This is a genomic window from Blautia sp. HCP3S3_C12, assembly GCF_052064155.1.
Taxonomy (GTDB): domain Bacteria; phylum Bacillota; class Clostridia; order Lachnospirales; family Lachnospiraceae; genus Blautia_A.
This window is the reverse complement of sequence record NZ_JBQHWC010000002.1, coordinates 115,344-346,029: the sequence shown is the minus strand read 5'-3', so window position 1 is coordinate 346,029 and position 230,686 is coordinate 115,344. Positions and strand designations below refer to the sequence as shown.

The following is a 230,686-nucleotide window of genomic DNA, read 5'->3' as shown; positions in this document are numbered from 1 at the left end:
CAGAAAATCGTAGAACTTGAAACGATCCGCACACTTGTAGATGCCGGAGAGATCGTCATTGCAGCCGGCGGCGGCGGTATCCCTGTTATGGAGCAGGGTGTTTCCTTAAACGGTGCCAGTGCTATTATCGAGAAAGACCTGACAAGCGGACTTCTGGCTCAGGAGTTAAATGCAGATACTCTGCTGATCCTGACCAGTGTAGAGAAGGTAAGCCTAAATCTTGACATGGATAATGAAGAATTCCTAGGTGAAATCTCTGTAGCAGATGCCAAGAAATATATGGATGAGAATCAGTTTGCACCGGGATCTATGCTGCCGAAGTTTGAAGCGGGCGTCAACTTTGTTGAAAAAGGAGACGGACGCCGGACTATTATTACGGATATTGCCCATGCGAAGGATGGGGTTTATGAGAAGACGGGGACTATAATTAAATGATGTTTTGCAAAGGGGACGCATAGCGGCGTCCCCTCTGCACACCCCTCGCGCTGGTGTCTGACGGGAGGGGTGTTGTTGTTTTTAGGTATGGAAGGAGCTCCGGGTTGAGATATGAGGGAGCTTTTGTTAACTTTACTTTGTTGGTGAGACGGACGGGGAGGCGGCGGAGCCTGCCCCTGGTATTGAGATAATTTTGAGAAGGTTGGGAAGGTAATACTCATATTTAGAGATGTATCATAAAAAGAGATTGTCTGAAAATAAGAAGGCTTATAAAAAGAAGGATGTAATTCATTTCGAATTACATCTTTCTTTTTATAGATTACATGGATTTTCGTTCGGCGATTTCGGCCATTTTGGCTTCGTTGAGGCGGGTGTCACCGTGGACGCGGCTGTAGGAGAGATAGCCGTTCATGCGGTCGATTTTGGTCAGGTTTTTGGAACCGCATACGGGGCAGACATCCATTTCAAGTTCTTCGTGTCCGCAGTCATCGCAATAGGCCAGGGAGAGATTGACTCCTTCGTAATAGCCCAGGGCCATGGCGCGGCGGATGAGGGTTCGGACAGCCTCTTTATTGTAATCGATGGGATAACGGACGTACTGGATCTTACCTCCGTTGCACAGTTCCCAGAAGCGGCCCTCCAGATCCTGTTTTTCAATCGGGGTAACTTCTTCGGTTACATGGCAGTGGAAGCTGTTGCTGACATAAGGACGATCAGAAACACCTTCAATAATTCCATACATTTTACGGAACTGTTCTACCTGAAGTCCGCAGAGGCTCTCTGCAGGAGTTCCATAGATTGCATAGAGATATCCATCCTCTTCCTTAAATTTATTTACTTTTTCGTTGATATATTTCAGAACTTCCAGTGCAAACTGGCCATCCTCTGCAATGGATTTTCCATTATAAAGTTCCTGCAGCTCATTAAGAGCTGTGATTCCAAAGGATGCCGTCATAGGTTTGAGGATTTTACCAATCTTTTCATTTGGTTTCAGACGGCCGCCGTAGAAACCGCCCTCACAGTAAGCAAGAGGATTGGTAGAGGCACGCATCTGTCCCAGATATTCGTAGGTACGGATATGAAGGCTCCGGATCATTTCCAGATAGAAATCCAGCACTTCATAGAAATCTCTGCTCTCTGCTCTGGCTTTGGCCAGGATCATAGGCAGATGAAGGCTTACTGCTCCAACATTAAATCTTCCTACAAATACAGGCACATCCTTATCATCAGCAGGATACATACCGCCTCTTTCGTACCATGGGCTCAGGAAAGCACGGCAACCCATAGGGCTGATCACCTTTCCGTACCGTTTGTACATACTGGCAATATATCCCTTGCCTGACATGGAAAGCCAATCCGGATACATTGTTTTTGAAGAGCAGTCTACCCCCGCCTCAAAAACATCCTCGCAGCTTTTTCCTTTTCCATGGATCTTTTCATCATAAAGAAATACGATTTTCGGGAAAAGTACAGGCTTCTTGTGTCCTTCCTTACCCTGTCCGCCTTTGTGTACTGCCAGAAGTGACATACTGCACATTTTCTCAAACTGTCCGGTTCCCAGTCCCAGTGTGACAGTAACAAAGGGATAATCTCCTCTGGAGGATCCTACTGTATTCAGCTTATACTCAATCCCTTGCCAGCCCTGGTCATAATCTCTGCGGACTTTATCCAGTGCGCGCTCAATGGCCTTTTCTTCTCTTCCTGCCCAGCTCGGATCAGAATACTGCATAAACTCCTCAATATATCTGTCATAGCTTTTCTTTGCATAAGGTGCCAGAATCTTATCCACTTCCGGGACTGTAAATCCGCCATACTGCTGTGCGGCTGTACTCAGAATAATATCCCCCATAACATCAAATGCTGTATCCAGAGTTTTGGGTTCATTGTACCATACATTTCCCATCTCAAAGCCGTCCTTTAGCACAGCTGCAACATCAAAAAGACAACAATTCATAGTATCCAGACGGGCGGACTGATCATGAATATAAATATAACCATCCTTACATGCCTGAAGCTCATTACGGTTCATAAAAAATTTACGGTAAAGCTCTTTATTCAGTTCATTAAAGATCAAGCTTCGCTTAGTGGCAACCAGAGCACTGTCTGTGTTGGCATTGCTCTTATCACCAATATAACGAATTGCCTGACTCTTGGTATATACATCATCCATCATATGGATAAAATCCAGTTTATAATTTCTGTAATCCCGGTAACTTTTGGCTACAGCTGGATTTACTCTCTCCAGGGCACCCTCTACTATGTTGTGCATCTCCTGGATCTGGATCTCATTTTTTCCCAGGGAAGCTGCATGCTCCTCGGCAAACTTGCAGATAAAATCCTGCTCTTCCTCAGAAAAAGTGTATAAAATCCTGGCTGCTGATTTATTCACAGCTGCTACGATCTTTTTGGAATTAAATTCTTCCTTTGTTCCGTCTTTCTTTATTACATAAATCATACCTTTTCACTCCAATATACAAGATATAGTATAAAATATTGGTTTGTCCCATATTTACACCTATATGTGGTGCGCTTTACAAGTATAGCACATCGCCTGTAAAAAAGAAAGGGGGAAAATTTTATTCGTCATATTGCTGAATTTCATATAATCTAAAATAATTATACTGTCCATCCAGAGAAGTAACTGTGAGCTTATCACCCTTGTGTAACTCCAGCTTCAGCTGCTGTCCTTCCTGATTAAAGTCCCAGATTTCTCCTCCAGTACCGTCTGCCGGAATAAGCTCCAGCTCTATACCCTCCCAGACAGCCTCCACAACATATTCTCCTGGTCCCATGAAGTCTTCTGTGTTGCTTTCCACAACCTCATAATAGCTATCTTCTGTGTTCAGCATATAGTAAGCATACTTATCCAGCTCAGAAGAAGACATCACCTTCTGGTCAGGCACTTCTTTTTTCTCTTTGTCATCTTTGTCAATGAGTTTTGTCTTATATATAAATTCTTCAATTTGATGAGACTTCAGTGTTTCCAACGCATCAGGGACACATTCTATAAGAGCTGCAAGAAGAGCGATCACCAGCCAGAATATGACCATCTTTTTTCCTTTTTTCTTTTCCTGAGTTCCGCTCTGTTTTCCAGAGGTATATGTTTTCGAAGCAGTTCTCCCGGCATTGTTTACTGTCTTACTTGTGTTCCCGGCATTCTTTTTCTTTGTATAATCCGCGCCGCCCTTCCGGTCAGGAAGAGGGATCTCGCTCTGATCCATTTCTCTTCTCACCTTTGCCGAAGAATGGCGGTAATGCTCAGAACGATCCTCATTAAGATGGTACATAACCGCATCGTTTCTATAAGGCATTCCACAGTATTTACAGCGTCCGTTTACGATTGGTCCGTCACATACCTGGCATCTTTTTCCCATATTCTATCCCCCACTTCACAAATCATTGTATAAATAATTGTAACATTTTACGCCAATCTTGCAAGATGAAAATTGCCAATCGCACTTTTTCCTGTTATAATAGCGTGGTGTAAAATAAATGGATATTCAATAGAATATGCAAACAAAACTATAGGAGGACTTCAATAATAATGGAACAGATTAAAATTCCTGATGGTTATCATTCAGCCTTAAACCTCCATGATACCCAGATTGCAATTAAGACTGTGAAGGATTTCTTTCAGCAGACCCTGGCTCAGAAGCTGAATCTGCTTCGTGTTTCAGCTCCGGTTTTCGTCAATCCTTCATCTGGTCTAAACGACAACTTAAATGGCGTAGAGCGCCCTGTAAGTTTTGATATTAAAGGACAGCCGGAAAATGCCGAGATCGTACACTCCCTGGCCAAATGGAAAAGATATGCCCTGAAAAAATACGGCTTTGCCCAAGGTGAGGGTCTCTATACCGACATGATCGCGATCCGTCGAGATGAAGACCTGGACAATATTCATTCTGTATATGTAGACCAGTGGGACTGGGAAAAAATCATTGGCAAAGACCAGCGCAACATGGATACCCTTATTTCCACTGTCCGCACGATTTATAGTGTTCTCAGAAAAACCGAAAAATATATGGCAGTACAGTATGATTATATCGAAGAAATCCTGCCAAGAGAAATTGCCTTTGTCAGCACTCAGGAGCTGGTAGATATGTATCCTGAACTGACTCCCAAGGAACGTGAATATCAGATTGTCAAAGAAAAGGGTGCTGTATTCCTTATGCAGGTAGGCAAAACCCTGACCAACGGTGAACGCCATGACGGACGTGCCCCGGACTATGATGACTGGGAATTAAACGGTGATATCCTTGTATATTATCCGGTTCTTGATATTGCCCTGGAGCTTTCCTCCATGGGAATCCGAGTTGACGAAGACTCTCTGGACAAACAGCTTACTATCGCAGGCTGCGATGACAGAAGAGAACTTCCTTTCCAGAAAGCAATCCTGAACAAAGAGCTTCCATATACCATCGGCGGCGGTATCGGACAGTCCCGTATCTGTATGTTCTTCCTTCGCAAGGCACATATCGGTGAAGTACACGCTTCCCTGTGGTCCCAGGACGTAATGAATGAAGCAAAGGAAAAAGGTGTTCAGCTTCTGTAATTTTGGCCAAAAATCATCGGTGTGTTCACAGTTTTTTCGAAAAATTTAATAGTTCATCTTATTGACAGAACTGCCCATGAATACTATCATAACAGCATAAGGGACATATCCCTTAATAATGTAATGGGGTAAATACAAAAGTGAATATTTTATTTTTTTTAACACCAAAAAGCGATGTAGCATACATATTTGAAAATGAAACCCTGAGACAGACACTGGAGAAAATGGAACACCGGAAGTTTTCCTGCATTCCTCTCCTCAGTCTGGATGGCAAATACAGAGGCACCATTTCTGAGGGAGATCTTCTCTGGGGAATGAAGACCCTGAATGTTCCCGATATCAAAGCAGCAGAGGGAATTTCTATTATGGCAATCCCACGGAGAGCCACTTACAAGGCTGTACACGCAGATTCCAATATGGAGGATCTGTTAGACAAAGCCATCAATCAGAACTATGTTCCGGTAACAGATGACCAGGGTTATTTTATCGGAATCATCACCCGAAAGGAAATTATCAAATATTGCTACAAAGAACTGAAGAAATATGAATCATCCAATAAGCCGGAAGCAAAATAATTCCGGCCTCAAAAAAAGATTGCGGGTCAATCAACCCGCAATCTTTTTTAATTTCTGTTATAAAACCTTTGAAAGAAAGTCTTTCAGTCTCGGATTCTTCGGATTTGCAAAAAATTCTTCCGGAGTATTCTCTTCCTGTATCTTACCCTCATCAATAAAAAGAACTCTGGTTGCCACTTCTCTTGCGAATCCCATCTCATGGGTAACTACAACCATAGTCATTCCTGACTGCGCAAGCTCCTTCATCAGCTCCAGAACCTCACCTACCATCTCAGGGTCAAGTGCGGAAGTTGGCTCATCAAAAAGCATTACATCCGGATTCATGGCAAGAGAACGTGCAATAGCAATACGCTGTTTCTGTCCGCCCGAAAGCATATCCGGATATGCTTGGGCTTTGTCCGGAAGCCCTACACGTGCCAGAAGCTCGTCTGCTTTCTTTGAAGCTTCCTCTTTTGTCATCAGCTTCAGTTCTACAGGTGCCAGCATAATATTCTCTTTTACTGTTTTATGAGGGAACAGGTTAAATTGCTGGAATACCATTCCAATCTTCTGACGGTGTCTGTTAATGTCAACCTTCGGATCTGTAATATCAGTTCCTTCAAAGAGGATCTGTCCGCCTGTCGGAACCTCCAGCAGATTCAAGGATCTCAGGAAAGTAGATTTACCGGAACCGGAAGGACCAATGACGGCTACTACTTCTCCCTGACAGATATCTGTTGTAATTCCATCAAGAACCTGATTTGTGCCAAAAGCTTTCTTCAAATCCTTTACCTGGATCAGTACATTCTTATCGCTCACTGGTTCTTAATCTCCTTTCCAGTTTATTCATGGCCCATGTAAGGATTCCAATAATCACAAGATAAATTACCGCAGCTGCCATCAATGGCCAGAACGCATTATAGGTACGGCTCTGGATCAGCATTGCGCCCTTTGTAAGATCCATCATACCGATATATCCAATGATGGAGGTCTCTTTGATCAATACGATAAATTCATTTACCAGTGCAGGAAGTACATTCTTAAATGCCTGGGGGATAATGATCAGACGCATGGTCTGAGAAAAGTTCAGTCCCAGGCTTCGTCCTGCCTCTGTCTGTCCCTGATCAATAGACATGATACCGGAACGGACGATCTCAGCTACATATGCACCGGAGTTAATACCGAAGGCAAGGCTGCCTACAATGATCTTGTTAATACTTACAGCACCAAAAATTACAAAATTCATGATCAGCAGCTGGATCATGGTTGGTGTTCCACGGATCACAGTCAGATACACTCTGCAGATTGCATTAAGAACCTTAAAGGAACCTGACTTATCATGTGCTGAACGGATAATGGCTACCAGAAAGCCGATGATCAGACCAATGATCAACGCAAACACTGTGATGATAAGAGTTGTTTTCAGACCATCCAAAAGCCAGAGATAACGGTCGTCTTTAATAAAGTTCAGATAAAAGTCTTCTTTTATACTTGCTAATATCATAGGATTATTCATAAAAACCTCTGTCCCCGAAAAGAGAGCTGTTGGCAGATTGTCAACAGCTCTGTTATATTGTTTCTATTATTTTTTTACAATGATAACCTGGCTTGCATCTGCATAGGTATCTGTAAAATCAACACTGGATTTACGGTCTTCTGTTACAGTCATACCTGCTGCACCGAAGTCTGCCTTACCGGACTGTACTGCAGGAAGAATGGCATCGAATTCCATATCTTCAATCTTCAGTTCATATCCAAGTTTATCACAGATTGCCTGTGCAATATCTGCATCAATACCAACAATATCATCACCCTCATGATATTCATATGGCTCAAACTCAGCATTGGTTGCCATTACCAGTGTTCCGTTGGAACGGTCAACATCTTCCGGAGATTCATATGGTGTCTTGCCTGCATCTTCACCGATGTAGTTATCCATAATACTGTCAATGGTTCCGTCTTTTTTCAGTTCTTCCAGAGCTCCGTTGATCTTTTCAAGAAGTTCATCATTGCCTTTCTTTAAGCAGATGGCATATTCTTCTTCCTCAAAAGGCTCATCCAGGATCTTAAGATCATCATTATTCTCTACAAACTTCTGAGCAGGCTGTGAATCAATGATCACACAGTCGATCTGGCCTGCTTTTAATGCCTGGACAGCTTCGCTGCCTTTGCTGTAACGTTCAACTGTAGAACCATCCTTCTCATAATCAGATGCATCAAGGTCACCTGTTGTACCAAGCTGAACACCAATAGTTGCTCCTGCAAGGTCATCCTTTGATTTTATTTCTTTGGCTGCATATACATTGCCAGCCATGGAAACTACCATAATCGCACTCAGTGCAAGGGCTGCAAATCTTTTCTGATCTTTCATCTTTTTTCCTCCTCGCATCCGAAAGTATACCTATTGCTGCTGTTTTTTATTTTTTCACACAGCAGCGTATAATTATGCATTTCGGCTGTATATTTTTATTTCTAATTTTATCATACTTTCTACAAAATGCAAGATAAAACTTAGATGATATTTTCATTTCAGCATATTTATGCTATCATTCCCTATATACACCATAAATATTTATATATAATACCAACAGCCGGAGCTGCTCATGGTAAATTCTGCATAACAGATATTTTTTCCATATGAGATATAATAGACCCGGAAATTTATATTTTTCACTTTTTCATAACATTTTTACTTTATAGTTACAGGTATTGAAAATTTAAAAACATATAAATATTTATTGAAAGCTACTTAAATACAAGGAGGATTTGTTGATGAAATTCACAAAAATGCAAGGCATTGGAAATGATTATGTATATGTAAACTGTTTTGAGGAAACCGTTAAAGATCCGGCGGCTGTTGCCAGATATGTCAGTGACCGTCACTTCGGTATCGGATCTGACGGACTAATCCTGATCAAGCCTTCAGATATAGCAGACTGCGAAATGGATATGTATAATCTGGACGGGTCCCAGGGTGCCATGTGCGGCAACGGTATCCGTTGTGTTGCCAAATATGTATATGACTATGGTATTGTAAAAAAAGAAAATATTTCCGTATCCACCAAAAGTGGGATCAAGTATCTGGATCTCACTGTCAGGGACGGTAAAGTTGCTCTGGTCAGAGTAAACATGGGGTCTCCGGTTCTAACTGCCAGCCAGATCCCGGTGGTATCTTCCACAGAGGAGATGATCAATGCACCTTTGAAGGTAAACGGGGAAACCTACTATATTACTGCTGTCTCCATGGGAAATCCCCACGCCATTGTATATATGGCAGATGTGGATCACCTGGATATTGGAGAAATCGGTCCCTATTTTGAAAATCACATGGCATTTCCAGACAGAGTCAATACAGAATTTGTAGAAGTGCTGGACGATCATACCTTAAAAATGCGTGTCTGGGAACGTGGCTCCGGCGAAACTCTTGCCTGCGGTACAGGTGCCTGCGCAGTGGCAGTTGCCTCTATTCTCAACGGCCATGTTGACGGAGAAAAGCCTGTCACAGTGAAACTTCTAGGCGGTGATCTGGAAATTTTCTGGGACAGACAGGAGAACCTGGTCTACATGACCGGCCCTGCTGCCACTGTTTTTGACGGAGAAATTGACATCAGCTTTCTGGAATAAATGCTGAGATCATAATTCAGACACACTCTGTTACATTGAAAATTCCAGTATTCTCTCCACAATAAAGACTGCCGCACATGCAAATAACGCAACGGTCAGGAGACTCTTCTCCTTATATGCGGCAATCAATGCCACAACAAATCCAACTGCCGCCGATATTATACTGTCGGTGGCAAAAAGGATGGCCGGAAAGGTCATGGCTGCCAGACATGCATATGGCACATAATACAAAAATGATTTAATAAACGGACTGGTGATTTCTTTTCTGGAAAGAGCCAGGGGAAGCATACGGATCAGATAAGTCACACCAGCCATTACCAATATATAGATGTAAATATTATGCATGATTTATCTCCTTTTCCATAATCTCTTCCTCTCCGGCTTCCGTGCTTTGTTTTTCTTCCTGAACAGGACAGAAATAAGCAGCTGCACCTGCCACTATCAGAGTCGTAATAATGATTACAAATCCGGAGGATACATTTTTTAACAGCGGAATGACCTTAAACAACAGGCTGATTGCCATTGCTGCTGCCACCACAGCCAGCACTGCCCGGTTTTTCTTTGCCGGAGGAATAATAATAGCCAGAAACATTCCGTAAATTGCCACACTCAGGGCACTCATCATAAAATCAGGCAGCAGATTTCCGGAAATAGCACCTGCCAGAGTTCCAAGCACCCAGCCCGGGATAGCCACACACATGGCTCCATAATTATAAAAGGCACTTACTTTTCCCGGCTGGCTGGCACTGATACCGAAAATCTCATCTGTCACACCAAAAGCCGCAACATATCTGTGGCCCCTGGCCTCATCCCTTCTGAATTTCTGAGCCAGAGAAAATGACATCAGGCAATAGCGCAGATTAATCACCAGCTGCGTCAGTGCCATTTCCCAGTAAGAACCATTCATTACCATAATTTCCAGACCTGCAAACTGTCCGGCGGAAGTCACATTAGTCAGAGAAATCAGTACTGCCTGCCAGATACTCAGTCCGTCTGCCACTGCCATCATACCAAACGTAAAAGACACGGCAAAATATCCCAGCGCTATGGGAATACCGTCTCTCAGACCTTTTCTGAAGCTTTCTCCCTTCATATTTCTAGCCTTTTTCAAAGCTTCATTAGAATCAAGCATTTTTCATTTTACACTCCTTATATATCGCATTTAGGATGGAATTTCATACTGCCGGCAGATTTTCCAAATACTCCGCCTGTAACTTGGTCAAAAAACAATTCCCAGAAACTCTATCACAACTCCCCAGAAAACTCCAAGTACATACAGGGCTCCTACAATTTTCAGATTCTCTTTTCTGTTCTTATTTAACCGGAAAAGAACCAGAAGACCTACACCTGCATTTACCAGCAGGCCGGCCATCATAGCCCCTGCGCCGATAATCCGGTCCAGATACAGCTGGGTAATCACCACAGAAGATGCACAGTTGGGAATCAGTCCCACCAGTGCCGCAATTATTTCACCCATAACCGGAATCCCGGTAAACAGCTCTGCCAAAGTATTTTCTCCCACCAGACCAATGATAATATTTAATGCCAGAGAAATCAAGAATATATAAATAAAAATCTTAAGAGTATGGACAACTGCTGATTTTACAATTCCATGCTCACAATGACAGTGTTCCTCCTCACAAAGTACATGAACATCCATATCCTTTTCTCTTTTTTTCATTACATGCACATATACATATTCAATCATAAGACCTGAAAAAATGGCTATTCCCGCCTTGCATGCCAGGATACACAGCATGACAGATACAGGAACTGCATTAGAGATCATAATCGGCAGCATTTCGTCAGAAGTAGACATATAAACAGCCAGCAGGGTACCCACTGTAATCACTTTGCCTGCATAAAGGCTGGAGGCTGCTGCCGAAAATCCACACTGAGGGATCACGCCCAAAAGTCCGCCCCATACAGGACCAAATTTCCCGGCTGTGCGGATACGTTTCCTTGCAAGGCTCCCCGTCTTATGTTCTAAAGCTTCCATAAAAAGATAGGTCAGAAAAAGAAATGGTATCAATTTCAAGCTGTCTATTACGGAATCCATGATAATATCAATCATATTGTTTTTCCTTTCTGATAATTCTGTATCACCCGGCCCGTCAGGCCATATTTTCATATTTGCAATTAAATTGCATTTTATGATTATATCAGTTTCTTAGTATTTGTCAACCTCCCTCTGTATTAAAGCGGATATTCGCAATCCGCTTCGCTACTTGCTCATAACCGAACAACTGCTTATTGCTTTTCGTAACCGACCAGGGGACTTACTTGATTCGGTTAAAAAAGCTGCCTTTGAAACTGTATCTTAGTTTCAAAAGCAGCTCTCTGATTTATTTTATGGATTTATTTTATAGCTTTAAATGCCTCATCCAGATCCTGGATAATATCATCTACGTTCTCTGTACCGATGGAAAGACGAATAGTGTTCGGCTTAATTCCCTGATCCAGAAGCTCCTCCTCTGTGCACTGGCTGTGTGTGGTAGTTGCAGGATGGATGACCAGAGATTTTACATCTGCTACATTTGCAAGAAGTGAAAACAGTTCCAGGTTGTCGATAAAGTCTTTTGCTGTCTGTGCATCCCCTTTAATTTCAAAAGTAAAGATAGAACCACCGCCATTAGGGAAGTATTTTTTGTAAAGCTCCTGCTGAGCCGGATCTGTGGATACAGATGGATGATGAACCTTCTCTACCTGTGGATGATTATTTAAATACTGAACAACCTTCAGTGCATTCTCTACATGACGTTCTACACGAAGAGACAGTGTTTCAAGTCCCTGAAGGAAAATAAATGAGCTTACCGGAGAAATTGTTGCACCTGTGTCACGAAGAAGAATTGCACGGATTTTTGTAACAAATGCAGCCGGTCCGCAGGCCTTTGTGAAGCTTACTCCGTGGTAGCTTGGATTAGGCTCTGTCAGGGATGCAAATTTACCGGATGCTTCCCAGTCAAACTTACCACTTTCAACGATAACTCCACCGATGGTTGTTCCATGGCCGCCGATAAATTTAGTTGCTGAATGTACCACGATGTCTGCACCATATTCAAACGGTCTTACAAGGTAAGGTGTTGCAAATGTGTTATCTACAACAAGCGGGATTTTATGTGCATGAGCAATTTTTGCAATCGCTTCAATATCAACCACATCAGAGTTGGGGTTTCCAAGAGTTTCAATATACACTGCTTTTGTGTTGTCCTGGATTGCATTCTCTACTTCTTCAAGATCAAATACATCAACAAATGTTGTTGTAATTCCATAAGACGGAAGTGTATGCTCAAGCAGGTTTGTTGTTCCACCGTAGATATTCTTGGCTGCTACGATGTGATCCCCCTGCTGTGCAAGATTCTCGATGGTGTATGTGATTGCTGCTGCACCGGATGCTACTGCAAGTGCTGCAGAACCGCCTTCAAGTGCTGCGATTCTCTTCTCGAATACATCTTCTGTAGGGTTTGTCAGACGTCCGTAAATATTACCTGCATCTGCAAGTCCGAAACGAGCTGCTGCGTGATCGCAGTTTCTGAATACATAGGAAGATGTCTGGTAAATTGGTACTGCTCTGGCATCTGTAACCGGATCCGGACTTTCCTGTCCTACGTGAAGCTGTAATGTTTCAAATTTAAATTTTCTGTCTTTTCTTTCGATTTTTTTGCTCATGTTTTTTTCCTCATCTTTCTCTGATTTATCTTATAATAATATTCTTCTAATAATGTTCTCCTGATAATATCTTTCATCGGCACATTCGTTTTTCTTCTATATAAATTCGATTCTGGCTTTTTAATACTCTCATCTCGAAGCCTCTTTTCTTTCTACATATTTCATATCTTTTTGATATGATTTATCATATTTGTATATTATCACTTTAATCCTAGTATGTCAATAGGAAAAGAGTAGTCTTTTTCTATTGTTTCTTATAGTTTATAACTATATCAATCGGGTTCGCAAACAAGTGCGTCGTATAGGTATTTCGAAAACGATGTACTAGCTTATGAGAACTGCAAAACAAAACAGCACTTCCTGGACATAAAATGAGGGGCAAAATATTTTGCCCCTCATAATATCCTGTTTATTTCATACAGCTCTCAATCACACCGCCGCCTACAACAATATCCCCATCGTAGAGAACAACTGCCTGTCCTTTTGTAATGGCTCTCTGCGGTTTGTCAAAGCGCACATGAAGAACTCCATCCTCTGTCTGCCAAGCCACTGCATCCTGTTCCGGATGGCGATAGCGGATTTTTGCCTTCAGTCTCATTGGTTCTTTCAAGGATTCGCAGGAAATCAAATTTACTTTTTCTGCAGTCAGCTCTGTATGAAAAAGATCCTCATTACTTCCCAGCACAACCTGATTGGTTTTCGGTGAAATATCACACACATACAGTCTGGCTGCCGCCGGAATTCCCAGGCCACGCCTCTGACCAAGTGTATAGTGAATGATTCCCTTGTGTCTGCCAAGGATATTCCCTTCCATATCTACAAAATCTCCTGGCTTGGACTTACGTCCCGTGTACTGTTCAATAAACTTCGCGTAATCTCCATCCGGCACAAAGCAGATATCCTGGCTGTCATGCTTTCTGGCATTAATAAAGCCATGTTTTTCTGCGATCTCACGCACCTCTGTTTTTCGCAGTCCGCCTAATGGCAGAGAAATATGTGCCAGCTGCTCCTGTGTAAGCATATAAAGCACATAACTCTGATCCTTGGTATCATCTACTGCTTTCTTTAGCAGATAGCGGCCCCTTTCCTCATCATACTCCACACGGGCGTAATGGCCGGTTACAATATAGTCATACTCCAGCTCACGCATTCTCTGGAACATTTTGTCAAATTTCAGATAACGGTTGCAATCAATACAGGGATTGGGCGTACATCCATGTTCATAAGCATCTACAAAGCGATCCATAACATCTTCTTTGAATCTCTCAGAGAAATTAAAAACATAATATTTAATCCCCATTCTGTAGCATACACTTCTGGCATCCTCCACATCATCCAGAGAACAGCAGGTTTTCTCCCGTTTAATTCCTACATCTTCATTGTGAAACAGTTTCATAGTTGCTCCGATACACTGGTCACCGGATTCTTTGGTCAACAGAGCTGCTACGGAGCTGTCCACTCCACCGCTCATGGCAATAATTGCTTTTCTCATAGTTTCATTCCATCCTATCTTACTAAATCTGTCCTGTTATTGGTTCATAAGTCAAGCGGATATTCGCAATCCGCTTCGCTACTTGATTCGGTTAAACTGCTGCCCTTAGCCTGTCTGATTAAAAATTATTCTCTAAAATGATTGTCAGGGATTATCCCCAAGACTAACATAGCTATTCTATCACATCTGGGTAACCTAAAAAAAGCCCCTTTCAGGGCTTTTTTCAGATTACACTGCTGTTTTATACAAATAATGCTGTAGAATAGTACCTGTCTCCTGAGTCCGGAAGAAGTGCTACGATGGTTTTACCTTTGTTCTCCGGTCTCTTAGACAATTCAATTGCTGCATACAGAGCTGCACCAGAAGAAATACCAACCAGGATTCCTTCCTGCTTTGCAATAAGCTTTCCTGTTGTAAACGCATCCTCATTCTCTACAGGGATAACCTCGTCATAAACCTCTGTATTTAATGCCTTAGGCACAAATCCTGCACCAATTCCCTGAATCTTATGAGGGCCACTCTTTCCCTGAGAAAGTACAGGTGAAGTTGCAGGCTCTACTGCCACAACCTTTACATCCGGATTCTGGGATTTCAGATATTCCCCAACACCTGTGATCGTTCCGCCTGTACCAACACCAGCTACGAAGATATCTACCTGTCCGTCTGTATCTCTCCAGATCTCCGGTCCTGTAGTTTTTCTGTGGATCGCAGGGTTTGCAGGGTTCTCAAACTGTCCCGGAATAAAGCTGTTCTCATATTCTTCTGCCAGTTCTTTTGCTTTTGCAATTGCACCATTCATTCCCTTGCTTCCCTCTGTAAGAACAATCTCTGCGCCGTAAGCCTTCAGAATATTTCTACGCTCAACACTCATTGTCTCAGGCATAGTCAGGATCACCTTATATCCCTTGATCGCAGCCAGAGAAGCCAAACCAATTCCAGTATTTCCGGATGTAGGCTCAATGATCACTGCACCAGGTTTCAATACTCCCTTTTCCTCTGCATCTTCGATCATGCTCAGTGCGATACGATCCTTTGCACTTCCTGCCGGATTAAAATATTCCAGTTTTACCAGAACTTTTGCTTCCAGTCCCAGATTTTTCTCAATATTTCCAACCTCCAGAAGAGGAGTATTACCAACAAGTTCCGCTGCATTCTTATAAATCTTTGCCATGAGTTCGCCCTCCTTATTTCATAGTATCTAAATATGAATTATATGTTATTGATATGATATTCCTGTTTTCCCTGTTTGTCAAGGGAATTTTTTATATCACATAATCATTTCCCATCTGTTCATACCAGTCCTTCAGGTCCTGAAGAGTTACCTTGTCCAGCACCCCTTCAATGGCTTCATCCAGCATCTTCCACAGCCGCAGAGTCACACACTCTCCGGCCCTGTCACACTGATTCGGTTCATCCTCCAGACAGGCTACAGGCTTCATACTGCCTTCCGTCAGCCTGAGAATCATCCCGACCGTATAAGTTTTTGGATCCCTGGCCAGCATATATCCGCCCTGCGCTCCTCTCAGACTCTTCACATATCCAGCCTTCTTCAAGGACGAAATAATCTGCTCCAGATACTTCTCTGAAATAGATTCTCTGGCCGCAATATCTTTAATTTTTACCAGTTCTCCTGTATTATGCACAGCCAGATCCAGCATCAGTCTCAGTGCATATCTTCCTTTTGTCGAAATCTGCATACAAAAACCTCCCTTTATCTCTTATCAAACGGATAAAATCATCCGCTCCACTACTAAACAGATTTATTCCATATGTCTTTTACAATTATAAGTTTTCCTAGTTGATTAGTCAAGATATATTTCATATATTCAAAATATATTACCAGCAAACAGTAAATAAACAACGACAGTTACTGTTCTTTCTCCGTTCTCAACAGCATTAAGAGGACAGTTTCCGCTCTTATGCAGGAAACTGCCCTCTTAATTTTAAAGCCCTCTGTATTTATTCACTGCCGCACAGCAGATCATCCTTTTATTCCTCCAGATCATCCACATACTTCTGGATATTTGATGCATTTACATACTTTGTCACATTCTTTCCGCTCATAACCACCAGCGTAGGTGCCTGCATAATTCCAAACTCCCTGGCCATCTCCGGATTTTTTTCAGCATCAATGATCTCAAGCTCTTCACCCTCCAGCATCTTCTTGGCCATCTTACAATTTGGACAGGTACTGGTAGTAAAAAGATATTTATGTTCTGTCACAGGCTGGATTTTCACATCATCCTCTGTCATAGTTACCACACTGGTGTGTACAGGCTTCATTTTTTTCAGCTGTGAATGCATCACATCATACAGGGTACGGTTCTTATACTCCTGTGCTTTACCGTCATTCCAGTTCTGTACCGGACGGTAGTAACCGGTAATACGGCTGTAAACCTCCGCCTTTTTACCACACTTCGGACAGGTAAAATGCTCTCCGCTGATATAACCATGCTCCTTACATACTGAATATGTAGGAGAAATTGTGTAATACGGAAGCTTATAATTCTCAGCAATCTTACGAACCAGCGCAGCTGCAGCCTTCCAGTCAGGAAGCTTCTCACCGATAAATGCATGGAATACAGTACCTGAAGTATACAGTGTCTGTAATTCATCCTGAATATCCAGTGCATCAAAAATATCTGTTGTATATTCCACCGGAAGGTGGGAACTGTTTGTATAATATGGAGTATCACCTCTGCTTCCGGCTGTACGGATATCCGGCCAGCGCTTTCTGTCATGCTTTGCCAGACGATAAGCTGTAGACTCTGCCGGAGTAGCTTCCAGATTGAACAGTTCACCTTCATATTCCACCTGATAATCAGACAGTCGCTCTCTCATATGGAGAAGAACCTCTTTGGTAAACTGTTGGGTACGCTCATCAGACATATCTCCTCCAAGCCAGCAGGCATTTAACCCAACCTCATTCATTCCCACCAGACCAATGGTAGAGAAATGATTGGAAAAGCTGCCCAGATATCTCTTAGTATAAGGATACAGGCCCTCATTGAGAAGCTTGGTGATCACTTCTCTCTTGATGTGCAGGGAACGGGCAGCCAGATCCATCATATGATCCAGACGTCTGTAAAATTCTCCCGGAGTCTTGGACTGATAAGCAATTCTCGGCATGTTAATGGTAACAACACCAACGGAACCTGTACTCTCACCGGAACCAAAGAAACCGCCACTCTTTTTACGGAGCTCCCTCAGATCCAGACGAAGTCTGCAGCACATACTTCTGATATCGCTGGGTTTCATATCACTGTTAATATAATTGGAAAAATATGGGGTTCCATATTTGGAAGTCATTTCAAAAAGCAATCTGTTATTTTCTGTATCTGACCAGTCAAATTCCTTTGTGATAGAATATGTGGGGATGGGATACTGGAAACCTCTGCCGTTGGCATCTCCCTCGATCATGGTCTCGATAAAGGCCTTATTGATCATATCCATTTCTTTTTTGCAGTCTTTGTATTTGAAATCCATATTTTTGCCGCCTACAATAGCCGGCAGCTCTGCAAGATCATCCGGAACTGTCCAGTCCAGAGTAATATTGGAAAACGGAGCCTGGGTTCCCCATCTGCTGGGAGTATTTACCCCGTAGATAAAGGATTCAATACATTTCTTCACTTCCGGATAGTTCAGGTTGTCAACCTTTACAAAAGGAGCAAGATATGTATCAAAGGATGAAAATGCCTGGGCACCGGCCCACTCATTCTGCATAATTCCCAGGAAATTTACCATCTGGTTGCAAAGTACACTTAAATGTCTGGCCGGTGAAGAAGTGATCTTACCTTCAATACCTCCCAAGCCTTCCTGGATCAGCTGCTTCAATGACCAGCCCGCACAATATCCTGTAAGCATAGACAGATCATGGATATGGATATCCGCATTTCTGTGAGCCTCGGCAATCTCATCATCATAAATCTCAGACAGCCAGTAATTTGCAGTTACTGCACCGGAGTTACTCAGGATCAGTCCCCCTACAGAATAAGTAACTGTAGAATTCTCCTTTACACGCCAGTCTTCTACTTTTACATAGCTGTTTACGATTTCTTTATAATCCAGAATCGTAGATTTCATATTACGCACTTTTTCCCTCTGCTTGCGGTAAAGGATATATGCCTTTGCCACATCTGCATATCCAGCCTGGATCAGTACATTCTCCACACTGTCCTGAATCTCTTCTACAGAAATCTTATTATCCTTGATCTTATTCTGAAAATCTGCTGTCACCCGCAGTCCCAGCAGATCAATCATCTCTTTGCTGTAATTCTTTTCCTGCGCATTAAACGCTTTATCAATGGCAGATGTGATCTTACCTATCTTGAACTCATCCATCTGTCCATCTCGTTTCACTACCTGAAACATATCAAAGCCTCCCAACCTTCTCATGTAAATAATGATTCCGTTTCATTGTATCATCGTCCTGTAATTCCGTCAACATTAAAAACACCATATGTTGTGTTTTATTTTAATCGCTAAAACATTATATGGTGTTTCTCTTTCTGTTTTTTTATACTACCTGAGGGTAGATTTCCCGGGGAACTCTTGCCTTTACAGCAATTCCGGACTCTGTATATTCTTCTGAGATCAATTGTCCGAATTCACGGATCAACTGAATTTTTCCAGCCTCCTGATAAGGAAAAACTCTCTCTACATAGATCAGCTCCTCTGTCAGAAGCTTCTCCAGAAGATCATTTAATGCATCCAGCCCTTCCCCGGTCCTGGCTGAAATTTTCAGCGAATAATCTGATTTAAAATCTCTGAGTACTGCTGCCCCCGGTGCATCCTGCTTATTAAAAAGGGTAATAATCTTTTTTCCCAGCACCCCCAGTTCCTTCAAGGTCTCATATACCACATGGATCTGCATTTCTGCCTGAGGATTAGAAGCATCTACCACATGGATAATATAATCTGCATACTTAGCCTCTTCCAGTGTACTTTTAAAGGCTTCCACCAGATGATGTGGCAATTTATTGATAAAACCAACAGTATCTGTCAACAGGATTTGTTGTCCATCCTTCAGATTCAGAATTCTTGTAGTAGGATCCAGGGTTGCAAATAATTTATCTTCAGACAGAACCGATGCACCTGTAAGCTTATTCAGCAAAGTGGATTTTCCGGCATTGGTATATCCTACAATAGCCGCTGTCTTTACCTTACCTCTTGCCCGTCCGGTACGGAGCAGTTCTCTGTGCTTTTCCACCTGCGCCAGGTCCTGCTTCAGGGCTGAAATTCTGGTGCGGATAAGACGTCTGTCTGTCTCCAGCTTCTTCTCACCAGGTCCTCTGGTTCCGATTCCACCGCCCAGACGGGACAGAGATTCCCGCAAACCTACCAGCCTTGCCGAACGATAGCGAAGCTGTGCCAGCTCCACCTGAATCTTTCCTTCACTGGTAACTGCCCTTGCAGCAAAAATATCCAGAATCAGCAACGTCCTGTCCATAACCTTACAGTCAAGCTCCCTCTCCAGATTGTTCAGCTGTGCCGGAGACAGCTCATCATCACAGATTACTCCTGTGGCATCCATGGCATATACCAGAGAACGCACTTCCTCTATTTTACCTTTACCGATATAAGTACCGGGATGTACTGCCTCACGGTTCTGGATAATCCTTCCCACAGTCACTGCTCCTGCAGTTTCTGCAAGCTCCTCCAGCTCGTCCAAAGAGTCCAGCACATTGTCCTCTGCAGCCGTCTGCACGCCTATAAGGATTACCCGTTCTTCTAATCTGCCAAGCTCTTCCATATACTCTCCTACTGTTCCTCTGAACTGTTTGTATTTGTATTATCTGCAGTACTGCTGTCCGCAGCAGTATCCCCTGCTGTTGTCTCTGCTCCGGAATTTTCATTCTGCCCGGTTACACGGGTTTTCAGAAATGCCAGTTCCTTTTTCATCGTCTTATCATCCGGATACAGTTCCAGATACTCTTCTGCCTTCTGTTTTGCAGTTGCAAAATCAAGCTTCTTCTCATATACTGTCATTTCATTAAACAAAAGGCTTTTCAGTTCCTCTCCTTCTGCAAAGGTGAGGGCACTGGAAATATTGGAAAGAGCACTGTCATAATCTCCATCCTCAATATCACAGAGAGCCAGACCATTAAAGCCTCTGGCACTGTCCTCTGCCTGAGATACATATTCCTCAAATTTCTTTCTGGCACTGGCAGTATCCTTCTGTTCCATGTAAACCATTCCCTGAAGCAGTACGGCTTCTGTATTCCCATCATCTGCAGCCTCCTGTAGTTCTTTCTGGGCATTATCATAATCACTCATATAATAATATACCCGTCCCCTGTCACAGTGATCCTGGGCATTGTCTGCAGTCTTTGCCAGAGCAGCTTCCAGATAGCGGGTTCCATCTGCTTCCATATCCTTTTCCAGATAAGCACTGTAAATGCGGATTGCCATATCGTAAGTAGCTTCTTCTCCATATGCCTGCTCAAAATCAACGGAAGCCTCCTCATAGGAATCCATGGCCAGTGCCACCTCACCTGTAAGAAAATACACATCTGCATCCATATCGTAATCCGCTGCAATGGACTGACAGTCTGCCATTGCCTCATCATATGCTTTTATTTTCAGGTATGCAGCTGCTCTGTAGGATAAAATATCCTTTTTCAGAGACTTTCCCACCTTCTTACAATTCAAAGCATCCGTAAAATTCTCAATGGCCTCTTTATAATTTCCAAGATGCACATTCGCCACGCCTGCCCCTCTGTAAGAGCCTGCCGGATTTACACCGGCAGCAATGGCAGTTTCAAATTCCTGCAGCGCTTCGTCATATTTTTCCGCTTCCAGGTCACTGGATGCCTGTCTGTAATTTTTCATATCACTGCCGCAGCCGGAAAAAAAGACAGTTCCCAGGCATACAGCTAAAAACACTGCTATCTTTCTATTCTTCATGAGTATCCTTTATATCACAAATTTAATCAATAACCAGACCTTCTGCTTCCATTACTTTCACTACCCGATCTACATTTTCATGACAGAGTTCATCTGTTCCTGCCTCTACCATAACACGGATCAGAGGTTCTGTACCACTTTCACGGACCAGGATACGACCTTCATTGCCCAAAGATATGGCAACCTCCTCAACAGCCTTTACAACCGCCGGATTTTCCCTGGCAGTCTTCTTGTCAGACACACGCACATTGCGCAGAAGCTGAGGATAAACTTTCATTTCCTTTGCCAGATCACACAGAGTTGCTTTTTTCTCTACGCAGGCCTCCATGATCATAAGAGAGGTCAGGATTCCATCTCCTGTTGCTGCATATCTGCTGAAAATAATATGTCCTGACTGCTCACCGCCAATGCTGTAATTATTTTCCATCATATTCTCGGCAACATATTTATCCCCTACTGCTGTCTGCTCGTAATCAATTCCTTCTCTTTCCAGGGATTTGTACAGACCCAGATTAGACATTACAGTAGTTACCACTGTATTGCCATTTAATCTTCCCTGCTCTTTGAGATATTTTCCACAGACATACATGATCTTATCTCCATCGATCACATTTCCCAGATGATCCACTGCAATACAGCGGTCTGCATCTCCATCATAGGCAAAACCAATATCCAAACCGTTATCCACCACATATTTCTGAAGCACTTCAATATGTGTAGAACCACAGTTTGTATTAATATTAGTTCCATCCGGCTCATTATTGATCACGTATGTTTTTGCGCGGAGTGCATCAAATACACTCTTGGCAATAGCTGAGGAGCTTCCATTTGCACAATCCAGACCAACTTTAATATTTTTGAAATCACGGCATGGAATAGAAATCAGATGTCCGATATAGCGGTTACGTCCGGAAGCAAAATCTATAGTACGTCCTACATCCTCCCGGGTTGCCAGAGGAAGTTCTTCCAGCACGCCGTCCAGGTAAGACTCGATCCTAGCCTCAATCTCAGCCTCAATCTTCTGTCCATTTCCATTCAGCAGTTTGATTCCATTATCATAAAAGGGATTGTGGCTTGCAGAAATCATAATACCACAGTCAAAATCCTCTGTGCGGACTGCATAGGAAACACTTGGTGTGGTAGTAACATGAAGAAGATATGCATCTGCACCGGATGCAGTCAGTCCTGCTACCAGAGCATATTCAAACATATAGCTGCTTCTTCTGGTGTCTTTACCGATAACGATCTTTGCTTTGTGGTTCCGGCCATAATACCAGCCTACATAACGTCCAACCTTAAATGCATGATTTACTGTCAGTTTGACATTAGCTTCTCCTCGAAAACCATCTGTTCCAAAATATTTTCCCATAATGCTCCTCCTTAATTTATAGCTATATTTATGATGTTAGGGTCAAAAGGGATTTTGCCCCTAACTTGATATCTACGAATTGCTCCGCTGCAAAGCAGCTCCCGCAATTCTCATATTTATGCCTCATCCTGTAAGTTACTCAGCTTCGCTGCCTGATCTGCTGCGATCAGACTATCAATGATCTCATCCAGGTCACCGTTTAAAATATTATCCAGTCGGTGGAGGGTCAATTTGATCCTGTGGTCTGTCACACGTCCCTGAGGGAAATTATACGTACGGATTTTCTCTGAACGGTCACCGGTTCCAATCTGACTCCTGCGTGCCTCTGCCTCTGCATCATGCTGCTTGGCAAGCTCCATCTCATACAGACGGGAACGAAGTACCTTCAGGGCTTTATCCTTATTTTTCAGCTGTGATTTCTCATCCTGACAGGAAATTACAATACCTGTAGGAATATGAGTCAGTCGTACTGCTGAATCTGTAGTATTAACGCACTGTCCGCCGTTACCGGAAGCACGGAACACATCAAATTTACAGTCATTCATATCCAGATGGAAATCTATCTCCTCTGCCTCAGGCATAATTGCCACTGTACAGGTAGAGGTATGGATACGTCCGCCGGATTCTGTCTCCGGTACTCGCTGCACACGATGTACACCACTTTCATATTTCAGTCTGGAATAAGCTCCTGCACCTGTGATCATGAAAGTGACTTCCTTAAATCCGCCGATTCCGTTTTCATTAAGGCTCATCATCTCTGTTTTCCAGCGCCGTGACTCCGCATACTTCACATACATACGGTAGATTTCTGCTGCAAAAAGAGCTGCTTCATCTCCGCCGGCACCTGCACGGATCTCTACGATAACATTCTTACTGTCATTTGGATCCTTCGGAAGAAGAAGAATCTTCAGTTCATGCTCCAGCTCCTCTACCTTTTTCTTCGCATCGGACAGCTCCTCTTTGAGCATTTCCCTCATTTCTTCATCCTTTTCCTCTTCCAGCATGGCAATGCTGTCCTGGATGATTTCTTTATTTTTCTTATATTCACGATAAGTGTCTACGATAGGCTGCAGATCACTCTGCTCCTTCATAAGCTTCTGGAAATGCTCCTGGTTATCTGTAACTCCGGGCTCTCCCAGTTCATTCAGTACCTCCTCAAAGCGAATGAGCAGATCGTCTAATTTATCAAACATTCTGTTCCTCCTGTAATGATTTCTGTCCCAGGACTACGCGGTCTAATCCACACAGGTCCTTCTTTATCTCTGTATTTATAAATCCTTCTTTGTCCAGCAGCTCCTTCACAGCCTTTCCCTGATCCCAGCCAATCTCATAGAGAAGCCAGCCTCCGGGAAGCATATAATCCATTGCCTGCTTCGTAATGGCACGGTAGAAGTACAGTCCGTCTGCCTTTCCATCCAAAGCCATCCGGGGATCATGCAGCCTTACCTCTTCCATCAGTCCCTCAATCTCCTCTGTGGGAATATAGGGTGGGTTTGATATCAGCATATCATAAGCCGGCCCGCTGAAATATTCTGAAGAAAACAGATCACTTTTTACAAACTCTGCCCTGTCTGCCGTCTGAAGCCTCCGGGCATTGCAGGCAGCCACCTTCAATGCTTTTTCCGAAAGATCTGCCCCTGTTCCGGATGCATCCGGAATTTCCAGCAGAATACTGGTCAGGATACAGCCTGAACCTGTGCACATATCCAGAACCCTGGGCTTTTGCCTGCCCTTCAGAAGTCTGAGTGCTTCCTCCACCAGCGTCTCCGTATCCTGTCTGGGAATCAGCACATCCTCATTAACGTAAAATTCATATCCCATAAAAAAAGCCTGATGCGTCAGATGCTGAAGAGGGATATGCTGCGAGCGACCTGTGACCAACTCCAGATACCGGTCCGCTGTCTCTTTTGTAACACATTCTTCTCCGTGTGCAAGGTAATACGCCCGGCTTTTTCCTGTGATATATTCCAGAAGGAGGCGGGCATCCAGCCCGGCCTCCTCAATTCCTGCCTGTACAAGAATTTCCTGTCCTTTTTTTAATAATCCTGTAAGGGTTTCCATAGTTTCTTTCCTCCCAGGTCTTTTCTCCTACTTTTCAGCAGCTGTCTCTTCATCGGAAGGATAAGGAATCTCCAGATCAAATTCATCCTTTAGATATGCTCTCCAGTCAAACACCGCCTCAACAGCCTTAATGGCAACCTCTGCCATATCCGCTGTAGGTTCCTTTGTAGTAAGCTTCTGCATTGCCAGACCTGGCTTGCTGAAGAAATCTGCGATCTTGCTGTCTGATCTGCCTGCCCACTGAATGATCTCAAAAGAAATACCTGCCACGATGGGTACCATCAAAAGTCTTCCGAATAATCTTACCCAGTAAACCGGTACCAGTACAAATATAAAATGCAGAAAAATACTGACGATCATTACCAGAAACAGAAAACTGGTTCCACATCTTTTATGCAGTCTGGAGCTTGCCAGTACATTCTCCACTGTAAGCGGAAGACCATGCTCCACACAATTAATACACTTGTGTTCTGCCCCATGATACATAAAGGTTCTCTGGATGTCCTTCATTCTGGAAATGAGAAGCATATATCCCATAAACAATGCCAGCTTTACAAAAGCCTCCACAATGGTCACCACAAACTCAGAAGCTCCTACCTTACGGCAAAGACTGGCCAGTGCATACGGCAGAAGCATGAAAGCCGCAATGGATACTACAATAGAAATTGCTACTGTAATATATAACAGCCATTTAAACTGCCTGTCTTCTTTTTTCTTTTTTGCTGCAAGCTCTTCCTCAGTGAGGGATGCATTCTTTTCTGCTTCTTCCTCATCCTCCTCATCACCTGCGATCTCGGCAGAGTACATCAGACACTTTGTTCCTACCACTAGGGAATCCACAAAGCTTACAACTCCACGGATCAGCGGATATTTCAGGAATTTTGCATTTCCAAATATACACTTATAGTCCTCTACCTTTAACTCAATTTCTTTGTCCGGCCTGCGCACTGCAATGGAGTATTTATCCTTATGGCGCATCATGATGCCTTCCATAACTGCCTGGCCGCCAATATTTGATGATTTCATCCTTTTCTCCTAAAGACCAAGAAAGGTTGAGATTTCCCAACCTCAACCTTCTCAATTCATACTATATTCTGATTATTTGCTCAGACCATATTTCTTATTGAACTTATCAATACGTCCACGAGCCTGTGCAGCTTTCTGCTGACCTGTGTAGAATGGATGACATTTGGAGCAGATTTCTACGTGGATGTCCTGCTTTGTAGAACCTGTTACGAATGTATTACCGCAGTTACAGGTTACAGTTGCCTGATAGTAGTTCGGATGGATTCCTTCTCTCATGATTTTCACCTCTCTGTAAAGATTCTATTTACTATTCGTATTCATTGACGAATTATCACTGATTGCCGCTTATACGGCACCAGCAAATTTACTATTAATTAAACAGCTTTTTGATTATATCACAGCCCCCGGAGGAATGCAAGGTATTTTACATTTTTTTTAAATGAATTTCTGCTTTTTCACTGTCTGCACAAATTCCTCGTTATTTCTGGTCCGTGCAAACATATTCAGGATCTGCTCTACCGCATCCTCAGACTTCATACCATTCAATGCCTTACGCATAATATACACAGCTTCCTGTTCCTCTTTTGTCAGAAGAAGATCCTCTCGTCTGGTGCCGGATTTCTGGATGTCAATAGCAGGGAATACCCTCTTCTCCTGCAGCTTTCTGTCCAGTACCAGCTCCATATTACCGGTTCCCTTAAATTCCTCATAGATCACATCGTCCATCTTACTTCCGGTATCTACCAGCGCTGTAGCAAGAATAGTCAGGCTGCCTCCCTCCCGCATATTTCTGGCAGCTCCGAAAAACCGCTTCGGCATATGCAGAGCCGCCGGATCAAGACCACCAGACAAAGTTCGTCCGCTTGGCGGAATGATCAGGTTGTATGCCCTTGCAAGTCTGGTAATGGAATCCAGAAGAATGGTAACATCCTTTTTATGCTCTACCAATCTGCGCGCACGCTCCACTACCATCTCAGATACACGCTTATGATGCTCTGGAAGCTCATCAAAGGTAGAATAGATCACCTCCACATTGCTTCCACGGATTGCTTCTTTAATATCTGTAACCTCTTCAGGACGCTCATCGATCAAAAGAATGATCAGATGCATATCCGGGTTATTTTTAAGAATCGATTTGGCCACATCCTTCAAAAGCGTGGTTTTACCGGCCTTTGGCGGGGACACAATCATTCCACGCTGTCCCTTTCCAATTGGACTGATAAGATCCACGATCCTCATGGCTACAGTTCCACCTGGTCTCTCCATCCGCAGACGTTCATTGGGAAAAACAGGGGTCATATCCTCAAAATTATATCGTCTCTGGCCCTCGCTGGGATGGAATCCATTGATGGAAGTCACATACAAAAGGGCACTGAATTTCTCACCCTGGGTCTTAATCCTGATATTACCACGGATGATGTCTCCTGTTTTTAAATTAAATCTGCGGATCTGAGAAGGAGATACATAAATATCGTTTTCACCGGGCATATAATTTTCGCATCGGATAAATCCATATCCATCCGGAAGCACCTCCAGAATCCCATTGGCCTTCTCTCCGCTGTCCAGTTGTACATTTTCCGCAGATACATGGCTCTGGGAAGACTCATTTTCTGCTTTCTTATGCTCCTCTTCCTCCGCCTTTTTATCAGGCTCTTTCTTTTCAGCTTGTTTATTATTCTCTTCGTTCTCCAACTGATCCTCCTGAAGCATCCGTTCGATCAGTTCCGGTTTCCGCAACGTTGACACTCCCTTTAAACCTCTGGCTTTTGCCAGATCTTTTAATGTTGCCAGAGATAATGATTCATACTTTTCTCTCATATAAATACCTCACAGCTTTCTGCAGCTATATTAAAATATAACATTTATCAATCTTCTTTGTATTATCTGTTTCTGTTAATGGGATAAACTGCCGGAAATGGCAAGAATATCAGATATTTTGTATATACTAACATACTTTCTGTTATCTGTCTACTGCTACTCTATTATCTCATATTATATTCTCTTCCTGCCCCTGCATGCAAGTAGTTTTCTATTACCTTTTCCGCCAAAATTCGTTCTGTGTTACTGTTCCGCAGTTTATCAGAAGGAGCTTACAAAAAGCCGGAAACATATCCATGCTTCCGGCTTCGCTCATCACTTTATAAATTATTTCCAGATTGCTCCGTAATATTTCTGAATCTTTGCAATACGTTCATCTGTAATAGACTCAACCGCTGATCTGACAGCCTCATAAGTCTTCGGTCTTGCAGCTTTTAATGCACCTGGGTTCAGAACATATTCTTTCGCTGATTCTGCAAAATATTCTGAACTGTTCTGTGTTACATAAGCTTTATTATAAGCTGTGTACAGGCTCTTCTCCTGATTATAGATAGTCTTGAATTCTGATGTAGTGTCTACATTACCGGCAATAAATGCGATGAAATGGCCCAATTCATGATAAATGGTCTCATTTGCTTTTTTCAATGTGATCTGTCTGTTACGGGCATTGAAATATCCTGAATAAGAAACAGATGGATCTACGTTGACTTTAAATCCAAGGGTTCTGTATGCTGTCAGTACACGGCTGTCTTCTTTCGGAGCAAGCTGTCCAACCTCAACAGTACCTGTAACACCACTATTATTAACTGCGCCTGCAGAATTAACTCCTGTGGAAACTCCTGCCTTTGCTGTTGTAGTTGTGGTAACTGTGGTAGTAGCTACTGTAGTAACCACTTTCACTTTTGACTTCTTTGTATATTTCTCTTCAATCTTTTTTACAACTGTTGTCTTGGTTACAATTGAAGCACTGGAAGTCTGAGCTGTTTTTTTGGAAGTAGTTGATGTGGCAGGAAGCTCTTTTGTGTATGTTTTTGCTGCTGCCTTTTTCATCTTTACTTTCTTAGTCGTGGTTTTCTTACTTGTAGTAGTTTTAACCACCGGCTTATCTGCAAGAGGTGTCTCCTCTTCTTCAATGTTAGTTTCCATCTCAGGGTCTGTATACACCGGAAGCTCCGGTATCTGGCTTTTCTGCTGTACAACAGCCACACTGCCCACAGCTACAGCAAGCACAATTGCAGTTAATCCTGCTGCTACCCTTCTCTTTTTCAATAATTCAGTGATTTTCTTTTTCATAAACCTTACACATCCCTTCTGAATGTTGCAATCCTACGTAAATGGATCCAGATATCAGAAGCAATATGGATTAAAATTGACTTTCCTATTTGTGGAAATAAAAAAACCGTTTATCAATATAAACGGCTACCACAAATATAAGCTGATCCAAATCAGCTCTTTCCTGAAATCACATTACATAATTGGAATTTAATGTGGCAACCGGCTGTCATAATCAGCAATGCTGATCTTAGACCCTTGGCTTTGCGTCCCTGCTTTTCAACAGGTTTGCCTTTATTTATCTATAGTATATTCCGCGTTTTTGAGAATGTCAATACAGTTTTACCGGCAAATTATTACAAATATTAATTTTTTTGTAAATTACATTTTCTTTTTCCGCTAATCTGCTATACTGTTGATAGAAATACTTTTTAACCCCAAATACTATCATCTTTATATACACATTTTTTATTTTAAATATACGCAAAGGAACGAACCAATGTCAAAACCTCATTTTGTCCATGTCTTTGTCGTCCTGGTATTGATTTCCTGTCTGGTTCTGGCAGGCTGCGGGACTTCTGCCGGAGACTCCAAAGAGCCTCCCGATTATTCCCCTCTTCAGGTACTGGTTCCCAAAGCTCCCGGGAAAAAAGTTGTAGGAAATTCCCCACTGACTCTGGATATCTCCAATATCACACAGGGTTATCTCACTGCTGTGGCTGATTCCGCAAGACAAAAGGTGAACGTTCAGCTGACAGCAGACGGTGGAACTACTTATTCCTATTTTATACAGCCCGGTGAAAACGCTGTAATTCCCTTTACAGACGGCAGCGGTACTTATCAGATCTGTTGTTACCAGCAAATAGACGGTACACAATATGCAGCTCTTTTCGCAGAGAATCTGGATGTTCAGTTAGATAATGAATTCCTCCCCTTTCTCTATCCCAATCAGTATGTGAATTTTTCGCCGGAATCAAAGACCAGTAAGCTAGCCCTCTCCATTGTATCAGAGGGTACCTCCGACATTGATGCCCTTCAGGCAATTTATAATTATGTTATCAGCCATGTCACCTATGATTATGAACTGGCAGAAAGTGTGGATTCTGATTATCTTCCGGATGTAGACCAGACCCTTGAAACAGGAGAGGGAATCTGCTTTGACTACGCCGCCCTTACAGCAGCCATGCTCAGAAGCCGCGACATCCCCTGTAAGCTTCAGATCGGATATGCCGGTACTGTCAAGCACGCCTGGATCAGCATATATATACGCTCCAGAGGATGGGTGGATAAGGCCGTGGAATTCAGTGGCGATTCCTGGTCCCGCATGGATCCCACCTTTGACTCCAACAGCAAGGAAGATGCATCCATCCGGCAATACATAGGAGATGATGAAAATTACACTGTACAATTTACAAGATAAGTCTGCCGCAAGTCTCAGAAAGGAATAAAATTTTCATGAAAGCAAAACTAACCAATCAGGAGCTTTTTTATTTCTGCGAACAGTTTTCTATCCTTCTGCACTCAGGAATCTCCTGTGCAGAAGGAATCCAGCTGATGCTGGAGGATAGTCATACCCAAAAGGGACGAGATTTTTTCCAGTCCCTCCAGACAGATTATGAAGAAAACGGTTCCTTTTATATTTCTCTTCACAATACCGGGCTTTTTCCGGACTCTATGATCTCTTATGTAAAAATCGGAGAGGAAACCGGATGCCTGGACGAGGTACTGAACAGTCTCTCCCTGCACTACCAGCAAGAGATGGAAATATCAGAAAATATTAAAAGTGCAATCACCTATCCCCTTCTCATGCTGGTGATGATGGCTGCTGTGATCCTTATCCTCCTGTCAAAGGTTTTACCTGTATTCCGCCAGGTATTTCAGCAGATGGGACTGGAAATGAATCAGTTCTCCAACGGTCTTTTCCATGCCGGCAGTATGATCAGCCAGTACTCCGCTGTAGTATTCGCCGTGATCCTGGTAATGATTGCTGCTTTTGCTGTTCTTTTCTTTACTTCCAGAGGCCGCATTTATCTGCAAAACCTGGCCGGTCATCTTCCCCATATAAGGGAAATCTCCATTTCTGCCGATTATGCAAGACTGACCCAGGCCATTGCCATGGGACTTCACAGCGGCATGGACCATATTACCACTCTGGAAATGGCCGGACAGCTTATCTCCCAGCCGGATATTAAGAAAAAAAATGCAAAAGCCTGTGCTTTGCTGGAAGAAGGTGCTCTGCTGGAAAATGCACTGTCTGACTCAGAACTTTTTCAGGGAATGGATGCAAGGCTGATCACTGTAGGTCTGCGGGCCGGCTCTGCAGATGAAGTCATGAACCGCCTTGCCCAACGCTACCGCGACTCATCACTGACAGTTACAGGGAATCTTATCTCCATTGTAGAACCAACCATCGTGATCATATTCTCTGTCCTGATCGGTCTGGTCCTCCTTTCTGTAATGATGCCGCTCCTTGGAATCCTTTCTGATATTGCAATTTGAGGTGACCACTATGGATATATTTGAAACAGACAGAGCACGGATAAAAAGAAGACTGCAGGCATTCCTCCCCATACTGCTTCTGGCAGCTGTCTGTCTGATCTTCTATCTGGGCATCACAGGTGCAGGCAGGGAGACTGTCACAAAAGAGCAGACCACTTTAAAAAGAGCGCTGGAGCAGGGAGCCATCCATACCTATGCGCTGACCGGAAACTATCCCCAGAATCTGGAGGAATTGCTTACAGATTATAAAATCTCCTATGACCCTGATAAATTTGTAGTAGAATATGTGCCCAACGGTTCTAACCTGCTGCCCTCCATCAGCGTCCTGGTTCTTTCTCAGCAGAAGGGAGGTCTCTCATGAATAACAAACTCTCTCCCAGACATTCTGTCCACAGGATCTTTGTTGTCATGATCTTTGGCTTATTTCTCCTTTTCCTTTTACTTATGCTTTTATTCGGAGCCAGAGCCTACAGCGTTTCTGTTGCCGGCAATCAGAAAAATAATAACCTGTACACTGCCTCTGCCTATGTAACAGCCAAATTCCGACAGCATGACACCGGCACAGATCAGGAAATCTACTGTGACACTCTGGGAAATTCACAGGCCCTGTGCATGACCTATATAATAGAGGGAACAAAATATATTACCTATATTTATCTGCAGGACAACAGTCTGAAGGAGCTTTTCACAGCTGCAGACATCTCCCCTTCTCCTGAAATGGGAACTATAATTGCCAGTCTCAATGATTTCAGGATACAGGAAACCTCCGGTCACTTTTACCAGATTACATTTCAGGATTGTCAGGGAGAACAGAGCAGCCTGGTTCTGCACTCCGGAACTCCATGACAGAAAGGATGATCACTATGCAAAAGCTTAACAAACGTTCCGGATCCAGTCTCTTTCTGATGGAAATGATCCTTTCTATCCTGATTCTGGCTCTGGCCTGTACTGCATGCATCCGGATTTTCGCCGCAGCCGGCACAGACCGCAGAAAAGCCCGGGAGCTGAATCACATCCAGACGCTGACTGTTTCTGCAGGAGAAATTCTGGAGGGCTGGACCGGAAATCCCGATGACTTTTTATCACTCCTTCCCGGCGGTATTGCAGAATCTGATAAAATTTACTATTATTATGACAAAGAATGGACGATCTGTTCCAAAGATGAGGCACAGTACAGCCTGTCTGTACAGCTTTCCCTCTCAAACACAAAAAAAGAAGCTGAACTGACCTTTTACAACGCTTCTCATACAATCCTATATGAAACTGTTATCACCTTTCCCTTTTCCGGAAAGGAGGCAGGACATGAATAAACGCAGAACTGTATTTCTTTCCAGTGGGCTGCCATCCATGTTTGTCATCTTTTCTATCCTGTGTATGGTGATCCTGTCACTCCTGGCTCTGGGTACTTCCCGTCAGGACCTGCAGACCAGCCAGATGTCCCTGGATCAAACCACAGCCTATTATAAAGCCTGTTCTGATGCCACTGCACAGTATACAGAAATCACAGAATATATCCGGAAAACTGCCGAATCCGCTTCTGACAAAGAGCGCTATCTTTCCCAGATGAAAAATCTGGAAAAAAACTTTAAAAATACTGTCTGGTCCAGACAGTCAGAAACCTTTTCCCTCACTCTGGATTATTTAGACACTCTGGCTCTCTACGTGGAAGCAAAAGCAGAATATGCCGGTGCCTCCACTTTACCTGATCTCAAAATCATTACATGGAAAACCATCAGTACCAGAACCTGGACTCCAGATACCCGACAGCCTGTTTACAACAAAGGAGAATCTAAATGACATCATCCAATATCCCGGATTTTTTATCCTATTCAGCCACCAGACATGCCTCTGATATTTTTATCATAGCCGGCAGACCTTTATCTGTAAAAATTGACGGCAAGCTTTCTACTTACGGAGAAAGACTTATGCCAGCAGATACGGATGCACTGATCCGGCAGATCTATCAGCTGGCTAATAACAGAAATATTGATCCTTTCCTGAATACAGGAGATGATGATTTCTCTTTTTCTGTCCCCGGACTGTCCAGATTCCGTGTGAATGCCTACAGACAAAGAGGTTCCCTGGCAGCTGTGATCCGCGTGATTGCTTTTGAACTGCCCAATCCCGACATCCTCCATATTCCGGAAGATGTCATGTCCACTGCTGATTTTACCAAGGGTATGGTACTGGTTACAGGTCCTGCAGGAAGCGGTAAATCTACTACCATGGCCTGCCTTGTGGACAAGATCAACCATTCCAGAGAAGGGCATATTATTACCCTGGAGGATCCTCTGGAATATCTGCACAGACATGATCGCTGTATTGTCAGCCAGAGGGAGATCTGCACAGACACAGAAAGCTATCTGGTATCTCTGCGAGCCACTCTCCGCCAGAGCCCTGACGTAATCCTTCTTGGAGAGATGAGAGACTATGAAACGATCCAGACTGCTATGACTGCTGCTGAGACCGGTCATCTGGTTCTGTCCAGTCTGCATACCATCGGAGCTGTCAACACCATCGGACGTATCGTAGATGTCTTCGAACCCTCACAGCAACGCCAGATTTCCATCCAGCTTTCCATGGTTCTTCAGGCAGTCATCTCCCAGCAGCTGGTGCCGGATGTGGAAGGTCACAACATTCCTGTATTTGAAGTGATGCGCCTGAATCCTGCCATCCGAAATATGGTCCGGGACAATAAGGTACATCAGATAGACGGTGTAATTTCTTCCTCTGCTCATGAGGGCATGCGTTCCATGGATCAGAGTCTGCTGGAATTATTCCGGCAGAACCGTATCACAAAAGAAACAGCCTTGAAATATGCCGCCAATGCAGATATGTTGAAACGTAAACTGCTCTGATCTCAGCCAGTATCTGACATTAGCGCACAACAAAAAACACTGACTTCCTATATCTAATAGACATAAGAAGACAGTGTTTTTCTTCTTCTACAATATTGCTCTTATCTGAACATTCTGCATTATACAGTCAATGCTTAATCAGTGAACCAGATTTCCTACAACTCCATAGGAAACTACATACATGATCACGGTTGCCATAATAATTCCGGTAAGGATTGCCAGTGAAGATTTCTTAATATCAATCTCCAGCAAAGAAGCGATCAGAGAGCCTGTCCATGCCCCTGTTCCGGGAAGTGGAATTCCCACAAACAGCGTCAGCCCCCAGAACTCATATTTTTTTACCTGATCACTTTTTCCCATTGCCCGGTCTTCCAGTTTCTGGATCAATCCCCGGAAAATCTTTGTCTTTTTCATCACCTTGAAAATCTTTCTGATGAAAAGCAAAATAAAGGGAATGGGGATAATATTCCCTGCTATACATAGAGGAATTGCCGTCACTGCGGGTATTTTCAGAAGAGATGCCGCCAAAAGCCCTCCTCGTAACTCCAGAAGGGGAATCATAGAAATAAAAAATACCGCTCCCTCTGGAGAAATATACTGTGAAAGGTTATGGGAAAACCATTGTACCAGTGCTTCCATAAAGCCTCCTATTTCAAATATTCTTTCAAAAAGTCAATAAATTTCTGCATTTCTTCCCTGGTTCCAATGGTAATACGAAGGAAGTTTTCTGTACGTCCCTTAGGAAAATATCTCACATAAATATGCTTTTCCCTTAACGCTGCAAAAAGCTCAGCTGCAGGACAGGTCTCATGAGATGCAAAAATAAAATTAGATTTGGAATCCTGAAAAGAAAAGCCAAGGGCCTTTAACTCTTTTTTTGTCCATTCCCTGGTCTCCATGATCTTATTACAGGTTTCCTCAAAATATTCCTGATCTTTCACTGCTGCCACACCGGCAGCCAAAGCTGTACGATCCATAGTATAGGAATTAAAGGAATACTTCACATCATTCAGATATTTGATCAGTTTTGCATTGCCACAGGCAAAGCCAATACGCATTCCTGCCAGAGAACGGGACTTGGAGAAGGTCTGCACTACCAGAAGATTGTCATATTTTTCAATCAGTGAAACTGCAGATGTACCACCAAAATCCACATATGCCTCATCCACGATCACGATTACATCCCGGTTATGACAGATAATATCCTCCACATCCTCCAAGGGAAGTTCTACACCTGTTGGTGCATTGGGATTTGGAAAGATCACTCCTCCGTTTTCTCTGAAATAATCTTCTTTCCGAATGTGGAAATCTTCATCCAGAGCCGGACGCTCATAGGGAATCCGGAACAGATCTGCCCACACATCGTAAAAGGAATAGGTGATATCCGGAAAAAGAACCGGCTTTTCTGAATTAAAAAAAGTCAGAAAGCTCATAGCCAGCACATCATCAGATCCCACACCCACAAAAACCTGTTCATCCTTCAGGTGATATCTCTCTGCAATGGCATGGACCAGATCTCCTGCTGTAGGATCCGGATATAGTCTCAGGGTATCTGTCTCCAGCTCTCTAAGAGCCCTCTCCACCCCCGGTGCAGGGGGATAAGGATTTTCATTGGTATTCAGCTTGATCATATCTGGCTGGTTCGGTTGCTCGCCAGGTGTATATGGAATTACTTTACGCACATTATCTTCCCAGGTACTCATTTTGTATTTCCTTTCTTGGCCGGTTTTCTTATTCTACTACTGCAATCACTTCAACCTCTGCCAGCACATTTTTAGGAAGCTGCTTTACAGCCACACAGGAGCGGGCCGGTTTTCCGGTAAAATATTTATCATAAACTGCATTAAAAGCTGCGAAATCTGCCATTTCCGCCAGGAAACAGGTGGTTTTGATCACATTTTCATAGGTAACTCCTGCTGCTTCAAGGATAGCACCGATATTCTTCATAATCTGTTCCGTCTGTTCTTCAATGGTAGTTCCTACCACTTCTCCTGTAGCCGGGTCCAGCGGAACCTGTCCGGATACATATACAAATCCATTGGTTACTTTCGCCTGAGAATATGGTCCGATCGCTGCCGGTGCATTCTTTGTCTCAATTGTCTTCATGATGTCATTACCTCCAGTATATTTAGTTTTGTAACTGTTCACAGTTTCACAGTTACAAGTTTTCATTAATGATAGCGCCAAAATCCTGTGCCGTCAATGTTCTTTTTCAAATAAAAGAGCTGTCCGCCCCGGATGCAGGCTTTGCATCCGAAATTCAGACAGCTCCTGATAATAATTTTCAGATTCTCAGTTCAGAGATTTACGTTTTAGATCTCAGCCAGTTTCAGCAGATCCGGGATCTTGGATTCCCAACCAAGTGCCATGATATGTACACCCTGACAGTATGGCTTGCACTCTTTGATAATACGTGCAGCAATCTCAACACCTGTGATACCTGCTTTTGTCTTTTCTTTATCTGCTTTCAGTTCCTCAAGCATTTCGTCCGGAACATGAATACCGGCAACATTATTGTTCATGAATTTAGCCATTCCGGCGGACTTCGGAATGATGATACCAACCTGTACAGGTTTTCCGAACTGTTTTGCTTTTTCCATGAATTTGATGAATTTCTCCGGCTCAAATACTGCCTGTGTCTGGAAGTATTCTGCACCTGCAGCTACTTTTCTTTCCATTTTTGCAAGCTGCGCATCAACGGAATCGCTGCATGGAGATACAACAGCACCCTTGGAGAATTTCGGAGGCTCGCCAACCAGTTCGTTTCCGCCAAGATCTACACCGGATTCCAGAAGCTTCACTGTGTGAAGAAGGGATACGGAGTCAAGATCGAATACAGGTTTTGCCTGTGGGTGATCACCCATCTTTGTATGGTCGCCTGTAAGGCAGAGGATATTGTCAATGCCCAGCATTGCAGCGCTGAGAAGATCAGACTCCAGAGCGATACGGTTTCTGTCACGGCATGCAAGCTGGAAGATCGGATTCATACCTGCATCCTTGAGAACCTTACACATTGCAAGAGATCCAAGACGCATAACAGAAGACTGGTTATCAGTTACGTTAACTGCATGAACATCCTTAAGGTATGTTTTTGCTTCTTCTACCAGCTCATCTACGTGGATTCCTTTTGGCGGTCCTACTTCTGCAGAAACTACAAATTCACCACGGTCGAATAATTCTTTCATTTTCATTGTACATTGCTCCAATCATTATAATCTATTTTAATTCATCGTCTGTTGCAAAGTTATGAATCTGTGTGGGACATTTCAGCGCGTCAAGGTGTCCGATTTCTTTCAGACGTCTGTAGATGCGTTCCCATCCACATTCCATCTCACTGTCCACTTCACATTTACCGTTCTTGGAACCACCGCACTGGCCGTTCACAAGGCTCTTTGAACATGCTGTAATCGGGCAGATTCCGCCTGTCAGGTTCAGGTAGCATTCACCGCATTGGTCACATTTGTACTCTAACGGTGTCACGCCCTGGAAACCAGGTACCGGATATGTATCGCAGGCTGCACAGACCATCTTATCTTCCAGATATTCTGAAACGGTCTGTATACCAACACCGCAGGAGAATACCAGAACCAGATCTGCTTCCTGGATCTTGCTCATATGTTTCTTAAGACGTAATTCCATATTTTCCGGATTACAGATGTAATCAGTTGTCATGATCCCTGTCACATTTCCTTCAGCAGCAAGTTCCTTCTGAAGTCGGGCAGCTTCTTTTTCCGGAAAACGAACTTCCTTACATCCATGACAGTTGATAATGAAAACTTTCTTTCCGGCTGTCAGTGATGTAATCGCTTCTTTTGCTTTTAACTGGGTAATCAACATATTACTTCATCCCCCTTACTGCATTTTTTCCGGCTTTGATACTGTTAATGATCGGAATCTTGGAAGAACAGATATACTGACAGCATCTGCACTCAACACAATCCATAACGTTCATGTCTTTCATGCCCTGCCAGTTCTCATCTTTCGCATATTTCACAAAATACAGAGGTGAAAGTTCCATCGGACATACATCTACGCAGCGTCCGCACTTGATACATGGCTGTTCTTTTGTCTCATCCGGTTCAATGGCAATAATACCATTGGAGCCTTTCATCATCGGTACATCCAATGTGTTCAGAGGGAATCCCATCATTGGTCCACCCATCTTAACCAGAACATCGTCATCTGTAAATCCACCGCAGTAATCGATCAGCTCTCTTACGCTTGTACCGATCTTGATAACGAAGTTTCCAGGATTCTTGATCTTCTCGCCTGTTACTGTAGCAACACGCTCAACCAGAGGCATTCCTGTCTGGATTGCATCGGAGATTGCTTTTACTGTACTGATATTATCTACTACAACGCCGACATCTGCCGGAAGACCACCGCTTGGAACAATTCTTCCCATAACGCGCTTAATGAGAGTTTTCTCAGCGCCCTGGGGATATTTAGTTCTTGCAACAAATACTTCCATATTTCCGATATCAGCAACTTTTTTCTGCATTAATTCAATGGCATCCGGCTTATTATCCTCGATAACGATGATACCCTTCTCGGCACCTGTTGTCTTAAGGACTGCTTTCAGACCAAAAATAATGTCATCTGCATACTCAAGGAGTACTCTGTGGTCAGCTGTTAACAGAGGCTCACATTCACATCCGTTGAGAAGGATGGTATCTACCGGTTTTGCAGGTTTAAGTTTGACACAGGTCGGGAAACCTGCACCACCCATACCAACGATTCCGGCTTCACGGATGATATCAATGATCTCATCCGGAGTAAGGTTGTCAAGATCACCATGTGGCTGTACGGATTCGTGCAGAGTATTTTTTCCATCCGATTCAATGACAACAGCCATCACTTCGCTTCCACGTGTACCATGCATACGCGGTTCAACAGCAACTACAGTTCCGCTTACGCTGGAATGTACCGGAGCACTGATAAATCCGGCAGCTTCACCGATCTTCTGACCAACTTTTACAGTGTCACCAACCTGAACAATCGGATTGGCCGGTGCGCCCAGATGCTGTGACATGGAGATTACAACTGTCTTCGGATCCGGGAATTTCTTCAGAGCGATGTGCTCACTGAATTCCTTGCGCTCTGACGGATGAACACCGCCATAATATCCGTCCAGTCTGTCTTCTCTGATGGACTTCACATAGTCGTTGATCACTTTGAAATTAACCTTGGAGAAATCACGAACCTGTACAGGCTGGTTTAAGAATTCTTCCAGACGTCCCTGTTTTGCAAGTCTCTGGTAAATCTTCTCCCATGCACAGTCTTTATTGGGATCTACTTCGCATTTTCCATTCTTTGCTCCACCGCACTGTCCATTGACAAGACTCTTTGAGCAGTCAACGATCGGACAGACACCTCCGGTAATGTTCAGATAACACTGCGCACATGCGTCACAGCTCTTCTTGGTAAGTGCCATGCCATGATGACCTCTGTAGTTAAGGGTGTTGCTTGCAGCAACTACCGGCTTACCTGCCAGATCCGCAACGGTCTGAATACCAAGGCCACAGGAAATTACTACTACATTCTCTGTACCTTCCGGAATCAGATCCTGTAATTTTCTTTCTGTGTGCATCTTGTTGCATAAGAAATCAAATTTCGCACTGCCTGTAACATTCTTTCCCTGATCTGCAGCGAATTTCAGAAATTCGTCACAATCCGGTTCGTCAACAGTTTCAAATTCTTTGAAACATTTGTTGCAGGCAATCACAAACAGGTTGTCCTTACCGTCAAGCACTGATGCAAGTTCATCATTACTTTTCAGTTTGTACTTAGTATAGTTTTCCAATTGCTCACCTTCCTTATGATAAAATAGTAAAAATTATATCCTTATGGTATCTGCTCTTATACGTTCCCTCCATCTCTCTGCACTCTAAAAAGGGCCAATAAAACCAGATAAATAAGTTCAATATATATTCCTTAATAAATGTATCACAAAATGCTCATTTTATCCAGTTTTATTGGCAAATTTTATAAATTTCTTCTATGGTTTCATCCTAAAATTCTATGAAGTGCAGATATTTGTACTGTAAAAGATATGAAATTAGCAAATTGGATACAATATACCATATTCTATAGCAACCATGACGATTTAACATCTTCACACAGTTACGCTCTCAAACTCAAATCTTTAGAAATCGCCTTCGGTGATGGAATAATTACTCTCCATACAAGTAAATACTAATGCAGGCTTCAAAAAGATATGATATAATTAAAGAAAATATTTATTCCCCAACCACTCATTTATCAGAAACATTTATCAGAAAGGAGCGTGTTTACATGAAGAAGAAAATCCAACAAATCCTGTTGACGTCACTGTTGTTTGTATTCTCAATACTGATCATATCAATCCCGACTCAGGCTGCCAAACCTGCAGCTACAACCGTTAAATCCAAAACTTCCTATTCCAATTCCAAAGAATCCATGACTGTAAGAGGACTGGATGCAAAGAAAACAGTAGTCTGGAAATACGTTACAAAGAAATATACTGCTACAGAGCTTCCAAGGACAAAATGTATTGTCCGCAAGGATAAGGTTTATGTTTTTGAAAGTTCAAAAATCGTCGTACTTCGAAAAAAAGACGGAAAACAGTTATGGACTGCAAAAAAAATCAGTCCTGCAGGACACCTTTGCAAATTTGACAAAAATGACAATCTATATGTAACCGGATACTACGATAACTATGTTTACAAAGTATCAACAAAAGGAAAGATTCTCTGGAAAACAAACACATCCAAAGCCAATAATTACTGGCCATATAAAATAAACATTTCCGGTAATCAGATGACCATTCTATACGAAATGAATAATAATGATTCGTCAGAAAAAACTCATAAAATAGTTTTTAATATAAAAAATGGTAAAATACTGAAGTATTCCTAGATTACAGCTCATAAAAATAGCGGCAATACTGCCGCTATTTTTGATTGAACACATCTGTTTCTTTTATTCTCCTTTTTATGAACACTTCTGATAATCCTCTCTCAGTACTTGTATCATGAGTTAAGACGCTGTCCGCAGTATTCACAATTGCTCAGACGTCCTTTTATTACCTGATTCTTTGCACCGCAGCTGGTACAGGTAACTGTAATATAAATCTTTTCATTTACACGTCTGTTTGGTGCAGTAATCATAATATAATTTCCTTCTCTGTCTATCTGGATATTCCGGATATATCCCCTGGCAATAAATTTTTCCAGTTTTTTTACTGCACCTTTTCCCAGCTCCTGCTCAAGTTTCTCAAATGAGACCGTATTCTGGGCATAAGATTCAAACCAGCAGGCAATTTCCCTGGCTTTTTTCTTCCGTAATGCTTTCTGGACTTCCCTGAAAGTTGGATATAAAAATAACAGACAAAGCAGAATCTCTGTTGCTGCCATTCCCCAGCGTCCTTCACCAATATACTTCTCCGATGCACCAATGGCTCCCAGGGATAAAAGTATGCAGAAGCCACAAAGAACCCACTTCAGTTTTCCCAACACCCCTGCTTTTTTATTTTTTTCTGTCAAAAAATCATTCATGTCTGTTTCCTCTTTCTCTGATTAAGCAAAATTCTATGATATATTGGTGAAGCTTCTGTCAGCCTGCACCCAGCAGAAGCCATGCGTCACCAGACGGATCATAATAATAAACCACATTATCTCCTACTGCATAATAATGTTCTTTTGTAAAATGATCCTCATGATCCGTTCCCAGAACAAATACCGGACAATTTCTTCCTTCAATGTACTCCTCGGTACCTGTATACCACAGAGACATCCCAAGACCAAGGTAATAGCTGACTTCATCTGTCTTAGAAAGCTGTTCTCTGGCAATCTTTATATTCAATGCTGAATCATGCTCCGGATTACACTCTGGATCGTACTCTGACTCATACACCGGATTATATTCCGGATCATACTCATCCCAATTATAATATATGGAGAAATCATAGCAGTGGTTTTCTGCTGCAAGATGACCATCCTTTAACGACACCATCGGATGGTATTGCACACTCATATTCTGCTTCTGTACAGAAACCATCACATTGGAATGAATCTCACTCACATTGCAGCGCAGGATAATGATTTCATTCTCCTGCCCCCTATAGTATGGGGCATTCAGATCATCCAGATATTCCCCTTCTTCCGTAGGCTGAGCCGGATAAACGCTGACCCTGCAGTCATCCCCCGGGACAATGGCATAAATTTCATATCCCCCTGCATCAACCACTGTTCCATCCTGTAAAAAAGGATACGCAGCTGCCACTTCTCCCTGTCTGGTATATTCAAGTATCTCTGCTGCCTCTGCACCTTCATAGGTATATCCCAGAAATGCCATTCCGGCCTGACATTCATTTTCCCTGATAATGTCCTGCAGAATTGCCAGATTCTCATCTGCCCCAGGTGCTCTGGCAAATACTTCTCTCATACCTCCGCCATGGATACCAACAGAAAACAGTACCGCACAAATACATACAACAACCGAATATTTTTTCATACTCTCATCTCCCTTCTTGTCAAACAGACATTTGCACTCCGCTTCGCTTTCTGCTCATAACAGAATAACTTCGCAGTTTATCAGATTTCTATTTTAATGTAGTTACGATCAGTTTACTTTCCAATGCTGCCGCTATCAGGTCTTCTTTACAGCTGTATCCTGCCCTGGTGATCATTTCCTGAAAATTCCATCTCACCCCGGAGGTAGAGCATTTCATTTCCCTGGCAATCTCTGAATATGACATTCCACGGATATACAGGCGGAGCATCTCAATCTGCCTGGGACTGATATCGCCGCTTGTGATCCAGTTAAGCTCCACCTTCGGTGTCACATCCGGAAATACATGCTCACCATTTAAGGTTCTGTGGATCACACTCCGTATTTCCTCTTCCCCGTGATCCTTATACCAGAGACTGTCTGCGCATCCACTTTTTGCCCTCTCCAGCACCTTGGGATCAATCAGGGAAGTAACGATCAATACCTTTGTATAGGGATACTTCTCCCTGATCTCTTTTCCGGCACTGAGCCCATCATGATTATGAAACGTCTGCACATCCATGATCACAAAATCAATTGCCGAATAACCACAGATTTTTACAGCTTCACGTGCATCTGACACTGTCTGGACATGTCGGAATTCCGGCTCCTGCATAATAATATATTCAAAATACTTCTGCATGATCTTTTGATCTTCTACTATCAGTATCCGTACCATCGAATCCCATCCTTTCTGCCAGAGGCATTTTCAATATCAGACAAAACTCAGGGGAAAAAGAAACCTGCATCCTGCATTTTCCTGATTCAGCGGCCTTTCTCAGCGCAGATAAACCACCGCCCTCTTCCGCATTTCTGTCAGGTGCCTCTCCATCATTGGTGATCCGGATGCTGTATTCATCTGCACCTTTGTCTATCTTCACCCAAACAGTACTGCCATGGGCATGTCTGGCACAGTTTGTCACACATTCACGGATTGCTCTGTCTGTCAGCAGCCTGTAAGATGGATGCAGCGGAAAGTTTCCACTGATCTGAACTGAAATTCCAAGCTCTTCTGCATGTCTGATCGTATCCTTATATACTTCTTCCATACTCTCAACAGCAGAACCGGTAAGAATATAAACCAGATGTTTCAATACAGACAACTGTTTATCCATTTTATCCGGATCTTCTTTTCTTTCCAGTATTCTGCGTATTGACAGAAGGCTTCGTCCAAAATTGTCATGAACCTGCATTTTCATGACAAGCGTCTCCTGCTCTCTGATTTTATCTCCGATTTTTTCGTACATTTCCTCCAGCTTATGATTCAGGATTTCCAGCTTTTCATTGTTTGCCCTGATCTTTTCACCATTGTAATAAATTTCTGATACATTAACTGCCACTGTCTGCAGATATCCTGCACAATCCGGCTCCTGCAGACCATAGTCCTGAAACATCCAGACAGAACCATCAGGAAAATAAAACACATTGCTGTCTTTGCTCAATCTGCAAAGACCTTCCGATTCAGGTTCCCCACTCATTGCTTTCCTTAATGCTTCATAATCCTGCAGATAAGAACCTGTCATGATTCTGCTCAGTTCCTGCATCTTGGTATTACACAAAACAATCCTTCCAAGAGGATCCGAAAAACAGACTCCACAGGGAACGTCATTCACAGCCTCATTCACAGACCAGTAAGACAGAGAATGATGATATCTGCGTCTCTCGCTCCGGATTGCCCAGCAAAGATAAAGCAATAATCCTATAACCACCGTCATTAAAACGCTGAACGGATACCCCTGAAGCATTGGCTGATAGAAACTTTCTCCCAGACAATATCTGTGATCATTCATCAGAACGCCCATAAACATAAAAGAAACAGAAAAGACAGCCACTGCCGTTACGATTTTCTTTTTTCCGGAAAAACAGGTGATTCTTACCAACAGGAGAATTAGTTCCAAAACCAGGCAGATTTCAAGAAGAATCATCAGAAAATCCTGCATTGCCATACCGCATTCCACAAAATCGATCATCTTCCACCTCTCTTTCTGAAGACGATACAACTGATAAACCATTCGTTTTCATCTTCCTGCTGCACTTTTAATTCCGGTCTTTCTGACATGACTCCACGCAGATCCACCTCTGATACAATATGAACAGAGATCCGCAGAGCATCATCCATCTGTGATACACGGTAAAAAACAGATTGCATGATATCAACCAATCGTTCCACAAGCCATTCAAAGGTGTCATAGCATTTTAGTATATCATCTGCATTCAGCTGCACATCCACATTTTCCACGTAGTAAGCAGCCCGGATCCTGCATAATTTTAAGCTGTCACAGGATTCTGCCAGACTTTGTCTGAGATCTTCCATTGTAAGCAGATTTCCATCTGATGCATATTGTGTCAGTACCAGATTCTTTCTCCGCTTCAAATACGTGCCAACAACTACAATTTTACCGAGAATCCGATCATATTGTTCCCTTGATTCTGTCCGTTCCAGCTCATCCATAAACTGTGACAGCAATTCCAGCTGACCGGCGGTCTGATTCTGTATCATATTTAACAGACGGTTCTGTTCTTCTGTCTTTCTCCGCTCAGCCTCTTTCTGATAAGCTTTCTGTAACAGACGGTTTCTGGCAGTCAGTTCCTCCTGCTGTTCCCGAATATCCTGATACTGATCCAACAGTACCGAAATATCCTCTGACCAAAACAAATGTCCTCCCCTTATAGGAATATGGTTGATCCGGATTCCCTGTTCCTGTACGGATGATCTGTCTATTATGATTTTACGCAGTTCAGGCGACAACTCAGGAAAGTCACCGGAATGATAATAGCGCTGAAAAGAATGATCCGTAATCTCTGCATCCAGTCCTCCGGAAGTCTGGAATAATTCAAAATATCGATTATTGGTCTGTATCAATCCACATAATATACAACCCTGAAAAATTGCTGCCATTAAAAGGCAGCACACTGCCGTCATATCCCCTGCAATGATTTTGATGAAAGGCAGGCGGAGTATATTTCCGATATTCCATCCCAGAAGAAATATTCCCGGAATCACCGGCAGCCAGAACTGTTTCTTTCCCGGAATTCTGCTTTTTCTGATCAGAATAATTTCCATCCCTGTCAGACAGATCAAGATCCATCCCTGAATCACCATAAAAACAATGCCATAGCTGTAATCTTCATCCGAAAATGGGGGCTGTTTGAAAAAACGAAATACCAGCTGATGCAAATCATTTGTAAAAACACTTACGATCAATATCGCTGCCACAGTCAACAGAATTATAACCTTTCTGACCGTTTTCTCTTCCTCCTTTTCGCCTAAAAACATTGCTGCTGCCAAACCCAGAACCGGAATCAGAATCATTGGAATATAATATAGATACCAGCAGATATGTTCTCCGAGAGGATCATGAAGAATATGAAATTTCACTGTCCGCACAAAGAACCAGAATACCATCAGACAGCCAATTGCAGTCAGGCATCTGCGCGTTTTTCTATGTACTACATGCTTTTCCAGATAAATCACCCAGGCACAGTACATTCCCAGATAAATACAGTTACGGCACTGATCTGCCAGATTTCTCATAAAAACATTTTCCGGTCTCGCCTGCCTGCAGAAATAAGCCAGCAACACACTTATCAAAATCACTGCATATGACAGAGCCCTCTTTTTACTGTATGTCATGAAAATTCCTCTTTCACCGGAGCGGGTTTGAAAAATGCTTTACGCAAGATGTGCGTCACAATTTGCGGGAATGATTTTTCAAACACACCCAACCTATTTTTGTAATAATTATACTATAAAGCACTATTTTATCATATAGTTTTCAGAAGAATCATCTATTTTCAGAGTTTTTATCACAAACAGAGTGAACAATCCTGTCCACTCTGTTTCCCATTGCTTAAAACGGTCTTGGCTGACCACAGTATTCACAAAACTTTCCGGTATTCTCTGCACCGCACTGGCATTTCCATGAACTGTTATTCTGTTGCATTCCTCCGGTCATGTTCGTTTCTGACATTCCCGTCTGCTGCATTCCTCCGTTCATGTTCATTCCGGACATTCCGGGCTGCATTCCTCCGTTCATGTTCATTCCCGGCATCCCAGACTGCATCCCTCCGTTCATATTCATTCCGGGCATCCCGGGCTGCATTCCCACATTCATGTTCATCCCGGGCATCCCAGACTGCATCCCTCCGTTCATGTTCATCCCGGTCATTCCAGGCTGCATTCCCGCATTCATGTTCATTCCTGACATCCCGGGCTGCATTCCCGCATTCATATTCATCCCGGGCATCCCAGACTGCATCCCTCCGTTCATGTTCATTCCGGGCATCCCAGGCTGCATTCCTCCGTTCATGTTCATTCCCGGCATTCCGGGCTGCATCCCTCCATTCATGTTCATTCCTGGCATTCCGGGCTGCATTCCCGCTGCATTTGGTGTCAGTGCCGCAATAATCTGATAAGCGGTCTGCTCCACTTCCATCAGTTCTCGTCTTTTGTCACTGCTTATGGAGAAAGTATTCAGGCGAAAATCCATATCATCAAACCACTGAGTTCTCACTTTAATACGCATGGTATAATCAAATTCATATTTATATACCGGTGGCTGATAACTTACAGTTTCTCCATCCTTTGTATATGTTTCCTCATGCTGCTGTTGATCTACATCAACTCTGCACTGTACAATGGCTGATAAAGGAACTATGTCCGGGTTTTCATTGACATCCAGTTTCCGTGCAACAGTAAAATTTCCTTTATTATCATCAATAAAAACATTGTAATTTCTGGTATTGATCTGACGGGTTATACAAAAGTCCATTACCGCTTTTTTGTTTTTTTCACGATATTCCAGCTGGCGTTTGATATCCTCTACCGTACTATGCCGCCGCTCCTCAAACCATGGTGATAATTTTTTCGCACAATCCTTACACAGATTTCCGTCATCCAGTTTTCGATTTCCCAATAACCCAATTTTCTCTCCGCAGATGTCACAGATTTTCTTATCAAATAATCCCATACCCTATCCTCCTTTTTTATCTGAAAACCCATACTGCCGCACCGGAATGGTGCGGCAGTATTTTACCTTATTCTGTAACAATTATTTTTTCAAAATATGTCTTTACGGAAAAATCAACTTCACCTGTTTCAGAATCATCTGCTTCTTCGCCGTCATCAGATTCCTCTGCATCATCTTCTGCTATCAAACACAGTTTTCCATCATCCAGTAAATTGAACTTCATATTATCAAGACTGAAAAACATAGTTCCTGCCTCATCCTCTGTTACAGCCTTTAATACCAGTGCGTTTCCTTCCACGTCGCCCTGAAGTTCTACTTTTGTCTCTTCTCCGCTCTCTATTAAGATAATTTCAGCCTTTCCGTCTTCCACAGACATACTCATTTCAAATCCTGTAAAGTCAGCATTAACCGGCATCTGCATTCCAAATGCTTCCATCAGAGTACAGCTCCATTCTCCTTCAAAATCCTTCATGGTTGGATTTTCTACCGGTTTGCCCGGTACATAAGGCTCGTACTCTTCCTTTTCCTGACTCAGGATCATTGTCGTTCCATCTGCTGTTAAGGTTATCTTACCGTCCTTGTACTCACATTCTTCTGTCTGATCATTATGAGTCATCAAAATTTTATCATTTTCTATTTTCCACTCTGCTTCATCTACTTCAGGCTCTTCCCCATAAACAGAACTTGTTGTTTCCATTTTACCGTCTTCTTTAATGTCCACGGTCACTTCCATTCCCATTGCCCCCGGATGGAAGGATGCACCTTCGCCCATAGAAAGCTCATTTACATACCAGGTTCCAATAACATCCTTTTCTTCAAGGGCATAAACACTTACGCTCATAAAGCCTGCCATTAAGGCTCCTACTGTTCCTGCCATCCACAACCTCATTTTTTTACTCATACAAACATCTCCTTTCTTTTTTAATGTACTTCTCGGACTCTTTTTTACTTAATTTTGTGAGAAGATTTTTTGTTTATCTACATTATACGTGAACGCTCAGATATTTACACTAGCACTTCTGACAGTATGCTTGCAATTTTCCGGATAATTTATAGCAATCCTCGTAAATAATGCATTTAAGACAGTTCAGCAGAGTGCGAAAGACAAGGAAGATATCTGCAGGCGTGCTGACGCACGGCAAAGATATCTAACGCAGGATTTCACACTCTGCTGGGCTGGATTAAGATGTATTATTTTAGAGGATTGCTATAAAACCTGCTGATTGCGGGAATACTTTTTTATTTCCAGTCAGAAGCAAGGCATACAGGTACCGGATCCTGAATTTCCATTCTGTCAGGTTCTACCAGGCAGTCATAGGCCAGAATATGCACTCCTGCCTTTTTTGCCTCCTGCAGGGTTTCTCCAAATTCCCGATGAGTTTCCCAGTTGGGTTCAAACCTGTCAACTCCCTTCATCTGGATCACCAGAAGCAGATAGGCTTCGTATCCTTCCTGCATACAATGGATCAGCTCCTTCAGATGCTTCACACCTCTTTCTGTCGGTGCATCAGGAAAGCGTGCTATATTGTCAGATTCCAGAGTGACACCTTTCACTTCTATAAAAGCCTTACGTTTCTCTGAACAGACGTAAAGATCAAATCTGGAATTTCCATAGGTCTTCTCCGGCGTTACCTGAACCTTCTCCGGAAAAAGATGTCCTGCCTTTATCCATTCCAGCGCTGCTTTATTAGGAATTTGAGAATCCATATTGATCAGACCCCTGCCCTTTTTATTTACGCAGATCAGATCATAGGCTGTCTTTCTCGCCGGATTGCTGCTCTTTTCCAGAAAAACCTGTGTACCCGGGACCAGAAGCTCCCTGCACCTGCCTGTATTCTTTACATGAACCGTTTCCACCTGCCCATTGATCTCCACATGTGCAATAAACCGATTGGGACGGTCTATGAAACGGCCCTCTGTGATATGTTCGTACTTCATATATTCTGCTTGACCACACTTTCTATTTTTTCTTTGTTTCTTTTTACACATTGTATATACCATAGCATGTTTTCCTCATATCTACAACATTCTCACTTTGGAAAACTATTCTCCAGGCAAAGTGCTCCCCACCCCACCTCTTCATTGGGATACTCCTCGTACCCCGGCAATGGTCTGGCGCCTTTTCGGAGATAGGCTTTTACTTTTTCCCCATAGAGATAGGGATCGTTTCCATTTACAATCCCCCATTGCATTAACAATGCTGCGGATCCGCTGACAAAGGGTGCTGCAAAGGAAGTCCCTGTTACTGTTCTGTAACCACCGCCGGGTACGGGAGCAACTATGTTTACTCCCGGTGCCACCAGATCAGGTTTCAGATATGGCAGCATTCTGCTGCCCCTTCCAGAAAAATCCGCATAAGAGTCAACCAGCGAATCATATGCTCCAACTGCAATAACCCGCCGGGCTGTGGCAGGTATGGTCAAAGTCCCATATGCCCTTGGTTCATAAAACCCAGTTCCTCTGTTCAGGGTATTTCCACCTGGCAGCCACAAGTAATATTCTCCTCCTCTGACCTTTTTTCCACTTAGGATAATTTTCCAGTCTCCACTGTCCACATAAGTTTTCCCAGGAAGGAAATCTATGTAGATTTCCTGTGTCAGATGATAGGGTCCAGGTTTGCCATAATAGATTAAAAGATCTGTATTTCCCAGTCTGTACCTCTGAGGACCAAGCTTTTCGTCTAAGGAGCCGATCCGGTTTCCGGATGGATTTTCAATATAAATACTCATTTCATCCTCATAAGATTTCCATAACTGCACATTTAATGTTGGTTCCCTGCTGCTCACAGATAATTCTATCTGTCTGGTCTGTCCCTGTTTCAGGGTTCCGCCCTCATGCAGAGGCTGATTGCCGTTGTTCCCTGTACCTGTACAGATAGCCAGACGTCCTGTGGAAGAAACCATATCTATATATGTTTCAAGAAGGGACTCTCCTTTGTGGGATCCATAATTATTTCCAAAACTGAGATTAATTGCCATTGGCCGTCCCATAGTCAGTGCCTGCCGCACCAGATAATCAATCCCCTGTATCAGCTCCGTAGTCCTGGGAAAGGAGTTCTCTCTGGGAATTCCCATTTTCACAACCAGCAGATCACTTTCATAGGCAACTCCCTGATTCACCCCATCTGACGCCCTTCCATTTCCTGCTGCAACCCCCAGCACGGAAGTTCCATGTCCACTGTAATCTGAAGATGGAACAAGACGCCTGCCCTGGTTTTCTCCAAGTGCAAGCGCCTCATCAATCTGCTCTTTCGTATATTCAGTTCCTGTCACATATCCCTGAGGTGGATTTCCCTGTATGCTCTGATCCCATAAACGTAAAATTCTGCTGCTCCCATCTGCATTTCGGAAATCAGGGTGAAAATAATCCACTCCTGAATCCACAACTCCTGTCAGGATTCCTTTTCCCGTCAGTCCATTCCTGCCGGTCTGCACTGTGCGGATGCAGCTCGCTCCCTTCGCCTGAAACAATTCAAAATACAGGCGTTTGGGTTTCTCCATAAATTCCACCTGCACTCTGTGGGAATACTCATCAATCTCACTTTCCGGCAAAGTTACCACTGCATAACCCCCTAACAGTGGCACTACCTGAATTCCATTTCCAGCCAGACCACTTTCCGGTCCGCTGTACTTTATGATCACATCCCATAGCCTGGTTGCAGGATCATATCCTACATTAAGATTTCCTGACTTTCTACGCTCCTGTGGGGTTGCATCCATTGCAAGATTTAAAAGGTTATCTATTTTCTGGTCTGGCATTTTAATCTCATTTCCAGATATTCACTTAGTCTATTATATACAAAAGTTCTGCATACGGACTCTTATTATAACAATTTTTGGAACTGATAGTTCATTTCATGCTTTTCCAGCCAGAGCCACTTTCCAACTGCTTTTAAGAAACAATTTTGAATGACTCCCAACGAGTACAGACGCAAGCGGTCATAAAAACCATTCCATCTTCTCCCGCACATCCGCATGCTTCAGATAAATAACATTAAATTCTCTGACTATGGGCTCACCCTTCAGTGTAAAGATTCCAAGCTCCGGGTCGCTTTTGGCAAGTACTTCATATACAAATGAGATTCCATACCCGGACTTGATCAGATCGATGATCATTTTAAAACTGGAAATGCATATATGCCGGTGAAAACGTTCCAGGGATTCATTATGCTCCAGAAGCTTTTCCTCCAGGATAGCCAGAGTTCCGGAGCCGTTTTCGCGATGGATCAGAGTTTCTTTCAAAATCTCCTCTACAGATACTTCACGGCCTGCAAAAGGATGATCCTTCGGACAGATTCCCACAAAAGGTTCCCGGCGATATAACTGGCTTCCAAATCTGTTTTTGTCAAAGAATCCTTCTATGATGGCATAGTCCAGAGTATTCTGTTCCAATAAATGCAAAAGATGCTTTGTGTTATCCACGATCAGAGTGAGTGCCGTATCCGGCTGATTTAAGAAATCGTGAATCCTGTCTGTGATCACATAGTCACCAATGGTCTTGGTTGCACCGATACGCAGTTCCCGGAGACCATTGTTTTTTATCTTTTCCCTGAGAAAATTTTCGCGCTGCTGAACGGAACACAGGTAATCCTCCAGCATCTGTGCAGCAGGGGTCTTGATCAGTTTTCTGTTTTCATAAAGAAAAAGGCGGCAGCCATATTCCTTCTCCAGAAACTGAATATGCTGGGTAACTGCCGGCTGGGTGATATGTAACAGCTCTGCCGCCTCCCTGTAATTCATAACACTGCATACAGCCATAAAGGTTTCCGTTCTGTGATCTAACATAATATCCTCCTTGAACTCTTCCACTCTATTGATATCAGAATTCCATAAATGTTACTTATCGTATAATAAAAATTCATAAATTGATTTTATCATTTATGAAGCCTATAATCAACAAAAGAAATGCCGTATATATCAGAGAAAAGCAACAACTACATAAAGGAGATACTTAAACATGAATGAGGAAAAAATAACAACATCCGACAACAAAAAACTGAGTCCCGAGGAAATCAAACGGGTAAAAGGTCTTGGATGTCTTCAGGACAAACGATATGATGACATCTTTAATATTCGGGTCATTACAGGAAATGGTCATATTACCACAGATGAACATCGTGCCATTGCGGACGCAGCAGATAAATTCGGAAATGGTCAGATTACTATGACAACCCGCCTGAGTATGGAAATCCAGGGAGTTCCTTATGATAATATTGACAAAACCATTGCCTTCCTTGGAGAGCATGGCCTGATGACAGGCGGAACCGGAGCTAAAGTGCGTCCTGTTGTCTCATGCAAGGGAACAACCTGCCAGTATGGTCTGATTGATACATTTGCACTCAGCAAGAAGATCCATGAGCGTTTTTATGTAGGCTATCACGATGTGGTACTCCCGCACAAATTCAAGATCGCAGTTGGCGGATGTCCAAATAACTGTGTAAAACCTAATCTGAATGATATGGGAATTATCGGCCAGAGAATCCCAAAACCGGATGCAGAGAAATGCCGGGGATGTAAGAAATGTCAGATTGAAAAAAGCTGTCCTGTCCACGTTCCGAAATTAGTTGACGGTAAACTTTACATTGATCCTAAAGAATGTATCCATTGCGGACGATGCAAGGGAAAATGTCCTTTCGGCGCAGTACCGGAATATCAGAATGGTTATAAGATCTATATCGGAGGCCGCTGGGGTAAGCGAATCTCACACGGTCAGGCTCTTACCAGAATTTTCACAGAGGAAGAAGAAGTAATGGCAGTCATAGAGAAAGCAATCCTTCTCTTCAAAAATGAAGGAATCGCAGGAGAACGATTTGCAGATACTGTGAAACGTCTCGGATTTGAGTATGTGAATGAGAAATTGATTGGCTGACTATCGACAGGTGATTGAAAATCCTACTAACTACGGTAACTTAATTTGAACAAAATATACCGCAAAGTCAAACGGATAAAATCATCCTCTCCGCTACTTGCTTGATTCGATTGAATAATCACCCTATTAAAAAAGACACTTCGGGAAACTCCCAAAGTGTCTTTTTTCAGATTTTTATTTTTATGTAAGAATATCAACCGCTATCCTTCATAAATTATGCAGTCTGTTTTTCATCATTTTTTTCAAAAAGCTTCTTCACTCCCTGGATTGCTACCAGCACACCAAGGATCAGCAGTAACACTGCGAAGATAAGCTGTAAGGTATTTCCAAGATCCAGGCCTGTGGTAAATAATGCTTTTGTAAGCTTACTGATGGTCATACCCAGTGCAGTAAAGGTAACTGCCATCATAAATACCATAGGGATCCAGAGCATACAGCCCTGGCGTTTTGTTTTCTTGAGAAATACTGCGCAGGCTACAAGGGCAAGTACAGATAACAGCTGGTTGGCAGAACCAAACAGTGGCCAGATTTCTGCATATCCAACCTTTGTAAGCAGATAGGCAAGTACCAGTGTAATGATTGTTGCAAAATATTTATTGGTTACTACTTTTAAGAACGGGCTCATATTTTCCTCGTCTGTATCAGAATCAAGGAAAAATTCCTGGAATGACAGACGTCCTACTCTGGCCACTGAATCAAGAGAGGTCAGTGCAAAGGCTGATACAGCCAGATTGATCAGTGTAAATACAAGTGAATGTGGCAAACCGATTACAGAAAGGAAGTTTGCAATAGCACCTGCAAATATCTGCGGCTGAGTGGTAAGTCCCTGTGCTGCTGCCTCACCATCTGCAAAGGATGCAACAGCAATCAGTGCAATAATTGCCAGCATACTTTCCATAAGCATTGCACCAAAGGAAACCGGAAGCATGTTCTTTTCATTTTTGATCTGTTTTGACGCAGTGCCAGAGGATACCAGTGAATGGAAGCCTGAAACTGCACCGCAGGCAATTGTCACGAAAAGAATAGGGAACATATACTGTCCGTCCACATTAAAGCTTGTAAATGCCTTAAGATTACAGGATGGGTTGGCTGCAAATACACCGATAACTGCGCCAACGATCATGAAGATCAGCAGATAACTGTTCAGATAATCACGAGGCTGGAGCAATGCCCATACAGGGGCAACACTGGCTACCAGAATATATGCAAAGATAATAATATGCCAGGTTCCAAGACTTACATATACCGGGAATTTAAGTCCCAGCGCAATTGCGAGCACTAATAATAAAATAGCCACTGCAGTATTGATCCATTTATTAAACTTGGAATATTTAAGGAAAAATCCCAGTCCCACTGCCTCGATGATAAATAACATGGAAGTTGTTGCAACTGCTCCGTTTGCTGCTACCTTGGTAACGGTTCCTGCGTTATCTGTCACAAATCCGTTAAAGGTTCCTGCCACAACATCTGCAAATGCTGCAACAACCAGAATACAGAACAGCCAGCAGAATAAAAGGAATAATTTCTTTCCCAGTTTTCCGATATAAGCTTCAATGATATATCCGATTGTACGGCCTTTGTTCTTTACAGAGGCATACATAGATGCAAAATCCTGAACTGCTCCAAAAAATACACCACCGATCAGGATCCAGAGCATAACCGGAAGCCAACCGAAAATTGCTGCCTGGATCGGTCCGTTGATAGGACCTGCACCTGCTATAGATGCAAACTGATGACCAAATACCACATTGGTATCAGCCGGTACATAATCCACTCCATCCTCCATCTCATATGCCGGTGTTTTTGCTTTTGGGTCAATGCCCCATTTGTTCTGAAGATAACGGCCATACAGAAGATATGCTCCACCCAGCACTACAATGGCTATTATCATCATTACTATTCCACTCATAATGTCTTCCCTCTTCTTTCTTTTATATTTATATATAAAAAAACGCCCCTGCTATCCAATTTCCAATTGGATAACAAAGGCGGAATATTCCGTGGTACCACTTTGTATTATTATATCTGTCACCAGATACAATCTCTTAACACTGTCTAAACCAAACAGCTTCTCCTGTAACGTGAAGACCACGTCCCGGCTTACTATAGATTTCAGCGGGATGCTCCCGGGTGATATCACAAAACACCATCTGCCGCATCTCACCTGCCTGCGACTCTCTGTAATCCGGTTCCTTCTGTGACCTGTCCTGTTCTATGCATTTCTCTTTTTTATTTATTTAAAGTTTTACTCTTTTTTTTATAAAATATCAAGAGATAATTTATATATATATTTTACAATTATAGATATGTGTTTTTGTGCGATATATACAATTATAAAAATAAACTGCGCTTTGCACGCATATGGTCATTTTATATTGGTATCTGTCATTTCACCTGACAAGACACCTGACACAACAGATAATTTACACTTAATTTTTTCAAAAGTCAATATCTTTCATAATCACAAAAAGAAACTCCCAAAACAGAGAAATTCCCTGTCTTGCCCTTTCTCCGTCCTCTGTGTATAATAGGAAATATTACGATTCTGAAATTTTTTATAATAATCAAAACTCAGGAGTGCACTATTATGAAAAAAATCCTACTGATTGCCACCGGCGGCACAATCGCTTCCAAATATACCAAAGAGGGACTTTCCCCTCAGATTTCCGCAGAAGAACTGTTGGAGTATATCCCCACTGCCAGAGAGTTCTGCACCATCGACACAGTGCAGCCTTTTTCCCTGGACAGTACCAATGTATGTGCTGACCACTGGCTGCAGCTGGCACAGCTCATTGAGAAAAAATATGAATTCTACGACGGGTTCGTAATCTGCCACGGCACTGATACCATGGCTTACACTGCAGCTGCCCTGTCCTATCTGATCCAGAATAACCGCCGTCCTATCGTGATCACAGGAGCTCAGAAACCAATTGATCTGGCCATCACAGACGCCCGCTCCAATCTGTTGGACAGCCTGCGTTTTGCTTCCCACGACCGGGCTCACGGTATCTCCATTGTATTTGGCGGCAAAGTAATTGCCGGTACCAGAGCCAAGAAGGAATTTTCCAAAAGCTACAATGCCTTCTCCAGTATTAATTACCCTGATATTGCCTCTGTTCACGATAACAAGATCATCTTTTATATTGATGACAAAGATCAGAATACCCGCCCGCTGGTTTTTTACCATCAGATGAATACTAACATCTTTCTCATGAAACTGATTCCCGGAACTGACGGACGGATCCTGGACACTCTGGCAGACTCCTATGACGGACTTATCATCGAGTCCTTTGGCGTAGGCGGTCTTCCAAACTATGGCAATGACAGTTTTCTGAATGCACTTTCAGACTGGATCTCTTCCGGTAAACTGGTATGCATGGCTACTCAGGTAACCCATGAGGGCAGCGATATGGAGGTCTACCAGGTTGGAAAAGTGATCAAGGAGAAATTTCCCATACTGGAATCCTATGACATGACTCTGGAAGCTTCTGTCACCAAAATGATGTGGGTGCTGGGCCAGACACAGGATCTCCGGGAATGCAGAAGGTTATTTTATAAAACCATTAATCATGATCTGCTGTTCGTATAACTCTTGAATCCTGATACTAATTTGTTACCGCCACCTACAGAGATGGGCGTCATCTCACATCTGATATTTCACACCTAATAGGAGAACCTGAATGAACCGAACCATAGAATATACAATCCCGGAATCCCAGAACGGACTCCGGGTAGAACAATTTCTCAGAAGAAAGGGATACTCCCGGCAGAATCTCACAGAAATCAAACGGATGCCCCAGAGCATCCTGGTAAACGGAATCCACTACTATATGCGTCAGACCCTGGCTGCAGGTGACCATCTACAGGTCTGTATCTGCGAGACAGAATCCTCGGAGAAAATCCCGCCGGTAAAGCTTCCCCTGAATATCATTTATGAAGATGAAGACATCCTGGTGATCAACAAGCCTGCAGGAATGCCCATCCATCCTTCCATGAAAAACTACTATAATTCTCTGGCCAATGCCCTGGCATGGTACTACCAGGATCAGGGAAAGCCTTTTATCTTCCGCTGCAGCAACCGCCTGGACCGGGATACCTCCGGGCTCACCGTAATTTCCAAGCATCTGGTCAGCGCCAGTATTATGGCTGATATGACAAAAAAACGCCTGGTACACAGGGAATACCTGGCCATCGTAAAGGGTGACCTCACCCCACCTGCTGGAACCATCACAGCCCCTCTTTCCCGCAAAGAAGGCTCCATTATTGAACGCACCGTAGATTTTGATCATGGTGAAGAAGCCATCACCCATTATAAACTGGTAAAAAAAGAAAATGGGCACAGCCTGGTCTCCCTTCAGCTGGAAACCGGCCGCACCCATCAGATCCGTATCCATATGAAATACCTGGGCTATCCCCTGATCGGAGACTACCTCTACAACCCTGACATGGAACACATCACCCGCCAGGCCCTACATTCCTACCACATGGAATTCCCCCATCCCATAACCGGTCAGAAAATGACTTTCACAGCACCCCTTCCCCCAGACATGTCTGCCATTATCTCTCTCTAATACTGCAATGGCGCAGTCTCTCTGCGCCCCTATTACTATCAATCTCCTTTGAGCACTACACGGATTCTCTTATAAATAAAGAATACGATCAGAGATGTCAGTGTATATTTAAAGATATTGAATGGGAAAATAATCAGTGCTGCAAAGCTAAGCAGACTGTTCACAGAGTTATGCACAGCTCCTCCCATTTCAATAAATGCCTCAATCGGCATTCCAAAAGCTTTTCCGTATGCCGGAAGTAAAACAAATGCATTAATAAAGCATGCAACTACTGCTGTAAGTACAGTTCCGGCTGCCATTCCGATCACTGCATGTTTTCTGCTCTTAATAGATTTGTAACGGTAAATCAGACCTGCAGGAACTACAAATGTACATCCAAAGATGAAGTTTGCCACATCACCTACACCTGCTGTCATAGATCCCTTTGTTACCAGATGCACAAGAATCTTTACCAGTTCAATCAGAACACCTGCGATCGGTCCCATTGCAAATGAGCCAACCAGTACCGGGATTTCTGAAAAATCCAGCTGATAAAAAGTCGGTGCCAGGAAAGGAAGCGGGAACTCCAGATTCATTAAAATTCCTGCGATAGCGCCAAGCATGGCTATCTGTGTGATAGTCCTCGTCTTGCTCCTTGCCATCACGTTTCCATTTTTCAATACCTGTTCACTCATACTGTTTCTCTCCTTTGAAATTATTTTTTGCAGATGTCAGGCAAAATCCCCACATCCTTCTGCAAAAGAAAATTCCACAAGAATGCTGTTACAACAACATTAAAGCCCCGGATATCCATCCGGGGCACTGAGCACGTACTTTTGTATACTGCGTGTTCTTCTCTCATCCAGACTTTACTGTCGGTTTTGGAATTTCACCAAATCAGCCGCCGAAGCGGGTCGCGGACTATACCGCCGGTAGGGAATTTCGCAACTGCAATCACCCAACCCCGAAGAATTTTCTTTTAACTGAAACCGATTATACTATATACGCATACTCATTTCAAGAGATTTTATTGATTTTTCAGTCTTTTTTATAAAGCACAAATGCTTCATATGGATTCAGGACAATTTTCCTGTCAAACACTGTTCTGCCCATATTTGTGATCAGGCACTGAGCTCCTTCTGCGAATGTATCCCACTGCATAGGTGTTCTGGCATTGTCACGGCTTCTGAGCATCAGGCATTTCATCATATACTCCGGTGTCAGTCTGCCTGATTCTGTCAGCTCAGTGAAATAATGAAGGCTTTCGATATCCCGGTAGTCCTCCAGCTTGTCGAAATAGATGTTAGTCATTCCAAGCTCTTCACCCTGATATACATAGGGGGTTCCCTGCATCATATGAAGGCAGGTTGCCAGCATCTTGGCTGAAATATCCCGATAAGCAGGATTATCATTTCCAAATCTGGATACACTTCTTGGCTGGTCATGGTTCCCAAGGAAAAGACTGTTCCATGCTTTTCCTGCCAGTTCTTCCTGCCATTTGATCATGATCTTCTTGAACTTTTTAAAATCATACCGTTCCATTGATCACATTGGAAACCGTAGTTCGGCTCACCCCTGCCATATCCGCAATATCCTGAAGTCTGATCATTTAATTGCCTCCTGTTTTACGATATTTTATAGATTCCTTTTATAAATTGTGATATCCTAGAGCGTGTCTGAGAATGAAGTTAGCAACAATAATAACTATAGTACGATATAAAATACGGGGGATTGTTACTATGAACAAAATCTATCTGGATCAGGCCAGTACGTCTTTTCCTAAGGCGCCATCTGTAGCACAGACAGTTTATGATTACCTGTCAGGCTCTGCTGTAAATGTGAACCGGGGAGGATACCGGGCAGCTTATTCTGTGGAGGAGCAGATTTTTGAGACAAGAGAACAGCTTCTGAAACTCTTTCACTTTACTTCCGGAAAGGGTAAGAATGTTATTTTTACAGAAAATATCACCGCCAGTCTGAATATTCTTCTGAAAGGACTTCTAAAACCCGGCGATCATGTACTTGTAACTGCCATGGAGCATAATGCAGTGATGCGTCCTCTTGTACAGCTGGAGAAACATGGAATTTCTTTTGACAGAATCCCATGCGCTTCTGACGGCAGTCTTCTGCTTGATAGGGCAGCTACACTCCTTCGTCCTGATACTAAGCTTGTTGTCTGTCTTCATGCTTCCAATGTATGCGGAACTGTCATGCCGGCACAGGAAATCGGAAATTTCTGCAAAAAACATGGACTTCTTTTTATTCTGGACACTGCACAGACAGCAGGAACCATTGATATTGATATGGAGAAATATCACATAGACGCACTGACATTTACAGGTCACAAAGGACTCCGAGGGCCACAGGGAACAGGTGGCTTTCTGATCCGCAATGAACTGGCAACGAAAATTGAGCCTCTTATCAGCGGAGGAACTGGCAGTGCCTCACATTCTGAAGAAGTACCATCCTTTCTTCCGGATCGTTTCGAGCCCGGAACTCCAAATATACCGGGGATTCTGGGGCTGCATGCTGCACTCTGTGATCTGGAGAAACAGTCCATGACAGAAATCCTCAGCCATGAATTAGTGCTGACACAATACTTTATAGATGGTATCCTGAATCTGGATCCTGAAGAAAAATTCCTGCGTATTATCGGTAAAAAAAATACTGAAAAACGTTGTGCAGTTGTATCCATCCAGACCCTACATATGGATATGGCTCAGGCCGCCTTTGAACTGGACAGTACTTACGGAATTATGACAAGAGTTGGCCTTCACTGTGCACCAAATGCACATAAAACCCTTGGAACATACCCGGAAGGTACTCTCCGGTTTTCTTTCGGACCTGAGAATACAAAGCAGGAACTGGATATTGCCTTAGATGCATTATCTGCATTATTTTAAGAAGATTTCAGTTACAGATTTTTTTTCTTATAAATAAACCATGATGCTGCTACAGTAAACACCAGCAAATAAAGGAGCAGAATCCCAATACCAGTGTAATTCACTGCCTCACCTGATGAAATGCTTCTCATCAGATGGCTGGTCTGGGATAATGGCAAGGCTGATACAAACTTGCCTATAAATCCCGGAAGTTTCTCTGTTGAGAAAAAGGTGTTACACAAATATGCCATAGGCATAATGATATAGTTGGAAAATCTCGGCACGTCTGCGTGGTTTTTTGCCAGAAAGGATACTACCACACCGATAGCTGAGAATACTGCTCCGTTCAGGAACATCACCAGAAAGGACCATCCGTTGAAGACCAGTCCGGTCTCAATAGGTGCTGTAAGAAGCAGTATGATTCCTCCTGCATACAGACCGCGCAGGCTTCCCCCGATGATCTGTCCGGCAATAAACTGCCATAAGGGTGTAGGGGAAATCATCACCTGATCAAAAGCCTTCTCATACAGCCTCTGCACATTCAGGTTCTGCGCAATGGCATTAAAGCTTCCGTTCATAGTTGTCAGAGATACCACACCCGGAATCAGAAAGTTCAGGTATGGCTGTCCATGAGAAGTGGTCTGGATTCCCATTCCGAATACGATCAGATACATTAACGGTGCGATCATTGCCGCCAGTGTGATCTTATAGAAATCCCGACGGAATTCTACCCACTTCTCCCATAATATTGTTATAATTCCCATGTTCTTTCTCTCCGGTTATTTTGTATTCAAATGCTTCCCGGCTCTTTCTACAAAGACGTCTTCCAATGTGGTCTCACGAAGAGAGGCCTGGCCTGTAAGTCCTTCCAGGTACCGGATAGCATCCTGTCGTGTATGGAAATAGTGATTCTGTGTTCCATCTGCTGTCATCTCGTCTACTGCATAAGCGCCAAGACTTTTGATCAATGCTTGCGGAGTACTTACCTCCTCCAGCTTTCCATGATCCATCAGTGCCACCCGGTTACAGAGGTGCTGGGCTTCTTCCATATAGTGAGTGGTCAGAAGGATCGTCAGATTTTTCTCATTAAGCTTACGCAGAAGATTCCACATCTGTCTTCTGGAAAGAGCATCCATACCTGCTGTGGGTTCATCCAAAAGCAGAATCTCCGGATCTGTCAGTAATGCCCGACAGACCATCAGCTTACGCTTCATTCCACCGGAAAGCTTACGGACTGTACGTTTGCGAAACTTCAGCAGGTCACAGAACTCCAGAAGTTCTTCTGTTCTTTCTTTTATCTGCTTTCGCGGCATAAAATAGAGCCGTCCCTGGTATTCCATAATCTCATCCATATTCATATCCTGACGCATGGAATATTCCTGGGTGATCACACTGATCTTTCTCTTCAGATCAGGACGTTTTCTTGTAAGCTGCTGACCGTCTATAAGGATTTCTCCCTTTGTGGGAAGAAGAAGGGTTGACAGCAGGCTGATGGTCGTTGTCTTGCCTGCTCCGTTCGGTCCGAGAAGGCCAAAAAATTCCCCTTTTTCAATTTTCAGGTTCAGGGAATCCACAGCTGTAAAATTGTCAAAGGTTTTTGTCAGATCTCTGGTCTCGATCATAATCCTCCATCCTGTTCCTTTGCAATGATCAGAGAATAATAGCCTGCATCATCCGGAATTTCTTCTACACTGTTGTAAATATGCTCATCCGGCATTCCACAGTTCTCCACCATACGGATATTGCGTCCGCTTTTTGCCAGAATTTCCTTTACCTGATTCATCTTTTTGCCGGATTTCATCAGCACATAGGTACCCGGCTGATCCAGTTCACTGTCCAGACGATGTACTGCCGGCTGTACATGTAATGGCTGATTCCACTCTGTGAGAGGAATATTCAGTCTGGCTGCTGTGGCACAGAAAGAGGTAATACCGCTTACAAGTCCGGTCTCATAGCCATCAGCTTCTACTCTCTTCTGTACATAAGTAAATGTGGAATAAATGGTAGGATCCCCAAGAGTCAGAAATACTACATTCTTTCCTGTATCCAGAACAGCCTCCAGAGCTTTGGCTCCCTTCTCATGATTGATTTCAAGCTCCTGTCTGTCATGAGTCATTGGCATATAAATAGGCAGAAGTTCCTTGTCTGCAAGCTCCGGTACTGCCTGGACTGCGATCTTGTATGCCACTGTTTCCTTCACATCTGCACCCGGAACTGCGATCACCTCATTTTCCCTGATCATACGGACTGCCTTCAATGTCATAAGCTCCGGATCTCCAGGGCCAACTCCTACACCATATAAAATTCCTCTCATCTATCTTTTCCTCCTGTATTTTCAACTTTAATATTCGCACGTATTCTCCATTATACTAAAGCAGCAGTTTTTTTTCAATAAGGCATCCGTTTTTCTATATATATTTCCAAATATATTGCTGTTCACTCCGTTCACAGTAACATTTACATAACCATTCAGGTATGCTATAGTAGAAAGCACCACGGCTTCCGGCAATTTTCTTACAGTCCGGAATCTGAAATACAAAGAAAAGAGGAGTTAAAAATGATCAAGAAATCCCATAAATTCTGCTCCATACTGTGTATGGCTTCCATATTTTTTTATATTCTGATCTCATCGAGCCTGTGCTTTGGTGCTTCCGAAGCAAAGGGAATAGAATTTGACAAAGATGATGGTGAATATTCTATAGAAGTGGAGCTGGAGGGCGGCAGCGGCAAGGCCAGCGTCACCTCTCCTACTCTTATTACTGTAAAAAATAAAGCTGCCACCGCCAGAATCCAGTGGAGCAGCTCTAATTATGATTATATGATCGTAGACGGTGAAAAATATCTGCCTGTCAATGAGGACGGCGGAAATTCTGTATTTGAAATCCCGATCCTGGCTGTAGACGAGGCAATGCCGGTAATCGCAGATACTGTAGCTATGGGTGCTCCCAGGGAGATCCAGTATACCCTTACCTTCTACTCTGCCTCCATCGGCTCCAAAAGCCAGATGCCCCAGGAAGCAGCCAAAAGAGTGGTTGCAGTGGCATTGGTGATCATAATAGGCGGAGGCATCCTGAACTACTTTGTAAATAAAAGAAACCGTTGTTAATGATTATCCATCATCTTATGCTTCTGTTTTCTGTTTTTTAACATGAATCTGCAGCTGATTATAAGGAATCTCAATACCATTTGCGTCAAAAGATTCCTTGATCAGCTCATTCAGGCGCCATTTTGCCGGCCAGTATTTATCTGTGGCCACCCACACCCGTAATCCCATGATCACAGCACTTTCTCCCAGCTCATCCACAAATACCACCATTCCCTTATCATCCTTGGTATCTTCATCATTGTGGAGAATATCCTCCAGAAGCTCTTTTGCTTTATGGATATCTGCATCATAGGAAATTCCCACCTTGATCTCCAGCTTTCGCAGATCCCTGGCAGTCACATTGGTAATAATACTGCTTGACAGAGTTCCATTTGGGATCACAATATGCTTATTATCAATAGAAATCAGAGTGGTATAGCAGATTTCAATTTTATATACTGTACCCTCACATTCATTCTGCTGGGCAATGATAATATAATCTCCTACCTGAAATGGCTTAAAAGTAAGAAGAAGGATACCACCTGCAATATTTGCCAGGCCCCCCTGCAAAGCCAGACCTACAGTCACACCGGCAGTACCCAGAAGGGCCGCTACCGAAGACTCTTTCACTCCGAAGTGAGTGGCGATGGTAAATACCAGCAGAATATAAAGGCAGACTCTCAGCAGAGAGCCGATAAACTGCACAACTCCTTTGTCTACAGAAGCCTTTTCCATAGAGGCCTTGATCAGATAGATGATCCATTGGATCACCTTCCTGCCTCCTATAAAGATTAGGATTGCAGCTACAACCTTCAGTCCAAATTTCGTAAGCTCAGGCATATAATCCGTAAAATATTGTCTGTAATTATCTAATATATTAACTGCCTGCTGCACTTCCTGTTCCAAATGATCTACTCCCCTTTCCTGTTCTTCAAAATCAGTAAACTTTTGATTTCAATATGATAGCATAACACGGACCATACTATGTAACAAGAATTTATTTCTGTTCCGGAACCTGTACTGAAATAACCTGAAGAGAGAAAATCCCCGCCAGCCCGGCGGGGATTCACTCTCTATCTCTCCAATATAAATGTTAATGCACACTGGATAACCAATATCAGGGGGATACCCAGATAAAATTTCGCTTTTTTTGTTTTGTGGTGAAAAACATACATTCCCATCCAGGCTCCCAGGGAACCTCCCACTGCTGCCAGAAGCAGCAGTCGGGATTCAGGAATGCGCCATCTGCCCGATCTCGCTCTCTGTTTATCTATACCATAGACCAAAAACGTACAGATATTAACAGCGATCAGATACACCCAGATTGGCTGTGCTACTGTTATTCCTGTCATAATCCCTCCTGTCCGGACAGTTTCCCTCAGCTCTGCAGACTCAGGACAACTGCCTCAAAATTCTCATCAAAGCCATCATATTTCAGCTCCAGCGGCTCTTCCACCCCCAGACTTAACACACCCAGAATAGACTTAGCATCAATAAAAAGCTTTCCTTTTGCTACAATATCAATATCAAAGGGACATTTCACTGCCGCACTTACCAGCTTCTTTGCTTCTTCCACATCATTGATCCTGATCATTTTGTTTGTCTCTTTCATATTTCATAATCTCCTGATTTTATACTTTTTTGTTGCTTTTTCGTCCACGTGGTATTATACTTGTTACCACATCTGAATACCAACATAAAATTTCTATATCAGTTATCACAAATTTATATATTTAAGAAGGAGTTTATAAAGCATGATCCTTGATTACTATCGTATTTTTTACTATGTTGCTCAATATAAAAGCTTTTCCAAAGCTGCCGAGGTAATGGGAAATAATCAGCCCAATATTACCCGCTGTATGAACATTCTGGAAAATGAGCTGGGCTGCAAACTGTTCATCCGCTCCAACAGAGGTGTCCAGCTTACAGTAGAAGGAGAACGCCTTCATAACCATGTGTCCATCGCCATGGAGCAGCTTGTGGCCGGAGAAAATGAACTTCTGAAAGAAAAGGGTCTGGAAAGCGGTCTGGTAAATATCGGAGCCAGCGAAACTGCCCTCCGTCTGATCCTGCTGACAGAACTGGAATCCTTTCATCACCAGTATCCCCATGTAAAGCTGCGCATCTCCAACCACTCCACGCCACAGGCAATACAGGCTTTGGAAAATGGTCTGGTGGATTTTGCAGTGATCACCACACCTATTGCATTGAAAAAGCCACTGCAGAGAATCCCCCTCTTTTCTTTCCGCGAGATTCTGCTGGGAGGACCGGAATTTGCAGATATAGCCTCCACTCCTCATCACCTGGCAGATCTCCAGGATATCCCTCTGGTGGGAATCGGTCCCGGTACCAGCACTCATGAGCTTTATACTCAATTTTTTATGCGTCACAATCTGCCCTTTTCACCGGATATGGAGGTTGCCACCACAGATCAGGTATTCCCCCTGATCCAGCACAACCTGGGCATTGGCTTTTTCCCGGAGGCTCTGTCTGCAGAACATATTGCCATGGGAAAAGTTGTACAGATCCCTCTTCTGGAAGCTTTGCCCGAACGAAAGATCTGTCTGATCCGCAATGTAAAGCGTCCCCAGAGTATTGCCGCCCGCTGCCTGGAAGAGCACCTTACCTCACACCGTGAAAAGGCAGAATAACAGATACACAGGCAGCAAAGCTTTCATTAATTTAGCCCCTTCATAGACAGGCTGATACGTTTCTTCTTCAGATCAACGCCAATTACCTTTACATCCACAACATCTCCCACGCTCACTGCTTCCAGTGGGTGCTTGATGAATCTCTCTGTCATCTGGGAGATATGTACCAGACCGTCCTGATGTACGCCGATATCTACGAAAGCACCGAAATCAATAACATTACGGACGGTTCCCTTCAGAATCATTCCTTCCTTCAGGTCTTTCATTTCCAGCACATCAGAGCGGAGAATTGGCTTGGGCATATCCTCACGAGGGTCACGGGCCGGCTTCTCCAGCTCCTTCACAATATCCCTGAGGGTGATCTCACCGATTCCAAGTTCTTTGGCCATCTTCTTATAATCTCTTACCAGAAGTGAAAGCCCCAGCAGATTTCCTGCTGCAACATCCTTTGTCTTGTAGCCCAGCTTATCCAGAAGTGCACCTGCAGCCGCATAGCTCTCAGGATGTACGCTGGTAGCATCCAGCGGATTCTTTCCTCCTGAAATACGCATGAAACCGGCACACTGTTCATATGCCTTTGGTCCTAATTTAGCAACCTTGAGAAGCTCTTTTCGGTCTGTAAACTGTCCATTTTCCTCTCTGTAAGCTACAATATTCTTTGCGATCACCTTACTGATACCTGAAATATACTCCAATAGGGAAGCAGACGCTGTATTCAAATCAACGCCAACCTTATTTACGCAGTCTTCTACCACACCACTCAAAGCCTCATCCAGCTTTTTCTGGTTCATATCATGCTGATACTGGCCTACACCAATGGATTTTGGGTCGATCTTTACCAGCTCAGCCAGCGGATCCTGTACTCGTCTGGCAATGGAAGCTGCACTTCTCTGTCCCACATCAAAGTTAGGGAATTCCTCTGTGGCAAGCTTACTTGCAGAATATACAGAAGCACCTGCCTCGTTGGTGATCACATACTGTACCTTCTTCTCCGGAATCTCCTTAAGCATATCTACGATCACCTGCTCAGATTCACGGCAGGCAGTTCCATTACCTACAGAAATCAGGGAAACCCCATATTTATCGATCATTTTCTCTACCGTGTCCTTGGCAGCACGGATCTTCTTCTCTGTGGTAGGCGCTGTAGGATATACCACTGTGGTATCCAGAACCTTTCCGGTTGCATCTACAACAGCCAGCTTGCAGCCTGTACGGAATGCAGGGTCCCAGCCCAGCACAACTTTCCCTGCAATTGGAGGCTGCATGAGAAGCTGCTCCAGATTTTTGCCAAATACATGGATAGCACCATCCTCTGCCTTGTCTGTAAGGTCACTGCGGATTTCTCTCTCAATTGCCGGACCAATAAGACGCTTATAGCTGTCCTCTGTCACTTCCTTCAGAATAGGGGTAGTATTAGGATTATCACCGGTGATCACTCTTTTGTTCAGATAGCGGAGAATATCCTCCTCCGGTGCGTTCACCTTTACAGTGATAAATTTTTCCTTTTCTCCTCTGTTTAATGCCAGAATTCTGTGACCTGCAAGCTTTTTCACCGGCTCTTCGAAATCATAATACATTTCATATACAGACTGCGCTTCCGGATCCTTGGCTGTGGAGGAAATACTTCCGTTTTTCGCTGTGAGATTACGGATATAAATACGGTAATCTGCCTCATCGGAAATACGCTCTGCAATAATATCTTTTGCGCCGTTTAAAGCCTCTTTTACATTCTTAACGCCCTTTTCTTCAGAAACATAGGCTTCTGCTTCCTCTTCCACTGTCTTTTCTGTCATCTGCTGCAGGATAATATCAGCCAGAGGCTCCAGTCCCTTCTCTTTTGCAATGGTAGCACGGGTGCGGCGTTTCGGACGGTATGGACGATAAAGATCCTCTACCACTACCAGGGTCTGGGCATCCAAAATCTGTTTCTTCAGCTCAGCTGTCAGTTTACCCTGATCCTCAATGCTCTTTAATACCTGATTCTTCTTATCCTCCAGATTTCTCAGATAAGACAGTCTCTCATAAAGGGTACGGAGCTGCTCATCATTCAGAGAACCTGTGGCCTCTTTTCTGTATCGTGAAATAAAGGGGATCGTGTTTCCCTCGTCAATCAGCTTGACTGCAGCTTCCACCTGCCATTTTTCTACTTTTAATTCCTGTGTAATTACCTGAATAATATCCATATAGTTTCTTCTATTCTCCTCTTATCGGTTTACTGTATAATGCTTACTTGATTCGGTTAAAGTATTCATCCCAGGGTTTTGGCTCGTTGTCCTCTTCCTCCGGTTGTTCTTCCTGAGGTTTCTTTTCCTCCTGAATCTCCTCTGCCGTCTGTGGCTGTTCTGTGCTTTTGTTATCCGCACTTTCCCGGGATTCAGAATCCGGCTGTATATTCCATAAGTCTGCCTTCTCAGCTCTGTCATCCTGGTCTGCCTCTGGATTTACAATTGCCTCCGCCTCTGTATCCACAGATTTAAAGTATGGTTCCGACTGATAACCATAAGTCGGAGGCTCAGTTTCTCCCGATCTCTTCAATTCCCCTTTCAGATCACGGTAGAACATGGTCTCTGTCATAGTCATATAAGGCATGATCCATAAAAGTGCAATATAAAATGTAAAAACAGAAAGGAACATAAGTGGAACAAAGCTAAGCTTCAGCAGAAAATATCTCCAAAAATTCCCTCTCATCATCTCTATGCTTTCCTTCAGTGCATCCATCCCCTTTGTCTGAGGATTATCGGCCAGAATATAATAGGTCATTTCCAGCGGAATCGTAATGATCTCATAAACAACAGTTCCGATAATCATCAGCACCCCACTTTTCACAGCCATCTCCATCAGCAGATTCATATCTGAGATGTCTGTGGGAAGTGAATATCCATAGATCGTATACGGAAGCATGGTCAGCACATTGATAAATGCCAGCACAAAGGTTGCTGTGATCACTCTGTCCGGATATTTCTTAAAAAAATAAAACAGATCATTCAGTGAAAACTCTTTGTTTCTGGCAATATTCAGGTACATATAGAGCATTCCTGCCGAAATCACGTTGATCAGAATACTGATAATAAAACTGAATACATATCCCAAAGCTATATTCAGCTTAGAATTTTCCGGAAACAATGTGTTGGAAATCCATCCGCTTCCAAAACTTAAAATGATCAATACAACAAACGCCAGGATCACGGTTCCCATCTTTTCTGCCAATGCCTCCCGGGCACGTTTCTTTAATTCTTTTGTTGGTGTCATGAAAAACTCCTCTTCAATAACTAACCTGCGATGTCATAATCTTTATAACGCCGCAGGTTTTGCAGGATTCTTATCATCAGCGGATAAATCATCCGCTTCACTATTTGCCTGATTCAGTTCTGTCAGTCTGCCAGATTAAATGCATCATGTACTGCATTCATGGCACGTACTCCATCCTTCTCACTGATCAGCACAGTTACACGGATTTCAGAGGTGGAGATCATATTAATATTTACACCTTCATTATAAAGGCTTTCAAACATTTTTGCGGCAACACCGGGATTACTCATCATCCCCGCACCTACGATAGAAAGCTTGGCGATATTTCTCTCTGCATGGAGCTCCACATATCCCAGACGTGCCTGATTTGCTTCCAGCACTGCCATGGCATCATCCAGATCATTCTCATTGACCGTAAAGGAGATATCCTTGGTACCCGCACGTCCGATAGACTGCAGGATTACATCTACATTGATATTCTTTTTTGCAAGTGTATCAAATAATTTAAAAGCAACACCGGGGGTGTCCTTCAATCCGATTACTGCGATCCGCACTGCATCTGTATCCAGCGCCACACCGCTGATCAACATTCTTTCCACTGTAACTTCCTCCTTTACTACAGTTCCCTCGCTGTTATTCAGGCTGGAGCGCACAACCAGCGGCACTCCATATTTTTTGGCCATTTCCACGGAACGGTTATGAAGTACCCCTGCACCAAGAGTTGCCAGATCCAGCATCTCATCATAAGTGATCTCCTTAAGCTTTCTCGCCTTTGGAACCTTACGCGGGTCTGCAGTGTATACACCATCCACATCCGTATAGATCTCGCAGGCATCTGCATGGAGTGCTGCTGCCAGAGCTACTGCTGTTGTATCGGAACCGCCTCTTCCCAGAGTAGTATAGTCATCATATTTATTGACTCCCTGAAAACCGGTGACAACTACAATTTTCCTGTTTTCCAGTTCTCTTTTAATACGTTCTGTATCAATTCTTTTCAGTCTTGCATTCCCATGGGTACTGGTAGTATGCATGGAAACCTGAAAAGCATTCAGGGATACAGCGGGAATTCCCAGTTTGTCCAGTGCCATAGCCATCAATGCCACAGACATCTGCTCTCCGATGGTAAAAAGCATATCCATCTCTCTTTTAGGAGGTTTCTCATTTACATCCTTTGCCATAGTGATCAGTTCATCTGTATATTTTCCCATTGCAGACAGAACTACCACCACATCGTTTCCCTTCCTGTACTCTTCAATACAGCGGGCAGCCACATTGAAAATACGTTCTTTATTTGCAACAGAAGTTCCGCCAAATTTCTTGACAATCAACATTATTTCTTACTTCCTCCATTATCCCTATATCAGTCTTTCACTCTGATTTTTGCAAGGACTTTATCCCCCAGCTTTTCAGCCTTCGCACAAAATTCTCCCTGTGTCATGTCCGTTGTAATAAAAGCACATTCCTCCGGCAGCTGATCCAGACAGATCATCTCTGCATTTTCAAATACTTCCTTCGCTTCCTCTGCAGCTTCTTTTTTGACTCTTACAAAAAATCTTCCGGATACCTGATCCAGTGGTCTCAACTTTGCAGGAGTACTGTTCCAGTTGGTAAAAATATTAGTATGGAGATGCTTAGCAGCGTCTACAATATCTCCCACTACTGCGCTTGCAGTAGGAAGCTTACCTGCACCACTTCCATAGAACATTGCATCTCCCAGCATATTTCCATGTACAAAGACTGCATTAAATACATCATTCACACTGTAAAGCGGACTGTCCCTGCCGATCAGGAAGGGAGCTACCATTGCATAACAGGTACCATCTGCATTTCTGCGGCTTGTGCCCAAAAGTTTAATGGTTCTGCCCAGCTTTGCAGCATACTCCATATCCTCAGGCGTAATTTTTGTGATGCCCTCTGTATAAATATCCTTATAATCAAAATATTCACTGTATGCCAGAGAAGACAAGATTGCTATTTTGCGGCATGCATCATATCCCTCTACATCTGCTGTGGGATCTGCTTCCGCGTAGCCTTTCTGCTGTGCTTCCTTTAAAACAGTATCAAACTCACAGCCCTCTGTACTCATTTTATAAAGCATGTAATTCGTAGTACCATTAAGGATACCTGTTACCTCATCGATCTCATCTCCGGTAAGAGAAGAATTGATCACACGGATAATCGGAATACCGCCGCCGCAGCTTGCCTCAAATAAGAAATTAATACTCTTTTCTCTGGCAATATCCATCAGCTCGCGTCCCTTGTCCGCAACCAGTGCCTTATTGGAGGTACAGACATTTTTTCCTGCCAGAAGTGCTTTTTTGACAAAAGTATACGCAGGCTCCACGCCTCCCATTACTTCCACAACAATATCCACTTCCGGATCATTAACAATCTGTTCGTAATCGTGAACCAGGATTTTCTCCACCGGATCTCCCGGAAAATCCCTCAGATCAAGAACATATTTAACATTGATTTCCTGTCCGGCACGTTTGTTAATACTCTCGTGGTTTGTATTGATAACCTCTACCACACCGCTGCCTACTGTGCCGTATCCTAAAACTGCTACATTGATCATTTTTTTACTCCCTGCCTAATATTTTCAGATAGTGAATTCCCTCACTGTGCTCAATGGTATCTACCATTCCCTCTGCATCTCCCTCACCCGGAAGAATATCCACACTCAATGTAAGTGTTGCCACTCCATTGATGGGAATACTCTGATGAATGGTAAGGATATTTCCGTGAAACCGGGCAATTGTCTGCAGGACAACGGACAAAAGTCCGGGCTCATCATCCATCTGGATGATAAATGTGATGGTTTTTCCCTTGGTTTCCTCATGGAATGGGAATATATCATCCTTATATTTGTAAAAGGAGCTCCTGCTGATATCGGTCTGCTCTGCTGCGTCCTGAACTGTGCTGACTTTACCGGAATCCAGAAGCTTTTTCGCCTCTACTACTTTCAGAAGGACTTCAGGCACTGCCCGCTCCCTCACCACATAATATTTCTTCTTTTCTGCTGGAGTTTTTGACATATCTCTCTCCTGTCTGTTTCTTAAAGACATTTGTTTTTATACACTGGATATGTTACCATACACGAATTAAATCTGCAATCATTTTATAAATAAAAGAAGCTGCCGCAACAGACACATTGACAGCAGCTTCAGACACTCAATCTCTAAATGCGCTTATTTCTTCAGTGCGATCCATTTCAGATATGCATTGATGAAAAGATCAATGCCTCCATCCAGCACTGCATCCACGTTTCCGGTTTCCTCGTTGGTACGATGATCCTTGACCATAGTATATGGCTGCATAACGTAAGAACGGATCTGGTTGCCCCAGCCGATATCTGTCACTTCTCCACGGATACCGGAAAGCTTTGCTTCCGCTTCCTGCTGTTTGAGAAGATACAGTTTGGCTTTCAGCATCTGCATGGCTTTGTCCTTATTCATATGCTGGGAACGTTCATTCTGACACTGTACCACAATTCCTGTAGGGAAATGTGTAATACGGATAGCAGAAGACGTTTTGTTGATATGCTGACCGCCGGCGCCACTGCTTCGGTAGGTATCAATACGGATATCCTCATCATTGATCTCCACATCCAGATCCTTCTCAATATCCGGCATAACATCACAGGATACAAAAGAAGTCTGACGCTTACCTGCAGCATTAAAAGGAGAAATACGTACCAGACGATGTACACCCTTCTCAGATTTCAGATATCCATAGGCATTGGTTCCGTTCACCTGGAAGGTTACTGACTTAATACCAGCCTCATCTCCGTCCAGATAATCCAGTACCTCCATGGAAAATCCCTTCTTATCTGCCCAACGGCAATACATACGGTAAAGCATACTACACCAGTCACAGGCCTCTGTACCACCTGCTCCGGCATTCAGCTTGATAATGGCATTCTCACTGTCATACTCTCCGGAAAGAAGAGTCTTGATCCGGATACTGTCAAAGTTCCTCTGGAATTCATCCAGCATTTCCTGAATCTCAGGAATCAATTCCGGATCGTTCTCCTCATAACCCATTTCAATCATGGTTTCCATATCCTCCATCTGCGTTACCAGACTCTGATAGGTCTCCATGTCATCCTTCATATCTTTTAATTCTTTCATCTTCTTCTGGGAAACTTCTGCATCATCCCAGAAATCCGGCGCTTCCATCTCACGCTCTAATTCTTCGACCTTCTGCTCTTTATTAGCCAGGTCAAAGTGAATCCCTCACTTCCACTAATGGTTCTGTGTATGTTGCAAGAATGCTCTTGAACTGATCTAATTCAACCACAGCTTCACCCACTTTCTTATTTTATTTCAATTTACTCACTCTCTGGTGGTAACTCTCCAAAGATAATAGCATACCATTGAAAAAAATACAAATGAAATCTGTATGGAAAATATCAATCCTTATGAGAAAAAGCTCTCTGCCACACTGACATCTGCAATGTACCCTACAGTTCCTGTCATGTAGATAGTCTCATCCTCTGCAATATCAATCTGTATCATACCGCCAGGCTGGTTTACATTAATCCTGGATTCTACCAGTCCCAGCTTATAGGCTGCCATTGCAGCTGCACAGCTTCCGGTACCGGAAGCCTTGGTATATCCGGAGCCCCTCTCCCAGATCTCAATATCCAGATTTCCTTTATCAATCTGATGGCAGATCTGCAGATTCATTCTCTCCGGAAATTCATCTGCATTTTCTACATAAGGTCCCAGGTTCTTTACTTGATCTTCGCTGACCTGATCTGTAAAAATAATACAATGGGGATTTCCTACAGTCAGGCAGGTAGCCTTATATTCCTTCTTATTAAAAATAAAGGATTCATTAATCACTTCTCGCATTTCCCCTGTTACAGGAATTTCCCTGGAAACAAAGGAAGCCTTGCCCATATTCACCCGGAATTCCGTGGCACGGCCATTCAGACATTCAACATGAATAGTTCCTGACAGAGTTTCAATATCAAATTTTTTCTCCGTCACATATCCCTGATCCATCAGATATTTGGCAAAAATACGTACTCCGTTACCACTGATCGCAGATTCACTTCCATCTGCATTATAAATGCGGACACCCAGCTTTCCTTCCATCTCCACCGGTCCATACAACACGCCATCTGCGCCAAGCCCAAAACCTCTCTGGCAGAGAAGTGCCACCTTTTTTCCCTGAAGCTCAACTTTGTTTTTCTTTGGATCCAGGATCAGATAATCATTTCCAAGCCCTTGATATTTACTCATAATAATTGTATGATTCATAATTTTATTCCCCTTTACCTTAACAATGAAACGAAAATCAAAAAATATTTTGCATCCAGTTTTATTTTCTATTATTATATATTTAATTTTTTACTATGTATATAGATTAAACTGCGCTTTATATTGCAAATAGTGCGGTAATAACAAAAAAAGACTGCCATACCAACTTCCTGATATCACAGTCTTTCCCATACGCATCACCTGCCTATTCAGTTTTCTATTTCTTTACCCATTCGAAATAGTTACAAAGCTTTTCTATTAACTTTGTGTTTTTATGATACTATTATCTTTATCTAATGTCAATATTTTTATAGCATATTTTTTCATCTTACTCTTGCAGTATTAAAAGAGCAAATGATATGATATAGAAAGGAGGATAGACAAATGTTTTTCACAGATCGAAATGAACCATCCGAAAAAACAGGATATCTCAACGAAGCCTTCCGCCTTTTTCATCTCAGGGATCAGGCCAGCCGGGAGTTTTCCTGGCATTATCATGATTTTCATAAAGTGGTGATCTTTCTCTCCGGCAAAGCCACCTACCATATTGAAGGCAGGTCATACCCTCTGAAGCCCTGGGATATTCTTCTTGTAGACAGACATGCCATTCACAGACCGGAGATTGATTCTTCTGTTTCCTATGAACGCTTCATCCTCTGGATCCAGAATGATATTCCCCATCAGGAACTGCTCAGCTGCTTCCAGAAGGCCAGAGACCGCAGCTACAACCTTATCCGCCTGAGCTCCGATCTCCAGGAAAAATTAAAGGAAACTCTCTTCCAGCTTGAAGACTCTGCCAGAACCCATGCCTTCGGACAGGAGATCCTGACCCAGGCGCTGTTCCAGGAATTTATGGTATATCTCAACCGGATTTTTCTGGAAAAACAATATATTTATGATAAGAAATCCTATTCCTACGACTCACAGATTGCCAGCCTTCTCCAGTATATCAATCACAATCTGCAGGCAGATCTGTCTGTGGAAAAGCTTGCAGCCAGATATTATGTAAGTAAATATCATCTTATGCGCAAATTCAAAGAAGAAACCGGATATACCCTTCACAACTATATCGTAAGCAAACGCCTTCTTATGGCCAGATCCCTTATTGACCAGGGAATGCCTGTGATCAAAGCCGCCCAGGAAAGTGGTTTTGCAGAATACAGTACTTTTTCCAGAGCCTACCGCAAACAATTCCAACAGTCTCCCGGAGCATCCAAAAAGCAGCAGACCCTCTGAGTCATCCCAGAGTGATCTGCTGCTTTTTCTCTTACATTAATTTATCTTTTTCTTTTCCTTGTGCCAAATGCACAATAAAACACAAAACCAAGCAGTGCCAGTGCTACGATCATCCAGCCAGCCAGCACTCCTGCTCCCATACCTACAAATTTATCATAATATCCCTTAAGATAAATCACGATTACAATAGCGGGAATGCCATAAGCTACATAACCTCTCAGGCTCTTGGGAAATTTCATTCCTGCACCTGCATTGGCTTCTGCAATAAAATTATCCCATCCCCAGCCATTTTTTCTGGTACAGAACAAAAGATATCCCAGACTGCCCAGTGGCAGAAGGTTATTGGAGACAATAAAATCCTCCAGATCCATAATGGTGCTTCCCTCTCCCAAAGGCTGAATACCGGACCATACATTGAATCCCAGCACACATGGAAGACTTAACAATATTACCAGAATCGCACACACCAATACACTTTTCTTACGATTCCATCCAAACATTTCCATATTAAATGCGATCAGATTCTCAAATACAGCAATGATCGTTGAAATCGCTGCAAAACTGAGGAAAAGGAAAAACAGGCTTCCCCACAGCACCCCTCCGCTCATTTTCGCAAAAATATTGGGCAAAGTGATAAAAATCAGGCTTGGGCCTGCATCCGGCTGGATTCCATAGGAAAAACATGCCGGGATAATAATAAATCCTGCTGTCAGTGCCACAAAGGTATCCAGCACTGTAATGCTTACAGCCTCCCCTGTGAGACTTCTGGATTTATCCAGATAGCTTCCGAAGATCAGCATGGCACCGATACCTATGGACAGAGTAAAGAACGACTGGCTCAATGCCGCAAAGATCACATTTCCCAGTCCTGCATCTCTGATTTTCTGAAAGTCAGGAATAAGGTAGAATTTAATTCCCTCACCGGCTCCGTCCATCATCACAGAATGAACTGCCAGGACCAGCATAATGATCAGCAAAGCGCTCATCATTACCTTGGTAATTTTCTCAATACCATTCTGCAATCCCATGAAGCAGACGATAAAGCCTATTACACAGACAATCACCATCCACAGGATCATGGTAGGTGCATCTCCCATCATATTAGAAAAAGCCCCTGCAACAGCCTCGGTATCCGCTCCCACAAAATCTCCCCGCAGGCTTTTGAAGCAGTAATACAGCATCCATCCGCCTACGGTAGTGTAAAACATCATCAGCATATAGCAGCCGATAATGCCTATGTATTTCAGAGGTTTCCAGCAGGTTCCCTCCGGTGCCAGCCTGTCAAAGCATTTTGCAACACTGACATGGCTTCCACGACCTACAGCAAACTCTGACACCAGCACCGGAATTCCCAGGATTACCAGGAAACACAAATAAATCAAAATAAAGGCTGCTCCACCATATGCTCCGCATATATATGGAAACTTCCACACATTTCCTATACCAATGGCACATCCTGCAGACACCAGGATAAAGCCAAGACGGGAGCCAAAAGACTCTCTTTTCATAATAATTTCCCCCTGTTGATATGATTTAACACATCAGCATCAGGCTGGTTTCTTGCGTCCGCAGCACTGTTTATATTTCTTTCCGCTTCCACATGGACACGGATCATTTGGGTATACCTTGATTTCCTTTCTCTGAACCGGCTTCTTCACACCGCTGTCATCTTTGTTGGTTCCGGTAACCTTGGCAACCTGCTCTCTCTCTATCTTCTGCTCTACATGTACATGATACAGCATACGGAGAGTATCCTCCTGGATAGAATTGATCATTTCATTAAACATATCAAAGGCATTCATCTTGTACTCAACAACCGGATCTCTCTGTCCATAAGCTGCCAGTCCAATACCCTGACGAAGGATTTCCATATCATCAATATGATCCATCCATTTGCTGTCAATGCTCTTCAGCAGAACTACACGCTCCAGCTCACGAAGCTGCTCCGGTTCCGGGAACTCAGCTTCTTTTGTTTCGTAAAGCTTCACAGCCTCTTCCTTCAGTTCATGCTTGATCTCATTTCTTCTCTTGCCCTTTACACTCTCCGGTGTCAGAGGTTTGAGAGGAATGATCGGGCTGATAGCTCCGTTGAATTCATTCAGATCCCACTCTTCAGAATCTACATCATCAGAGAAGCACATATCCACATAGCTGTCTACTGTATCCTGGATCATATTGTAAATAGCATCCCGCATGTTCTCACCATCCAGCACCTGACGACGCTCTTTGTAAATGATCTCACGCTGTTCATTATTAACCTGGTCATAATCCAGAAGATTTTTACGAATACCAAAGTTATTAAACTCAATCTTCTCCTGTGCTTTCTCAATAGCATTGGAAAGCATCTTATGCTCAATCTGCTCATTCTCTGCAACACCCAGAGAAGTAAAGATCTTCATCAGTCTCTCAGAACCAAACAGACGCATCAGGTCATCCTCCAGAGAGATGTAGAAACGGGATTCACCCGGGTCTCCCTGTCGACCGGAACGTCCACGGAGCTGATTGTCAATACGTCTGGATTCATGACGCTCTGTACCGATGATCATCAGGCCACCGGCATTTCTTGCCACATCATCCAGCTTAATATCCGTACCACGGCCAGCCATGTTAGTGGCAATGGTAACTGCCCCTGCCTGACCTGCCTGTGCTACGATCTCTGCCTCCAGTTCATGGAACTTGGCATTCAATACATTATGCTTGATTCCCTGTCTTTTCAGCATGCGGCTGAGTAATTCAGAAGTTTCAATTGTAATTGTACCAACCAGTACAGGCTGCTGTTTTGCATGAGCCTCCACTACAGCATTGACAACTGCATTGAATTTCTCTTTCTTTGTCATATAAACAGCATCTTCATGATCAACACGGATAACCGGTCTGTTAGTCGGGATCTCAACAACGTCCATTGCATAGATATCACGGAACTCTTTTTCCTCTGTAATAGCTGTACCGGTCATACCACCCTTCTTGTCATATTTATTAAAGAAGTTCTGGAATGTAATAGTTGCCAAAGTCTTACTCTCACGTTTGATCTTAACATGCTCTTTTGCTTCAATTGCCTGATGAAGTCCATCGGAATAACGACGGCCCGGCATAATACGTCCGGTAAATTCATCTACGATCAGGATCTCATCATCCTTTACTACATAATCCTGATCCTTATGCATCAGGTTATGTGCACGAAGTGCAAGAGTAATATTATGCTGGATTTCCAGATTTTCCGGATCAGCCAGGTTCTCAATATGGAAGAATTTTTCAACTTTATGAACACCCTGCTCTGTCAGATTGACGATCTTATCCTTCTCATTTACAACGAAATCACCGGTCTCGATAACCTCCTCACCCATAATGGCTGCCATCTTAGTCATCTCATGGCTGGCTTCACCACGCTCTAACTGCTGCGCAAGGATATCGCAAGCCTCGTATAACTTGGTTGACTTACCGCTCTGTCCGGAAATAATAAGAGGGGTACGTGCCTCGTCGATAAGAATGGAGTCCACCTCATCGATGATACAGTAGTGCAGATCTCTCTGAACCAGCTGTTCTTTATAGATAACCATGTTGTCACGCAGATAATCGAAACCAAGCTCATTATTGGTGACATAAGTAATATCACAGTTATATGCAGCACGACGCTCATCCTGCTTCATATCATTCAGTACAACGCCTACTGTCAGTCCCAGGAATCTGTGGATCTGTCCCATCTCATCTGCATCACGCTTTGCCAGGTAATCATTGACAGTTACGATATGCACACCTTTACCCTCCAAGGCATTCAGGTAAGAGGGAAGAGTAGCTACCAGAGTTTTACCTTCACCGGTTCTCATCTCTGCAATACGACCCTGGTGGAGAATAATACCACCGATAAGCTGTACGCGGAAATGCTCCATGCCCAGAACACGCTTGCCGGCCTCACGAACAACTGCGAATGCCTCCGGAAGAAGATCATCCAGTGTCTCTCCCTCTTCCAGACGTTTCTTAAACTCTCTGGTCTTTCCTTTCAGTTCCTCATCACTTAACTTCTGCATCTCCGGGCGCAGACTTTCAATCTTGTCCACCAAAGGCATAATACGCTTTACCTCTCGCTGGCTGCGGCTCCCGAATACTTTTGAAAACATATTCATAAATTTAACTCCTGTTTATCTTTTTTAGAGCATACACTATCTCATTTAATACACAACAATGAACATTTTAACACTTTCCATGGCGGAACACAATAAATATTTCATGAACAAACCAAGAACAAAACCGCAAACCAAAGACTTAACTTCTGCCTGTCTTTACAATCAGACGGCCATAAGAAACCAGTTCCTTCTCTGCCTGTACAAAATCCGGCAAATGCCATTCCCAGTTAGGGGAACCGATGGTTCCAGGTGTATTAATATGACCCTCTTTTCCAAGTCCAAGAATATCTGCCATCGGAATAATAGCATATTCTGCCTGATTACCCAGAGTATAAGCCAGCACTCTGTCCTTTACAGATCCCTGTTTTGCTCCGTTGCGCTTCAGGAATTTGCGGAATTTTCTCCTGGCTGCTGTGCTGAGCCTGCCATACCATTCCATCACTGTATCATTATCATGAGTTCCTGTATAGAAGATCATATTTTCCACATCATGGAAAATATCTCGGGCATATTTTCCACCTGTTTCAACAGAGAAAAGGAAGACCTTCATTCCCTTCAGATGGTAATGATCCTTCAGGGTAAGTACTTCCGGGCGAAGATCTCCCAGATCCTCAGCCACCAGGTTCAGTCCCGGAATCTTATCCTGCAGAATATCGATAACCTCATAACCCGGTGCCTCGATCCACTCCCCTTCAATGGCAGTAGGACAGGAAGCTGGAATCTTCCAGTATGTGTCAAATGCACGAAAATGGTCAATACGGATAATATCAAAAAGTTTATTACTATATCCGATCCTGTCTGTCCAGAACTGATAGCCTTGCTCTTTCATATGCTCCCAATCATAGATTGGATTTCCCCATCTCTGTCCTACTGCGCTGAAATAATCCGGTGGTACCCCTGCAATAAAAATCGGACGTCCATCTGTGTCCAGAAGGAAATTATCCTTTCCGCCCCACACATCCACAGAGTCCTGTCCCACATAGAAAGGAACATCTCCCATAATCTGGATTCCTGCTTCATTGGCAGCTTTCTTTACTTTCATCCACTGGGTATAGAAAATATACTGAAGGAACATCTGGTATCTTGCTTCTGCTTCTACCTCTGTATCCAGTACGTGTCTGTTCTCAGGCCAGGTACGGTCTTCCTCTGGCCATTCATTCCAGCAGGCTCCGTTATTTGCTTTCTTTAATGCACGGAAAACACCATATTCATAGACCCAGGATTGAGCAGCAAACTCTTTATACTCTGGTTTCTCATAGCCCTTTTGCTCCACAAAAGCCATAAATGCCGCTCTCAGATAGGGCTCTCTGTACTGACGGACTCTTTCATAATCCACCTTTTTACACTTTTCCAGAAAAAGCATTGGTGATTTTTTGAGCAGTCCCTCTTCTGCCAGAGTATCCAGACTGATATAAATGTCATCTCCTGCACAGGAAGAATATGGCTGATAGGGAGAATTTCCATATCCTACAGGGTTCAAAGGAAGAATCTGCCAGATCCTGACATGATTTTTCTTTAACAATTCTATAAAATGAAATGCTGATTCACCAAGCTCTCCTGCACCTACACGGGATGGAAGTGCAGAAACTGGCATTAAAACTCCGGCTTCTCTCATAATGTTCTGTTCCTCTTTTCTTTTCAGGATTTTTTACAGCTGTCTTTTTTCACAGCCGCAATTTCCTTACATTTTATCATATTTTCCATACTACGTCAAAACTCACAGACAAATAAAAACAGCCAGGCCGGAACCTGGGAAATTTCCCTTTTCCAAACCTGGCTGAATTTCTATGATCTTTTAAAATTTATGAAACAATGTACTAAAATTCCGGCTCGATCAGTCCGTAAGTATTACCTTTACGTTTGTACACTACATTTACCTGATCTGTCTCTGCATTATAGAATACAAAGAAATTATGTCCCAGAAGCTCCATCTGTACACATGCATCCTCCGGATACATTGGCTTGATGCCGAATTTCTTGGTACGGATGATCTTAACTTCTTCATCTTCCTCGTAATCCTTGTCCAGATATGCTTTCTGGAAATTGGCTGCTGCCTGCTGTTTGTCTACCAGTTTATTTTTGTATTTGCGAAGCTGACGTTCAATGACCTCTTCCACAAGATCAATAGATACATACATATCATTGCTGATCTGCTCAGAACGGATGATGTTGCCTTTTACAGGAATTGTCACTTCAATTTTCTGTCTTTCTTTTTCAACACTTAAAGTTACTACAATCTCGGTGTCAGGAGTGAAATACCTTTCCAGTTTGCCGAGCTTATCCTCTACCGCCGTTCTCAGTCCCTCGGTAACTGCTATATTTTTTCCGCTGATGATAAATTTCATGCTTCCATCCCCTTTGCTGTTTGATGAACCTATTATAACACACCTTTCCGAATTTTAACATCATTTTATAAAAATTTCATATTTTTTCTGTTATTTTCCTATGTATTCTCTAATTCCTGCCGCAATTATAAAGGTCATGCAGATTCAGTATACCTTTTAGCGCAGTTCTGCAAGCTCTCTGAACGGGATTTTCCCTCCAAAAAGATCCAGTGCACTACCTACCGTAACATCCAGATTATTTTTCCCATATTTTCTCAGCAGTTCAATATCAGCCATAGAACCAACACCTCCGGCATAGGTAACCGGCCGCTTTGTATATCCGCTGAGGAGCTCCGCCAGCTCCGTCTCTACTCCATGGGCTTTTCCTTCTACATCCACTGCATGTACCAGGAACTCATCACAGTGTTCACCCAGCTCTTCCATAGTCTCCAGGGTTACCGGTACATCTGTGAATTTCTGCCAGCGGTCTGTAACTATATAATAGCTGTTTTCCTTTTTTCTGCAGCTTAGATCCAGGACCAGATGTTCCCGTCCTGCAGCCTGCTCCATTTCCTCCAGCTTTTCCCAGGAAATCCTGCCATCCCTGAATACATAAGAGGTAACGATCACATGGCTGGCTCCTGCATCCAGATAAACACCTGCATTTTGAGGATTCACCCCACCTCCAAGCTGCAGACCTCCGGGATAAGCCTTCAGCGCCAAAAATGCCTGTGCCCTGGTTGCCTCATAATATGGAGAATCCTGGCTGTTAAGAAGAATCACATGCCCGCCGCTTAAGTCAGCTTCCCTGTATAACCTGGCATAAAATGCACCGTCCTGTTCTGACACAAAATTCTCCTCTGCCTGATCCTGCACATCTGTCAGGCTCCCTCCTACTATTTGCTTTACTTTTCCATTATGTATATCAATACATGGGCGAAATCTCATATTCTTTTCTACCTCCGTATATTTTTATCTGCAGTGGCTGCCGCCTTACACTTTATCATGATAATACCATAAATTATCTCAATACCGCAACCCGGGACTTACAGTGCGGATTTATTGTGTTACTGTTCACTTCGTTCCCAGCAACGATCCCATCCCATAAATCCGCACTACCGTTCCAAAAAGCTTAGGGCTTACCTTCCTTCCGTGGCATTTCCCACTGCATCTCCCACATCCTCAACAGCATTTCCCACGCCTTCGCCCAGATCCTTTACACTGTTTCCAAGCTCACCGGATACAGTGCCATCATTGTTACTGTCTTCTTTCTTTTCTTCTTCCCTATTCTCATCTGTATCCCTGTCATCTGAAGTCTTCTCATCTGTACCCTTCTCATCTTTTTCACTGCTGTCTGTATCATTCTTATCTACACTCTCATTTTCTGCCACATTTTCCTCTGTTGTCTTGTTATTCTCTTTTTCCACCTCATCCGCATTATTACTGCTCCCACAGGCTGTAAAAATAGCCAGAGTCAGAATCAGCACAGCGCCCACCAAAATTTTTTTTGCATTTTTTCTCATATTTTTCTCCCTTTCTCCGGGTCTCTTCCACCCTGACAGGACAGATTCTTCCGGAATTAATATTGTACGTTACCGATCACAAAGTAAACAGTAACCTTTGTATGTTTAATATGTGCAAAAAAATTTGTACTATACTGGAAAAACTTACTTTTTCGTGCTATTCTGATTATTAGTAACACATATATTCTTTATTAATTTTACAGGAGATGTCTTATGAAGAGAAAAAGCAATATTTTTTTACTGTTCCTTACTGTATTTTTTCTTATTTTCAGCAGTAATGTAACTCAGGCTGCCACACTGTCAACGGTAAAAAATACTACTTCGGCACCCGCTCCCAGGGATATCTGTTCCGCAACTCTCTGATTCACTATAAAGGAGATTATTACTATGCAGGAAAAGACGGAGCAGCAATTACCGGATGGTGCACCGATACTTCCGGCAGAAAATTCTATTTTGGTTCTGACTACAAAGCTGTCACAGGACAGCAAAAGATCAAGAAAGTAAATTATTACTTTGACAACAGTGGAGTTCTGCATCATTCCGGATTAAATTACAATCTGTCATCTGACTGTGCACTTTTAATCAATGCAGACACCGGAAAAGTCATATACTCCAAAAACGCAGATGTCCCTCATGCAAATGCAAGTACCACAAAATCATGACCTGTATTCTTGCTCTGGAAAACTGTAAATTAAATGAAAAGGTGAAATTCTCTCCCTACGCAGCATCTATTGAAGCTTCCAAGCTCTATGCCAATGCAGGAGAAATTTTTTACCTGCGGGATCTTCTATATTCACTGATGCTTCCTTCCCATAATGACACTGCAGTGGCCATTGCAGAACATGTCAGCGGTTCTGCCGACAAATTTGTAAATCTTATGAACAAAAAGGCTGCTGAAATAGGATGCACAAATACACATTTTGCTACCCCAAATGGACTGGACGCAGGATATAACCACTACACCACAGCTTCTGATCTTGCCAAAATTGCCCGATATGCACTTCGCAACCAGACCTTCCGCAGCCTGATCCGGACAGGCTCTTATTCCTTCAGCAGTCTGAACACAGGACGCAGATTCTATGTAAACACCACAAATGCCCTTCTTGGAAATGTTCCGGGTGTACAGGGAATGAAAACCGGATTTACCAGCAAAGCCAAATACTGTTTCATAGGCTTATCCCAATCCAGTAAAGGCCATACCTATATTTCGGTAGTTCTTGGCGGTCCGACCTCTGCAGCCAGGTGGCAGGATTCACGCACCCTGCTGAATTATGCATATCTGCATTGATTCTATTGTCCATGGTTTTCTCAATATCAGAAAAAGGAGTTACGCTCCTGACTTATAAAAAATTATAAAAAAAGAGGAAGTACATTTACAGATAACATAAATGTATTTCCTCTTTTGTATTATTTAGCGCTGATCACATCGCTCATTTCATAACGTCCTGCCGGTTTACCTGCCAGGAACTTGGCTGCTTCAACCGCTCCCTTGCCAAATACGGCCTTGGAATATGCAGTATGCTTAAACTCGATCACTTCATCGGAACCTGCAAAGATCACTTCATGCTCTCCCACGATCGTACCGCCTCGTACGGCAGAAATACCGATTTCTTTATCATCACGCATCTGACGTCTCTGGCTGCGGTCATAAGTATAATGATACTGGTTATCCATAGCCTCATTCAGGCTGTCTGCCAGAGCCAGCGCTGTTCCGCTGGGTGCATCCAGTTTCAGACGATGATGTTTCTCCACGATCTCCATATCGAAACCTGCTGTAGCCAGAACTTTTGCCGCATCCTGGATCAGTTTCATTAATGTATTAATACCCAGAGACATATTGGCAGATTTCAGAACAGCTACTTTCTTCGCTGTCTCTTCCACCTTCGCAAGCTGCTCCTCGCTTAATCCTGTAGTACATAAAACTACCGGAAGCTTACGTTCTGCACAATAATCTAAAAGTGCATCTGTCGCTTTGGCAGAAGAAAAATCGATCAGAGCATCTGCTTCTACCTGACATTCTTTCATATTTGTGTAAACAGGATAGCTGTTCTTACCCTGGTCTGCTACATCAATACCAGCTACAATCTCCGCATCCGGATCCTGTGCTACAAGTCCGGAAATCACCTGCCCCATGTGGCCGTTGCAGCCATGCATAATAATCTTTACCATTTGTAATTTCCTTTCAAATTCCGTTGTCCTGTTCCTTATGCCAGTTTGATACCGAAGTCCTTCATAGCCTGTGCCAGAACTGCTTTATTTGCATCATCCATTTCTGTCAGCGGCATACGAAGCGGGCCTGCTTCCTTACCCATCAGGTTCAGGGCTGCTTTTACAGGAATAGGATTTACTTCGCTGAATAATGCATGGATCAGTGGGATTGCCTTTAACTGGATCTCAGCTGCACCCTTGATATCTCCTTCCAGGAATTTCATGACCATATCATGAGTTTCCTTGGGAGCCACGTTAGAAAGTACAGAAATCACTCCAAGTCCGCCAAGTGAAAGGATCGGCAGTACCTGGTCATCATTTCCGGAATACAGTTCAATGCATCCGTCAGCCATGGACATCATCGTTGCGATCTGTGACAGATCTCCGCTTGCAGCCTTGATACCAACGATGTTCTTTACGTTCTTTGCAAGAGCTACTGCTGTTGCAGGCTGAATGTTACATCCGGTACGGCTTGGTACATTATACATAATGATCGGAGTTTCCGGTACAGCTTCAGCAATGGCTGTATAATGAGCGATCAGTCCCTTCTGTGTTGCCTTATTATAATAAGGAGTTACCACCAGCAGTGCATCTGCACCATAGGAAGCTGCCTCTTTTGACATCATGATCGCAGTTTCTGTACAGTTGGAACCTGTACCTGCAATAACAGGCACTCTTTTATTTACTTTATCAATTGCAAATTTGATTGTTTTAAGATGTTCTCCATGTGTCATAGTAGATGACTCACCTGTGGTTCCACAGATAATGATGGCATCTGTACTGTTGGCGATCTGGAACTCCAGAAGCTCCTCAAGCTTGTCATAATTAACCTTACCATCCTCATACATAGGGGTTACGATTGCAACGCCCGCACCTTTAAAAATTGCCATTTGCTTTCCTCCTTATTCTTCTGTAGCTATCTTTTTTATTATCAACTTTCCGTCTCAACACCTGGCGGAATAACAGCATGTGAACAGTTAGCACTTTACTGCTTATCACAGTGCAGAAGTTCTGTTGTCAATGTGGTTACACTGTCTGCATATTTACGCAGTCCCTCCGGTAAAACTCTTCCTGTAAGAATAATATGCATACTGTCATCCTTCAGCTTCAGGATTTCCTCCAACGCCTCCTCTGTTGCAATTCCATAATCCAGCAGTCCAAGAATTTCATCCAGCAGCAGAAAATCACATTCCTGAGTAGCAATTACCTTTCTTGCAAAATTCAACGCATTCAGGATATTATTATTTTCCTCTTCTTTCTCCTGGTCATTAAGCTGCTCATAGCATTTCTCCATCTTTTCGAACCGGAAAATCTTGATATCCTGATTCTCCAGCTCCTCCAGAAAATCCAGTTCTCGCCGCTCCTTACCTTTCAGAAACTGAATAATGATCACACTCTTACCGTTGGCAGAAGCTTTCAGGCACTGGCCAACTGCCAGAGTAGTCTTGCCTTTCCCACTTCCACAGTAAACTTCTGTAAATTCCTTTTCCATGACAGACAATTCCTCTTAATCTAATAAAATAATGTCAGAGTCAAAAGGTATCTGCCTCTGACCTGAATTGTTTTTGAATACGCTTATATTACCTCAGTTTCTGAATAATTGCAAGTAAATGTTATTTCCCGGTCACTGTTCACAGGCAGCAGAATGCAGAATCTTTTATTCTATATATTCCAGTTTGCTCACAGATACCTCATAAGCCACTCTTTTCTCTGTCTCATTTTCTCCTGTCCGTTTCATATATTCCCTGCTCTGGATTCTGCCCCAGATCAGTACATGGCCACCCACTTCAAAGGCAGAAGCATATCGGGCATTTCTGCCCCAGCAGATGCAAGGTATGTAATCAGATTTTCCATAAGGTCTGTTCACAGCCAGAAGCAGATCCGCGATCTCCCGTCCCAGAGGAGTTTTCCGGTATACCGGAGGTTTACAGATATAGCCATCCAGAAAAATCTGGTTTACCGGAACTATATCATCTTCTTCCTCTACAAATTTCAGTTCTCTGGTAAACACAGAAAGCACCAGACGGTTATGTTTCTCCTCATGCCTGTTATAGGAACGAAACTGTCCGTGAATCTCTACATACTCTCCAATATAATCCTGTGTCACATCGATCAGCCGTTCCGAAACCATTACCGGAATCCTGTCCTCTGAATCGCTGAGCCTTTTTACCATAAGCTCTGTCATATAAAAGCCTTCACCAAACACCTGATGGCTGAAGGTAAATCCTGCTGCAATCTTGCCCATCATTGATACCTGATTGTTTTCAATAATTTTATCTGCCATAATTTGTTCTCCTTCCTCTCAGGACAGACTGCAGTTTCTGTTCTCCTGCCCTGGCGTACCTTATATTGTTCTTTATAAGGTTATGTACAGGCTTTCCTGTTTAGAACCAGAATCTGTAAAAATAAAAAAAATTATTATAACACCTTGTAATCTGTGGAAAATGTGGTAAACTGGAAAATCGGGTAACTTATTGAAGAAAAAAACACATATAATAGGAATAAATACATTACCAATCATTTAGTAAAGAGGAAAGGAAATCATTTTATGAGAACAAAACGTGAAGACGTCCGTAACGTAGCCATTATCGCACACGTTGACCACGGTAAAACAACTCTGGTTGACCAGCTTCTGAAACAGAGCGGTGTATTCCGTGAGAACCAGGAAGTTCAGGAACGTGTCATGGACTCCAATGACATCGAACGTGAACGTGGCATCACTATTTTATCCAAGAATACAGCTATTCATTACAAAGATACAAAGATCAACATCATCGACACACCAGGACATGCTGATTTCGGTGGCGAGGTAGAACGTGTACTTAAGATGGTAGACGGTGTTATTCTTCTCGTTGATGCTTTCGAAGGTGCTATGCCTCAGACTAAATTCGTTCTTAAGAAAGCCCTTGAACTTGATCTCCATGTAATCGTTTGTATCAACAAGATCGACCGTCCCGAGGCTCGTCCTGACGAGGTTGTAGATGAAGTTCTGGAACTTCTTATGGATCTTGGTGCTTCTGATGAGCAGCTTGACTGTCCGTTCCTGTATGCTTCTGCAAAAGCAGGTCATGCTGTGATCGACTTAAATGATACTCCTAAGGATATGGCTCCGCTGTTTGACGCTATCCTGAAATATATCCCGGCTCCGGAGGGAGATCCTGATGCAGATACTCAGGTTCTGATCAGTACCATTGACTACAACGAATATGTTGGACGTATCGGTGTAGGTAAAGTTGAGAATGGTACAATTGCAGTAAATCAGGAGCTGACTCTGTTAAACCATCATAATCTGGACAAACGTAAGAAAGTTAAGATCAGCAAGCTTTATGAGTTTGACGGTCTGAATAAGGTTGAAGTAAAGGAAGCTACAATTGGTTCTATCGTTGCTATTTCCGGTATTGCAGACATCCATATCGGTGATACTCTCTGCGGTGGAGAAAACCCGGAGGCAATTCCTTTCCAGAAGATTTCCGAGCCTACTATCGCCATGAACTTCATCGTAAATGACAGTCCGCTGGCTGGTCAGGAAGGTAAATACATCACATCCCGTCATCTTCGTGACCGTCTCTACCGTGAGCTGAACACTGATGTCAGCCTTCGTGTGGAAGATACGGAAACAACAGAGGCATTTAAGGTTTCCGGACGTGGAGAGCTTCATCTGTCTGTCCTGATCGAAAATATGAGACGTGAAGGCTATGAATTTGCAGTAAGTAAACCGGAGGTTCTGTACAAAACAGACGAGCGCGGCAAAAAACTTGAACCAATGGAAATCGCTTATGTAGATGTTCCGGAAGAATTTTCCGGTACTGTGATCCAGAAGCTCAGCGAACGTAAAGGTGAGCTGCAGGGTATGAGTACTGCCAGTGACGGTACTGTCCGTCTGGAGTTCCACATTCCTTCCCGTGGACTGATCGGATTCCGCGGTGAGTTCCTTACTTCCACCAAGGGTACCGGCATTATCAATACCATGTTTGACGGATATGCTCCTTACAAGGGAGATTTCCAGTACAGAAAACAGGGATCTCTGATTGCTTTCGAGGCTGGCGAAGCTGTTACTTATGGTCTGTTCGCAGCTCAGGAGCGTGGTACTCTGTTTATCGGACCTGGTGCAAAGGTTTACAGCGGTATGGTTATCGGACAGAATGGTAAAGCCGAAGATATCGAGCTGAACGTATGCAAGACAAAGCATCTGACTAACACACGTTCTTCTTCCGCTGATGATGCACTGAAATTAACTCCACCAAGAGTTCTCAGCCTGGAACAGGCCATCGATTTCATCGACCAGGATGAACTTCTGGAGGTTACACCGGAATCTCTCCGTATCCGTAAGAGACTGCTGGATTCCAGAGAACGTAAGAGAGCCGCTTTCAGAAAAGCCTGAAAATAAAATAATATCCGTAACTGTTCCGTGTTGCACAGCATGCCGGACAGTTACCTGAACTTAAAGGGAGTGTGAAAAAACTTATGTTTTTTCACACTCCCTTAGTCAATTGGATAAAATCATCCGCTTTGCTGCTTGCCTGGTTTGAGGCAAGCGGATATTTTATTATATCACTTCTTACTGCGGTATGCTTCTGCTTCCCAATGTGTGATAAAGTATGTAATATCATCTGTCATGTGAAGCGGTCCGCCAAAGCTTTCTGCGTATACTGCAAGCTTAATCGCATCTTTTACAAGAAGCTGTGCTTTTGCAGCTTTTCCCTTATCATCTTCCATAATAAAGGCGCCAACTCCCTGTACCAGGATCAGTCTTGGCTCTTTGTCATTCTCTTTCATAAATGCGTCCAGCGCATCTTTTGCCTGATCAATATTTTCTACAAATAACGGATATGGTCCACAGTATACAATGTGATCCGGTGTAAATGGTTTCAGAAGGGGTGCAGCCGCTGCTTTATCTTTTACAAAATGATCAGCTTCTGCTACAGGTACCACTTCTACTGCATGTCCCAGTAACTGGGAAAGCTTCTCTGCTGCCTGCTCTTTTTCAGGTGTAACAGCATCACTGACATCAGCAGTTCTCTTTACCTGTTTCTCTAATTTACTGATCACATCGTCAAATAACACTCCAATTTCCTCTACAGTATTTGCTGCAACGAAAATTCCGTGATTCTGGAGCAGAAGAACCTGAACATCTTTTCCGAATTCTTCTTTGTAAGCATTCATTTTCTCATAGCAAATACGCGCAAGTGTATAACCTGGTTTGCAGATATCGATCCAGAGTACATCTTTTCCAAGGATCTGTTCGCTGAGTTCCTTTGCCCCTTTTCCGCAGGTCAGTCCATTGACAAGTGTAGGATGAACATGCAGTACATAAGTATAGGCAAATAAGTTATGAAGCAGTGCTTCTACACTTGGACGTTTTGTTTTGTCAGCATCTGTTACTGCAGCCATAACATCTGCAAGATACAGTGATTCACGTTTGACATCATCTTCAGGATAATCTGTCTTCATGATCTCATTCAAACGTGTTCTGCTCATTTCCACAAATTCCTCTGCCTTGATTGTGGCAAGCTGTGTACCAGAGCCTTTTACATACAATGTGGTGTCGTCTTTTACAGAAGTATTACCACCGCCTGCAAGAACATAGGCAGGGTTGCTTCCATAAGTATTTGACATTTTTACTAAGATTGAAAGATCCATAGTTAAAATTCCTCCCATATTTTAATAGTTTTGCTATTACCCATTCCATTGTACACGATATCCTACTTTTTTCCAAGTGTTATAATGTTGCTGTTCGCACACCACTATCCCCCGCGAGGTGTTTTGGCATGATATGCCAAAATCCCGAGACATACAAGCCAAAATTCCATTGCCGCAGGCAATCTGGAATGAATTTTGGCTACGTTACTGTGAACGGAGTAAACAGTAACGTTATAATAATCCCGCAAATAATCTCATAAACAGCTGTCCCAATCGCAGATATGCGCTGCGTCCGGTACTGTACTGTTCTGTGACTTCACGGCATTCATCCATTGTTGCTGCAAGATCATTTCGGATATCCAGAACTGCCTGGCAGTCTGCCATAAAGCAGCCGTTTTCAAAATGATGATACAGACTTCTGTAATCCAGATTTATGGTTCCGCAGGTTGCCATACAGTCATCTGCCACACTCATCTTTGCATGACAGAAACCAGGTGTCCATTCATAGATACGCACTCCATGTTTTACCAGTCCATGGTAAAAGGAACGTGTGATATTGTAGATCATCTTTTTATCCGGAATACCAGGTGTGATGATCCTCACATCTACCCCACGCTTGGCAGCCAGACACAGCGCATGGCTCATTTCATCTGTGATGATCAGGTACGGTGTCATAAACCAGCAGTATTTTTCCGCTTTATTCACCATACTGATATACACCTCTTCGCCTACCTGTTCATAGTCCATAGGACTGTCCGCATAAGGCTGGATAAAGCCTGTCTGCTTTGCCTGATAATCTGTCTGAACCAGAAATCCGGTAAAATCACTGTCATTTTTATCCTTATCACTGACAGCATTCCACATCTCCAGGAATGTTACTGTTAGGGAACGGACTGCCTCCCCCTCCAGACGGATACCTGTATCCTTCCACTGTCCATAAGGATGTGTGAAATTAAAATATTCGTTGGCAAGGTTGTAACCGCCGGTAAATCCCACTTTTCCATCGATCACTGTGATCTTGCGGTGATCCCGGTTATTCAGGAACACATTCAGACCCGGAGTAAAAGGGTTGAACACTCTGCAGTGGATTCCCACATTTTCCATTTTCTTAATGAAGTCTGTATTGATAAACCCAATGGAACCCATGTCGTCATAAAATACTCTGACTTCTACGCCTGCCTTTACGCGATCTTCCAGAACTCTCTGGATTTTATGCCAGGCCTGTGCATCCTCAATGGCATGATATTCCATAAAAATAAATTTCTCTGCCTTTGCCAGATCTGCCAGCTGAGCCTCCAGCCCTTTGACTGCCTCATCATAATAAATAACATCTGTATTCTGATAGACCGGATAGGAGGCATTTTTCTGTATATAATCAGAAATATTGCCTGCCTTCGGGATTTTCCTGCCAAGCGTTTCCCTGCACTCACTGTCATTGGGAAGCAACGGCAGAAGTTCCCTGTCGATCTGGTCATAACGCTCCCGCATTTTACGGGTACCGCCATTGAGACCAATCAGTAAGTACAATCCCACTCCCAGGATAGGGAATACAAGGATCAAAATAACCCAGGGCATTTTCATAGATGAAGTCTGGTCTGACGCATACAGCTTAAGAACCAGTACACCTGCAAGAAGCCTTGTCATCAGATTGATAATCTCCGCATATTGATTCAGCTTTGTGATCATAGCAATGATAAAAGCTGCTTCCAGTAAAATACATACTGCGGAAAAGCATAACCGTTTTACACCATTTTTCGTTTTCGCCCTACCTTCCAGGGTATCCTGTTTCATGTTCTTTCTCCTCCCTCTGCTAATTATATATTAATGTTCCCTTTATCCCTGAAGACTTTCTGCGCATCTGTTTGCGCCTATGTATTCTGCTACTTTATCTGTCACTTTATTGCAGATTACCGTATAGGCTGCTCCCAGTACATTGGCACCTATACGAAGTGCTACTGCTGCCGGCATTCCGAAGATCCCTGCAATGGAAAGCAGTCCATGTGTTGTCCTGATCCCGAAATCTGCCTGCCGCAGCACAAGCACTGCCAACAGAACAGTAACACCAACTACACTGTTGCTGCTTCCTGTAAGCTTGCTGTACATGCTCACCACTGCTACGCAAAAAGCCATAACCAGATACACTTTAAAATTATAGATTAAAATGTGTCGTCTTTTCTCTTTTGGGTCTGTGGTGCTTCTGATCAGCTGCTTGGAGCCGGTCGAACTCAATTGTAATTCCTGATAAAATGTCATATCTCGTTACCTCTCTTTCGCGAAAATCTATAAAAATTTATGAATTACCTTTTTTAGTAACGAGCACTATACCGCAGTTCCCTCTGTTAGTCAAGACTTCATTATTTTTTCAGGTCTCTTCTGATTATTTCTTCCAGTCTGTCCAGATCCTCATTGTCAGGATGAGATAACGCCCTGTCAAAATTCTGGATCAGTTCATCCAGGTTCGGCGCATGATCCGGCTTCTCTTTCATCTTTACGTATCTGTCCCTGACTGACTGGGGCATTTTCCCCTGACACATAAATTCTCCCATCACTGTATTACTCTCATCCACAGATTCTTTAACTTTCCCGAGAACCTGCTGGAAATAGGCTTCACTGCCTCCGAAACCTGCTGTTCCAAACAGAAAGATCTTCTTGTTTTTCAGACTCTTTAACAGTTCAAGTGTTGCAGGATCTGCATTCCCTATATCTGTCCAGAATCCAATGTATAATATGTCGGAAGAAAGAGCCTTTGCTCCTTCTGTTCCAAAATAGTCACAGTTTTCCTCAGGCAGTACCTCCCTGATCTTCTCCGCAAGCTTCTTTGTGTTCCCTGTTTTACTGCTGTACAAAATTGAGTATCTTTGTGTTTCCATGCTGTCTTGCTCCTTTTCGTTTATGCACTCTCGGAGTCTTCCTTGTATTTGCTTTTGTAAAAAGATTCCGAGAGTACATTTTTATCTGCGTTATTTATATCAGTTATAAATTTTCACCAGACACTCCATCCCGGAACATTTTCAGCAGTTCCTCCATACTTTCTCTCAGCTTTTCATTCTTATTATACTGAACCAGCACCACTGTAACAATGGCAGACAGAATTATGCATCTGCGGATCAGTTTTCGAATACGGATACATCTCTTTACATCTTTTCTTCCCTTTTCATAGAGCTTCTCTGCCATCCTGTCAGCTCTGGCATCTTTGCAGGCAATATAATCATCAATCACCTGCTTATCCTCCTCGCAGATATCCAGATTCTCATACTGACTCCTCAGCTCCTCAAGTTCTGCATTATTCTGTCTAATCATTGTATCTTTGCGGTTAATTCTCTCAGCTGCACTCCGGCTCATTCTCTCTGTTCGCTTATTCATGATAAAAACTCCTTTCGTTTATTTTTTATTATTTCCTATTTTAAACTTTTCTCAGGCTTTTCTCAATAAAATATTGAAAACAAAAAGCACCTGCTTTAACAGATGCTTTTTCTCACTTTATTTTACAATAACCCCATCTTCATCCCACAGGTCATGCCAGTCCTTTGCGCCTTCCCACAGGAACACCTGGCCTTTGACAAGTCGGTTTCCTTTTTCCAGGGTAGCGATCTTGGCCATTTCTTCATCAGTCAGGGGATCTTCTGTTACACATTTCAGGTTACTTACATAGTTATGTACAGAAAATGGAATGGAGATTTCCCCTCTCTGATGAGCCCATTTCAGGGCAATCAATGCCGGATGTACTCCATGCGCTTTGGCAATCTCCTGCATTTCTGGGGTCTGCATATCAGCCACATCCTCCGGGCAGATATCTCTTTCCGGTCTTCTTGGAGAACCAAGTGGCATATATCCTACCGGCTGGATGTTATGAGCAATCAGATAATCATACTGTTCCTGCTGCTGGAAACATGGATGCAGCTCCAGTTCACATGCCGCCGGTTTGATCTTCATTAACGGAAGAACTGCTTCCAGTTTCGGAATAGTCATATTGGAAATACCGATATAGCGGATCTTACCTTTTTCTACCAGTTTCTCACACTGACGATAGGTATCCATAAATTCCTCCACACTGAAAGGTCTGGATTCCGGATTTCTGGAATCTACATCACAGAATGGTGCATGGTAGTTCGGGAATGGCCAGTGGATAAAATACAGATCCACATAGTCACACTGAAGATCCTCAATGCTTCTGGTGCAGGCTTCTTCTACCTTTCTATGCATGTCATTCCATACCTTTGTCATAATGAAAAGATCTTTTCTTTCTACTACCCCTTCATCAAAGGCTGCCCTGAAAACTTCACCAATCTGATGCTCATTTCCATAGCATGCTGCACAGTCAAACATACGATATCCGCTGCGGATCGCACCTGCCACAGCCTCAGATACTTCTTCTGCATTTACACGGTCAGAACCAAAGGTTCCCATACCCATACAAGGTACTTTCTCTCCTGACGGAAGCGTTACTTTCGGCACAATCGCCGGATCAATGAATTCTGCCATTTTTATTTCCTCCTGATTTTATTATTATAATTTTTTAATCTTGATTAACGGAAGTAGTTTTTCCATATCTTCCATTACGAAAAATCCAGTCTCCTCACGCATGGCTGATGCTGCGGAAATCGCACTGGCACTTCTTAAAGTCTCTTCCAATGAAAGTCCCTGACTCAATCCAAGTGCAAAACCTGCAATCATGGAATCTCCGCAGCCTACTGTATTTACTGCATCGATTTTCGGCACAACTGCACGGAAGATGCCATCCTTTCCTACTGCCAGAGAACCGTCTGCTCCAAGGGAAACTGCTACGATTTCAACCCCTTTTTCATGAATTGTTTTGGCAGCTTCAATAATATCCTGAATATTATCACACTGTTTACCTGTCAGCATTCGAATTTCATCTATGTTCGGTTTAATCAGTGTCGGACAAGCTTCAATTCCCATTTTCAGCAGTTTCCCACTGGTGTCAAGAATCACCGGTTTACCGGCTTCTTTGACGATTCTGACCAGTCTCTGATATGCAGTTCCATCAAGCCCCTTGGGAACACTTCCTGACATGGAAACTACATCAGCATCTTTTACCAGTTCTCTGAATTTCTCTTCAAATCCTTGAAAATCTTCTTCTGTCAAAGTAAAACCCGGCTCAAGGAATTCTGTCTGCACATGGTTAACTTCATCCCAGATATTAATACAGGATCTGCTCTCCGCATCCACATGATAAAAATCTCCCTTAATACCAAATGGTTTCAAAGCCTCTTCAATGTAGTTTCCCGCATGCCCGCCTACAAACCCGGTTGCCACAACCTCTGCCCCATAAATGGAAGCTGGCTTGGAAACATTAAGTCCCTTACCACCAGGAACATATGAACATTGTCGTACACGATTTACTTCTCCTATTTTAAAATCATCTACTACATATCTTTTATCGATTGCAGCATTTAATGTCACTGTAAGTATCATCTTATTCTTCCTCATTTGACAAAAGAATCTTTCCTTTTACAAGTCCAGGTGTTTTAAATAACTGGAATGCTTCCTGTGCCTGACTCATTGGAATTTTTTTGTAGATAAATCCAGGATCAAATTTCAGCTGACCTGTTGCAAAATAATGTGCAGTCAGATCCCATTCACGTCCCGGATAAGGGGCACTGTAAGACATCCAGGAGCCGGTCAGCTTGAATTCTTTACGATTCATATTTTCCCACTGCGCCGGTGTAAATGTCAGGTTCTCATGAGGGGTTCCGATAAAGCAGACATGTGCTTTGTTTGCAGCCAGCTCAAATGCCATATGCATGGTTGAAACCTGTCCTGCTGTCTCAAAGACAAAACCGTAACCCTTGCCACCTGTGATCGCCATAGCCTTTTCCATATATCCTTCTTCTCTGGTATTGATGACTTCATCTGCACCAAGGCGTTTCGCCAGCTCAAGGCGTTCCTCACTAATATCAAAAACTACCACTTTCTTGGAACCAAAGATCTTGGTCCACTGCATGGTAAACATTCCAACTGTACCACCGCCAAGAATTGCAACATACTCGCCACCGTGGTAATCATTCTGGAATACACCGTGGATTGCAACAGTTGCAGGCTCAAACATTGCTCCCTGCTCATATGGAACACTGCTTTCAAAAGGAACGGCGTTCTGCTCCGGCACAACCACATAGTCTGCGTTACTTCCCTGCTGTCTGGAGCCTATGAAGCTGTAGTGCTTACAGAGAGAGAAATTTCCCTGCTGACAGTCATCACATTTCATACATGGAAGAAGCGGTGCGCCGGAAACACGGTCTCCCACTTTTACCTTAGTCACACCTTCCCCAACTTCCACTACATCTCCGGAAAACTCATGTCCAAGTACGATTGGATAAAAATGAACCCCGTGATTCAGGACACGCGGAATGTCTGAACCACAGATACCAGAATATCTGACACGTATCTTAACAGTTCCTTTGGTCACCTTAGGTTCTTCCATTTCCTGATACTGTACATCTTCATTTGCAACTACTACTGCTGCTTTCATAATATATTTCTCCTTTCATGAATTCTGCTTTTTATTTTGCAGTCATTATGTGCGCCAGAGATTTATAAAGTTCTATATAAGTCTCAAAAGTTTTATCATAAACAGCTTTGTTCTTCGGATCCGGTTCATGGCGGCGGGTCTCTTTGACCGTAAGTGAAACTGCTTCCTCATAATCTTTGTAAAAACCTACTCCCACTCCTGCCAGAAGTGCGGCACCAAGGGTGGTTGCCGTATCAGATGCCGGCACTATGATCGTTTTTCCTGTAATATCGGATTTGATCTGTGTCCAGAGCAGGGAGTTGGCAGAACCGCCCATAGCTCTCAATACATCTGCCTCTGCCCCGGCTTCCCTGGCCACTTCAAGATTGTGCCGCAGGGAAAATGCCACCCCTTCCATGCAGGCGCGGACCATATGTCCTTTTGTTTTTGCAAAATCCAATCCATAGAAAACACCCTTTGCATATGGATTCCAGATAGGAGAACGCTCTCCTGACATATATGGAAGAAATACCATTCCCTCGCAGCCTGGTGCAACTTTTTCTGCAATTTTATTAAGCTGATCCAGGGATGAGGCACCTGTCTGTTCTTTCATCATCCGTTCATAATCTGCAAATTCACGTTCAAACCAGCGCATTACACCGCCGCCTCCGGTGGTTCCTCCCTGAAGAAGCCATTTACCCGGGACAACGTGATAGCTCAGGATCAGTCTCGGATCAGCCTTATATTCCTCTGTACAAATGCTCATTCCTCCGGCCTGTCCGCCCTGCTCCTGTGTTTCACCGGAATGGATCACACCTGCACCAAGAGTTCCGCAGGCTGCATCAAGTCCACCGGCAACTACCGGAGTCCCTTCCACAAGTCCACACTCTGCAGCTGCCTTCCCGGTAACTTTTCCAACCACATGGTCACAGTCACAGATTTCCGGAAGAAATTCCATGGGGATTCCAAGACGTTCACACATCTTTTCATCCCAGCAACCCTTCTTCATATTGAAGCAATGCAATCCATATCCCTGTGACACATCCTGGGTAAGCGCACCTGTCAGTTTAAATGCAATATAGCTGTTGGACTGAAGAATCTTGTGGATTTTTGCGTATACCTCCGGAAGATTTTCTTTGTACCAAAGGATCTTTGCAGTAGAATAAGAGGGCTGAAGAGAATTTCCTGCTACCTCAAAAATCTCCTCCTGTCCAATCTCCTGATTCAGTCTGTCACAAATAGACTGTGCTCTCGTATCCATCCAGATTGGTGTATTGGCCAGCACGTTACCCTCTCTGTCAATTGGAATTGCAGACCAGCTCTGACCATCAATCCCGATTCCTGCAATCTCATCTGCAGTGATATCTGCCTTCTGTATTGTTTCCTTTGTTGCACGGCAGACTGCATCCCACCATTCCTCAGGGTTCTGCTCTGCCCATCCCTCATGTGGATAATATACCGGATAATCACCACTGGCTGCTGCAAGAACTTTTCCATTCCTGTCAAATACCGCAACCTTGCAGGCACTTGTTCCGATATCAATCCCCAATAAATATGATTTTATCATTTTGCTGCTCCCATGATTCTATTTTATCTGTTCAGAATACTTACAGATTTTCCTTCCATAATCTCTGTCTGAAGTTTCTCCATAAAAGGTTTCTCAGATCTTTCTTCTTTCTTTTCAAGATGCTCCAGAATAATCCTTGCAATCTCTTTGGCAATCCTGTCGGTGGGCTGTGATACAATCGTCAGCTTGGGACGGCACGCCCTTGCAAACTGAAGATTATCAAACCCTATCATAGAAAGCTGCTCTGGAATCTGTATTCCCAACTCATTGACTCCGATCATTGCACCCATTGTCATTTCATAGTTGGTCACAAAAACCGCTGTCATATCCGGATTCTCCCGGACAAGCTCTTCCAGGCCTTTGACACCTCCCTGGATCGTATAGTCACCACGATATACCAGTGAATTTTTTATGGGAATTCCAGCTTTTTTAAGAGCTGTGTAATATCCTTCCAGACGTTCCTCTGCTGTAAAAATCCCCTCAGGGCCACCTATGATTCCAATTTTTCTATGCCCTTTTTCTATAAAAAGCTGCATCGCATCCTCTGCTGCTTTTTTGTTATCCACCAGAACACTGTCACAGGGAATTCCCTGAATCTTACGGTCTATCAGCACGATCGGCTTGCCTGTTTTCTGAAATCTCTTCAGATGTGCCCCTGTTTCATCCACCGGCATATTAATGATTCCATCCACCCTGCGGCGGATCAGGAACTCCACTGCCTCCTGCTCCAGCTTCTTATCTGTACGACAATCACAGACGATGGTTGCATAACCGTGACTTCTGAGAATATCTTCCATCCCTGTTATAATCTCGGCACAGAATATATTATTCAACTCCGGAATTACAACTCCTATGGTCTTTGTCGCATTTGTCTTAAGCCCTCTGGCAACTTCATTGACCTCATAATGGAGTTCCTCAATAGCTTTTTCAATCTTTACTCTGTTTTTTTCTCTGACGTTTCCTCCGTTAAAATAGGAAGAGATTGTAGCCAGACCAAGTCCTGTCAGTCTGGCTATATCTTTCATTGTTGCCGCCATTTTATTTCTCTGCCTTGCCGTCGCATCCGCAGACCTTCATTCTTGCCATTACCAGTTCCTTCACTGCTGCAATAGCAGTTTTTCCATATGCTTTCGGGTCAATGGTGTCTGGTTTTTCTGCAAGAAGCTCTTTGACTGCCTTGGAATATGCTGCGCGAAGCTCTGTAGCAAAATTCACTTTACAGATACCACGTTTTACACAGTCCCTGACATCCTCATCACTTAAACCAGATGCACCGTGAAGTACAAGCGGAATATCTACAACCTGGCGGATCTCACTGAGACGTTCCTTATCAAGAACGGGAGTTCCTACATAGAAGCCATGTGCAGTTCCGATAGCAACAGCAAGAGAAGTAACTCCTGTACGTTCAACGAACTCCTTTGCCTCCTGAGGATCTGTATTTGTGTCTGCCTCAGCCTCCAGATCATCCTCTTTGCCGCCAACCTTGCCAAGCTCAGCTTCGCATGGAATATCCAGTGCTTTTGCAACATCTGCCACACGTTTTGTCTCTGCAATATTAGCCTCAAAATCCAGCTTGGAACCATCGATCATAACAGAAGTATAACCTGCATGCATTGCCTGCATAGCAAGTTCAAAGCTGCTTCCGTGATCCAGATGCATACATACCGGAACAGATGCTTTCTCAGCCTCTGCTGCAACGATCGCCGCATAGGTTTCTACTGTTCCATATTTCACTGTAGATGGTGTTGTCTGAATCATAACCGGCGCTTTCAGTTCCTCTGCAGCCTGGATGATTGCTTTCACCATCTCCATATTCTCCGCATTAAATGCACCTACTGCATAACCGCCTTTCTGAGCCTTGTCCAGCATTTCTTTTGATGTTACAAGTGGCATAATGATTTCCTCCTCATAATTAATGATGTATATTTTTTGTTCTGATTACTATAAATGCAGGAAGCATTTCCAAAACCGAAACGTTTCCGTTTGAGTTAATTATATCTCCCACGTAAGCTTCTGTCAAGTATGATTCGTTATCCGATTTTACATATACAATTATGGATATTTGAGCGATATGCCCGGATATGCAATTGCCTCACCTTGATAGATGAGGCAATGTTAGGTCAAGCGGATATTCGCAATCCGCTTCGCTACTTACTCATAACCGAATAACTGCTTCGCAGTTTATCAGAAGGAGCTTGCAGTCCTCGTAAATAATGCATTTAAGACAGTTCAGCAGAGCGGGAAAGTCTTCTCCATGGCGAAACTCCCCACATTCTTCCACAAAACACCTCCAGGATTTCCGTTATATTGCACACTTTTTTGCATACTTTCTTCTTCAGGATAGGTTCCGTCTACTTCAGTGCTGTCAGAATCCCCATTGCATTGTCGTAATCTTTCTCTCCGACCATGATTTCATACAATGTTTTATCTGTTCCGAAGTTCCCACCCATGCTGCGGGCAGTTCCCCTGCCCGGGGCTATCATTTTTTCTTCGTGGTTAACTCTCTTTGTTTTGTATTTGATTTTCTCTGAATCTAAGGCTTTACAATACTGCTCATATTTGTCCCTGGATGCACCGAGATAAACTGTTCTGCTGTCGAATAACATAATTGCTTCCTCCTTTGGGGTTGTTGTGTTTGCAAAAACAATCCAGCCTGCTGACAACTATAACGAAAAAACAGCAGACATCTGTTTCCAGATCATCTGCTGTCATTATATCATATATATTTATTGCTTTGTAGTATAAAAGTATTATTCTACCTCTTCCGGTTCCATGCTTCGCATGTGTTCCTCGTTCTTTACGATTTCATACTTCTGGCGATATTCCTTGAAGTATGTATAATATTCCACGCTGTCAGATGGGTAAATCTTGGAATCATGGATATGCATATCCGGATTCTCGTCTCCACTCTTAAGGAGAGCTACCATTGCACTTGCACAATGTGCTGCAATACGGTTGAAGCTGTTGAGAATGTCTGTATATACAGTTCCCTCTTCCAGTCCGCAATTGCCATTACTCAGACGCTCTACATGATGCATCTTTAGCTCATTGCATAAGGATGTGATAATCATTCCAAGCGGTGCAACTCTCTGTGCCATTTCCTTGTCATCATTGAGGAATGCACGGCAGGTAAGATTGATTTCCTCACGAACTGCTTCCATTACTACATTCAGCTCATCCCAGGCTTCCTGTGAAAAATTAGTGTGATTATCATGCATTTCACTGGACATATATGCAATGTAGGATGCATGGTCACCGATTCTCTCGAAGTCGTTAATGGTATGAAGATAAAGTGAAGCCTGCTTTGTCTGGGCACTGTTCATCTCATGCTTTGTCAGCTTCATCAGATAGTCACCAAGACGGCTCTCATATTTATCGATCAGGTTCTCTTTTCTCTGTACCTTGTCAAATTTATCCTGCTGATATTCGTTCAGAAGGTTCATGGCACGGTTAACATTCTTACGAAGCTTCTTTGCCATACCACTCATGGCACGATGGCACTGTCCAATCGCAAGTGCAGGATAATTCAGAAGACGTTCTTCCAGAAGGTCGAAGTCTGCCTCGTCCTCCAGTTCCTCTGCACTGTCCTTCACAAGCCAGCACACCAGCTGTTCAATCTTCGGTATGAATGGGAAGAGAACACATACTGTTGCTACACGGAATACAGTATTCAGTAAAGCAATGGAAACCGGTGACATGATCATATCCATAAATCCGAAATGTACGATAGCATTTACTGTATAGAAGATCACAGACCAGAGTATCAGGCCAAACAGGTCGTTGATCAGGTAAACAAGTGCTGTACGTTTACCATTTTTATTAGCACCGATAGCTGAGATCAGGACCGGACAGGCCGCACCTACACCGATACCAAGAACGATTGGAAATGCACTGGAAAATGTCAAGATACCTGTTACAGATAACGCCTGCAGTACACCGACTGTGGCAGATGCGCTCTGCAGCACTGCGGTAAATGCGATACCTACCAAAATACCAATCAGAGGATTGGAAAACATGGTCAGCATATTTGTAAAGGTCGGGCTGTCTTTCAGCGGTGAAACAGCACCACTCATTGTCTGCATACCTGTCATCAGGATTGCAAAACCAAGCATGATATTACCGATATTTTTATGCACGGAGCGCTTACATGCCATGCGAAGGATAATACCAATAATCGCTACTACTGCTGTAATTGTTGCAGTGGATAAAATTTTAGCAATTCCATTCTTTCCATCAATATAAGAAAGACAGAGAATCCACCCGGTAATACTGGTTCCAATGTTAGCTCCCATGATAATACCGATGGCCTGCTTCAGCTTCATCATACCTGAGTTAACGAAACCAATGACCATAACAGTTGTGGCAGAAGAAGACTGGATCACGCTGGTAACACCAGTACCCAGAGCAACTCCCTTCAGCGGTGTGTTTGTCATTCGATACAGGAAAGCTTCCAGCTTATTTCCGGCAACCATTTTCAGGCCATCGCCCATCAATGACATACCAAACAGAAATAATGCCACTCCACTCAGCAATGACAATATCATTGAAAAAATTCCCATTATTTTCTCCTTTGTCGTTTGCCTGATTTCCATCCTCATCCCAGGAAATCGGCGCATAATGTAAGCAGGTTACTTTACCTGTCTCTAATCAGAATTTAACCTGCCCTTTACTTTTCCATTCTTATTATGTCACGTTCGAGGCATTATTACAATCTTTGTTTTTTCAAAAATCACATTTTTTCCATAGCGTTAAAAATACTCTCACTTTTTTCTTCCATTTTCTTGCAATTTTCATAAAATTTTCCGGCATGCCCCAAAACATATCGGAGCATGCCGGAAAATAATATACAATAAATCGGACAATAAAAGAATATGCCCTCATTCAATCAATCATTGAGTTTACCTGTTCAGCACCGGAGAAATTACCGGTTTTCCTATTCCCTCAAGCAGACCGTCACGCTCAATAGACTTTATCAATTCATGTTCCTGGCCTTTACCATCTTTTAGCTATGCAATTCCTCTGCCTATCATGGCAAGATACTCTGTATTCCGGAGTTTCTGAACAGTTACATCTTTTTTACTGTTTTAACACGCTTTTTTCTTTTTTTTCTCTATACATCCGTTTATCTGCAATGTAAATTGCATTTTCTATATCTGTTATCATGTCTTTCATGGTACAGACTCCAAAAGAAATGCTAAGCGGAATTCCTTTTACGTAGGTCTGCTTTATTTTTTCTCTTAATCTGTCTACTATATTCTGTACCTGTATTTCATCTGTATTGTTCAATATCATCAGAAACTCATCTCCTCCCATGCGGAACATTACTGCCTGATCTGCCAGCACATCTTTTAACAGCTGCGCTGCAGACCTGATCATTTCATCGCCAACATGGTGTCCGTACGTATCATTGGTATGCTTTAATCCATCGCAGTCGGCTGCTATGATACTGATTGGAAAATACTGTGGCTTTATTTCATTTTCTTCCCAATACTCCAGATAACGTCTGTTAAAAAGCCCTGTCATGATATCCGTCTGTGCATATGCTTCCAGTTGCTTCTGAAGCTTTATCCTGTCAGTAACAATATTTATCAGTCCAACAATGCCGATGATTCTGCCGTCTTTATTTTTTACCGGGTTTTTGATAATTTCAAGGAACTCTGTCACACCATCTATACAGGTTTCTATAACATATTTACATCCTATTCCGGTTTTGAGAAGTTTTTTATCCTCTTCATATGCCTTTCGCGCATTTTCTTTGTCCTTTCGAATCTCCATATCCGTTTTTCCGCGAATACTCCATGCTTCTGTATCATCGTGAACAATATGATTCCAATAATGAGTACAAAACAGATATCTGCACTGAGTATCTTTGAAATAAATATTGGAAGGAAGTTCTTTTAAAATCGTCTCAATAAATTCCCAGTCAATATTCACATTGTCAAAATCCATTTCTTCTAACAAACTAACATCCATGGTTTTATCCCCCAAAAAAATTTTTCATTATCTTAACTCTATTTTCATGCAAATTCAGATATCAGTCATTCAAGCGGCATAGTTTCTTTTTCACTGCATCCTGCAATACCTTGGAGAAATTAATCCCCTTCTCTATAGCCGTAGTATTAGTCTATGTAGTATTATCAATGTTTTTTTCACAAACTTATCAAAATACTTTTTGGCATATTCTTCCGGAATTTTTTTGTATTTTTCATAAGAACATGACCCTCCTTCGATTAATCATTAAGCCGGCTTTGGCAGACTGCTCATTGCTGCTCCGAGGAAGAATCTTTGCCTGTCCGTTTTCCTCATTTTCCAGAACAACACCACTTATCATTGTTGTCCCAATGTCAATCCCCGCCGTTTTCACAGCCCAAACTCCTCTGCCAGTTTCTTAAACTCCGGCAGGGAATTGATGATTGTATCATAAGATACACAGTAAGCCAGTCTCACATAACCCGGGCAGGCGAAAGAACTTCCCGGAACCATGAGAATATTATATTTCTTTCCAGCTTCGCAGAACGCTTTTTCATCTGCCACCGGGGATTTCACAAAGAGGTAGAATGCTCCCTGGGGTTTGATACACTCGAATCCGCATTCCTTCAAACCGTTGTACAATGCCAGACGATTCTTGTCATATGCAGCTACATCCACTTCTGCATCTACACATTTGGCAATCACCTTCTGCATCAGGGATGGGGCGTTGACACATCCGATGGTACGGTTGGCAATAGCCGCAGCAGTGATAAGTTCTTCACTGCCATCTGCTTCATCCGGAATTACCAGATAACCGATACGCTCTCCCGGAAGGGACAGAGATTTACTGTAAGAATAGCCAACAATAGTATTATCGTAATATTTTGTCAGATATGGAACTTCTACACCATCATAAGCCAGCTCTCTGTATGGCTCGTCAGAAATCAGGTAAATTACACTGCCAAATTCCTGCTGTTTTTTCTCAAGAATTGCAGCCAGCTTCTTAATGGTTTCTTCAGAATATACAACACCAGTGGGGTTGTGAGGTGTATTTACGATCACTGCCCTTGTCTTTGCCGTAATCTTCTGCTCAAACTCCTCAAGATTCGGCTGGAATGTGGTTGTATCCGGAGAGATTTCCACAAGCTTGCCATCAAAATTGCGCACATATGCACCATATTCCAGAAAATATGGTGCAAAAACAATCACTTCTTCCTCAGGATTCAGAATCGTCTTGAAAATCACATTCAGACCGCTGGCTGCTCCAACCGTCATAATCAGATTCTTCGCCGCAAACTTTGTCCCAAAACGGCGGTTCAAAGATTCCGCTATCGTCTGGCGCACATCCTCAAATCCTGCATTACTCATATAACCATGAAGCACTGTAGGCTCCACTTCGTTCACCAGATCAATAATAGCCTCCTTCACACACTCCGGTGCCGGAACACTGGGATTCCCAAGACTGAAATCATAAACTTTGTCCGCACCGTAAATGGCTCTGAGACGATTTCCCTCCTCAAACATCATACGGATGGCTGAATTATTTTTTACATAAGGTTTCATTTTTTCTGCTATCATAACATATTCGCTCCTGTCCAAATAATCCCGGCAGCAAACCACCGAAATTCAAAATAATATCGCAACTGCCCACTTTCCCTTACAGTCGCATAATCTATCCTTATTTTAACCTCATCATGGTAAAGTGTCAATGTATGACAATGTACTATGTTTCATCTTTTTAACCGAATCAAATAAGTCCCCTGCCAGTGTATTTGAAAGATCCAACCACCAGCATAGAAAAATAATTTATTTCATGTGCATTTGCAGGATATTTAAATATTCTTAGCTGGTCAAAATCTGCGTTATGAGAAAAATGACACACTGTCTGAGCGAAGCGAGTTTGTGGCATTTTTCTCATGCCTTTAGCAGATTTTGAGCAGCTTAGAATATCTTAATGTCCGAAACCGCACATGAAATAAATTATTTTTCTATGCGTCCCTTTTCTATGCGTCCCTCAAATTCTTCCCACTATATCCCCCAAAACCCATATCACAAACAAAAAAAGACCGACAGTCTCCCCTCCCGGATTCCCTGTCAGTCTTTTAATAACTCTTATTTTCTCAGCTCTTCACACTCAAACGCACCAACGCCCTCTGCAGTTTAGCCTCCGCAACCTTATAATCATGATCAGTCAAACCACCTTTGGCGATCATCTCCTCAGCTCTTTTCTTAGCTTCCTGTGCGCGCTGCTCATCAATATCCTCTTTCCACTCCCAGGTAGTTGCAAGGACACGGCACTTTCCATTCATAACAGAAAGCATCCCGCCAATACAGGCTGCGGTCCGTCTGCTTCCATCTTCCATTACCACACTGGCTTCACCCATTCCCAGGGCAGTACAGTAATTACAGTGTCTGGCAAGAATAGCCAGATCACCACTGACAGTTCTGCAGATCACACGCTCCACATTGCCTTCAAAGAGCAGTCCGTCCAGTGTTCCGATTCTCAACGGGAAAGTACTCATAGGACATTTCCCCCTTTACTGATTCTTGGCTTTTTCAAACACTTCATCGATGGTTCCCACAAACAGGAAATAACTCTCAGGAATGTCATCACACTCACCGTTCAGGATCATCCTGAATCCTCTCAGCGTCTCCTTCAGAGGAACATATTTACCAGGCATACCTGTGAACTGCTCTGCTACGGAGAAGCTCTGTGACAGGAATCTCTGAACCTTACGTGCACGGCTTACAGTACGTTTGTCTTCCTCTGACAACTCGTCCATACCCATAATGGCAATGATATCCTGAAGCTCTTTGTAACGCTGAAGAACCCTCTGTACTGATCTGGCAATCTCATAATGCTCTGTCCCTACGATCTCAGGGGAAAGGATACGGCTTGTGGAATCCAGAGGATCAACGGCCGGATAAATACCCTGGCTGGAGATCTCACGGGAAAGTACAGTTGTTGCATCCAGATGTGAGAATGTAGTTGCAGGAGCCGGGTCAGTCAGGTCATCGGCAGGCACATATACCGCCTGTACAGATGTGATGGAACCCTTTCTTGTGGAAGTAATTCGTTCCTGCAGATTACCCATTTCAGTTGCCAGTGTAGGCTGATAGCCTACGGCTGAAGGCATACGTCCCAGAAGCGCAGACACCTCGGAACCTGCCTGTGTAAAACGGAAAATATTGTCAATAAAGAGGAGCACATCCTGGTTCTTCTCATCGCGGAAGTATTCCGCCATGGTAAGTCCGGAAAGTCCAACTCTCATACGTGCTCCGGGCGGCTCGTTCATCTGACCGTAAACCAGAGCAGTCTTGTCGATAACTCCACTTTCTTTCATTTCATTGTAAAGATCATTTCCCTCACGTGTACGCTCTCCTACACCTGTAAAAACGGAAAGTCCGCCGTGTGCAGTTGCTACGTTGTGGATCAGCTCCATGATAAGAACTGTTTTTCCTACACCTGCACCACCGAAAAGACCGATCTTACCACCCTTTGCATAAGGGCAGATCAGATCAACGACCTTAATACCTGTCTCCAGGATTTCTGTTGCAGGCATCTGTTCTTCATAAGAAGGAGCCTGACGATGGATAGACCAGCGTTCCTTTGCCTCCGGTGCCGGAAGATTATCTACCGGATCACCTAGAAGGTTAAATACTCGTCCCAGGCATTCCTCACCTACAGGAACGGAAATTGGACCACCTGTATCCAGAGCTTTGGCACCGCGCACCAGTCCGTCAGTAGAATTCATGGCAATACATCTTACCACATCATCACCGATCTGCTGTGCAACCTCGGCAACCAGCTTTGCGCCATCATTATCAATCTCTATGGCATTGAGAAGAGGCGGCAGTTCATCGTGCGCAAAGCGGATATCCAGTACCGGACCGATAACCTGCACTACCTCGCCAATGTGTTTTTCACTCATGTTAGTAATCTCCTATCTGTTGGAAATTATATTAAAGACCTTCTGCACCTGCAACAATCTCCGTGATTTCCTGCGTGATGCTTGCCTGACGTGCTCTGTTGTAATAAAGGTTGAGCTGATCGATCATCTCTTCCGCATTACTTGTAGCTGCGTCCATAGCCATACGTCTGGCTGCCAGTTCACTTGCAATACTTTCGCAGATACCGCCATAAACCAGGCCTGCCAGATATTCCGGAACAATGGCATCAAATACTGTCTCTCCGTCCGGTTCGTAGAGAATCAGATTCTTCGTCTCTATCTTACCGCCGCTTTCCTCTCTGATATCAGTCATAGGAAGCATGGAAAATACCTCCGGCTGCTGAGAAAGCATGGAATTAAAAACAGTATAGCATAATTCAATATGGCCAAAGGTTCCTTTTCGAAATTCCGTGCAGAGCATATTTGCCATCTCAAAACAGTCCGCCACAGAAATATTCCCCACTTCTGCAAACTGTTCTGTCAGAGCTTCAAGCCCTCTCTGTCGGAAATATTCTACTGCTTTCTTTCCAACCGGCAGAACCATGTAGTCCTTACCTTCAGCAGAAGCCTCCAGACATTTGAAAAGGTTTGCATTATATCCGCCTGCCAATCCTCTGTCACCTGCGATCACTACATAGCAGGTTTTATTGTTGGAAGACTCTTTCGCATAAATGGATGAGAAATCTGTATTCTCCCTTGCAATCTCTTTCAATGTCTCATGAAGTTCTGTAAAGTACGGACGGCATACCTCTGCACGTTCCTTTGCCTTACGCAGTTTGGAGGATGCTACAAGCTCCATGGCCTTGGTAATCTGCATGGTACTCTGTACACTCTTGATACGCAGCTTTACCGCTTTCATATTCGAAGCCATACGATACCCTCCTAATCACTTTATTTCTCAGGTCTTGTATTCAGGAAGTTCTCTGTATACGCATCCAGTACGCTGCGAAGCTTCTGCTCTGTTTCCTGCTCCAGCTTACCTGTTGAGCGGATCTCCTGCATAACCTCTACGCCTGCTGCATCTGTATCCAGATAGGTATATAATCCTGATTCATATACATTTACGTCTTCAACTTTTACTGATTCCAGAACACCCTTTGTAACCGCATAAAGGATTGCAACCTGTTTCTCTACAGGAACCGGTGCATTCTGGTTCTGTTTCAGAACTTCCACAATACGTGCGCCCTGTTCCAGACGTGCCTTTGTATCAGCATCCAGATCAGAACCAAACTGTGCAAAGCTCTGCAGTTCACGGTACTGGGAATAGATCAGCTTCAGTGTTCCTGCTACCTTCTTCATTGCCTTAATCTGCGCATCACCACCAACTCGTGATACGGAGATACCCGGGTTTACAGCAGGCATGATTCCTGAATGGAATAACTCTGTCTCCAGGAATATCTGTCCGTCTGTAATAGAAATAACGTTAGTAGGAATATAGGCAGATACGTCACCTGCCTGTGTTTCAATGATCGGCAGTGCTGTCATAGAGCCGCCGCCATGTTCATCATCCAGCTTCGCTGCACGTTCCAGAAGTCTGGAATGCAGATAGAAAACGTCACCCGGATATGCCTCACGTCCGGGCGGACGACGGATCAGCAGGGAAAGTGCACGATATGCAACTGCATGCTTACTTAAATCATCATAGATGATCAACACATCTTTTCCCTTATTCATAAAGTATTCACCCATTGCACATCCGGAATAGGGTGCGATATACTGCAGCGGGCTTGACTCAGATGCTGTAGCTGCCACAACGATAGTATAATCCATTGCACCGTTTCTGGTCAGGTTCTCTACTAATGTAGCTACTGTGGAACGCTTCTGTCCGATGGCTACATAAATACAGATCACATCTTTTCCCTTCTGGTTAATAATGGTATCTGTGGCAATTGTGGTTTTACCGGTCTGACGATCACCAATAATCAGTTCTCGCTGTCCACGTCCAATGGGGATCATGGAGTCGATTGCTTTGATACCGGTCTGGAGAGGCTGATATACAGATCTTCTCTCACAGATTCCCGGTGCCTTACTCTCAATCGGCCGGAATTCTTTTGTATCAATCGGGCCTGCTCCGTCAATTGGCTGTCCCAGTGCATTTACAACACGTCCAACCATGGCGTCGCCTACAGGTACAGACACCACCTTGCCTGTACGCTTTACGGTCTGACCCTCACCAATGTTCTCATCTGAACCAAAGATTACGATGGAGACACTGTTCTCCTCCAGGTTCTGTGCCATACCGAAGCTTCCGTCCTCAAATTCCAGAAGCTCTCCTGACATGCAGTTTACCAGTCCGCTGGCTCTGGCAATACCGTCACCAACCATAAGGATCGTACCTGTCTCGTTCTGTTGAATGGCATTTTCGTAATATTTTATCTGGCTTCGGATGACCTTGGATATTTCCTCAGGTTTTAATTGCATGTTTCCATTCCATCCTTTAATCTCTTAAATTTTTATACTACCAATTCATTCAGTTTCTTTGAAATACCGGAAATACGGCTCTGTACGGTACCGTCGAGCTGCACGCCCTCCAGTTCCACGCGAAGTCCACCAAGCACGGATGCATCTGTTTTCTGAACCAGATACACTTTCTTTCCGCTTAGCTTCTCAAGCTTCGCTTTCAGAGCTTCCATCTGAGTCTCACTGAGCTTCACTGCACTGGTAACCACTGCCTCCGCAATTCCATGTGCACTGTTGTAGCGTCCGATAAACTCTTCGCAGCATCCGGCAAACTCTCTCAGAATCTTGCGTTCACACAATAATTTCAGGAAATTCACCAGATATCTCTCTGCCTGCCCTCCGAAAGCCTCTTCAATCATCTTAAGTCTCTCGTCTTCAGGAATCGCTGGTTCTCCCAGCAATTTCAGATATCCCGGATTTTCTCGAAAAATCTGTCTGATCGCGATCATCTGCTCCATAATCTGTCCATCCAGCTTTTCTTCAGCGGCAAGGTCATACAGACTTCCGCCGTAAACTCTGGCAGTTTTTGTCATGATGCCTCACCTACATTCTCAATAAACTCATCAATCAGTTTTGCATGATCCTCTTCACTAATTTCGCGCTCGATCACTTTTCCGGCAATCTCAACAGCCATACCGCCGATTTCTCCCTTGATCTCGTTGACTGCCTTACGTTTCTCCTGTGCAATGTCTTTCTCTGCCTTCTCTTTCATGGCAGTTACCTGACTGGAAGCCTCCTTAAGCATCTCTTCACTCTGGATAGCGGCTGTTTTCTGAGCTGTCATCAAAATGTCATTTGCCTTATTCTTGGCTTCCTGCATATTCTTTTCATATTCTGCTTTCATTGCCTGGGCTTCTTCCTTTGCCTTCACTGCATCCTGGATCTGGGCATCAGCTTTTGCTTTACGCTTTTCCAGCATCTCATTGATGGGCTTGAAGAGGAAACGTTTGATCAGATATACCTGAATAAAAAGGTTGCAAATCGTCGCTATAAAATTCCACGGCACAATTCCAACTAATTCCTGTACCTGCATGTTTGTAACCTCCTGTCTATACTAGTCTAAAATGCCTATCAGCTCAGGAAGTTCATGAACATACCAGGTGCAACGAAAATAAGCAGCAGACCGGTTACGAAACCATAGATACCTGTTGTCTCTGCGATGGCACATCCAAGAAGCATGGTAGAAGTAACATCACCCTTGCACTCAGGCTGGCGTCCGATTGCTTCCAGCGCCTTTGCTACTGCGTTACCTTCACCAATACCAGGTCCGATACCTGCGATCAGCGCACATCCTGCTCCAATTGCACATCCTGCTAATGCGATACCTTTTGCCAATAACTGAAAATCCATAATAAAACCCTCCTGTTAAATAATAATCTGCAGCTTTTTCCCCTTTGCTGCGGTATTAATTTTTCTGCTGTATTTCAGCATTCTTTGCGGTTACCACCGCTGCCGTTTTGCTCCGGCAAATCATGTTTCTGCTACTCTTCTGCTGCATTTGCAATGTACATTACAGTCAGCATACAGAAGATAAACGCCTGCATAACTCCCGAGAACCAGTCAAAATAGACCGACGTGATCGCAGGTATACCCACATCAAGAATCGGTATCTTTGACAGTATATTTCCCAGTGCACCCGGGATCAGTCCCAAAAGTGCGGAGCTTGCAACTGCCAGTGCCCCATAGATCAGGCCATTGATTACCACACCGGAAAGGATATTTCCGAAATGACGACAGGCCATACTGACAGGTGTAGCCAGCTCGGAAAGAATATTAAACGGTGTCATAACTGCGATCGGGGTTGTAAATCCTTTCAGATAGCCGCCAAATCCGCTGGTCTTTATCTTCTGCGCTGTGATCATAATGAAAACCACAACTGCCCAGGCAGCCTCTGTAGAAAGGTCTGCTGTAGGGCTTCGAAGTCCGATCAGACTGATCAGGTTGGAAACCACGCTGGTTGCAAAAAGTGCTGCAACAAATGGTATCAGATATCTGAATTTCTCACCCATATTTCCGATTACAAAGCTGTTGGCTTTCTCTACAATGAGCTCTGCCACAGCCTGACGTTTGGAAATGTTCTCTTCTTTCAGATCATGTGTCAGCCAGATACACAAACCAGTTATAAGTATCATAACCAGCCAGCTTATGACCATTGTCTCGCTGATCCTTAATGGCCCGAGAAAAGGCACATCAATGGGCAATGTAAAGAATATCCTTGCCCCTGTAATATCCAGTTCCATACTATTATTCACCTCCTGTCTGCCCCGGTACTGTTTTCCGGTTTAATAACAACAGATATTTGTAATTCGTTTTAATGACTACTTTTTAGTATGAAAAATTCCTGCAATTTTAATTCCTGTTCCCGGAAATAAAAGAGGAACAATTCCTGCCACAAAATGAAAGCACGGAGCAACAATGGCTATGATCACCCACAGCATCTGGATCATCATTCTCTGTGAATAACTGGCTTTGATCCTCATTCTTGCTGTGTCTTCATCTGTTGCTGCAGCTGCTTTCTGTACTGCAAGTCCCATTAAAAAGAAATTAAGGACTGCCACACATCCTCCAGCCGCACCTCCAAGAAATACTGTATAATCAAAGGGTACCTTCTGCGGCATAAAAGCATGCAGCACTCCAAATACAATCCACATGATCAGCAGTCCGATTCCGGTAATGGCAGACACCCTTCCGGTTTCTTTCTTTACGACTGGCTGAACATTATCCATAATACTCATATAAATCTCCCTTCCATCCACTATAAATGTCTGTTGAACGATACTTTATTTTTCTTCTTTCTGCTCTCTTTTCTCTGCTGTCTGTTAATAGAAAGATAAAATTTATATGCTACTGTCCCAGAACCTCCCAGTCCAAAAAAGAAACCCGGAATAAAAATCCACCCGCCAACACCTGTATGGGAAATAAGAAACCAGCAGAACGCCAGACACAGCAAAAGCGGTGTGATAAGAGACAAGCTAAACTGAGACAACATAGTAACATTTTTAATAATCTTTGACCATTGCTTCATGCCATTCTCTTTTTTATCCAATTTTCCTCCTATTTATGACTACAAATCATCCATATCCTTTCAGTTATAAACTTATATAATCCTGTTTTCCTCTGATCACTGATTATGTTCATAATTTTATCATATCGCATGTAAAATTACAAGAAAGCTGTATAATTTTATCAAAATTTAATTATAATTTTACTATTTTTTTGTTATATTTATATCATGCATGTGATTATTTCAACATATTATATTTATTTTTTGTGACCAAATGAAAGCAAAAAAAGCACAAGAACAGTACACTTCTGTTCTCATGCTTTCTCTTTTGTATATTTCTCTTACCGTAAATACCCGATATTCTCAATAATCATTTTTTATTCATAATCTCTCCGGAAACTGCCAGTTCTAATCTGTATAAAGATATGCACTGCTCTCCGGATCATCAAGAGTAGATGCATCGATCCATGCCGGATTGGTCAGCACGTTTTTCTCTATTTTCACCGACTTTCTGGGTGCTGTGGTCTCTGCTGCCGCCCAGATCGTCTGATATCCCATAGCATAAGGCTGCTGGGAAACACAGCCAATCTCTGTTCCCTTTCTGATTGCCTCCTGCTGTTTGGAAGTGGCATCTACACCAACCAGGGCAATACTGTCACTTTCCGTACTTTTATCCATTTCCAGATACAGCTCTGTAATATCCGCATTGGTGCAGAACACTCCGTCCAGTGTTGGATATTTCTCCAGAACCTCCTGCATTGCAGCTTCCATATCATCAACCTGATCGGAATAAATGGTCTCCACTACCTCAATATCTCCATATTTCCGGATATTATCCATGAAGCCCTGGACTCTGTCCTGTACACTCTTTGTTTTCTCCTGAGCAGAAAATATTGCTATCTTTCCCATCTTTCCAATCGCACTTCCCAGCCTGTATGCAGCCATCTTGCCTACCTGTACATTATCTGTACCACGATATGCCCGCACCAGCTTCTTCTCAGAAACATTAGAGTCAAAAACAATAACCGGAATCCCATTCTCATGAGCTGCTTCAAGCTGTGCCTGACAGGAATCCATATCTCCTGCTGAAATGCACAATACTTCAGGATTCTCTGCAATTACCGCGTCAATAATGTTGATTTCGCTCTCCACATCCTCTTCATTATCCGGTCCCTCAAAGGTCATAGTAATAGCATCATCCTTCTTATAACCATAGGCATCATTGATGGCTGCCACAGCGTCCTCCATGCCTTTCTTTACCATTTTCCAGTACTCTCCCTTTGTGGACTTGCTCACAACAGCAATTCTGGAACCTGCCTGAATCTTCACACTGGTGTCAATTTCAGGAATCAGAGGACTCCCATCTCCATCCTCCACTGCCTCTGCCTCAGAATCCTCTTCCTCAATAGCATCTGCTACCAATGGCTGGATAGTCTCCTCAACCTCATCCTTACTGCAACCTGACAGCATTGTCAAAGCCACTGTCATACCGATCACTGCTACTATCGGTTTCTTCATGATCAATCTCCTCTTTCTATCGCGCTACAACCGAGCGGGTAAATCATCCGTTTCACTGCTTATACACAGCCGAAAAATCAGGCTTTATTCATTTACATAAAGCTAATATTTTATCCCTTATATTATACACATTTTAAATCTTTCGTCCAGAGATTTTATATTTTTTTCACGGAGAATTCACGAAATGCCGTTCCTGTGGGTGCAACCTGAAATTTCATCTTTTTCCCTGATGCTGGATGTGTAAACTCCAGCTGTACCGAACACAAGGCCAGTGCTTCTCTGCTGTTTTCCACAGGATTATATTTACGGTCTCCCACCAAGGGCATCCCTGCATGTGACAGCTGTACTCTGATCTGATGATGGCGTCCTGTTTCCAGCCGAACCTGTACCATGCAGCGTTTCTGTCCCTGTACTTCCCTGCTTTCCAGAATCTTATAATATAAAACTGCTTTCTTCCCACCTGCTGTACCAGCAGGCACCACTGAAGAAGAGTTCGTTTTATTATCTTTGCAGAGCCAGTCTGTGAGGCATATCATCTGCACTTTTTCCTCTTCCTTTGTGTCTGTGCTTTCCTTTTGCAGTACACTTTCCCTTTTCACATCTGTCACCGCCAGATAAGTTTTGGAAATCTCCCCCGTCATCATCTGTCTGTTTAAAGCCGCTGCCGCTTTCGGATTCAGAGCAAACACGAGCACTCCTTCCACCGGCTGATCCAATCGATGGATCACAGCCAGATAAGGTATCTTTCCCGTTTTTTTTTGCGCAATATAATTCTTTAGCAGGCTTTCCAGATCCATGGTCCCCACACGCCCACTCTGTACTGCAATCCCTGCCGGCTTATGGCAGACCAGGATATCCTTATCTTCATATAAAATACATTCTCTCACATCTTTCATCTATATATAATCTCCTTTATAAAAGCAGTAAATATCCCAAAAATTATACCTCAATCTTCATTTTCACGCAACGCCAGTTTCACTCCAAGATGGTCTGCCGCAAAACATGCAAAATAAAAAACCACGCCAGGCGTGATTTTTTCAGGCAAACTCAAAGACGGTCATCACTTTTTACTCTACCAGATTTCAAAAATGATGACCGCCTCAATGTTCTTCGTTATTCAATTTATTTTCCTCTTAGTATTCTTTCTATATTATTTATAGACTGTTCTACAAGATTCGCTATTCAATTTTTAAATTTCAAATCTTAAAATTCTTCTCTGATTTCCTGCTCATAATCCAAATGATATGTAATCATTGGTCTTACTTAGAAAGTTATATAGATTTTAATTATAATTTCACGGATTATAATTACAAATTGGAAATACTGGATACACTTTTTCATCTTTTATATAAGCAATTATAAATTTAACTTCTTAAATTCATAACCGTTTATGTGTTTATACTTTATCATCTCATCCGAACCAGGTTTTTCAAATACAATATTTCTATTTTAATTCAAGAAATCTGTCATCCTATGTAAAGTATTTTGAAAAAGTACCTTCGTAATTCACACTCAATATCTGAATCCATTATTATATGGAAGATATTCTTCTGATGCAAAGCTTCAATCTATATCCTAAAGTTACTGATATACATCTCAAAGTATCGTTCTTACCTTCAATCTATCTGTTCCCTGAAACTCAGCTTTCAGGCTAACTATTGAGATAAGGGTTATACTCTTTTAATAAATATTTCTTTACATATTTATCAAAATCTCTGTACCAGGTCTGTGACAGTTATTCAATATAAGTTATCGCTTCTATAATACTCTGGATACAAATTCTATTCCATTCTGAAAAATAATTTCATTTGTTGGAAAACCGTTTCATCATCTTATGTATCCGGTCTTTCTGGCAGGAAATGCGATATCTGCCACTCTTATATTGATTAAGTCTGTAAATTCATTTCCAACGGAATCACCTAACCCTTCTAAAATAATTTCATCCTTCTTCATTGTAACATTTATCTATACTATGAATTGAATGAATTTCTTTTTTAAGATTTTATTTCCTGTTTCTTTTTGATGAACTTATAATACCATCATGCTTCGTATTTGTCAATACATTTTTCTATTTATTTTCATATTTTTTATCTTATTATTGTTTTATTTTCATTAATTTTATATTTTTTCTATTTATCTCGTAATTTTCTGACTTTTTAAGTTTCCAAGATTTGATTCTGTCAAAATATTACCGTTCATTCCGTTCTCAGCAACACGCTTTGCTGGATATTGCCTATGAACAATAACAGCAAAATCAGAAATGCAGCCGCTTCCCAAACGACTGCATTTCTTTATTATTTATTTACGATTATAATTGATCAGACATCCCTTAAGGATAATCTCTCTTTCATCATCTGTAAGCTCGCCCAGAGTCACCTCAAATTCTTTCAGACCTTCCTGTCCGACTACATATCCTTTGATTACATCAGCCTTATTCTCCACAGCCTGACGGATTTCCGGGAAAAACAGGTAATCCCCGTTCACAAAGGGAAGCTTCCCTTCCTGGATCAAAAACGGAAGCATGCCCCAGTTGATCAGATTCGAACGATATCTCTTTGTTGCATATTCATTTGCCACATTTGCCCATCCTCCAAGTACTTTCTGACAGGAGGCAGCCTGTTCACGGGCTGAACCGTCACCAGGTTTCACAGCAAAAATGGTACTTCCAACTCCCAGATTTTCTTTGCTGACCTGCGGATAGGATTTCTTGATCACTTCCATCACCGGTTTCAGCTCCGGAAGTGCTTCAGCCGGACATTTACCCTCTTCAATTGCTTTCTGAGCAATCTGGACTTCCTTGGCGCGGCCTACATAAGCCGGATCCTTTCTGGAAAGGGTAAATTCTGCCAGTCCCAGAGGATTGGAACGGTAGGAAGAAGTCTCACCGGAAGGAATCAGTTCATCTGTGGTAGTAACCGGATCATGAATCTCAGAAACAACCTTCACAATAAGATTCTCCGGAAGTGCAGACATCTTTGGCCAGTCCTTAATATTGGGACCAAACTGGATCTCTACAGACGGATCAGCTACACCCTTGCTGTCAAAAACACGATTTTCATAAATAGTCTTATCAAAGAAATATTTCTGACCTGTATATCCTCCGGCATATTCCTCAGCAGAAGTAAGGAATCCCTTATTAGCAGCTGTAGCAGCTATAGAGCGGGCATCCATAAGTGCCACAGAAGAAATCTGGCCATTCTGGATCTTAGAACCTTCACGGTTCGGGAAATTTCTGGTGGTATGACGAATGCTGAACGCATTGTTTGCAGGTGTGTCACCAGCCCCAAAGCACGGTCCGCAGAAAGCAGTCTTAACTACAGCACCTGTTTCCAACAGATTAGCCAGAACACCATTTTTTGCCAGTTCCATATAAATTGGAGTACTTGCCGGATAAACACTTAATGTAAAAGCATCCGCACCAATGCTCTTGCCCTTCAGAATATCTGCTGCAGCACAGATATTTTCAAATCCGCCGCCTGCACAGCCGGCAATAATTCCCTGATCTACATACAGTTTTCCATCAACCACTTTGTCTCTGAGTGTATATGGTACCTTACCATCCAGACTTATCTGAGCTTTTTTCTCCACATCTGCAAGAATATCATCCAGATTAGCATTTAACTCGTCAATGGTATAGGTATTACTTGGATGGAAAGGCATTGCGATCATAGGTTTGATTTCTCCCAGATCAATCTCCACACATCCATCATAATATGCAGTTTCGCCTGGTTTCAGTTCTTTATAATCCTCACTTCTGCCGTGAATCTCATAGAATTCCTGAATTTTCTCATCTGTCTGCCAGATAGAAGAAAGGCAGGTTGTCTCTGTAGTCATAACATCCACGCCAATACGGAAATCAGCACTTAAATTTGCCACACCAGGTCCTACAAACTCCATAACCTTATTCTTCACATAACCATTGGCAAAAACCTTACCGATAATAGCCAGCGCAACGTCCTGAGGTCCCACACCAGGTCTAGGTGCTCCCTTCAGATAAATAGCAACTACACCCGGCATATTAATATCGTAGGTCTGGGAAAGAAGTTGCTTCACAAGTTCCGGTCCTCCTTCTCCCATTGCCATGGTTCCAAGAGCGCCATAGCGTGTATGGCTGTCTGAACCGAGGATCATTTTACCCCCTGCTGCAAGCATCTCTCTTGCAAACTGGTGAATAACTGCCTGATGAGGCGGTACATATACGCCGCCATATTTCTTGGCACAGGTAAGTCCAAACATATGGTCATCCTCATTGATCGTTCCGCCTACTGCGCAAAGAGAATTATGACAGTTAGTCAGCACATAGGGTACAGGAAATTTCTCCAGCCCTGATGCTCTGGCTGTCTGAATAATTCCCACAAAGGTAATATCATGGGATGTCAGTTTATCAAATTTAATCTGAAGTTTCTCCATATTTCCGGAAGTATTGTGGGATTTCAGGATTGAATAAGCAATCGTATTCTCTGCTGCCTTTTCTCTGGAAACAGACAGCTTTGCCTCAGTCTCCGGTACGATCTCCTTACCATTCAGCAGGTAAACACCGGTATCATATAATTTCATAATATATCCTCCTTTTCCTGACTTTCTCCGAAAGCACGCTTTTATACGCTAATTTGCAGAAATTTAAACTTAATTATAGGTTATCTGAAGCAAATAATCAAGTACCAATCCAAAACAAAAGAAATCCCCCGGAAAGGAGTTACACACACCTTCCAGGGGACTCTTGGCATTAGTTTATAAATAGCAGGATCTGTGGCAGATCAGCCTTTGACAGCTCCTGATACCATACCTTTGATAATCTCCTTGCTAAATGCAAAATACAGGATTACTACCGGCGCCATAGTAATCAACATGGCAGCCATCTGCTTCGGATAATCCGATGCAAACTGTCCCTTGAACTGTGTCAATGCAAGCGGTACAGTCTGAAGACCTACATCCTTGATCAGAACCAGGGCGAAAGAGAACTCGTTCCAGCAGCTGAATACCTGAATGATCGCAATCGTTGTAAGGATCGGGCGGCAGATTGGAAGAATAATCGTCCATAAAGTATGGGTAAAGTTACTTCCGTCAATTGCCGCAGCCTCTTCCAGTGATACCGGAATAGATTTCACATAGCCCTCTACCAGGAAAATACCGATAGGGAGACCAAAGGATACATATGGAAGAAGCAAAGTGAACCATCTGTTGTTGATTCCGCATTTCTGGAATACTACATAGATAGGAACCAGCAGAGAATGGATAGGGATCAGCATACCCATCAGGAACATGATATACAGTACACGGTTCAGTTTAAAATGAACACGCGCCAGAATATAGCCTACAATAAAGCTGAATATAATAATAAGAACAATAGATACACCTGTAGTTCTTACACTGTTTAACATAGACTGTCCCAGATGATAATCCTTATTAGAAAGGATTTTAATATAATTAATCAAAGTAGGGTCCTTTGGAAGCCCCATAATATCCGCATTAAATACTCGTTTTTCCTTCAGCGAGGAATACATCATCCACACGATAGGGAAAATACAGGAAAGGGAGAAAATAAGCAGGACCGCATTTATGATCACAGCTGCAATTCCTTTTCTCACTTTGTGAGTTGCCGGTACATTTGCACTTGAATTCATAAACCTACGCCTCCTTTTCCCTGGTAAGATATTTGATCAACGCCTGAGAACCGCCGATTACCAACAACGACAGTACAAAGATTGCTACTGAAATACAGCTACCATAGCCCATGTTGCTCTGGCTAAAGGAAACCTGGTATCCGTACATTGCCATAACCATGGATGCCGTACCCGGACCGCCCTTTGTCATAACATAAATATTATCGAAAGCTTTCATATTACCAGCTACGCAAAGGGTAATACATACAAGCATTGTGTTCTTGATCAATGGCAGGGTAATATACCATGCTGTCTGAAGTCCGTTGGCTCCGTCAATCTGAGCACTTTCAAAAATTTCCGTATCAATAGAAGCAATGGCGGAAAGAATAATTACCATATAATAACCTATGTACTGCCAGATCAGCGGAATTGTTACACAAAGCATAACGATTTTCGGATTATTCAGCCATACCTGACACAGATCTGCACGTCCGATCGCTTTCAGGAACCAGTTGATCAGACCATATTTATTATGATAGATCATGTTCCAGATCAAACCAATACATACAGCTGCGATCGTACTTGGGAAAAATCCGAAAGTACGGTGCATACCTTTTAATTTTGTTGCTTTTGCATTAACCAGCAGGACCAGAAGGAAAGCAATGCCAACCTGTCCGATGATACATGCGATTACCAGATAAATATTATGTCCAAAGGACTGCCAGAAAGTAGAATCATGGATCAGCTGAACATAGTTTGCAAGTCCGTTAAAGGTTTTTACAGGGCCTCCCTTCCACTCAAAGAAGCTGTATACAAGAGCTGTTACCAGCGGAACAAATACCGTAAAAATAAACATTGCAACTGGCAGGCACAGATATAAAATAAGAGTTTTGGTTTTAGGTTTAATTGTCGTCAACATATGCTGCATCTCTCCTTTCTACACTCAAAAACCGCTCCGCCCACCGCAGTGGGCAGAACGGTCATTGCTTATAGATTTATATTCTTATTTATATAATCTATTTATAGTTCTCTTCGTATGCTTTCTGAGCATTTGCTGCTACATCTTCCGGAGTCATATCACCATTCATCATAGTCTGAAGATCTGTGTTAAGAACATCCCATACAGCGCTGTTGATGTAGGAGTCATAAATCTCGCATTTTGTTGTATCAACATAAGAGTAGTTGTAGAAGTCCTGTGTAATCTGGTCGAATTTGCTCAGGTCAACATCGTCTGTCTTTGTTAATCCGCTAAGTGCATAGTTCTCTGCTACATAAGAGGAGAATGCAGGTCCTGTAAGTTCCTGTGCAAGGTCAATAGCTGCTGCTAATTTGTCAGCATCGTCAGCAACCTTAGGATTGATTGCTACTGCATATCCAAGACCGATGTTCTGAGAATCAGGATCCTCTGTTGCATCTGCAGGCTGTGGAAGAACTGCAAAGCCGATGTTGTTGTATTTCTCTTCATCGCTTTCTTTCAGAGTTGCTGCGATATAGGATTCATCCCAGTTACCACCGATAAATGCTGCTGCATCACCGGAGATATAGTACTCACGTGCATCTTCGTTTGTTACAGAGTTGAAGTCTTCGTTGAAGATCTTGGTTTCTGTGAACAGATGCTGTGTTTCTGTCAGAGCTTTTACAAATGCTTCGTCAGTAAATTTGGAACCGCTGTTGTCAATCAGACCCTGGAACCAATCTTTACCTGTATATCTGTTACCTAAAGTAGAAAGGAAATCGCTGTTTGCCTGCCATTTTCCGCCATTACCAAATGCAACAGTGTCAATACCCTGCTCCTGGAAATATTCGGAAGCTTTCTCAACATCTTCCCATGTAGATGGGAATGTATCGTATCCTGCTTCTTTCCACATAGCCTTGTCATAGATAACTACTGTACAAGTACCACCTGTCAGTACCGGATATCCATAAAGCTTATCGCCAACCTTAAATGGTGTAAAGTAATCCTGATCATATTTATCATAATACGGAGAAGCTTTAATTGTGTCTGTCAGATCCATAACCAGTCCCTGCTCAGCCCATGCCTTGGTATTCATACCCTGAAGTAAGAATACATCCGGAAGGTTATCTGCTGCTGCCAATGTAGCGATCTGTGTTTTGTATTCTGCATTTGCAAGAACATTTTCGTTCAATGTAATGTCCGGATGAGCTTCCTGCCATGCTGCAAGAGTTGTACGGAATCCATCAGATCCACCGTTTCCTTCAGACTCCTCTGATGTAGAGTAATGCATGATCTCAAGTTCACCCTTGTAAGCCAGATCATTCTTTGCAACCTCTGTAGCTGCGCTTACGCCTGTAGCGCCTACCATTGATACAACTGTTGCTGCTGCAAGTGCAACTGCCATGACTTTTTTCTTCATTGTGTGTCCTCCTTTTAAAATTAAAATAATTTCGTTCCTTTTGGTGTGTGTGCTTCTCAAATCCAATTTTCGAAACACCTTTCGATTAAGTTTTCCTTGATTTGTTTTACTTAATCGTTTTCTTTCCTTTATTAAACCTCACTTTCACTAATTTGTCAATGCTTATTTTGCTTAAATTATGCGTTTCGTATAATTCGCTATATTTTTAACCCGTTTTATTGTGCATTTTTACTTTTCCCTGTTTTCACAAGAAACTTGTCCTTTTATATTTTTTGACTATTTTCGCTTTTTCCAACTATTTATCCGAACTTTAGCTTAATCGTTTTCGATACTGTTTCCCATAGCTTTTCTTCCCTTTACTGTCTACTGTTTCTTTACATTTTGCCTGTAATCCTCTATACTGTTTTCATCACTATCTGCAGACAACCGAATCAGGGAGGCAAATTATGTTTCGTTTATGGGGCAAAATATGGAAAGATAACCGTTTATTAAGAGATACTGTAATATGTGACGATTCCCAGGATACCAGAACCCACAAAATATTCCGGGGGCTGGAATCCGTCTGTTATGAAATGGATCTGGAAAATCCTATCTGGCTGGATTCCACTGTCAAGGATTTCCAAAAACATGACAAAGCCAGATTTTATCAGGATAACTTCATTGAACAGATTGATTTTGATTATCTGGAGATCCAGGTTATAGAAGAGGACGGTCAATAGACCGTCCTCTTTGTCAATCCATAAACTCCCGGATGATCTCTCTCATGATCTCCTCTTCCTCAGGAGTAAGCATTCTGCTGAAATGGCTTCCTGCAGCCGCAGTCTGCCGGATACTCTCTGCAATATGTTCTACAATTTCTTCTCTGGAAGCCTCATCCGGCTTTCCTGCTGCCGGAGTTTCCTCTGTCCAGATCCTGACCTGCTCCACATAATCAGAAAGTGTATTCATAATAAGCTCCTCCTTATAGGTAAAATCCAAAGCCTGGCGAAGCAGCAAAAGAGCTGCCGGTACAATTGCCCCTACATAAAGATAGGCAAGAGGCACCCCCTTCTGTCCGGCACCGGTTGCAGTAAGGGAAATCGCAGTCACCAGGAGAGCCGTACAGAAAAGGGAAGGATACCATACCATACGATTCATCCTGTTCAGAAGCCTGTCCCTGGTTCTCCATAAATTCATCCATTTCTCTTTGAGATTTGATTTTATCCCTGTGTTTTTTCTGATCAGTCTTCGATAAGTAAGATGTGTTGTTAGCATCCCTGCCGCTCCCAGGCCACCCAGGGCAGCCATTGCATAGAGCAGAAGATGCAGATTCATGACCTTCTCCGCCATAACATCCTCCTTCTGATTCTGAACTGCAGTCATTCCGAAAAATTCCTCTTCCTGTTTCACAGTCTCAAGGTATTTTTCGAAATCTCCATAAATGTATTATACCTCTGTCAAAGCCCCCGGGAAACTAAATTCGTTCGTCAAATTCAGCTACAAAAATACAGAACCTGCACATAAAGCAGATTCTGCATCTATTCCTGTCTATTTCATTTTCTTCAGCACACACCAACCGGTATTTGCTTTTCCTCTTTTACATTTTCTGTAATACTTCAACAACTTCCTCAAACTTCATAAAATGAGATGCTTTTACCAGAATCGTATCCTCTTTCTGTACATATTTTTTCAGATGAGCCAGAAGGCTTTCTCTGTCCGGCTCATAAATCACCTCCAGGGAGGGATTCGCCTCAGCTGCTGCTTTTGCCATATTCTTGCAGAGTGCACCTGTACAGATCAGTACATCTATTCTGCATTTACCGGCATGCTCTCCCACTTCCCTGTGAAGCTCCGCCTCATTGGTTCCCAGCTCTCCCATGTCACCAAGAATAGCTACTCTACGTCCGGCTCCGTCCTGAAGCACATCCAGGGAAGCCTTCATGGACATTGGGTTGGCATTATAGCAGTCATCCACGATCAGAAATTTCTCTGTCTCAATCATTTTAAAACGTCCGCTTACCGGCTCCAGGCTCTCAATTCCGGCCTTGATCTGCTCCGGTGTCAGTCCATAAATCCTGCCCACAGCTGCCGCTGCCAGAGCATTATATACCATATGACGTCCCGGCATAGGAATATCCACTGTAAAAACAACATCTCCCATATGTATGGTACAGGTCATTCCCTTTAGTCCACGGCTGATGATCTGGTCTCCATATACCTGGCATTCTCCATTCATCCCAAAAAATACCGGTGAAATTCCCTCATAATCTTTTACAGTAGATAGCTTATCATCGTCTCCGTTTAATACAATATGGCCGTCTTTCTTCAGAAATTTGAATATTTCTGTCTTAGCACGCAGTACACCATCTCTGTCTCCCAGATTCTCCAGATGGCAGGTACCGATATTGGTGATCACACAGGTATCCGGTCTGGCAATCCTTGCCAGCCTGGTCATCTCTCCAAAATCACTGATTCCCATTTCCAACACTGCCAGTTCATCCTCTTCCCGCAGGCGAAACACAGTCAGGGGCAATCCCAGTTCATTGTTAAAGTTTCCCTGTGTTTTCAAAGTGCGGTATTTCTGGCTGAGTACAGAAGCGATTACTTCCTTGGTGCTGGTCTTACCTACACTTCCGGTAATCCCAACTACCGGGATCTGAAGCTGCTTCAGATAGAATTCCGCAATGTCCTTTACTGCCTGAAGGGAGGATTCCACCACAATGTATGGAAAATCTGCACTTTCCAGCACATGCTCAGACAATGTTGCCAGTGCTCCTGCTTCCATCACCTGAGGGATAAATCTGTGGGCATCTACTCTCTCTCCTACAATAGGCACAAACAGACAACCCTTATCTGCCTTTCTGCTGTCAGTAACAACAGACTGCACCTCTTCCTGCATTTTGTCTGCCGGTCCATAATAAGTGCCTCCGCAGACCTGTGTAATATGTTCCAGAGTTAAATTCTTCATAATATCTTCTTTCTGTTTTCTCTTCTTTTGGATTCTGTTGGCTTCTGTCCTGACAGCTCCGGCTCCAGACTACTGATACTTTCTCAAAGACACTTCGATCAGTTTCTCACAGAGGGTAGGGTAATCAATTCCAAGTACTCTGGCTTCCTGAGGGATCAGACTGGTAGGTGTCATTCCCGGCAGGGTATTGGCCTCCAGACAGTACATATCCCCGTTTTCCTTCATCATGAAATCCAGACGGCAGTATCCCTCCATAAACAAAGCCTTCGCTCCTGCCTCTGCATAATGCTGCATTTTTTCGGTAAGCTCCGGTGAAAGCTCTGCAGGACAGGTCTCGATGGTAGATCCGGCCTGATATTTATTTTTATAATCATAGAATCCCTGTATGGGAGCAATTTCTATGACAGGATATGCTTTCCCGTCTACTACAGCCACCGAGAACTCACGTCCCTTAATATATTCCTCAATAACTACCTCATCCTCATAGGAATAGGCATCCTTCAGCGCCTGCTCATATTCCTTCTGGTCATTTACAATATAAACTCCCACACTGGAACCGCCGCAGCAGGTCTTGACCACTACAGGGAATTCCATTCCCAGCGCCTTCAGATCTGTAGTCATCTGAGACTTTACCATAGAAACTCCCCTTGGTGTAGGTACATGGTTCATCATAAACATCTGCTTGGTGATTCCCTTATCCATAGCCATTGCACTGCTAAGATATCCTGTTCCTGTATACCGGATTCCCATCAGGTCAAAAGTGGCCTGAAGTCTGCCATCTTCTCCATTGGAGCCATGCAGTCCTAGAAAAACAATGTCTGCCATTTCACAGAGCTTCAGGATATTTTCCCCGAAAAAGCTTCTGCGTTCTTTTTTCATAGTTTCTATTTTATCATCAAACCCGGACATATATGCAGAGGCAGCGTCCACATCATATTCCTCAGGGAAAGGATTCTCCCAGTCTACATTCTCCACTCCACAAAAAACATCTGCAAGAATTGCCTGATGTCCTTTCTGGCGCAAAGCCTTACAAATACCAGTTCCGGATATAATGGAAATGGCACGTTCTGTACTTGTTCCTCCAGCCAATACAACAATCTTCATTTTATTCCTCCTTATAACACATGCCGTTATTATAATACGATTGTTCCAAAATAACAACTATCCATAAATGATAACCGGAGTATTTTTCTCCACTGCACTGTAAATGATCTGAACCTGATCGGCCGGTGCGCAGATACAGCCATGAGTTCCCTCAAAATCATAAATCTGTCCACCGAATTCTGTTCTCCAAGGGGCATCATTGATTCCCAGGCCTCCGCCAAAAGGAATCCAGTAATTTACAGATCCAGGATAATCCTCTCCCGGTACTGTATATCCGGATATTTTCTCTCCTGTGGAATAGCAGCCCACAGGGGTAGAACAGTTGGGAACATTGGGATTTCCGGTAAGAATCTGCGCATCTGCTGTAGGAACTCCGTCTTTGTAATATACCATCCTCTGGGCAGTAAGACTGATTTCTATATAGGTATATCCGATATCATTGGTTTTACGGCTTAATCCCTCATGGGCGTACTCCGGCTCTCTTACCTGGGTTTTGCCTTCTTTGATCAGCCCTGTCAATGCCTTTACCTCTGCTTCCTGATCGATCTGCCATCCATAATTACCGCCCTCTACTGTGATTTCCTGCCCGTCATAGGTATGAAAGATTCTGCTATTTCCAACAGTATCGTACTTTTCGCTCAGACCCTTCACATAAGCAGTCACCTGTTTTTTGTCCAGAGTATAATTACCTTTTTTGTCTTTCTTCAGCCAGTTTTTAATCGTCTCTCTGTCTACAGTCTCTGTGCGGTCATCAAAATCATAGGTGATCACCACATCTGTCAGCTTATTGATCTGCTCACAGTTTTTCACCAGCATTTCATCATTCTGATAAACAGACGGTTTCTTATAGCAGCCGCCTTCTTCCAGATTTACAGCCACTTTTCCGGTAAGCATAGCATCCAGGATTACCTGGCAGGTCTTTTCCGGATCCAGGGCTGCTCCCTCTACCTCTGGAATAATTACAAATTTATCATCTTTCTCTGCAATATATGCATCCGAAGGCTCCGTACTGTTCTCAGGCTGCATACATTTCAGAGCGGCAACTGCCGTTTCTTCCTTCTGTTCATCATACTGGATTGAAGATGGGATCTCATAGTCCTGATGCTGATTAAAAGCCAGGAACCAGCGGAAACGCTGCTGTTCCTTTACCAGCTGGTTTACACTGCCGTCAGACTTGTAGGAAAGCCCTGCATCCTGGGCACTGATACTCTCCTGCCCGTTATTTCTGGTTTCCACAGCCAGCACATAAGCGCCGATCCGTTCACCCAGAAGTTTCTCTGATTCCTCTACTGTCATATAGGAACAGTTAAATCCATTTACCATAGACCCAGGCAGGAAATGACTGGTAAAATAATAAACCCCATATCCATAAGCGCCTGCTGTGAGCAAAAACAGGAGGATGATCAGGCTGATCAGAATTTTTTTCCGGGTACTCATTTTTCTCCCCTTTCCAACCACAACCGCCCGGCACACAAAAATATGCCGGGCAGTTTATCGTTATCGTAGTTTTTTATTCAGTTCAGGCATTCTCCAGAAGCTTTTCCACACTTGTAAGTTTTACACAGAGTACAAATACTTCTGCTGCTTTTCCAAGCTCTTCCGGAGTCGGGAAGCTTGGCGCAATACGAATATTGGAATCTTTTGGATCCTTGCCGTATGGATAAGTTGCACCTGCTCCTGTAAGGACAACTCCTGCTTCCTTTGCTTTGGCAACAATAGCCTTTGCACATCCCTCCATGGAGTCAAAAGAGATGAAATATCCACCGTGAGGCTTTGTCCACTCACCGATTCCCAGTCCTCCAAGTTCTCTGTCCAGAGTATCCAGAACCATTTCAAATTTCGGACGGAGAATATCTGCATGTTTTCTCATGTGCGCATGAAGTCCCTCCAGATTCTTGAAGAATCTTACGTGACGAAGCTGGTTTAATTTGTCATGTCCGATGGTCTGAATCTGCATATACTTGCGGAAATCCTCCAGGTTTGCCTTAGATGCTGCTACAGCTGCAATTCCGGAGCCCGGGAAGCTTACCTTGGATGTAGAAGTAAATTTATATACCAGATCAGGGTTTCCGGCTTTTGCACATGCTTCCAGGATTTCTACCAGGAAGTCCTGTTTGTCATCATAGAGATGATGGATGCTGTACGCGTTATCCCAGTAAATACGGAAGTCCAAAGCTGCAGGTTTCAGATGAGCAAAGCGGTCTACTGTCTCTGCAGAGTAGGTGTAGCCCTGTGGATTGGAATATTTCGGCACACACCAGATTCCCTTGATAGCAGGATCTTCGCTGACAAGCTTTTCTACCATATCCATATCAGGTCCCTGTGGAGTCATTGGTACATTGATCATCTCAATTCCGAAGAATTCTGTGATTTTGAAATGACGGTCATAACCTGGCACAGGACAGAGGAATTTTACCTTGTCCAGTTTGCACCATGGAGTATTTCCCATTACTCCCTGTGTCATAGAACGGGCAATACTGTCAAACATTACGTTTAAGCTGGAGTTTCCGTAAATAATAATATGCTCCGGGTCTACCTCAGACATTTCTCCAAGGAGGCGCTTTGCTTCCGGGATTCCATCGATAACACCATAGTTACGGCAGTCTACACCTGTTTCACATTTCAGATTTGAATCGCTGTTTAATACGCTCATCATTTCCATGGAAAGATCCAGCTGAGCTGCAGATGGTTTTCCACGGGACATATCCAGGGTCAGCCCCTGTGCTTTGATGTCTGCGAATTCTTTTTCCAACTGAGCTTTCAGAGTGAGAAGTTCTTCTTTGGTCATGTCACTGTATTTCTTCATAATATCCTCCTTGACGTCCTCATGTGCAATCCGTGAGGGATGTGATCTGTACTTATTCCTTCATTTTAAATCTTTTACATTTTAGTATGGTAAAGTTAAGGTTGTCAAGTGTTTTCATGAATTGTTTACAGCTTCCACGCATCCTTTACCGCATCATCGATCCCATAAAGCTCACTGTGAACCCAGCAGACTGCATAATCTCATACACTTCTTCCAATGTCTCTGCCTTTGTAAGCTTTTCCTGAACTTCCGGCATTTCCTTCACCTTTAAAATAGCCTGTTTTAAGTTTTCATTCATGTTTTTTTCCTCCATTTTCTTATTTATTTGAAAGGATATCTCCTTACAATACTGTTTTTTCTGCACGATTGTACAGGTATAAAAACCTTAGATTTTTTGCCTTTCAACCAATTCAGAAAAGAAACCTCCTGCTTTACTCAAAGACTGGTAGGTACCATCTTCAATAATACGCCCTTTATCCAAAACAATAATCCGATCACATTCTTTGATTGTGGACAATCGATGTGCAATCACAATTCTTGTACTTTTTAAGTTTTTCAAAGAATCAGAAATTCTAAATACCAGCACAAACTATTACCCATGTATACTTATTGTTATATAGATTCATATGAAGCAGATGCATTAACTGATGGTCCCTCTGATTTTGAAAAAATTCAATTAGATTTTCCTCAACTAAGAGAATATCTTGATAAGCTCTTTGAGGATAAGGCTGCCATTCCAGCGCGTCAGTATAACTTTTACATTATAATCAGGACCAAAATATGTTGTCTCCAACAGGACCTTGTCAATACAATAAAAAGCTTCTCATTTACTTCATTTTCCGGGAAATCATGCCAATTTACGGATAAATCTTTAAAAGTCGGAATAAAACACTCTATGTTTTATCCTCATATCTGAGAATATCCATAGACCCCACGGATAACCATTAGCATCCAACATTTTTTCCAAATCAAATCTTATTTCAAGTTCTTCCATTTATGCTTCCGCCTTTATTCAGAAAAAACCGATGGTATGACCTGAACAGTCAATACCATCGGTTTTACTTTTCATTCAATGAAATTTAATAATACACAGCATCCCTGTACAGGAATCATACCGGTTTCTCTTACACTCTCAGAGAAAAAGATCATTTTACCACGACCTTCTTTACACCGGACCAGGGACTGAAGACCTTCTTACCGTCTTCACTGGTACGGTTCCAGGAGTGGAGACCTGCATAATAGGTTCCGGGAGTTACATTCTTAAAGGTAACTGTCACCGTATTTCCATTCTTTACTTTCTTTACAAGTGTTCCGTAATTTACAGGACGCTTCTCCTCATTTACTTTTTTGTATTCTTTTCCAAGTACGATATCATATCCTTCTGCATCACTGCATACTGTATATGTCACTGTCACAGTCTGTTTCGATACTTTTACATTTTTAATCTTCGGTGTCTCCGGAGTTACTGCATCCACCTGGAACTCTTTCAATTCTGACCACGGTCCGAAGACTTTCTTTCCGTCAGCTCCCCGTATCCATGCGTGGCAGGCAGCATAATAAGTACCTTTTTCCACATACTGCATCAGAGTCTCGGTACCCAGTTTATTTTTGCTGATTTTATAATACTCTCTGGTCTTGAGCATATCCGCAGACGTTCCGATGACATAATCATAACCGGCGGCTCCCGCTGCTTCCCCTGTAAGTAAGATCGTTATCTTATTTCCAGCTGCGTTTACAAAGTCGACCCATGCCTTCGCCGGACTGAGGTATGTTCCCGCATGGTCCTGTACAGAACCGTCTGTATTATGGACCGTGCCGTCCGGCTTATAAACGGTTCCATCCGGTGCTGTCACCACATTGTCTTTATCTATTACCGGTCTGTTTCCTTCTTCATCCGGCTCAATTCTGATACCGTCCGGAAGAACGATGGTTCCGTCAGGCAGGATCACTGTACCATTCGGTGTCTCAAAGCTTCCATCCGGTTTTGCCTTTGTTCCGTCAGGATATTCCTGTGGAACTATCTTTAAGAAAGATGCAGAAATGGTATGATTGCTTCTGACATCTTCAAAAGTATAGGAAGACCGGGCTCCCACACTCTTTCCATCTACCAGTACATCCGCGATCTCATAACCGCTGTCAGGAGTGATAGTGAAGGTCTTATCCAACCACTCCCGGATGCTACAGCTTCCTGACGGAGTGATCGTTCCGCCTGTACCTGCAGAAGCAGTAATCGTATAATAACTGTAAACAGGCACTAAATACCATCTTGCATACAGAGTAGTATCATTCTGAACTGTACTATTATCAAAATCCCATTTGCTGTTTTCAGTAAAATTGCTGTCACTGTACCATCCAGCAAAGGTATAACCATTTTTCGTAAGAACAGTGCCACCTGTCAGCGGGTCTAAAACTTTCCCGTCCTTTACGACAACCTGTGACGAAAGGTTCTGTCCATTATCTGTGTTGAAATCAACAGAATAAAACTGCAGCGAAGAACTTGTCTGTTCTACACTGTCCGCATAGTTACCTACTCCTTTTGCCTTAACCTTAACTGTGTAGATTCCTTTCTCTTGGATGTTAAAGGTCCAGGTATACTCTGATTCATTTGCAGTTACATTTGCATTTACATCCACAGCATTGTTAAACGCAGTATCACCTTTATACAACTGCACGGAATATCCACTTGCGTTATCTACACTTTCCCATGTAACAGTCGCTTGACCGGGTGTACTGCTGTTCCATGTAAGATTCTTCGGTGAACCAAGCTGCTTAGGAGTCACCGTAAATTTAGCAGTGAAACTATCACTTACACTATTACTATCAGAAACTGCTGAAACTGTAATTGGATTATTATATATATCCGCATCAAGTCCTAGTATCGGCTGAACGCTGAAAGATGCAAAATCACCTGGTTTCAGATTATCATTTTCATTAAATCCTGATTTCCATGCAAATTCATAATTGCCACTTGACGGAAACCCTACTTTAACCGTCTTCTCACCAATATTAGTAACTTTGATTTCTTGCGCAGCTGGAACTGAGGCATAACCATAAGTTTCTTTACCAAAATTTAACACCGTAGAGTCAGTTTCTGAACCAACAGAGGTGAGTTCGATCTCATACTTTGCTTTTATATTGATTACAATGTTTCCGGTTATTAATCCTCTGGGGATTATCAATTCTGCTTTGGTTTTATCATAAGTATATCCATTCGAATTTGAAGGATCAGCTTTTGTAATTGTACTATCAGCAATTTTAACCAAAATACTATCGGATAAAACATACCCAGCATTAGCCTTCAACTTTATTGAATAAGGTTGAGCATAATCATTCTTAATACCAAATTCATCTTTCGCTGCTTGATTGTTTTCAAAAACAATGTTATTACTACCTGTTATCTTTACACGAAAACTTAAACTAACACTGGATCCAACTGCGTTACCTGTAATCGAACCACCCCCACGCAAATCAATAGTACCATGACCTCTAATGGTTCCGTTATTTTCGATGGTTCCGTTATTTTCGATGGTTCCATTATTTGTGATGGTTCCATTATTTTCGATGGTTCCATAATATGTTAGCGTATCATTTGAAGGAGTAGTGCTATTCCCTATAATAAGGCTCTTCCCTGAAGATACCTTAATTCCACCTGTTTGACATCTAATAACAGCCATACCTGTGACAGCAGTCAAATTGCCAATATCAGCAACGCCTGATTTGAAACTATTTGCTGTTACAATACCGCCATTAATTACTATTTTATTTACATCATTATTGCCCCATCCATTGCCAATTCCAGCTCCTCCGTCTCCGTTATTAGGAAAGAAACAACCAGCATTTGCCCTAACTGTTCCTCCTGTAATACTAATGTCTCCTCCGGCTCCACTGATACCGCCTCCGATTCCGGCTCCATAAGCACCACCTGTCGCAGTTACTGTTCCTCCTTCAATTTTAATGGTTCCTCCGGCTCCATTGATGCCGCCTCCGATTCCGGCTCCAGTGGAGCCGCCTGTCGCAATTACTGTTCCTCCTGTAATATAAATATTTCCTCCGGTTCCATTGTTACCGCCTCCGATTCCGGCTCCATTGTCACCGCCTATAGCAGTTACTGTTCCTCCATTAATTCTAATATTTCCTACGGCTTTATCCTGACCACCTCCGATTCCGGCTCCATTGTAACCACCTGTCGCTTGAAGGCTGTCATTTTCTCCACCGATAATATTCAATGTTCCTTCCACCTGTAATCCAGCACATGTCATACCTGATTGTAATACATTTTTACCTTCCAGTGTCAGATTAACAATAGCTCCAGTCTCAATCAGAAATGCACTAGTACCCTCATAGGGCTGCTGAATATTTACATCATCAAGTATAATATTAACAGTATTACCACCCTCTACCACAATATGATCTACGTTCGTTGTACCGGATATCTTAATCTTCTCTTTTCCCGTATCATTAATTGTCAGAGTATGGGTAGCCTCATTATACACATAGAGCTTTGTATTCTCATCACTCTGAGTTACAGTAAGTTCACCACTCTCCCCAGCACCAGCAGCATTAACCATCCCATTAAAATAATCAAACAGTTCGTCAAAAGCATCCATTCCTGTGAGCTGAGATTTTTCTTCCTCTGCCAGAGTCTCATAAGCCTCATATGCATTCTGGAGTTCTTCATATACTTTCTCCTGCTCTTCAAAGCTCATTTCACTGACTTCTTCTGATGATGGCAGGGCATCTATCAGGTTCTGTACACTTTGTACGGTGATCTCCTCTTCCCCGTCCTGTAATGCTCCTTCATTATCTGCCGTGTCATTGTCTGTAAACAATGTCTCCGCACTTTCCACCGAAGCATCATTATCGGAAAATGTTACTTCCGGATCCTCCTCCGGAGTAACTCCGTTTCCTGTCTCCGGTGATGTAAATTCTGCCGCACTTACTGTAAGTCCGCCATTCGTAATTTTACTGGATAATGCCCCTCCGTCCAGCGGCAGCACGCCTGCCACCACAGCAATTGCAGTAGTAAGGGATAATATTTTCCTGAATTTTCTTCTCATATAATTTACCTCCTTATCCTGTTTTTCTGCGTATTTCCATACAGTAATATGCATCACTTTGTACCTGTATCCATTGTAAAATTTCCGGTAAGTATTGTCAACAAAAACAGATTCACATTTCTTATTCTTTGAACATCCCGTCCAGCCATAAAGCAGGAATCTACAAAAAAGACAGTTCCGCACAAAAATAAGACGAGTATAAAGTATGTACGGTTATTTGCTCCTTTGTATTCTTCTGCCTGAATATCCTTGCAGATTTCAGATTATCCCTGGATGTCTGTATACGGTAGAGTACCAGATCTTTTTTCGTACCTGTTTCCTATTTATGCTGCATCATACAGGATCACTCCCATGATACCAGCTGACAGTTTTTAGTTCCTTTATCTGTTGTTATAGTATGGCATCTCCAAAAATCGTCTTCTCTGTTACCTTTTTAATGACCTGATCTACAAAAGTCCTGTGATCCATGATATTTCTCCTCTCAATCTTTTTTATTCCTAGGCGTTTGCGAAACGCCACAACACCGCATAAATACGGCATTTTTTGTTACCTAAAAACAAATAACTCCTCACTGGACATGGTATAATAGAGTTGACTAAAAACTATAAACCTACATCCAAGAAAGGAGTTATTCTGATACTTATGATACCATATAAACAGCTTTCTTTGGCAGATATTTTTTCAGATTGCCATGAAAAATTTGAAAATGACAAACCTGCTTTTCTTTCTCTATTAGAAACACATATCGATATTGATGAGTTAATTCCGATTTCTTTTAGAAATCATTTCTATGCATCGACAGGCAGAACCCGTAAATACCCTTTGCAAGCTTTTCTGTGGGCTTTGATTATTCAGCGTATTTTTTCTATCCTACGGATCAGCTTCTCCTGACTTTTCTCGCTTACCCAAAATCACTTCGGGAATTCTGCGGTTTTATTAAAGTCCCTGACGCTTCCAAAATCACCCGATTCAAACAGGATTTTTTAGATGACCTCCAGCTTGTTTTCGATAACCTTGTTGATGTTACCGAGCCTATCTGTCAAGCGATTGACTCTGCAAAAGCGGATATGACCATCTTTGATTCTTCCGGCATCGAAGCATTTGTTACCGAAAATAATCCCAAGTATGCTAACAGGATCATCAAGCAGTTCTATATCAATGGGCATTTTTGCTATGTCTTCAAGTTCAGTATTGTCACCAACGGACTGGGCATCATCCGCCACATATCTTTTTATAACAAAAACTTTATGGCTTCACATCCTGATATCGTTGTCGAAAAGAAATCTGATTCCCCTGACGAAGATAAATGTGTTCATGATTCAAAGCTTTTAATCCCGACACGGAAGGACTTCTTTTCCAAGCATCCTTTGATTAATCCAAAAACCTTCCTGGGTGATGCTGCTTTCGATACCGCACAGCTCTATAAGAGCCTTCTTACCGGTGACACTTTTGGTAATGACAAACATTTCTCGAAAGCTTATATTCCGCTGAATGCAAGATCCGGACTTGAAAATCTGGATTATTCCATCAATGAAGATGGTATTCCGTGTTGTCCTCATGATCCTTCTTTACAAATGAAATACGAAGGCACTTCCAAACTTCGCAGTGGAGTAACAAGATATAAATTTGTCTGTCCAAAAATGAAATGGATTTATGATAAATCAACTCAAAAAGCCCATCGTCATTGTTTCTGTGACAACCCTTGTACCTCTTCTAAATGTGGGCGGATGGTCTACATCTACCCAGAAAAGAATCTTCGTGCTTATCCCGGAACGATCCGCGGCACCGAAGAATGGGATGATACCTATAAAATCAGAACTGTTGTCGAAAGGGATATCAACCACATCAAAGACAGTCTCTGTCTTGCAGGACGCCGAACCCAAAATGAGAAGACTCTGCATGCTGATCTGATTCTTGCCGGTATCACCCAACTTATTACTGTTGTTCTCCGGTCAAATCCTCCAACTTGGTGATAAAGTTCGTGAGTATCTCCTTGGTATCATTTTTAATCGGAGCGTGACTTTGACTTTTTATTTATGCACGGGCATGATTTTTCTATCATTCCTTCTTGGAAAAATGTGATTTTATCACGGAGAGCACCTCCGAAACAGGTTATACTACAAATACAAAACACAAGGAGGTATTCTTATGAGACTGAAAGATAAAGTTGCAATCATCACCGGAGGCAGCCGTGGCATTGGCTACGCCACCGCAGACAAATTTTTGAAGGAAGGCGCCAGGGTAATCCTGACCGCAAGCTCACAAGGTTCTGCTGACAAAGCGGTTGCGCAGCTGAAAGAAAAGTACCCTGATGCAACAGTTGCGGGAATCAGTCCCAATCTGTCCAGCTTAGAGTCTGTCCGCACTGCGTTCCGGGAGGCTGCCTCAAAATACGGTTGCATTGATATTCTGGTGAACAATGCCGGTGTATCCGAAAGCACTCCCTTTACCGAATATACGGAGGAAACCTTTGATAAGGTTATGGATCTGAATGTAAAAGGCGTGTTCAATGCCACAAGAGCCGCCAGTGAGTGCATGATTGCAAAAGGTCAAGGTGTTATTCTCTCCACCTCCTCAATGGTCAGCATTTACGGCCAGCCCAGTGGCTTTGCTTATCCCGCATCCAAATTCGCTGTCAATGGCCTGACGGTTTCCCTGGCCCGGGAATTGGGTCCGAAGGGGATTCGAGTGAATGCGGTCGCTCCCGGTATTACCCTGACCGATATGATGAAAGCTGTTCCCAAGGAAGTAATTGATCCGCTCATCAAGCAGATCCCTCTGCGCCGCCTGGGTCAGCCGGAGGATATTGCCAATGCATTTGTGTTCCTGGCATCTGACGAAGCATCCTATATCACAGGTGTTGTGCTCAGTGTAGACGGAATGGCTAGAACATAAAAAAGGAAACAGGAGGACTTAAATATGTCTGCTATCAGTGTTAATAAAAACAATTTCAATCAAGAGGTTTTGAACTCGGACAAGCCCGTCCTGATGGATTTCTGGGCTCCCTGGTGTGGTCCTTGCCGCATGGTAGTTCCTCTGGTAGAGGAGATTGCCAAGGAGCGCTCCGATATCAAGGTTGTTAAAATTAATGTGGATGAGGAACAGGAACTGGCTATGCAGTTCGGTGTGATGAGCATACCCACTCTGGTGGTTATGAAGAACGGAAAGATTGTCAATCAAGTCACCGGTGCCAGACCTAAGGCTCAGATTCTCGCCATGCTGTAAGGAGGTGCAAAGATGAGATTCTTCGATTTCCTGAAAGGCCCTGACATCAATCAGGGTGTCAAAGAATATAGCACTACGGATGGCGCAGTCCTGCTGGATGTTCGCACCCCCGACGAATACCGGCAGGGGCATATCCCCGGCAGTAAAAATGTTCCTTTGCAGTCCATTGACAAAGTGGCTGGCATGAGTGACAATAAAGCTACCCCCATCTTTGTACACTGTCTCAGTGGTGCAAGAAGCCGCCAGGCAGCTGCTGTTTTGCAGCAGCTGGGTTATACCAACGTGAAAAACATAGGCGGAATTTCCGCTTATGCAGGAAAGGTGGAACGATAATATGAAAGTTGTCATTGTAGGCGGTGTGGCAGGCGGTGCTACCGCTGCCGCCCGTATTCGCAGACTGAATGAGCAGGCAGAAATCGTAGTTTTTGAGCGCTCGGGGTATATCTCCTATGCCAACTGTGGTCTGCCATACTATATCGGTGATGTGATTACCGATCGGTCGGATCTGACCCTCCAGACCCCGGAAAGCTTCTTCTCCCGGTTCCGTGTGAACATGAAGGTGCGCCATGAGGTCACAGCGATTCATCCTGAAGAAAAAACCGTTTCCGTGAAAAATCTGGAAACCGGTGAGGAGTTTGAGGAGAGCTATGACAAGCTGATTCTCTCTCCCGGAGCCAAGCCTACCCAGCCCCGGCTTCCCGGTGTAGGTCTTGATAAGCTGTTTACCCTGCGCACTGTTGAAGATACCTTCTGCATCAAGGATTACATCAATACAAACCATCCCAAATCCGCTGTACTGGCAGGTGGTGGCTTCATTGGATTGGAGCTGGCAGAAAACCTGCGAGAGCTGGGGATGGATGTCACCATTGTCCAGCGTCCAAAACAGCTTATGAATCCCTTTGATGCCGATATGGCTTCTTTCATCCATAATGAAATGCGCAAGCACGGTGTAAAGCTGGCACTTGGTCATACCGTAGAAGGGTTTGAGGAAAGGGACGGCGGCGTGGATGTGCTGCTGAAAGACGAACAGCCTCTCCATGCGGATATGGTAATCCTGGCCATTGGTGTTTCTCCCGAAACCACCCTTGCAAAGGATGCCGGGTTGGAACTGGGCATTAAAGGAAGTATTGTGGTCAATGACCGAATGGAAACCTCCATTTCCGACATCTATGCCGTGGGCGATGCGGTGCAGGTGAAGCACTTCGTCACCGGGCAGGATGCTCTGATTTCTTTGGCTGGCCCTGCCAATAAACAGGGACGAATCGCTGCGGACAACATCTGTGGCGGAGACAGCCATTATACCGGCTCCCAAGGCAGCAGTGTCATCAAGATCTTCGGCATGACTGCCGCTACTACCGGCGTAAATGAGACCAACGCCAGAAAAACAGGGCTGGATGTTGATACGGTTATCCTGTCGCCCATGAGCCATGCAGGTTACTACCCCGGCGGGAAAGTCATGACAATGAAGGTGGTCTTTGAAAAGGCGACTTATCGCCTGCTGGGTGCGCAGATCGTAGGCTATGAAGGTGTGGATAAGCGCATTGATGTGCTGGCCACCGCTATCCGGGCAGGAATGAAAGCCACGGAACTGAAGGATCTGGATCTGGCCTACGCACCGCCTTATTCCTCTGCGAAAGACCCGGTAAATATGGCTGGCTTTATGGTTGAGAATATCGCAAACGGTGTTCTGAAACAATGGCATCTGGAAGATGCAGATCGTCTTCCTCGTGACGGAAGCGTAACTCTGTTGGACACCCGCACTGTGGAAGAATTCGCACACGGACACATTGACGGCTTCTTTAACATCCCGGTGGACGAGCTGCGGGAGCGGCTGGGTGAGCTGGACAAGCGTAAGCCTGTCTACGTCATCTGTCAGAGCGGTCTGCGCAGCTACATTGCCTGTCGTATCCTGGCCGGAAACGGCTTTGACTGCTATAACTTCTCCGGCGGCTTCCGGTTCTATGATGCTGTGACCAATGATCGCTGTCTCATTGAATCGGCTACGGCCTGCGGAATGGATCGAGCATAAAATCAGGACATCTGCTTGCAACTAATAGCAAGCAGATGTCCTTTTTGCTTAATCATTTTGCAATTGTTCCAGTCTGATTTTGTCTGTAACCTCCACTGTTCCACGAGTTAGCCTGACCATACCCTCGTTCTGGAAATAGCGAAGCATTCGGGTAACTACCTCACGGGCGGTGCCCATGTGGCCCGCAATGGTTTCATGGGTAATCTTGAGGATGTTTGTTTCCTCTAAGCTGCATTCCTCCAGCAGAAATTCTGCCAGCCTTTTATCAAAGCTTTTCCACATGATCTGCTCCATGAGCCAAATAACCTCAGAAAAACGGGTAGCCATAATTTCGTTGGTAAAATTAGCTACCACAGCAGACTCTTTCATAATGCGCTGATAAGTGTCAGCAGAAATAACCCACATCGTGGTATCCTTCTGCGCCTCAATGGTGATCTCAAACTGAATGCTGTTCATCATACAGGAGGCGGAAAACAGGCAAATATCCCGATCAAACAAACGATAGAGGCTAATCTCCCGTCCTTCATCGGAAAGAATATAAGCACGAAGCTGTCCGCTTCTTACCAGCAGAAGACCGGTACACTCTACAGTTCCGTTGTGAATCACAGTCCCTTTGTCCACTTTTCGTAAAACTGCATTTCGCTCCAAAATCTGCTGCTGGGTCGGTGTCAGTTTGTTCCAAATTGGAAAATAGGATGAAAAATCCATGGGTACACCTCCTTGAATACACATAGTATAAAATAAATTATGGCATATGTCAATAATTCCGTTGACATATAGGAAAAGGAGATGTACAATGGTCGTATAAATGGCATATGCCGCAAATAATATGGAGGTGAATCTATGCCAAGACCGAGAAAATGCAGAAAAGTTTGTTGTTTGCCGGATAATGATGGTTTTGTTCCGGTTCGTGGCGGCGAGGAGCTGACTCCCATTGTCCTGAATGTGGATGAGTATGAATCCATTCGCCTGATTGACCGTGAAGGTTTTTCTCAGGAGCAATGCGGAGAATATATGCGTATTGCCAGAACAACGGTTCAGCAGATTTATGCAGCTGCCCGCAAAAAACTGGCCGATGCGCTGGTTGAGGGACTTCCTCTGCGAATCGAAGGAGGGGATTTTACACTCTGCAGCGGAAACAGCGCAGCCTACGGGTGCAAAAATTGCTATCAGCAAAAAATCCATCCGATGCACGAAAAACCGAAAGGAGATAATATTATGAGAATTGCAGTCACTTATGAAAACGGAGAAATCTTTCAGCACTTCGGTCACACCGAACAGTTTAAAATCTACGATGTGGAAGATGGAAAAATCATTTCGTCTGAGGTTGTGGATGCTGGCGGCAGCGGACATGGTGCACTGGCAGGCGTCCTGAGTGCACTGAAGGTGGATGCCCTGATCTGCGGCGGTATTGGCGGCGGTGCCCAGATGGCACTGAGCGATGTGGGTATCCGGCTTTATGGTGGTGTTTCCGGCAACGCTGATGCAGCAGCAGAAGCACTGGCAGCAGGCGAGCTGGACTTCAACCCCAATGTCCGGTGTGATCATCACGACCACCATGGGGAAGGTCACTCTTGCGGTTCCCACGGCTGCGGCCATCACTCCTGCGACTGAAATAGGTGATTAAGTCACGGAATATGTGTCGTGATTTGATAAAATATAGATAAAGGAGGCGGTAAAACCTATGAAACAATATGTTTGCGGCATTTGTGGATATATTCACGATGAAGCTGTCGGTGGCAAGTGGGAAGACCTACCTGCCGATTGGAAGTGTCCTGTCTGTAAAGCAGGCAAAGACGCTTTCAAACCCAAAGAAGAAAAAACAGAGTCACAGGAGGTCCTTGAAAAGCCCCATGTGGACAAGGAACTCTCTCCCATGGAAATGAGCATCATCTGCTCCAATCTGGCCCGTGGCTGCGAAAAGCAGTATCTGCCCCAGCAGGCAGATGATTTCAGAAAACTGGCAGAGTTCTTCAGAAGCAAGGCTGCGCCCGTCGAGGAGGCCAGCACAGCCAAGCTGCTGGAACTCATTGACAAGGATTTGTCTGTAGGGTATCCCTATGGCAATGCTATAGCCGGTGAAAAGCCTGATCGGGGTGGTCTGCGCTGTCAGGTGTGGAGTGAAAAGGTTACCCGAATGCTCCAATCTCTGCTGACTCGATATGAATCTGAGGGAGACAAGATGTTGGAAAACACCGGTGTCTGGGTTTGCACGGTCTGTGGTTTTGTCTATGTTGGTGACATAGGTCCGGAGCTATGTCCAGTGTGTAAGGTTCCCAGTTGGAAATTTGAAAAAATGGAAGGGAGGGCATAACTATGGCTGAAAAATATGCAGTAAGAAATCTTCGCTTGTGTACCAAGGATTGCCTTTGCCTCTATGTCTGCCCAACCGGAGCGACTGATACAGAGAACAGCATCATTGATCCTGAAAAGTGTATCGGCTGCGGTGCCTGTGCCGAAGCCTGTCCATCCTCTGCAATCTCTATGGTTCCAAAAGAACTGCCGCCGCAGCAGCCGAAAGAAGAAAAAGTTGTCGAAGCACTTCGTGGCTTAGTTCAAAGCAAAGCCAAGGCAGAGAACATTGCTTCGCAGCTTCCTGATGTCTTGAGCGTCGCTGTGGAAAAATCCTCTCGCCTGATGGCTGAGGATCTGTGCAGAGAAGCCGGCTTTATGCTGCCTCAGAGCAGCAACACCAGATCGTTTCTGGAAAGTATTAAAACGTATCCCGGCATTCCTGTGGATGCTGTGGAATCTCTGTTAAAAAACATTCAATTCAATGAAAAAATGGAGGAAAAGAAAATGGAAAAATGGAAATGCACAGTCTGCGGTTACATTCACGAAGGTCCTATGACACCTGATTTTAAGTGCCCTGTCTGCAAGCAGCCTGCCAACAAGTTTGTGAAGATTGAGGATGCTGCGGCTCCTGCAAAGAATCCCTATGCAGGCACCAAAACCGAGAAAAATCTGTGGGAAGCCTTTGCTGGTGAATCTCAGGCACGCAACAAATATACTTACTTTGCTTCAGTAGCCAAGAAAGCCGGTTACGAGCAGATTTCTGCTCTGTTCCTGCATACCGCACAGAACGAGATGGAGCACGCCAAGTTGTGGTTCAAAGCTCTGGGCGAGCTGGGCGATACTGCCGAGAACCTGCTCCATGCTGCTGAAGGTGAGAACGCCGAGTGGACGGATATGTATGACCGCATGGCTCGTGAAGCTGATGAGGAGGGATTCCATGATCTGGCTGAACAGTTCCGTGGCGTAGCTGCCATTGAGAAGATGCACGAGGAGCGCTACCGCAAGCTTTTGAGCAACGTGGAGACCATGCAGGTGTTTGAGAAGAGCGGCGTTACCATCTGGGAGTGCCGTAACTGCGGACATATCGTAGTAGGAACCAAGGCTCCTGAGATCTGCCCTGTCTGCAAGCATCCTCAGGCATTCTTCGAAGTGCGCGCGGAAAATTACTAAATAATTTGATTTCCAAAATTGAACTCTTTGGCTCCGATCCCAAGAGCTTGTATATGCTCAATCAGGAATTGGCAGCACGAATTTACTCTGCTCCTTCTTTGGTTCTTTAATCACTATAGCCTATAGATGATGGAAGTATAAAAGGCAGTATGCCGCCTGTCGGTTTCCCGGCAGGCGGTTTTTTACAGGAGGATGCCTATGATTCAAGATAATGTCAGCTTTACCTTTTTACATCGCATAGAGGAAGTAGAACTGAACATTGAGGATGGATGCTGGCAATCTGCTTTGGCATTGGCGCTGACTTTGCCTGATATTTGTGGCGGAATTGCTTTCCCAGAAATTGTAAAGCGTTATCGGGATGGGCGTGCTGTTCTGGACAGAAACCAGAGACCAACTCGTGATGTAGGAAATCAATATATTCGTTGGTTTGATACATACGCAGCACCTTTCTTTAAAGTCTCTGCGCAGGATATCTCGCCCTATATCTGCGGAGAACGATGCTGGCAGCTTCGCTGTGAATACCTACACCAGAACAAAGGCTTTGCAAATACTGAGGACAATTCTTCGATTCGTTTTCACCTGGGCGTGAATTGCGGAACCTCAGTTTGTCAACTGGATAGAATTGGTTCTGACAATAGCCTTACGGACATCCGTATCGATATTGAACAGTTTTGCCGAAGAATGTGCCAAGCGGCCAGAGGAACGGAGCGGTTTGGTGTGGAAACCAAGCTGACTGAGGTGCTGTCTCTGGAACTGTCAGGTTCTGTAAAGAAAGCTGTGACCAGCGAAGGCGCTATGTACGCAAAATCCATCGTATTGGCTACAGGAGCCGGTCCCAGAGAGCTGGGTGTTGATGGGGAACAGGCGTTAATCGGTAAAGGTGTCCATTACTGTGCAGCCTGTGACGGAATGTTCTATCGGAACAAAACGGTTGTCATCGCAGGAGGTGGCAATACCGCTGCGGCGGATGCGCTGATTCTCTCCCATATCTGCAAAAAAGTCATCGTCGTCCACCGCAGAGGCACCCTAAAAGCAACAAAGATCTACCATGAACCTTTGATGAAAACAGAAAATGTAGAATTTCTCTGGGACAGTGAGATTATAGCTCTGCTCCATAACGAAAAGCTGACCGGTATCCAGATTAGGAACGTGAAAACTGGAGAAGAAAGTACCCTTGCTTGCGATGGTGTATTTGTAAGCGTGGGAAGAAAGCCTTCCACCGAATTGATGAAAGATCAGATTGAGATTGATCCGGCTGGATACATTATTGCAGATGAGAGTACCCGCACCAACATCCCCGGTGTGTTCGCCGTTGGGGATGTCCGCACAAAGGCATTACGGCAGGTCGTAACTGCTGTAGCCGATGGGGCAACTGCTGTTCACTATGCAGAGGAATATTTAGCAGGAGGAATGTGAGATGAAAGAAAAAATTAAAAAATGGCTGAAGCCAGTTCTTTTTACCGCAGGCGGCGCATTAGTTGGCCTTGCATATTACTACTTTGTGGGATGCCCCACTGGAGCTTGTCCGCTGACTTCTAACCCGTTCATCACGATGGCCTATATGGGCTTTATCGGCTGGCTGTTGTCCGGTATTTTCGGAAAGGGGTGCAGCGGTTCATGCAATACGCAGTAGCTTTCCTGGAGGGCATTATCACCTTCATATCACCCTGCCTGCTTCCCATGCTGCCCATCTATATCTCCTATTTTGCAGGTGGTGGAGAACGCAGCACAAAAAAGACCTTGTTGGGAGCGTTGGGATTTGTTAGTGGGTTTACTGTAATCTTTGTGGCAATGGGCACTTTGGCAGGCACCATTGGCAGCTTCCTGCGAGAATACAAAGGTGCAGTGAATTTAATTTCCGGATTGATAGTAATTCTTTTTGGCCTCAATTTTCTGGGCATTTTCAAAATGAATTTGTTCAGAGGCGGCAGTAAAACATTAAACAGTCGTGAGATGGGGTTCTGCCTTGATGCTGGCCTCTCAGCAGGGTCATGTAATTAAAGGTATGCTGATGCTGCTTTGCTATTCGTTGGGACTTGGCATTCCTTTTCTTCTCAGTGCTATTCTGATCGACTATTTGAAGTCAGCCTTCAACTGGATTAAAAAACACTACCGGATCATCAATACTGTCAGCGGCTGTTTCCTGATATTGGTGGGTATCCTGATGGCAGCAGGAACGCTGGGACATAGCACCATATGAACAGGGTTAAATTATGGCAGATCAAAGCTTACAGCATTTCATTTTCCCTGTAACTCTCATAAATATATGAAGGATTTTCATAGTACACACTGCTGTTGTAATCATCAATTTTCTGGCTGATAAAAGAATTATATACTTTTATCAAAGCATCAATGATGCTGAGTTTTTCCCCCTGCGCCACCTGTTTAATCAGTCTTTTATATACCTTTCCTATGTCCCAATGGGATGGGATTGCATACCTGCACTCTCCGACATTATCAAACGTCCCATTTATGATTTCTGCATCCTCTATGAAGTCATCACTTACTCTGTCAATATTATCACAGTGGTAAACATCCGCCAGATCATATATTTTCTGCAGTCTTTTTTTACCCAGCTTATTAACAACGTCTGTTCGGGTATTTTTTGTTTTTCTGGCAATATAATCAATCAAACTGCAGGTAAAAAACAGGTCGTTATCCTTTTGATTTTCTCTTCCAATCTGATTTGTCATTCTTTCACCTCTTCATATCCTCTATAGGTCAGGCTCTTTAAGGCCTGACTTGTACAAAACGCAATCTGATGTGTAGGATATTTAAACTTCACCAATACCCAAAACTGCTCCCTTGTAATTACTCCATCCATATAATCTGCAATATAATTATAAATCTGATCATCTGCCATTGCTCCTATCACAATGTCATAATCGTGACTTTCTCCACTCCTGCAGGCAATAATAAAATCAAGCCACTCATCCGTCATTTCCCGGAATTCTTTTATATTTAACTTCGGATCAAGTTTGACTTCATAAACAGAAACAATCTTTGTATTATACCGTTTCGACCATCTTTGTTCCTGTTCTTTTATTATAGTACAGTAAAATCCGGTACCAAAATCTTTCGTATTTCTTCCGGCACGAATCTCCGGCTCTTTTACCGGCTTGTAACCTCCATGATATACTGTCATTTTTGCCATAAAACATCTCCTGTTGTCTTTTCCTTATGTCAACACTTTCCATCAGGCATATTCCTGTTCCATTATCTAGTATTACCTTTTATTGCTTCATTGATAAAGGCAGAGAAAAATCTCTGCCCCGTAATACTTTCTGCATTTATATGAGACCCTCAAGCGAATTCTTTTCGTGAAAGCTCCCGTACTTCCTCAAAAGAGAATCCTGTGTATTCTGCAATCTTCTCCAGTGACAGAAACCCATCCTTTAGCATCCTTTTCGCAGACGCCACACTGGTTTCTTTTATTGTTTCATTCCTCATGTCTTCCATGGCTTTGCACATAACCAAATTATTCACCTGTTTCTTCAACTACACGCTTAATATGATAAACAGGCATCCCCTTTCCCATCACATCATTAGTTATATCTGGACCGTTTCGCATCTGCTCCTTTATAAGAACGCTGGACTTCAATATTATACTCTTTTCCCGAACTGTAATTCTTTTATTCTTATCTTATCACACCCCAATATCTGTTTCAAGAATATCCCACTGTTCTTATTATAATACTATTCTTTTTCCCATTGACTCTGCTATCTTTTTAATCTTATCAACAGAGTAATCCGTATATTTCACTATCTTTTCTATCGGCTCGTTATCTTCCAGCATCAGTTTTACCAGAGACATATTCTCTGGATATGTGACACATCTCTGTATGTCTTCCTCTGGTTATCTTTATCTGTACTGCAGCAATTTCTATCAGTCCGTACCAGATTTGGAAGCAGCAATTTCTTCCTTATACACATCTATCCCCTTTCTCGCAAGGAACTCATCAATGTCTTCCAAAACTGCTTCATCTCCCTCACAATGAAAAATTCCATAGCCCGCTTCAATGTAACCGAATACATTCATTTTTTTAAATACTTCAACAACTTTATCAATAGGTAACTGCCATTCTTCTGACGCGAGCCTGATTAATCTCGTCTGCATAAAGATAATCTCTGACTTTTCGTTCACGATAAAATTCCCCTCGCTTTCAATCAAATATACACTCACTGTAAAGCACAACTATAAAACTTTGAAAATGATAACAAAAAATCGACCTCGTATTTTGCCCTTACAGGCGTTTTATGAATCTCTTCCCAAGTCAAATAGGGTAAACATAAAAAGCCTCTTAAAAAGGCAATTAACGTGTTTTTGCGAACACGCCCCCAAAATCGATTTTTTAAACACCTATATTTTTTATAATTCTTTGAAACTCCATACTGGACAACACTTCCAAAAAATTATCTTCCGTCCATAAATATCCTGTCCTCATCCGTAAGAATCGTATCTGCGTTATCAATAACAATGAACTTGTCACGGCAAGCTTCCAGACTTTTATGAAATCACAAGCGTAATACGGTTGGTAAATTCGAGAGAATATTCAAATGGCTATGCCTGAAACTCAATTTTATGATATATCATCTTCCACTCTCCTTTTATATTCTCTGCTCCACCATTTTTCATATCCATTTTTTCCGGTAACTATTTCCTTGCCATTAAAATACAAATCATTCTTCAAAATCCATTCATCTGAATCTTGCTTCTCCGTATACAGATATATCAAATCGCCCACATCCCTTCCATTGACAATCATAATAAAAGTTATCTATTGAATACAGTATAGCATTCACGTAAAGTAAAAACAAATAAAAAAATAAGTCCTTTCTCTCCCATTACCATGGATTTCCGACACCACTTTGACACCATTTTGACACCACACACTGAATTCCTCGTGAGTGCCTCTCTCTTTTATCTGACCATGCTCTAACACAATAATTTCATTACAGTCCCTGATCGTAGAAAGACGATGTGCAACTACTATCGTAGTAATTCCACGGTTTTTGATTGCCTTGGTGACTTCATATTCTGTTTTAGCATCCAGGGCTGACGTTGCCTCATCCAAAATTACGATTGTAGGGTCTCCTGCCAAGACTCTTGCAATTTCAAAACGCTGACGCTGACCACCACTAAAATTACGGCCTCCTGCATCAATCTTGTGTTCATACCCTCCCGGACGCGCCATAATATCCTGATAAATCTGGGCATCCCGAGACGCAAGGATCACTTCATAATCCGTAATGCTCTTATCCCACATTTTGATATTTTCCGAAATACTATCCTCAAATAAGGTGATCTCCTGATCAACAACAGACAGCGAACCTGAAAACGACTCTCTTGGTATCTCAGTTATCTTTTTCCCATCGTAAAGGATTTCTCCCTCCCACGGTTCATAGAGCCCCGAAATCAGCTTTGCAATCGTAGATTTTCCGCAGCCGGATGGTCCTACAAAAGCAACTTTATCTCTGGGATGAATGATCAGATTAAAGTCTTTCAGAAGTGGCTCCTCCAATTTCGAGTATCCAAAAGTCACATGCCGAAGTTCTATTGTTCCTTTCAGCTTCTCAAATTCAGTAATATCATCCTCTGAAAACGTCTTTACATAACTGTTGTCAGAAGCATATTTCATAACATCCTGTACACGTTCCATAGAAGTACGTGTTTCCTGAATGCTTTGTCCAATATCAAGCAGGCTTTCCACAGGCATCATGAATTGCTGAAGCAGACTCTGAAATGCCACAAGCATACCAACACTGAATTTTCCTTTCATAATCAGCCACACACCAATGGTAAGAATTGCCGCATTCGACAATTCCTGAAGCAAAACCGGAATACTCAGAAAGAAGCTGTCATTTCTTAACTGCTTTACTGTCTGGATATTTGCTGAAACCTGAAATCCAGCCCATCTTTCAAAGAACCCATTCTCTGCACCTGAGCTTTTAATACTCTCTATCATATCAATTCCTGACATAGTTGCAGAATCCACTTTACTTTCATCCCTCATACGAACTCTGGTAGTTTCCACCCGCATATGTGATGCGATCTGAGACGCAAGCAGATTTAACACAATCGCAATACAACCTACAAAAGTCAAAACCACACTGTAACGTATCATGATTATAAAATAAAAAAACAACAGTATAATCTGGATAAACACCGGAGCTATTTTTGCGATCAAAGTCTCTGCAATCTGATCATTCAGTTTTTGTCTGCCTGCAAGGTCTCCCACCATTCGTTGTGCATAAAAATCCATGGGCAGATGAAGCATATGCCACATAAATGAGGCATTTGATACAATAGCAAGCTTTCCTTTAATCCTATAAAGATATATCTCATTAAGAAAACCAACAATCATTCGGAATATAGCAGTGAAAAACATTGCCACCAGAAGCATTACCAGCCAATGCATATTATGTCCGGGCAAAATCTGATCCGTAAATATTCTGGCAAACACGGGAGTAACCAAGCCTGCAAAAGCAACAAGGGACGCCGTAATCATTACAAAAATCACAGAATCCATTGTATTGGCCAGTCTATCCTTCAAAAACTTAAATACACTTTCCGGCTTTCCGCCCGTCTCAAAGTTTTCTCCTGGTGTGAACTCAATACATACTCCTGTAAAAGAATGATCAAATTCTTCCATTGTTACCTTGACCGTTCCACGTGCAGGATCATTAATTACAGCTGCATTTTTGGTAAAACCGCATAACACAACAAAATGATTAAAGTTCCAATGGATAATTGCAGGATAAGTAACATTCTCTTTTACTTCGTCTACTCCATATCGATGCGCTTTTACCTCCAGCCCATAACTTCTTCCGGCTTTTGCAATACTGGAAGCTTTGCTTCCATCTGCATAATAACCGGAACTGTGATTCTTTTTTTTCTCTTTTTCATAGCACGCTCCTAATCCAAAATAAATTGAATTGGTTTCATTTCGGCTGTTGTAATAATAACTGTTGCCAGCATATTTGAGGGAATGTCTTCTTCCACTATAACCCGAACTTCATAAGAATAGTTTCCATCAAGCACATTATCCGCAAGCCAGTCTTCTGATATTTCAGCACGAATTTCTTCCTGTGAATAAGGATTCTGACTCACAGCTTCCACTTTGCCACTGATACTTCTTCCATCAGGCAGTGTAATATTTGCCTTACATCCTATCAGGTTTGTATTACAGATATTATCGCTACCAGAAGTGCCGCCATAATTAACCAAACCTTCGGATGAGACACCTTAATATATGCATCTAATTGTTCCGGAGATTCAACACGATCAAGGCTTTCCCTTCGAAATATACTCTGTTTATCCACTTTTTCATCCTCCAGTATGCAATTTGTTTATCATACCATCTGACTGATGTTGTATTTTTATCATTTGTTTATTATTATATCATATAGGTTGAGTTTCAATAATCCACATTGCCCCATTCACTCACTTTCAATACCCACATTATGTACGAAAAATAATGCTCCGGTAAAAAACTCTGATTAATGCTGTAATTCAAAAGGGTCAGCACAGCTGACCCTCAGGCTCAAATACCTCCAAAAAGGTATCGCATTTTCAATTACAGAATAAGTATTTTCCTATACTTTATTGTCGTGAACTGTTTGATTTCTTTAACAAATGATACTTTCTTTTTTCCTCATACATTTTCTCATCCATATGCATTAGAAAAGCTTCTGTATCATCTCCTGCTCCAAATTCTGCGTATCCCATGGATACACTTAGAGTAAATGGTTCTATCTTGGATTCATTAAACTGGGATAGATTGTGATTGATCTCATCCATTGTTGCTAAGACACGCTCTGTATCAACCCCCGACAGCAACACAATAAACTCATCTCCCGCATATCGAATTGCTATACCACCATCTGGTATAGATCTTAAAAGTATGTTTCCCAGCGTACAGATAGCCTTATCTCCCATACTATGACCAAAATTGTCATTGAGATACTTAAAGTCGTTGACATCCATCATGATTCCATATAATGATTTCCCGATTGTAATTTTCCTTTCAGTAAGTACTGCATTAAGATATCTTCGATTATATAATCCGGAAAGCTCATCCATATATAAATTCTCTGCATATGACTGCATCTGCACAAATATCAATGCAACCGCAACCAATACCCATGACGATGTGATTCCATAAAAGAGAAACTGGATAAGCACTCCTGCAAAACAAGGACCAACGAAATATATCACAGGGAAAAAATTCAGATTCATCCCTTGTTTCTTGGATTGATGCACTAGGTATATACTGTATGCAAAGTATATTATAAGCGAAATATATCCTACTATTGCGCCTGCTGCTCTCTGATATATATTTCCCTCAGATATTTTAAACATAATCCCTGTTCCAAGCAGATTACATAAAACCATAATTACTTCTACAACCCACGGAAACATCACAAATCTTGCTTTTTTGAATATCCTCTTATAATTTCGATAAATGCGCAATTCAACATACAGACACCAAAGAAGCCCTATACTAACTGTACCTATAAAGCATATACTATTAGAGACATAATTTATTTGTCTGCTGCCAATAAATTGTTTTCCATCTACTAGAAAAGCAATTGTCTCAGACAATGCACCCAGTAAATTTACGATTGCCATTCCATCATATATTTTATCACCTACGTGAAGACTCTCTCTGTTCTTTCGTCTGCAAAGCAAAAGGAACCACATCATTAACACGGTTAATCCGTTTGCCATTAGTATTTCTTCTAAAACGATTATTGTTATCCCCTCCCATCGCGGACTGTATTGAATCATTTTGCCGAAACCAGAGTTTTATCAGCTATGATTATAATAGCACCATGTACCAACAAAAACAACACATTAGCACTTCTAAGATGTCCGAACGGATCATCGGGTAAAGTAAAGAAAATCTGCGCAGGGGCGCTGGGTATTTCCAATCAGCCTGTTCATTACTTTTCCATTAAAGTACAGGGTCGCAGAACCGCCGCCATCCAGGTTGTAAGCATAAGTACAGCCATAGGATTTAAAAATATTGACCATATCCCAGTGATTCAGTCCTGAGTAATTTCCAGTGTCTGTTACAAGGAGTACATAGTCATTGGGCTTTACCATCCCTACTGCTGTACGGGGATAATATTTCTCTGTTTCTGCCCAGGGCAGCTGTGCTGCGCCATCCTTAATCAGGATCGGTCCGAAGTTATAGGTATCTTTTACACCTGCTGCCAGCAGATCTTTTCCCATAAGGCCCTGGGCAGGGGTATAGATCGTTCCGTTATTTTTGACTGCCATAACAGAATAACTGGTCATGTAATCACCGTAGAGAATCCCATTTTTGATGCACATGCCAAGAGGAGAAGGTTTTCCTGTACCATAGTCAAAAGCACTGCCGTTTACCCCGATGATTCCGCCATTGGAGGATACTGCTGAGGAAGTAGTCTGGCGTTCCCCACCGTAGGTTCCGTTGGAAAGTGCAGATCTCAGCTGTTTGGGACTGGCAGTTTTTATATGCGCAGCCCAGTAAGAAATACCGTGGACAGATTTACGCTCCAGCTTAATATTCAGGGTGCTGCTTTTATATGTATAGGTGTTTCCGCTCTGACTGACTGTTGGCTTTGCATCTGAAGATTTTACACGTTGCCCCTTCGCATTGACATAATATTTTCCTACCCAGGTATTCTTTGCCATCACTCCTGTTTTCTTGCTGAAATAGTAATAATATTTGCCTATCTTCTGCCATCCCTTTGCCATGGTGGAATTGCTGAGGAAATAGTATTTTTTTCCATTTTGAGTAAGCCACTGGCCGGCGATTGCTACACCGGATTTATTGAAATAGTAAGTATATTTATCACCCGTCGCCCAGCGATTGCGGAACATAGCTCCGTTTTTACGGTTATAATAATATTTGTTACCGGAACGCTTCATCCATCCGGTGAACCGTTTGCCATTAGAATTGCTATAGTAATAATATCCCTTGTATTTAAAAGAACCGCAGACGAGACGGCCTTTGGAATTGTAAAAATAGTAGTCTCCGCCTATTTTCTGCCATCCGGTTTTCTTAGATGTAATGCTGACAGAGGTTTCATTCTGTTTGACGTAGGCTGCTGCCTGTACGGAGGCTGTACTCATAAAAGTTCCCGCCGCCAGAAATAATGTGAGCATAAGAAATACTGCCAGCTTCCTGAAAAATAATTTTTCCTTCATATTTGTCATCTGCCTTTCCCTGATGTATGATACTTTAACGATAGGTTCCCTGTGATTTATTTACCTGACAATCCGAAAGGCCCAGTGTAGCCAGATAAAACTCCATATCCCGCTGTGACATCAGGCATTTCGGCCCTATAACAACCTCTCTGATCAGCTTTTCAAAGCAATCTGAAAAGTCAAAATCCACATAGGATATGAGCTGATTTTCCCTGACATAATAAGAATAATTGTGCAGGCGGGCTCCCTGGGAAAGCTTAACCTCTCTTCCCATGAGAAATTGCTTAGGAGAAAACTCACATAAGCGGATTTCACTTTCTTCTCTGAAAAAAGGATTCTTCATATAAACTGATTCCTGAAATAATTCCATAAATTTTCTCTCAAAACAGCTCATAACATTATCAAGCAATTCTATTTTACAGTCCTGGGAGTTCTTAGCATTTTCCGAATATTCCCTTTCTTTCTGCAGCATTTCCTCAATTTCAGCAATCAGTTCCTTCACGATCTGATGCACAACCTCCCGCTGCTCTGCCTCAGAATAACTGATCTTATGTAATGACACAATGGATGGCTTCGAAATCTCCGGTGAGACTGTGGTAATCTCCTTCAGCACATCCAGATCAAATCCAATGGCAGCTCCCCGTCCGTCATCTGCGTACCCGCGCCACTGGCTGAGCAGATCATTCTGATAGGAAAAACAGGTTACATAATATCTGAAATCCGCATAATTTTCATCGAAAAATTCATCTGCAAACAACTTCACATAACCCCTGAATCTCTCCGGTGAAATACAGGCTTTGAACAAATCCGAAGTATTTTTATATGCTTTTTTAAATTCCGCTTCATAATATCGACAGATCCAGCTGATCTCCATGGAATCATTGGATTTCAAAATATTTGTCAGACGAAGAGAGCGATGTTTCAAAATAGAATTAAATGAATCCAAGCTACAATAGTGATATACGATCATATCTTTTCTCCTTCTGTGAATGTCTGTTTCTTTATAAAATAGCAATAAGCCAAAACATATGCCGAAAAATTTATAATAATAGAATATATTTATTATAACAGATATATTTTACAAATCTGTAAATTCAAGGAAACGTTATAAATCACAAAAGCCGCTGTATATCCCACAGCGGCTTCGTCCAGTTTGCCGTCCATCTCAGGATGTGCGGCAGCTTCTTAATTGTGTTGAGGTTAATAGTTATATGCTCCCTCATAGGCATTGCACCTGTCTAATTTCCGTGACTGGTTCTGACAGGAGCTGCATCTGTCGCAGAACTCCTGCTCATAACAGGTGGAACAGGCACATGTCCTGCAGGCTTTGCGGTCATAGCCTGAGGTATTGCCGTGAGGAAGTGTGCTTTCTGCTGCATTACCCATATACATCGCCCTCCTTGTGTGCCGGTTACTGTTCGTTCAATCAAAAGTCCCGTGAACGAACAGAATTCCTTGTATCTTATATTATACGCTCACAGGAAGGGAATACAAGTAATTAATAGTCTGTTTTCTGGTAAAATCTTCCGTTTATGTAATCAGTTTTGATAATATTTACAAAAGCCTTCGGATCAATCTCATGTACCTTTTTTACCAGATATTTCGCTTCTTCTGTAGAGACTACAGAATAGATCATACTGGTCTTCTCGTCTGTGTAACATCCGGTACCTTCAAAACGTGTTGCCGTATGGTTGGTAAGTTTGAAAATCTCCTCATAAATCTGATACGGCTCCTTCGTGATAATAAACAGCGTATGCTTCTTATATCTCTGATGCAGCATCTGAATCACCTGAGTAGAGGTAAACTGAAAGATAATAGAGTAAAGTGCCCTGTCCCATCCAAAAAGTAAACCTGCCACAGTCAGAATCACTGCATTTCCACACAGAATATAATTCCAGATATCCCTGCCGCTCTTCTCAGAAAAATAAATTGCAATAAAGTCAGTTCCACCTGTACTTGTATTACCGATCAGGCAGAGACTGATACAAAATCCATTAATCAGACCGCCAAAGATACTGATCAGCAATGTATCATAAGTGATCGGCTGACTGGGAATAATATCCGTAAGCAGACCGGAAAGCACGATCACACAGACAGAACTGATGGTAAATTTCCTTCCGATAAATTTCAGACCGATAAATACAGGAATAGAGTTCAGCAGTACATTAATCAGCGTATACGGAACTGCAATCCCCATAAATGTCTGAAAAATATTCTGGAGCAGCAGAGTAAGTCCTGTAAATCCTCCCGGAAAAAGACCGCCTGCACGAACAAATGTCTTAATATTCAACGCCATAATCGTTGCAGCCAGAACTGCACAGCCGTAACGCTTGGCTTCATGTTTTAAATTAAGTTCCTTCATAATTAAGCTTCCCATCTTCCAGAAGCACCGCAAGGCAGAACCAGTCCATTAGAGCTTACCGGAAGCCCGATTTCCTGAGAATCCACATGTCCGCCGAACTTCTTCAATTCAGTAGACAACATATAAGTAAGAACTGCCGGTGCCAGACCTGTTGTATAGGAATTGATCAGGAAAAACAGGGGCTCATCACTGAGAATCTTTGTACACAGCTTGATCAGATCATGAATACAATCCTCGATCTTCCAGATTTCCCCCTTCGGTCCACGTCCATAAGAAGGGGGATCCATAATGATCGCATCATATTGATTCCCTCTGCGGATCTCACGCTCCACAAACTTCACACAGTCATCTACCAGCCAGCGTATCGGTGCATTTCCAAGGCCGGATGCTACTGCATTCTCCTTCGCCCAGGTAACCATACCCTTAGAAGCATCCACATGAGTAACAGAAGCTCCCGCTGCTGCTGCTGCCAGAGTGGCACCACCTGTATAGGCAAAAAGATTCAGAACCTTCACCGGACGTCCCGCATGACGGATCTTATTGCCAAACCAGTCCCAGTTCGTAGCCTGCTCCGGAAAAAGCCCGGTATGCTTAAAACTAAAGGGTTTTAAATGAAAGGTCAGATCCTTATAATGAATCTCCCACTGCTCCGGCAGATCAAAAAACTCCCATTCACCGCCGCCCTTCTTACTTCTGTGATAATGCCCGTTCATATGCTTCCAGCCCTTATTCACCTTGGGCGTATCCCAGATAACCTGCGGATCCGGACGCACCAGAAGATAATCCCCCCAACGCTCCAGCTTCTCCCCACAGGAAGTATCAATCACCTCATAATCTTTCCATCCATCTGCAATCCACATTGTATAATAATCCTCCTAAAATAAACGCATAATAAGTTACGATTGTACTACATATCCAACCATTAGTAAAGCCATATTTCTCACATAACTTCCATTGTGTAAAGTATAAAATAAAACTCTCCCCGTGGCAAGTAAACCATCTTAATTCACAGTTATAAACAAATAAAGTATTTTTACAAAAAACAAGCCAAGACTCCCAAAAGTCCCAGCTTGTTTCATAATACAATCACTTATTTCGCTTTCTTCTTCATAGAAGCAATCACTGACTGAATCACAATAAAGAAACACAGCAACAGTGAAAGAATAATTCTTACCCACCAGCTTGATAATGTACCCTGTGTAGTGATCAGACTGGAAATGGTACCTTTGATCAATACACCAAACAAAGTACCGATCGGTGTACCAACACCACCAGAAAGAAGCGTACCACCGATAACCGCTGAAGAGATAGCATCCATCTCAAGGCCCTTCGCCTGCTCAACGAAACCTGCGCAACTGTTTAAGCAGAACAGAAATCCTCCAAGACCTGCAAGGAACCCATCCAGCACATAGGCCTGGAACATTGTTCTCTTAACATTCAGTCCCATCATTAATGCACTCTGGCGGTTGCCACCGATGGCATACAGCTTACGTCCGAATTTACGGTATTTCAGAAGGACTGCAATGATAATAACAACGATCACTGCGATCACTACTGTAGGAGGAATATAAGCCGGAATGAATTTTCCTTTCTTATTGGTAGAACCAAAAGGCATATAGAAACGGAAGTTTGCCCATTTCAGGAATAACTCATTCTTAATGGAAATCATATCTGTGCTGATAATAGCTGTCATACCACGTCCAAAGAACATACCTGCCAGGGTTACGATAAATGGCTGGATATCCAGATATGCTACCAGAAATCCCTGCACAACGCCAAAAGCAACACCAATAAGCAGTGCAACTAAAACTGCTACATATGTATTTACACCCTTGTTTTCCATCAGATCTGCAAGAACCATACAAACAAGAGCTGTTACAGAACCTACGGAAATATCAATACCGCCGGTGATCATTACAATGGTAAGTCCGCATGCAATAACCAGAAGTCCTGCATTAGATACAAACAGATTCAGAAACATCTGCGGTTTTGCAAAACCTTTGTCAGCAAAGATGATCATACCTGCAATATACATTACTGCAAATAAAGCGATTGTTATCAGAAGCAGGAAGCCGTTTCCTGTCATTTTCTTTTTCTGCATTCCATTTGCTTTCATTACTTCTGACCTCCTTCTGCTGCCACACTCTTTTTAGCTTTTAAGCCGGCAATATATTTTTTAAATACATCACTCTGCAGAGTAACGATAATGACTACCACGATTGCCTTATAAACAGGAAGCTGGTCAGCCTTTACGTTCATTGCATAGAGTGTTGTGGTCAGAGCCTGAATGGTATAAGCACCAATTACGGAACCGATCAGACTGAATTTACCACCGCCAAGGAAGTTTCCGCCAAGTGCTACTGCAAGGATAGCATCCATTTCCAGGTTAAGACCAATGTTGTTTGCATCTGCGGAATAGATACGGCTGGATGCCACGATTCCGGCAATACCAGCCAGCACGCCGCAAATGACATAAGTAAGGAATTTGATCATTGTGGAATTTAATCCAACAAGGCGGGCTGCCTTTCCATTAATACCAACACTTTCGATGTAAAGACCAAGTGCTGTTTTCTTCAGGATCAGGTAAACAATTAAAACTGTGATGATCGCAAAGAAAATAGGAGTTGGGATTGGACACTTTCCAATGTAACCACCTGCCATCTTGAAAGAATCCACACGAATATAAGTAATCTGTCCATTTGTTACAAGCTGTGCAATACCACGTCCGGCTGTATAAAGGATCAGAGTTGCAACCATCGGCTGAATATTCAGCTTAGCTACCAGAAATCCATTGAATGCACCACATAATGCAGATGCAAGAAGTGCTGCAATCACTGCAATAATAATAGAATTCTGATACTCATTTACAGAAACCTGTCCGCCGGAAAGAATCTGGCAGCAAACTGCAGCTGCTACAGCCATGATCGCACCAACACTGATATCCTGTCCACCGGATGCCGCTGTTACCAGTGTCATACCGATTGCAAGGATAACCAGCTCTGAAGCACGATTGATAACGTCAATGATATAACCGTAAAGTACGCCGTTTCGGATAGATACATTAAAGAAGTCCGGTGTCTTGATCACATTGAGCAAAAGTACGGCGATGAGACACACGATAGGAAGAAACAGACGCGCACTTGTTATTTTCTTTAATTTACTCTTATTCATTATTTATCGTCACCTCCGGCAATAGCTTTCATAACTCCGCTCTGGGAAAGTTCATTCTCTTCCAGCTCGCCTACCTTCTGACCGTCACGAAGAACTGCCATACGGGAACAGGTACGGAGCATTTCCTCAACCTCTGAGGAGATAAATGTAACTGCCATTCCCTGATCTGCAAGATCAAGAACCAGTTTCTGGATTTCAGTCTTTGTACCGATATCAATACCTCTGGTGGGCTCATCCAGAATCAGATAATCCGGATTTGTCAGAAGCCATCTTCCAAGGATAACCTTCTGCTGGTTGCCGCCTGACAGACTCTTGATCGGTGTTTCACGGCTTGCAGTCTTGATCTGCAGTAATTTAATATACTTATCGGCTGCTTCATCCATTTCTTTTCTGCTTAACGGATGGAACATACCCCGTTTAGCCTGGAGCGCTATAATAATATTTTCTCTTACAGAAAGATCTGCAATGATACCTTCTGCTTTTCTGTCTTCCGGAAGATATGCCATACCAAGTTTCATGGCATCCAGAGGACTGTTGATCTTTGCTTCTTTTCCCTTTACCTTAAGGGTTCCTGTCTCAGCCTTATCTGCACCATAGATTGCACGAACCAGTTCAGAACGTCCGGAACCAAGAAGTCCTGTAAGACCAATAACTTCTCCCTTGTTAATAGTAATGTCGAAGGGTTTAATGGTTCCTTTATGGGAAATTCCTTTTGCTTCAATAACAGGTTCAGGTTTTCCCTGTTTCTTATCTTTGTGCTCGCTTTTAATATCAGCAAGATCATCAAAATCTTTACCCATCATCTTGGCAACCAGCATAACTCTCGGAAGATCCTTTGTCTCATATTCTCCTACCAGTTCGCCGTTACGAAGAACTGTGATCCTGTCGCAGACTGCATATACCTGTTCAAGGAAATGGGTGACAAAGATAATACCTACTCCTTCATCACGAAGTCTTCTCATAAGTACAAACAGCTTCTCAACTTCATCGTCATCCAGTGAGGAAGTTGGCTCATCCAGAATCAGTACACGACATTTCATATCAACTGCACGTGCAATTGCGATCATCTGCTGGATAGCAATAGAGCACTCCTCCAGCATCTGTGTTGGCGGCACATGAATGTCCAGGCTCTCAAGAAGTTTTCCTGAGCGCTCATTCATCTGCTTCCAATCAATCATTCCGAATTTTCGTGGTTCTCTTCCGATAAATAAGTTCTCGGCTACAGTCAGATTCGGGCAGAGGTTTACTTCCTGGTACACTGTACTGATACCGTTTGCCTGTGCCTCCTGCGGAGAATGATTTACAATTGCATTGCTGTTTCCGGCCATATGAATAGAACCGCTTTCAAATTCGTGAACACCGGTCAGCACCTTGATCAGTGTTGATTTACCTGCACCGTTCTCACCCATCAGTGCGTGGATCTCACCTTTACGAAGGGTAAAGTCCACATGGGAAAGGGCACGAACGCCAGTGAAATTTTTGGAAATATCGCGCATCTCCAATACTACATTTTGTTCCATAATCTTTCCACCTGCTTTCTATACTGGTTTTTACCCCTCATCGCTGAATTTTTTTCAGCAAAGCGGGTTAATTCATGGCATAAATGTAGCGTGGTCCGCAACCCGGGTTTCTCCGAATTATGAACCACGCTCCGGATTTACACTAATAATTAGTATGCACGTCCATCAATGATGTCCTGTGTAATAGTTGTTACTTCATAGTCAGCGTCATCAACTTTGATAGATGTAACTGTATCATCAGCTGCAAACATTTCTTCATCTACATAAGCCTGTTTGTCAACCTCTTCGCCAGCTTCAAGTTTCTCAATGATTTCCTGTACACGTGGTCCGTGTAATGGGTTACACTCTGTATCCAGTGTGATCTTTCCGCTTAATGTATCTGTAAGACCAGCGTTTGTTGTATCGAAGGACATTACAAGGATCTGTCCTTCTTCTCCACCAACTTCATAACCAGCTGCTTCGATGGCATCAATTGCACCAAATGCTTCGTTATCATTCTCACAGTAAACAACATCAATGTCATCACCGCTCTGTTTCAGGATAGATTCCATAACTTCCTGACCTTTGGCCTGTGTAAATTCACCTGACTGCTGTGCAAGTGTTGTCCAGTTGTCATGAGCCTCTACTGCATCGTCAAATCCCTGTGTACGTCCGATCTGAGCAGATGCACCGATGGTTCCCTGGATATCAACAAGATTTATTTCTTCATCTCCACGTCCCTTTGCTTCCAGATATGCATCCAGCCATGCCATAGCTTTCTGACCTTCAAGTTTGAAGTTTGAGCCAACCCATGCTGTGTAAAGGCTGTCATCAGATACATCAACCATACGGTCTACGATGATTACTGGGATTCCTGCATCTTTTGCTTCCTGGAGAACTGTATCCCAACCTGTCTCTGTTACAGGAGCAAGTACAATATAGTCAACTTCCTGCTGGATGAAGTTACGGATTGCTGTTAACTGGTTTTCCTGTTTCTGCTGTGCATCGTCGAAGATTAAGTTGTATCCGTTCTCTTCGCTGAATGTGGATTTCATGGATTCTGTATTTGCTGTACGCCAGTCAGATTCTGCACCTACCTGTGAAAAACCAACTGTGATTGTGTCGTCCGCTGCTGCTACCCCCACTGTAGGAACTACACACATACCGCATACCATAGTTGCTGTTAATAAAGCTGACACGATTTTTTTCTTCATTTTGTAAATCCTCCCGATTCATTTAAGATGTTTTTATTATAGTAAAATCCATAAAATATTCCATAGATTATCTTCTTCAAAAAGTTTGTTCTTCTATCATATTTTGTTCACAGTTTATACAAAGTTTGTTTTTTTATGATAGAGGTTAATTATTTTACTATGCATAGTGCATAAAATATAAATGGGATTTATTTTTCTTTTATCTGTTTTGCCAGATACACTTCTATCACAGTTCCCTCTCCTTCTATAGATGAGATTCGAAGTCCATATCCGGCCCCATAATATAGTGCAATTCGTTCAGATACTGCTGCCAGTCCAAATCCGGCCCGTTCTCCTGTACAGATAGCATCCTGAATCTCTTTCAATCGCTCCGGTGTCATTCCCTGCCCGTTATCAGTAACTCTGAGCATCATATCTTCACCCAGATCAAATCCCTCAATGAGGATTTTACCCTTACCTCTCTTATTTTTGATTCCGTGATAAAGTGCATTTTCTGCCAGCGGCTGAAGGGTCAGTTTAGGTACCATGACTCCTTCCAGTTCTTTGGGAATTCTGATTTCAAATTCCATAATATCCCTGTATCTGGACTGCTGGATCTCCAGGTAACTCAACGTATGGCGTTCCTCCTCAGCCAGCGAAATAATATCTTTTCCCTTTGACAAGGAAGTACGGAAAAAAACCGAAAGGCTGGTGATCATATCCACCGCATCCTGCTCCATGCCTCCTTCTACCAGCCAGACAATGGTATCCAGCGTATTGTAGAGAAAATGGGGATTGACCTGCGCCTGAAGCAGCTGCAGCTCTGTAAGATGCTGGGCATCCTGTTCTTTTCGCACATTTTCCAGCAGGCCTTCGATCCTTCCTGCCATCTTTCGCGTTCCTTCATCCAACTCCTGGATCTCAATGCAGTCCGCAATTACCGGAGCAATATTCTTGTACTCCCCTTTTCCAACCTTTTTAATGTTATGAAGGATCTCAGAAATTGGCTTCGTAATACTATAGGTCAACCGGAAAGAGCGATTAAAAAGCAATAACATGGTAACCAGAAGTACCCCACACATTGCCATCAAGGTCAGACGTACATTTCCTGCCAGCTGAGACTCCACCTGCACCAGCTGAGTGGCCTCCTGATAAATATAGTTCTGCATTTCCTTTTCAAACAACGTAGTCAGGATCACCGTATTATTTTCCATAAATTCCTGACGTTTCTGGTAATCCCGGATCTCCAGCAGCTGATTCATTCGGGTTTTCAGATTTTCCAGATAATTGGTGAGATATTTCAGGGAATGAAGACTTTCCTCCTTTGTAGTTGTGGTTTTCAGTCGTTCCACCGTTTCAATCGCTTTATTCACCTGCTTCACCGGAAGATCATCTTTCCCTTTACGTCCGATCGTCACATAGTAGATGTCCATATCTACTTCCGCCTTAAAACTCATATCATTACTTGAGTTTTTATAGTTGGCATTGTACTCACTGCTTACAGCCAGATTATTGGATAATTTATTATATTCATTGGTATACTGCCAGAAAAAAGCAAGCAGCACTATGATCAGAACTGCCATAGGGATCATAGTGCTGAAAAGCATCCATCTCATTTTAAACTCCAGTTTTCCAGGTTCTGCTTTCTTTTTCTCCGGCCCTTTTTTATGCTTAGACATAGGTCAGGCCTCTCCTCTCATTTTACGGTATTCGCTGGGAGTCATTCCCTGGGTTTTCTTGAACAGATAACTGAAATAATGGGCATCCTTATATCCCACCTCTCCTGCAATCTCACTGGAACGCATAGCTGTACAACGCAAGAGTTCTTTTGCCTTACTCATCCGGAGATCTGTAAGATATTCTGTAAAAGTCTGTCCCATATTCTGACTGAACAGGGCACTGAAATGATTGGCACTGACATTTGCCACATGTGCAGCCTTATTCAGTGAAATTTCCTCATCCATATAATTATGGTCAATAAAATCAACAGCCAGTTTTAATACACTGCGATTCTGATCTCCCGCATTTTCATCTCGGAGTGCAATAGCCTTTTTCAGTATCTTTCCACAGTAAGCCACTGCTGCTTCTATAGTTTTTCCAGTCTCATCCATAATATTTTCCATCTCTTGCCCGGATATTTCACTGTCATCACAGCCCAGCTTTTTCAGGAAGGACAATACAGAAAACCGGACATTCAGCACCACATAATTGCGGAAAACCAAAGAACCCATCGGTTCCTGACCAATTGCATTGAAATAATCCCTGATAAAATCATCCACTTCTTCTGCCAGTCCACTGCTCAAAAACTTCTGGAGAATTGCCGGATTCAGGGCATTGATATTCACATTCCTTAATTGTACAGAATCCTCTCTGCGTGAATCGGATGGATTTTCCTTTTGAGCTTCCAGTGACTGATAATCCAGAATATGTCCATCATACAGATAACGGAAGGAATTGGCTCTGACAGCTGTACGATAGCTGTGTCCAAGCATGCTCAGACGATCTGCCGATTTTCCCACTGCAATAAACCAGTCTGTCCTTTCCTCTGTCTGATCCATAATATCCTGTATTGCTTTCACACATTCCTCTGTGTTTTTCTCTATTGTATCTTTCTGTCCTTTGACCAGGATCGCATAGCTGAATACCTGATGCCTAAAAAGAATTGCCACCGGATGATTTAGGAAATAAGTATTAATTTTATCCTGCACCTCTGCTTCCCAGTCAGAACATTCTTCATAGGAATTATAGTTTCCCTCTGAAGTATCCGGAGTAAAAATCAAAATATTATATGCTTCTGCTACAATGTCCAGATTTAGCTTATCTGCTCTCCTGTAAAGCTCTGCCAGGTCAGAATCTGCCCGGACAAGAGTCTCAAAAAAGTCCCTGCTGGCATTTTTCTCATATTCCTGCATTTCCAGGCGAAATTTCTCATAGTATTCCCTCTGTGTCTTCTCATGTTCATAACGATTATGTATTTCTTCCAGCCGTTCTATAAAAGCATTTTTCGTGATAGGTTTCAGAAGATAGTCTTCTACCCCTATGCTGATAGCCTGTTTTGCATAATTAAAATCATCATACCCGCTAAGTATAACGATCCGGATATCCGGAAGCTCTTTCTTCACTAATCTGCAAAGAGTCAGACCATCCATAAACGGCATCTTAATATCTGTGATCAGAAGATCCGGCTTACTCTTCAAAATTAGCGGCAAAGCCATCTCTCCATCTGCCGCTTCCCCAGCTAATTCAAACCCGTACTGCTCCCAGGGAATCATCTTTTTGATCATCTCTCTGATCACCACTTCATCCTCTACCAAAAATGTCTTTAACATTTTATTCCTCCTGCCAATATGATAAGTCACTCATTCGCTCACAGTACACTCTCAATTATATAACTTTAATACTTATTGTTCTTCCAGACAAGTTATTTTTCACATTTATCCCAGCTTCAGCAGTATCCGGCGTAGCATCTCATCTCCTCCGTTCAATGCAGAAAGAGTCTTCTGTCCGGCCTGCAACAACCGAACAAAAGACTCTTTCTGACTATTTAGCTAAATTTGAGTTAACATTTTTATATATGAAAGTTACTTTTTACTCTTATTTGGTATGAAATAACTCCTCTGCCTTCGGAGCCCAATGCTCTGCATAGGCATCACACTTTGCGCAGAGATGTTCTGCTGTTTCCGGAGACTGAAGGTCTGTTGATTTAGCGCCGGACTTCTCTACCATCTGGCGGAGCAGCTTCGGATTCTCCAGCATCGGACACGGACGAAGCATATTTTCATTGAAGGGCTGACCGTCATGATATGCCATAAAGATCGGGCTCTTCAGTGCTTCCAGCAGTGTGTTATCATAAATGTTGGAATTGGAATAATGGATAAATACGCAAGGGTCTACGTCACCGTTTGCATTGATATGGAGATAACGTCTTCCACCAGCAATACATCCACCTACATATTCTGCATCATTCTGGAAATCCATACTGAAAATAGACTTGGTCTGACGGAATTTACGGATCTGATGATACATTTTCTCACGCTGCTGTGGATTTGGCATCAGCTCTACTACTGCATCGTTTCCGGTTGGCATATAATGGAAGAACCATACAAACAGAGCCCCACAGTCAATAATTTTATCAAAATATTCCTCACTGCTTACACTGTCCACATTGGCAGAGGTATAGCATGTAGAAATACCAAAGGGAAGCTTGTGAGCCTTCAGCAATTCCATAGCATGCATAACCTTGGCATATACTCCCTCTCCACGGCGTCCATCATTTGCTTCCTCAGAACCTTCCAGACTGATTGCCGGAACAAAGTTCTTTACACGGAGCATTTCCTGGCAGAATTCCTCATCGATCAAAGTTCCGTTTGTAAAGGAAAGGAACTCACAGTCCGGATATTTCTCACAGATACGAATCAGGTCTTTTTTGCGGACCAAAGGTTCACCGCCTGTATAAATATACATGTATGTACCAAGCTTTCTGCCCTGCTCTACAATAGAACAGATGGTGTCAAAATCAAGATTCAACTTATGTCCATATTCTGCTGCCCAGCATCCTGTGCAGTGCAGATTACAGGCACTGGTAGGATCCAACAGAATCGCCCATGGTACATTACAGTTATTTTTCTCAGATACCTCTTCCTGAATGGCACTGCCCTTCAGGCTTGCATTAATGATAAAGTTGGTGAAAAATGACTCACGTACACCCGGATCCAGTTCATAGATTCTCAGGATCAATTTGTACCAGTTACTATTTTTATCCTGGATTGCATTTCTGATCGCGTTTCTCTGGCTTTCATACCAGCCATCCGGAACAACCTTATCAATCAGCTCCATTAATTTGGGTATATTTACTTCAGGATCCTTCTCAAGATAACCTAATCCTGTTTTAACGGCAGCGATCAGGGCCGCCTGTTTTGCTTTATCCATAATATTCATAATATTACTCCTCCTTGTTGTAATGTAGTATTTGTAGTATTTATTTAATACTCGTCCATATCTATGATATCCTGTCTCTGATTTTTAATGATTTTCACTGTATAAATAACAACACACAGATTCAGGATTCCCTCAAACAGAACAGAAACTCCCACCAGGATCATCATAACCTCTGCAGCCTCAAAAGGCCTGATCAGAAGTAATACTCCCAGAACACCAGTGAGAATCGCCATCAGTAAGATTCTCCACCAGAGACTTAATCCGAATTTCTTGGCATCTATGGACATCTGGATTTTGAAAAGCGCATCCGCAAGTATGAGAACCCCAAAGATTCCAAAGATCAGGTTCACCACCAGATTTCTCCGTACAATAATGATCACACCCACAGCTGCCAGCAGCACTCCGAATGCAAGATCAAACTGAAATGCCAGACAGTAAAAATCCCTGGAAAAGTATCCTATGATTTTGATACAGCCATATGCTATAAGCATGATTCCCACCGCTGTACAGAATACTGCCATAGAACAATCAGGCCAGATGATCAAACAAATCCCCAGGATCATAAATAAAATTGACATAACAATATATCCGTTTTTTGCCAGCTTTAACTGTTTCAATGCATCCATCTTTCTCTCCCCCTTCCATATTATTTTACAGCCATTCCTTTTATGTCTGTTATTATAGCTGTGATAAAATTAACAATAAATAGACAAAAAAAAGCTCCTGTCCAAAAATCAGACATGAGCTTTATTTTGTCTAAGTTAAAATCCATTCATAACTGTATGCAGTTCCCGGTGCTTCTCCATCACTTCAGCAGCCTGGCGCATTTCTGTCCCCAGATCCTCTTTCAATCCATGATCCAGCCATTCTATCAATATTCCCACAAAAAGGCATTTATAATACCTGACCAGTATCTGGATTTCATTTTCCTCCAGCTGAAATTTATTTCTGTTCTTTTTAAAGTACTCCGTGATAATATATAGGATAACATCATTCATATAAATCAAAAAGGTGTCCCGCTTCACCGATTTATATACATTCAGCATCAGCTTACGGTTATCTCTGACCAAAGACACCATTTCCTCCATACATTCCAGAATAGAGTTTTTTTCCTGAGGTGCTTCCTGGATTTCGTCCCATTTCTTTTTCAAAATAAACTCTACTACATCCGGAATATCACGGAAATGATAATAAAACGTATTCCGGTTCACTCCACACCGCTCCACAATATCCCTGACTGTAACCTTGGACATCGGTTTCTCGTCCAATATTTCCGTAAAAGTCTTTGCAATTATCTCTTTTGTAAAACCAGACATATACCCTTTTCCTCATCATACTGTTCTAATTCCGTCAATTGTCACTCTTCTCTGAACAGCCGTTCCGCACTCTGAAAATATCATGCATCCCATGATCTTCTAACGGGTCCTGAGCATTGGTATAATTATGCCACAAATTAAAGTGGATTGCAAGTTTTCCGGTAATTGGTCTTACCTATTTGGGATGAATAAAATTTCTTTTATTTCCAGATTATCTGCTCCATAGTACAATTTAATATAGTGATTGTGTCCAAAAGACATGTCAAAAGGCCGGCTTTCCTCTACCCATTTTCCATTTGTTCCCTGGACAGAAACTGTCATTTTATGAATATTATCCATAAATACAGAAATTGGAAGCTGCGCCAGTTCACCAAGCTCTGATCTCAATACAAATTTCACAGTGAATTCTCCCATATAATCATTGGTCACTGCCAAAATATCAGTATTTCCCTTTGCAGGATGAAGAAGACTGCCATCCACCACCATCTCCTGTGTTTCAGGATCACTGGTAATGGCGATCAGATCACCGGCATCCACATCATCTGCTTCCTTTGTATTCATAGCTTCCAGCTCTTCTGCACAGATTCTGTCTGTCAAAAGAAGAATAGAGGGGCTTTTTAACAGGAATCCCAGAATATTAGCCCCATTTCTCTGCAGTTCTCCCAGTGTCAGTTTTCCTGCATGAAGCATTTCTTCCACATCATCTTTCTCCGGATTTGCTTTGGCATCACTTACTACCATATAAATATCATTCTGGGCTGCTACCATGGGAGCCTTTACCTGCACTTCTGCCTGATGACCTTCGTAGTTGGATTTTGCCCACCAGTCAGTCATAACAATTCCTTCAAATCCCCACTCTTTACGAAGGATCGTTGTACACAGATCATAGCTTCCCGCAGTCCAAAGTCCATTTACGCTTCCATAGGTAGTCATAACAGAACGGGCACCACCTTCCCTCACTGCCATCTCAAAGCCCTTCAGGTAAATTTCCCGGAGGCATCTCTCAGACATTACAGAATCTGAAGTACTTCTTCCTACTTCCTGATTATTGCCGCAGAAATGCTTGATGGTGCTGCCAATTCCGGATTTGGCCATTGCCTTCACCTGCGCTGCGCAAATCCTTCCTGTCAGAAGGGGATCCTCCGAAATATACTCAAAATTTCGTCCGTTCAGCGGATTTCTGTGAATATTCATACCAGGACCCAGAAGAGAATCGATCTTATTCAGACGCAGTTCCTTCCCCGTCATCTCATATAAGTCACTTACAAGCTCTGTATTAAAAGTACATCCCAGTGCAGTTCCGTTTGGAAGGGAAAAAGCCTTTGTGCCACAATCCATGCGAATACCGGAGGGACCATCTGCACAGCAGCCCACTGGAATTCCCAGTGCTTTCATGGACTCTGTCACACCCCCAAATGCAGCCGCTGTTCCCGGCGTTACCTTTGGACTGCACATTCCCTCTCCACGGAACATAGCGATCAGATCTTCCTCTCTGATCTGTGCCACAAAGTTCTCCATAGATACCTTGCCATCCAGCACATCCACCAGCTTATATCCTTTGTCTCCCGTGTAAGCCAGAGTTTCCGGAAGATTCTGTTTTCTCCGCTCCTGAGGATCTACAGTACGGACAGGCACTTCCTCTGTCACTGCCTGATAGCTTCCGTCCGGCATCAGCACAGCCTTCATTCTGCTGAACTTTTCCACCGGGGCACAGGCCTCCTGCAGTTTTTCAACTACACGGAATTTCTCCTCGTAACATCCTGCAAACTCTGCACTTCTCACATCGCTGCCCACAAAAATCTCATAAGTGCCTTCTTCCAACACATAACAGGATTTATGACCGGTCACGCCGCTGTCATCATAAGAGGTGAGGTCATATTTAGGAATTACAATAACAACTTCTTCCTTTTCTCCAGGCTTCAGTTCCCCTGTCTTCGCAAATCCGATCAGCCTTCTGGCCGGATTTCCAAGCTTACCCTGGGGCACTTTTGCATAAACCTGTACTACCTCTTTTCCCTTCACAGCTCCGGTATTGACAACCTCTGCTGCCACTGTAAGTTCCTCTTCACTATTCTTCAGGATCTCTGCTTTTATTCCGAAACTTGTATAGGATAATCCATATCCAAAGGGATAAAGCACCTTGTCCTTCGCAAAGGTTTCAAAGTAACGGTAACCTATATAAATGTCTTCTTTATAATAATTCTTAAATGGATCTCCAAAATTCTCTGTAGAGGGATAATCTTCGATGCTCTGTGCAATGGTATCTGTCAGTTTACCACAGGCGCAGACTTTACCGGTCAGCACATCTGCCACGCCATTTCCACCTTCCTGTCCACCCTGCCATGCATACAGGACAGCCTGTGGGTGATATTTCTTCACCCAGCTCATGTCAATAATATTGCCAACGTTCAGTACTACAACTGTTCGCTTGCTTACCTGGCAGACCCGGCGGATCATATCCTCCTCTGTCTCAGTCAGACAATAGCTTCCCGGCTTCGTATTATTATCCTGATCTTCACCTGCAGTTCTTCCTATAATAACAAGTGAAACATCATTATTACGTGCACAGTCCAGCATTTCCTCTGTAACTTCCATCTCTTTCTGAGACCACGGAACACGCCCCCAGCCCTGACCTTCATCATAAGGATTCTCTTTGATCCAGTCTGCATAAATACCCATCAGTTTCTCATCCAGTTGAATCTCTTTACACTCCTTCAGCGCATCCAGAATTCCCACTACATATCTTGTATTCACCAGACCGCCGGAACCGAGTCCGCTTTTATAATAATGAAATGCCATGCGGCCAAAAACAGCAACCCTTTCGCCCTCTCTAAGAGGCAGAGCCTGTCCTTCATTCTCAAGCAAAACGCAGCCTTCCGCTGTTGCCTGTCTGGCCAATACCGCATATCTCTCAAGATCCAATTTATAATTCTTCATAAGCAATCTTCCACCCTTTTACTTCATATTGTTCTTATCCGATATTACCACAAACCACCCTCTCTGCATACCCAAAACATTTTCGAAATTATTTTCGTTTATTCTACATGGGTCTTCGGAAACTTCATACAGATCTCCGTTCCACACCCTTCTTCACTTTGCAATATAACACTGCCTTTCAACGTGCCCACCGCATGCTTCACAATAGAAAGTCCCAGTCCGGTACCTCCAATCTCCTTGGAATGGCTTTTATCCACTCTGTAAAATCTCTCAAAAACTCTATCCTGATCTTCCCTTGGAATTCCCACTCCTGTATCCTTGACTACAATCTGTATCTCATGTGCAGTCTGAGTCAGAAAAATGCTTACACTTCCATCATTTCGGTTATACTTAATGGCATTATCGCAGACATTATAAACTGCCTCTTCCAGAAGTGTCCGGACTGCTTCCATCTTCATACTGTCCCCACAGATATAAAGATGCACATTCATGCTCTGTGCCTTCTCCTTCAGACTTTCAAAGGCATTCTTACAAACCTGATAAACATCCACCGGCTCCCAGGTGTAGGATGTTTTTTCCTCGTCAAGCTGGGAAATCTGAATCACATCCTCAACCAGCTGCAATAATCGCTGGGATTCCTTATAAATACGTCCTGCAAATTGGGGAATATCCTCCTCCCTCACCAGACCATCCTGCATGATCTCTGCAAATCCCGAGATAGAAGTCAAAGGAGTTTTCAGCTCATGAGAAACATTGGCAGAAAATTCTCTCCGCAAATTCTCCCTCTCCAGCTTTTCTGTAACATTTACAAGAAGAATCACAGCACCTTCTGTTTTCTGTCCGCGTATCACAGGATTGGCAATCAGCTGAATATCACTTCCGTTTAATTTCAGTATCAATTCGGCATGTTCCCCGCCAAGTACCTGCTCGATTGCATGTCTGAAATCTTCTGCACGATCCAGACAGTAAACACTTTCTCCCTGGCTCACCTTATCCACACGGAACAAACTCCAGGCACTGGAATTGGCAGAAAGAATCATAGTATACTTATCGATCACGATCAGGCCTTCCTGCATATTTTCTGTAATCAGCGAAAATTCTGCCTGCTGCTGTTTTGCCAGCTCCAGCTGATTCTGGATTTCCCGATTCTGTCTGTGTATCTTACTTAAAAGCGGAGAAAGCTCCTCATAGATCTGATTCTCTTCCGGATGCTCCAGATCCAGTTCATTTACCGGTTTTACAATTCTTTTCGATATCACTGATGCCATAATTCCGGATAAGATCAGCATCAGAAATAAAACCAGAACTAAAGGAAGTACAAGATTTTCAACTAAGGCAAGCACAGAATCCTGAGTACCGGAGACTCTCAAAACTGTACCGTCTTTCAGCCTCTGCGCATAATAAATGGTTTTCTCAGAAAGTGTATCCGAATATCTGGAAGATTCTCCTACACCATATTTCTCTGCTTTTTGGAACTCTTTTCTGTCACTGTGGTTTTCCATCTCAGCGGCATCTGCCTTATTATCATAAAGAACCGTTCCATCCTGATCAATGTAGGTAATTCTTGCATTTTTGTCCTTTATATTTTTAAGATAATCTACTCCCTGCTGATCTACTCCATATGCCAGATAAAGCGCTTCCTTTGACAGTTCTTCGCGCATCTGCCCGTCAAAATCATTGTACAGTATTCCCATGACAGCAACCAGCCCTACTGCCAGAACCAGTGCGCAGACCAGCATGGTAGACTTAAATATTTTTTTTGTCAATTTTTTCACTTCCCTTTCCTGTTAATCGTCAAACAGGTAAAATCATCTGATCCCACTGCTCTCTGATCATTATATCTGATATACTCAAATATCCGCAAGCGATTCCCGCCTGCGGATATAGCCTGTCCCTGTTATGATAAGGAACTTTGTTTTTAATTATTCTGATGCTCGTTATTTCTGTGTACTCCGGTAATAGAATATTCAACCCATTCTGCAATATTCACAGCATGATCTCCGATACGCTCAAAGTATTTGGCTGTCATAAGAAGATCCAGCCCTGTTTTTGCATCCAGATTTCCTCCGTAGATCATATCTGCAAGCTTTGATTTAATTTCATTAAATGCATCATCCACCAGATCATCATTACGGATTACATTCCTGCAAAGCTCCAGATCACTTTTCACAAAAGAATCTACGCTTTCAGTCACCATAGTAACCGTATCCTCTGCCATTTTTGTAATGGTTTCAGGAATAGAAGTGGCATTTTTTGCAATGTATAAAGAAAGATCTGCAATATCAGCAGCCTGATCTCCGATACGTTCCATATCAGAAACCATTTTCAAAGCTGCGGAGATTTCTCTCAGATCCCTTGCAACCGGATGCTGGTGCAGAAGCAGACTCATACAGAGATTTTCAATTTCTCTTTCCTTTGCATCAATATCTCTATCTGTATCAAATACCTGGCGGGCCATCTCTTCATTCTGAACTGCGGAAATCGCTTTTGCAGAAAGAGAAATTGCCTTTTCACAATAGCTTCCCAGAGTAATAAGCTGAACATGCAGCTCCTCCAGCTGTCTCTCAAAATACTTTGACATAATCAACCAAACCTTCCTGTAATATAATCCTCTGTACGCTTATCAGAAGGCATAGAGAACAGTTTATCAGTATCATCAAATTCAACTACCTCTCCCAGAAGGAAGAAGGCTGTTTTATCAGAAATACGGGTGGCCTGCTGCATATTATGAGTTACCATAACAATGGTATAATCCTTCTTCAACTCCATCGCCAGCTCCTCGATCTTGGAAGTTGAGATAGGGTCAAGTGCGGATGTAGGCTCATCCATCAGAAGTACCTCCGGCTGAACTGCCAGTGCTCTGGCAATGCAAAGTCTCTGCTGCTGACCACCGGACATACCCAGTGCGCTTTTTTTCAATCTATCTTTTACTTCATCCCAGATAGCTGCATCACGGAGAGATTTTTCTACAATATCATCCAGTCTGGCTTTGGAACGGATACCGTGAGTTCTCGGTCCATATGCAATGTTATCATAAATGCTCATAGGGAAAGGATTAGGCTTCTGGAATACCATTCCCACTCTTTTTCTCAGGAGATTCACATCCATATCTCCGTAAATATCCTCTCCATCCAATTCAACCTTACCAGTGATCACACAGCCCTCAACCAGATCATTCATTCTGTTTAAGGATTTAAGCAGTGTGGATTTACCGCATCCGCTGGGTCCGATAAATGCTGTGATTTCTTTCTCCGGAATTGCCATATTGATATCTTTCAATGCATGGAATTTTCCGTAATGTAAATTCATATTTTCAACTGTTATTTTTGTGCCATTACTCATGTTCTTTTATCCTTTCGCAATTCTTTTGGCAATAGCTCCGGAGAGGAAGTTGATCACCAGAACAAAGGCCAGAATGACTACTGCTGTTGCAGATGCCTGATTCATGTGAAGTCCCTCGCCTGAAAGTACATACATGTGCAGAGCCAGGGTACGTCCGGAACCCATAATGTTCTGAGGTACCTCAGCCACAGTACCTGCCGTATAGATCAGGGCTGCTGTTTCGCCGATTACACGTCCGATGGCCAGGATCACACCTGCCAGAATACCAGGTACTGCTGACGGAAGGACAATGGTAAAAATAGTACGAAGCTTACCTGCGCCCAGTCCGAAGCTTGCTTCACGATAAGAATCCGGAACCGATTTTAAAGCTTCCTCTGCTGTACGCATGATCAGTGGAAGGATCATAATTACCAGTGTAAGAGAACCGGACAAAAGGGACAGTCCCCAGTGAAGTGCAGTTACAAAGAACAGCATACCAAACAGACCATATACAATAGAGGGAATTCCTGAAAGTGTTTCCGCTGTAATACGGATCACCTTCACCAGTTTGCTTCCCTTTCTGGCATATTCTACCAGATAGATTGCTGCAAAGATTCCCAAAGGTGCAGCGATCACCAGGGAAAGTACTGTAAGTATAAAGGTATTGATCAGAGAAGGCAGTAAAGACAGATTCTCTGAAGTATAGTTCAGGCTGAATAAATCTGCTGAAAGATAAGGAATACCTTTTACCAGGATATATCCAACCAAAAATACCAGCAGTGCAAAGGTCAGCACAGATGCAAGAAGTGTGATCAATGCCAATACACCGGATCCCGGATGTCTCAGATAGGATCTCATCTGATCTGCAAAAGAAGATTCATTCTGTTTTTTACCCTTTGGCACTTCAATAGCTGCCGCTGTCTCAATTTGCATGTTCTGCCCTCCTGTTCAATAAAGAAAGACTTAAATTAATGATCAGGATAAATACAAACAACACTACTGCTGTTGCAATCAGAGCCTCTCTGTGAAGACCTGTTGCATATCCCATCTCTGTAACGATATTTGCAGTCATTGTACGAACCCCCTTCAGGATTCCCTGTGGCATTCTCGGCTGATTACCAGCTACCATGACTACCGCCATTGTCTCACCAATTGCACGGCCGATTCCCAGTACCACTGCTGCCAGAATACCAGATTTTGCTGCCGGAAGCATAACACAGAAAATACTTCTCTCTTTCGTTGCTCCCAATGCCAGAGAGCCTTCATAATAGCTTTCCGGTACACTTCTGATCGCTGACTCTGTCACGCCTATGATAGTTGGCAGGATCATCATTCCCAGAAGAATACAGGCTGCCAGCATACTTGTTCCTGTACCGCCAAAAATCTGTCGGATCAGGGGAACGATGAGAACCAGTCCAAAGAAGCCATATACTATAGAAGGTACACCGGCCATCAGCTCAATTCCTGATTTCAAAGGTCTGTAGATTTTTTTTGGACAATAGCGTGCCATAAACACAGAAGTAAATAATGCGATCGGTACACCCAGAAGAATAGCTCCTGCTGTAACATAAATACTGGCTACGATCATGGGGAGAATTCCAAAAATTTCATTGGAAGGCTTCCATGTTGTACCAAGAAGGAACTTCAGCGGACCGATTTTTCCCATAGCCGGAATTCCGTTTGCAAAAAGGAATGCACAGATCAGGAATACTGCCAGTACTGAAGTACAGGCTGCAGCCATGAAGATAATTTTCATACCTTTTTCTTTAAAATGGTTCATAAATAACACCTTTCTTCTATAAATGTATTTCTTCCTTTCAAAGAAATACACACATAAAGCAGTCCGCCTGGCTATTTTCCACGGCAAGCGGACCGCTTTTCTTATGTTTCAATTCTGTTCAGACTTCTGATTCAGTGATCATGCTTCACTGAATTATTTTGCAAGACCTTCCCAGGTTGTTGTCTCGCCTGTGTAAACGGATTTCACCTGATCACTTGTCAGCTCATCAATATCATTATCTTTGTTTACGATAATTGCAATACCATCTCTTGCAATCACAGTTGCTGTCAATCCCAGATCCTTTTCTTCATCTTTCAGCTCACGGGAAGCCATTCCAATGTCTGCTGTTCCTTCTGCTGCCATGTTTACACCTGTTGTGGAATCACTCTGCTGAACTTCTACAGTTACGTCTTTATTTACTGCTTCATAGCCTTCTGCAAGTTTCTCCATAACCGGTGTTACTGAAGAAGAACCTGCAACTACTACTTTACCGGAAACTCCGTCTGCTGCTTCATAAGCCTTGGCATCTGCTGCTTCTTTGATATAGCCGTTGTCCTCTACGATCTTCTGTCCGTCAGAGCTCATGATATAGTTTACAAAGTCCTTTGCAGCATCGCTTTCCTTCTCTCCTGTCAGGATGTTGAAAGGACGTGCAATCTTATATGTATCATTGGAAACATTCTCAGCTGTTGCTTCTACACCGTCAATCTTTACAGCCTTTACTGTGTCATCCAGAGAACCTAAGGAAATATATCCGATTGCATTCTCATCGCCGGCTACTGTTGTCATCATAACAGATGTGCTGTTTGTAACACTTGCCTCTTCTGTTGTCATATCAACCTTCTGGCCATCCTGCTCTTCTTCAATTCCAAACAGTTCTACGAATGCTCCACGTGTACCGGAACCATCCTCACGGGATACAACTGTGATGTCTCCGCTTGCTGCACTTACGATTGTTGTAACTGCTGTTGCTCCGATAACTGCTGCTGTAAGAATTGTTGCGATTTTTTTCTTCATGATAATTTTCTCCTCTTCTGATGAGCCATGCTTTTTATTTTTCATGTAATCCTGATGACTCATCCCTTTTAATATTTTTATTTTTTAAATCATGTTGCCTCATTTACAAGTTCTATTATAAAAATTCAAAGTTAAATGTAAAATCTCACTAAAGTAAAATCTTTGTAAATTGAAAAGTTTTATGAATGTTGTAAAAACAGGCCCCAGGTGCTATCATATACTATATCTTTAATGAAAATTAATACGAAGGAGAATTATATATGGAAAACTCAAGATGTGAAAAAGCAGTAGAAAAGAAACATAACGGCTATAACTGTGCACAGGCTGTGGCCTGTTCTTTCTGTAAAGAAGCATCTATGGATGAGGATACACTCAAAAAGATCACACAGGGATTCGGTGCAGGTCTTGGCACTATGGCCGGTACATGCGGAGCAATCTCCGGTGCTGCAGTTGTAGCAGGACTTATTAACCAGGACAAAGCAGGAACCTCTCAGACTGTCCGCTCTGTCATGAATCAGTTTAAACAGCAGAACGGAACTGTAATATGTAAAGACTTAAAGGGCGTGGAGACCGGAAAGGTAATCCGCTCCTGTGATGACTGTGTCAGAGATGCGGTGAAATTCCTGGAAGACGCATTAAAATCAGGAAATTGATTTCAGCAGATATTCACAATACATGAGGGTGTAAAAATTCTTGTGTCTATGGAAAGTAAATCTTTCTGATAAGAAATAGATATGTAAAATTTTGCACAAGTAAGGCATCATGATTATTGCCTTTTGTGGGCTCTGCCCACACCCGACCTCTGGAATAGGATCGGAAATTTCTGGCAATAATATAAATGCCGAAGGAATAGACAGAGAGCAGGAATGAGGGGCTTAAAAGAGCTTCCCATTCCTGCTTTTCTTTTCTCTTACAGATAAGCAGTAAGCCGTTCTCCGTAAAGGACTATCAGCTGATTCAATACCTGATCCCAGTTCCGGTATCTCTGCGTCCACTTTTTGACTACGTTCTCGCTGGCAAGATACAGCATCTTTTCCAATGCAGAATCGCTTGGGAATACGCTTTTCGTTTTCGTGACTTTCCGATACTGGCGGTTCAATCCTTCTATGATATTTGTCGTGTACATAATGCGTCTGATATCATTAGAAAACTGGAAAAAGGAACTTACATCTTCCCAATTATTTTCCCAGTTACTGATCGCGTACGGATATTTCTTCCCCCATTTTTCTTTCATGTTTTCCAGCTCTGTTAAAGCGTCTGCGCCTTGCCTTTCTTGTTTCTTTAGAATACACCTTACTCTTTTCATAATAGAATAAAACTCTTTTTTCTACAAATATTTTTATATTATATCATCCACACATGAAATCAAATACATAGCACTGTAAAATCAAAGTAAATATTTCGATCAACAGAACCTTTTATGACAACATCTCTTTCACACAAGTACTTCGATAATCACTTGGTGATATTTTATATCTTTCTTTAAATACTCGGTTAAACGTTCTCTGACTTTCAAATCCACTATCCAGACAAATATTTGTAATAGAATCACTCGTATTTTCCAAACGATGGCATGCATAGTTCAGCCTTGCATCGTTAAGATATTGATTAAAGTTTCTATGGAATGTCTTGGAAAAGAGTCTGGATAAAACATATTTGCTCACGCCCAGGTCTTTTGCCATCTCTTCTAACGAAAACTTCTTCTTGAAATTTGCTGATATATAGGAAACTGTCTGGTAAATAAGATCGTTGCTCCCCACACTGCTCTTTTCTACCAAATTTAATTTTCCTATGCAGCGTGCCAACACAATTTGAAGATATGCCTGTGCAACAGTAATATCCGACTGTTCTGTCTCTAAAATTGCATTTATAACCCTATATACCTCCGGTTCAACCTTTTCCGCTTTGATGATTGGGTATTCAGGAGCCATGGATTGCATGATATCTGCAAATTTGGCTATCGTAAATGGCGATGCAATCAGATAAGTCGCTTTATTTACACCGGGTGTCAGTACCTGATAGTGATGAATAACATCTGGAAATACAAAGCCTATATCTCCTTTTTCCATATGGTATAGTTCCTGTCCGACACCAAGTTCTAATGCTCCACTTGTTACACAAACGATCTCCAGTGCATTATGAAGATGTGGTTCAATATGTTTTGACTTCCTATTTATTGCTATGATCTCCTCTTTTGTGTCAACATATTTTAACTGCATGAAATACTCCCCTTTGCAACATTTGTCTATATCTTCTTTCGATTTGGCAAGCAATCCTTTTACACCTATCTTATAATCAACTTGTAAATAAGGAAAGGAGGAATTGCAAATGAGCAACCTAAAAAAATATCTGAATGACCTTTTAGTATTCTACACTGAATATTTTGAGCATCCTTACCATGTATAAATACTAAAAGGACTATTTTGTGAAAACTGAATATTTTCTTAAGGCCATTTCACAAAAATGAAGTGGTCCTTTTTTATTTTCAAAATACAGTTCAATCACTTTATATATAGAAAAAAGCACTGTCTCATCGAGCAATGACCAGACAACGCTTTCTCCTGTCAATTCTAATTTATGTCTGATGCATCTGTTACTTCATCTGCAGCAATTTCTTTTTCTGCTTTCAGTTTTTTATTTGCATCTTCTACATTCATTCTTGAAAGTACAAACATAATCAATACATCAAAGATTAACGGAAGCCAAAGATACATAAACTGCATCATATCAAGTGCAGACTGCGGCTGAGTTGCATTTGTTCCAATATATCCACTGAACTCAAGCAGCCATCCAACAACAGCGGTTCCAATACCTCCACCGATTTTTACGCCAAGAGAAGTACAAGAGTACATCGTTCCGTCAATTCTCTTTCCCTGTGTAAGATAAGTGTACTCAGAGCAGGATGCGATAACTGCATTCATATCTCCCTGCCATGGTCCCTGACCTAAGGCTGCAAGAGCTGTAAATGCCATCATCAGCGGAACACTGCCCATATATCCTGCAACAACAACAAGTGCTCTACCGATGACTGCTAAGACATAACCTCTTAAGTTCAGTTTATACATACCTTTCCACTTACCAACTAATGTCGGTGTGAAAATCAGGGCAATGATCAGTGGAATATTTACTGCCCATGCAAATTGTCCAAACAAATTCTTATTTTTCAGTACCCATGTCATGTAATAAATGCCAGCTCCAATCATGGCACCATATAACTGCTGTAAAATATATGTTCCACAAATCATCATGTAATATTTGTTTTTGACAAGAAGCTTGAATGCCTGTACCATTCCATACTTTTCATTATCATTCTTTACTTCTCCTTCATTAAGTTCTTCCTCCGGAAGTTCCTTAACAGAAAGTGCTGAAATCGTATTTACGACCAGACCTATGATTGCATAGATAATAGCAACCGTTCTCCATGCCGCAGCATCTCCACCACATTTATCTACAAATCCAACTGTAATCGCCTGAATCAGAAGACTTGTTGAAAATGCAAAAATAAAACGGTAAGATCCCATCTGTACACGCTCTTTGCTGTTCTTTGTAATCAGTGACGTAAGTGCTGAATAAGCAATATTGTTTGCTGTATAAAACACACCATTTAACAGTGTATAAGAAATAAAGAACCATGCATATTTAGCCGTTGTTCCCAAACTCACCGGTACTGCAAAGCAGCCGACCAGCGTAATGGCACAACCAATATATCCGTATAGCATCCAGGGTTTCGCTTTTCCCATTTTACTGTGTGTTTTGTCAATCATTGATCCAAAAAATATATCCGTAAAACCATCAAATAGTTTTGATACGGCAATCAGGGTACCCACGACACCTGCAGCAAGTCCTACCGAGTCCGTCAGATAGACCATCATAAAAGATGTCAGGAACGCATAGACTACATTACCTGCAATATCACCTGATCCGTATCCAATTTTGTTATACCATTTCAAATACTTTTTTTCTTCCATCGAATTTCTTTGCTCCTCATCTTCATCGCACTTAGAATCTCAATATGGCTAACCGTATGATATCTAATTCTGTTTTTTTCTCTGATTTTGTCTGATTGCTCTGTATATCCGGACTTTACATTACAATCAGACTCTCTTTCCTTGTTTACGGGTTACATGAAACTTTATTATCCCTTTACATACGGTATCAGTGTAAACTGAAACCGGAATAATACATCATCAAATCGGTACTGCTCCAATACAACTGGACCACAACTATTAGAACCAATGCCATTTAATGCGTAGTCAACACAGAATACTACACTATCTGATTCTATTAATTCATAATTATGCGTTTTCTTCTCAAGTTCTTCCTGTGTATAATAAGAAGCATTGAATGAAAATGCCTTTTCTGCGGATGCCACAATTCCATATCGGCTGTTGTTAAGCTCTACATATTCACAATCATAATGGCTTCCATTTTCCTGTGGACGGATATAGTCCTCATGTAAATCCCCTACATCTGCCCGGTACAAACCGTGGCTCGCAGCCTGATGTTTATCACAATAACTTTCCTGTGGTCCCATTCCAAAGTATCTTACAGCTGAAAGTTTTTTATCCAGGAACATCCTCACACCAAATCTCGGAAGATCCGGGAATTCATCGTCTTTTGTTACTACAATATCTGCATCAATCTTTCCAGCAGCTTCTATTTTCCATGTAATCGTCACATCAAGAATCTTCTGTACTGTCTCTGCCACAACGGAAGCATGGCTTGTAATCTTCACACCATGTTTTCCCTGCACAACCTCTGTCGTATAGGCTCTTGTGTAAGCCTTATCATAGTGGGCTTTCTTCCATTCAGACTTGATGTACATATCGTTATCTGTTGGAGCTCTCCAAATATTTAATTCCATCGGATAGTTCAAGTATTCCCGCCCTGCGAATTTCATCTCTGTAAAGAGTGCAGTACGTTTGTCTATGGTATAAGCAAATTCACGCCCCTTGATATGAATCTGTGTATCATTTTCATTTACCTGTAATTCAGAGTCCACTACTGTTTTTGGTATCCATTTCTCTGCAAGTTTACATTTTGTATCCTCTTTACTTACCTCAATTTCATCAAATCCAAGAATATGGTCTTCATCCAACAATGGCAATTCTTTTTTCAGATGGTAAATAAGTTTTAAATAACATTTTCCATTCTCTGGAACATTGATCTTCAGGTTTGTTTTTCCTTCCCCGTGTGGTGCCACAGAAAACTCCGGAAGTATGCCTTTGCTGATCACAAGACCATCCTGTGTCAGCTCATAACTAATCTTCACATAAGCTTTCAAGTCATCAAAATCCATGTAGTTATGAAGCACCAGTTCTCCGCTTTCTTTGTTATAGGAAACAACTCTTGCCGGGCGATAAACATTCTTGTATTCCAAAAGTCCTGTATGTACCGTTCTGTCCGGATATACTAATCCATCCATACAGAAGTTGCCATCATGAATTTCTTCGCCATGGTCGCCCCCATAAGCATATATAGTCTTTCCATTCTCAGCAGTTCCATGAGCAATCGCATGGTCACACCATTCCCAGACAAAGCCGCCGCACATTTTATCATTATCCTGAATCATCTGGAAGTAATCTTCAAAATCTCCAGGTCCGTTTCCCATGCTGTGACAGTACTCTACCAAAAGGAAGGGTTTGCTTCCATCTTTATCCAGATATTCCTGAATTTCGGAAAGCGCTGGGTACATCCGGCTGTACACATCCAGATTGCTGTAATCATATGTTTCATCATAATTACGGTATCTTGCACTCTCATATTGTGTGATACGGTCTGGATCAAAATTCTTTGTCCATTCCAGTGCTTTTTCAAAGTTGCAGCCATAAGCACTCTCATTTCCCATTGACCACATAACAATACAGAAACGGTTTTTGTCACGTTCCACCATGAGTTTTACGCGATCAACGATTGCCTCTTCCCATACCGGATCATCTGCAATCTTCTCATTCCATCGTTTGAACCGATTGTAATCAGTGTCTTCTTTTCTGTAGATCATAAATGGACCATGAGCTTCAATATCTGCTTCATCTATTACCATGAATCCATACTTGTCACACATTTCATAGAAAAATGGTGCGTTCGGATAGTGGCTGGAACGGATCGCATTAAAATTATGCTGCTTCATTAACGTAAGATCGGTTGTAATCTGTTCCGGATTGATTGTAAATCCAGTAACCGGATCAGAATCATGTCGATTGACACCACGGAATTTAATCTTCTGTCCATTTAAATAAATAACCTGGTCTTTAATCTCTATCTTTCTTAATGCAATGTGATCTACAATTACTTCATTCTCTGTTTCAAGAATCAGTTTATAGAGATATGGATTTTCTGTATTCCAAAGTTCCGGACTTGCGATTTCTAATACAGCTGTTCCTTCTTCAGCAATACTTCCTAGTGCTACAACTGCTCCGTTTCTATCTTCAATCGAAATTTTTACATTTAACGGAGAGTAGAATTTCATTTCAATTTCTACTTTCGCAAGCATATCATCAATTCTTGTTTTAATATGATAATCACTGATTGCCTGTTTTGGGCGTTTCAAAATGTACACATCCCGGAAAATACCACTCATACGGAATTTGTCCTGATCTTCCAAATAGGAACCATCACACCACTTCATGACCAGAACCGCTATGCTGTTCTCTCCGTCCCGAAGGAGGTCGGTGATATCAAACTCACTGGTCATATGAGAAACCTGGCTATACCCTACATAAGAGCCATTGATCCATACATAAAAGCAACTGTCTACTCCTTCAAAATTCAAGAAAGCTTTTGGTGCATTTTCATCTTTGTGATAAACAAAGGTATGTGCATATGTTCCACATGGAATATCCTGTGGTACATACGGTGGATCAAATGGGAACGGATACCTGATGTTTGTATACTGATGTGTGTCATATCCTGCCATCTGCCATACACTCGGAACATGAATCTCATCAAAATTTTCTGTATCATAATCTTTCTCAAAGAAGGGTTCCTGAACATCATAGATACTGTTAAAATACTGGAACTTCCAAGTTCCGTTCAATAACTGCATTCGGTCTGACTCTTCCCTGTGCTCCACCAGGTTATCCATTCTTTTGGATGCCGGAATAAAATAGGCTCTGGCTGGCATTGTATTTTCATGCAGTACGCTTAAATCCTCATAATAACGTGGTACAATCATAAATAACTCTCCTTTAATACATATACATTTTTTTGCACTTTGTTTTTCCACAGCAAACCTTGTCTTTTATTTTTATGTTTACGTTTCTCTGTTTTGCTATATATATCTTATCCTAATCTGCAAAACATGTCTATGAATTGGATTAGACAAAATATGCACTAAATGATACAATAACAAAAAAAGGAAAAGAGGTGCTACCATATGTATATGAATACCGGTTATTTAAACCACTCCCATATGGATTTCAAAGACAAAAGTCGCCCACTGGTTGTAGGAAGTTGCGGTACTTACCGCCTTTCCAGCCATCCAAAGTTACCAACCTACCGTCCAAGGGGACGCCTGGATTATCAGATTATCTATATCACTGCTGGTTGTGGGCATTTTCATTTTGACAATGTGGATAACGAAACGATTGTCCCCGCCGGTAATATTGTACTGTACAGACCGAAGGAACTTCAGAAATATGAATATTATGGAAAAGATAAGATAGAAGTATACTGGATTCATTTTACAGGCAACAATGTAAAAAATATCCTACGGCAATATGGATTCCCGGATAAAGAGCGTGTATTTCAGGTCGGAACCTCTATGGAATACGAACAGATTTTCAAGCGTATTATCATCGAGCTTCAGCGTTGCCAAGATAATTATGAGGAAATGCTTGTCCTTCTGCTCCGTCATCTTCTGATCAGTTTCCACCGGGAACTGACAAGAGAGCACATATTAAAAAATGAATATCTTGATCATGAGATGGATAAAGCAGTTACCTTTTTCAGTGAAAATTATAACCAGAATATTAGCATAGATGATTATGCTGCCTCACGTGGAATGAGTGTCAGCTGGTTTATCCGAAACTTCAAAAAATACACAGGTTCTACACCAATGCAGTTTATTGTGGGAATCCGAATTAACAATGCCCAGATGTTACTTGAAACAACAACCTATTCCATCAATGAGATTTCTAAGATTGTCGGATATGATAACCAGCTTTATTTCAGTCGGCTTTTTCACAAGTTGAAAGGATATTCGCCGAGAGAATACCGAAAGCTGAGAAACAAATTCTGAAATCCACAAAGAGGATACCACCGAATTATCAAAAGAGTAGAGGGTGTAAAAATTCTTGTGTCTATGGAAAGTAAATCTTTCTGATAAGAAATAGATATGTAAAATTTTGCTGTCGAATTAATGATTATGCGGCTGTCGAATATATCTTTGTACTTACAGTATTGCCATGTAGGAAAATTATATACATCATTTTCGATTTTTTTGTATGACAAGTAAGGCATCATGATTATTGCCTTTTGTGGGCTCTGCCCACACCCGACCTCTGGAATAGGATCGGAAATTTCTGGCAATAATATAAATGCCGAAGGAATAGACAGAGAGCAGGAATGAGGGGCTTAAAAGAGCTTCCCATACGGCACGTTGTCAATCGGATATTCGCAATCCGCTTTCGCTACTTGCTCATAACCGAATAACTGCTCCGCAGTTTATCAGGAGGGGCTTGTACCCCTCCTGATACAAGCAAGTCCCACCCACTGCTTATTGCTTCTCGCAATTGAAGCAGGGGACTTACTTGATTCGGTTAAACTCCGACACTGTCATCTGCAGGATAGGAACAATAATCTCCTTATTACTCATAAGCTGTTTCATTCCTGCATCATACTCTGCGCCAGTCACTCCAGACGTATATACGTCCATCTTCGTCTCATCACGCATGATTTCTCCTCTCCGGGGAACTGGGACTGTTTTTTCTTTTGTATATGGATATATTAACATGAAAATCTAAGCCTTACAATTCTTCCACAACATTCTCTTGCAAAATCGCCCTTTCCAATTTATGATATATCTATCTGAAACAATAATGGAGGAAGTAATTACCTGTAAATAGTTACGATAAATCTATACGAGGAGAATGTCTATGAAAGTTTTAGTTTACCGCAAATGCAGCACCTGCATGAAAGCTCTGAAATGGCTGGATGAACACAATATCAGTTATGAAGAACGGGCTATTAAAGAAGAAAATCCTACCTATGAAGAATTAAAAGAATGGTACACCAAAAGTGGTCTTCCACTGAAGAAATTCTTTAATACAAGTGGGATGCTCTATAAGGAAATGGGATTGAAAGATAAGTTAAAAGATATGTCTGAAGATGAACAGCTGAAGCTTCTTGCCACAGACGGAATGCTGGTGAAACGACCGCTGGTAATCGGGGATGACTTTGTACTTACCGGATTTAAAGAAAAAGAATGGATCGAGGCTATGCACGTATAATGTGTATAGCCCAACACCAAGTTTATCTACAATCTGATGGCGGGAAATCCCGCCATTTTTTATCTCTGTTCTGTTTCGTATAACTTTTTGATTTTTTCCGCTACCTGCTGCAGTTTCTGAGCACGATGACCGAAGATTCTCAATGCCAGATCTCCGGTTGTGAGACGGGTAACTCCGCCATCTATTTCTGAATCTTCGTCAAGGATCTGCCAGATTTTTTCCTGAAGTTCCAGATTGATTGCTGAATCTGCTGACTTTACACTCCCGGATTCCTGACTGCAACTTTCACCATCTCTGCTGCAGATCTTAGAAAGAAACAGGTTTGCCATATGTGTGTAGCCCTCGTACATTCCGATTCCTTCCATGGGCATTTTGTCCGGTTCGTAGCGGGTGTTGTCGCGATAGATGAGTTTGTCCCCTCTGTACAGCAGGACTTTTGAGGAGAATCTGCGGTACTGAAAACGTTCGTCATGAGCGTTTCGACCACAGGAGATGATCTCCAGCAGGAATAAACGGGAGGTTGCGTCTTCCAGATGGATAGTCGTTTTGCTGTCAAAGGCTGACTGTGCGAAAGGAATCACCGGCTGGGGATAGTAGTATAATGTAGCGTTTTTGTCTACCTGTACTTCAATAGTTCGGGCGGCTGAGCCTTCGTCCATTTTGTGGATTTTCTCAAAGGACTGGGACAGGACTTCCAGATCTGCACCTTCCTTTACATGGTAGGAAAATTCCTGGGAATCACCTGCCATAATTCCGGCGGAAGCACAGAGAGGCATGATCTGGATCCCACCGTTTTCTTTTTCGAAGGGCATCATAATCTTGTATGGTGCTGTGAAAGACAGATCTTCGAGAATGGTCTTGCCTTCTTTTAAGGCTGCGCAGGCGCTGATACGGGATATCTTTCCGAATTTGTTATCCATAGGCATTTTCCTTTACATTCCTTCCAGGAGTACGTTTTTCTTGATCCACTCTACCACTTTATCTACGTTCTCATCTCCGCGGATATTTGTAAACTGGAATGGTCTGTCACCACGCATTTTTTTGGAGTCTCTTTCCATTACTTCCAGACTTGCACCTACATATGGAGCCAGGTCTATCTTATTAATTACAAGAAGATCAGAACGTGTGATTCCAGGACCGCCTTTACGCGGAATCTTATCTCCTTCTGCTACATCAATGACGAAGATAGTTGCATCTACCAGCTCCGGACTGAATGTTGCAGACAGGTTATCTCCGCCGCTTTCGATGAAAAGAAGTTCAATATCAGGGAAGCGTTCCATCATCTCATCTACTGCTTCCAGATTCATGGAAGCATCTTCACGGATGGCTGTGTGAGGGCATCCACCTGTCTCTACACCAATGATCCTCTCTACAGGAAGAACGCTGTTCTTTGCAAGGAACTGGGCGTCTTCTTTTGTGTAGATATCATTTGTGATGACACCAATGCTGTAATCCTTTGCCATCTTTCTTGACAGTGCTTCAATAAGTGCTGTTTTTCCGGAACCCACAGGTCCGGCAACTCCGATTTTTACGTATGACATACCGATTTCCTCTTTTCTTTCTTACGACATATATAATCTGGAATACAACTTCTCATGCTGGATTCCTCTGATATCAAATCCAGGTGCAGAGAGACATAAGTCCTCCTCGCTTCTGTTCATGACATTCTTTAATATCTCATCAAATTCCCCATAGCATCCGCTCAGAAGCTGCTGCCCGGATGTCTGGCTGAGGGGGATTGTTTTTACGCAGTTGGTGACGATTGCAGATGTCTGGGCGTATAGATAATGTGTCAGCGCCTCTTCCAGAGGAATCTGCATTTCCGCACAAAAAACTCCGTAAATACAGCAATGATTTACTGCTTTTCCCTTTCTTGCATCCAGATATTCTCTGAAAATCCCTGTTTCACTGATAGAAAGCCCCAGCTTTTCAATGGTTTTTGCGAAACGGGAACCCATTTTTCTGGCGGCTTCTCTCTGTTCCATAGGAATTCTGGATGCTTCCAGAAGTTCTTCCAGGTACAGAAGTTCCTGCAGGTCTTTTTTCTCTGCTGCTTCGTATGCAAGTCTGGCTGCCAGAAGTTCTGTATATGCAAGATTCCATTTGATTTTGTGAGTAATATACTCTCTGGCTGTGTCTACATTGTGGACAATTCCACGCTGAATATAAGTCTCAAGTCCCTGGGAGTGGGAATATCCTCCGATGGGAAACAGCGCATCATTTACCTGTAGAAGATAGAACTGTTTTTCTGACATGAAGAACCTCCGTTGTTATTAATGATGATGATTATGAATACTTGCAGAAATTCTCCTGTCAAAATCCAGCTTCAGCACTTCTTTCTCCGCCTGAACTCCATGGATTTTCTGAAGCATAACAAGCATTGGCTCATTATAGATCGTGATAAACGTATCATTCTCTCCCCAGAAAAGCGGTGCGTGTCTGTTTCCGATTTCATAACAGACTTTTGCAGACATTTTCTCATGTCCCGGAGTCAGAGAAACACGGATAACTTCGCATGGCGGTGTATTTACCACTACAAGCTTCTCATCATCTGCGTAGATCACATCATCCTGATACAGACCTCTGGCGAGAATGGAATCGTCCATGCGGATTCCCACTTCTATTCCTTTGTCTGTTGTTTTTTTATGTATTTTCTTGAATGCTTCGTGCCATTCAATATCTACATATTCTATTGTTTTTCCTGTAGTATCAAAATCATGAAGCTTTCCCAAAACCTGTTCACACAGCATTATTTTCGACCTCCTGAATCTTACCAAATCTGAAGCAACATCATAACTCCAGGAACCCATGCAGTTACGATTCCTTCAAATACCTGAAGATATGGAACGAATTTTCCCAGTTTTTTTCCGCAGATATCTTCTACGAAAGCAGTTCCCCAGAGAATTGCCCACAGATACCAGATTGCTGCCCAGCGCAGATCCGGTGTGATTCCCAGTGCAGTGCTTCCTGTAAATCCCTCGATTGTACCGAAGATCACCGCATTGATGGATACAAAAGTAGAAAACCATGCAAATGGGATAGGGCTTGCTTTCAGGAATTTACTCAGGGCTACGAAAAGATAGGTAAAGCAAAACAGCAGTCCTGTTCCTGCTGCATAATAATTGCCCTGCACCAGATTGACAAAGTTAATAAATAAAGAAAGACCACCTGTAAAGATGTTCATAATGGCGGTTGATTTTCCGTCTACATTGTATAAAGAACACATACCGTTGTTGATCAGTACGATTCCTACGAACAAAAGACAAACTCCTAACATAATATTCTCTCCTCTCCTGCTTCTTCAGTATATTTTTCTGTTAAATCTGACAGGACTGTCATTATATCGTTTGGTAAGTTCTTATAAAAGTTCTCACAAAACTCCATAAATAACAGTCCTGCGAATATCATTTTTATGATCAGATAACCAGAATGTAATGGTTTAAAGTTGTTTAGAACAGACTGTAAAGCTGTGTCAGCGGAAGCTTCTCTGCCGGTTTGGAAGTGATCTCTTCGCCGTCAACAGTAACCTTATATGTCTCCGGATCTACAGTCAGTTCCGGTGTTCTGTCGTTAAATACCATATCTTTTTTGCTGATATTTCTGCATCCCTTTACAGGTACTACAGTTTTCTCAAGACCGTATTTCTCTTTTACATTCTCATCCATGGCAGCCTGGGATACAAAGGTCAGGCAAGCTTCGTTCTTAGCTTTTCCATGAGCTGCAAACATTGGCTGATAGAGAACCGGCTGTGTAGTCGGAATGGATGCATTTGCATCGCCCATCTTAGATGCAATGATCATACCGCCTTTGATGATAATATCCGGTTTTGCACCAAAGAATACAGGATTCCAGAGAACGAGGTCTGCGAATTTACCTTCTTCCACAGAACCCACATACTGGGAAATACCGTGTGTGATTGCCGGATTAATGGTATATTTGGAGATATAACGTTTTACACGGAAATTATCATTGTCATGTCCTGCATCTTCCGGAAGTGCACCTCTCTCATCTTTCATCTTACTTGCTGTCTGCCAGGTACGTGTAATAACCTCACCTACACGTCCCATAGCCTGAGAGTCAGAGCTCATCATACTGAAGATACCCATATCATGAAGAACATCCTCTGCTGCGATTGTCTCAGGACGGATTCGGGAATCTGCAAATGCAACATCTTCCGGAATTCTCTTGTCAAGGTGATGGCAGACCATCAGCATATCCAGATGCTCATCCAGAGTGTTTACTGTATATGGCATTGTTGGGTTTGTGGAGGATGGCAGTACGTTCGGAGCTGCTGCTGCGCGAATGATATCCGGTGCATGTCCACCGCCTGCCCCCTCTGTATGATAAGTATGGATGGTTCTGCCGCCGATGGCTGCAAGTGTATCTTCCACACATCCACCTTCATTTAATGTATCTGTATGGATGGCAACCTGTACATCATATTCATCTGCCACATTCAGACAGTGATTGATAACTGCAGGTGTTGCACCCCAGTCCTCATGAATCTTCAGTCCCATAGCTCCGGCCTTGACCTGCTCAATGAGAGGAGCTTCGTCTGAGCAGTTACCTTTTCCAAGGAAGCCTAAGTTCATCGGGTATTCCTCGGCTGCCTTTAACATCATTCTCAAATTCCATGGTCCTGGTGTACAGGTAGTTGCATTTGTACCGTCTGCAGGGCCTGTACCACCTCCGATCATAGTAGTTACACCACTGTATAATGCACAATCGATCTGCTGTGGGCTGATGAAATGGATATGGGTATCAATTCCACCTGCAGTTACGATCATTCCTTCTCCTGCAAGTGCTTCTGTAGATGCACCCACTGTCATTCCGGGTGTGACACCATCCATGATGTCCGGATTTCCGGCTTTACCGATTCCTGCGATTTTGCCGTCTTTGATACCGATATCTGCTTTTACGATTCCTGTAGAGTCTACGATCAATGCATTGGTAATTACCAGATCCAGATCTCCGTCTTTACTGCAGGTTTTTACAGACTGTCCCATACCGTCACGGATTGTCTTGCCGCCGCCGAACTTTACTTCGTCTCCATAGGTTGTATAATCTTTTTCTACCTCGATCACAAGGCTTGTATCTGCCAGACGTACCTTATCTCCTGTAGTCGGGCCATACATTGCCGCATATTTGCTTCCGGAAATTTTTGTACTCATTATTGTCCCTCCTTACAGAAATCCTTTTAATTTCGCAGTTTCCATGGATGCTGCTTTTGTATCGTCAGTTGCCTGTGCGCGGGTGAGATCATTCAGTCCGAATACTCTCTGTCTGCCGCCCATTTCTGTAAGCTGAACCTCTTTTTCTTCACCCGGCTCAAATCTTACAGATGTTCCTGAAGGAATGTCCAGATGATATCCATAGGCTTTTTCCCTGTCAAAAGAAAGGCATTTATTTACTTCAAAGAAGTGAAAATGAGAACCGACCTGAACCGGTCTGTCGCCTTTGTTTGCCACTGTTACTGTCACTGTTTTCTTGCCTTCATTAAGTGTGATCTCACGATCTGCAGCCATAATTTCACCGATCTTCATGCTCATTCTCCTCCTTACTGAATTGGATTATGTACTGTCACAAGCTTGGTTCCATCCGGAAATGTTGCCTCTACCTGGACTTCACCGATCATATCAGCAACACCGTCCATTACGTCATCCTTTGTAAGAATCTTGGTTCCAAGCTGCATCAGCTCTACTACTGTTTTACCATCTCTTGCAAGCTCCAGGAGTTCAGAACTGATATACGCAAGTGCCTCCACGTAATTCAGTTTCAGACCTCTTTCCTTTCTCTCTTTTGCAAGATTTCCTGCCATATGAAGCATTAATTTTTCCTGTTCTTTGGGATTCAGCCTCATGATATTCCTCCTCTCGAATTGTGCGGATTATAATATGCAAAAAAGAGCAGACAATGGGATTCTTTCTCAGACCCCATTGTCTGCTCTTTGCACGAAAATTTTTATATAGGGGATTATAACTTGTGTTTCTTTGATGGTCAAGATGTTTTTTGTGAACTTTTTGTTTCTTCTTCTATTTCCATTATTCTGCTACAAGTCTGACCAATTTTCCAGATATCTTTGTTTAATTCTCCCCTTGACGATAAGCGCCCCCAAAGGTGTATCATAGTTTTGTGTTAAAGGAGGTAAACTATTATGTTTGAGACATTAGGAGAAAAGGCTGAAGAAAAAGCAATGGTGCAGTTCCTTGAACGCTTTACGGACTATCCATTTCTGGTAAGGTTCAAGAATTCCGAATATCCAATCGGAGAGGGAGAACCCACATTTACAGTAAATTTTAAGAAAACAATTCCTCTGGCCGAGCTGCTAAAAAGCACTTCCCTGGCATTAGGCGAGGCTTATATGCGGGGAGATCTGGATATTGAAGGAAATCTTTACGAGGCACTGGATCATTTTCTGGGACAGATGGGTAAATTTTCTACCAATGAATCTGCTCTGAAAAAAATCATGTTCAGTTCTACATCCAAAAAGAATCAGGAAAAGGAAGTCACCAGCCACTATGATATCGGAAATGATTTTTATAAATTATGGCTGGACGAAACCATGAGTTATTCCTGTGGCTACTTCATTCATAAAGATGACTCTTTATATCAGGCACAGGTCAATAAAGTAGATTATATTCTGAAAAAGTTGCATCTGGAAGAAGGTATGAGTCTTCTTGATATCGGCTGCGGATGGGGTTTTCTGCTGATTGAGGCTGCAAAAAAATACAAAGTACATGGTACAGGAATCACTTTAAGCCACGAACAATATACAGAATTCCAAAAGCGCATCAAAGCCCAGGGCCTGGAAGATTATCTTACAGTGGAACTGATGGATTACCGCGATCTGCCAAAGCATGACTATCAGTTTGACCGGGTAGTCAGTGTGGGAATGCTGGAACATGTTGGCCGTGACAATTATCAGCTCTTCCTTGACTGTGTAGAGAAAGTTCTGAAGCCGGGCGGATTATTCCTGCTTCATTTTATCAGCGCGCTGAAAGAACATCCGGGAGATCCATGGATCAAGAAATATATCTTTCCAGGCGGAACCGTTCCCAGTCTGAGAGAAATCCTGAATCATATGGCAGAGGACAATTTCCACACTCTGGACATTGAAAATCTGCGTCTGCATTACAATAAAACTCTGCTCCACTGGGAAAAGAATTTCCGTGATAATATAGAAAAGGAAAAGACCATGTTTGATGAATCCTTCCTGCGTATGTGGGAACTTTACCTGTCAGCATGTGCTGCAACCTTCCATAACGGAATTATTGATCTGCACCAGATTCTGATGACTAAAGGAATCAATAATGATCTGCCAATGACACGCTGGTATTAAAATAACTGCCTGGATTTCAAAAATAAAAATCCAGGCAGTACATAGATAATATTTTTTTATTCTAGATCTTCTCGATTTTATTCCGCATCTTCAACATTTTTCCATCTAGCCGGGCGATTTCCTCAGCATATTCTTTTAGCTCTGCTGCCACTTCTTCGTTCTCACTTTTCTTATAATACAACTGATATTCCAGCACAGACCAATAATCCATAGCAAGGGTTCTGAGCTGAATTTCTACCGGTTCCTTCTGCGGTCCATCAGCAGAATAGATTGGTACCTGCACAATGGGATGGAGGCTTCGATATCCATTTTTCTTGGGATCTTTTATATAATCTTTGATCTTAAGAATTTCAATATCTTTCTGCAGCTTTAAAAGTTCTACGACCTCATAAATCTCATCCTCAAAAGGACAGACCACACGAATTCCATTCATATACTCAAATATCCCGTTCTCTTCTGGTTCTTTTCCCTTCTATCTTCGTCTCATCACGCATGATTTCTCCCCTCCGGAGAACTGGAACTGTTCTTCTTTTGTATATGGATATATTAACACGAAAACCTGGACCTTACAATTCTTCCATAACATTCTCTTGCAAAATCTCCCTTTCCAATTTACGATATATCTATTATCTGTCTGGAATGACAGTGAAGGAAGTAATTATAGTATAATATGGCGTTTTACAAGATTTTTCATAAAATATCCCAACATTTATACCGTCATATTTTTTGTAAAATAAGATGTGCCTGATAAGAGACAGTCAGAACCAATTGTCTCCTGTCAGGTAATTAAAATTTCCCCAATATGCCACTCTGCTCAATGCCTTAAAACTTCTTATGCCATTCCATTCACTGTTTTATACTTATACAGCATCTCTGCATGGTTCTGTTCCTCAATCTGGATATCTGCCAGCAGCTTGCGTACACCACTATCGCCAAAGGCAAATACATCATCATTGTATGTTCCTGACACCAGCTTCTCTGTACCAATACAGTCTGTTGCAAGAAACGCATCGTGCTCTTTGTCTTCCGGTGAACTCATAGCTGTATAGACCGCTTTTGGCTGATAATCTCTGCCTGATCTGTCATTACAGTTACATTCAGGCACACTTCCGGAAAGAATCATTGACAAAGACTCATAATGCTTCTGTTCTTCCTGCTGGATATTACGGAAAAGATTTTTAAGCTCCGGGTCCCTGGCCTGTTCTGCGTATTTTCCATACTTTTCCACACAGCTTTTCTCTTGTGTCTGAAGATCTTCGATTACTGAACGTTCCTTTTCTTTTAAAATCATAGTCTGTTGTCTCCTTTTTTAAGAAATACTGTATTTTGTTACATGAAAATAGTATGGATAAAAAATGCTTTTTTATTCTCTGTATCATGACTTATGACAATTTCAGAGAATATTTTGTGTTACTGTTCACATGCCACTGTCCCGCGAGGTGTTTTGGCATGAATATGCCAAAATCCCGAGACATACAAGCCAAAATTCCATTGCCGCAGGCAATCTGGAATGAATTTTGGCTACGTTACTGTGAACGGAGTGAACAGTAACTATTTTGTTCCAACACCACTGTATCAGAGTGAATTTCTGTTTACTTTATGATATACTTATATGCACGATAAAACTTTTGAACTTAGCAATAAGCATAAAAATAGCGATTTACATAGGAAATCTACTGATTTCTAAGAATACATAGGAAAATTTATAATGAAACGAATTGATTTTGAAAACGGAACTGTAACCAACAATATATTAAGCGCTGCGCTTCCCATGCTGGCAGCGCAGATATTGAATCTTTTATACAACATTGTGGACCGTATCTATATCGCCAGAATCCATGATATAGGAACAACTGCACTTGGCGCTGTGGGCTTATGCTTTCCGATCATCATGATCATTACTGCTTTCAGTAATCTCTTTGGTTCCGGAGGTGCACCAATTTTCTCTATCAACCGCGGAAAAGGAGATTCCAGGACTGCTGACATGATCATGAATACTGCTTTCACCATGTTATGTGGAAGTGCTGCTGTGCTGATGCTGATCGGATTTCTTTTTGCCCGCCCCTTACTGACTCTGTTTGGTGCTTCAGATGATGCTCTGGTTTATGCGTATCCCTATCTGATGATTTACCTTCTGGGTACTCTCCCTTCCATGATAGCAACAGGAATGAATCCTTTTATCAATGCACAGGGATATGCCATTATCGGTATGCTGTCAGTAACAGTCGGTGCAGTGACAAATATTATTCTTGATCCAATTTTTATTTTTGTTCTGGATATGGGGATTAAGGGTGCAGCGATTGCTACTGTCATCTCTCAGATTCTCTCTGCCTTGCTTGTATTTTATTTTCTTCATGGAAAATCAGAATTGAAGGTAAGATGGATTCATATAAATGAGATTTCTGAGTGCACCAGACATGCCAGGGATATCATCAGTCTGGGGTCTGCCGGATTTATCATGCAGCTGACTAATAGCCTGGTAAGTATCTGCTGCAATAATGTTCTTTCCGTGACAGGCGGTGATATTTATATCTCTGTCATGACTATTATATCCAGTGTTCGCCAGATGGTGGAGACACCTATCCATGCGATCAATGAGGGAACCTCTCCTGTTCTCAGCTACAATTACGGAGCCAGACGTCCTGACAGGGTAAAGAAAGCAGGGGTTGTTCTAATCATTATGGTTCTGATTTATACAGGTATCATGTGGAGCGTTATTCTCATTGCCCCTGAATTTCTGATCGGGATCTTCAGTTCAGACAAACTGCTATTAAAGGATGCAGTTCCTGCACTGAAGCTTTACTTCGCAGCCTTTATTTTTATGGATCTGCAGTATATTGGTCAGACAGTGTTTAAATCATTAAATAAAAAAAAGCAGGCGATTTTTTTCTCCCTGCTTCGTAAAGTATTTATCGTGGTTCCGCTGACTTATTTCCTGCCCTATGGATTACACATGGGTACAGATGGCGTGTTTATGGCAGAGCCGGTATCCAATGTGATCGGTGGTTCTCTGTGCTTTATTACCATGCTGGTTACAATATTGCCTGAATTAAACAAAATGGGAACTATATATTTCCCAGAATAATATTAATCAGGTTCTTATCCAACATGATCGTCCGATTCCATGGGTTAAGAATAATTCCCTCAATCTCATTTACCTGTAATGCTGAATGAAAAAGCTGATCTATGTCTGTCAGAAAAGTGGATTGTACGCTTCCGCCGCCTTTCAGTTCTTCCTCAAAGCTTGTAAATGCCGCCCACCAGACTTTTCCATCTCCGGTTTTCACTGTGCCGATCCGGAGCTGGTTGTCTCCTGTGGGCGGTTCTACTGAAAGGATAAACTGGCCGTTTTCTCTCATTCGTCTACGGATTACAGTCAGTGTATGTGCCAGCATTTCCTGAGTGGCTTCCTGCTGCAGAGCAGCGATCGCCTGCTCTATTTTTTCATTTCCCTGAAGACCTTTGTCCTGATTTACATTCTTATTATCGCTCATATTAATATCTCTTTTATGCCTTTCATCGTTTTATTTCCAGTGCATTTTCTGAATTTTTCAGCTTTTTGATGGCTTTCTCAGGATTTCATGCGGTGCCTCTATCTCATTTGCCAGCGTATGTTCTGTCAGCTCTGATAACAGTTTCAACTTCTTATTGAGCAGAGGCCGCATACAGTTAGGAACATGTTCCTGGTGTGCTCTGTGGATTGCCACACATTCCTTGCAGTTTCCGTGATAACGACAGGCCTTCTGGCAGGAACAGTGATCCTTCTCCTTGTATTCTTCACGAAATTCTGCCGCGAATTCCTCCTGCAGACGCAGACCCTCTGCGCGGTTTCCTTTATGAAACTCAGCCATTGCGTCTAATTCCTTCTGATTTCCTTCAATCTTCATACGTTAAATTTCCTTTCCCAGCCTTCATTACGGATTTTCTGCTTTACTTAAGATCTCTTTATGCGTTCTCTGCTCTTGTTCTTAATTTTTAATCCTGTTTATACTTCACTGCAGTTCCATATGCGATCACTTCTGCTGCCCCTGACATTACCTGGGAGGAGCCGTATTTTACACCGATCACAGCATCCGCATTCATCTCTTTAGCTTCATCTACCATACGCTTGGTGGCAATCTGTCTTGCCTCATTGAGCATTTCCGTATAACCTGTGATTTCCCCGCCTACCAGAGTCTTCATCCCTGCCATAAAATCTTTTCCTACATTTTTTGTCTGTACAACTGTTCCCTTTACAATTCCCAGTGCCTCAAACTCTACACCCGGAATGTATTCAATACTTAGAAGCTTCATCCTCTTCTCCTCCTTCAATCTCTTTCATGCGTCCTGCAAGTGCTGCCAGGATTCCTCCGATGATCACAACCGGTATGGCGATCAGAAATATCAGCAGTCCGGTTGGTATGGGATCTTGTGTATTGGCCCACAGCATAAGCCCTATCACAAATCCCATAAACAGGATCATGACTACTGCTCCAATGATCGCTCCTGTCCTTCTTTTCTTACGGATATCTGTTTTCTTTATATCCATAAACCTTGCACCCTCTTTCTCCATCTGCTCGATTTCTTCCAGACAGTTCTCGGCATTCAAGGTATCCAGGGACTGATGCTCTGCAATCAGGCGCTCACACATTTCCTGCATTTTCACAAGGCCCTCCCTGCGGCGTTCCAGTTCTCCCAGGTGCTGTTCCAGACAAAACTGCAGGCTTTTCCTCTTTTCAAAAAGAGCTCTCATCTCTTCTATGGAAATATCCATCTTCCGGAATAATTTGATTTCCTGAAGTCTGGCAATGTCTGCCCTATGATATTCCCGGTATCCGTTCTCTGCACGCTCCACATTCAGGAGACCCTGCTCTTCATAAAAACGGATATTCTTTCTGGTGATGCCTACCAGCTCTTCCACCTGTTTGATCTTCATTCTGTTACCTCTTGCTTTCCTGACAGCAGATACAGCCGATCCGCTGCTCTACTGCCCTGTCTGTGCTTCCTTTATACTGCTTCCACAAGGAGGAAGGTCAAGTATTTTTTGAAAGAAATTGAAAAAAATATAGCTTCCGGCAGGGGGAATCTTTTAAGCTCCTGTACGGTCTGAACCTCTCATAATTGTGATCAGAGAGCTGAACAACAATAACATGGGATAAAACAATTTCGGCATGATCTGAAATGCAGAAATCTCATCACCCAGTTCGTTCACTGCTGAGATTGCAACCAGCATCTGTGCACCATATGGAATCACTCCCTGGAAAACACAGGAAAAAGTGTCCAGTATGGAAGCTGTCTTTCTCGGTGTAATCCCATACTCCTCTGCCATTTCCTTTGCGATAGGGTTTGCCATTACAATTGCCACTGTATTATTGGCAGTGGCAATATCCATAGTTCCTACCAGAAGTCCCATTCCAAGCTGTCCGCCCTTCTTTCCGCGGAAAATTTTATGGATCCAGCCAAGAAGTGCATCGAATCCACCATACTCACGTATCAGCGCACACATGGCAGCTACCAGAATCGCCACCATACAGGTCTCAAACATTCCAGATACACCGGATCCCATATTTTTCAGGATCTCTACAGGTGTGGTATGTCCTCCGATCAGCATAATAAATGCTCCGGATACGATTCCTGTCAGCAATACCACAAACACATTGATCCCAACAATTCCTCCGATCAATACCAGCACATACGGTATTACCTGAGTCAGATGATAGGGCTGGATCACACGGCCCTGGATTTCTGTCTGAAATGACAGGATCAGGATTAAGATCAGTGTGGCAACGGCTGCCGGAAGAGCGATCCAGAAGTTCTCCCTGAATTTGTCTTTCATCTCACATCCCTGACCATTACATGCAGCAATCGTTGTATCTGAAATAAAAGAAAGATTGTCCCCAAACATGGCTCCTCCCATAACAGAAGCCACACAAAATGCCAGATCAAATCCTGATGCTGTGGAAACTGCTGCTGCAATCGGTGTCAGAAGGGTAATGGTTCCCACAGAGGTTCCCATAGCCACAGACACAAAACAGGCAACTATAAACAGCACAGACACTGAAAATCTGAAATCCAGTGCTCTGTTCTGCAGACAGGCAACCAGGATTGCAGCAAGAAATGCTACTACAATAGGCACATTATAAAATCCCATGGGGATTTCCATCACATACTCAAACAAAATGCCCAGTCCAAGATATAATACAAGAAATACACCAATTGGAAGCAGGGCAATTCCTTTTCCTTTTTTCATCTTTTATCCTCTTTCTACCATAATCTCTTTATGGTTATATAATCACCCTGCTATTTTAGCATACCCTCAGTTTTCCTGCCATAATATTTCTCACAGCTTGGGCTGATAACGCATATCCGATACATTGTAAACCGTCACAAAGGCCTTTGGATCTTCATGATTGATGTAAGCCATCAGCTTCTGATATTCTGTTTTGTCTACGATCGTGATGATCTCATTGCGTTTCTTCATATTATAGGCACCTGTCGCTTCATAGATCGTCGCTCCGCTGTGCAGATCTTCGATAATGAATTTACGCAGTTCTTCCTCTTTCTGAGTGATGACGCAGACACGACGTTTAATATTATGGTCAAAGATAAAGTGATCCAGAACCATTCCATTAAAGTATGTTCCGAGAATACTCAGCACCACTGTTTTCTTATCGTATACAAGTGCTGCGGAAAGAGCCACACACATACCGGAAAGAGACATTGCTTTTCCCAGTTCCATGTGAAGATATTTGTTCATGATCTTTGCCACAATATCCAGTCCGCCTGAGGATGCATTTCTGTTAAAAAGAATGCTCAGTCCTACGCTGACCACCAGGATATAGCACAGCACATCCAGCTCCTGACTGTTGGTCATAGAGCCAAAATTCGGAAATACTTTCTCAAATAATCCGAGAAATAAAGGCAAAACGATGCTGGTGTAAACCGTTTTTACGCCAAATTCGCGTCCGCAGGTGATGAAGCCAATAATCAGAAGTACCACATTCAAAATCATAGTGATTGCAGACAATGGTAAAGGTACAAAGTTTGATAACACGATACCAAGACCGGAGATACTGCTTACAGAGGTATGGCTCGGCACCAGAAAGAAATAAACTGCTGCCGCAATGATCGCTACCGCACCTGTCAGGATCAGCACTTCCTTTATGATATCTGCATAATTTAGTTGTTTTTTCATAGTTAAGTTTCCTGTCTTTCTTTCCATATTCTTGTTCTATTGTAACATATGGAAAGAGAATGTCCATCAGCAATTACAAAAAGAGGCTGCCTTCCATGACAACCTCTTTATAAATCCTTATAACCTATAGAAATCTCTAAAATTCGCTTTCATATTTTAGAGCGTGTTTGAAAAATACTCTAATATTTTATCCTAACGGCTCTGTATGTTCTTCAGATAAATAAGCTTTCTGTTCTTCCTCCTGAGCTTCCCAGATTGTTGTTGTCGTTCCATCCTTATCTACATACACTTCTTTTATCTCATCTTTTTTCAGAATATCATGAAGATGATCATATGGATAAAAAATACAGCTTACATATTTTTCCCACAAGCTCTGTTCAAAATGGATAGTCATTACACCTGTTTCCCTGTCTAAGGATGTTCTCCAGCGATAATTTCCTTTTATATTCGTTTTATATTTTACTTCATCTTTATTATCCTTAACAATAGTTATCCCTGCATCTTTGTAGCTGATATATGTAACGTGTTTATTCATAAAAGTGAACACTGCCACAAAGCAAATTACGGTTGCTGCTATGGAAAGCAGGATTGTTTTTATCTTTCTTTTCTTTAAAAATTTTCTGAAATTCTTCAGGTCATTTGCTTCATTGCTGCTTTCTTTTGTCTGCACTGAAACCTTCATATCATTTTCAAGGTCTGTCTTTGTTTCATGGTATACCCGCTGGCAGATTTCGCAGTTTTGCAGGTGTTCTTCTACAAGTTCTTTTGTGTCATCACTTACCACATCATCAATGTATAATGGCAGAATATCCTGGATCACATTACAGTTTATTTTTTCCATGTTACTTTTCCTCCTGACTTATCTGTGCTCTTATCATCTGTCGTGCACGATGGCAGGTTACTCTTGCCCACCCTGCACTTTTCTGATAGCATTTTCCGATCTGCTCAAAGGAGAGCTCACCGTATATCCGCAGGTGAAATACTTCCCTGTAGGGTTCCGGTATCAGTTCTGCATAGCGTTTGAGATTCCGAACTGTCTCATCCTGCACGATCTGGTCCAGTACGGCCGGGGATGTATCCTGCATGGAATCCTGCATTATTTCTGAAAATTCTTCACCCACATAGATTTTATTTCGCCTGCAATAGCGGAAATATGTATTCTTCGCAATTACAAATAGCCATGCGCGGATATCCTTCCGGCCATCAAATTTCTCAATATTATTCATTGCCTTCAGGAATGTTTCCTGGGTGATCTCCTCTGCCAGACTTTCATTTTCGGAAAGTGCCCGGATATAGAGAAAGACATCATGGAAATACTTCCGGTAGATTGTTTCGATTTCTGATTTCTCCATTCCCACTCCTTGTATTTTTTATTATCCTACTGCATCTTTCGGGATTTTTAATGGTCCGGTCTGGCCGATCGTGGTGCCATCCTTATCCAGAATATAACCATCTTTATCCTGATATGACCCTGCCGGCGGTGTCCACATAGATCCATCTGACGACCTGATCTGTCTTCTTCCATTGAATGTCTGAACACGGTTCTGATTTTGTTGTATCTGCATTGAATATGCACGGCTGCTCACCTGAGTATCACTGTCTGTATCAGATGCACAACCTGATAAACCAACCATAACTGTCAGAATGAATATTCCTAAATATCGTTTCATGATAATCCTCCTGTCTGCTGTATCATTATTTTATCTGATGTCTTTCTATATAACTAAGTCACATACAGAAGAAACGTTACAGGAAAATTTATATTTCGATATTTTAACCGAAGCAAGTAAGTCCCCTGTGAAGGTTGCAGAAAACAATAAGCAGTGGATGGGGACTTGCTTGTAACCTATTTCTGATAAATTACCCGATATAGGTATAGAAGTTATAGATGTGTACAATCAATTACAAAAAGATTCCGAACGTACATTAGAAAAACAGGGAGATAAATTTCTTATCTCCCCAAACTAACGATTCGCATTTTAAGTTGCGAAGCACTTATAGCAATTCCATAAATTAAAGGTTTATACTCATGTAGTTCTTATGATATTCCAAGCACCTGATCTATAGCAAGTATGGTTTTTATATCAGTGGATTTCGTAATATACTTCTAACCAAATCAATGTAGTTCAGCTTTACCGTTTCATAGGAAATATTGTCAGAAATCAATTTCATAGTTGAATCAGCATAATCATCAGCATAAAAATCTTCTCTTATGAGTTTTTCTGCTACAGCCAGCAGATCAACATCCTCCCTGGCAGACGGGGTTATTTTAATATCCATGCCTGATCTGTGCTTTCTAACATCTGCAAAGAGCCTTTTGAAATCATCATCTATTGAAATATAATTTTTCAGCTTAAAGATATCATATAAGTGTCTGGAATTTCTCGTTGCTCTTCCTACCATATAATAATCACACACAGCAAAAATTTTATCTATAATTGTTCTGGATAGTGCCTGTGTCTTCATCTTAAATGGTTCTAACCCATAGTCTCTCAAGATCTCCGCTTCTTCTGTTGCGAGACAATCAAATATTATACTTGTAATTTCCTTTTCTTCTGTTGGATAAGAATACGACATCAATGCTGTCTCCAGCTTCACATATGGTCGCAGACCTCTTTTATCTTCTGAGCAAACTGAATCATATAAGAAATCATAGTGATTATAGTCCTTATCGCTTTCAATAAACTTCCAATTATCAATTGCTAAGTCTAAATCTTCGCTAATTGGTTGTAATAACTGATATTTGATTTTCTTTCTTCTGGCTTCTCCCAAATGTTCTTCAAATGTAATATCAATATCCTCTGAAAAACGGTCTATAGCATGATAAGCCTTGGAAAGGGATGTTCCACCCTTAAACACCACATTAGGATTTCTCTGTACAAGTTCTTTTAATATCATTGTCACATAATAATCTTTTTCCACGATACTTTCATCTATGCCCGTTCACTCTGATACCGTTACAATAATATCCCTCAACAATTCCTTATCATCTTTATGCAAATACATCATCCAACCTCAATTCATAATAATATTTAAATATTGCAATCGGAAACTCTCTTATATAACTATCCACGTCTTTTTTTGTGATGCCATGTATCCGCACAAATTGAGATACTTTATCATGAGCCACATCATAGCTTTCATCCAGATACACATCCAGATTCTTTAATAAGTCAAGTAACTGCAGCACATAAACATTTTCTTCATTTACCGGAACCACTGGCTTTCTTACAATGAATGTTCTCTTTCCAATTGGAACTTCTCTTACTTTTGCAGCCATATTGTTGCTGACAATCTCAACTTTATTGGGAACCTGCGTTGAAATTCCCAACTGATTGGCAAATGTATTTCCCGAATAGAAGCCATCTACTTTCCCACCTCTGGAAACATATTTGTATCTGGCAACCGTATCTGCATTTACACCTACACTTGTTTTTAATCGTGATTTCTTAGGCAAATAATAAATGCCGTTCTCATATTTCTGCAGTTTTCCTTCATTGCATAACTTTTTTAACTGCTGGTTTACTGCAGATTTTGTAATTCCCTTAATCACTATATCAGAAAAGAATATAGGCTCTGCTTCCTTATAATTGTTTTTCAAAAATTCATATAGCATAAACCTCTCTCCTTCTATCTAAATATTTGTAACCAGTTAAGTTATTTTTGTTAATTATATTCTATTCTTATTCTTAAGCTCTGTCAATGTTATTTTGATAGCTATTGTTAGTGTATCCAGAGCAAAATAAAACATAAAAAAATCTTTCATTCTTTTCTCTGGACAAATAAAAATACGGCATCACACAGACCGGCTCATGTGATACCGTAATATTCTTTCTTATATCTTCAGCACTCGCAATCACAACCTGCAACGATAATAATATGACACACAGAATGATTGCTGTAATTTTTCTTAAAACAACAGCTCCATCTGATCCCCCACTTCAATTCTTGCAGTGACAAGTTCATCCGGTTCTTTCCCTCTTTTATGTTCAGCTTTCAGATACTGCGTACCGCCTCTCAGACTTGCAACGATCAGATTCAGCACATATATATTGTCAAAACGATTATAGATGGACTCTCCGCCCAGACCGGTAAGACAGATAAGCTGTGTGTTGCTCTTTTTTGCCATATCCATCAGTGGGATCAGCAGATGGGAGGCATTGGTCTGTGCGAACGGGTTGTCCATGATCAGAACCTTTCCCTCATTTTTATCTGCAAAAATGTCCGTATCATCCCGTCTCATATAATACAGAAGGCTAGACAGGATTACAAATGCAGACAGGAATCCTTCTCCGCCTGAGTTTCTGGAAACCTCCTTCCAGGTAATCGGATACTCTCTCTGGGCTTCGATCTTATAAAGATGAATCTGTACATTTCCGATTCCTACCACCTGATCATAGAGATTTCTGGTAGTAATACCGGAACCGAAAAACTCCTGTGCGTTCTCATTTTTCTCGAAAAGTTCCACGCCTTCCATAGTGATCTTATCAATAAAGTCTTCCAAGCGCAGACGGTAAAGCCCTGCATTTTCTTCCCAGTCCGGAAGCTGGATCTTTAACATTTTGATATTTCTTTCCCTGATGGTGATGGTTGAATTATGGTCGATTTTTCCAAGGTTACTGTGGATTTCCCGGACATAATCCTCCAGAAGTTCTGTGATACGTTCCTTCTCCCTTTCTACTACAGAAATATCGACCTCCAGCTTCTCCATAAGGCTGTCATAGGACTGCACTGTAGTTTTTAACTGAGTCAGGACACGCACTGCGTCATCGGAAAGCTCCAGCATCTGTTCCAGCGGTTTCCTGTAAAAATCATCCTGAAAGCTTTCCATACGGACAATCTTATTCAGTGTCCGCACCAGTTCTTCCTTCTTCTGTCTGGTATCCCGCATTTTCTGATTATAATCCCTGATCAGGATTCCCTTGCAATTTCTTAATTCTTCCGCAGACAGATTCTCCGAAACCGGCTCATGGTCTTCTGCGTCTACAGGAATCAGTTCATTATACTCTGATAAAGCAGTCAGATTCTCTTCATAGCTGCGAAGCTTTCCGCTTAAAAACTCCTCCTGTTTCTTCTCTTCTTTCTTCTCATAAAGAAGCTGGTTTTTCCTTGCCTGAAAATCCTGTCCCTGAATCTCATCCTTTGGCAGAGGTTTCTCCATACCGCAGACAGAATGAATTCTTTTTGTCAGTTCGCTGATCTTACTCTGGGCCACTGCTGCCTTTTTGTCTGCATCATTCCACTGCATATCCTTTGTCTGGATTTTTCTGCGGAAATCTTCCAGCACACCCTCCTGGTGTGACTCTTCTTTTCTGTCATAGATCACGCCGGACCACTGTTCAGGCTTTAAGTGATATTTTTTCTGAAGATAATCCAGGTCTTCCTTTTCCCTCTGGTAACGTGCGGCAGATCTTCTCTCCTGCTCTTCCAGATTCTTCAGTTCCTGTGAAAGAACAGAGGTGATTGCTTCATAACGTGCTTCCATCTGCTCCGTTGACATGCTGTCAAATCCAAACTGCTGGCTCTGCTGTTTCCTGACCTCATCTGACTCTCTGCTGCCTACCTCATATGACGCATATCTGGTATATTTTTCATCCAGTTTGTCTTTTTCTCTCTCCAGCATATTCAGATTATGCTCCAGAGTCATTTTCTCCTCCAGAAGCTTTTCCTGTCTGTCCTTTGCAAGCTTCTGATTTTCCCGGAAACGAATTTCATCCTTTTTACATTTTTCAAGCTCATTTCGATTACTTTCATAGAAAGCGTAATCTTTTTCCAGCTGGGAAAAATCTTCCAGACGCTGTTTCTGACGGTCAATTTCTGCAGCGGATTTTATGAGCAGATTCTGCAGCTTTTCATGTGCTGTTTTCAGGCTGTCAAGCTCCTGTGCTGCATCACGGATATCCTTTTCCAGAGATTTTTTCTCTTCCTCAAGAGTTTTCAGAAGCTCCTGGATTTCTTCCCATTTTTCTTTTGTCACAGATTGATTTTTCAGGGTTTCCTGACGCTGAAAATACTCTGCGTATTCCTTTTTGCGCTGATCTACAGCCTGATTTAGCTTCTCCAGTTCTTTCTTTTTCTCCCAGATCATTGCCTGAAGCTTTTCTTCATCCAGGAGGTTTTCATTAAACAGAATATAAAAGCTGATTCCAGGGAAATTTACGATTTTGTCTGTGTACTTTTCCTGAAATTCTTCTATTTTCTCACGCTCTACAATAGGCACAGGGAAGGATGTGCAGACGTTTCTGTCGTTTCGTCCCAGCTTCTCGATTTCCTGACGGGTAAGGATCAGAGCATATGGCAGAAATGGATTCTTACGGACCAGCATCTGGTTTTTCTTCTGGGAGTATCCGTTCTTTTTCAGCCATTCCATACCATAAACTGTGTGGATTCCCAAATCATCCAGTTCTTTCTCCAGCTCCTCAGGAAGCTCCAGGACCTTTCCGCTGGTAAGGCTTAAATATTCTTTTTCCAGAGAATCCTCTTCTTTTTCCAGATTTCGCCGCAGCTCCTCCAGCTCACGCAGCTTTCGCCCAGAGTTCTCCAGTATCCTGTCAGTATCCAGAAGATAGCGTTCCTCCATATCCAGATATTTCAGGATATTCTTCCTTATTTCCAGTTCATTCTGATAGAGCTGATAGGTATGTTCCTGGTTCTCTGTCTCTGACTTTTTATGAATCAGAGCCTCTTTCTTATCCTCCAGACTGCGCTCCTGACGTCGTATCAGTTCCTTGTCAGCTTCCCATTTCTTCTGATTTTCTGTACGTTCCCTCACTGTTTTTTCCAGTTCCTGTTCGTACATCTGTCGACGGATTTCCAGTGTTCCGGCTTCATAGATTCCCAGAATATTTCGTACTAATTCTTCCTGATACTTGGCATTATACTGGTTTTCCAGACGGGTATAGGATTCTATCTGACTTTCCAGTTTTCCTTTTCTGCCAAAGCAGTCACGGATCTTTTCTTCCAGTTCCTCGGATCTTTTCGCCTCATCCTGTGCTTCTTTTCCCTTTTTCTGTATATTTTCAGACAGGTTTTCCTGCTGTTGTCTGTTATCCTGAATACGTTCTTCAAAAATGTTTTTCAAGGTCAGGCCAAGTACTTTTCTCTCCGGCTCCAGATCAGCTCCCTGCTGTCTGGCAACTGCGATTTTCTCCCTGAGAAGATCCAGTTCCCCTTTTTCTTCTGATACAGAATCCTGCTGTCTGGCACATTGGAGAATATGAAGCTTCTTCTCTGTCTGTTCTGCCTGTCCCTGAAGGTTTTCACGCTCCATATCGATCATATCACGATTTCCGATATGAAGATTCTTCTCTTCCTCATAGTCATAGACCTGGCTGGAAAGCTCCTCGTATTCTACTCTGGAAAGCTTTTGATCCAGACCTTCCAGCACTTCTTTTGCATGATCATGAGCTTTCTCAGTCTGGCTTAAGAGTCCATTTACATCATGGATAAACCAGGCAATTTTATTCTGCTGTTTTCCTTCCTCTGTCTCCGCATTCTGATACTCTTCTGCCTGAGTCTGAATCCCATTTGCTTCTTCCTTAAACTGACGGATCGTGTCTCGCCGTTTGATTTTGGAACGGTTATCCTTATACTGTCCTGCATATTTTTCCAGAATAGACTGGAACTCTTTAATGCGGTTTTTGTCCTTATTCAGCTTGCTCTCAATAGCCTCAAGAAACCATTTTTCTGTCAGTCCTTTTTCATCTCTGCAGTCAGCAAAAAGATCTGACAGACCGGATTCCTTCAGATTGATTTTCTTAATAATGGTTTCCCATTCTTTATAATTAATCTGATATTCCATCAGCTTATCGAAGTACTGGCGGGACTGGGCATAGTTTGTCAGATCATAATAAAAGAACTTCATATCCCTGTCTTTTTTGTAGGTTTCAAAAAGCTGCCTGCAGGAGTTAAAATTCTTCAGGATCATCTCTTTTTTGCCTTTTTCCACTACAGGAAGGTGGTGGATATCCTGAATACAGGGGCTCTGATATTCACTGACAATTCCAATAATATCCAGATTCTCTTTTCTGTCCTCTTCCATATCCTGGGATTTTCTGACCATAAGACCTGTGAGAACATAGCCTGCTCCCTGATCCAGTGCCCATTCCACCAGGATAAAGGATGGCTTATTGGTAGTAAAATAGCTTTCAAATAATCGGTCTTTGGTATTGCGATATCTTGGATGCACAAAGGGCGCAGTCAGCATCTGGACAAGAACAGATTTCCCACCGCCGTTCTGCAGAGAGATCAGTGTGCTTTCTCCATTAAAGTGCAGAGTTTCATCGCTGATACGGTATGCATTGTTATTATAATTCACATTGATCAGACGCACTGCATTAATCTTACTCATCTTTTGCCACCCCCAGTACTCTCAGAACCCGCTGGTAATTGTTCTGGTTCAGAAGATTCCAGTCCATAAAATTATCCAGCTTTCTGGTTGTTTTTATCATCTCATCCTGTACTACATACTCGATCAGTCCCTGTTTCTGAAGGAACATCAGAATGTTGTAGATAAAGCCTTCCTTGGTTGTCTTCATCCTGGAACCTCTGTCATCAGACTTCAGAGCCTCATAGGTTTCATAAAGTATTTTGAAAGAAATCCCTGCAGTATCTTTGGGGTTCTTTCCATCTTCCTCCTCTTCAGAGGCAGTCTCTTCTGCTGCCCCTTCCTTCAGACGGGCGGAAAGACAGTTCATAAGCTCTCCCACGCGCATATATTCTCTGGATTTACTGCTGCTTCCCTGTCCGTCAAAGAATTCTACCAGTAATGTAAGGATCACAAACTGCGACAGATAATAATCCTTATCCGTTGCACTGGATTTACACAATGTACCTTTAAGCTGCTGCTTAGAAAAACCAAGGAAATTGTTCTCCTCTTTGGGAATCAGATAAATCACATTCCCGTATCGTTCGATATTGCAGCCGGCGATATCACCCTGAGATTTCACCAGATTCCTGATTGTTTCTTCTTCTGCATATGCCTTATATAAAAGCAACTCATCTTCTTCCCGCAGCTCATGATGTTCCAAGAGATAATAAAATATCTCCTGACTAGTGCGGATTTCCTCTGCTTCGTATGCCATATCTATTATTCCTCATTTCTCATGATTCGGATCAGGATATTAGAACATCGAATGCTTTTTTTCACTCCGTTTTCGCTGAAAACATTGTCAAAGGTGACTGTGCTTCCGTCTTCTATCCTGTATATCTCTATTTTACCGATTTTTTTATCTGAAAATCTTTCTTCAGAAAGCTGGAGCAGCATTTCGTTGAGCTGAAAATCTGCTGTCTGATCCTGGATAAATTCACTTCGTTCCTTTTTCAGTGCTTCCATATTGATCTCTTTATTCCGTATCAGCTCCACCATGATCTCTTTAAAAATTTCAACATTTGGGATCAGTTGCTGCTGCATTTCTTCTGCATTTTTCTCATTCTCCTGAATATTTTTCCAGATATCAGAAAGGGAAATTTCACCTTTTTCAGATGCCTGCTCCAGCAGAAATCCCAGACTGCTTTCATAACGTTTCAGCTTCTGTCTGCGTTTCTCTTCCTGCTCTTTCAGATATGCATCTTCGTCAAAATCCAGCATCTCCTCAGTGTCCTCGTCCTCATTTCTAACAGACGGTTTCTGATATAATAAAGCTTTATTCAGGTTATAAACCTTATCCGGTTCCCGGTTGAACAGCGGTCTTAAAAAATAGTCCAGATTTCCCAGTGCCGACGGATTCTCCAGCACTTTATCATAGAAATCATTGCGCATGGAAAATCTCCGGATCAGTGACATCTGCGACAATGCTTCCAGTTCTCTGGTATAAAGTGCCTTCAGGTCAAAATGACTGCTCAGGATTTTCTGGTGCTCATCAATGGTTCTGTTCAGGTAACTCTCAATAATACGGAGATTTTCCAGGTTCTCCTCTTCCTTTTCGCCCAGACGGCGCACATTGATGTTCTCTTCTTCCAGTTTCTTTACCCTGCTTCGCACCAGTTCCCGGTATTTCTGGAATTTTTCCTTTGTGTCACTGATCGTATCCAGATTCTCCAGAAGGATTTCCTCGTAATCCTTTACTGAATAATTCAGGGCATTTCTGCGGATTTTTCCCATAGCTTCCTGAATCTTCTGAAGCTGGATGCGCATCAGGTTAAAAACATTCTTAATCTCATCCACAGCCTTATCATAGCTCTGTTTTTCCAGATGCATCTGGAAGATCATTTCATGGATGGTAAGCTTCATATTATTTTCTATTTCAAGGGTGGAAAGTATCAGATTGTATCCGTCGTCTGTAAGATAATAAGAAGTTCTGCGAACCTCCTGATCCAGATACACGATCCGGTTCGCCACATAGCTGATATGCATGACATGATAATCGTTCTCTTCAAAATCATAGCCGTCAAAATACATGGCACGGCCTTCATTTGATAAGATCACATTGACAACAAAATCTCCTAATTTCCGACAATCCTCATAGGAGATTTCCTTTCCAAAATATCTGGTATTTATGGTATCAATATACGCACCAATATCATCCATGGTACAGTTTTCTTCTCTTAAAGACTGCTCCATAATATAGAGCAAAACCGCGAAAATGAGATTCATTTGCTCATCAAATATCTGGAAACCAAACTGCTTCCAGGAGGTTTTCTGGATGCTATTTTGACTCAGGACACCGTATAAACCTACATTTTTCATTCGTTTTGGAAAGTTTTTCAGAAATTCGTATTGCAAAGCTGCCTCCCTGGGTTAGATATAGTTTGTACCCTGTTGTTTATATGTTGTGCGCAATTCCAGTCAGCGTCAGCTGACATATTCTCTTAAAATCAATGCGCATCCTCCCGAAGCGTTTATCTCAGTCAGAGATTAGCTTCACGCTGAGATAAGTTTGTAAATAAATTTATGTAACTGTATAAATCCTGTATCAGAAATCTGCGATATTTAAAATTTCCTGGGGTATATATCTGTCCTTTTTCAGTACAGCTTCCATCTTTTTGACCATTATTTCATCAAAACAGGAGAAAAATTGTGTACTGATATTTCTGTTCTGATGCTCCTTTGTCTCCGGAAGTTCAGTTATCTGTTCTGCTTTTTCCAGCATAGCCTGATATGCAGGCACAAAAGGAATGATTTTCCATCTGCCGTGAAATTTTTCTGCCAGATTTTCGTATATACCAATGCCCTCATAATCCATATCCCCGAAATAATAAATTGTATTCTCCGGATGTTTCATATAAGGTTCCGCACACAGGTCAAAGTCCTGAAAAGAACGGATGATTCCCTTTCCTGCACCATAAATCAGAGTTCCGATTTCTGCACCAAAAATTTCATTATGTCCATTCAGCAGGTAATTGCGCATACTGAAAAAAGGATCTTTATTTTCCAGAATCAGAATATTCTGCGGCGTATTTCTTGTATGTGTATAATATGAAAGAGGCTCTGTTGTCCTGTATACATTCAGAGACTCCACATTAAGTCCACAGCGTTTCAGAATCTTCTTTCCCTGTTCTCTGTCCAGAAATTTCTCTCTGTGCCATATTTCAAAGCTTCTTTCATTCAGAGATTCCGGTGTCAGTAATGCATCTGTATGTTTTTTCAGATATTCATTCAGCATAAGTACCCAGATTCGGTCTTTCTCATACATATCCGGATGCGCCAGATAATAATCCACGGAAATCATGGTGGAAAAAGTATATTTTATTTCTTCTATATAATGGCTGTAATCCTTCTGTTCTTCTACTATCCAGTATTCGCGATAAAGTGCCGGCTTCTTGCCATTGCTCTTAGAAGCCTTCACAGGTTTTATCTGACCTTTTTCCAGTAATTTCATTATGTATCCATACTGTTCCTGATAGGCAAGCTTCTGTCTGGTATGAAGAAGGTCATCCAGCGATATTCGTTTCATTGGTAAATTCCTCCAAAGTGGGTGAATATTCGTCCTACCCACTTAACTTATTGCTTTTCGCAACGGAAGCAGCTTATCTTACCGTAAGATATTCCACTGCAAAAATCGCCAGCACGCCTACCAATACGCTAAGTAATACATAGCACAGTGCTATTCCCATATGTCCATCCCGAATCAACTCCGAAGATTCCAGTGCAAAGGTTGAGAATGTGGTAAATCCACCGCAGACTCCCACCTTTAGAAACAAAATCAGCCTTGGTGGAACAGACAATTTCGCCGCCAGTACTGTGATTGCTCCGATCACAATACATCCAATTATATTGATACAAAAGGTTTTTGCCGGAAAAATCATGGTTTCCCCTGTGGGAATCAGCCCGATCAGGTACCGCAATACTGCTCCTGCAAAACCACCCAACCCTACTGCCAGACAATTCATCATTTTCTCTCTCCAAATTAATACAAATTTACTTTCAAAGCAATCATAACATGAATTTACTTTATCGTAAAGATAACTGTTCCGTGTCTTCACAATTGGTAAAGAGTTGTTACACAAATAAGCTTGTTTTCTGAAGTATAGCCTTTAGCAGATCCCCCTGAAGATAATAGGTAGTTTCAAAATGAAGGTACGATAACGATACTTTATCCCACAGCAATAAAATCTTGGGCTGGAATTCTTCATCTCCATCCCAAAATTGAAATAGCACAGAAAAATCCTGGAAAACAGGCATTTCAAAGGTCAGGTTTGCCCCTGCCAGACGCTCCATCTGCTTTCCTCCCAGACAGATACAGGCCTGTTTTACCTCTTCCACTTTTCCTGAAAATGCTCGTGCATACTTTTCTACAAAGAGGTCTGTAGACGGACTGCTTCCGGCAGTGACAAATCTGCCCACCGGCTGCCACTGACCAGTCAAAGGCGGCAGTATTTCCTGCCCGGAACAACAAAGAAAATCATAGATTGTCATAACAATTGTATATTCTTTGCAGTCCATCCATTCCTCACCCTCAGAATATGCAATGGCGCCATCTCTGCGGCTGATCCGATATTCTGTTCCAATATATTTCAAATACAGATATTCTTCATTATGTTTCAATCCATATTTCTCTATCAGCTTATCCTGGTCATGCTGTAAAAACAGCTCTCTTCCTATATATACCTGTTTTTCATAATTATCCATAAACGTCTTCTCCATTCTGTGTCATGTAAAGGAATAAATACATTTCTATTATAATCTATTTTTCCAAATTAGCAAAAAAAGTTCTTCTGCTTCACTCTACATTAATAATAACAAGTTTTTGATAAATCGCCCGATATGGGCTTAGAATTTATAGATATGTACAAATTTTCCGGTAAAGATAACTACCGGTTTTAAGAAATACTTCACTTTCACATATTTTGTTCAAACTCTTCAAGAGAAGACACTTTAAGCGAAAGCTGGAACCACAGCTCAAGTTTCTCAGTATCCGTTTCGGACATAATTTTTTCTTTTATCTCAGACGGAACTGAAAATTTGGATTCAAGCGCAGTAAGAAGAAATTCCTGTTTTCCCTCTGCATTTCCTTCCAATTTTCCTTCTATTTTTCCTTCCTGTCTTTCATTTCGCATCATTTCCTCTAACAGCATATAGCGTTCCTCCATCCCACGATTCTGCTTGATCTTATCAATACTATCCTGCAGATATCTGACAAACGGATCTGTTGTCAAAATCCCTTCTGTTCTTTCCGAAACAGAAGAACTCTTTGGACTTAGTATATCGCAAACATGGTAATTCTACAAGGAGAAGTTTTCGACAAAATCTCTACTAAGTATCTATTGTACTGTATAATAAAAACCCCAAAAATCCCCAACTCCCGCAGAATAATTCTGCGGGAGCCGGGGATTTTATGTAGGTATGAACATGATACACGAATACGTCAGATCAAGCGAATATTCGCAATCCGCTTCGCTACTTGCTCATAACCGAATAACTGCTTCGCAGTTTATCAGAAGGAGTTTGCACTCCTCCTGATACAAGCAAGTCCCCACCCACTGCTTATTGCTTTTCGCAATTGAAGCAGGGGACTTACTTGATTCGGTTATATAATCGATGTTTTACAATCTCTTACTTAACAATCATACCAGTCTTTCTGTCACTGAAGATCGCTACTTCGATCAGGAAGATGATACCAAGAATCAGCTGCTGTAACTGTGTAGGCATCATCAGCATTACCAGACCACTAGAAAGTACTTTATATGTCATAACACCAAGGATGATGTTATAGAATCTTACTTTAGCACCGCCGTTTACAGGCATTCCGCCAAGTACCAGGGCGATCATGATCTGTGTTTCCAGCTGATTTCCGGCTGTTGATGTAACGGAACCTACTTTGATGGCATTTACAAATGCTGCAAGTCCTGTGATACATCCTGCTGCCACGAATACAAGGATCTTTGTAGTCTCTACACGGATACCTGCAAATCTTGCAGCTGTTTCACCTGCACCGATTGCTTTCAGTCTGGAGCCCAGACCTGTGTAAGTGAATACAAGATATGCCACTACGAAGATGATCACTGTAAAAGTAAGCATAAATGGCAGTGTGTTATATTTGGAAATATCACTTACTGCGTAAACAGGTGAATTAGTTGTTGCATAAGCACAAACTCCACGGAACAGATACATGGTACAGATTGTAACAATGAAGCTTGTGATTTTTCTCTTAACATTAAAGTAACCATTGATCAGTCCGATCAGTCCGCCAGTTACCACACCACCAATTGCTGCCAGAACCATGTTGTAATGGGAAAGGTAGCAGACTACGATGGAAGCAACACCAAGCATGGAGCCCTGGGAGAAATCCAGGCCACCCATTGTCATTACCATGAACACGCCGATAGATGAGATCAGCAGCATGTATGACTGGCTCAGAAGCAGTGATATATTTTTCGGCTGAAACAGTCTGCCGTCTGTGAGGAATGCAAATAATACACAGATGATCACAAATCCTGCGATAGGAAGGATCGTACGCACAATGGGACGTTCCAGAAATGGTACTTGCTCAGTTGATTTTTTTGTTGTACTCATTTTTTTACCCCCTTAAATCATATTGTCAATCAGATCTGTGTCTTTCAGATCCGGAGAGCGAAGGAATTCACCATTGATCTTACCGTCCTTCATGATCAGGATACGGTCTGCCATACCCAGAAGCTCCATGATTTCCTCAGAGATCATAATAATGGATTTTCCTCTTTTTCTCATATCGTCCATCATGGCATAGATATCAGCTTTAACTTTAACATCAATACCACGGGTAGGGGAGTCAAGGATAATCAGGTCGGAGTCCTTACCAACCCAGCGTGCAAGAACGACTTTCTGTTTGTTACCGCCTGAAAGAGCAGATACAAACTGGTCAACGCCTGTCATTTTTGTACTCATCTGTTTTGCAAATTTATTGGCAAATTCATTCATTGTCTTTGCACGAAGGAATCCATGAGTTTTCAGATCCTCCAGGGATGGAAGACAGATGTTATCGCCAATTGTATCATTAATGACCAGAGACTCATTGTCTCTGTCTTTGGAAGCATATGCAATGCTGTGTTTGATGGCATCCGGAATGGAATTGATCGGTGTGCCGTCTCCCAGAGTTACACTTCCCTGACGGAAATAGGAAGCTCCGAAGAGTGCCTTTCCAACCTCATGCATACCACATTCGGAAAGTCCTCCGATACCAAGGATCTCCCCTTTGTGGAGATCAAGGTTCAGATTCTCAATCTGTCCTTTTACTGTCACGTTCTTAGCGGAAAGAACAACTTCGTCAGATACCTTTTCGCCGTAGTCTGTACGATAGTAGCTGTCGCCGATCTCACGGCCTACCATTAAGGCTTTTAGTCTGTCAGGTGTAGCTTCTTCCTTTGTGATGGAACCGATCTTCACACCATCTCGAAGTACGCTGATGTTATCAGACTGCTCAATAACTTCCTCAAGGTCATGAGAAATAAAGATTACGCAGTTTCCTGTGTCACGAACCTTGTGCATTACCTTGAAAAGCTCTTCACGGCCTTTCTGACCAAGTGCTGTTGTTGTCTCGTCTACAACCAGAACCTTCGGATTAAAGTAAGTAGATTTTACAATCTCTACCAGCTTACGATCCTCGAAGTTGTAATCATCGATTACTTTAGTTGCATCAATATAATTGAATCCATAGCTGTCCAGATATTCCTGGGCTTTCTTGTTCATTGCTGCGGTATTTTTGATACCACATTTAGTAAACTGATCCTCGTTTCCAAGGAAAATATTCTCTGCTACAGTCAGTCCGGAAAGTGTTCCGATCTCCTGTACGATAATGGCTACACCCTGATGGTTTGCTTCAACCTGGTTTGTTGCGGTGATCTCTTTTCCTTCAAGAATAAACTTACCGGAATCTTTCTGGTAAATACCTGTCAGGCAGGATGTCAATGTGGATTTACCGGAACCGTTTTCACCGATCAGTGCGTGGATCTCACCTTTATTAAATGTAAAGGAAACGTTATCCAGGGCGTGTGTGATGCCAAAATGTTTATCAATATTTTCTGCTCTTAATAATATTTCACCCATAATCGTTCTCCTTATTTTACTACAAGACCTTTAACCGGTTTGGTTGTCAGTGCAACGATCACCAGCAGTGCAACACCTGTTACCACGTTCTGGATCGTAGTCGGAGCACCAAGTGCAACGAAACCGTTGAACATAAGCTGGATGATCATCTCACCAATCACGATAGCGATAACCGGATGGCCGTATTTCTTAAATGCCAGTCCAAAGAAGGTTCCCATCAGAGGAGTAAAGTTACGGCTCATAGAGGAAAGATTGGAAGCTGATGTCATGGAAGTACCAAAGCTGATTGTCAGGATTGCCTGAAGTCCAAAGAAGAAACCTGCAAGAGTAAAGGCTACAATTTTGTATTTGGAAACATTTACACCCATGTTCTTTGCAACAACTTCGTTGCTTCCGATTGCGTATGTATAAGTACCGATTTTTGTGTATTTCAGAATGAATGCACAGAGCAGATATGCGATCAGTGCCAGAATCAGGTTAACCGGATAATCACCGAATGCTCTGTAATCTGTAGAAAGGATTACGTTCTTTCCGTTTGTGGCATATACACTGAACGCCTCATATATCAGGGACAGGGCACATGTAACGATCAGGGAAGAAATATGTAATTTGATATAAACCACACCATTGATGAGACCAATGATCGTACCACAGATCAGCGGTGCAATGATAAGACCGGCATAACCGAATTTCTCACTTGCATTGCAGGCGATAATGGATGAAAGTACGATATTGGCACCAACACTCATATCAAAAGGTCCCATTACGCAGATAAAGTAGAGGCCACATCCGCCAACTGCGTAAATTAATGCTGATTTCATGTAAGTGGCCAGTTTCTCCGGGGAACCGAAAGTAGTCGGTGCAAGTACTTTAAATACTGCCCAGAAAACTACAAGCATAAGAACCAGAAGGCCGATTCCATAATACTGGCTTTGTTTGAGTTTTTTCATAACCATTCTCCTTATCCAATTCTTCGCCCGCCAAAAGCAGGAGGTCAGACGCTTCCTCAGGGTTTGGCCTTTTGCTTCGAGCGGGCACTGACAATTACCTCTTAAAAGTTTCTCCACTGCCCTTTGGAGAAAAGGCAGTGGAGGATAAATTCATCATATTAGTTGCTGTGACGGGAAATAACATCATCAATAGAAAGTGATGTAGCTGCTTTGTTCAGATCATCAAAGCTGTATCCTGCTAATTCCACAAGCTCTTCATCTGTGTATGGATCATCATCTACAAAGTATTTCTTGTAGTTTTCATAGTCTTCGGAAGAAGATACATACAGATATGGGAACTGAATTTCGTATCCGAAGGATCCTTCCTCTTTTACATAGTTGCCTTTGATTGCGTTATATGTGATAAGGAATGCATATAACGGGTCGCAGAAGTGTCCGCCTGATTCAAGCTGCTCGCCAAGGTCATCAAGGAAGTCTGTGGAAACAACGTCGATCTTTCCTGTAAGTCCTTCGTTTGCCAGAGCACCGATGGAACCAACAAGTGGGTCACCGCCGCCACCTGCAACGATCAGAGCGTCCATGTCCGGATTGGAGTTGTAAAGGGAAAGAGCTGCTGCTGCACCTTCTTCAGAAGATGTGTTAGCATATACAGGCTCTGTCATTGTTGCCTGATCATCCGGGTTAGCTTCATTCCATTCGTCAACTGCCTGTTTGTAACCTTTCCATCTCTGCTGGAAGGTAGCATCACCAACTGTCCATGCTTCAAGACCGATGTTTCTGTCGCCGTTCTCAAGAAGCAGGTTAACCAGTGTGTATCCGTTTGTTACTTCGTCTTCATGAACTGCACCAAGATAGTACTGGGAGTTGCATGCTGTCTGATATACTTCCGGGCTGTTCTCTTCGGAAATGATACGGTAAAACTGTGTAAGGTAAACCTGGTTTGCATCGCAGGTCTGGATTGCAGATGTCATTTCAGAGTCTGCGGAGTTACAGATTACGATACCATTACATCCTGCTGCACAGAGCTGTTCAACAGAAGCTGTAACCTGCTCAGATACGTGACCCTGATCAACATACATTACATTAACACCAAGAGCATCCGCTGCTTTGTCAATGATTTTCTTACTCTGGCTTCCAAGTACGTCTGTGGAACTCCAGATAGAAACACCGATTGTAATATCATCGTCAGCTGCCTGTGTGGTAACTGCACTTACTGGTAAGGAACCAATCATTGCTGCTGTTGCTGCGATAGCAACTGCTTTTCTCATTCTTTTTTTCATGTTGTAAAAGCCTCCTTGATAAAATTTGGTTTCTTGATTTTGTGAACGGAAATTATGTTTTCGTGCTCTCCGTTCCTCTGTGACTATATTAAACCATATTTTGCCTTTGGTCAGTTAGGACATATTTGGAAAATTTTGTTGCACATTCTTGACCAGTTTATACAAAAAAGTCCTCTGTATCCGTTCGATTCGATAAGAACCACCATACAGAGGACTTCCAATTCCGTTACTGTTCACTCAATTCTATCTGAATTTCTTCCATATTAATTATTATAATTGTGCCAGATTATTTCTGTAATCCCTTGGGCTGCATCCCATCTTTTTCCTGAATACTCTGCTAAAGTAATTGTAATCATCATATCCCACCAGGAACGAAATCGTCTCTAGCTTCTTATCCGGATCTTTCATCAGCTCTGCAGCCTTCTCCATCCTGATCCTGGTAAGGAAGGCAATAATCGTCTCACCATATTTCTGGCTGAAGCTTCTGGACAGATAGCTGGCATCCATATGATATTCTTCTGCCAGAGCAGTAAGTGTAATATTCTCATAATAAGAACGTTCCATATATTTATGGATCTGCTCTACCTGCTGCATAATGGAACCTGATCCGGAATCCGAATCCTTGTCCTCTCCCCTTTCCCAGAGACTGTCCAGAAGAATCTTTAACGAAGCAAGTAAAGACGGCGCATTCAGGCATTTCATATAATAGTCAATATTGTCCATAGCCTCCTCCGCCTGTGCAGTAAGCTCCGGACATTTCTCCTGCACATAGCGGTACAGGATTCCTGTAAGCCTGCCGGTATACTGTTTCACATCCAGATAAGTCCAGGCACCATTGTCACAATCCTTAAAGTCACAGGTCTTAAAAATCAATTTCTCTGTCTTTGATTTCTGTCCTGTTGCCAGAAGATGATACAACTCCGTTTCCATATGGGCAGGCGCTGATTTTCCCATCATCTGGATCTCGCTGCTTCTCTGAGACTCTTCTCTTTTTTCCTCCTGGCATGAAAGGATACAATGATGTCTGTTAAATGGCCGGGTAACCAATGTAGAAATCAATTCCCTGTAAATGGTACCGATATCGTCTAATGAACTGGTCTGCTCATGAAGTACAACAGAAATCGGTCCGTATTCTTCCAGTGGAAATTCTCTCAGAATATTTTCTGCCAGTGTTCTGAATTCCTTTGCATCTGCAGTCTTTACGAGGAGAAACTCACTCATCTTATTACTGTTGTTAAAAATAATCACATTTTCTTCCAAACCAGTCAGCTCTCTCAGCCTGGATTTAATACTCCAGGACATCTGCAGATTGTCATATTCAAACTTCTCTGCAATTTCAGCAATATTATAAAATTTCACCATCAGCGTGGCAACTTCTGAGAAAGTATTAGTACTGGATACATAAGTCTGTGCATCAGCCTGTCCATATAATTTTCCGGAAAGCAATGCTGAATATTCGCTGTCTTCCAGAAAAGATGAAAGCTTATGTTCACGAATCCGGCTGCTTTCATCCTGCTTTTTAGTATTTTCCCTCTCTTCCAGAAGATTCAGGGCTTTGGTAAGAACCTTGACCATCTCTTCTTTTCCCACCGGTTTCAAAAGATAGTCCAGTCCGCCGGAAACAAATACCCCCTTCACCTTATCAAAATCATCATAACCGCTGATAGCAACCGTAATGATCTCAGGATATTCCTTCTGCAGCCGCTCCAGCAATTCCAGACCACTTAAAAAAGGCATATTAATATCCGTAAGAATAATATCCGGCTTTTCCTCTTCTATCCTTTCCATAACCTCCTCACCGTCACATGCAGGTTCCAGAAATTCCAGGGAATATTCCTCCCACGGGATCAGATTTCGGATATTCTCACGGCTCCAGAATTCATCATCTGCAGCAAGTACCTTATATTTCATAGTTTTCAATATTTTTCTCCCCTCAAATATGCCTGTCCCAATATTTTTCTGTTAAAGGCACATGATGTCCCAATGTCAAGCATGGCATTTTTTATATTATATATTGTCAGATATTTCCGGAGAAGCGGCCGGGACTGTAATCGTCACAGTTGTCCCCTCTCCCACTATACTGTCAATATGTAGTCCATAGCCCGCACCAAAAAGCTTCTTCAGCCGCGCATTGACATTAAGGATTCCAATGGAAATTCCGGATTCCACCCTTTTCATATCGTTCTGTTCCAACAGCCGGTTCATGGCCTCTGCGTCCATTCCTGCACCATTATCCTGAACTGTGATCACCAGATTCTCACCCACATGCTCCGAACGTATCAGAAGCTTCTTATCCTTGCGGCGGACATTTCTCAGCCCGTGTGTCAGTGCATTCTCCACAACCGGCTGAATACAGATACGGGGCATCTGGTCTGCAAGTGTCTCACTATCTATCTGATAATCATAGGCAACTGTTGAACCGTTCCTCACATCCATTACATAAAGATAATTTCTCACATGGGACATTTCATTCTGCACAGTGGATAATTCGTCTGTCATATTCAGGCTGTAACGGAAAATCGCAGACAGAGAACGGCACATGCCACTTACCATAGGACAATTCTGTGCATTTGCAATTCCACTCATAGTATCCAGAGTATTATAGAGAAAATGTGGATTGATCTGTGCCTGAAGCATTTTGTATTCCGTACGTTCCACCAGCATTTTATGCTGCAGCTCCTCCTGGGCCATCACCTGCATACGATCCAGCATTTCATTAAATTCCGTACCAAGAGTCGTAAGCTCCTGTGACCATCCTACCGGACGCACACGTAACTGTGTTTCTCCGTTTTTGATCTGCGTGATCGTACTGCTCATTTCCTCTACCGGCTTTGTCAGCCATTGGGATAAAAACAATACAATAATTGTGATAGCCAGCAGCATGGCTGCCATTATGATCAGCAGTGTTCTGATCAAAGACTTCTGTGTTGCTGTAAGAAGTGACTGTGAAACAAGTACAAAAGCTTCCAGATTATAGTTTTCCTGAGAAACCTGTATCAGATAGTTTCCATCATATTCCTGCTCCAGCTTAGTAGATTTATAATAGTTTTCCACAGCCTTTGCAAGCTGTTTCTGGATTCTGCGCTGACTGTCTGATGCCTGTCCGGTCATTGCTACCACCCTGTCATTCAACGGCTGAAGCCACAGGCAAACCTGCTCTACGTCCACATATTTAGACATAATAGAAGTAAACGCTGCACTGTTGATATCACATACAAGATATCCCAGCCCGCTTCTGTCTACATCATAGTTATGCAATTTTAAAACCAGACGGACAATATCTTTTTTTGCATCTGGATTATGATATCCTGAGATCATCAGATCTGTACGTTTTCCGTGAACATAATCATATACTCTGCCTGAATTGTTATCATATTCTTCTGATTTGTAAATATCCTTTGGGTATGCAGCTGAATTATATCTGTAACTGCTGATCAGATGATCCTTTGTATCATACAGATACATAGCCAGAAGCTGGTCTTCTTTTGTAAAACGTTTTCTCGCAAAATACCAGCTTCTCCAGTAATAATCCTTCAGACTGCTATCCTGTTCCGCTGCGCTGCGCATATCATTGATCAGATCCTGTTCACTGTATATTGTAAGCATTTCTCCGCGAATGGTATGAATAAAGCTGGACAGATCTGTCTGCATCTTATTCAATGATGTCTCATGATCTGATATAATTTCCGCCCGTATCTGTCTTCGCAGTGACTGCTGAAACAGAAATGTCTGCAATAATAAAGCAAACAGCACACTGCTGATACACAATACCAACATAGCCTTCCGCATCGTCCACTTCCTGGATTTCATTTTTTTCTATCTCTCCAACACTTTATTCTTTTAACCTGCAAATAATTTACAGACATACATTGGTTTTATTTTATCATACTATCAGAAAAAGTGTAACCTATTTTCCGTTACGCAAGAAAGAATCCTGCTTGCAGGATTCTCCGCCTGCGACGGGTCGCTTCAGCGACATAATTCCTCTCCGTCGCAGTGCGATCCTGCCCGGAGGGCTTTTTTATATTATAGGAACATTACAAAGTAATTTCCTATAATATAAAAAAGTCCCTCTGTTATTGCCGGGATCAACACACAGAAGAACGTTATTAATAACAAACTATTTTCTTATACCATACACAAATATACAAAATATGCTGCATAACATAACAGCATAAGAATTCCACATGGCTTTCGGAGTTCTTTGTGCCGGAAGGTCCCAAGCCAGAGGATAACTCCGCACAAAATTGCAATCCCCGTATCTATAATAAATTTACTTTCAAAGGGAACTGTGCAGATAAGCGCTGTGGTACCGATCACAAACAGAATATTAAAGATATTGCTGCCCACAATGTTTCCGATGGCAATTCCTGCATTTCCTCTTTTTGCAGCTGTAACAGATGTAACCAGTTCAGGAAGTGATGTTCCCAGTGCAACGATCGTCAGCCCGATAAATCTTTCACTTATTCCAAAATAACGTGCTATTTCTGAAGCTCCGCTTACTGCAAAATCGCTGCCCTTTACAACCAGAATCCCGCCAAGAGCCATCAGAAGAAGACATTTCCATATAGGATAATCCTTTGTTTCTCCATCCTCCTGATCATTTCCCTTTCTTGCCATTACGAACAAATATCCCAGATATGCCAGAAAAAGGATCCAGAAAATCACACCTTCTGCAAAGGTCACTTCCGATCCTGTAATGCCGAAAATCATCAGCACAATTGTTACCACAATCATAAATGGAATTTCATACAGAAATGTAGATTTCTGTATTGCCACATTTGTGATCAGTGCCGTAACTCCCAGGATAATCAGAATATTAAGAATATTGCTTCCAACCACATTTCCGATTGTAATACCCGCATTTTTATTCATTCCTGCTGTAATACTTACAGCTGCCTCCGGCATACTGGTTCCCATTGCTACGATCGTCAATCCAATGATCAGTTGGGGGATTCCCAGCTTCTTTGCAATACTGGCTGCCCCCTCCACAAACCAGTCTGCTCCCTTCACCAGAAACAGAAAACCTACCAGCAAAATAATAACCTGCATAAACATCTTTTTTTCCTCTCTTTCCTCATTTTATTTTGCAGTAGGTATAAAAAAGAGACTCCTACTGCATGCACAGTAAAAGTCTCGCTGTTTCATCACTTTCCGAGTTATATGTTTCAATAACTGTCCTGACGAAGAAGTGAACCAAATCGGCCAGCTACTCCCTTTTCATATGTATATTCTAACAGACTGATTTTTATAAATCAATTATTTTTATCTGTTTTTTCTTTTTTATTCCTATTTGCTATTTTTTATAATCCATGTATTCCTGATCCAACAGAAAAACCCCGGAAACCTTGCGGTTCCGGGGTATCTTACGTTTGGACACAATGTACCTTGCGGTACTCAATATATATAATTAAGATGTTATGCTAAAATTATTCGATAACTGTAGCAACACGTCCTGATCCTACAGTACGTCCACCTTCACGGATAGCGAAAGTAAGACCCTGAGCCATAGCGATTGGGTGGATCAGTTCAATTGTCATTTCGATGTTATCTCCAGGCATGCACATTTCTGTTCCTTCTGGAAGGTTGCAAACACCTGTTACGTCTGTTGTTCTGAAGTAGAACTGTGGACGATAGTTGTTGAAGAATGGAGTATGACGTCCACCTTCATCTTTTGTCAGAACGTAAACCTGAGCTGTGAATTTTGTATGGCATGTGATTGTTCCTGGTTTAGCAAGAACCTGTCCACGCTCGATTTCGTTTCTCTGAACACCACGAAGAAGTGCACCGATGTTATCACCAGCCTGAGCTTCATCAAGAAGTTTACGGAACATTTCGATACCAGTTACAACAACTTTACGTGTTTCTTCTTTGATACCAACGATTTCAACTTCGTCAGATACATGAAGTACACCAGCCTCTACTCTACCAGTAGCAACTGTACCACGACCTGTGATAGAGAATACGTCCTCTACAGGCATTACGAATGGTTTATCTGTGTCACGCTGTGGGTCTGGAATGTAGCTGTCAACAGCATCCATAAGTTCCATGATCTTGTCTCCCCACTCGCTGCTCGGATCTTCAAGAGCTTTAAGAGCTGAACCCTGAATTACCGGGATGTCATCTCCTGGGAAGTCATACTCGCTTAAGAGTTCACGAATTTCCATTTCTACCAGTTCAAGAAGTTCTTCATCATCAACCATATCACATTTGTTCATGAATACAACGATGTAAGGAACACCTACCTGACGGGAAAGAAGGATGTGCTCTTTAGTCTGAGCCATAACACCATCTGTAGCAGCAACAACGAGGATAGCACCATCCATCTGAGCTGCACCTGTGATCATGTTCTTAACGTAGTCAGCATGTCCTGGGCAGTCAACGTGTGCATAGTGTCTATGCTCTGTTTCATACTCAACGTGTGCTGTAGAAATTGTGATACCACGTTCTCTTTCTTCCGGAGCTTTATCGATGTTAGCGAAATCTGTAGCTGTGTTACCAGCAACTCTTTCAGCCAGAACTTTTGTGATAGCTGCAGTTAAAGTTGTTTTACCATGGTCAACGTGTCCGATGGTACCAATGTTACAATGCGGTTTTGTTCTCTCAAACTTAGCTTTTGCCATTTTAAAACGTCCTCCTTAAAACTTTGGCTCTTATATTATTATAGAGCATCTTTTTCGGTTTTAAACTTGCTATCCTTGATTATATTGCATAACCAAAATATTTGCAAGTGTTTTATACAATTTGATAACTTGCATTACCAATTGTTGTATCATTACAGTCCACACATTACTGAGAATACAGCGGACAGTAATTTTATATCTCCTACAGTCTGCTGGCTTTAAACACCGACAGACTGCAGATGATCAATAATTATCAGTCTTTCTTAGAAAGGATTTTTTCCTGTACAGACTTCGGAACCTGCTCATATTTCTCAAAGAACATAGAGTAGTTACCACGTCCCTGTGTTCTGGAACGAAGGTCTGTAGCATATCCAAACATTTCGGAAAGCGGTACATATCCACGGATCATCTTACCACCGCCGATATCTTCCATACCTTCGATACGTCCACGACGGGAGTTGATATCACCAATAACGTCACCCATGTAATCTTCTGGTGTAGTAACTTCGACCTTCATGATTGGCTCAAGAAGAACCGGAGCTGCTTTCTGCATAGCATCCTTGAATGCAAGAGAACCTGCAATATGGAATGCCATTTCAGAAGAGTCGACTTCATGGTAAGAACCATCGTATACATTAGCATGTACACCAACTACCGGGAATCCACCAAGGATACCAGCTTTCATAGCCTCTTCGATACCTTCTCCAACTGCAGGGATGTATTCCTTCGGAATAGCACCACCAACAACTGTGGATTCGAACTTGTACAGTTCTTCTCCGTTGGCATCCATAGGTGTAAATTTAACTTTACAGTGACCATACTGTCCACGACCACCGGACTGTTTTGCATACTTGCTGTCTACATCAACAGGTTTGGTGATTGTTTCTTTGTAAGCAACCTGAGGAGCACCTACGTTAGCCTCTACCTTGAATTCACGAAGGAGACGGTCAACGATGATATCCAGATGAAGCTCACCCATACCAGCGATAATGGTCTGTCCTGTTTCCTGATTTGTATGTGCACGGAATGTCGGGTCTTCTTCTGCAAGTTTTGCAAGAGCTTCACCAAGTTTACCCTGTCCAGCTTTAGTCTTAGGCTCGATAGCCATCTCGATAACCGGTTCTGGGAATTCCATGGACTCCAGGATTACCGGATGCTGCTCGTCACAGATTGTATCACCGGTTGTTGTGAATTTGAATCCGATTGCTGCAGCGATATCACCGGAATATACTTTATCAAGTTCCATACGTTTGTTAGCATGCATCTGAAGAATACGTCCAACACGTTCTTTCTTGTCCTTAGTAGCGTTAAGTACATAAGAACCGGAATTCATTGTACCGGAGTATACACGGAAATATGCAAGTTTACCAACGAATGGGTCTGTCATAATCTTAAATGCCAGAGCTGAGAATGGTTCTTCATCAGAAGAATGTCTCACTACTTCGTTACCGTCCAGATCAATTCCCTGAATTGGAGGAATATCTGTAGGAGCCGGCATATACTCAAGGATAGCATCAAGAAGTTTCTGAACACCTTTGTTTCTGTAAGCAGAACCACAGCAAACCGGAACAGCAGTACACTCGCATGTAGCTTTTCTTAATGTTGCTTTCAGTCTCTCAACAGTTGGTTCTTCACCTTCAAGATATTCCATCATTAAGTCGTCATCAAGCTCACAGATTTTCTCAATGAGCTCTGTATGATAAAGCTCAGCATCTTCCTTCATGTCTTCAGGAATGTCAACGATGGAGATGTCATCACCTTTTTCATCGTTGTAGATGTAAGCTTTCATTTCGAATAAGTCAATGATTCCTTTGAAATCATCTTCTTTTCCGATTGGCAGCTGTAAGCAGATTGCGTTTTTACCAAGACGAGTCTTGATCTGCTCTACTG

General features: G+C 42.5%; 213 protein-coding genes, 7 pseudogenes, 2 riboswitches and 1 other annotated feature (2 of these 223 only partly in view). Of the genes and pseudogenes, 41 read left to right on the top strand and 179 right to left on the bottom strand.

Annotation, left to right across the window (positions count from 1 at the left end; genetic code table 11):
- On the top strand, positions 1 to 435 hold the 3' end of the coding sequence (gene arcC / locus ACTNDS_RS03760) for a carbamate kinase (protein WP_433845468.1). The gene continues 498 nt to the left of window position 1, outside the view; 435 of the gene's 933 nt are visible here — the last part of the coding sequence; its start codon lies beyond the left edge, outside the window; the stop codon is at positions 433 to 435.
- A gap of 319 nt (positions 436 to 754) precedes the next feature.
- Here the strand turns inward: arcC and nrdD are convergent, their stop codons facing one another.
- Both nrdD and ACTNDS_RS03750 read right to left on the bottom strand, forming a co-directional pair.
- Positions 755 to 2,890 (bottom strand): anaerobic ribonucleoside-triphosphate reductase, encoded by a 2,136-nt coding sequence (gene nrdD / locus ACTNDS_RS03755; protein ID WP_303241825.1) that lies wholly within the window; start codon positions 2,888 to 2,890, stop codon positions 755 to 757.
- A gap of 121 nt (positions 2,891 to 3,011) precedes the next feature.
- Positions 3,012 to 3,809, bottom strand: a complete 798-nt coding sequence (locus ACTNDS_RS03750) for a hypothetical protein (RefSeq protein ID WP_441033782.1) — start codon at positions 3,807 to 3,809, stop codon at positions 3,012 to 3,014.
- 170 nt (positions 3,810 to 3,979) lie between these two features.
- On the opposite strand from ACTNDS_RS03750, the gene asnA reads away from it, so the two are divergent.
- Entirely contained in the window at positions 3,980 to 4,987 is a 1,008-nt protein-coding gene (gene asnA, locus ACTNDS_RS03745) for an aspartate--ammonia ligase (protein WP_303241823.1), read from the top strand.
- A 140-nt stretch (positions 4,988 to 5,127) separates the two neighbouring features.
- Positions 5,128 to 5,562 carry a CBS domain-containing protein gene (locus tag ACTNDS_RS03740; protein ID WP_303241822.1) on the top strand — a complete coding sequence of 145 codons (435 nt, stop codon included), beginning with the start codon at positions 5,128 to 5,130 and terminating at the stop codon, positions 5,560 to 5,562.
- 57 nt (positions 5,563 to 5,619) lie between these two features.
- Here the strand turns inward: ACTNDS_RS03740 and ACTNDS_RS03735 are convergent, their stop codons facing one another.
- From ACTNDS_RS03735 to ACTNDS_RS03725, 3 genes are all read right to left on the bottom strand, one after another.
- Positions 5,620 to 6,360 carry an amino acid ABC transporter ATP-binding protein gene (locus ACTNDS_RS03735; protein WP_441033779.1) on the bottom strand — a complete coding sequence of 247 codons (741 nt, stop codon included), beginning with the start codon at positions 6,358 to 6,360 and terminating at the stop codon, positions 5,620 to 5,622.
- Complete coding sequence (locus ACTNDS_RS03730) at positions 6,350 to 7,057, bottom strand: amino acid ABC transporter permease (RefSeq protein WP_243873937.1); 708 nt, start codon at positions 7,055 to 7,057, stop codon at positions 6,350 to 6,352. Before ACTNDS_RS03730 ends, ACTNDS_RS03735 begins: the two co-directional genes overlap by 11 nt.
- 66 nt (positions 7,058 to 7,123) lie before the next feature.
- Positions 7,124 to 7,912: a transporter substrate-binding domain-containing protein gene (locus tag ACTNDS_RS03725; protein ID WP_243873938.1), complete on the bottom strand. Its 789-nt coding sequence runs from the start codon at positions 7,910 to 7,912 to the stop codon at positions 7,124 to 7,126.
- A gap of 401 nt (positions 7,913 to 8,313) precedes the next feature.
- Here ACTNDS_RS03725 and dapF (ACTNDS_RS03720) point away from each other — a divergent pair, with 401 nt between their 5' ends.
- Positions 8,314 to 9,165, top strand: coding sequence for a diaminopimelate epimerase (gene dapF, locus ACTNDS_RS03720; protein ID WP_441033776.1), 852 nt, complete (start codon positions 8,314 to 8,316; stop codon positions 9,163 to 9,165).
- Positions 9,166 to 9,195: 30 nt separating this feature from the next.
- On the opposite strand, the gene ACTNDS_RS03715 is transcribed toward dapF (ACTNDS_RS03720), so the two are convergent.
- From ACTNDS_RS03715 to ACTNDS_RS03635, 17 genes are all read right to left on the bottom strand, one after another.
- Positions 9,196 to 9,513 carry an AzlD domain-containing protein gene (locus tag ACTNDS_RS03715; protein WP_441033866.1) on the bottom strand — a complete coding sequence of 106 codons (318 nt, stop codon included), beginning with the start codon at positions 9,511 to 9,513 and terminating at the stop codon, positions 9,196 to 9,198.
- Positions 9,503 to 10,297 carry an AzlC family ABC transporter permease gene (locus ACTNDS_RS03710; protein ID WP_243873939.1) on the bottom strand — a complete coding sequence of 265 codons (795 nt, stop codon included), beginning with the start codon at positions 10,295 to 10,297 and terminating at the stop codon, positions 9,503 to 9,505. Before ACTNDS_RS03710 ends, ACTNDS_RS03715 begins: the two co-directional genes overlap by 11 nt.
- Positions 10,298 to 10,384: 87 nt before the next feature.
- Positions 10,385 to 11,239, bottom strand: a complete 855-nt coding sequence (locus tag ACTNDS_RS03705; protein WP_441033773.1) for a putative manganese transporter — start codon at positions 11,237 to 11,239, stop codon at positions 10,385 to 10,387.
- Positions 11,240 to 11,523: 284 nt separating this feature from the next.
- Complete coding sequence (locus tag ACTNDS_RS03700) at positions 11,524 to 12,834, bottom strand: O-acetylhomoserine aminocarboxypropyltransferase/cysteine synthase family protein (protein ID WP_173742275.1); 1,311 nt, start codon at positions 12,832 to 12,834, stop codon at positions 11,524 to 11,526.
- A gap of 409 nt (positions 12,835 to 13,243) precedes the next feature.
- Positions 13,244 to 14,326 carry a tRNA 2-thiouridine(34) synthase MnmA gene (gene mnmA / locus ACTNDS_RS03695; RefSeq protein WP_173742276.1) on the bottom strand — a complete coding sequence of 361 codons (1,083 nt, stop codon included), beginning with the start codon at positions 14,324 to 14,326 and terminating at the stop codon, positions 13,244 to 13,246.
- A 241-nt stretch (positions 14,327 to 14,567) separates the two neighbouring features.
- A complete protein-coding gene (gene cysK / locus ACTNDS_RS03690; RefSeq protein ID WP_303241817.1) occupies positions 14,568 to 15,497 on the bottom strand; it encodes a cysteine synthase A in 930 nt (309 codons plus the stop codon).
- Between the two features lie 91 nt (positions 15,498 to 15,588).
- Positions 15,589 to 16,023 carry an RrF2 family transcriptional regulator gene (locus ACTNDS_RS03685; protein ID WP_441033770.1) on the bottom strand — a complete coding sequence of 145 codons (435 nt, stop codon included), beginning with the start codon at positions 16,021 to 16,023 and terminating at the stop codon, positions 15,589 to 15,591.
- Positions 16,024 to 16,315: 292 nt separating this feature from the next.
- Positions 16,316 to 18,697 carry a ribonucleoside triphosphate reductase gene (locus ACTNDS_RS03680; RefSeq protein ID WP_441033768.1) on the bottom strand — a complete coding sequence of 794 codons (2,382 nt, stop codon included), beginning with the start codon at positions 18,695 to 18,697 and terminating at the stop codon, positions 16,316 to 16,318.
- A gap of 145 nt (positions 18,698 to 18,842) precedes the next feature.
- The gene (gene hflX, locus ACTNDS_RS03675; RefSeq protein WP_303241816.1) at positions 18,843 to 20,078 is read right to left on the bottom strand and encodes a GTPase HflX; all 1,236 of its coding nucleotides are present in this window, start codon (positions 20,076 to 20,078) and stop codon (positions 18,843 to 18,845) included.
- A gap of 8 nt (positions 20,079 to 20,086) precedes the next feature.
- Positions 20,087 to 21,232 carry a tetratricopeptide repeat protein gene (locus ACTNDS_RS03670; protein ID WP_441033765.1) on the bottom strand — a complete coding sequence of 382 codons (1,146 nt, stop codon included), beginning with the start codon at positions 21,230 to 21,232 and terminating at the stop codon, positions 20,087 to 20,089.
- A 22-nt stretch (positions 21,233 to 21,254) separates the two neighbouring features.
- On the bottom strand, positions 21,255 to 22,601 hold the full coding sequence (gene glmM / locus ACTNDS_RS03665) for a phosphoglucosamine mutase (RefSeq protein ID WP_173742281.1): 1,347 nt from the start codon (positions 22,599 to 22,601) through the stop codon (positions 21,255 to 21,257).
- 116 nt (positions 22,602 to 22,717) lie between these two features.
- Positions 22,718 to 23,794, bottom strand: a complete 1,077-nt coding sequence (prfA, locus tag ACTNDS_RS03660; protein WP_441033761.1) for a peptide chain release factor 1 — start codon at positions 23,792 to 23,794, stop codon at positions 22,718 to 22,720.
- Positions 23,787 to 24,662, bottom strand: a complete 876-nt coding sequence (gene prmC / locus ACTNDS_RS03655; protein ID WP_441033758.1) for a peptide chain release factor N(5)-glutamine methyltransferase — start codon at positions 24,660 to 24,662, stop codon at positions 23,787 to 23,789. The genes prfA and prmC overlap by 8 nt, the downstream gene beginning before the upstream one ends.
- A gap of 27 nt (positions 24,663 to 24,689) precedes the next feature.
- Complete coding sequence (locus ACTNDS_RS03650; protein ID WP_441033755.1) at positions 24,690 to 25,688, bottom strand: DUF1385 domain-containing protein; 999 nt, start codon at positions 25,686 to 25,688, stop codon at positions 24,690 to 24,692.
- Positions 25,689 to 25,760: 72 nt separating this feature from the next.
- Positions 25,761 to 25,964 carry a 50S ribosomal protein L31 gene (gene rpmE / locus ACTNDS_RS03645; protein ID WP_019162824.1) on the bottom strand — a complete coding sequence of 68 codons (204 nt, stop codon included), beginning with the start codon at positions 25,962 to 25,964 and terminating at the stop codon, positions 25,761 to 25,763.
- A gap of 159 nt (positions 25,965 to 26,123) precedes the next feature.
- Positions 26,124 to 27,506 (bottom strand): transcription termination factor Rho, encoded by a 1,383-nt coding sequence (rho, locus tag ACTNDS_RS03640; RefSeq protein WP_441033751.1) that lies wholly within the window; start codon positions 27,504 to 27,506, stop codon positions 26,124 to 26,126.
- A gap of 327 nt (positions 27,507 to 27,833) precedes the next feature.
- A complete protein-coding gene (locus tag ACTNDS_RS03635) occupies positions 27,834 to 28,799 on the bottom strand; it encodes an anthrax toxin lethal factor-related metalloendopeptidase (protein WP_441033748.1) in 966 nt (321 codons plus the stop codon).
- Between the two features lie 193 nt (positions 28,800 to 28,992).
- A riboswitch (cyclic di-GMP riboswitch) is annotated at positions 28,993 to 29,081 on the bottom strand.
- A gap of 196 nt (positions 29,082 to 29,277) precedes the next feature.
- On the opposite strand from ACTNDS_RS03635, the gene ACTNDS_RS03630 reads away from it, so the two are divergent.
- Genes ACTNDS_RS03630 through ACTNDS_RS03600 form a run of 7 tightly spaced genes read left to right on the top strand, consistent with a single transcriptional unit; the run spans position 29,278 to position 34,135 of the window.
- Positions 29,278 to 30,198: a transglutaminase-like domain-containing protein gene (locus tag ACTNDS_RS03630; RefSeq protein ID WP_441033745.1), complete on the top strand. Its 921-nt coding sequence runs from the start codon at positions 29,278 to 29,280 to the stop codon at positions 30,196 to 30,198.
- A gap of 35 nt (positions 30,199 to 30,233) precedes the next feature.
- Positions 30,234 to 31,277 (top strand): type II secretion system F family protein, encoded by a 1,044-nt coding sequence (locus ACTNDS_RS03625; RefSeq protein ID WP_441033742.1) that lies wholly within the window; start codon positions 30,234 to 30,236, stop codon positions 31,275 to 31,277.
- 10 nt (positions 31,278 to 31,287) lie between these two features.
- On the top strand, positions 31,288 to 31,638 hold the full coding sequence (locus ACTNDS_RS03620) for a hypothetical protein (protein WP_433844879.1): 351 nt from the start codon (positions 31,288 to 31,290) through the stop codon (positions 31,636 to 31,638).
- Positions 31,635 to 32,123, top strand: a complete 489-nt coding sequence (locus ACTNDS_RS03615; RefSeq protein ID WP_441033740.1) for a DUF4860 domain-containing protein — start codon at positions 31,635 to 31,637, stop codon at positions 32,121 to 32,123. Before ACTNDS_RS03620 ends, ACTNDS_RS03615 begins: the two co-directional genes overlap by 4 nt.
- Positions 32,124 to 32,140: 17 nt before the next feature.
- Entirely contained in the window at positions 32,141 to 32,587 is a 447-nt protein-coding gene (locus tag ACTNDS_RS03610) for a hypothetical protein (RefSeq protein ID WP_441033737.1), read from the top strand.
- On the top strand, positions 32,580 to 33,074 hold the full coding sequence (locus tag ACTNDS_RS03605) for a hypothetical protein (RefSeq protein ID WP_441033735.1): 495 nt from the start codon (positions 32,580 to 32,582) through the stop codon (positions 33,072 to 33,074). The genes ACTNDS_RS03610 and ACTNDS_RS03605 overlap by 8 nt, the downstream gene beginning before the upstream one ends.
- Positions 33,071 to 34,135 carry a type IV pilus twitching motility protein PilT gene (locus ACTNDS_RS03600; RefSeq protein ID WP_441033732.1) on the top strand — a complete coding sequence of 355 codons (1,065 nt, stop codon included), beginning with the start codon at positions 33,071 to 33,073 and terminating at the stop codon, positions 34,133 to 34,135. Before ACTNDS_RS03605 ends, ACTNDS_RS03600 begins: the two co-directional genes overlap by 4 nt.
- Positions 34,136 to 34,273: 138 nt before the next feature.
- Here the strand turns inward: ACTNDS_RS03600 and ACTNDS_RS03595 are convergent, their stop codons facing one another.
- The 6 genes from ACTNDS_RS03595 to rsxC form a co-directional block, all read right to left on the bottom strand.
- Positions 34,274 to 34,774 (bottom strand): COG2426 family protein, encoded by a 501-nt coding sequence (locus ACTNDS_RS03595; protein ID WP_019162836.1) that lies wholly within the window; start codon positions 34,772 to 34,774, stop codon positions 34,274 to 34,276.
- A gap of 8 nt (positions 34,775 to 34,782) precedes the next feature.
- Positions 34,783 to 35,838 carry a histidinol-phosphate transaminase gene (gene hisC, locus ACTNDS_RS03590; protein WP_441033730.1) on the bottom strand — a complete coding sequence of 352 codons (1,056 nt, stop codon included), beginning with the start codon at positions 35,836 to 35,838 and terminating at the stop codon, positions 34,783 to 34,785.
- 28 nt (positions 35,839 to 35,866) lie between these two features.
- Positions 35,867 to 36,241, bottom strand: a complete 375-nt coding sequence (locus ACTNDS_RS03585; RefSeq protein WP_441033728.1) for a RidA family protein — start codon at positions 36,239 to 36,241, stop codon at positions 35,867 to 35,869.
- Positions 36,242 to 36,447: 206 nt separating this feature from the next.
- On the bottom strand, positions 36,448 to 37,326 hold the full coding sequence (locus tag ACTNDS_RS03580; protein ID WP_008706435.1) for a methylenetetrahydrofolate reductase: 879 nt from the start codon (positions 37,324 to 37,326) through the stop codon (positions 36,448 to 36,450).
- Positions 37,327 to 37,351: 25 nt separating this feature from the next.
- Positions 37,352 to 37,972 (bottom strand): methylenetetrahydrofolate reductase C-terminal domain-containing protein, encoded by a 621-nt coding sequence (locus tag ACTNDS_RS03575; RefSeq protein ID WP_441033724.1) that lies wholly within the window; start codon positions 37,970 to 37,972, stop codon positions 37,352 to 37,354.
- Position 37,973: 1 nt separating this feature from the next.
- Entirely contained in the window at positions 37,974 to 39,938 is a 1,965-nt protein-coding gene (gene rsxC / locus ACTNDS_RS03570) for an electron transport complex subunit RsxC (protein WP_441033721.1), read from the bottom strand.
- A gap of 491 nt (positions 39,939 to 40,429) precedes the next feature.
- Here rsxC and ACTNDS_RS03565 point away from each other — a divergent pair, with 491 nt between their 5' ends.
- Positions 40,430 to 41,032 carry an outer membrane protein assembly factor BamB family protein gene (locus ACTNDS_RS03565; protein ID WP_441033718.1) on the top strand — a complete coding sequence of 201 codons (603 nt, stop codon included), beginning with the start codon at positions 40,430 to 40,432 and terminating at the stop codon, positions 41,030 to 41,032.
- Between the two features lie 113 nt (positions 41,033 to 41,145).
- On the opposite strand, the gene ACTNDS_RS03560 is transcribed toward ACTNDS_RS03565, so the two are convergent.
- From ACTNDS_RS03560 to ACTNDS_RS03515, 10 genes are all read right to left on the bottom strand, one after another.
- Positions 41,146 to 41,670: a hypothetical protein gene (locus ACTNDS_RS03560; protein WP_055199793.1), complete on the bottom strand. Its 525-nt coding sequence runs from the start codon at positions 41,668 to 41,670 to the stop codon at positions 41,146 to 41,148.
- A 58-nt stretch (positions 41,671 to 41,728) separates the two neighbouring features.
- The gene (locus ACTNDS_RS03555) at positions 41,729 to 42,628 is read right to left on the bottom strand and encodes a hypothetical protein (RefSeq protein WP_441033715.1); all 900 of its coding nucleotides are present in this window, start codon (positions 42,626 to 42,628) and stop codon (positions 41,729 to 41,731) included.
- Between the two features lie 88 nt (positions 42,629 to 42,716).
- Entirely contained in the window at positions 42,717 to 43,343 is a 627-nt protein-coding gene (locus ACTNDS_RS03550) for a response regulator (RefSeq protein WP_441033712.1), read from the bottom strand.
- Positions 43,291 to 44,676: a sensor histidine kinase gene (locus tag ACTNDS_RS03545; RefSeq protein ID WP_441033710.1), complete on the bottom strand. Its 1,386-nt coding sequence runs from the start codon at positions 44,674 to 44,676 to the stop codon at positions 43,291 to 43,293. Before ACTNDS_RS03545 ends, ACTNDS_RS03550 begins: the two co-directional genes overlap by 53 nt.
- Positions 44,631 to 46,298, bottom strand: coding sequence for a histidine kinase N-terminal 7TM domain-containing protein (locus tag ACTNDS_RS03540; RefSeq protein WP_441033707.1), 1,668 nt, complete (start codon positions 46,296 to 46,298; stop codon positions 44,631 to 44,633). The genes ACTNDS_RS03545 and ACTNDS_RS03540 overlap by 46 nt, the downstream gene beginning before the upstream one ends.
- Before the next feature lie 217 nt (positions 46,299 to 46,515).
- Complete coding sequence (locus ACTNDS_RS03535; RefSeq protein ID WP_154779546.1) at positions 46,516 to 47,634, bottom strand: DUF4428 domain-containing protein; 1,119 nt, start codon at positions 47,632 to 47,634, stop codon at positions 46,516 to 46,518.
- A gap of 67 nt (positions 47,635 to 47,701) precedes the next feature.
- Positions 47,702 to 48,535 carry a hypothetical protein gene (locus ACTNDS_RS03530; protein ID WP_441033703.1) on the bottom strand — a complete coding sequence of 278 codons (834 nt, stop codon included), beginning with the start codon at positions 48,533 to 48,535 and terminating at the stop codon, positions 47,702 to 47,704.
- 338 nt (positions 48,536 to 48,873) lie between these two features.
- Positions 48,874 to 49,572, bottom strand: coding sequence for a DNA/RNA nuclease SfsA (sfsA, locus tag ACTNDS_RS03525; RefSeq protein ID WP_055058168.1), 699 nt, complete (start codon positions 49,570 to 49,572; stop codon positions 48,874 to 48,876).
- A gap of 92 nt (positions 49,573 to 49,664) precedes the next feature.
- Entirely contained in the window at positions 49,665 to 51,392 is a 1,728-nt protein-coding gene (locus ACTNDS_RS03520; protein ID WP_441033700.1) for a S8 family peptidase, read from the bottom strand.
- A 180-nt stretch (positions 51,393 to 51,572) separates the two neighbouring features.
- A complete protein-coding gene (locus ACTNDS_RS03515) occupies positions 51,573 to 52,418 on the bottom strand; it encodes a LysR substrate-binding domain-containing protein (protein ID WP_441033697.1) in 846 nt (281 codons plus the stop codon).
- A 172-nt stretch (positions 52,419 to 52,590) separates the two neighbouring features.
- Here ACTNDS_RS03515 and ACTNDS_RS03510 point away from each other — a divergent pair, with 172 nt between their 5' ends.
- Positions 52,591 to 53,502, top strand: a complete 912-nt coding sequence (locus ACTNDS_RS03510) for a 4Fe-4S dicluster domain-containing protein (RefSeq protein WP_441033694.1) — start codon at positions 52,591 to 52,593, stop codon at positions 53,500 to 53,502.
- Between the two features lie 214 nt (positions 53,503 to 53,716).
- Here the strand turns inward: ACTNDS_RS03510 and ACTNDS_RS03505 are convergent, their stop codons facing one another.
- Positions 53,717 to 55,411, bottom strand: a complete 1,695-nt coding sequence (locus ACTNDS_RS03505; protein WP_055052711.1) for a carbon starvation CstA family protein — start codon at positions 55,409 to 55,411, stop codon at positions 53,717 to 53,719.
- Positions 55,412 to 55,483: 72 nt separating this feature from the next.
- Positions 55,484 to 55,726: a binding site (T-box leader), on the bottom strand.
- Positions 55,727 to 56,089: 363 nt separating this feature from the next.
- On the opposite strand from ACTNDS_RS03505, the gene ACTNDS_RS03500 reads away from it, so the two are divergent.
- The gene (locus tag ACTNDS_RS03500) at positions 56,090 to 57,091 is read left to right on the top strand and encodes an asparaginase (protein WP_441033690.1); all 1,002 of its coding nucleotides are present in this window, start codon (positions 56,090 to 56,092) and stop codon (positions 57,089 to 57,091) included.
- 91 nt (positions 57,092 to 57,182) lie between these two features.
- Positions 57,183 to 58,073: an RluA family pseudouridine synthase gene (locus tag ACTNDS_RS03495; protein WP_303242947.1), complete on the top strand. Its 891-nt coding sequence runs from the start codon at positions 57,183 to 57,185 to the stop codon at positions 58,071 to 58,073.
- A 38-nt stretch (positions 58,074 to 58,111) separates the two neighbouring features.
- Here ACTNDS_RS03495 and ACTNDS_RS03490 read toward each other — a convergent pair whose 3' ends face one another.
- The 3 genes and pseudogenes from ACTNDS_RS03490 to ACTNDS_RS03480 all read right to left on the bottom strand — a co-directional run bounded on the left by ACTNDS_RS03490 (position 58,112) and on the right by ACTNDS_RS03480 (position 59,634).
- Complete coding sequence (locus tag ACTNDS_RS03490) at positions 58,112 to 58,747, bottom strand: ECF transporter S component (protein WP_441033687.1); 636 nt, start codon at positions 58,745 to 58,747, stop codon at positions 58,112 to 58,114.
- A gap of 151 nt (positions 58,748 to 58,898) precedes the next feature.
- A riboswitch (FMN riboswitch) is annotated at positions 58,899 to 59,028 on the bottom strand.
- A gap of 62 nt (positions 59,029 to 59,090) precedes the next feature.
- A pseudogene (locus tag ACTNDS_RS03485) lies at positions 59,091 to 59,591 on the bottom strand (alpha-amylase family glycosyl hydrolase); the annotation flags it as partial.
- Positions 59,581 to 59,634, bottom strand: a complete 54-nt coding sequence (locus tag ACTNDS_RS03480; RefSeq protein WP_441033864.1) for a hypothetical protein — start codon at positions 59,632 to 59,634, stop codon at positions 59,581 to 59,583. The pseudogene ACTNDS_RS03485 and the gene ACTNDS_RS03480, both read right to left, overlap by 11 nt.
- Positions 59,635 to 59,791: 157 nt before the next feature.
- On the opposite strand from ACTNDS_RS03480, the gene ACTNDS_RS03475 reads away from it, so the two are divergent.
- The gene (locus ACTNDS_RS03475; protein ID WP_441033685.1) at positions 59,792 to 60,955 is read left to right on the top strand and encodes an aminotransferase class V-fold PLP-dependent enzyme; all 1,164 of its coding nucleotides are present in this window, start codon (positions 59,792 to 59,794) and stop codon (positions 60,953 to 60,955) included.
- A gap of 11 nt (positions 60,956 to 60,966) precedes the next feature.
- Here the strand turns inward: ACTNDS_RS03475 and ACTNDS_RS03470 are convergent, their stop codons facing one another.
- The 3 genes from ACTNDS_RS03470 to cobI are packed head-to-tail and all read right to left on the bottom strand — an operon-like array spanning position 60,967 to position 63,248.
- A complete protein-coding gene (locus ACTNDS_RS03470) occupies positions 60,967 to 61,698 on the bottom strand; it encodes an ABC transporter permease (protein WP_441033682.1) in 732 nt (243 codons plus the stop codon).
- 15 nt (positions 61,699 to 61,713) lie between these two features.
- Entirely contained in the window at positions 61,714 to 62,556 is an 843-nt protein-coding gene (locus tag ACTNDS_RS03465; RefSeq protein ID WP_441033679.1) for an ABC transporter ATP-binding protein, read from the bottom strand.
- Entirely contained in the window at positions 62,553 to 63,248 is a 696-nt protein-coding gene (gene cobI, locus ACTNDS_RS03460) for a precorrin-2 C(20)-methyltransferase (RefSeq protein ID WP_186995348.1), read from the bottom strand. Before cobI ends, ACTNDS_RS03465 begins: the two co-directional genes overlap by 4 nt.
- Positions 63,249 to 63,491: 243 nt before the next feature.
- On the opposite strand from cobI, the gene ACTNDS_RS03455 reads away from it, so the two are divergent.
- A complete protein-coding gene (locus tag ACTNDS_RS03455; protein ID WP_441033676.1) occupies positions 63,492 to 64,040 on the top strand; it encodes a hypothetical protein in 549 nt (182 codons plus the stop codon).
- Positions 64,041 to 64,055: 15 nt separating this feature from the next.
- Here the strand turns inward: ACTNDS_RS03455 and ACTNDS_RS03450 are convergent, their stop codons facing one another.
- From ACTNDS_RS03450 to ACTNDS_RS03440, 3 genes are all read right to left on the bottom strand, one after another.
- On the bottom strand, positions 64,056 to 64,925 hold the full coding sequence (locus ACTNDS_RS03450) for a mechanosensitive ion channel family protein (RefSeq protein ID WP_441033673.1): 870 nt from the start codon (positions 64,923 to 64,925) through the stop codon (positions 64,056 to 64,058).
- Positions 64,926 to 65,092: 167 nt separating this feature from the next.
- Positions 65,093 to 65,371 (bottom strand): DUF1294 domain-containing protein, encoded by a 279-nt coding sequence (locus ACTNDS_RS03445; RefSeq protein WP_303242959.1) that lies wholly within the window; start codon positions 65,369 to 65,371, stop codon positions 65,093 to 65,095.
- Positions 65,372 to 65,397: 26 nt separating this feature from the next.
- The gene (locus tag ACTNDS_RS03440; protein ID WP_441033670.1) at positions 65,398 to 65,631 is read right to left on the bottom strand and encodes an HPr family phosphocarrier protein; all 234 of its coding nucleotides are present in this window, start codon (positions 65,629 to 65,631) and stop codon (positions 65,398 to 65,400) included.
- A 142-nt stretch (positions 65,632 to 65,773) separates the two neighbouring features.
- Between ACTNDS_RS03440 and ACTNDS_RS03435 the strand changes: the two genes are divergently transcribed.
- A complete protein-coding gene (locus ACTNDS_RS03435; RefSeq protein ID WP_441033668.1) occupies positions 65,774 to 66,670 on the top strand; it encodes a LysR family transcriptional regulator in 897 nt (298 codons plus the stop codon).
- Positions 66,671 to 66,696: 26 nt separating this feature from the next.
- On the opposite strand, the gene ACTNDS_RS03430 is transcribed toward ACTNDS_RS03435, so the two are convergent.
- From ACTNDS_RS03430 to dapF (ACTNDS_RS03400), 7 genes are all read right to left on the bottom strand, one after another.
- Positions 66,697 to 68,853 (bottom strand): Tex family protein, encoded by a 2,157-nt coding sequence (locus ACTNDS_RS03430; RefSeq protein WP_441033665.1) that lies wholly within the window; start codon positions 68,851 to 68,853, stop codon positions 66,697 to 66,699.
- Between the two features lie 43 nt (positions 68,854 to 68,896).
- The gene (locus ACTNDS_RS03425; RefSeq protein ID WP_441033662.1) at positions 68,897 to 69,919 is read right to left on the bottom strand and encodes a DUF975 family protein; all 1,023 of its coding nucleotides are present in this window, start codon (positions 69,917 to 69,919) and stop codon (positions 68,897 to 68,899) included.
- 122 nt (positions 69,920 to 70,041) lie between these two features.
- Complete coding sequence (locus ACTNDS_RS03420) at positions 70,042 to 71,250, bottom strand: aspartate kinase (RefSeq protein WP_173743587.1); 1,209 nt, start codon at positions 71,248 to 71,250, stop codon at positions 70,042 to 70,044.
- Between the two features lie 29 nt (positions 71,251 to 71,279).
- Positions 71,280 to 72,494, bottom strand: a complete 1,215-nt coding sequence (locus tag ACTNDS_RS03415; RefSeq protein ID WP_173743588.1) for a homoserine dehydrogenase — start codon at positions 72,492 to 72,494, stop codon at positions 71,280 to 71,282.
- Positions 72,495 to 72,498: 4 nt separating this feature from the next.
- Entirely contained in the window at positions 72,499 to 72,954 is a 456-nt protein-coding gene (locus ACTNDS_RS03410) for an ACT domain-containing protein (RefSeq protein ID WP_019162909.1), read from the bottom strand.
- Between the two features lie 153 nt (positions 72,955 to 73,107).
- Positions 73,108 to 74,218 (bottom strand): peptide chain release factor 2 gene (prfB, locus tag ACTNDS_RS03405; RefSeq protein WP_173743590.1). Its coding sequence is split into 2 segments (ribosomal slippage): positions 73,108 to 74,142 and positions 74,144 to 74,218, totalling 1,110 coding nucleotides; the frame shifts between segments, so codons are not numbered across the junction.
- Between the two features lie 119 nt (positions 74,219 to 74,337).
- Entirely contained in the window at positions 74,338 to 75,186 is an 849-nt protein-coding gene (dapF, locus tag ACTNDS_RS03400) for a diaminopimelate epimerase (RefSeq protein ID WP_173743591.1), read from the bottom strand.
- Between the two features lie 384 nt (positions 75,187 to 75,570).
- On the opposite strand from dapF (ACTNDS_RS03400), the gene ACTNDS_RS03395 reads away from it, so the two are divergent.
- Complete coding sequence (locus ACTNDS_RS03395) at positions 75,571 to 76,422, top strand: helix-turn-helix domain-containing protein (protein ID WP_433844830.1); 852 nt, start codon at positions 75,571 to 75,573, stop codon at positions 76,420 to 76,422.
- 41 nt (positions 76,423 to 76,463) lie between these two features.
- Here ACTNDS_RS03395 and ACTNDS_RS03390 read toward each other — a convergent pair whose 3' ends face one another.
- The 6 genes from ACTNDS_RS03390 to ACTNDS_RS03365 all read right to left on the bottom strand — a co-directional run bounded on the left by ACTNDS_RS03390 (position 76,464) and on the right by ACTNDS_RS03365 (position 84,390).
- A complete protein-coding gene (locus tag ACTNDS_RS03390; protein WP_441033656.1) occupies positions 76,464 to 77,930 on the bottom strand; it encodes a sodium-dependent transporter in 1,467 nt (488 codons plus the stop codon).
- Between the two features lie 39 nt (positions 77,931 to 77,969).
- The gene (gene secA, locus ACTNDS_RS03385; protein ID WP_441033653.1) at positions 77,970 to 80,543 is read right to left on the bottom strand and encodes a preprotein translocase subunit SecA; all 2,574 of its coding nucleotides are present in this window, start codon (positions 80,541 to 80,543) and stop codon (positions 77,970 to 77,972) included.
- 139 nt (positions 80,544 to 80,682) lie between these two features.
- On the bottom strand, positions 80,683 to 82,185 hold the full coding sequence (gene malQ, locus ACTNDS_RS03380; protein ID WP_441033862.1) for a 4-alpha-glucanotransferase: 1,503 nt from the start codon (positions 82,183 to 82,185) through the stop codon (positions 80,683 to 80,685).
- 175 nt (positions 82,186 to 82,360) lie between these two features.
- Positions 82,361 to 82,888, bottom strand: a complete 528-nt coding sequence (gene hpf, locus ACTNDS_RS03375) for a ribosome hibernation-promoting factor, HPF/YfiA family (protein WP_173743596.1) — start codon at positions 82,886 to 82,888, stop codon at positions 82,361 to 82,363.
- A gap of 156 nt (positions 82,889 to 83,044) precedes the next feature.
- Positions 83,045 to 83,815, bottom strand: coding sequence for a phosphoribosylformimino-5-aminoimidazole carboxamide ribotide isomerase (gene hisA / locus ACTNDS_RS03370; RefSeq protein WP_303242967.1), 771 nt, complete (start codon positions 83,813 to 83,815; stop codon positions 83,045 to 83,047).
- Between the two features lie 191 nt (positions 83,816 to 84,006).
- Positions 84,007 to 84,390 (bottom strand): hypothetical protein, encoded by a 384-nt coding sequence (locus ACTNDS_RS03365; protein ID WP_441033648.1) that lies wholly within the window; start codon positions 84,388 to 84,390, stop codon positions 84,007 to 84,009.
- Positions 84,391 to 85,048: 658 nt separating this feature from the next.
- On the opposite strand from ACTNDS_RS03365, the gene ACTNDS_RS03360 reads away from it, so the two are divergent.
- Positions 85,049 to 85,678: a D-alanyl-D-alanine carboxypeptidase family protein gene (locus ACTNDS_RS03360; RefSeq protein ID WP_441033645.1), complete on the top strand. Its 630-nt coding sequence runs from the start codon at positions 85,049 to 85,051 to the stop codon at positions 85,676 to 85,678.
- A gap of 119 nt (positions 85,679 to 85,797) precedes the next feature.
- On the opposite strand, the gene dapB is transcribed toward ACTNDS_RS03360, so the two are convergent.
- From dapB to ACTNDS_RS03340, 4 genes are all read right to left on the bottom strand, one after another.
- Positions 85,798 to 86,559: a 4-hydroxy-tetrahydrodipicolinate reductase gene (gene dapB / locus ACTNDS_RS03355; protein WP_441033642.1), complete on the bottom strand. Its 762-nt coding sequence runs from the start codon at positions 86,557 to 86,559 to the stop codon at positions 85,798 to 85,800.
- Positions 86,560 to 86,594: 35 nt separating this feature from the next.
- A complete protein-coding gene (dapA, locus tag ACTNDS_RS03350; protein ID WP_173743601.1) occupies positions 86,595 to 87,488 on the bottom strand; it encodes a 4-hydroxy-tetrahydrodipicolinate synthase in 894 nt (297 codons plus the stop codon).
- A gap of 95 nt (positions 87,489 to 87,583) precedes the next feature.
- Entirely contained in the window at positions 87,584 to 88,090 is a 507-nt protein-coding gene (locus tag ACTNDS_RS03345) for a cob(I)yrinic acid a,c-diamide adenosyltransferase (protein ID WP_441033639.1), read from the bottom strand.
- 165 nt (positions 88,091 to 88,255) lie between these two features.
- Positions 88,256 to 88,882: a single-stranded DNA-binding protein gene (locus ACTNDS_RS03340; protein WP_441033636.1), complete on the bottom strand. Its 627-nt coding sequence runs from the start codon at positions 88,880 to 88,882 to the stop codon at positions 88,256 to 88,258.
- 264 nt (positions 88,883 to 89,146) lie between these two features.
- Between ACTNDS_RS03340 and typA the strand changes: the two genes are divergently transcribed.
- The gene (gene typA / locus ACTNDS_RS03335; RefSeq protein ID WP_441033634.1) at positions 89,147 to 90,979 is read left to right on the top strand and encodes a translational GTPase TypA; all 1,833 of its coding nucleotides are present in this window, start codon (positions 89,147 to 89,149) and stop codon (positions 90,977 to 90,979) included.
- A 170-nt stretch (positions 90,980 to 91,149) separates the two neighbouring features.
- Here typA and ACTNDS_RS03330 read toward each other — a convergent pair whose 3' ends face one another.
- The 33 genes and pseudogenes from ACTNDS_RS03330 to ACTNDS_RS03170 form a co-directional block, all read right to left on the bottom strand.
- On the bottom strand, positions 91,150 to 92,238 hold the full coding sequence (locus ACTNDS_RS03330) for a class II aldolase/adducin family protein (protein ID WP_173743603.1): 1,089 nt from the start codon (positions 92,236 to 92,238) through the stop codon (positions 91,150 to 91,152).
- Between the two features lie 231 nt (positions 92,239 to 92,469).
- Entirely contained in the window at positions 92,470 to 94,029 is a 1,560-nt protein-coding gene (gene cls, locus ACTNDS_RS03325; RefSeq protein WP_441033630.1) for a cardiolipin synthase, read from the bottom strand.
- A 174-nt stretch (positions 94,030 to 94,203) separates the two neighbouring features.
- Positions 94,204 to 94,491: pseudogene (locus ACTNDS_RS03320) on the bottom strand (FUSC family protein); the annotation flags it as partial.
- Positions 94,492 to 94,592: 101 nt separating this feature from the next.
- On the bottom strand, positions 94,593 to 95,108 hold the full coding sequence (gene bilS, locus ACTNDS_RS03315) for a flavodoxin family protein BilS (RefSeq protein WP_173743606.1): 516 nt from the start codon (positions 95,106 to 95,108) through the stop codon (positions 94,593 to 94,595).
- 103 nt (positions 95,109 to 95,211) lie between these two features.
- On the bottom strand, positions 95,212 to 95,601 hold the full coding sequence (locus ACTNDS_RS03310) for a hypothetical protein (RefSeq protein WP_441033627.1): 390 nt from the start codon (positions 95,599 to 95,601) through the stop codon (positions 95,212 to 95,214).
- Between the two features lie 117 nt (positions 95,602 to 95,718).
- Positions 95,719 to 96,720 carry an aldo/keto reductase gene (locus ACTNDS_RS03305; protein WP_441033624.1) on the bottom strand — a complete coding sequence of 334 codons (1,002 nt, stop codon included), beginning with the start codon at positions 96,718 to 96,720 and terminating at the stop codon, positions 95,719 to 95,721.
- 24 nt (positions 96,721 to 96,744) lie between these two features.
- Positions 96,745 to 97,674 (bottom strand): 1-phosphofructokinase, encoded by a 930-nt coding sequence (pfkB, locus tag ACTNDS_RS03300; RefSeq protein ID WP_441033621.1) that lies wholly within the window; start codon positions 97,672 to 97,674, stop codon positions 96,745 to 96,747.
- A 1-nt stretch (position 97,675) separates the two neighbouring features.
- Positions 97,676 to 98,728: a galactitol-1-phosphate 5-dehydrogenase gene (locus ACTNDS_RS03295; protein ID WP_441033619.1), complete on the bottom strand. Its 1,053-nt coding sequence runs from the start codon at positions 98,726 to 98,728 to the stop codon at positions 97,676 to 97,678.
- A 31-nt stretch (positions 98,729 to 98,759) separates the two neighbouring features.
- Positions 98,760 to 100,274: a xylulokinase gene (xylB, locus tag ACTNDS_RS03290; RefSeq protein WP_441033616.1), complete on the bottom strand. Its 1,515-nt coding sequence runs from the start codon at positions 100,272 to 100,274 to the stop codon at positions 98,760 to 98,762.
- 23 nt (positions 100,275 to 100,297) lie between these two features.
- Positions 100,298 to 101,311: a LacI family DNA-binding transcriptional regulator gene (locus ACTNDS_RS03285; protein WP_441033613.1), complete on the bottom strand. Its 1,014-nt coding sequence runs from the start codon at positions 101,309 to 101,311 to the stop codon at positions 100,298 to 100,300.
- A gap of 1 nt (position 101,312) precedes the next feature.
- Entirely contained in the window at positions 101,313 to 102,167 is an 855-nt protein-coding gene (locus ACTNDS_RS03280) for a class II fructose-bisphosphate aldolase (RefSeq protein ID WP_441033610.1), read from the bottom strand.
- Positions 102,168 to 102,625: 458 nt separating this feature from the next.
- Positions 102,626 to 102,880, bottom strand: a complete 255-nt coding sequence (locus ACTNDS_RS03275; RefSeq protein ID WP_025579283.1) for a hypothetical protein — start codon at positions 102,878 to 102,880, stop codon at positions 102,626 to 102,628.
- 144 nt (positions 102,881 to 103,024) lie between these two features.
- Positions 103,025 to 104,833, bottom strand: a complete 1,809-nt coding sequence (locus ACTNDS_RS03270) for a Na/Pi cotransporter family protein (protein ID WP_441033607.1) — start codon at positions 104,831 to 104,833, stop codon at positions 103,025 to 103,027.
- Positions 104,834 to 105,350: 517 nt separating this feature from the next.
- The gene (locus ACTNDS_RS03265; protein WP_441033606.1) at positions 105,351 to 106,247 is read right to left on the bottom strand and encodes a diguanylate cyclase; all 897 of its coding nucleotides are present in this window, start codon (positions 106,245 to 106,247) and stop codon (positions 105,351 to 105,353) included.
- 232 nt (positions 106,248 to 106,479) lie between these two features.
- Positions 106,480 to 106,638 carry a hypothetical protein gene (locus tag ACTNDS_RS03260; protein ID WP_441033603.1) on the bottom strand — a complete coding sequence of 53 codons (159 nt, stop codon included), beginning with the start codon at positions 106,636 to 106,638 and terminating at the stop codon, positions 106,480 to 106,482.
- Positions 106,635 to 107,822 (bottom strand): pyridoxal phosphate-dependent aminotransferase, encoded by a 1,188-nt coding sequence (locus ACTNDS_RS03255; protein ID WP_173681049.1) that lies wholly within the window; start codon positions 107,820 to 107,822, stop codon positions 106,635 to 106,637. Before ACTNDS_RS03255 ends, ACTNDS_RS03260 begins: the two co-directional genes overlap by 4 nt.
- A gap of 542 nt (positions 107,823 to 108,364) precedes the next feature.
- A complete protein-coding gene (gene atpC / locus ACTNDS_RS03250; protein ID WP_173743278.1) occupies positions 108,365 to 108,766 on the bottom strand; it encodes an ATP synthase F1 subunit epsilon in 402 nt (133 codons plus the stop codon).
- Positions 108,767 to 108,781: 15 nt separating this feature from the next.
- Complete coding sequence (gene atpD / locus ACTNDS_RS03245; protein WP_173743279.1) at positions 108,782 to 110,176, bottom strand: F0F1 ATP synthase subunit beta; 1,395 nt, start codon at positions 110,174 to 110,176, stop codon at positions 108,782 to 108,784.
- A gap of 31 nt (positions 110,177 to 110,207) precedes the next feature.
- The gene (atpG, locus tag ACTNDS_RS03240) at positions 110,208 to 111,065 is read right to left on the bottom strand and encodes an ATP synthase F1 subunit gamma (protein WP_173743280.1); all 858 of its coding nucleotides are present in this window, start codon (positions 111,063 to 111,065) and stop codon (positions 110,208 to 110,210) included.
- Positions 111,066 to 111,085: 20 nt separating this feature from the next.
- On the bottom strand, positions 111,086 to 112,615 hold the full coding sequence (gene atpA / locus ACTNDS_RS03235; RefSeq protein WP_008704965.1) for a F0F1 ATP synthase subunit alpha: 1,530 nt from the start codon (positions 112,613 to 112,615) through the stop codon (positions 111,086 to 111,088).
- Positions 112,616 to 112,647: 32 nt separating this feature from the next.
- Positions 112,648 to 113,187: an ATP synthase F1 subunit delta gene (gene atpH, locus ACTNDS_RS03230; RefSeq protein ID WP_441033597.1), complete on the bottom strand. Its 540-nt coding sequence runs from the start codon at positions 113,185 to 113,187 to the stop codon at positions 112,648 to 112,650.
- Entirely contained in the window at positions 113,184 to 113,687 is a 504-nt protein-coding gene (atpF, locus tag ACTNDS_RS03225) for a F0F1 ATP synthase subunit B (protein ID WP_441033594.1), read from the bottom strand. The genes atpH and atpF overlap by 4 nt, the downstream gene beginning before the upstream one ends.
- A 38-nt stretch (positions 113,688 to 113,725) precedes the next feature.
- Positions 113,726 to 114,007: an ATP synthase F0 subunit C gene (gene atpE / locus ACTNDS_RS03220; protein ID WP_173743323.1), complete on the bottom strand. Its 282-nt coding sequence runs from the start codon at positions 114,005 to 114,007 to the stop codon at positions 113,726 to 113,728.
- Positions 114,008 to 114,135: 128 nt separating this feature from the next.
- A complete protein-coding gene (locus ACTNDS_RS03215) occupies positions 114,136 to 114,894 on the bottom strand; it encodes a F0F1 ATP synthase subunit A (RefSeq protein WP_303242250.1) in 759 nt (252 codons plus the stop codon).
- 78 nt (positions 114,895 to 114,972) lie between these two features.
- On the bottom strand, positions 114,973 to 115,389 hold the full coding sequence (locus ACTNDS_RS03210) for an ATP synthase subunit I (RefSeq protein WP_173743282.1): 417 nt from the start codon (positions 115,387 to 115,389) through the stop codon (positions 114,973 to 114,975).
- Between the two features lie 20 nt (positions 115,390 to 115,409).
- Positions 115,410 to 115,700 carry an AtpZ/AtpI family protein gene (locus ACTNDS_RS03205; protein ID WP_243874012.1) on the bottom strand — a complete coding sequence of 97 codons (291 nt, stop codon included), beginning with the start codon at positions 115,698 to 115,700 and terminating at the stop codon, positions 115,410 to 115,412.
- A 366-nt stretch (positions 115,701 to 116,066) separates the two neighbouring features.
- A complete protein-coding gene (locus ACTNDS_RS03200) occupies positions 116,067 to 117,176 on the bottom strand; it encodes a substrate-binding domain-containing protein (protein ID WP_441033589.1) in 1,110 nt (369 codons plus the stop codon).
- Between the two features lie 155 nt (positions 117,177 to 117,331).
- Positions 117,332 to 118,072, bottom strand: coding sequence for an RluA family pseudouridine synthase (locus tag ACTNDS_RS03195; protein WP_441033587.1), 741 nt, complete (start codon positions 118,070 to 118,072; stop codon positions 117,332 to 117,334).
- A 931-nt stretch (positions 118,073 to 119,003) separates the two neighbouring features.
- A complete protein-coding gene (locus ACTNDS_RS03190) occupies positions 119,004 to 119,129 on the bottom strand; it encodes a hypothetical protein (protein WP_019162986.1) in 126 nt (41 codons plus the stop codon).
- A 345-nt stretch (positions 119,130 to 119,474) separates the two neighbouring features.
- On the bottom strand, positions 119,475 to 121,733 hold the full coding sequence (locus ACTNDS_RS03185; protein WP_441033584.1) for a hydratase: 2,259 nt from the start codon (positions 121,731 to 121,733) through the stop codon (positions 119,475 to 119,477).
- Between the two features lie 200 nt (positions 121,734 to 121,933).
- Positions 121,934 to 122,800, bottom strand: coding sequence for a carbohydrate ABC transporter permease (locus tag ACTNDS_RS03180; RefSeq protein WP_173743286.1), 867 nt, complete (start codon positions 122,798 to 122,800; stop codon positions 121,934 to 121,936).
- Positions 122,801 to 122,804: 4 nt separating this feature from the next.
- Positions 122,805 to 123,698 (bottom strand): carbohydrate ABC transporter permease, encoded by an 894-nt coding sequence (locus ACTNDS_RS03175; RefSeq protein ID WP_433844811.1) that lies wholly within the window; start codon positions 123,696 to 123,698, stop codon positions 122,805 to 122,807.
- Positions 123,699 to 123,795: 97 nt separating this feature from the next.
- Positions 123,796 to 125,154 carry an ABC transporter substrate-binding protein gene (locus ACTNDS_RS03170; RefSeq protein ID WP_441033579.1) on the bottom strand — a complete coding sequence of 453 codons (1,359 nt, stop codon included), beginning with the start codon at positions 125,152 to 125,154 and terminating at the stop codon, positions 123,796 to 123,798.
- Between the two features lie 446 nt (positions 125,155 to 125,600).
- Here ACTNDS_RS03170 and ACTNDS_RS03165 point away from each other — a divergent pair, with 446 nt between their 5' ends.
- Positions 125,601 to 125,873, top strand: coding sequence for a hypothetical protein (locus ACTNDS_RS03165; protein ID WP_441033576.1), 273 nt, complete (start codon positions 125,601 to 125,603; stop codon positions 125,871 to 125,873).
- A 13-nt stretch (positions 125,874 to 125,886) separates the two neighbouring features.
- Here the strand turns inward: ACTNDS_RS03165 and ACTNDS_RS03160 are convergent, their stop codons facing one another.
- The 8 genes from ACTNDS_RS03160 to ACTNDS_RS03125 form a co-directional block, all read right to left on the bottom strand.
- A complete protein-coding gene (locus tag ACTNDS_RS03160) occupies positions 125,887 to 126,483 on the bottom strand; it encodes a hypothetical protein (RefSeq protein ID WP_044997334.1) in 597 nt (198 codons plus the stop codon).
- A 247-nt stretch (positions 126,484 to 126,730) separates the two neighbouring features.
- On the bottom strand, positions 126,731 to 128,101 hold the full coding sequence (locus ACTNDS_RS03155) for a UDP-N-acetylmuramoyl-tripeptide--D-alanyl-D-alanine ligase (RefSeq protein ID WP_441033572.1): 1,371 nt from the start codon (positions 128,099 to 128,101) through the stop codon (positions 126,731 to 126,733).
- Between the two features lie 69 nt (positions 128,102 to 128,170).
- Positions 128,171 to 129,205 (bottom strand): D-alanine--D-alanine ligase family protein, encoded by a 1,035-nt coding sequence (locus tag ACTNDS_RS03150; RefSeq protein WP_173743290.1) that lies wholly within the window; start codon positions 129,203 to 129,205, stop codon positions 128,171 to 128,173.
- A gap of 57 nt (positions 129,206 to 129,262) precedes the next feature.
- Complete coding sequence (locus ACTNDS_RS03145; RefSeq protein ID WP_441033568.1) at positions 129,263 to 130,642, bottom strand: peptidoglycan binding domain-containing protein; 1,380 nt, start codon at positions 130,640 to 130,642, stop codon at positions 129,263 to 129,265.
- An 82-nt stretch (positions 130,643 to 130,724) separates the two neighbouring features.
- Positions 130,725 to 132,011, bottom strand: coding sequence for an aminotransferase (locus ACTNDS_RS03140; RefSeq protein ID WP_441033565.1), 1,287 nt, complete (start codon positions 132,009 to 132,011; stop codon positions 130,725 to 130,727).
- A gap of 145 nt (positions 132,012 to 132,156) precedes the next feature.
- Positions 132,157 to 132,309: a Nif11-like leader peptide family natural product precursor gene (locus tag ACTNDS_RS03135; protein ID WP_441033562.1), complete on the bottom strand. Its 153-nt coding sequence runs from the start codon at positions 132,307 to 132,309 to the stop codon at positions 132,157 to 132,159.
- Between the two features lie 573 nt (positions 132,310 to 132,882).
- Entirely contained in the window at positions 132,883 to 133,005 is a 123-nt protein-coding gene (locus tag ACTNDS_RS03130; protein ID WP_441033559.1) for a hypothetical protein, read from the bottom strand.
- 151 nt (positions 133,006 to 133,156) lie between these two features.
- Positions 133,157 to 137,068, bottom strand: coding sequence for an InlB B-repeat-containing protein (locus ACTNDS_RS03125; RefSeq protein WP_441033556.1), 3,912 nt, complete (start codon positions 137,066 to 137,068; stop codon positions 133,157 to 133,159).
- A 642-nt stretch (positions 137,069 to 137,710) separates the two neighbouring features.
- Between ACTNDS_RS03125 and ACTNDS_RS03120 the strand changes: the two are divergent.
- The 5 genes and pseudogenes from ACTNDS_RS03120 (at position 137,711) to ACTNDS_RS03100 (ending at position 142,322) form a co-directional block, all read left to right on the top strand.
- A pseudogene (locus ACTNDS_RS03120) lies at positions 137,711 to 139,041 on the top strand (transposase).
- Between the two features lie 175 nt (positions 139,042 to 139,216).
- Complete coding sequence (locus ACTNDS_RS03115; protein ID WP_441033553.1) at positions 139,217 to 139,963, top strand: SDR family NAD(P)-dependent oxidoreductase; 747 nt, start codon at positions 139,217 to 139,219, stop codon at positions 139,961 to 139,963.
- Positions 139,964 to 139,987: 24 nt separating this feature from the next.
- On the top strand, positions 139,988 to 140,293 hold the full coding sequence (gene trxA, locus ACTNDS_RS03110; protein ID WP_118718022.1) for a thioredoxin: 306 nt from the start codon (positions 139,988 to 139,990) through the stop codon (positions 140,291 to 140,293).
- Between the two features lie 12 nt (positions 140,294 to 140,305).
- A complete protein-coding gene (locus tag ACTNDS_RS03105) occupies positions 140,306 to 140,626 on the top strand; it encodes a rhodanese-like domain-containing protein (protein ID WP_441033550.1) in 321 nt (106 codons plus the stop codon).
- 1 nt (position 140,627) lies between these two features.
- A complete protein-coding gene (locus ACTNDS_RS03100) occupies positions 140,628 to 142,322 on the top strand; it encodes an FAD-dependent oxidoreductase (RefSeq protein WP_441033859.1) in 1,695 nt (564 codons plus the stop codon).
- 48 nt (positions 142,323 to 142,370) lie between these two features.
- Here the strand turns inward: ACTNDS_RS03100 and ACTNDS_RS03095 are convergent, their stop codons facing one another.
- Complete coding sequence (locus tag ACTNDS_RS03095; protein WP_441033547.1) at positions 142,371 to 143,030, bottom strand: Crp/Fnr family transcriptional regulator; 660 nt, start codon at positions 143,028 to 143,030, stop codon at positions 142,371 to 142,373.
- 135 nt (positions 143,031 to 143,165) lie between these two features.
- Between ACTNDS_RS03095 and ACTNDS_RS03090 the strand changes: the two genes are divergently transcribed.
- The 9 genes and pseudogenes from ACTNDS_RS03090 to ACTNDS_RS03050 all read left to right on the top strand — a co-directional run bounded on the left by ACTNDS_RS03090 (position 143,166) and on the right by ACTNDS_RS03050 (position 147,987).
- On the top strand, positions 143,166 to 143,936 hold the full coding sequence (locus tag ACTNDS_RS03090; RefSeq protein ID WP_235254956.1) for a NifB/NifX family molybdenum-iron cluster-binding protein: 771 nt from the start codon (positions 143,166 to 143,168) through the stop codon (positions 143,934 to 143,936).
- Positions 143,937 to 144,006: 70 nt separating this feature from the next.
- A complete protein-coding gene (locus tag ACTNDS_RS03085; protein WP_441033543.1) occupies positions 144,007 to 144,636 on the top strand; it encodes a rubredoxin-like domain-containing protein in 630 nt (209 codons plus the stop codon).
- A 2-nt stretch (positions 144,637 to 144,638) separates the two neighbouring features.
- Positions 144,639 to 145,208: pseudogene (locus ACTNDS_RS03080) on the top strand (4Fe-4S binding protein); the annotation flags it as partial.
- An 18-nt stretch (positions 145,209 to 145,226) separates the two neighbouring features.
- Positions 145,227 to 145,787 carry a rubrerythrin gene (gene rbr, locus ACTNDS_RS03075; RefSeq protein ID WP_441033857.1) on the top strand — a complete coding sequence of 187 codons (561 nt, stop codon included), beginning with the start codon at positions 145,227 to 145,229 and terminating at the stop codon, positions 145,785 to 145,787.
- A gap of 20 nt (positions 145,788 to 145,807) precedes the next feature.
- Positions 145,808 to 145,897 (top strand): annotated as a pseudogene (locus tag ACTNDS_RS03070) (ferritin); the annotation flags it as partial.
- 88 nt (positions 145,898 to 145,985) lie between these two features.
- Entirely contained in the window at positions 145,986 to 147,203 is a 1,218-nt protein-coding gene (locus tag ACTNDS_RS03065; RefSeq protein ID WP_441033540.1) for an NAD(P)/FAD-dependent oxidoreductase, read from the top strand.
- 1 nt (position 147,204) lies between these two features.
- Positions 147,205 to 147,420, top strand: a complete 216-nt coding sequence (locus ACTNDS_RS03060; RefSeq protein WP_235249362.1) for a hypothetical protein — start codon at positions 147,205 to 147,207, stop codon at positions 147,418 to 147,420.
- Positions 147,405 to 147,788 (top strand): cytochrome c biogenesis CcdA family protein, encoded by a 384-nt coding sequence (locus tag ACTNDS_RS03055; protein WP_441033537.1) that lies wholly within the window; start codon positions 147,405 to 147,407, stop codon positions 147,786 to 147,788. Before ACTNDS_RS03060 ends, ACTNDS_RS03055 begins: the two co-directional genes overlap by 16 nt.
- Positions 147,757 to 147,987 (top strand): hypothetical protein, encoded by a 231-nt coding sequence (locus ACTNDS_RS03050; protein ID WP_441033534.1) that lies wholly within the window; start codon positions 147,757 to 147,759, stop codon positions 147,985 to 147,987. Before ACTNDS_RS03055 ends, ACTNDS_RS03050 begins: the two co-directional genes overlap by 32 nt.
- Positions 147,988 to 148,015: 28 nt before the next feature.
- On the opposite strand, the gene ACTNDS_RS03045 is transcribed toward ACTNDS_RS03050, so the two are convergent.
- The 30 genes and pseudogenes from ACTNDS_RS03045 to ACTNDS_RS02900 all read right to left on the bottom strand — a co-directional run bounded on the left by ACTNDS_RS03045 (position 148,016) and on the right by ACTNDS_RS02900 (position 179,519).
- On the bottom strand, positions 148,016 to 148,480 hold the full coding sequence (locus ACTNDS_RS03045; protein WP_441033531.1) for a hypothetical protein: 465 nt from the start codon (positions 148,478 to 148,480) through the stop codon (positions 148,016 to 148,018).
- Positions 148,477 to 148,941, bottom strand: coding sequence for a DUF3990 domain-containing protein (locus tag ACTNDS_RS03040; protein ID WP_441033528.1), 465 nt, complete (start codon positions 148,939 to 148,941; stop codon positions 148,477 to 148,479). The genes ACTNDS_RS03045 and ACTNDS_RS03040 overlap by 4 nt, the downstream gene beginning before the upstream one ends.
- 149 nt (positions 148,942 to 149,090) lie before the next feature.
- The gene (locus ACTNDS_RS03035) at positions 149,091 to 149,273 is read right to left on the bottom strand and encodes a hypothetical protein (RefSeq protein ID WP_441033526.1); all 183 of its coding nucleotides are present in this window, start codon (positions 149,271 to 149,273) and stop codon (positions 149,091 to 149,093) included.
- Between the two features lie 400 nt (positions 149,274 to 149,673).
- The gene (locus tag ACTNDS_RS03030; RefSeq protein ID WP_441033523.1) at positions 149,674 to 149,931 is read right to left on the bottom strand and encodes a DUF3791 domain-containing protein; all 258 of its coding nucleotides are present in this window, start codon (positions 149,929 to 149,931) and stop codon (positions 149,674 to 149,676) included.
- 436 nt (positions 149,932 to 150,367) lie between these two features.
- Complete coding sequence (locus tag ACTNDS_RS03025) at positions 150,368 to 150,532, bottom strand: hypothetical protein (RefSeq protein WP_279206925.1); 165 nt, start codon at positions 150,530 to 150,532, stop codon at positions 150,368 to 150,370.
- Positions 150,533 to 150,586: 54 nt separating this feature from the next.
- Complete coding sequence (locus ACTNDS_RS03020) at positions 150,587 to 152,440, bottom strand: ATP-binding cassette domain-containing protein (protein WP_441033520.1); 1,854 nt, start codon at positions 152,438 to 152,440, stop codon at positions 150,587 to 150,589.
- 3 nt (positions 152,441 to 152,443) lie between these two features.
- Positions 152,444 to 152,629, bottom strand: a pseudogene (locus tag ACTNDS_RS03015) (cysteine peptidase family C39 domain-containing protein); the annotation flags it as partial.
- Between the two features lie 74 nt (positions 152,630 to 152,703).
- Complete coding sequence (locus tag ACTNDS_RS03010; protein ID WP_441033517.1) at positions 152,704 to 153,015, bottom strand: hypothetical protein; 312 nt, start codon at positions 153,013 to 153,015, stop codon at positions 152,704 to 152,706.
- A gap of 375 nt (positions 153,016 to 153,390) precedes the next feature.
- Entirely contained in the window at positions 153,391 to 154,518 is a 1,128-nt protein-coding gene (locus ACTNDS_RS03005; protein ID WP_441033514.1) for a GGDEF domain-containing protein, read from the bottom strand.
- Between the two features lie 153 nt (positions 154,519 to 154,671).
- Complete coding sequence (locus tag ACTNDS_RS03000; protein ID WP_441033511.1) at positions 154,672 to 155,985, bottom strand: phosphodiester glycosidase family protein; 1,314 nt, start codon at positions 155,983 to 155,985, stop codon at positions 154,672 to 154,674.
- A 34-nt stretch (positions 155,986 to 156,019) separates the two neighbouring features.
- A complete protein-coding gene (locus tag ACTNDS_RS02995; protein WP_441033508.1) occupies positions 156,020 to 156,955 on the bottom strand; it encodes a DUF2971 domain-containing protein in 936 nt (311 codons plus the stop codon).
- Positions 156,956 to 157,185: 230 nt separating this feature from the next.
- Positions 157,186 to 157,371: a hypothetical protein gene (locus ACTNDS_RS02990; RefSeq protein ID WP_173743295.1), complete on the bottom strand. Its 186-nt coding sequence runs from the start codon at positions 157,369 to 157,371 to the stop codon at positions 157,186 to 157,188.
- Positions 157,372 to 157,483: 112 nt separating this feature from the next.
- Positions 157,484 to 158,347, bottom strand: a complete 864-nt coding sequence (locus ACTNDS_RS02985) for a YitT family protein (protein ID WP_441033504.1) — start codon at positions 158,345 to 158,347, stop codon at positions 157,484 to 157,486.
- Positions 158,348 to 158,349: 2 nt separating this feature from the next.
- Positions 158,350 to 159,207: a class I SAM-dependent methyltransferase gene (locus tag ACTNDS_RS02980; protein WP_173743297.1), complete on the bottom strand. Its 858-nt coding sequence runs from the start codon at positions 159,205 to 159,207 to the stop codon at positions 158,350 to 158,352.
- Between the two features lie 230 nt (positions 159,208 to 159,437).
- Positions 159,438 to 160,463, bottom strand: coding sequence for an ABC transporter permease subunit (locus tag ACTNDS_RS02975; protein WP_118331575.1), 1,026 nt, complete (start codon positions 160,461 to 160,463; stop codon positions 159,438 to 159,440).
- On the bottom strand, positions 160,463 to 161,518 hold the full coding sequence (locus ACTNDS_RS02970; protein ID WP_441033499.1) for an ABC transporter permease: 1,056 nt from the start codon (positions 161,516 to 161,518) through the stop codon (positions 160,463 to 160,465). The genes ACTNDS_RS02975 and ACTNDS_RS02970 overlap by 1 nt, the downstream gene beginning before the upstream one ends.
- Entirely contained in the window at positions 161,518 to 163,038 is a 1,521-nt protein-coding gene (locus ACTNDS_RS02965) for a sugar ABC transporter ATP-binding protein (RefSeq protein WP_441033497.1), read from the bottom strand. The genes ACTNDS_RS02970 and ACTNDS_RS02965 overlap by 1 nt, the downstream gene beginning before the upstream one ends.
- 149 nt (positions 163,039 to 163,187) lie before the next feature.
- Positions 163,188 to 164,231, bottom strand: coding sequence for an ABC transporter substrate-binding protein (locus ACTNDS_RS02960; RefSeq protein WP_118247909.1), 1,044 nt, complete (start codon positions 164,229 to 164,231; stop codon positions 163,188 to 163,190).
- Positions 164,232 to 164,419: 188 nt separating this feature from the next.
- The gene (locus tag ACTNDS_RS02955) at positions 164,420 to 165,889 is read right to left on the bottom strand and encodes a sensor histidine kinase (protein ID WP_441033493.1); all 1,470 of its coding nucleotides are present in this window, start codon (positions 165,887 to 165,889) and stop codon (positions 164,420 to 164,422) included.
- 3 nt (positions 165,890 to 165,892) lie between these two features.
- A complete protein-coding gene (locus tag ACTNDS_RS02950) occupies positions 165,893 to 167,539 on the bottom strand; it encodes a response regulator (RefSeq protein WP_441033490.1) in 1,647 nt (548 codons plus the stop codon).
- Between the two features lie 265 nt (positions 167,540 to 167,804).
- Positions 167,805 to 169,148 (bottom strand): radical SAM protein, encoded by a 1,344-nt coding sequence (locus tag ACTNDS_RS02945; protein WP_441033487.1) that lies wholly within the window; start codon positions 169,146 to 169,148, stop codon positions 167,805 to 167,807.
- A 44-nt stretch (positions 169,149 to 169,192) separates the two neighbouring features.
- A complete protein-coding gene (locus ACTNDS_RS02940) occupies positions 169,193 to 169,774 on the bottom strand; it encodes an HdeD family acid-resistance protein (RefSeq protein ID WP_441033484.1) in 582 nt (193 codons plus the stop codon).
- 135 nt (positions 169,775 to 169,909) lie between these two features.
- The gene (locus ACTNDS_RS02935) at positions 169,910 to 170,464 is read right to left on the bottom strand and encodes a TetR/AcrR family transcriptional regulator C-terminal domain-containing protein (RefSeq protein WP_441033481.1); all 555 of its coding nucleotides are present in this window, start codon (positions 170,462 to 170,464) and stop codon (positions 169,910 to 169,912) included.
- Between the two features lie 171 nt (positions 170,465 to 170,635).
- Positions 170,636 to 173,401 carry a glycoside hydrolase family 3 C-terminal domain-containing protein gene (locus tag ACTNDS_RS02930; protein ID WP_441033478.1) on the bottom strand — a complete coding sequence of 922 codons (2,766 nt, stop codon included), beginning with the start codon at positions 173,399 to 173,401 and terminating at the stop codon, positions 170,636 to 170,638.
- A 98-nt stretch (positions 173,402 to 173,499) separates the two neighbouring features.
- Entirely contained in the window at positions 173,500 to 175,167 is a 1,668-nt protein-coding gene (locus ACTNDS_RS02925) for an ATP-binding protein (RefSeq protein WP_441033475.1), read from the bottom strand.
- A 152-nt stretch (positions 175,168 to 175,319) separates the two neighbouring features.
- On the bottom strand, positions 175,320 to 175,982 hold the full coding sequence (phoU, locus tag ACTNDS_RS02920) for a phosphate signaling complex protein PhoU (protein ID WP_173743306.1): 663 nt from the start codon (positions 175,980 to 175,982) through the stop codon (positions 175,320 to 175,322).
- A gap of 2 nt (positions 175,983 to 175,984) precedes the next feature.
- Entirely contained in the window at positions 175,985 to 176,743 is a 759-nt protein-coding gene (pstB, locus tag ACTNDS_RS02915; RefSeq protein ID WP_019163015.1) for a phosphate ABC transporter ATP-binding protein PstB, read from the bottom strand.
- A 6-nt stretch (positions 176,744 to 176,749) separates the two neighbouring features.
- A complete protein-coding gene (gene pstA, locus ACTNDS_RS02910) occupies positions 176,750 to 177,655 on the bottom strand; it encodes a phosphate ABC transporter permease PstA (protein WP_441033471.1) in 906 nt (301 codons plus the stop codon).
- A complete protein-coding gene (gene pstC, locus ACTNDS_RS02905; RefSeq protein WP_173743309.1) occupies positions 177,645 to 178,502 on the bottom strand; it encodes a phosphate ABC transporter permease subunit PstC in 858 nt (285 codons plus the stop codon). Before pstC ends, pstA begins: the two co-directional genes overlap by 11 nt.
- Before the next feature lie 153 nt (positions 178,503 to 178,655).
- Positions 178,656 to 179,519, bottom strand: coding sequence for a substrate-binding domain-containing protein (locus tag ACTNDS_RS02900; protein ID WP_441033468.1), 864 nt, complete (start codon positions 179,517 to 179,519; stop codon positions 178,656 to 178,658).
- A gap of 260 nt (positions 179,520 to 179,779) precedes the next feature.
- Between ACTNDS_RS02900 and ACTNDS_RS02895 the strand changes: the two genes are divergently transcribed.
- Positions 179,780 to 180,172, top strand: a complete 393-nt coding sequence (locus ACTNDS_RS02895; RefSeq protein WP_441033466.1) for a C-GCAxxG-C-C family protein — start codon at positions 179,780 to 179,782, stop codon at positions 180,170 to 180,172.
- A 257-nt stretch (positions 180,173 to 180,429) separates the two neighbouring features.
- On the opposite strand, the pseudogene ACTNDS_RS02890 reads toward ACTNDS_RS02895, so the two are convergent.
- The 4 genes and pseudogenes from ACTNDS_RS02890 to ACTNDS_RS02875 all read right to left on the bottom strand — a co-directional run.
- Positions 180,430 to 180,843 (bottom strand): annotated as a pseudogene (locus ACTNDS_RS02890) (transposase); the annotation flags it as partial.
- 94 nt (positions 180,844 to 180,937) lie between these two features.
- Complete coding sequence (locus ACTNDS_RS02885; RefSeq protein WP_019163021.1) at positions 180,938 to 181,738, bottom strand: helix-turn-helix transcriptional regulator; 801 nt, start codon at positions 181,736 to 181,738, stop codon at positions 180,938 to 180,940.
- A gap of 351 nt (positions 181,739 to 182,089) precedes the next feature.
- Complete coding sequence (locus tag ACTNDS_RS02880) at positions 182,090 to 183,487, bottom strand: MFS transporter (RefSeq protein ID WP_441033463.1); 1,398 nt, start codon at positions 183,485 to 183,487, stop codon at positions 182,090 to 182,092.
- A gap of 167 nt (positions 183,488 to 183,654) precedes the next feature.
- On the bottom strand, positions 183,655 to 186,693 hold the full coding sequence (locus ACTNDS_RS02875) for a glycoside hydrolase family 2 TIM barrel-domain containing protein (RefSeq protein ID WP_441033460.1): 3,039 nt from the start codon (positions 186,691 to 186,693) through the stop codon (positions 183,655 to 183,657).
- Between the two features lie 201 nt (positions 186,694 to 186,894).
- Here ACTNDS_RS02875 and ACTNDS_RS02870 point away from each other — a divergent pair, with 201 nt between their 5' ends.
- Complete coding sequence (locus tag ACTNDS_RS02870) at positions 186,895 to 187,758, top strand: AraC family transcriptional regulator (RefSeq protein ID WP_441033457.1); 864 nt, start codon at positions 186,895 to 186,897, stop codon at positions 187,756 to 187,758.
- A gap of 507 nt (positions 187,759 to 188,265) precedes the next feature.
- On the opposite strand, the gene ACTNDS_RS02865 is transcribed toward ACTNDS_RS02870, so the two are convergent.
- On the bottom strand, positions 188,266 to 188,412 hold the full coding sequence (locus ACTNDS_RS02865; RefSeq protein WP_441033455.1) for a hypothetical protein: 147 nt from the start codon (positions 188,410 to 188,412) through the stop codon (positions 188,266 to 188,268).
- Between the two features lie 196 nt (positions 188,413 to 188,608).
- On the opposite strand from ACTNDS_RS02865, the gene ACTNDS_RS02860 reads away from it, so the two are divergent.
- Positions 188,609 to 188,968, top strand: a complete 360-nt coding sequence (locus ACTNDS_RS02860) for an arsenate reductase family protein (protein ID WP_195565305.1) — start codon at positions 188,609 to 188,611, stop codon at positions 188,966 to 188,968.
- 59 nt (positions 188,969 to 189,027) lie between these two features.
- Here the strand turns inward: ACTNDS_RS02860 and ACTNDS_RS02855 are convergent, their stop codons facing one another.
- The 8 genes from ACTNDS_RS02855 to ureA all read right to left on the bottom strand — a co-directional run bounded on the left by ACTNDS_RS02855 (position 189,028) and on the right by ureA (position 194,828).
- The gene (locus ACTNDS_RS02855) at positions 189,028 to 189,888 is read right to left on the bottom strand and encodes an urease accessory protein UreD (protein ID WP_441033451.1); all 861 of its coding nucleotides are present in this window, start codon (positions 189,886 to 189,888) and stop codon (positions 189,028 to 189,030) included.
- Between the two features lie 12 nt (positions 189,889 to 189,900).
- Positions 189,901 to 190,509, bottom strand: coding sequence for an urease accessory protein UreG (ureG, locus tag ACTNDS_RS02850; RefSeq protein ID WP_008705089.1), 609 nt, complete (start codon positions 190,507 to 190,509; stop codon positions 189,901 to 189,903).
- Between the two features lie 21 nt (positions 190,510 to 190,530).
- Positions 190,531 to 191,223, bottom strand: coding sequence for an urease accessory protein UreF (locus ACTNDS_RS02845; protein WP_441033447.1), 693 nt, complete (start codon positions 191,221 to 191,223; stop codon positions 190,531 to 190,533).
- A gap of 18 nt (positions 191,224 to 191,241) precedes the next feature.
- Positions 191,242 to 191,718, bottom strand: a complete 477-nt coding sequence (locus ACTNDS_RS02840) for an urease accessory protein UreE (RefSeq protein WP_441033444.1) — start codon at positions 191,716 to 191,718, stop codon at positions 191,242 to 191,244.
- 20 nt (positions 191,719 to 191,738) lie between these two features.
- Complete coding sequence (locus ACTNDS_RS02835; protein ID WP_441033442.1) at positions 191,739 to 192,245, bottom strand: AmiS/UreI family transporter; 507 nt, start codon at positions 192,243 to 192,245, stop codon at positions 191,739 to 191,741.
- Between the two features lie 172 nt (positions 192,246 to 192,417).
- Positions 192,418 to 194,139, bottom strand: coding sequence for an urease subunit beta (gene ureC, locus ACTNDS_RS02830; RefSeq protein ID WP_118136090.1), 1,722 nt, complete (start codon positions 194,137 to 194,139; stop codon positions 192,418 to 192,420).
- A 12-nt stretch (positions 194,140 to 194,151) separates the two neighbouring features.
- Complete coding sequence (gene ureB / locus ACTNDS_RS02825) at positions 194,152 to 194,511, bottom strand: urease subunit beta (protein ID WP_019163039.1); 360 nt, start codon at positions 194,509 to 194,511, stop codon at positions 194,152 to 194,154.
- Between the two features lie 14 nt (positions 194,512 to 194,525).
- Complete coding sequence (ureA, locus tag ACTNDS_RS02820) at positions 194,526 to 194,828, bottom strand: urease subunit gamma (protein WP_008705098.1); 303 nt, start codon at positions 194,826 to 194,828, stop codon at positions 194,526 to 194,528.
- Between the two features lie 294 nt (positions 194,829 to 195,122).
- On the opposite strand from ureA, the gene ACTNDS_RS02815 reads away from it, so the two are divergent.
- Positions 195,123 to 196,307, top strand: a complete 1,185-nt coding sequence (locus ACTNDS_RS02815) for a class I SAM-dependent methyltransferase (RefSeq protein WP_441033436.1) — start codon at positions 195,123 to 195,125, stop codon at positions 196,305 to 196,307.
- Positions 196,308 to 196,368: 61 nt separating this feature from the next.
- Here ACTNDS_RS02815 and ACTNDS_RS02810 read toward each other — a convergent pair whose 3' ends face one another.
- Both ACTNDS_RS02810 and ACTNDS_RS02805 read right to left on the bottom strand, forming a co-directional pair.
- Positions 196,369 to 196,740 (bottom strand): GTP pyrophosphokinase, encoded by a 372-nt coding sequence (locus ACTNDS_RS02810; RefSeq protein ID WP_441033434.1) that lies wholly within the window; start codon positions 196,738 to 196,740, stop codon positions 196,369 to 196,371.
- A gap of 399 nt (positions 196,741 to 197,139) precedes the next feature.
- Positions 197,140 to 197,598 carry a ferritin-like domain-containing protein gene (locus ACTNDS_RS02805; RefSeq protein ID WP_025581036.1) on the bottom strand — a complete coding sequence of 153 codons (459 nt, stop codon included), beginning with the start codon at positions 197,596 to 197,598 and terminating at the stop codon, positions 197,140 to 197,142.
- Between the two features lie 417 nt (positions 197,599 to 198,015).
- Between ACTNDS_RS02805 and ACTNDS_RS02800 the strand changes: the two genes are divergently transcribed.
- The gene (locus ACTNDS_RS02800; RefSeq protein WP_441033429.1) at positions 198,016 to 199,392 is read left to right on the top strand and encodes an MATE family efflux transporter; all 1,377 of its coding nucleotides are present in this window, start codon (positions 198,016 to 198,018) and stop codon (positions 199,390 to 199,392) included.
- On the opposite strand, the gene ACTNDS_RS02795 is transcribed toward ACTNDS_RS02800, so the two are convergent.
- From ACTNDS_RS02795 to fusA, 27 genes are all read right to left on the bottom strand, one after another.
- Positions 199,373 to 199,801 carry an SseB family protein gene (locus tag ACTNDS_RS02795; protein ID WP_019163046.1) on the bottom strand — a complete coding sequence of 143 codons (429 nt, stop codon included), beginning with the start codon at positions 199,799 to 199,801 and terminating at the stop codon, positions 199,373 to 199,375. The two genes, ACTNDS_RS02800 and ACTNDS_RS02795, sit on opposite strands and share 20 nt — an antisense overlap.
- Before the next feature lie 57 nt (positions 199,802 to 199,858).
- Positions 199,859 to 200,194, bottom strand: a complete 336-nt coding sequence (locus ACTNDS_RS02790; protein WP_019163047.1) for a hypothetical protein — start codon at positions 200,192 to 200,194, stop codon at positions 199,859 to 199,861.
- An 88-nt stretch (positions 200,195 to 200,282) separates the two neighbouring features.
- Complete coding sequence (locus ACTNDS_RS02785; RefSeq protein ID WP_019163048.1) at positions 200,283 to 200,600, bottom strand: YbjQ family protein; 318 nt, start codon at positions 200,598 to 200,600, stop codon at positions 200,283 to 200,285.
- Entirely contained in the window at positions 200,581 to 201,222 is a 642-nt protein-coding gene (locus tag ACTNDS_RS02780) for a MerR family transcriptional regulator (protein ID WP_195565315.1), read from the bottom strand. The genes ACTNDS_RS02785 and ACTNDS_RS02780 overlap by 20 nt, the downstream gene beginning before the upstream one ends.
- Positions 201,223 to 201,375: 153 nt before the next feature.
- Positions 201,376 to 202,536 carry a Na+/H+ antiporter NhaC family protein gene (locus tag ACTNDS_RS02775; protein WP_441033424.1) on the bottom strand — a complete coding sequence of 387 codons (1,161 nt, stop codon included), beginning with the start codon at positions 202,534 to 202,536 and terminating at the stop codon, positions 201,376 to 201,378.
- A gap of 90 nt (positions 202,537 to 202,626) precedes the next feature.
- Positions 202,627 to 203,481 carry a YitT family protein gene (locus ACTNDS_RS02770; RefSeq protein ID WP_441033421.1) on the bottom strand — a complete coding sequence of 285 codons (855 nt, stop codon included), beginning with the start codon at positions 203,479 to 203,481 and terminating at the stop codon, positions 202,627 to 202,629.
- A 187-nt stretch (positions 203,482 to 203,668) separates the two neighbouring features.
- Positions 203,669 to 204,322 (bottom strand): zf-HC2 domain-containing protein, encoded by a 654-nt coding sequence (locus ACTNDS_RS02765; RefSeq protein ID WP_441033418.1) that lies wholly within the window; start codon positions 204,320 to 204,322, stop codon positions 203,669 to 203,671.
- Between the two features lies 1 nt (position 204,323).
- Positions 204,324 to 204,833 carry an RNA polymerase sigma factor gene (locus ACTNDS_RS02760; protein ID WP_025580248.1) on the bottom strand — a complete coding sequence of 170 codons (510 nt, stop codon included), beginning with the start codon at positions 204,831 to 204,833 and terminating at the stop codon, positions 204,324 to 204,326.
- Between the two features lie 21 nt (positions 204,834 to 204,854).
- Positions 204,855 to 205,151, bottom strand: a complete 297-nt coding sequence (locus ACTNDS_RS02755) for a hypothetical protein (protein WP_055058326.1) — start codon at positions 205,149 to 205,151, stop codon at positions 204,855 to 204,857.
- A 409-nt stretch (positions 205,152 to 205,560) separates the two neighbouring features.
- Positions 205,561 to 206,403 carry a nucleotidyl transferase AbiEii/AbiGii toxin family protein gene (locus ACTNDS_RS02750; RefSeq protein WP_441033413.1) on the bottom strand — a complete coding sequence of 281 codons (843 nt, stop codon included), beginning with the start codon at positions 206,401 to 206,403 and terminating at the stop codon, positions 205,561 to 205,563.
- A gap of 70 nt (positions 206,404 to 206,473) precedes the next feature.
- Positions 206,474 to 207,097 carry a DUF6088 family protein gene (locus ACTNDS_RS02745; RefSeq protein ID WP_025580240.1) on the bottom strand — a complete coding sequence of 208 codons (624 nt, stop codon included), beginning with the start codon at positions 207,095 to 207,097 and terminating at the stop codon, positions 206,474 to 206,476.
- 294 nt (positions 207,098 to 207,391) lie between these two features.
- Positions 207,392 to 211,831, bottom strand: coding sequence for a hypothetical protein (locus tag ACTNDS_RS02740; protein WP_441033409.1), 4,440 nt, complete (start codon positions 211,829 to 211,831; stop codon positions 207,392 to 207,394).
- Positions 211,824 to 212,564, bottom strand: a complete 741-nt coding sequence (locus ACTNDS_RS02735) for a DUF6063 family protein (RefSeq protein ID WP_441033407.1) — start codon at positions 212,562 to 212,564, stop codon at positions 211,824 to 211,826. The genes ACTNDS_RS02740 and ACTNDS_RS02735 overlap by 8 nt, the downstream gene beginning before the upstream one ends.
- Positions 212,565 to 212,569: 5 nt before the next feature.
- Complete coding sequence (locus ACTNDS_RS02730; protein ID WP_441033405.1) at positions 212,570 to 214,204, bottom strand: hypothetical protein; 1,635 nt, start codon at positions 214,202 to 214,204, stop codon at positions 212,570 to 212,572.
- A gap of 190 nt (positions 214,205 to 214,394) precedes the next feature.
- Positions 214,395 to 215,375, bottom strand: a complete 981-nt coding sequence (locus ACTNDS_RS02725) for a Wadjet anti-phage system protein JetD domain-containing protein (RefSeq protein WP_441033402.1) — start codon at positions 215,373 to 215,375, stop codon at positions 214,395 to 214,397.
- Between the two features lie 73 nt (positions 215,376 to 215,448).
- Positions 215,449 to 215,814, bottom strand: a complete 366-nt coding sequence (gene crcB, locus ACTNDS_RS02720; protein WP_441033399.1) for a fluoride efflux transporter CrcB — start codon at positions 215,812 to 215,814, stop codon at positions 215,449 to 215,451.
- Between the two features lie 106 nt (positions 215,815 to 215,920).
- Complete coding sequence (locus ACTNDS_RS02715) at positions 215,921 to 216,550, bottom strand: DUF3786 domain-containing protein (protein WP_441033397.1); 630 nt, start codon at positions 216,548 to 216,550, stop codon at positions 215,921 to 215,923.
- Between the two features lie 209 nt (positions 216,551 to 216,759).
- The gene (locus ACTNDS_RS02710; protein ID WP_441033394.1) at positions 216,760 to 217,077 is read right to left on the bottom strand and encodes a hypothetical protein; all 318 of its coding nucleotides are present in this window, start codon (positions 217,075 to 217,077) and stop codon (positions 216,760 to 216,762) included.
- Positions 217,078 to 217,474: 397 nt separating this feature from the next.
- Entirely contained in the window at positions 217,475 to 218,434 is a 960-nt protein-coding gene (locus ACTNDS_RS02705; RefSeq protein WP_441033391.1) for an ABC transporter permease, read from the bottom strand.
- 12 nt (positions 218,435 to 218,446) lie between these two features.
- Positions 218,447 to 219,943, bottom strand: coding sequence for a sugar ABC transporter ATP-binding protein (locus tag ACTNDS_RS02700; RefSeq protein ID WP_055059728.1), 1,497 nt, complete (start codon positions 219,941 to 219,943; stop codon positions 218,447 to 218,449).
- An 11-nt stretch (positions 219,944 to 219,954) separates the two neighbouring features.
- Positions 219,955 to 220,893 carry an ABC transporter permease gene (locus ACTNDS_RS02695; protein ID WP_026649979.1) on the bottom strand — a complete coding sequence of 313 codons (939 nt, stop codon included), beginning with the start codon at positions 220,891 to 220,893 and terminating at the stop codon, positions 219,955 to 219,957.
- A gap of 158 nt (positions 220,894 to 221,051) precedes the next feature.
- Entirely contained in the window at positions 221,052 to 222,173 is a 1,122-nt protein-coding gene (locus tag ACTNDS_RS02690; RefSeq protein ID WP_441033386.1) for a sugar ABC transporter substrate-binding protein, read from the bottom strand.
- 270 nt (positions 222,174 to 222,443) lie between these two features.
- A complete protein-coding gene (locus tag ACTNDS_RS02685) occupies positions 222,444 to 224,084 on the bottom strand; it encodes a response regulator transcription factor (RefSeq protein WP_441033855.1) in 1,641 nt (546 codons plus the stop codon).
- A 96-nt stretch (positions 224,085 to 224,180) separates the two neighbouring features.
- On the bottom strand, positions 224,181 to 225,983 hold the full coding sequence (locus tag ACTNDS_RS02680) for a sensor histidine kinase (RefSeq protein ID WP_441033383.1): 1,803 nt from the start codon (positions 225,981 to 225,983) through the stop codon (positions 224,181 to 224,183).
- Positions 225,984 to 226,301: 318 nt separating this feature from the next.
- Positions 226,302 to 227,231, bottom strand: coding sequence for a calcium/sodium antiporter (locus ACTNDS_RS02675; RefSeq protein WP_173744052.1), 930 nt, complete (start codon positions 227,229 to 227,231; stop codon positions 226,302 to 226,304).
- A gap of 371 nt (positions 227,232 to 227,602) precedes the next feature.
- Positions 227,603 to 228,796, bottom strand: coding sequence for an elongation factor Tu (tuf, locus tag ACTNDS_RS02670; protein WP_119234119.1), 1,194 nt, complete (start codon positions 228,794 to 228,796; stop codon positions 227,603 to 227,605).
- A gap of 253 nt (positions 228,797 to 229,049) precedes the next feature.
- On the bottom strand, positions 229,050 to 230,686 hold the 3' portion of the coding sequence (fusA, locus tag ACTNDS_RS02665; protein WP_441033380.1) for an elongation factor G. It continues 484 nt past the right edge of the window; the window shows 1,637 of its 2,121 coding nt (coding positions 485-2,121); its start codon lies beyond the right edge, outside the window — the gene reads right to left on this strand; its stop codon occupies positions 229,050 to 229,052.

What these genes read in the sequence shown, in the direction of transcription:
- ACTNDS_RS03100 (WP_441033859.1), top strand. Translation starts at nt 140,628, where the DNA reads ATGAAAGTTGTCATTGTAGGCGGTGTGGCAGGCGGTGCTACCGCTGCC.
- ACTNDS_RS03420 (WP_173743587.1), bottom strand. Translation starts at nt 71,250, where the DNA reads ATGTTGATTGTCAAGAAATTTGGCGGAACTTCTGTTGCAAATAAAGAA.
- ACTNDS_RS03490 (WP_441033687.1), bottom strand. Translation starts at nt 58,747, where the DNA reads ATGAGTGAACAGGTATTGAAAAATGGAAACGTGATGGCAAGGAGCAAG.
- ACTNDS_RS03105 (WP_441033550.1), top strand. Translation starts at nt 140,306, where the DNA reads ATGAGATTCTTCGATTTCCTGAAAGGCCCTGACATCAATCAGGGTGTC.
- ACTNDS_RS03670 (WP_441033765.1), bottom strand. Translation starts at nt 21,232, where the DNA reads ATGAAGAATAGAAAGATAGCAGTGTTTTTAGCTGTATGCCTGGGAACT.
- ACTNDS_RS03425 (WP_441033662.1), bottom strand. Translation starts at nt 69,919, where the DNA reads ATGACACCAACAAAAGAATTAAAGAAACGTGCCCGGGAGGCATTGGCA.
- pstC (WP_173743309.1), bottom strand. Translation starts at nt 178,502, where the DNA reads ATGAACCATTTTAAAGAAAAAGGTATGAAAATTATCTTCATGGCTGCA.
- ACTNDS_RS02745 (WP_025580240.1), bottom strand. Translation starts at nt 207,097, where the DNA reads ATGCTATATGAATTTTTGAAAAACAATTATAAGGAAGCAGAGCCTATA.
- ACTNDS_RS02855 (WP_441033451.1), bottom strand. Translation starts at nt 189,888, where the DNA reads ATGGATAACAAATTCGGAAAGATATCCCGTATCAGCGCCTGCGCAGCC.
- ACTNDS_RS03585 (WP_441033728.1), bottom strand. Translation starts at nt 36,241, where the DNA reads ATGAAGACAATTGAGACAAAGAATGCACCGGCAGCGATCGGACCATAT.
- ACTNDS_RS03630 (WP_441033745.1), top strand. Translation starts at nt 29,278, where the DNA reads ATGTCAAAACCTCATTTTGTCCATGTCTTTGTCGTCCTGGTATTGATT.
- ACTNDS_RS03365 (WP_441033648.1), bottom strand. Translation starts at nt 84,390, where the DNA reads ATGAGAAAAAATGCAAAAAAAATTTTGGTGGGCGCTGTGCTGATTCTG.
- ACTNDS_RS03275 (WP_025579283.1), bottom strand. Translation starts at nt 102,880, where the DNA reads ATGTTATTCGACAGCAGAACAGTTTATCTCGGTGCATCCAGGGACAAA.
- ACTNDS_RS03135 (WP_441033562.1), bottom strand. Translation starts at nt 132,309, where the DNA reads ATGAATGAAAACTTAAAACAGGCTATTTTAAAGGTGAAGGAAATGCCG.
- hpf (WP_173743596.1), bottom strand. Translation starts at nt 82,888, where the DNA reads ATGAAATTTATCATCAGCGGAAAAAATATAGCAGTTACCGAGGGACTG.
- ACTNDS_RS03430 (WP_441033665.1), bottom strand. Translation starts at nt 68,853, where the DNA reads ATGGATATTATTCAGGTAATTACACAGGAATTAAAAGTAGAAAAATGG.
- ACTNDS_RS02775 (WP_441033424.1), bottom strand. Translation starts at nt 202,536, where the DNA reads ATGAAAAAAGGAAAAGGAATTGCCCTGCTTCCAATTGGTGTATTTCTT.
- ACTNDS_RS02900 (WP_441033468.1), bottom strand. Translation starts at nt 179,519, where the DNA reads ATGAAGAAAAAAATCGCAACAATTCTTACAGCAGCAGTTATCGGAGCA.
- ACTNDS_RS02990 (WP_173743295.1), bottom strand. Translation starts at nt 157,371, where the DNA reads ATGGGTAATGCAGCAGAAAGCACACTTCCTCACGGCAATACCTCAGGC.
- ureG (WP_008705089.1), bottom strand. Translation starts at nt 190,509, where the DNA reads ATGTCATACGTAAAAATCGGAGTTGCCGGACCTGTGGGTTCCGGAAAA.
- ACTNDS_RS02935 (WP_441033481.1), bottom strand. Translation starts at nt 170,464, where the DNA reads ATGTCTGGTTTTACAAAAGAGATAATTGCAAAGACTTTTACGGAAATA.
- ACTNDS_RS02715 (WP_441033397.1), bottom strand. Translation starts at nt 216,550, where the DNA reads ATGGATAATTATGAAAAACAGGTATATATAGGAAGAGAGCTGTTTTTA.
- ACTNDS_RS02975 (WP_118331575.1), bottom strand. Translation starts at nt 160,463, where the DNA reads ATGAAAGCAAATGGAATGCAGAAAAAGAAAATGACAGGAAACGGCTTC.
- ACTNDS_RS02800 (WP_441033429.1), top strand. Translation starts at nt 198,016, where the DNA reads ATGAAACGAATTGATTTTGAAAACGGAACTGTAACCAACAATATATTA.
- ACTNDS_RS02735 (WP_441033407.1), bottom strand. Translation starts at nt 212,564, where the DNA reads ATGGCATACGAAGCAGAGGAAATCCGCACTAGTCAGGAGATATTTTAT.
- ACTNDS_RS03515 (WP_441033697.1), bottom strand. Translation starts at nt 52,418, where the DNA reads ATGTTAGATCACAGAACGGAAACCTTTATGGCTGTATGCAGTGTTATG.
- atpH (WP_441033597.1), bottom strand. Translation starts at nt 113,187, where the DNA reads ATGACAAAAACTGCCAGAGTTTACGGCGGAAGTCTGTATGACCTTGCC.
- hisA (WP_303242967.1), bottom strand. Translation starts at nt 83,815, where the DNA reads ATGAGATTTCGCCCATGTATTGATATACATAATGGAAAAGTAAAGCAA.
- typA (WP_441033634.1), top strand. Translation starts at nt 89,147, where the DNA reads ATGAGAACAAAACGTGAAGACGTCCGTAACGTAGCCATTATCGCACAC.
- ACTNDS_RS02725 (WP_441033402.1), bottom strand. Translation starts at nt 215,375, where the DNA reads ATGAAACGAATATCGCTGGATGACCTTCTTCATACCAGACAGAAGCTT.
- bilS (WP_173743606.1), bottom strand. Translation starts at nt 95,108, where the DNA reads ATGGAAACACAAAGATACTCAATTTTGTACAGCAGTAAAACAGGGAAC.
- ACTNDS_RS03535 (WP_154779546.1), bottom strand. Translation starts at nt 47,634, where the DNA reads ATGGGATTATTTGATAAGAAAATCTGTGACATCTGCGGAGAGAAAATT.
- sfsA (WP_055058168.1), bottom strand. Translation starts at nt 49,572, where the DNA reads ATGAAGTACGAACATATCACAGAGGGCCGTTTCATAGACCGTCCCAAT.
- ACTNDS_RS03540 (WP_441033707.1), bottom strand. Translation starts at nt 46,298, where the DNA reads ATGACATACAGTAAAAAGAGGGCTCTGTCATATGCAGTGATTTTGATA.
- ACTNDS_RS03410 (WP_019162909.1), bottom strand. Translation starts at nt 72,954, where the DNA reads ATGTCAAAAACTCCAGCAGAAAAGAAGAAATATTATGTGGTGAGGGAG.
- ACTNDS_RS03610 (WP_441033737.1), top strand. Translation starts at nt 32,141, where the DNA reads ATGCAAAAGCTTAACAAACGTTCCGGATCCAGTCTCTTTCTGATGGAA.
- ACTNDS_RS03185 (WP_441033584.1), bottom strand. Translation starts at nt 121,733, where the DNA reads ATGAAATTATATGATACCGGTGTTTACCTGCTGAATGGTAAGGAGATC.
- ACTNDS_RS02950 (WP_441033490.1), bottom strand. Translation starts at nt 167,539, where the DNA reads ATGTTAAAGACATTTTTGGTAGAGGATGAAGTGGTGATCAGAGAGATG.
- ACTNDS_RS02845 (WP_441033447.1), bottom strand. Translation starts at nt 191,223, where the DNA reads ATGTCAGAAAAACAGTTCTATCTTCTACAGGTAAATGATGCGCTGTTT.
- ACTNDS_RS03680 (WP_441033768.1), bottom strand. Translation starts at nt 18,697, where the DNA reads ATGTTTCAGGTAGTGAAACGAGATGGACAGATGGATGAGTTCAAGATA.
- ACTNDS_RS03215 (WP_303242250.1), bottom strand. Translation starts at nt 114,894, where the DNA reads ATGGAACTGGATATTACAGGGGCAAGGATATTCTTTACATTGCCCATT.
- secA (WP_441033653.1), bottom strand. Translation starts at nt 80,543, where the DNA reads ATGAATATGTTTTCAAAAGTATTCGGGAGCCGCAGCCAGCGAGAGGTA.
- ACTNDS_RS03085 (WP_441033543.1), top strand. Translation starts at nt 144,007, where the DNA reads ATGAAACAATATGTTTGCGGCATTTGTGGATATATTCACGATGAAGCT.
- ACTNDS_RS02765 (WP_441033418.1), bottom strand. Translation starts at nt 204,322, where the DNA reads ATGGAAAAAATAAACTGTAATGTGATCCAGGATATTCTGCCATTATAC.
- ACTNDS_RS02985 (WP_441033504.1), bottom strand. Translation starts at nt 158,347, where the DNA reads ATGAAGGAACTTAATTTAAAACATGAAGCCAAGCGTTACGGCTGTGCA.
- ACTNDS_RS03065 (WP_441033540.1), top strand. Translation starts at nt 145,986, where the DNA reads ATGATTCAAGATAATGTCAGCTTTACCTTTTTACATCGCATAGAGGAA.
- ACTNDS_RS02700 (WP_055059728.1), bottom strand. Translation starts at nt 219,943, where the DNA reads ATGGGTGAAATATTATTAAGAGCAGAAAATATTGATAAACATTTTGGC.
- atpG (WP_173743280.1), bottom strand. Translation starts at nt 111,065, where the DNA reads ATGGCTTCGAATATGAAAGCGGTAAAGCTGCGTATCAAGAGTGTACAG.
- ACTNDS_RS03175 (WP_433844811.1), bottom strand. Translation starts at nt 123,698, where the DNA reads ATGTTGACGACAATTAAACCTAAAACCAAAACTCTTATTTTATATCTG.
- crcB (WP_441033399.1), bottom strand. Translation starts at nt 215,814, where the DNA reads ATGATGAATTGTCTGGCAGTAGGGTTGGGTGGTTTTGCAGGAGCAGTA.
- ACTNDS_RS03510 (WP_441033694.1), top strand. Translation starts at nt 52,591, where the DNA reads ATGAATGAGGAAAAAATAACAACATCCGACAACAAAAAACTGAGTCCC.
- ACTNDS_RS03255 (WP_173681049.1), bottom strand. Translation starts at nt 107,822, where the DNA reads ATGATAGCAGAAAAAATGAAACCTTATGTAAAAAATAATTCAGCCATC.
- ACTNDS_RS02770 (WP_441033421.1), bottom strand. Translation starts at nt 203,481, where the DNA reads ATGAAAAAACAACTAAATTATGCAGATATCATAAAGGAAGTGCTGATC.
- ACTNDS_RS02875 (WP_441033460.1), bottom strand. Translation starts at nt 186,693, where the DNA reads ATGATTGTACCACGTTATTATGAGGATTTAAGCGTACTGCATGAAAAT.
- ACTNDS_RS03710 (WP_243873939.1), bottom strand. Translation starts at nt 10,297, where the DNA reads ATGCTTGATTCTAATGAAGCTTTGAAAAAGGCTAGAAATATGAAGGGA.
- ACTNDS_RS03155 (WP_441033572.1), bottom strand. Translation starts at nt 128,101, where the DNA reads ATGAAGAATTTAACTCTGGAACATATTACACAGGTCTGCGGAGGCACT.
- ACTNDS_RS03580 (WP_008706435.1), bottom strand. Translation starts at nt 37,326, where the DNA reads ATGAAAATGAAAGAATTATTCGACCGTGGTGAATTTGTAGTTTCTGCA.
- ACTNDS_RS02860 (WP_195565305.1), top strand. Translation starts at nt 188,609, where the DNA reads ATGTCTATGAAAGTTTTAGTTTACCGCAAATGCAGCACCTGCATGAAA.
- ACTNDS_RS03470 (WP_441033682.1), bottom strand. Translation starts at nt 61,698, where the DNA reads ATGGGAATTATAACAATATTATGGGAGAAGTGGGTAGAATTCCGTCGG.
- ACTNDS_RS03395 (WP_433844830.1), top strand. Translation starts at nt 75,571, where the DNA reads ATGTTTTTCACAGATCGAAATGAACCATCCGAAAAAACAGGATATCTC.
- ACTNDS_RS03150 (WP_173743290.1), bottom strand. Translation starts at nt 129,205, where the DNA reads ATGAAGATTGTTGTATTGGCTGGAGGAACAAGTACAGAACGTGCCATT.
- ACTNDS_RS02740 (WP_441033409.1), bottom strand. Translation starts at nt 211,831, where the DNA reads ATGAGTAAGATTAATGCAGTGCGTCTGATCAATGTGAATTATAATAAC.
- ACTNDS_RS03145 (WP_441033568.1), bottom strand. Translation starts at nt 130,642, where the DNA reads ATGAGTACCCGGAAAAAAATTCTGATCAGCCTGATCATCCTCCTGTTT.
- hflX (WP_303241816.1), bottom strand. Translation starts at nt 20,078, where the DNA reads ATGGAAGAGCTTGGCAGATTAGAAGAACGGGTAATCCTTATAGGCGTG.
- ACTNDS_RS03330 (WP_173743603.1), bottom strand. Translation starts at nt 92,238, where the DNA reads ATGGATCTTTCAATCTTAGTAAAAATGTCAAATACTTATGGAAGCAAC.
- ureB (WP_019163039.1), bottom strand. Translation starts at nt 194,511, where the DNA reads ATGAAGATCGGTGAAATTATGGCTGCAGATCGTGAGATCACACTTAAT.
- ACTNDS_RS03050 (WP_441033534.1), top strand. Translation starts at nt 147,757, where the DNA reads ATGCTGGCCTCTCAGCAGGGTCATGTAATTAAAGGTATGCTGATGCTG.
- cls (WP_441033630.1), bottom strand. Translation starts at nt 94,029, where the DNA reads ATGAAACAGGATACCCTGGAAGGTAGGGCGAAAACGAAAAATGGTGTA.
- ACTNDS_RS03650 (WP_441033755.1), bottom strand. Translation starts at nt 25,688, where the DNA reads ATGAAATCATCAAATATTGGCGGCCAGGCAGTTATGGAAGGCATCATG.
- ACTNDS_RS02675 (WP_173744052.1), bottom strand. Translation starts at nt 227,231, where the DNA reads ATGTTTATGCAGGTTATTATTTTGCTGGTAGGTTTTCTGTTTCTGGTG.
- ACTNDS_RS03595 (WP_019162836.1), bottom strand. Translation starts at nt 34,774, where the DNA reads ATGGAAGCACTGGTACAATGGTTTTCCCATAACCTTTCACAGTATATT.
- ACTNDS_RS02835 (WP_441033442.1), bottom strand. Translation starts at nt 192,245, where the DNA reads ATGTTAGGAGTTTGTCTTTTGTTCGTAGGAATCGTACTGATCAACAAC.
- ACTNDS_RS02930 (WP_441033478.1), bottom strand. Translation starts at nt 173,401, where the DNA reads ATGAAGAATTATAAATTGGATCTTGAGAGATATGCGGTATTGGCCAGA.
- ureA (WP_008705098.1), bottom strand. Translation starts at nt 194,828, where the DNA reads ATGAGGCTGAATCCCAAAGAACAGGAAAAATTAATGCTTCATATGGCA.
- ACTNDS_RS02970 (WP_441033499.1), bottom strand. Translation starts at nt 161,518, where the DNA reads ATGAATAAGAGTAAATTAAAGAAAATAACAAGTGCGCGTCTGTTTCTT.
- ACTNDS_RS03500 (WP_441033690.1), top strand. Translation starts at nt 56,090, where the DNA reads ATGAAAAAAATCCTACTGATTGCCACCGGCGGCACAATCGCTTCCAAA.
- ACTNDS_RS03505 (WP_055052711.1), bottom strand. Translation starts at nt 55,411, where the DNA reads ATGAGTGGAATAGTAATGATGATAATAGCCATTGTAGTGCTGGGTGGA.
- ACTNDS_RS02780 (WP_195565315.1), bottom strand. Translation starts at nt 201,222, where the DNA reads ATGAAGATCAAACAGGTGGAAGAGCTGGTAGGCATCACCAGAAAGAAT.
- ACTNDS_RS03060 (WP_235249362.1), top strand. Translation starts at nt 147,205, where the DNA reads ATGAAAGAAAAAATTAAAAAATGGCTGAAGCCAGTTCTTTTTACCGCA.
- ACTNDS_RS03605 (WP_441033735.1), top strand. Translation starts at nt 32,580, where the DNA reads ATGAATAAACGCAGAACTGTATTTCTTTCCAGTGGGCTGCCATCCATG.
- prmC (WP_441033758.1), bottom strand. Translation starts at nt 24,662, where the DNA reads ATGGAAACCCTTACAGGATTATTAAAAAAAGGACAGGAAATTCTTGTA.
- ACTNDS_RS02955 (WP_441033493.1), bottom strand. Translation starts at nt 165,889, where the DNA reads ATGTCTAAGCATAAAAAAGGGCCGGAGAAAAAGAAAGCAGAACCTGGA.
- pstB (WP_019163015.1), bottom strand. Translation starts at nt 176,743, where the DNA reads ATGAGTAATGGCACAAAAATAACAGTTGAAAATATGAATTTACATTAC.
- ACTNDS_RS02995 (WP_441033508.1), bottom strand. Translation starts at nt 156,955, where the DNA reads ATGATCGTATATCACTATTGTAGCTTGGATTCATTTAATTCTATTTTG.
- ACTNDS_RS02785 (WP_019163048.1), bottom strand. Translation starts at nt 200,600, where the DNA reads ATGAAGCTTCTAAGTATTGAATACATTCCGGGTGTAGAGTTTGAGGCA.
- ACTNDS_RS03295 (WP_441033619.1), bottom strand. Translation starts at nt 98,728, where the DNA reads ATGAAAGCAGCAGTAGTAGTTGCAAATGAAGATGTACAGTATCAGGAA.
- ACTNDS_RS02690 (WP_441033386.1), bottom strand. Translation starts at nt 222,173, where the DNA reads ATGAAAAAAAGAATGAGAAAAGCAGTTGCTATCGCAGCAACAGCAGCA.
- ACTNDS_RS02945 (WP_441033487.1), bottom strand. Translation starts at nt 169,148, where the DNA reads ATGAATATTATGGATAAAGCAAAACAGGCGGCCCTGATCGCTGCCGTT.
- ACTNDS_RS03565 (WP_441033718.1), top strand. Translation starts at nt 40,430, where the DNA reads ATGAAGAAGAAAATCCAACAAATCCTGTTGACGTCACTGTTGTTTGTA.
- ACTNDS_RS03685 (WP_441033770.1), bottom strand. Translation starts at nt 16,023, where the DNA reads ATGCAGATTTCGACAAAAGGAAGATATGCACTGAGACTGATGCTGGAT.
- ACTNDS_RS03625 (WP_441033742.1), top strand. Translation starts at nt 30,234, where the DNA reads ATGAAAGCAAAACTAACCAATCAGGAGCTTTTTTATTTCTGCGAACAG.
- ACTNDS_RS03475 (WP_441033685.1), top strand. Translation starts at nt 59,792, where the DNA reads ATGAACAAAATCTATCTGGATCAGGCCAGTACGTCTTTTCCTAAGGCG.
- ACTNDS_RS02810 (WP_441033434.1), bottom strand. Translation starts at nt 196,740, where the DNA reads ATGAATGGAATTCGTGTGGTCTGTCCTTTTGAGGATGAGATTTATGAG.
- ACTNDS_RS03545 (WP_441033710.1), bottom strand. Translation starts at nt 44,676, where the DNA reads ATGGTTTATCAGTTGTATCGTCTTCAGAAAGAGAGGTGGAAGATGATC.
- atpC (WP_173743278.1), bottom strand. Translation starts at nt 108,766, where the DNA reads ATGAGTACTTTCCCGTTGAGAATCGGAACACTGGACGGACTGCTCTTT.
- ACTNDS_RS03095 (WP_441033547.1), bottom strand. Translation starts at nt 143,030, where the DNA reads ATGGATTTTTCATCCTATTTTCCAATTTGGAACAAACTGACACCGACC.
- ACTNDS_RS03210 (WP_173743282.1), bottom strand. Translation starts at nt 115,389, where the DNA reads ATGAGTATTATGGATAATGTTCAGCCAGTCGTAAAGAAAGAAACCGGA.
- ACTNDS_RS02790 (WP_019163047.1), bottom strand. Translation starts at nt 200,194, where the DNA reads ATGAAGATTGAAGGAAATCAGAAGGAATTAGACGCAATGGCTGAGTTT.
- ACTNDS_RS03125 (WP_441033556.1), bottom strand. Translation starts at nt 137,068, where the DNA reads ATGAGAAGAAAATTCAGGAAAATATTATCCCTTACTACTGCAATTGCT.
- mnmA (WP_173742276.1), bottom strand. Translation starts at nt 14,326, where the DNA reads ATGAGAAAAGCAATTATTGCCATGAGCGGTGGAGTGGACAGCTCCGTA.
- ACTNDS_RS03730 (WP_243873937.1), bottom strand. Translation starts at nt 7,057, where the DNA reads ATGAATAATCCTATGATATTAGCAAGTATAAAAGAAGACTTTTATCTG.
- ACTNDS_RS03200 (WP_441033589.1), bottom strand. Translation starts at nt 117,176, where the DNA reads ATGAAGAAACCGATAGTAGCAGTGATCGGTATGACAGTGGCTTTGACA.
- ACTNDS_RS03090 (WP_235254956.1), top strand. Translation starts at nt 143,166, where the DNA reads ATGCCAAGACCGAGAAAATGCAGAAAAGTTTGTTGTTTGCCGGATAAT.
- ACTNDS_RS02870 (WP_441033457.1), top strand. Translation starts at nt 186,895, where the DNA reads ATGTATATGAATACCGGTTATTTAAACCACTCCCATATGGATTTCAAA.
- ACTNDS_RS03305 (WP_441033624.1), bottom strand. Translation starts at nt 96,720, where the DNA reads ATGGCAGAATTCATTGATCCGGCGATTGTGCCGAAAGTAACGCTTCCG.
- ACTNDS_RS03270 (WP_441033607.1), bottom strand. Translation starts at nt 104,833, where the DNA reads ATGGGAATTTTTTCAATGATATTGTCATTGCTGAGTGGAGTGGCATTA.
- ACTNDS_RS03600 (WP_441033732.1), top strand. Translation starts at nt 33,071, where the DNA reads ATGACATCATCCAATATCCCGGATTTTTTATCCTATTCAGCCACCAGA.
- ACTNDS_RS03165 (WP_441033576.1), top strand. Translation starts at nt 125,601, where the DNA reads ATGTTTCGTTTATGGGGCAAAATATGGAAAGATAACCGTTTATTAAGA.
- ACTNDS_RS02795 (WP_019163046.1), bottom strand. Translation starts at nt 199,801, where the DNA reads ATGAGCGATAATAAGAATGTAAATCAGGACAAAGGTCTTCAGGGAAAT.
- ACTNDS_RS03435 (WP_441033668.1), top strand. Translation starts at nt 65,774, where the DNA reads ATGATCCTTGATTACTATCGTATTTTTTACTATGTTGCTCAATATAAA.
- nrdD (WP_303241825.1), bottom strand. Translation starts at nt 2,890, where the DNA reads ATGATTTATGTAATAAAGAAAGACGGAACAAAGGAAGAATTTAATTCC.
- ACTNDS_RS03190 (WP_019162986.1), bottom strand. Translation starts at nt 119,129, where the DNA reads ATGAAGAAGGATGAAATTATTTTAGAAGGGTTAGGTGATTCCGTTGGA.
- ACTNDS_RS03560 (WP_055199793.1), bottom strand. Translation starts at nt 41,670, where the DNA reads ATGAATGATTTTTTGACAGAAAAAAATAAAAAAGCAGGGGTGTTGGGA.
- atpF (WP_441033594.1), bottom strand. Translation starts at nt 113,687, where the DNA reads ATGCAGGTACAGGAATTAGTTGGAATTGTGCCGTGGAATTTTATAGCG.
- ACTNDS_RS03705 (WP_441033773.1), bottom strand. Translation starts at nt 11,239, where the DNA reads ATGATTGATATTATCATGGATTCCGTAATAGACAGCTTGAAATTGATA.
- ACTNDS_RS03725 (WP_243873938.1), bottom strand. Translation starts at nt 7,912, where the DNA reads ATGAAAGATCAGAAAAGATTTGCAGCCCTTGCACTGAGTGCGATTATG.
- ACTNDS_RS02895 (WP_441033466.1), top strand. Translation starts at nt 179,780, where the DNA reads ATGGAAAACTCAAGATGTGAAAAAGCAGTAGAAAAGAAACATAACGGC.
- phoU (WP_173743306.1), bottom strand. Translation starts at nt 175,982, where the DNA reads ATGTCAAAGTATTTTGAGAGACAGCTGGAGGAGCTGCATGTTCAGCTT.
- dapB (WP_441033642.1), bottom strand. Translation starts at nt 86,559, where the DNA reads ATGGTAAAGATTATTATGCATGGCTGCAACGGCCACATGGGGCAGGTG.
- prfA (WP_441033761.1), bottom strand. Translation starts at nt 23,794, where the DNA reads ATGTTTGATAAATTAGACGATCTGCTCATTCGCTTTGAGGAGGTACTG.
- ACTNDS_RS03005 (WP_441033514.1), bottom strand. Translation starts at nt 154,518, where the DNA reads ATGGCAAACGGATTAACCGTGTTAATGATGTGGTTCCTTTTGCTTTGC.
- atpD (WP_173743279.1), bottom strand. Translation starts at nt 110,176, where the DNA reads ATGAGTGAAAAACACATTGGCGAGGTAGTGCAGGTTATCGGTCCGGTA.
- ACTNDS_RS03195 (WP_441033587.1), bottom strand. Translation starts at nt 118,072, where the DNA reads ATGAAAGATGTGAGAGAATGTATTTTATATGAAGATAAGGATATCCTG.
- pfkB (WP_441033621.1), bottom strand. Translation starts at nt 97,674, where the DNA reads ATGATACTTACAGTGACATTAAATGCTGCAATCGATAAAAGATATGTA.
- ACTNDS_RS02885 (WP_019163021.1), bottom strand. Translation starts at nt 181,738, where the DNA reads ATGCAGTTAAAATATGTTGACACAAAAGAGGAGATCATAGCAATAAAT.
- tuf (WP_119234119.1), bottom strand. Translation starts at nt 228,796, where the DNA reads ATGGCAAAAGCTAAGTTTGAGAGAACAAAACCGCATTGTAACATTGGT.
- trxA (WP_118718022.1), top strand. Translation starts at nt 139,988, where the DNA reads ATGTCTGCTATCAGTGTTAATAAAAACAATTTCAATCAAGAGGTTTTG.
- ACTNDS_RS03040 (WP_441033528.1), bottom strand. Translation starts at nt 148,941, where the DNA reads ATGGCAAAAATGACAGTATATCATGGAGGTTACAAGCCGGTAAAAGAG.
- ACTNDS_RS03345 (WP_441033639.1), bottom strand. Translation starts at nt 88,090, where the DNA reads ATGGAAAAGGAATTTACAGAAGTTTACTGTGGAAGTGGGAAAGGCAAG.
- ACTNDS_RS03130 (WP_441033559.1), bottom strand. Translation starts at nt 133,005, where the DNA reads ATGGAAGAACTTGAAATAAGATTTGATTTGGAAAAAATGTTGGATGCT.
- ACTNDS_RS03615 (WP_441033740.1), top strand. Translation starts at nt 31,635, where the DNA reads ATGAATAACAAACTCTCTCCCAGACATTCTGTCCACAGGATCTTTGTT.
- hisC (WP_441033730.1), bottom strand. Translation starts at nt 35,838, where the DNA reads ATGAGTACCTGGGAAGATAATGTGCGTAAAGTAATTCCATATACACCT.
- dapF (WP_441033776.1), top strand. Translation starts at nt 8,314, where the DNA reads ATGAAATTCACAAAAATGCAAGGCATTGGAAATGATTATGTATATGTA.
- rho (WP_441033751.1), bottom strand. Translation starts at nt 27,506, where the DNA reads ATGAGAGAAAAGTATGAATCATTATCTCTGGCAACATTAAAAGATCTG.
- ACTNDS_RS03285 (WP_441033613.1), bottom strand. Translation starts at nt 101,311, where the DNA reads ATGGCGGCAACAATGAAAGATATAGCCAGACTGACAGGACTTGGTCTG.
- ACTNDS_RS02940 (WP_441033484.1), bottom strand. Translation starts at nt 169,774, where the DNA reads ATGGATGCATTGAAACAGTTAAAGCTGGCAAAAAACGGATATATTGTT.
- ACTNDS_RS03140 (WP_441033565.1), bottom strand. Translation starts at nt 132,011, where the DNA reads ATGAAGAAATACAGTGACATGACCAAAGAAGAACTTCTCACTCTGAAA.
- ureC (WP_118136090.1), bottom strand. Translation starts at nt 194,139, where the DNA reads ATGAGTACAAAAATTTCCGGAAGCAAATATGCGGCAATGTATGGCCCG.
- pstA (WP_441033471.1), bottom strand. Translation starts at nt 177,655, where the DNA reads ATGCAAATTGAGACAGCGGCAGCTATTGAAGTGCCAAAGGGTAAAAAA.
- ACTNDS_RS03055 (WP_441033537.1), top strand. Translation starts at nt 147,405, where the DNA reads ATGCAATACGCAGTAGCTTTCCTGGAGGGCATTATCACCTTCATATCA.
- rpmE (WP_019162824.1), bottom strand. Translation starts at nt 25,964, where the DNA reads ATGAGAGAAGGAATCCATCCGAACTACTATCAGGCAACTGTAACCTGT.
- dapA (WP_173743601.1), bottom strand. Translation starts at nt 87,488, where the DNA reads ATGGCAATTTTTAAAGGTGCGGGCGTTGCAATCGTAACCCCTATGTAT.
- ACTNDS_RS02680 (WP_441033383.1), bottom strand. Translation starts at nt 225,983, where the DNA reads ATGAAATCCAGGAAGTGGACGATGCGGAAGGCTATGTTGGTATTGTGT.
- ACTNDS_RS03390 (WP_441033656.1), bottom strand. Translation starts at nt 77,930, where the DNA reads ATGAAAAGAGAGTCTTTTGGCTCCCGTCTTGGCTTTATCCTGGTGTCT.
- ACTNDS_RS02805 (WP_025581036.1), bottom strand. Translation starts at nt 197,598, where the DNA reads ATGATTTTAAAAGAAAAGGAACGTTCAGTAATCGAAGATCTTCAGACA.
- cobI (WP_186995348.1), bottom strand. Translation starts at nt 63,248, where the DNA reads ATGAGAGGAATTTTATATGGTGTAGGAGTTGGCCCTGGAGATCCGGAG.
- ACTNDS_RS03170 (WP_441033579.1), bottom strand. Translation starts at nt 125,154, where the DNA reads ATGAAGAAAAAAGTCATGGCAGTTGCACTTGCAGCAGCAACAGTTGTA.
- ACTNDS_RS03455 (WP_441033676.1), top strand. Translation starts at nt 63,492, where the DNA reads ATGATCAAGAAATCCCATAAATTCTGCTCCATACTGTGTATGGCTTCC.
- ACTNDS_RS02705 (WP_441033391.1), bottom strand. Translation starts at nt 218,434, where the DNA reads ATGAGTACAACAAAAAAATCAACTGAGCAAGTACCATTTCTGGAACGT.
- dapF (WP_173743591.1), bottom strand. Translation starts at nt 75,186, where the DNA reads ATGAATCATACAATTATTATGAGTAAATATCAAGGGCTTGGAAATGAT.
- ACTNDS_RS02760 (WP_025580248.1), bottom strand. Translation starts at nt 204,833, where the DNA reads ATGGAGAAATCAGAAATCGAAACAATCTACCGGAAGTATTTCCATGAT.
- ACTNDS_RS02815 (WP_441033436.1), top strand. Translation starts at nt 195,123, where the DNA reads ATGTTTGAGACATTAGGAGAAAAGGCTGAAGAAAAAGCAATGGTGCAG.
- ACTNDS_RS02695 (WP_026649979.1), bottom strand. Translation starts at nt 220,893, where the DNA reads ATGAAAAAACTCAAACAAAGCCAGTATTATGGAATCGGCCTTCTGGTT.
- ACTNDS_RS02685 (WP_441033855.1), bottom strand. Translation starts at nt 224,084, where the DNA reads ATGAAATATAAGGTACTTGCTGCAGATGATGAATTCTGGAGCCGTGAG.
- ACTNDS_RS03520 (WP_441033700.1), bottom strand. Translation starts at nt 51,392, where the DNA reads ATGCCAGACCAGAAAATAGATAACCTTTTAAATCTTGCAATGGATGCA.
- ACTNDS_RS03700 (WP_173742275.1), bottom strand. Translation starts at nt 12,834, where the DNA reads ATGAGCAAAAAAATCGAAAGAAAAGACAGAAAATTTAAATTTGAAACA.
- ACTNDS_RS03555 (WP_441033715.1), bottom strand. Translation starts at nt 42,628, where the DNA reads ATGAAAAAATATTCGGTTGTTGTATGTATTTGTGCGGTACTGTTTTCT.
- ACTNDS_RS03045 (WP_441033531.1), bottom strand. Translation starts at nt 148,480, where the DNA reads ATGACAAATCAGATTGGAAGAGAAAATCAAAAGGATAACGACCTGTTT.
- ACTNDS_RS02980 (WP_173743297.1), bottom strand. Translation starts at nt 159,207, where the DNA reads ATGTGGATTGCAGATGGATGGAAAGATTATGAGGTGATTGATACTTCC.
- ACTNDS_RS02755 (WP_055058326.1), bottom strand. Translation starts at nt 205,151, where the DNA reads ATGAAACGATATTTAGGAATATTCATTCTGACAGTTATGGTTGGTTTA.
- ACTNDS_RS02965 (WP_441033497.1), bottom strand. Translation starts at nt 163,038, where the DNA reads ATGGAACAAAATGTAGTATTGGAGATGCGCGATATTTCCAAAAATTTC.
- ACTNDS_RS02960 (WP_118247909.1), bottom strand. Translation starts at nt 164,231, where the DNA reads ATGAAGAAAAAAATCGTGTCAGCTTTATTAACAGCAACTATGGTATGC.
- asnA (WP_303241823.1), top strand. Translation starts at nt 3,980, where the DNA reads ATGGAACAGATTAAAATTCCTGATGGTTATCATTCAGCCTTAAACCTC.
- ACTNDS_RS03340 (WP_441033636.1), bottom strand. Translation starts at nt 88,882, where the DNA reads ATGGCAGATAAAATTATTGAAAACAATCAGGTATCAATGATGGGCAAG.
- ACTNDS_RS03440 (WP_441033670.1), bottom strand. Translation starts at nt 65,631, where the DNA reads ATGAAAGAGACAAACAAAATGATCAGGATCAATGATGTGGAAGAAGCA.
- ACTNDS_RS03530 (WP_441033703.1), bottom strand. Translation starts at nt 48,535, where the DNA reads ATGAGTAAAAAAATGAGGTTGTGGATGGCAGGAACAGTAGGAGCCTTA.
- ACTNDS_RS03360 (WP_441033645.1), top strand. Translation starts at nt 85,049, where the DNA reads ATGACCTGTATTCTTGCTCTGGAAAACTGTAAATTAAATGAAAAGGTG.
- ACTNDS_RS02840 (WP_441033444.1), bottom strand. Translation starts at nt 191,718, where the DNA reads ATGCTGTGTGAACAGGTTTTGGGAAAGCTTCATGATTTTGATACTACA.
- cysK (WP_303241817.1), bottom strand. Translation starts at nt 15,497, where the DNA reads ATGGCAAAGATTTATAAGAATGCAGCGGAACTTGTTGGTAATACTCCT.
- ACTNDS_RS03310 (WP_441033627.1), bottom strand. Translation starts at nt 95,601, where the DNA reads ATGAATAAGCGAACAGAGAGAATGAGCCGGAGTGCAGCTGAGAGAATT.
- ACTNDS_RS03115 (WP_441033553.1), top strand. Translation starts at nt 139,217, where the DNA reads ATGAGACTGAAAGATAAAGTTGCAATCATCACCGGAGGCAGCCGTGGC.
- ACTNDS_RS02880 (WP_441033463.1), bottom strand. Translation starts at nt 183,487, where the DNA reads ATGGAAGAAAAAAAGTATTTGAAATGGTATAACAAAATTGGATACGGA.
- ACTNDS_RS03575 (WP_441033724.1), bottom strand. Translation starts at nt 37,972, where the DNA reads ATGTTGATTACCCAGTTAAAAGCAAAAGAAGCGATTACATCACTGACA.
- xylB (WP_441033616.1), bottom strand. Translation starts at nt 100,274, where the DNA reads ATGATAAAATCATATTTATTGGGGATTGATATCGGAACAAGTGCCTGC.
- atpA (WP_008704965.1), bottom strand. Translation starts at nt 112,615, where the DNA reads ATGCAATTAAAACCTGAGGAAATATCCAAGGTCATCCGAAGCCAGATA.
- ACTNDS_RS03465 (WP_441033679.1), bottom strand. Translation starts at nt 62,556, where the DNA reads ATGATCGAGACCAGAGATCTGACAAAAACCTTTGACAATTTTACAGCT.
- ACTNDS_RS03635 (WP_441033748.1), bottom strand. Translation starts at nt 28,799, where the DNA reads ATGAAAAAGAAAATCACTGAATTATTGAAAAAGAGAAGGGTAGCAGCA.
- ACTNDS_RS03445 (WP_303242959.1), bottom strand. Translation starts at nt 65,371, where the DNA reads ATGACAGGAATAACAGTAGCACAGCCAATCTGGGTGTATCTGATCGCT.
- ACTNDS_RS03180 (WP_173743286.1), bottom strand. Translation starts at nt 122,800, where the DNA reads ATGAATTCAAGTGCAAATGTACCGGCAACTCACAAAGTGAGAAAAGGA.
- ACTNDS_RS02865 (WP_441033455.1), bottom strand. Translation starts at nt 188,412, where the DNA reads ATGCGTGATGAGACGAAGATGGACGTATATACGTCTGGAGTGACTGGC.
- ACTNDS_RS03495 (WP_303242947.1), top strand. Translation starts at nt 57,183, where the DNA reads ATGAACCGAACCATAGAATATACAATCCCGGAATCCCAGAACGGACTC.
- ACTNDS_RS03000 (WP_441033511.1), bottom strand. Translation starts at nt 155,985, where the DNA reads ATGAAGGAAAAATTATTTTTCAGGAAGCTGGCAGTATTTCTTATGCTC.
- ACTNDS_RS03280 (WP_441033610.1), bottom strand. Translation starts at nt 102,167, where the DNA reads ATGCCACTTGTAACATCAAAAGAAATGCTGGACAAGGCTCAGAAAGGC.
- ACTNDS_RS03620 (WP_433844879.1), top strand. Translation starts at nt 31,288, where the DNA reads ATGGATATATTTGAAACAGACAGAGCACGGATAAAAAGAAGACTGCAG.
- ACTNDS_RS03750 (WP_441033782.1), bottom strand. Translation starts at nt 3,809, where the DNA reads ATGGGAAAAAGATGCCAGGTATGTGACGGACCAATCGTAAACGGACGC.
- ACTNDS_RS03415 (WP_173743588.1), bottom strand. Translation starts at nt 72,494, where the DNA reads ATGATCAATGTAGCAGTTTTAGGATACGGCACAGTAGGCAGCGGTGTG.
- ACTNDS_RS03020 (WP_441033520.1), bottom strand. Translation starts at nt 152,440, where the DNA reads ATGGAAGAATTTGATCATTCTTTTACAGGAGTATGTATTGAGTTCACA.
- glmM (WP_173742281.1), bottom strand. Translation starts at nt 22,601, where the DNA reads ATGGGAAAATATTTTGGAACAGATGGTTTTCGAGGAGAAGCTAATGTC.
- ACTNDS_RS03550 (WP_441033712.1), bottom strand. Translation starts at nt 43,343, where the DNA reads ATGGTACGGATACTGATAGTAGAAGATCAAAAGATCATGCAGAAGTAT.
- ACTNDS_RS03160 (WP_044997334.1), bottom strand. Translation starts at nt 126,483, where the DNA reads ATGGCGGAGAAGGTCATGAATCTGCATCTTCTGCTCTATGCAATGGCT.
- ACTNDS_RS03265 (WP_441033606.1), bottom strand. Translation starts at nt 106,247, where the DNA reads ATGGATGTTAGTTTGTTAGAAGAAATGGATTTTGACAATGTGAATATT.